This is a genomic window from Bradyrhizobium sp. SZCCHNR2028 (genome assembly GCF_032380995.1).
Taxonomy (GTDB): domain Bacteria; phylum Pseudomonadota; class Alphaproteobacteria; order Rhizobiales; family Xanthobacteraceae; genus Bradyrhizobium.
This window is the reverse complement of record NZ_JAUHJF010000006.1, coordinates 169,502-362,333: the sequence shown is the minus strand read 5'-3', so window position 1 is coordinate 362,333 and position 192,832 is coordinate 169,502. Positions and strand designations below refer to the sequence as shown.

Annotated in this window: 168 protein-coding genes, 1 tRNA gene and 3 pseudogenes; 81 read left to right on the top strand and 91 right to left on the bottom strand. The window is 65.2% G+C overall.

Going from position 1 to position 192,832, the window contains the following annotated elements:
- Nucleotides 1–150 precede the first annotated feature (150 nt).
- The 6 genes from tsaE to ubiE all read right to left on the bottom strand — a co-directional run bounded on the left by tsaE (nucleotide 151) and on the right by ubiE (nucleotide 8,799).
- Nucleotides 151–1,680 (bottom strand): tRNA (adenosine(37)-N6)-threonylcarbamoyltransferase complex ATPase subunit type 1 TsaE, encoded by a 1,530-nt coding sequence (tsaE, locus tag QX121_RS13650; protein ID WP_315784435.1) that lies wholly within the window; start codon nucleotides 1,678–1,680, stop codon nucleotides 151–153.
- Nucleotides 1,677–4,184, bottom strand: a complete 2,508-nt coding sequence (locus QX121_RS13645; RefSeq protein ID WP_315812190.1) for a sensor histidine kinase — start codon at nucleotides 4,182–4,184, stop codon at nucleotides 1,677–1,679. The genes tsaE and QX121_RS13645 overlap by 4 nt, the downstream gene beginning before the upstream one ends.
- Before the next feature lie 189 nt (nucleotides 4,185–4,373).
- Nucleotides 4,374–4,832, bottom strand: a complete 459-nt coding sequence (gene dut, locus QX121_RS13640) for a dUTP diphosphatase (RefSeq protein WP_315812189.1) — start codon at nucleotides 4,830–4,832, stop codon at nucleotides 4,374–4,376.
- Complete coding sequence (gene coaBC, locus QX121_RS13635) at nucleotides 4,829–6,256, bottom strand: bifunctional phosphopantothenoylcysteine decarboxylase/phosphopantothenate--cysteine ligase CoaBC (RefSeq protein ID WP_315812188.1); 1,428 nt, start codon at nucleotides 6,254–6,256, stop codon at nucleotides 4,829–4,831. Before coaBC ends, dut begins: the two co-directional genes overlap by 4 nt.
- Before the next feature lie 210 nt (nucleotides 6,257–6,466).
- On the bottom strand, nucleotides 6,467–8,041 hold the full coding sequence (ubiB, locus tag QX121_RS13630) for a 2-polyprenylphenol 6-hydroxylase (protein ID WP_315812187.1): 1,575 nt from the start codon (nucleotides 8,039–8,041) through the stop codon (nucleotides 6,467–6,469).
- A complete protein-coding gene (gene ubiE / locus QX121_RS13625) occupies nucleotides 8,038–8,799 on the bottom strand; it encodes a bifunctional demethylmenaquinone methyltransferase/2-methoxy-6-polyprenyl-1,4-benzoquinol methylase UbiE (protein WP_315812186.1) in 762 nt (253 codons plus the stop codon). Before ubiE ends, ubiB begins: the two co-directional genes overlap by 4 nt.
- A gap of 105 nt (nucleotides 8,800–8,904) precedes the next feature.
- Here ubiE and mutM point away from each other — a divergent pair, with 105 nt between their 5' ends.
- Both mutM and QX121_RS13615 read left to right on the top strand, forming a co-directional pair.
- The gene (gene mutM, locus QX121_RS13620; protein WP_315812185.1) at nucleotides 8,905–9,786 is read left to right on the top strand and encodes a bifunctional DNA-formamidopyrimidine glycosylase/DNA-(apurinic or apyrimidinic site) lyase; all 882 of its coding nucleotides are present in this window, start codon (nucleotides 8,905–8,907) and stop codon (nucleotides 9,784–9,786) included.
- A gap of 79 nt (nucleotides 9,787–9,865) precedes the next feature.
- Nucleotides 9,866–10,351 (top strand): cyclic nucleotide-binding domain-containing protein, encoded by a 486-nt coding sequence (locus QX121_RS13615; RefSeq protein ID WP_315775824.1) that lies wholly within the window; start codon nucleotides 9,866–9,868, stop codon nucleotides 10,349–10,351.
- A gap of 68 nt (nucleotides 10,352–10,419) precedes the next feature.
- Here QX121_RS13615 and QX121_RS13610 read toward each other — a convergent pair whose 3' ends face one another.
- Nucleotides 10,420–11,223, bottom strand: a complete 804-nt coding sequence (locus QX121_RS13610; RefSeq protein ID WP_315812184.1) for a ParA family protein — start codon at nucleotides 11,221–11,223, stop codon at nucleotides 10,420–10,422.
- Between the two features lie 451 nt (nucleotides 11,224–11,674).
- Complete coding sequence (locus QX121_RS13605; RefSeq protein WP_315812183.1) at nucleotides 11,675–13,033, bottom strand: peptidoglycan-binding protein; 1,359 nt, start codon at nucleotides 13,031–13,033, stop codon at nucleotides 11,675–11,677.
- A 151-nt stretch (nucleotides 13,034–13,184) separates the two neighbouring features.
- On the opposite strand from QX121_RS13605, the gene QX121_RS13600 reads away from it, so the two are divergent.
- Complete coding sequence (locus QX121_RS13600) at nucleotides 13,185–13,991, top strand: molybdopterin-synthase adenylyltransferase MoeB (RefSeq protein WP_315812182.1); 807 nt, start codon at nucleotides 13,185–13,187, stop codon at nucleotides 13,989–13,991.
- A 285-nt stretch (nucleotides 13,992–14,276) separates the two neighbouring features.
- On the opposite strand, the gene QX121_RS13595 is transcribed toward QX121_RS13600, so the two are convergent.
- Nucleotides 14,277–15,278: a D-glycerate dehydrogenase gene (locus tag QX121_RS13595; RefSeq protein ID WP_315735614.1), complete on the bottom strand. Its 1,002-nt coding sequence runs from the start codon at nucleotides 15,276–15,278 to the stop codon at nucleotides 14,277–14,279.
- 413 nt (nucleotides 15,279–15,691) lie between these two features.
- Between QX121_RS13595 and QX121_RS13590 the strand changes: the two genes are divergently transcribed.
- Nucleotides 15,692–16,177, top strand: coding sequence for an SH3 domain-containing protein (locus QX121_RS13590; RefSeq protein ID WP_409997689.1), 486 nt, complete (start codon nucleotides 15,692–15,694; stop codon nucleotides 16,175–16,177).
- Between the two features lie 107 nt (nucleotides 16,178–16,284).
- Here QX121_RS13590 and irrA read toward each other — a convergent pair whose 3' ends face one another.
- Nucleotides 16,285–16,755, bottom strand: coding sequence for an iron response transcriptional regulator IrrA (irrA, locus tag QX121_RS13585; protein WP_315758200.1), 471 nt, complete (start codon nucleotides 16,753–16,755; stop codon nucleotides 16,285–16,287).
- Nucleotides 16,756–17,210: 455 nt separating this feature from the next.
- Between irrA and fabA the strand changes: the two genes are divergently transcribed.
- The 4 genes from fabA to QX121_RS13565 all read left to right on the top strand — a co-directional run bounded on the left by fabA (nucleotide 17,211) and on the right by QX121_RS13565 (nucleotide 22,190).
- The gene (fabA, locus tag QX121_RS13580; RefSeq protein ID WP_315735612.1) at nucleotides 17,211–17,732 is read left to right on the top strand and encodes a 3-hydroxyacyl-[acyl-carrier-protein] dehydratase FabA; all 522 of its coding nucleotides are present in this window, start codon (nucleotides 17,211–17,213) and stop codon (nucleotides 17,730–17,732) included.
- 76 nt (nucleotides 17,733–17,808) lie between these two features.
- On the top strand, nucleotides 17,809–19,032 hold the full coding sequence (gene fabB / locus QX121_RS13575; protein ID WP_315812181.1) for a beta-ketoacyl-ACP synthase I: 1,224 nt from the start codon (nucleotides 17,809–17,811) through the stop codon (nucleotides 19,030–19,032).
- Between the two features lie 147 nt (nucleotides 19,033–19,179).
- Nucleotides 19,180–19,980, top strand: coding sequence for an enoyl-ACP reductase FabI (gene fabI / locus QX121_RS13570; RefSeq protein WP_315735608.1), 801 nt, complete (start codon nucleotides 19,180–19,182; stop codon nucleotides 19,978–19,980).
- Nucleotides 19,981–20,204: 224 nt separating this feature from the next.
- The gene (locus QX121_RS13565) at nucleotides 20,205–22,190 is read left to right on the top strand and encodes an autotransporter outer membrane beta-barrel domain-containing protein (protein WP_315812180.1); all 1,986 of its coding nucleotides are present in this window, start codon (nucleotides 20,205–20,207) and stop codon (nucleotides 22,188–22,190) included.
- A 19-nt stretch (nucleotides 22,191–22,209) separates the two neighbouring features.
- On the opposite strand, the gene QX121_RS13560 is transcribed toward QX121_RS13565, so the two are convergent.
- The 11 genes from QX121_RS13560 to rimP form a co-directional block, all read right to left on the bottom strand.
- Nucleotides 22,210–23,022 (bottom strand): hypothetical protein, encoded by an 813-nt coding sequence (locus QX121_RS13560; protein ID WP_315812179.1) that lies wholly within the window; start codon nucleotides 23,020–23,022, stop codon nucleotides 22,210–22,212.
- A gap of 87 nt (nucleotides 23,023–23,109) precedes the next feature.
- Nucleotides 23,110–23,799 (bottom strand): hypothetical protein, encoded by a 690-nt coding sequence (locus QX121_RS13555; protein ID WP_315812178.1) that lies wholly within the window; start codon nucleotides 23,797–23,799, stop codon nucleotides 23,110–23,112.
- 261 nt (nucleotides 23,800–24,060) lie between these two features.
- Entirely contained in the window at nucleotides 24,061–24,531 is a 471-nt protein-coding gene (locus QX121_RS13550) for a GNAT family N-acetyltransferase (protein ID WP_315812177.1), read from the bottom strand.
- Between the two features lie 146 nt (nucleotides 24,532–24,677).
- Nucleotides 24,678–26,834 carry a polyribonucleotide nucleotidyltransferase gene (pnp, locus tag QX121_RS13545; RefSeq protein WP_315758130.1) on the bottom strand — a complete coding sequence of 719 codons (2,157 nt, stop codon included), beginning with the start codon at nucleotides 26,832–26,834 and terminating at the stop codon, nucleotides 24,678–24,680.
- A 362-nt stretch (nucleotides 26,835–27,196) separates the two neighbouring features.
- Entirely contained in the window at nucleotides 27,197–27,466 is a 270-nt protein-coding gene (gene rpsO, locus QX121_RS13540; RefSeq protein ID WP_009025947.1) for a 30S ribosomal protein S15, read from the bottom strand.
- A 2-nt stretch (nucleotides 27,467–27,468) separates the two neighbouring features.
- Complete coding sequence (truB, locus tag QX121_RS13535; RefSeq protein ID WP_315812176.1) at nucleotides 27,469–28,575, bottom strand: tRNA pseudouridine(55) synthase TruB; 1,107 nt, start codon at nucleotides 28,573–28,575, stop codon at nucleotides 27,469–27,471.
- Nucleotides 28,575–28,991 carry a 30S ribosome-binding factor RbfA gene (gene rbfA / locus QX121_RS13530; protein WP_315735600.1) on the bottom strand — a complete coding sequence of 139 codons (417 nt, stop codon included), beginning with the start codon at nucleotides 28,989–28,991 and terminating at the stop codon, nucleotides 28,575–28,577. Before rbfA ends, truB begins: the two co-directional genes overlap by 1 nt.
- A gap of 162 nt (nucleotides 28,992–29,153) precedes the next feature.
- The gene (gene infB / locus QX121_RS13525; RefSeq protein ID WP_315735598.1) at nucleotides 29,154–31,913 is read right to left on the bottom strand and encodes a translation initiation factor IF-2; all 2,760 of its coding nucleotides are present in this window, start codon (nucleotides 31,911–31,913) and stop codon (nucleotides 29,154–29,156) included.
- A 94-nt stretch (nucleotides 31,914–32,007) separates the two neighbouring features.
- Complete coding sequence (locus QX121_RS13520; protein WP_315735596.1) at nucleotides 32,008–32,721, bottom strand: RNA-binding protein; 714 nt, start codon at nucleotides 32,719–32,721, stop codon at nucleotides 32,008–32,010.
- Between the two features lie 80 nt (nucleotides 32,722–32,801).
- Entirely contained in the window at nucleotides 32,802–34,424 is a 1,623-nt protein-coding gene (gene nusA, locus QX121_RS13515; protein WP_315735594.1) for a transcription termination factor NusA, read from the bottom strand.
- A gap of 13 nt (nucleotides 34,425–34,437) precedes the next feature.
- Complete coding sequence (gene rimP / locus QX121_RS13510) at nucleotides 34,438–35,199, bottom strand: ribosome maturation factor RimP (protein WP_315812175.1); 762 nt, start codon at nucleotides 35,197–35,199, stop codon at nucleotides 34,438–34,440.
- Between the two features lie 423 nt (nucleotides 35,200–35,622).
- Here rimP and QX121_RS13505 point away from each other — a divergent pair, with 423 nt between their 5' ends.
- Nucleotides 35,623–36,699: a DUF2336 domain-containing protein gene (locus tag QX121_RS13505; RefSeq protein ID WP_315735590.1), complete on the top strand. Its 1,077-nt coding sequence runs from the start codon at nucleotides 35,623–35,625 to the stop codon at nucleotides 36,697–36,699.
- Nucleotides 36,700–36,720: 21 nt separating this feature from the next.
- Here the strand turns inward: QX121_RS13505 and QX121_RS13500 are convergent, their stop codons facing one another.
- The 16 genes from QX121_RS13500 to murJ all read right to left on the bottom strand — a co-directional run bounded on the left by QX121_RS13500 (nucleotide 36,721) and on the right by murJ (nucleotide 52,245).
- Nucleotides 36,721–37,455 (bottom strand): tRNA (guanine(46)-N(7))-methyltransferase TrmB, encoded by a 735-nt coding sequence (locus QX121_RS13500; protein WP_315812174.1) that lies wholly within the window; start codon nucleotides 37,453–37,455, stop codon nucleotides 36,721–36,723.
- Complete coding sequence (locus QX121_RS13495; protein WP_315775814.1) at nucleotides 37,452–38,582, bottom strand: M20 family metallopeptidase; 1,131 nt, start codon at nucleotides 38,580–38,582, stop codon at nucleotides 37,452–37,454. Before QX121_RS13495 ends, QX121_RS13500 begins: the two co-directional genes overlap by 4 nt.
- A 320-nt stretch (nucleotides 38,583–38,902) precedes the next feature.
- Nucleotides 38,903–39,319, bottom strand: a complete 417-nt coding sequence (locus tag QX121_RS13490) for a helix-turn-helix domain-containing protein (RefSeq protein WP_006615449.1) — start codon at nucleotides 39,317–39,319, stop codon at nucleotides 38,903–38,905.
- Nucleotides 39,320–39,550: 231 nt separating this feature from the next.
- The gene (gene lnt, locus QX121_RS13485; RefSeq protein ID WP_315812173.1) at nucleotides 39,551–41,161 is read right to left on the bottom strand and encodes an apolipoprotein N-acyltransferase; all 1,611 of its coding nucleotides are present in this window, start codon (nucleotides 41,159–41,161) and stop codon (nucleotides 39,551–39,553) included.
- Nucleotides 41,158–42,327 carry a hemolysin family protein gene (locus tag QX121_RS13480; protein ID WP_315812172.1) on the bottom strand — a complete coding sequence of 390 codons (1,170 nt, stop codon included), beginning with the start codon at nucleotides 42,325–42,327 and terminating at the stop codon, nucleotides 41,158–41,160. Before QX121_RS13480 ends, lnt begins: the two co-directional genes overlap by 4 nt.
- Nucleotides 42,328–42,329: 2 nt before the next feature.
- Nucleotides 42,330–42,839 carry an rRNA maturation RNase YbeY gene (gene ybeY, locus QX121_RS13475; RefSeq protein ID WP_315812171.1) on the bottom strand — a complete coding sequence of 170 codons (510 nt, stop codon included), beginning with the start codon at nucleotides 42,837–42,839 and terminating at the stop codon, nucleotides 42,330–42,332.
- A gap of 62 nt (nucleotides 42,840–42,901) precedes the next feature.
- Nucleotides 42,902–43,879, bottom strand: a complete 978-nt coding sequence (locus tag QX121_RS13470; protein ID WP_315735578.1) for a PhoH family protein — start codon at nucleotides 43,877–43,879, stop codon at nucleotides 42,902–42,904.
- Between the two features lie 64 nt (nucleotides 43,880–43,943).
- On the bottom strand, nucleotides 43,944–45,341 hold the full coding sequence (gene miaB / locus QX121_RS13465) for a tRNA (N6-isopentenyl adenosine(37)-C2)-methylthiotransferase MiaB (RefSeq protein WP_315775810.1): 1,398 nt from the start codon (nucleotides 45,339–45,341) through the stop codon (nucleotides 43,944–43,946).
- Between the two features lie 55 nt (nucleotides 45,342–45,396).
- Complete coding sequence (locus tag QX121_RS13460) at nucleotides 45,397–46,116, bottom strand: HAD family hydrolase (RefSeq protein WP_315775809.1); 720 nt, start codon at nucleotides 46,114–46,116, stop codon at nucleotides 45,397–45,399.
- Nucleotides 46,109–46,561, bottom strand: coding sequence for a Fur family transcriptional regulator (locus tag QX121_RS13455; RefSeq protein WP_315716937.1), 453 nt, complete (start codon nucleotides 46,559–46,561; stop codon nucleotides 46,109–46,111). Before QX121_RS13455 ends, QX121_RS13460 begins: the two co-directional genes overlap by 8 nt.
- A 43-nt stretch (nucleotides 46,562–46,604) precedes the next feature.
- Nucleotides 46,605–47,087 carry a ribosomal protein S18-alanine N-acetyltransferase gene (gene rimI / locus QX121_RS13450; protein WP_315735571.1) on the bottom strand — a complete coding sequence of 161 codons (483 nt, stop codon included), beginning with the start codon at nucleotides 47,085–47,087 and terminating at the stop codon, nucleotides 46,605–46,607.
- On the bottom strand, nucleotides 47,084–47,785 hold the full coding sequence (tsaB, locus tag QX121_RS13445; protein WP_315812170.1) for a tRNA (adenosine(37)-N6)-threonylcarbamoyltransferase complex dimerization subunit type 1 TsaB: 702 nt from the start codon (nucleotides 47,783–47,785) through the stop codon (nucleotides 47,084–47,086). The genes rimI and tsaB overlap by 4 nt, the downstream gene beginning before the upstream one ends.
- Nucleotides 47,786–48,223: 438 nt before the next feature.
- On the bottom strand, nucleotides 48,224–48,793 hold the full coding sequence (locus QX121_RS13440) for a NifU family protein (protein WP_315812169.1): 570 nt from the start codon (nucleotides 48,791–48,793) through the stop codon (nucleotides 48,224–48,226).
- Between the two features lie 108 nt (nucleotides 48,794–48,901).
- On the bottom strand, nucleotides 48,902–49,396 hold the full coding sequence (locus QX121_RS13435) for a universal stress protein (RefSeq protein WP_315716941.1): 495 nt from the start codon (nucleotides 49,394–49,396) through the stop codon (nucleotides 48,902–48,904).
- Between the two features lie 188 nt (nucleotides 49,397–49,584).
- Entirely contained in the window at nucleotides 49,585–50,637 is a 1,053-nt protein-coding gene (trpS, locus tag QX121_RS13430) for a tryptophan--tRNA ligase (RefSeq protein ID WP_015663202.1), read from the bottom strand.
- A gap of 48 nt (nucleotides 50,638–50,685) precedes the next feature.
- Nucleotides 50,686–52,245: a murein biosynthesis integral membrane protein MurJ gene (murJ, locus tag QX121_RS13425; protein ID WP_315812168.1), complete on the bottom strand. Its 1,560-nt coding sequence runs from the start codon at nucleotides 52,243–52,245 to the stop codon at nucleotides 50,686–50,688.
- Between the two features lie 70 nt (nucleotides 52,246–52,315).
- On the opposite strand from murJ, the gene QX121_RS13420 reads away from it, so the two are divergent.
- Nucleotides 52,316–53,317: an adenosine kinase gene (locus tag QX121_RS13420; protein ID WP_315812167.1), complete on the top strand. Its 1,002-nt coding sequence runs from the start codon at nucleotides 52,316–52,318 to the stop codon at nucleotides 53,315–53,317.
- A gap of 186 nt (nucleotides 53,318–53,503) precedes the next feature.
- Here QX121_RS13420 and QX121_RS13415 read toward each other — a convergent pair whose 3' ends face one another.
- Nucleotides 53,504–54,697 carry a serine hydrolase domain-containing protein gene (locus QX121_RS13415; RefSeq protein ID WP_315812166.1) on the bottom strand — a complete coding sequence of 398 codons (1,194 nt, stop codon included), beginning with the start codon at nucleotides 54,695–54,697 and terminating at the stop codon, nucleotides 53,504–53,506.
- A gap of 343 nt (nucleotides 54,698–55,040) precedes the next feature.
- On the opposite strand from QX121_RS13415, the gene QX121_RS13410 reads away from it, so the two are divergent.
- Both QX121_RS13410 and QX121_RS13405 read left to right on the top strand, forming a co-directional pair.
- Nucleotides 55,041–55,361, top strand: coding sequence for a hypothetical protein (locus QX121_RS13410; protein WP_315758115.1), 321 nt, complete (start codon nucleotides 55,041–55,043; stop codon nucleotides 55,359–55,361).
- A 153-nt stretch (nucleotides 55,362–55,514) separates the two neighbouring features.
- Nucleotides 55,515–57,005: an NAD-dependent succinate-semialdehyde dehydrogenase gene (locus QX121_RS13405; protein ID WP_315812165.1), complete on the top strand. Its 1,491-nt coding sequence runs from the start codon at nucleotides 55,515–55,517 to the stop codon at nucleotides 57,003–57,005.
- Between the two features lie 17 nt (nucleotides 57,006–57,022).
- Here the strand turns inward: QX121_RS13405 and QX121_RS13400 are convergent, their stop codons facing one another.
- The gene (locus QX121_RS13400; RefSeq protein WP_315812164.1) at nucleotides 57,023–57,625 is read right to left on the bottom strand and encodes a hypothetical protein; all 603 of its coding nucleotides are present in this window, start codon (nucleotides 57,623–57,625) and stop codon (nucleotides 57,023–57,025) included.
- Nucleotides 57,626–57,766: 141 nt separating this feature from the next.
- Entirely contained in the window at nucleotides 57,767–57,904 is a 138-nt protein-coding gene (locus QX121_RS13395; protein WP_315812163.1) for a hypothetical protein, read from the bottom strand.
- A 40-nt stretch (nucleotides 57,905–57,944) separates the two neighbouring features.
- On the opposite strand from QX121_RS13395, the gene QX121_RS13390 reads away from it, so the two are divergent.
- Both QX121_RS13390 and QX121_RS13385 read left to right on the top strand, forming a co-directional pair.
- Nucleotides 57,945–58,634, top strand: a complete 690-nt coding sequence (locus QX121_RS13390; RefSeq protein ID WP_315812162.1) for a phytanoyl-CoA dioxygenase family protein — start codon at nucleotides 57,945–57,947, stop codon at nucleotides 58,632–58,634.
- Between the two features lie 47 nt (nucleotides 58,635–58,681).
- Entirely contained in the window at nucleotides 58,682–59,311 is a 630-nt protein-coding gene (locus QX121_RS13385; RefSeq protein ID WP_315812161.1) for a glutathione S-transferase, read from the top strand.
- A gap of 25 nt (nucleotides 59,312–59,336) precedes the next feature.
- Here QX121_RS13385 and QX121_RS13380 read toward each other — a convergent pair.
- Nucleotides 59,337–59,666, bottom strand: a pseudogene (locus tag QX121_RS13380) (uroporphyrinogen decarboxylase); the annotation flags it as partial.
- A gap of 210 nt (nucleotides 59,667–59,876) precedes the next feature.
- Here QX121_RS13380 and QX121_RS13375 point away from each other — a divergent pair.
- Both QX121_RS13375 and QX121_RS13370 read left to right on the top strand, forming a co-directional pair.
- Nucleotides 59,877–60,542: an HAD hydrolase-like protein gene (locus tag QX121_RS13375; protein ID WP_315812160.1), complete on the top strand. Its 666-nt coding sequence runs from the start codon at nucleotides 59,877–59,879 to the stop codon at nucleotides 60,540–60,542.
- Nucleotides 60,543–60,663: 121 nt separating this feature from the next.
- The gene (locus QX121_RS13370; RefSeq protein ID WP_315812159.1) at nucleotides 60,664–61,341 is read left to right on the top strand and encodes a nitroreductase; all 678 of its coding nucleotides are present in this window, start codon (nucleotides 60,664–60,666) and stop codon (nucleotides 61,339–61,341) included.
- Nucleotides 61,342–62,499: 1,158 nt separating this feature from the next.
- On the opposite strand, the gene QX121_RS13365 is transcribed toward QX121_RS13370, so the two are convergent.
- On the bottom strand, nucleotides 62,500–63,414 hold the full coding sequence (locus QX121_RS13365; RefSeq protein WP_315812158.1) for a phosphoribosylaminoimidazolesuccinocarboxamide synthase: 915 nt from the start codon (nucleotides 63,412–63,414) through the stop codon (nucleotides 62,500–62,502).
- 42 nt (nucleotides 63,415–63,456) lie between these two features.
- A complete protein-coding gene (locus QX121_RS13360; protein ID WP_315812157.1) occupies nucleotides 63,457–64,374 on the bottom strand; it encodes a pirin family protein in 918 nt (305 codons plus the stop codon).
- A gap of 140 nt (nucleotides 64,375–64,514) precedes the next feature.
- Between QX121_RS13360 and QX121_RS13355 the strand changes: the two genes are divergently transcribed.
- Together QX121_RS13355 and QX121_RS13350 are read left to right on the top strand one after the other, a co-directional pair.
- Nucleotides 64,515–65,591 (top strand): helix-turn-helix domain-containing protein, encoded by a 1,077-nt coding sequence (locus QX121_RS13355; RefSeq protein WP_315812156.1) that lies wholly within the window; start codon nucleotides 64,515–64,517, stop codon nucleotides 65,589–65,591.
- Between the two features lie 141 nt (nucleotides 65,592–65,732).
- A complete protein-coding gene (locus tag QX121_RS13350) occupies nucleotides 65,733–67,139 on the top strand; it encodes a serine hydrolase (RefSeq protein ID WP_315812155.1) in 1,407 nt (468 codons plus the stop codon).
- A gap of 8 nt (nucleotides 67,140–67,147) precedes the next feature.
- On the opposite strand, the gene QX121_RS13345 is transcribed toward QX121_RS13350, so the two are convergent.
- Entirely contained in the window at nucleotides 67,148–68,518 is a 1,371-nt protein-coding gene (locus tag QX121_RS13345; RefSeq protein WP_315812154.1) for an MmgE/PrpD family protein, read from the bottom strand.
- A 121-nt stretch (nucleotides 68,519–68,639) separates the two neighbouring features.
- Here QX121_RS13345 and QX121_RS13340 point away from each other — a divergent pair, with 121 nt between their 5' ends.
- A complete protein-coding gene (locus QX121_RS13340; RefSeq protein WP_315812153.1) occupies nucleotides 68,640–69,782 on the top strand; it encodes an FUSC family protein in 1,143 nt (380 codons plus the stop codon).
- Nucleotides 69,783–69,787: 5 nt separating this feature from the next.
- Here the strand turns inward: QX121_RS13340 and QX121_RS13335 are convergent, their stop codons facing one another.
- From QX121_RS13335 to dnaA, 8 genes are all read right to left on the bottom strand, one after another.
- Nucleotides 69,788–71,173, bottom strand: a complete 1,386-nt coding sequence (locus QX121_RS13335) for an MATE family efflux transporter (RefSeq protein WP_315773303.1) — start codon at nucleotides 71,171–71,173, stop codon at nucleotides 69,788–69,790.
- Nucleotides 71,174–71,977: 804 nt separating this feature from the next.
- Nucleotides 71,978–72,457, bottom strand: coding sequence for a DUF2867 domain-containing protein (locus tag QX121_RS13330; protein WP_315775790.1), 480 nt, complete (start codon nucleotides 72,455–72,457; stop codon nucleotides 71,978–71,980).
- Nucleotides 72,458–72,636: 179 nt separating this feature from the next.
- Nucleotides 72,637–73,932, bottom strand: a complete 1,296-nt coding sequence (murA, locus tag QX121_RS13325) for a UDP-N-acetylglucosamine 1-carboxyvinyltransferase (RefSeq protein ID WP_315715017.1) — start codon at nucleotides 73,930–73,932, stop codon at nucleotides 72,637–72,639.
- 173 nt (nucleotides 73,933–74,105) lie between these two features.
- Nucleotides 74,106–76,541: a DNA topoisomerase (ATP-hydrolyzing) subunit B gene (gene gyrB / locus QX121_RS13320; RefSeq protein ID WP_315735528.1), complete on the bottom strand. Its 2,436-nt coding sequence runs from the start codon at nucleotides 76,539–76,541 to the stop codon at nucleotides 74,106–74,108.
- A 541-nt stretch (nucleotides 76,542–77,082) separates the two neighbouring features.
- Entirely contained in the window at nucleotides 77,083–78,219 is a 1,137-nt protein-coding gene (gene recF / locus QX121_RS13315) for a DNA replication/repair protein RecF (RefSeq protein ID WP_315812152.1), read from the bottom strand.
- A 62-nt stretch (nucleotides 78,220–78,281) separates the two neighbouring features.
- Nucleotides 78,282–78,569, bottom strand: coding sequence for a GIY-YIG nuclease family protein (locus tag QX121_RS13310; protein ID WP_315812151.1), 288 nt, complete (start codon nucleotides 78,567–78,569; stop codon nucleotides 78,282–78,284).
- A gap of 69 nt (nucleotides 78,570–78,638) precedes the next feature.
- Entirely contained in the window at nucleotides 78,639–79,757 is a 1,119-nt protein-coding gene (dnaN, locus tag QX121_RS13305) for a DNA polymerase III subunit beta (protein WP_315797205.1), read from the bottom strand.
- Nucleotides 79,758–80,067: 310 nt separating this feature from the next.
- Nucleotides 80,068–81,507, bottom strand: a complete 1,440-nt coding sequence (gene dnaA / locus QX121_RS13300; protein WP_315812150.1) for a chromosomal replication initiator protein DnaA — start codon at nucleotides 81,505–81,507, stop codon at nucleotides 80,068–80,070.
- Nucleotides 81,508–81,996: 489 nt separating this feature from the next.
- Here dnaA and QX121_RS13295 point away from each other — a divergent pair, with 489 nt between their 5' ends.
- A complete protein-coding gene (locus QX121_RS13295) occupies nucleotides 81,997–82,317 on the top strand; it encodes a hypothetical protein (RefSeq protein WP_315758097.1) in 321 nt (106 codons plus the stop codon).
- 539 nt (nucleotides 82,318–82,856) lie between these two features.
- Here the strand turns inward: QX121_RS13295 and rpsT are convergent.
- Nucleotides 82,857–83,123, bottom strand: a complete 267-nt coding sequence (rpsT, locus tag QX121_RS13290) for a 30S ribosomal protein S20 (protein WP_315715026.1) — start codon at nucleotides 83,121–83,123, stop codon at nucleotides 82,857–82,859.
- Nucleotides 83,124–83,481: 358 nt separating this feature from the next.
- Between rpsT and QX121_RS13285 the strand changes: the two genes are divergently transcribed.
- From QX121_RS13285 to QX121_RS13275, 3 genes are all read left to right on the top strand, one after another.
- The gene (locus tag QX121_RS13285; RefSeq protein ID WP_315715027.1) at nucleotides 83,482–83,799 is read left to right on the top strand and encodes a hypothetical protein; all 318 of its coding nucleotides are present in this window, start codon (nucleotides 83,482–83,484) and stop codon (nucleotides 83,797–83,799) included.
- Between the two features lie 184 nt (nucleotides 83,800–83,983).
- Nucleotides 83,984–84,640: a peptide-methionine (S)-S-oxide reductase MsrA gene (msrA, locus tag QX121_RS13280; protein WP_315735512.1), complete on the top strand. Its 657-nt coding sequence runs from the start codon at nucleotides 83,984–83,986 to the stop codon at nucleotides 84,638–84,640.
- A gap of 177 nt (nucleotides 84,641–84,817) precedes the next feature.
- Nucleotides 84,818–85,534 (top strand): polysaccharide biosynthesis/export family protein, encoded by a 717-nt coding sequence (locus QX121_RS13275; protein WP_315812149.1) that lies wholly within the window; start codon nucleotides 84,818–84,820, stop codon nucleotides 85,532–85,534.
- A 161-nt stretch (nucleotides 85,535–85,695) separates the two neighbouring features.
- On the opposite strand, the gene QX121_RS13270 is transcribed toward QX121_RS13275, so the two are convergent.
- Together QX121_RS13270 and QX121_RS13265 are read right to left on the bottom strand one after the other, a co-directional pair.
- Entirely contained in the window at nucleotides 85,696–86,367 is a 672-nt protein-coding gene (locus tag QX121_RS13270; protein WP_315812148.1) for a dienelactone hydrolase family protein, read from the bottom strand.
- A gap of 32 nt (nucleotides 86,368–86,399) precedes the next feature.
- Nucleotides 86,400–86,756: a hypothetical protein gene (locus QX121_RS13265; protein WP_315812147.1), complete on the bottom strand. Its 357-nt coding sequence runs from the start codon at nucleotides 86,754–86,756 to the stop codon at nucleotides 86,400–86,402.
- Between the two features lie 256 nt (nucleotides 86,757–87,012).
- Between QX121_RS13265 and QX121_RS13260 the strand changes: the two genes are divergently transcribed.
- From QX121_RS13260 to QX121_RS13250, 3 genes are all read left to right on the top strand, one after another.
- Nucleotides 87,013–87,501 (top strand): (2Fe-2S)-binding protein, encoded by a 489-nt coding sequence (locus QX121_RS13260; protein WP_315735504.1) that lies wholly within the window; start codon nucleotides 87,013–87,015, stop codon nucleotides 87,499–87,501.
- Nucleotides 87,498–89,780: a xanthine dehydrogenase family protein molybdopterin-binding subunit gene (locus QX121_RS13255; RefSeq protein WP_315812146.1), complete on the top strand. Its 2,283-nt coding sequence runs from the start codon at nucleotides 87,498–87,500 to the stop codon at nucleotides 89,778–89,780. Before QX121_RS13260 ends, QX121_RS13255 begins: the two co-directional genes overlap by 4 nt.
- Before the next feature lie 218 nt (nucleotides 89,781–89,998).
- Nucleotides 89,999–91,108 carry an HD-GYP domain-containing protein gene (locus QX121_RS13250; protein ID WP_315735500.1) on the top strand — a complete coding sequence of 370 codons (1,110 nt, stop codon included), beginning with the start codon at nucleotides 89,999–90,001 and terminating at the stop codon, nucleotides 91,106–91,108.
- 22 nt (nucleotides 91,109–91,130) lie between these two features.
- On the opposite strand, the gene QX121_RS13245 is transcribed toward QX121_RS13250, so the two are convergent.
- Nucleotides 91,131–92,705, bottom strand: coding sequence for an AMP-binding protein (locus QX121_RS13245; protein ID WP_315812145.1), 1,575 nt, complete (start codon nucleotides 92,703–92,705; stop codon nucleotides 91,131–91,133).
- Between the two features lie 155 nt (nucleotides 92,706–92,860).
- Between QX121_RS13245 and QX121_RS13240 the strand changes: the two genes are divergently transcribed.
- Together QX121_RS13240 and QX121_RS13235 are read left to right on the top strand one after the other, a co-directional pair.
- The gene (locus QX121_RS13240; protein WP_315812144.1) at nucleotides 92,861–93,685 is read left to right on the top strand and encodes an RnfABCDGE type electron transport complex subunit D; all 825 of its coding nucleotides are present in this window, start codon (nucleotides 92,861–92,863) and stop codon (nucleotides 93,683–93,685) included.
- Nucleotides 93,682–95,010: a DUF2330 domain-containing protein gene (locus QX121_RS13235; RefSeq protein WP_315812143.1), complete on the top strand. Its 1,329-nt coding sequence runs from the start codon at nucleotides 93,682–93,684 to the stop codon at nucleotides 95,008–95,010. Before QX121_RS13240 ends, QX121_RS13235 begins: the two co-directional genes overlap by 4 nt.
- An 18-nt stretch (nucleotides 95,011–95,028) precedes the next feature.
- Here QX121_RS13235 and QX121_RS13230 read toward each other — a convergent pair whose 3' ends face one another.
- Nucleotides 95,029–95,439, bottom strand: a complete 411-nt coding sequence (locus QX121_RS13230) for a VOC family protein (protein ID WP_315775782.1) — start codon at nucleotides 95,437–95,439, stop codon at nucleotides 95,029–95,031.
- Nucleotides 95,440–95,550: 111 nt separating this feature from the next.
- Here QX121_RS13230 and QX121_RS13225 point away from each other — a divergent pair, with 111 nt between their 5' ends.
- The 9 genes from QX121_RS13225 to QX121_RS13185 all read left to right on the top strand — a co-directional run bounded on the left by QX121_RS13225 (nucleotide 95,551) and on the right by QX121_RS13185 (nucleotide 106,080).
- Entirely contained in the window at nucleotides 95,551–96,525 is a 975-nt protein-coding gene (locus QX121_RS13225; RefSeq protein WP_315735490.1) for a tripartite tricarboxylate transporter substrate binding protein, read from the top strand.
- Between the two features lie 201 nt (nucleotides 96,526–96,726).
- Nucleotides 96,727–97,020: a DUF3551 domain-containing protein gene (locus QX121_RS13220; RefSeq protein WP_315735488.1), complete on the top strand. Its 294-nt coding sequence runs from the start codon at nucleotides 96,727–96,729 to the stop codon at nucleotides 97,018–97,020.
- A gap of 141 nt (nucleotides 97,021–97,161) precedes the next feature.
- Nucleotides 97,162–97,779: a hypothetical protein gene (locus QX121_RS13215; protein WP_315735485.1), complete on the top strand. Its 618-nt coding sequence runs from the start codon at nucleotides 97,162–97,164 to the stop codon at nucleotides 97,777–97,779.
- Nucleotides 97,766–98,146 carry a transcriptional regulator gene (locus QX121_RS13210; RefSeq protein WP_315735483.1) on the top strand — a complete coding sequence of 127 codons (381 nt, stop codon included), beginning with the start codon at nucleotides 97,766–97,768 and terminating at the stop codon, nucleotides 98,144–98,146. The genes QX121_RS13215 and QX121_RS13210 overlap by 14 nt, the downstream gene beginning before the upstream one ends.
- 36 nt (nucleotides 98,147–98,182) lie before the next feature.
- Nucleotides 98,183–98,926 (top strand): di-trans,poly-cis-decaprenylcistransferase, encoded by a 744-nt coding sequence (locus QX121_RS13205; RefSeq protein WP_315812142.1) that lies wholly within the window; start codon nucleotides 98,183–98,185, stop codon nucleotides 98,924–98,926.
- Between the two features lie 69 nt (nucleotides 98,927–98,995).
- Nucleotides 98,996–100,939, top strand: a complete 1,944-nt coding sequence (locus tag QX121_RS13200) for a tetratricopeptide repeat protein (protein ID WP_315812141.1) — start codon at nucleotides 98,996–98,998, stop codon at nucleotides 100,937–100,939.
- A 156-nt stretch (nucleotides 100,940–101,095) separates the two neighbouring features.
- Nucleotides 101,096–102,196, top strand: a complete 1,101-nt coding sequence (locus QX121_RS13195; protein WP_315812140.1) for an HlyD family secretion protein — start codon at nucleotides 101,096–101,098, stop codon at nucleotides 102,194–102,196.
- Nucleotides 102,193–104,952 carry a ribosome-associated ATPase/putative transporter RbbA gene (rbbA, locus tag QX121_RS13190; protein WP_315812139.1) on the top strand — a complete coding sequence of 920 codons (2,760 nt, stop codon included), beginning with the start codon at nucleotides 102,193–102,195 and terminating at the stop codon, nucleotides 104,950–104,952. The genes QX121_RS13195 and rbbA overlap by 4 nt, the downstream gene beginning before the upstream one ends.
- Nucleotides 104,953–104,955: 3 nt before the next feature.
- Complete coding sequence (locus QX121_RS13185; RefSeq protein ID WP_315784333.1) at nucleotides 104,956–106,080, top strand: ABC transporter permease; 1,125 nt, start codon at nucleotides 104,956–104,958, stop codon at nucleotides 106,078–106,080.
- Between the two features lie 80 nt (nucleotides 106,081–106,160).
- Here QX121_RS13185 and QX121_RS13180 read toward each other — a convergent pair whose 3' ends face one another.
- On the bottom strand, nucleotides 106,161–106,982 hold the full coding sequence (locus tag QX121_RS13180) for a porin family protein (protein WP_315812138.1): 822 nt from the start codon (nucleotides 106,980–106,982) through the stop codon (nucleotides 106,161–106,163).
- A gap of 331 nt (nucleotides 106,983–107,313) precedes the next feature.
- Between QX121_RS13180 and QX121_RS13175 the strand changes: the two genes are divergently transcribed.
- Together QX121_RS13175 and QX121_RS13170 are read left to right on the top strand one after the other, a co-directional pair.
- Nucleotides 107,314–107,577, top strand: coding sequence for a hypothetical protein (locus tag QX121_RS13175; protein ID WP_315812137.1), 264 nt, complete (start codon nucleotides 107,314–107,316; stop codon nucleotides 107,575–107,577).
- A gap of 153 nt (nucleotides 107,578–107,730) precedes the next feature.
- The gene (locus tag QX121_RS13170) at nucleotides 107,731–109,092 is read left to right on the top strand and encodes a UDP-N-acetylglucosamine-peptide N-acetylglucosaminyltransferase (RefSeq protein WP_315812136.1); all 1,362 of its coding nucleotides are present in this window, start codon (nucleotides 107,731–107,733) and stop codon (nucleotides 109,090–109,092) included.
- On the opposite strand, the gene QX121_RS13165 is transcribed toward QX121_RS13170, so the two are convergent.
- Nucleotides 109,023–109,670, bottom strand: coding sequence for a hypothetical protein (locus QX121_RS13165; RefSeq protein ID WP_315812135.1), 648 nt, complete (start codon nucleotides 109,668–109,670; stop codon nucleotides 109,023–109,025). The two genes, QX121_RS13170 and QX121_RS13165, sit on opposite strands and share 70 nt — an antisense overlap.
- A gap of 89 nt (nucleotides 109,671–109,759) precedes the next feature.
- Nucleotides 109,760–111,349 carry an ATP-binding protein gene (locus QX121_RS13160; protein ID WP_315756783.1) on the bottom strand — a complete coding sequence of 530 codons (1,590 nt, stop codon included), beginning with the start codon at nucleotides 111,347–111,349 and terminating at the stop codon, nucleotides 109,760–109,762.
- A 275-nt stretch (nucleotides 111,350–111,624) separates the two neighbouring features.
- On the opposite strand from QX121_RS13160, the gene QX121_RS13155 reads away from it, so the two are divergent.
- From QX121_RS13155 to QX121_RS13140, 4 genes are all read left to right on the top strand, one after another.
- Nucleotides 111,625–112,086, top strand: a complete 462-nt coding sequence (locus QX121_RS13155; protein WP_315756784.1) for a nuclear transport factor 2 family protein — start codon at nucleotides 111,625–111,627, stop codon at nucleotides 112,084–112,086.
- A 13-nt stretch (nucleotides 112,087–112,099) separates the two neighbouring features.
- Entirely contained in the window at nucleotides 112,100–112,663 is a 564-nt protein-coding gene (locus QX121_RS13150; RefSeq protein ID WP_315773272.1) for a TetR/AcrR family transcriptional regulator, read from the top strand.
- Between the two features lie 133 nt (nucleotides 112,664–112,796).
- Nucleotides 112,797–113,810: a formamidase gene (locus QX121_RS13145; RefSeq protein WP_315812134.1), complete on the top strand. Its 1,014-nt coding sequence runs from the start codon at nucleotides 112,797–112,799 to the stop codon at nucleotides 113,808–113,810.
- 105 nt (nucleotides 113,811–113,915) lie between these two features.
- On the top strand, nucleotides 113,916–115,118 hold the full coding sequence (locus tag QX121_RS13140; protein ID WP_315812133.1) for an acyl-CoA dehydrogenase family protein: 1,203 nt from the start codon (nucleotides 113,916–113,918) through the stop codon (nucleotides 115,116–115,118).
- A gap of 13 nt (nucleotides 115,119–115,131) precedes the next feature.
- On the opposite strand, the gene QX121_RS13135 is transcribed toward QX121_RS13140, so the two are convergent.
- Nucleotides 115,132–115,641 carry a hypothetical protein gene (locus QX121_RS13135; protein ID WP_315812132.1) on the bottom strand — a complete coding sequence of 170 codons (510 nt, stop codon included), beginning with the start codon at nucleotides 115,639–115,641 and terminating at the stop codon, nucleotides 115,132–115,134.
- Between the two features lie 379 nt (nucleotides 115,642–116,020).
- Between QX121_RS13135 and QX121_RS13130 the strand changes: the two are divergent.
- A pseudogene (locus QX121_RS13130) lies at nucleotides 116,021–116,426 on the top strand (integrase); the annotation flags it as partial.
- Between the two features lie 297 nt (nucleotides 116,427–116,723).
- Here the strand turns inward: QX121_RS13130 and QX121_RS13125 are convergent.
- The 8 genes from QX121_RS13125 to QX121_RS13090 form a co-directional block, all read right to left on the bottom strand.
- Nucleotides 116,724–117,344 (bottom strand): hypothetical protein, encoded by a 621-nt coding sequence (locus QX121_RS13125; RefSeq protein ID WP_315775773.1) that lies wholly within the window; start codon nucleotides 117,342–117,344, stop codon nucleotides 116,724–116,726.
- Nucleotides 117,345–117,367: 23 nt separating this feature from the next.
- A complete protein-coding gene (locus QX121_RS13120) occupies nucleotides 117,368–118,669 on the bottom strand; it encodes a type II and III secretion system protein family protein (RefSeq protein ID WP_315812131.1) in 1,302 nt (433 codons plus the stop codon).
- Between the two features lie 47 nt (nucleotides 118,670–118,716).
- The gene (locus tag QX121_RS13115; RefSeq protein ID WP_315812130.1) at nucleotides 118,717–119,169 is read right to left on the bottom strand and encodes a tetratricopeptide repeat protein; all 453 of its coding nucleotides are present in this window, start codon (nucleotides 119,167–119,169) and stop codon (nucleotides 118,717–118,719) included.
- A gap of 315 nt (nucleotides 119,170–119,484) precedes the next feature.
- Nucleotides 119,485–121,485, bottom strand: a complete 2,001-nt coding sequence (locus QX121_RS13110) for a flagellar biosynthesis protein FlhA (RefSeq protein WP_315812129.1) — start codon at nucleotides 121,483–121,485, stop codon at nucleotides 119,485–119,487.
- 69 nt (nucleotides 121,486–121,554) lie between these two features.
- Nucleotides 121,555–122,544 carry an FHA domain-containing protein gene (locus QX121_RS13105; protein ID WP_315784308.1) on the bottom strand — a complete coding sequence of 330 codons (990 nt, stop codon included), beginning with the start codon at nucleotides 122,542–122,544 and terminating at the stop codon, nucleotides 121,555–121,557.
- Nucleotides 122,545–123,060: 516 nt separating this feature from the next.
- A complete protein-coding gene (locus tag QX121_RS13100) occupies nucleotides 123,061–123,576 on the bottom strand; it encodes a hypothetical protein (protein WP_315775768.1) in 516 nt (171 codons plus the stop codon).
- A 263-nt stretch (nucleotides 123,577–123,839) separates the two neighbouring features.
- A complete protein-coding gene (locus QX121_RS13095; RefSeq protein WP_315715064.1) occupies nucleotides 123,840–124,052 on the bottom strand; it encodes a hypothetical protein in 213 nt (70 codons plus the stop codon).
- A gap of 61 nt (nucleotides 124,053–124,113) precedes the next feature.
- On the bottom strand, nucleotides 124,114–124,701 hold the full coding sequence (locus QX121_RS13090) for a nodulation protein NolW (protein WP_315812128.1): 588 nt from the start codon (nucleotides 124,699–124,701) through the stop codon (nucleotides 124,114–124,116).
- A 351-nt stretch (nucleotides 124,702–125,052) separates the two neighbouring features.
- Between QX121_RS13090 and QX121_RS13085 the strand changes: the two genes are divergently transcribed.
- The 20 genes and pseudogenes from QX121_RS13085 to QX121_RS12990 all read left to right on the top strand — a co-directional run.
- The gene (locus QX121_RS13085) at nucleotides 125,053–125,490 is read left to right on the top strand and encodes a hypothetical protein (RefSeq protein WP_315812127.1); all 438 of its coding nucleotides are present in this window, start codon (nucleotides 125,053–125,055) and stop codon (nucleotides 125,488–125,490) included.
- 62 nt (nucleotides 125,491–125,552) lie between these two features.
- Nucleotides 125,553–126,350: a type III secretion system inner membrane ring lipoprotein SctJ gene (sctJ, locus tag QX121_RS13080; RefSeq protein WP_315812194.1), complete on the top strand. Its 798-nt coding sequence runs from the start codon at nucleotides 125,553–125,555 to the stop codon at nucleotides 126,348–126,350.
- Nucleotides 126,351–126,413: 63 nt separating this feature from the next.
- Nucleotides 126,414–127,076 carry a SctK family type III secretion system sorting platform protein gene (locus tag QX121_RS13075; protein ID WP_315812126.1) on the top strand — a complete coding sequence of 221 codons (663 nt, stop codon included), beginning with the start codon at nucleotides 126,414–126,416 and terminating at the stop codon, nucleotides 127,074–127,076.
- Nucleotides 127,073–127,690 (top strand): type III secretion system stator protein SctL, encoded by a 618-nt coding sequence (gene sctL, locus QX121_RS13070; protein ID WP_315812125.1) that lies wholly within the window; start codon nucleotides 127,073–127,075, stop codon nucleotides 127,688–127,690. The genes QX121_RS13075 and sctL overlap by 4 nt, the downstream gene beginning before the upstream one ends.
- Nucleotides 127,690–129,033, top strand: coding sequence for a FliI/YscN family ATPase (locus tag QX121_RS13065; RefSeq protein ID WP_409999335.1), 1,344 nt, complete (start codon nucleotides 127,690–127,692; stop codon nucleotides 129,031–129,033). Before sctL ends, QX121_RS13065 begins: the two co-directional genes overlap by 1 nt.
- A 32-nt stretch (nucleotides 129,034–129,065) precedes the next feature.
- Nucleotides 129,066–129,518: a hypothetical protein gene (locus QX121_RS13060; protein ID WP_315773257.1), complete on the top strand. Its 453-nt coding sequence runs from the start codon at nucleotides 129,066–129,068 to the stop codon at nucleotides 129,516–129,518.
- Entirely contained in the window at nucleotides 129,515–130,582 is a 1,068-nt protein-coding gene (gene sctQ, locus QX121_RS13055; protein ID WP_315812123.1) for a type III secretion system cytoplasmic ring protein SctQ, read from the top strand. The genes QX121_RS13060 and sctQ overlap by 4 nt, the downstream gene beginning before the upstream one ends.
- A gap of 9 nt (nucleotides 130,583–130,591) precedes the next feature.
- Entirely contained in the window at nucleotides 130,592–131,239 is a 648-nt protein-coding gene (gene sctR / locus QX121_RS13050) for a type III secretion system export apparatus subunit SctR (protein ID WP_315735421.1), read from the top strand.
- 24 nt (nucleotides 131,240–131,263) lie between these two features.
- Entirely contained in the window at nucleotides 131,264–131,533 is a 270-nt protein-coding gene (sctS, locus tag QX121_RS13045) for a type III secretion system export apparatus subunit SctS (RefSeq protein WP_315715074.1), read from the top strand.
- A 51-nt stretch (nucleotides 131,534–131,584) separates the two neighbouring features.
- Nucleotides 131,585–132,403, top strand: a complete 819-nt coding sequence (sctT, locus tag QX121_RS13040; protein ID WP_315812122.1) for a type III secretion system export apparatus subunit SctT — start codon at nucleotides 131,585–131,587, stop codon at nucleotides 132,401–132,403.
- A complete protein-coding gene (locus QX121_RS13035; protein WP_315812121.1) occupies nucleotides 132,400–133,449 on the top strand; it encodes an EscU/YscU/HrcU family type III secretion system export apparatus switch protein in 1,050 nt (349 codons plus the stop codon). Before sctT ends, QX121_RS13035 begins: the two co-directional genes overlap by 4 nt.
- A gap of 293 nt (nucleotides 133,450–133,742) precedes the next feature.
- A complete protein-coding gene (locus QX121_RS13030) occupies nucleotides 133,743–139,253 on the top strand; it encodes a hypothetical protein (RefSeq protein ID WP_315812120.1) in 5,511 nt (1,836 codons plus the stop codon).
- 816 nt (nucleotides 139,254–140,069) lie between these two features.
- Nucleotides 140,070–142,976, top strand: coding sequence for a helix-turn-helix transcriptional regulator (locus tag QX121_RS13025; protein WP_315812119.1), 2,907 nt, complete (start codon nucleotides 140,070–140,072; stop codon nucleotides 142,974–142,976).
- 260 nt (nucleotides 142,977–143,236) lie between these two features.
- Complete coding sequence (locus tag QX121_RS13020) at nucleotides 143,237–143,950, top strand: GntR family transcriptional regulator (protein WP_315735411.1); 714 nt, start codon at nucleotides 143,237–143,239, stop codon at nucleotides 143,948–143,950.
- Nucleotides 143,951–144,112: 162 nt separating this feature from the next.
- Nucleotides 144,113–145,972, top strand: coding sequence for an ATP-binding protein (locus tag QX121_RS13015; RefSeq protein ID WP_315812118.1), 1,860 nt, complete (start codon nucleotides 144,113–144,115; stop codon nucleotides 145,970–145,972).
- 18 nt (nucleotides 145,973–145,990) lie between these two features.
- Entirely contained in the window at nucleotides 145,991–147,349 is a 1,359-nt protein-coding gene (locus QX121_RS13010) for a sigma-54 dependent transcriptional regulator (RefSeq protein WP_315797240.1), read from the top strand.
- 282 nt (nucleotides 147,350–147,631) lie between these two features.
- On the top strand, nucleotides 147,632–148,909 hold the full coding sequence (locus QX121_RS13005) for an MFS transporter (protein ID WP_315812193.1): 1,278 nt from the start codon (nucleotides 147,632–147,634) through the stop codon (nucleotides 148,907–148,909).
- A 12-nt stretch (nucleotides 148,910–148,921) separates the two neighbouring features.
- Nucleotides 148,922–149,701 carry a GntR family transcriptional regulator gene (locus QX121_RS13000; RefSeq protein WP_315812117.1) on the top strand — a complete coding sequence of 260 codons (780 nt, stop codon included), beginning with the start codon at nucleotides 148,922–148,924 and terminating at the stop codon, nucleotides 149,699–149,701.
- 465 nt (nucleotides 149,702–150,166) lie between these two features.
- Complete coding sequence (locus tag QX121_RS12995; RefSeq protein WP_315784290.1) at nucleotides 150,167–150,397, top strand: hypothetical protein; 231 nt, start codon at nucleotides 150,167–150,169, stop codon at nucleotides 150,395–150,397.
- 82 nt (nucleotides 150,398–150,479) lie between these two features.
- Nucleotides 150,480–151,310 (top strand): annotated as a pseudogene (locus QX121_RS12990) (transposase); the annotation flags it as partial.
- A gap of 75 nt (nucleotides 151,311–151,385) precedes the next feature.
- Here the strand turns inward: QX121_RS12990 and QX121_RS12985 are convergent.
- The 10 genes from QX121_RS12985 to QX121_RS12940 form a co-directional block, all read right to left on the bottom strand.
- Nucleotides 151,386–151,462: transfer RNA gene (locus QX121_RS12985), tRNA-Arg, on the bottom strand.
- 140 nt (nucleotides 151,463–151,602) lie between these two features.
- Complete coding sequence (locus QX121_RS12980; RefSeq protein WP_315773251.1) at nucleotides 151,603–152,007, bottom strand: YccF domain-containing protein; 405 nt, start codon at nucleotides 152,005–152,007, stop codon at nucleotides 151,603–151,605.
- Nucleotides 152,008–152,152: 145 nt separating this feature from the next.
- Nucleotides 152,153–155,254, bottom strand: coding sequence for an EAL domain-containing protein (locus tag QX121_RS12975; RefSeq protein WP_315812116.1), 3,102 nt, complete (start codon nucleotides 155,252–155,254; stop codon nucleotides 152,153–152,155).
- 204 nt (nucleotides 155,255–155,458) lie between these two features.
- The gene (locus QX121_RS12970; protein WP_315812115.1) at nucleotides 155,459–156,529 is read right to left on the bottom strand and encodes a branched-chain amino acid ABC transporter permease; all 1,071 of its coding nucleotides are present in this window, start codon (nucleotides 156,527–156,529) and stop codon (nucleotides 155,459–155,461) included.
- Nucleotides 156,526–157,536: a branched-chain amino acid ABC transporter permease gene (locus QX121_RS12965; protein WP_315773245.1), complete on the bottom strand. Its 1,011-nt coding sequence runs from the start codon at nucleotides 157,534–157,536 to the stop codon at nucleotides 156,526–156,528. Before QX121_RS12965 ends, QX121_RS12970 begins: the two co-directional genes overlap by 4 nt.
- Nucleotides 157,533–158,255: an ABC transporter ATP-binding protein gene (locus QX121_RS12960; RefSeq protein WP_315773244.1), complete on the bottom strand. Its 723-nt coding sequence runs from the start codon at nucleotides 158,253–158,255 to the stop codon at nucleotides 157,533–157,535. The genes QX121_RS12965 and QX121_RS12960 overlap by 4 nt, the downstream gene beginning before the upstream one ends.
- Nucleotides 158,252–159,016, bottom strand: a complete 765-nt coding sequence (locus QX121_RS12955) for an ABC transporter ATP-binding protein (RefSeq protein WP_315773242.1) — start codon at nucleotides 159,014–159,016, stop codon at nucleotides 158,252–158,254. The genes QX121_RS12960 and QX121_RS12955 overlap by 4 nt, the downstream gene beginning before the upstream one ends.
- A gap of 66 nt (nucleotides 159,017–159,082) precedes the next feature.
- Nucleotides 159,083–160,276: a substrate-binding domain-containing protein gene (locus QX121_RS12950; protein WP_315773241.1), complete on the bottom strand. Its 1,194-nt coding sequence runs from the start codon at nucleotides 160,274–160,276 to the stop codon at nucleotides 159,083–159,085.
- Nucleotides 160,277–160,407: 131 nt separating this feature from the next.
- On the bottom strand, nucleotides 160,408–162,186 hold the full coding sequence (locus tag QX121_RS12945; RefSeq protein ID WP_315797244.1) for a putative bifunctional diguanylate cyclase/phosphodiesterase: 1,779 nt from the start codon (nucleotides 162,184–162,186) through the stop codon (nucleotides 160,408–160,410).
- Nucleotides 162,187–162,377: 191 nt separating this feature from the next.
- On the bottom strand, nucleotides 162,378–163,346 hold the full coding sequence (locus tag QX121_RS12940; protein WP_315735382.1) for a sensor histidine kinase: 969 nt from the start codon (nucleotides 163,344–163,346) through the stop codon (nucleotides 162,378–162,380).
- 181 nt (nucleotides 163,347–163,527) lie between these two features.
- Between QX121_RS12940 and QX121_RS12935 the strand changes: the two genes are divergently transcribed.
- Entirely contained in the window at nucleotides 163,528–164,370 is an 843-nt protein-coding gene (locus QX121_RS12935) for an SDR family oxidoreductase (RefSeq protein ID WP_315812114.1), read from the top strand.
- Nucleotides 164,371–164,542: 172 nt separating this feature from the next.
- On the opposite strand, the gene QX121_RS12930 is transcribed toward QX121_RS12935, so the two are convergent.
- On the bottom strand, nucleotides 164,543–165,919 hold the full coding sequence (locus tag QX121_RS12930; protein WP_315812113.1) for a cytochrome P450: 1,377 nt from the start codon (nucleotides 165,917–165,919) through the stop codon (nucleotides 164,543–164,545).
- A gap of 376 nt (nucleotides 165,920–166,295) precedes the next feature.
- On the opposite strand from QX121_RS12930, the gene QX121_RS12925 reads away from it, so the two are divergent.
- A complete protein-coding gene (locus QX121_RS12925) occupies nucleotides 166,296–167,459 on the top strand; it encodes an IS110 family transposase (protein WP_315812112.1) in 1,164 nt (387 codons plus the stop codon).
- Nucleotides 167,460–168,504: 1,045 nt separating this feature from the next.
- Here the strand turns inward: QX121_RS12925 and QX121_RS12920 are convergent.
- Nucleotides 168,505–168,663 carry a hypothetical protein gene (locus QX121_RS12920; RefSeq protein WP_213737209.1) on the bottom strand — a complete coding sequence of 53 codons (159 nt, stop codon included), beginning with the start codon at nucleotides 168,661–168,663 and terminating at the stop codon, nucleotides 168,505–168,507.
- A gap of 218 nt (nucleotides 168,664–168,881) precedes the next feature.
- A complete protein-coding gene (locus tag QX121_RS12915; protein ID WP_315812111.1) occupies nucleotides 168,882–169,193 on the bottom strand; it encodes a hypothetical protein in 312 nt (103 codons plus the stop codon).
- A 235-nt stretch (nucleotides 169,194–169,428) separates the two neighbouring features.
- Between QX121_RS12915 and QX121_RS12910 the strand changes: the two genes are divergently transcribed.
- Complete coding sequence (locus tag QX121_RS12910; protein WP_315797247.1) at nucleotides 169,429–169,551, top strand: hypothetical protein; 123 nt, start codon at nucleotides 169,429–169,431, stop codon at nucleotides 169,549–169,551.
- A 211-nt stretch (nucleotides 169,552–169,762) separates the two neighbouring features.
- Here the strand turns inward: QX121_RS12910 and QX121_RS12905 are convergent, their stop codons facing one another.
- Complete coding sequence (locus QX121_RS12905) at nucleotides 169,763–171,004, bottom strand: LLM class flavin-dependent oxidoreductase (RefSeq protein WP_315797248.1); 1,242 nt, start codon at nucleotides 171,002–171,004, stop codon at nucleotides 169,763–169,765.
- A gap of 442 nt (nucleotides 171,005–171,446) precedes the next feature.
- Between QX121_RS12905 and QX121_RS12900 the strand changes: the two genes are divergently transcribed.
- Nucleotides 171,447–172,913 (top strand): PHB depolymerase family esterase, encoded by a 1,467-nt coding sequence (locus QX121_RS12900; protein WP_315797249.1) that lies wholly within the window; start codon nucleotides 171,447–171,449, stop codon nucleotides 172,911–172,913.
- A 49-nt stretch (nucleotides 172,914–172,962) separates the two neighbouring features.
- Here QX121_RS12900 and QX121_RS12895 read toward each other — a convergent pair whose 3' ends face one another.
- Complete coding sequence (locus tag QX121_RS12895; RefSeq protein WP_315797250.1) at nucleotides 172,963–173,631, bottom strand: MBL fold metallo-hydrolase; 669 nt, start codon at nucleotides 173,629–173,631, stop codon at nucleotides 172,963–172,965.
- Nucleotides 173,632–174,123: 492 nt separating this feature from the next.
- Between QX121_RS12895 and QX121_RS12890 the strand changes: the two genes are divergently transcribed.
- Nucleotides 174,124–174,606, top strand: a complete 483-nt coding sequence (locus QX121_RS12890; protein WP_315735358.1) for an MmcB family DNA repair protein — start codon at nucleotides 174,124–174,126, stop codon at nucleotides 174,604–174,606.
- Nucleotides 174,607–174,761: 155 nt separating this feature from the next.
- Here QX121_RS12890 and QX121_RS12885 read toward each other — a convergent pair whose 3' ends face one another.
- From QX121_RS12885 to QX121_RS12875, 3 genes are all read right to left on the bottom strand, one after another.
- Nucleotides 174,762–175,022 carry a DUF1488 domain-containing protein gene (locus tag QX121_RS12885; protein ID WP_315735356.1) on the bottom strand — a complete coding sequence of 87 codons (261 nt, stop codon included), beginning with the start codon at nucleotides 175,020–175,022 and terminating at the stop codon, nucleotides 174,762–174,764.
- A gap of 102 nt (nucleotides 175,023–175,124) precedes the next feature.
- Complete coding sequence (locus QX121_RS12880) at nucleotides 175,125–175,367, bottom strand: hypothetical protein (RefSeq protein WP_315812110.1); 243 nt, start codon at nucleotides 175,365–175,367, stop codon at nucleotides 175,125–175,127.
- A 120-nt stretch (nucleotides 175,368–175,487) separates the two neighbouring features.
- Nucleotides 175,488–175,625 (bottom strand): hypothetical protein, encoded by a 138-nt coding sequence (locus tag QX121_RS12875; protein WP_315735351.1) that lies wholly within the window; start codon nucleotides 175,623–175,625, stop codon nucleotides 175,488–175,490.
- Between the two features lie 510 nt (nucleotides 175,626–176,135).
- Between QX121_RS12875 and QX121_RS12870 the strand changes: the two genes are divergently transcribed.
- From QX121_RS12870 to QX121_RS12860, 3 genes are all read left to right on the top strand, one after another.
- Nucleotides 176,136–176,405, top strand: coding sequence for a hypothetical protein (locus QX121_RS12870; protein WP_315735348.1), 270 nt, complete (start codon nucleotides 176,136–176,138; stop codon nucleotides 176,403–176,405).
- Nucleotides 176,398–176,694, top strand: a complete 297-nt coding sequence (locus QX121_RS12865) for a hypothetical protein (protein WP_315735346.1) — start codon at nucleotides 176,398–176,400, stop codon at nucleotides 176,692–176,694. The genes QX121_RS12870 and QX121_RS12865 overlap by 8 nt, the downstream gene beginning before the upstream one ends.
- Before the next feature lie 204 nt (nucleotides 176,695–176,898).
- Nucleotides 176,899–177,264 carry a hypothetical protein gene (locus tag QX121_RS12860; protein ID WP_315735343.1) on the top strand — a complete coding sequence of 122 codons (366 nt, stop codon included), beginning with the start codon at nucleotides 176,899–176,901 and terminating at the stop codon, nucleotides 177,262–177,264.
- A 21-nt stretch (nucleotides 177,265–177,285) separates the two neighbouring features.
- On the opposite strand, the gene QX121_RS12855 is transcribed toward QX121_RS12860, so the two are convergent.
- Nucleotides 177,286–177,840, bottom strand: a complete 555-nt coding sequence (locus tag QX121_RS12855; protein ID WP_315715137.1) for an ActR/PrrA/RegA family redox response regulator transcription factor — start codon at nucleotides 177,838–177,840, stop codon at nucleotides 177,286–177,288.
- A 174-nt stretch (nucleotides 177,841–178,014) separates the two neighbouring features.
- Nucleotides 178,015–179,370, bottom strand: coding sequence for an ActS/PrrB/RegB family redox-sensitive histidine kinase (locus QX121_RS12850; RefSeq protein ID WP_315735341.1), 1,356 nt, complete (start codon nucleotides 179,368–179,370; stop codon nucleotides 178,015–178,017).
- A gap of 97 nt (nucleotides 179,371–179,467) precedes the next feature.
- Between QX121_RS12850 and QX121_RS12845 the strand changes: the two genes are divergently transcribed.
- The 5 genes from QX121_RS12845 (at nucleotide 179,468) to QX121_RS12825 (ending at nucleotide 186,569) form a co-directional block, all read left to right on the top strand.
- Complete coding sequence (locus tag QX121_RS12845) at nucleotides 179,468–180,259, top strand: ABC transporter ATP-binding protein (RefSeq protein ID WP_315756844.1); 792 nt, start codon at nucleotides 179,468–179,470, stop codon at nucleotides 180,257–180,259.
- Entirely contained in the window at nucleotides 180,256–181,068 is an 813-nt protein-coding gene (locus QX121_RS12840; protein WP_315812109.1) for an ABC transporter permease, read from the top strand. Before QX121_RS12845 ends, QX121_RS12840 begins: the two co-directional genes overlap by 4 nt.
- Before the next feature lie 124 nt (nucleotides 181,069–181,192).
- On the top strand, nucleotides 181,193–182,521 hold the full coding sequence (locus QX121_RS12835; protein WP_315735335.1) for a polyhydroxyalkanoate depolymerase: 1,329 nt from the start codon (nucleotides 181,193–181,195) through the stop codon (nucleotides 182,519–182,521).
- A gap of 208 nt (nucleotides 182,522–182,729) precedes the next feature.
- Complete coding sequence (locus tag QX121_RS12830; protein WP_315735333.1) at nucleotides 182,730–183,569, top strand: SprT family zinc-dependent metalloprotease; 840 nt, start codon at nucleotides 182,730–182,732, stop codon at nucleotides 183,567–183,569.
- 318 nt (nucleotides 183,570–183,887) lie between these two features.
- On the top strand, nucleotides 183,888–186,569 hold the full coding sequence (locus QX121_RS12825) for an EAL domain-containing protein (RefSeq protein WP_315812108.1): 2,682 nt from the start codon (nucleotides 183,888–183,890) through the stop codon (nucleotides 186,567–186,569).
- 231 nt (nucleotides 186,570–186,800) lie between these two features.
- Here the strand turns inward: QX121_RS12825 and QX121_RS12820 are convergent, their stop codons facing one another.
- Complete coding sequence (locus QX121_RS12820) at nucleotides 186,801–189,011, bottom strand: penicillin-binding protein 1A (protein WP_315812107.1); 2,211 nt, start codon at nucleotides 189,009–189,011, stop codon at nucleotides 186,801–186,803.
- Between the two features lie 155 nt (nucleotides 189,012–189,166).
- On the opposite strand from QX121_RS12820, the gene QX121_RS12815 reads away from it, so the two are divergent.
- From QX121_RS12815 to QX121_RS12800, 4 genes are all read left to right on the top strand, one after another.
- Nucleotides 189,167–189,595, top strand: coding sequence for a DUF1330 domain-containing protein (locus QX121_RS12815; RefSeq protein ID WP_315812106.1), 429 nt, complete (start codon nucleotides 189,167–189,169; stop codon nucleotides 189,593–189,595).
- 212 nt (nucleotides 189,596–189,807) lie between these two features.
- Nucleotides 189,808–190,122, top strand: a complete 315-nt coding sequence (locus QX121_RS12810) for a metalloregulator ArsR/SmtB family transcription factor (RefSeq protein WP_315715146.1) — start codon at nucleotides 189,808–189,810, stop codon at nucleotides 190,120–190,122.
- Nucleotides 190,119–190,478 carry an SRPBCC domain-containing protein gene (locus tag QX121_RS12805; protein ID WP_315773169.1) on the top strand — a complete coding sequence of 120 codons (360 nt, stop codon included), beginning with the start codon at nucleotides 190,119–190,121 and terminating at the stop codon, nucleotides 190,476–190,478. Before QX121_RS12810 ends, QX121_RS12805 begins: the two co-directional genes overlap by 4 nt.
- A gap of 43 nt (nucleotides 190,479–190,521) precedes the next feature.
- A complete protein-coding gene (locus tag QX121_RS12800; RefSeq protein WP_315812105.1) occupies nucleotides 190,522–191,139 on the top strand; it encodes an ATP-dependent Clp protease proteolytic subunit in 618 nt (205 codons plus the stop codon).
- Nucleotides 191,140–191,396: 257 nt separating this feature from the next.
- Here QX121_RS12800 and QX121_RS12795 read toward each other — a convergent pair whose 3' ends face one another.
- Nucleotides 191,397–192,623, bottom strand: a complete 1,227-nt coding sequence (locus QX121_RS12795; RefSeq protein ID WP_315812104.1) for an ABC transporter substrate-binding protein — start codon at nucleotides 192,621–192,623, stop codon at nucleotides 191,397–191,399.
- Between the last annotated feature and the right edge of the window lie 209 nt (nucleotides 192,624–192,832).

The following is a 192,832-nucleotide window of genomic DNA, read 5'->3' as shown; positions in this document are numbered from 1 at the left end:
TCCTTCGAATCGGACGAAGCTTGCCTGTCAGGAATCAACCCGGTCTGAATTGTCAGGACTCAGCCCGGTTCATACCCCTGCGAACCCCCACCCCCAACCCCTCCCCGCAAGGGGGAGGGGAGCGCACCGTCGGTGCCGTGAGAGGGTGCCTCAAGCTACGCCAGCCGGTGGCGGCACATTCGCCGCGTACCAATCGCGTAGCGGCTCCAGCGCCGCGTGCGCCAGCGCGCGGTGGAGATAGTCCCAGATGCGAGGCTGGTGCTTGAGGTAGTGCGGCTTGCCGTCACGGCGGTTGAGGCGGGCGAAGGTGCCCAGCAGGCGGGTGTTGCGCTGGGCGGACATGATCGCGTAGTGCGTGCCGAATTCGTCGGCGTCGAAGTCCGTCGGCGCAGCTTGGCGTGCGGCGATGTAGCGCTCTCGGAGCGCCTGCTCGATCTCCGCCGACACGTCGATCCGGGCGTCCTGCGCCAGGGAGACCACGTCGTAAGCCGGCGGGCCCATCACCGCGTCCTGGAAGTCGATCACGCCCACGCGCGCGATGCCTTCGCGCGACGGCAGCCACAGCAGGTTCGGCGAATGATAGTCGCGGATCACCCAGGTCGGCTTGGCCGCGAGCGGCGCCTCCAGCAACTCGCGCCATTTTTCCAGGAATTCGGCGCGCAGCACCTGCGACAGCTCCACGCCACGGTCGGGCAGGTACCATTCGAGCATCAGGCCGATCTCGATCAGCATCGCGTCGATGTCGAAGGTCGGGACCTTGTAGGTCACCTGCGGCGCCAGCGGCAGCACGGCGGGCACGTCCTGCCCATGCAGCGACGCGAGAACATCGACTGCGGCCTCGTAGCGCTCCACGACCGGCCGTGGCGGGTCGCCCTCGATCACGCCCTCGCGTCCGAGATCCTCGGTGACGAGAAAGCCGTGGCCGAGATCGGCGTCGTTGATCTTCGGCGCCGAGATGCCGCGTCCGCGCAAGGCGGCGGCGATCGCGACGAACGGGCGAACGTCCTCGGCGAGATGCACGGCGCCGCTATAGGGCTTGCCGTTGTAGCTCGCCGGGCCGTCGGGCCGCTTCGGCGAGTTCATCAGGATGTAGACGCGCTCGCCCTTGTGGAGCCGCGCATAGGAGCGGGTCGAGGCGTCGCCGGCCATGTGCTCGCGGCGCGATCTGGCGTGCCCGGCCTCGGCGAGGAATTCGCGCAAGGCTTTCAGCCGTGCAACCACCGCGGCCGCCTTGCCGCTGCCGGTGATCTCGGCGCTGCGGGCGGTGTCGCCCTGCGATGGATCGTGGCGCAGCGCGATGTCGACGCGGTCCAGCGGGAGAGTGCCGCCGGCGCGCTCCGGCCATTCGATCAGCACGACGGTCGCCTCCGGCAGCGGCGACAGGCCGATCTCCTCGAGCTCCGATGCGTCGCTGATGCGATAGAGATCGGCATGCACCAGCGGGAAGCTCGGCAGATCGTAGCTCTGCGCCAGAGTGAAGGTCGGACTCGGCACCTCCAGCTCGTCGTCGCCGGCGAGGTACCGGATCATCGCCCGCGCCGCCGCCGTCTTGCCGGCGCCGAGATCGCCGGTGAGCGTGATCAGTGCACCCGGGCCGATCAGCAGCGCGAGATCGGCCATCAGGGCGGCGGTGGCGGTCTCGTCCGCCAGCGCGGTGGTGAATGTCAGCTGGTCCGTCATTCCGCGGCGTTGCGTTGCGCGACGTGGTCGGTCGGGAAGTCACAGGTGACCGTGGTGCCCTTGCCGACCACCGAATCCATCCGCACCCTGCCACCATGCAGCTCGACGAAGGAGCGCACCAGCGACAGGCCGAGGCCGGCGCCGCGATGGCGCGAGCCCTGCGAATGGCTCTCGAACCATTCGAACACCTTGTCCTTCACCTCGGGCGGAATGCCGGGGCCGGAATCGGTGACCGCGAAGATGACGCTGTGATCGGTGCGGCGGGCGCTGACGGCGACGCTCGAATCCGGCGGCGAGAAGCCGACGGCATTGGCGAGCAGATTGTAGAGGACCTGGACGACGCGGCGCTCGTCGCCGACGAAGGAGCCGACATCGGGGTCCACCGCGATCGTCAATCGGATGCGATCCGTGGCAAGCCGGTCCTGCACGCCTTCGGCCGCGGCCTCGATCGCCTTGGTGGCATCGACCGGCCCGAGCTCGAGCTTCATGGCGCCGGCATCGATGGTGGCGAGGTCGAGAATGTTGTTGGTCAGCGCCAGCAGCGCGTTGGTGGATTTGGTGACGTAGTCGAGATACTCGGCCTGCTTCGGCGTCAGCGGCCCGGTCGACGGATCGGAAAGGAAATGCGCGAAGCCGATGATCGTCGTCAGCGGCGCGCGCAGCTCGTAGGACACGTGGTGGACGAAGTCGATCTTCATCTGGCCGGCGGCTTCGAGCGCCTCGTTGCTCTCGCGCAGGGCCCGTTCGACATTCTCGGTGTCGGTGATGTCCTGGAAGGTGAGCATGGTCGCGCCGTCGGGCAGCGGCCGGCTCATGCAGTCGAGCACGCTGCCGTCCTTGCGCTCGAGCTTCAGCGCAACGTCGAGCCGGTTCTCGATCGACGTGATCGCCTCGCGGATGGTGCGCCAGGCGACCGCGTCGTCGTAGAGCTGATGGCACCAGGATTCCACGGTGTCGATATGCGGATGCTCGCGCAACTGATCCGGCGACAGCCGCCACATCTTGGCGAAGGCCGGATTGAACAGCTCGACCCGGCCGTTCGAGCCGAACACCGCGACGCCCTCGGCAAGGCTGTCGAGGGTCTCGCGCTGGACCCGGATCAAGCCGTCGAAGCGGCGGGCAAGCGCGAAGCTCTCGGTGACGTCGTCGAACAGATAGGTGACGCCGCCTTCCGGGTTCGGCGTGGTGACGACCGACAGCGCGCGGCCGTCGGGCAGGAACCAGGTGTCCTTGGCGGCCTCGACGGCGCGATAGGCCTCGTGAAGCTTGGCCTTCCAGGCCCGGAAGTCGGCCTGCTCGGGCAGCTTGCGCGCGGCGCGCAGACGGTCGAGCACCGACGAGTCGTCCGGCTGGCTGTCCAGGAAGGTGGGATCGAGACCCCACAGCCGGCGATAGGAGTCGTTGTAGAAGGCGAGCCGGCGCTGGCCGTCGAACACGGCTACGCCCGAGGACAACTGATCGAGCGTGCGCCGGTGTGCTTCCCGCATCCGCACCACGGCCGCATCCAGCGCCGCCGCCTCGCTGGCGTCGATGGCGACGCCGGCGCTGCCGTGGCCCAGCATGAAGGCGCGCACGTCATACATGCGGCGCTCGCCGCCGGTCACGATCGGCAGCCGGCCCTCGAAACGGCCGTTGGCGCCGAGTGCGCGCTGCAGGTCGGTACGGTCGGCGGAGTCGAGCAGCTCGATGTTGCGGCTGATCGCGTCCGGCACGTCGCGGGCATCGGCGGCACGGGCATAGGCGGCGTTGACGTAAGCGAGGGCGCCATTGGCCTGCCGTGCCCAGATCGGCCACGGCAGCGCCGATGCCAGCGCGCGCAGCGACTCCGTCTCCTCGCCGAGCGCCTTGAAGCGGAGCTGCGTCTCGGCGAGCTCGCGGCGCAGACCGGACAATTCACGGATGCGCACGATGGCCTGGCCGCCGATGGCGCGGCCCATCGCCTCGATGGCATGGCCGTGCGAGGTGGTGAGATTGAGCATGAAGCCCTCGCCCGCCTCGCGCAGCGCGTCGACGGCGCGGTCGAGCTGCAGCGCGGGCTCCGGCGGCAGCCAGGTTCCGAAGGCGAGAATGCGCTGCGGCTGATCCTGCGGGACCAGCATCGCGGTGTCGCCGGAGATCTGCGGGCGGTGGCCGCCGGCCGGCCAGGCGATCAGGATCTGCGGCTCGGCGAACAGCAGCGCGCGGTAGCGATCGGCCTGCAATTGCAGCTCGGCGATGTCGGCGCGCAGCCGCGCTTCCTTCCGGCCGGCCGCCAGACGCGTGCGCACCAGCGCGACCGCGGCGACGACGGAGAAGCCGAGCAGCGCCAGCATCGCCGTCACCTCGGCGACATCAGGACGGCTCAGCTCGAACAGCGTCGTGATCGCATCCGGCGGCACGCCACCGCCTGCGAAGCCCGGTGTCGCCGGCGCAAGCGCAGTCGCAGCGAGACCCATCAGGCCCTTGCGCGCGAGTGACGTGCACGACAGCAGCGTCTGACGCATCACCACGATCACGCCCGACATATTTGCCCCAAACCGCACGAAGTTTCGGGCGGCGCCGATCGCGTCGCCCGCGCCGTCTCACGAATCAATCAACCATAACCGCTTCGGGACTCCAGCGGTAAGAGTCCAGACCGTGAACGATGGTTGCGCCTGAGGAAAATGCGTCCGCCGATCGACTCTTTCGAGTCGGAACAGTGGCAAGCCCGTAGTTCAACGGCCTGTCGAGCCGAAGCCGCCGCTGCCGCGCGCGGTGGTCGGCAAGGTTGTCGCGAGGCTGAGCTCGGCGCGTACGACGGAGGCGATCACCATCTGTGCGACGCGCTCGCCGCGGCGAATCGTAAACGGTTCCTTGCCGTGGTTGATCAGCAGCACGCAGATCTCGCCGCGGTAGTCCGCGTCCACCGTGCCCGGTGAGTTCAGCACCGTGACGCCGTGCCGCGCAGCGAGCCCCGAACGCGGCCGCACCTGGGCCTCGTAGCCGTCGGGCAGCGCGATCGACAGTCCCGTCGGCACCATCGCGTGGCTGCCTGACCCAAGGACGAGCGGTGCATCGGCCGGAACGGCGGCGAGCAGATCGAGCCCCGCGGCATGTGCGGTCTGATAGGCCGGCAGCGGCAGGCCCTCGCCATGCGGCAGGATCTGCACGTCGATCGCGATGGTCTGTGTCACGCAATGGGTCCCATGGTTCTGGCGATCTCGGCGACGAGCGCCGTCGCGACCTCGTCCTTGGTCATGATCGGCCAGGACGCGACATGGACGCCATCGGCATCCCTCGTCAAGAGATGCACGGTGTTGCGGTCGCCGCCCATCACGCCGGTCGAAGGCGAGACGTCGTTGGCGACGATCCAGTCGCAGCCCTTGCGCGCGAACTTGGCTTTGGCGTTGTCGATCAGATGTTCCGTCTCGGCGGCGAAGCCGATCACGAGTCCCGGCCGCTTCTCCTTCAGCTTCGAGATCGTGGCGAGGATGTCGGGGTTCTCGACCAGCGTCAGCGGCGGGATCGCCTTGTCCGTCTTCTTCAGCTTCTGGCCGCCTTCATTGGCGACGCGCCAGTCGGCCACCGCCGCGGCGAAGATCGCGACGTCGGCGGGCAGCTCGGCCTCGACGGCGTCGAGCATCTGCCGCGCCGATTCGACGTGGGTGACGCTGACGCCCTTGGGGTCGGCAAGCTCCACCGGTCCTGCGATCAGCCGCACGTCGGCGCCGGCGGCCTGCGCGGCGGCGGCGATCGCAAAGCCCTGCTTGCCGGAGGAGCGGTTGGCGATGTAGCGCACCGGGTCGATCGGCTCGTGGGTGGGGCCCGCGGTGATCAGCACGCGGCGGCCGGCGAGCGGGCGCGGCGTCGGCGGCTTGAGCATGGCGACGACGGTGTCCGCAATCTCGGTCGGCTCGGCCATGCGGCCGACACCGGCCTCGCCCTTCTCCGCCATCTCGCCGGCGTTCGGCCCGATCATCTGGATGCCGTCGCGCTGCAGGGTCGCCGCGTTGCGGCGCGTCGCCGGGTTGCTCCACATCATCGGGTTCATCGCCGGCGCCAGCAGGATCGGCCGGCTCGCCGCGAGCAGGATGGCGCTGGCGAGGTCGTCGGCGGCGCCGTGCGCCATCTTCGACATCAGGTCGGCGGTCGCCGGTGCCACCACGATCAGGTCGCAGTCGCGCGCGAGCCGGATATGGCCGACGTCGAACTCGCTGCGTGCGTCGAACAGATCGGTGAAGACACGATCTCCCGACAGCGCCGATGCGGCGAGCTCGGTCACGAATTGCGTCGCCGCCTTGGTCAGCACGCAGCGGACGTGGATGTGGCGCTCCTTCAGCCGCCGGATCAGGTCGAGCGATTTGTAGGCGGCGATGCCGCCGCCAATGATCAGGGTAACGCGCGGGTCGCGCACCTGGCCGGGCTGGGGGACGAGCGGGGCAGACGGGTTGGCTGGAGCTGGCGGCGCCATTGGCGGCTCGGACGGATCGACAGGCTCGATCAGCGCGCGCAGGATGACCCGGACTTCCTCCTCGACCGAGCGCCCGTTCTGCGCCGAGCGCAGGCGCAGATAAGTTTTGAGAGAGTCGTCCAGCTTGCGGATGGTCAGGCTCGCCATGACCGCCTCCCCAGCATTGTCGTTGTGAGTGCAATGCTAGCAGAAAATGACAGCAGTGCAATCAAGCCGTAGGGTGGGCAAAGCAGCAGCCGCAGGCGGCAGCGTGCCCACCGTCGATGCGCATGCATCGGTAGGACGGTGGGCACGGCGCCACTGCGATCTCGCACGCGGAAACGGTACGGCTGCGCCTTTGCCCACCCTACATCTTCGTCACAGCCTCAGCACCGCGAACAGGATGCCGATGAAGGTCAGCGCGATCACCCACAGCGCGATGGCGCGCCAGCGGCTCTTCTTGCCTTCGGTGCGGCCCATGGCGGCGATGGTTTCGGGCGACAGCCGCAGGCCGTCGCGGGTCATGCTCTCCATGTGCTCCAGCACGGCGGCGGCGCGGGCGGCGAGCACGGGCAGGGTCGCGCTGAGCCGGACTAGGTCGCCGACGCCGGACACGGCGCCTTCGATGCGGCCGAGCGGGCCGAGATTACGCTCGATCCATTCGCGCACCACGGGATCGGCGACCTTCCAGATGTCGAGCTTGGGATCGAAGCCGCGCGCGACGCCCTCGACCACCACCATGGTCTTCTGCAGCAGGATCAGCTCGGGTCGGGTGCGCATGTCGAACAGGCCGGTGACCTCGAGCAGCAGGGTCAGCAGCTTGGCCATCGAGATTTCTTCGGCCGTGCGGTTGTGGATCGGCTCGCCGATGGCGCGGATGGCTTGTGCGAAATTCTCCACCGAATGATGCGGCGGCACGTAGCCGGCCTCGAAATGCACCTCGGCGACGCGGCGATAGTCGCGGGTGATGAAGCCGAGCAGGATTTCGGCCAGGAAGCGCCGCTCCTTCATGCCGAGCCGGCCCATGATGCCGAAATCGACCGCGACCAGCCGGCCCTGCTGGTCCAGGAACAGGTTGCCCGGATGCATGTCGGCGTGAAAGAAGCCGTCGCGCAGGGCGTGGCGCAGAAAGCTCTGGATCACCTTGCGGCCGACGTCGGGCAGATCGACATTGGCCTCCGCGAGTCGGGCGTGATCGTTCAGCGCGATGCCGTCGATCCACTCCATCGTCAGCACGGTGTTGGCGGTGCGATCCCAGTCGACCGCGGGCACGCGGAAGTCCGGATCGTCCTTGATGTTTTCCGCCATCTCCGAGAGCGCGGCGGCCTCCAGGCGAAGGTCCATCTCCATCGCGACCGAGCGCGACATCGTGTTGATGACCTCGACCAGCCGCAGCCGCCGCGCTTCCGACGAATGCGCCTCGGCCTTTTCGGCGACGAAGAAGAAATCGGAGAGGTCGCGGCGGAAGCGCGCGGCGACGTTGGGCCGAAGCACCTTCACCGCGACCGGACGACGAATGCCGTCGTGTTCGACCTCGCCGCGATGCACCTGCGCGATCGAGGCGGCGGCGACCGGCGGGCCGAGATGCGTGAACAGCTGGCTGATCGGACGTTCGAGGGCGGTGGCGATGACCGCCTCGGCCTCGGCCTGCGGGAATGGCGGCAGCCGGTCCTGCAGCGATTCGAGATCGCGCGCCATGATGACGCCGACGACATCGGGCCGGGTCGCCAGGAACTGGCCGAGCTTGAGATAGGCCGGGCCCATCCGCTCCAGCGCGCGCGACAATCTTGGTCCGGATTTGGCGCCGGGGCGCTCGACCAGCCGCGCCAGCTTGAGCGCGAGCTGGCCCGGCGGCGGCGCCAGGCTCGGATCGACAGCGCCGAACACGCCCTCGCGCGCGAACACGAAGGCGGCCCGGGCGAGCCGCGTAATATGAGTGAGTGCGGAGATCACAAACGCCAGCCGGAATGGAGCGCGACGATGCCGCCGGAGAGGGTCTGCCAGGACACGCGGGAGAAGCCGGCGGCCGAGATCATCTCGGCGAAGGCGCTGGGGCGCGGAAACTGGCGGATCGATTCGACGAGGTAGCGGTAGGACTCGGCATCGCCGGTGACGGCGCGGCCGAGCTGCGGGATCACGTTGAAGGAGAACAGGTCGTAGAGCTTGTCGAGCCCGGGGACCTCGACGGTCGAGAACTCCAGGCACAGGAAGCGGCCGCCATGCTTGAGCACGCGATGGGCTTCTGCGAGCGCCAACTCGATCTGCGGCACGTTGCGGATGCCGAACGCGATCGTATAGGCGTCGAAGGAGCGGTCGGGGAAGGCGAGCTTCTCGGCATTGCCCTCGACGAACGAGACCTTGTCGTCGAGATATTGCTTCAGCGCCCGTTGGCGCCCGACCTCGAGCATGTCGATGTTGATGTCGCACACGGTGGCATGGAAGCCGGCGCCGGCCTTCCGGGCGGCGCGGAAGGAGATGTCGCCGGTGCCGCCGGCGACGTCGAGCAGCGCGAACGGCGCATCGCTCTTCGGCGGGTTCAGCGTGTTGATCATGATGTCCTTCCAGACGCGGTGCAGTCCGCCCGACATCAGGTCGTTCATCAGGTCATAGCGCGACGCCACGCTGTGAAACACGTCGTTCACCAGCGTCTGCTTCTCGCCCAGAGGCACATCCCTGAAGCCGAAATGAGTGGTTTGGTCCGGCTGATCCATCACCCTTACTCCGATACAGCACCATAGCGCCGATGCGGCCAAGGCGCTATCACGTCAGCCAGACAAGGTGAATGGTCGCGGATGCAAAAGGTGAAATGAACAGGAATGCCTGAGCTGCCCGAAGTCGAGACCGTCCGGCGCGGGCTGCAGCCGGTCATGGAAGGCGCGGTCATCGTCAAGGCCGAGGCCCGGCGTGGCGACCTGCGGTTTCCGTTCCAGCCCGATTTTGCGAAGCGCCTGCAGGGCCAGACCGTCAGGGGTCTCGGCCGGCGTGCCAAATATCTGCTGGCCGATCTCGGCTCCGGGGACGTGCTCCTGATGCATCTCGGCATGTCCGGCTCGTTCCGGGTGATCAAGCCGGAGCACGAGGAGACGCCCGGCGAGTTTCACACTCCGCGCGGCAAGGACAGCGTGCACGACCATGTCGTGTTTCACATGTCGTCAGGTGCCGACATCGTATTCAACGATCCGCGCCGCTTCGGCTTCATGAAGATCATCGCGCGCGGCGACATCGAGGCGGAGCCGCATCTGAAGGATCTCGGGCCCGAGCCGCTCGGCAACGAATTCGATGCCGGCATGCTGGCGCGCGCCTGTGCCGGCAAGAAGACCAGCCTCAAGGCGGCGCTGCTCGACCAGCGCGTCGTCGCCGGGCTCGGCAACATCTATGTCTGCGAGGCGCTGTTCCGCGCGCACCTGTCGCCGCGGCGGCTGGCGGCGACGCTCGCCACGAAGAAGGGCGAGCCCACGGATCACGCCAGGCGTCTGGTGGAAGCGATCCACACCGTGCTCAACGAGGCGATCCGCGCCGGTGGCTCATCGCTGCGCGATCACCGCCAGACATCAGGCGAGCTCGGCTATTTCCAGCATTCGTTCCAGGTCTATGACCGCGAAGGCGAGCCGTGCCGGACGGATGGCTGCAGCGGCGTGGTGAAGCGTTTCGTGCAGAACGGACGCTCGACCTTCTGGTGTCCGAAGTGCCAGAAGTGATGTAGCAGCCGACGCGCCGGCGCACGGCCGGCTGCGCGGGTCCGCTTGTGACGGACGAGGGTAGGCGTATACTGCGGCCATGGCTGTCAGCTCGCCCGATCTGAAAGCATTCCTGCTCGCGACGCCGTTCTTTGGCGGCCTGCCCGACGCGAGCCTCGATCTGCTGGTCTCGATGCTGGTGGAGCGCCGCTTCGACAGGGGCGCCGTGGTCGTCGCCGAAGGCGAGGCGGGCCGCTCGATGTTCGTCGTGCACAGCGGCACGCTGGAGGTGAGCGAGCGCTTGGAGACGGGCATTGCGATCCGCATGTCGTCTCTCGCGCCCGGTGATTTCTTTGGCGAGATGACCTTGCTCGAAATGCAGAACAGGTCGGCCACGGTGGTCGCGGAGACGCCGACCATCTTGTATGAGCTGACGGCACAGAATCTCTACGCGTTCTACAAGGCCGACATCCAGGCCTATGTGATCGTGATGCAAAACATCAATCGCGAGCTGTGCCGCCGACTGCGTCGCGCCGATGCGCGGATCAAGGCGCTGGAGACGGGCGCGCGGTCGTCGGGTTTCTGAACCTCTCCCAGCCTTGCGGGGAGAGGGAGCGCACCGCCCGCGCCGTGAAAGCTCAGAGCAAATTCCAACTACAACCCAGCCTTCCAGTTGATGCCATTGTCGGCCCAGGTCGGGTAGGCCCGCGTCACCGGCAGCTTCGCCTCCTCGGCCTGCGGCGTCAGCATGATCGGGAATTCGACCTCGGCGTGCTCGCTCGCGTCCTTCAGCTCGCCCGCGTCGTGCATGACGTGGTCGCCGGCGAGCTTGCCCGCGGTCCAGCGCCACAGGCTGCGAATCTCCTGCGCCGACTTGCCGGCCGCGTCGAACTCGCTGACGCCGAGACCGGCGGCGAGCGCGTCCTGGTGGTCGTTGCGCATCATGATGAAGGGTTGCGCCAGCACCTCGGCGATGTCGCGCGGCGCGTCGGCGTCGAGCGCGGTCGTCGCGTCGGTGACGCGGTGGCCGCCGCGGATCGGGGCCTGGTTGAGCACGAAGGCGAACGGCTTGCGCCAGGCTTTGACGACGCTGAGCGTCGGTGCCGTCGCCTCGATATCGGCGACGCTCGGCCGCGCCGGAATGAGGCACAGATCGCAGTGGCGGATCGCGGCCGTCGTGGATGCCGTGATGCCGGCCCCGGTGTCGATCATGCAGAGGGTGACGCCATCGCGCTCCAGCGCTTCGAGCCGCGGCTCGATCATCTTCGCATCGTAGACGGCTTCGACGATCGGCTCGCCCGCGGCGCGGCGCGCCTGCCATTTGGTCAGCGTGCCCTGACGGTCGGTTTCGATCACGCGCACCTTGTGGCCGGCCCGCTGGGCCGCCACGGCCAGACCAATCGCCAGCGTGCTCTTGCCGCTGCCGCCCTTCTGCGTGGCCAAAACGATCGTGTACATCGGGAGACAGTCCTTCGGATGTTGACGGAACTTATGAGAACGCCAAAGCTGAGCGCATCGCGATCGCGGTGCAGAGCTATTCTCGCTCAGGACAGTCCCGGCCCGATCCAACTCATGAAGAGCGATCGCGGTGGTCCGAATCAGCACGCCGACAAAACTGTTCGAACTATTTCACGCTCGGCCTGTGCCTGCACAGACCGGTTGACTACGGCGGGAGCCGTTCCGAGTTGATAGCAAGGTGCTAGGAAGTTGAGTGGCAGCGAGCCGCGGGCGAGCGATCGGCATCGCCGAGCATCATCCCATGCAGTCGCGATGCTGCACGTCCGATCCCCGTCGGCCGCCGTTGGGCCCTTAATTTTTTCTAAAACGACATGCTTAACATTGCGTAAACGCTGCCGCGCCGCAGTGCGCAGCGGCATGATCGCGATGCCGAACCGGTTTGGCGCAGGCTCTACTTCCGCACGCAGACCACGCGCACCGTCGCCGCCTTGGCGTCGAGCGAGGTTCCGTCGGGCTTGACGCCATGCGTGGCGAGAAAGGCGCGCGTCGCATCGGCGCTCACCATCACGACCTGTGTGGACGGGATGAGCGCCGTGCCGGCCATGATTCCTGGCTTGAGCAGGGTGACGCCGGCGAACTTGCCATCGCCGTCGAGCGCCGCCGCGCCGGAGAAGCCGAGGCCCGGCGCCGGCGCCAGCGAGGCGTCACCCGCGCCGTTGGCGGCGAGCTGGGCCTTGACGGTGCTGATCGCGGCACCACCGCCCTGGCTCTGCGGATCGGCGATGCCGACGATGTCGACCGACGATTTCGCACGGCCGCCCGACAGCGCCAGCGGCTTCAGGCCGCGCGCGCCGTAGATGCGCAGTAGCGCGAGCCCGCGCTCCTTGTCCTCGGCGACGCGCTCGGCATGGCCGAAGCCGGGAACGGTGATCGCGACGCAGCTGTCGGTGACCTCGCGATCGGCGATGATGGCGCCGTCCTGGCTCGCGATGATGCCGGTGCCGTAATCGACGCTGCGCCGTGGCGCGGGCTGCGCGGCCAATGTCGACGGAAACGCGGTGAACGCGCTCGACATCGCGATCACGACCGGCTCGACCGTGTTCTCGGTGGCCTGGTCGTAGAGGATGGTCAGGATACGCACCTCGTCGCCCCGAAAGGTGCCGCGGATGTAGAACTTCTTCAGGTTCTGCAGCCCGGACAGCACGAAGAAGTCGGGCTTCACCACACTGTAATCGACGGTGCGGCCGGGCTCCTTCTTCTCGCGGTCGGCGAGCGCCGCGGTGGTCGGGTTGGCCTCCTTGCGGCGTGACAGCACGACCTGCACGGTGCCGGTGGGCGAGGTCCATTTCGAGCCGGTGCCGTCGCTGGTCTGTTGCGGCACCAGCTTGGTGGGAATGCCGAGCCGCGCGCCGCTGACCGGTTCGGTCACGAGCTTCCAGCCGACGCCCTCCTGCTTGCGGCGCGCGGTGTCGCCGAGCACGGCGCGCTCCTGCGGGTTCAACACGCCGGTCGGCTTGCCGCCGGCGAGCTTCTGGTACTCCTTGATCGCGTTGACCATGCGCTCGCTGACGTCGCCGGTGATCGCGCCATTGTACTGGCCGACCCAGGCGAGATCGGATTGCAGCGCGAGCCGCTCGGCCTGGCTCATCGCATTGGCGGTGTCGGCGGGAGCCTGCACGCCCGGGCGCACCGGCTGGGTCGCGACGGGCTTGGGCTTGGCGCCCGGCAACGCGCCCTGCGGCGTCTGTGCCTGCGCCGATGCGCACGCGGCGATGGCGCAGATGAAGGTTGCCGAGGCCAGCCGTCTCATGACAAATCCCGATGCTCTTGCCGCTGACATAAATAAGCACATCTGCTTGGTCGGTCACAATCCGGCGAGGGTTCAGTGCGGAGATCCGCCGTCTTCGCTACGGGCCGACAATGGGCTGACAGCGGTGCGGCAGCGGAAGGACGGTGCAACGATGCTGAGCGACGAAGAACTGGAGCGCTATGCCCGTCACATCGTGCTGCGCGACGTCGGCGGTCCCGGTCAGGCGGCGCTGAAGCGCGCCGCGGTGCTGGTGGTCGGCGCAGGCGGCCTCGGCGCGCCGGCGCTGATGTATCTCGCCGCTGCCGGCGTCGGCACGATCGGCGTCGTCGACGATGACGTGGTGTCGCTGTCGAATTTGCAGCGCCAGGTCATCCATGCGACCCCCGACATCGGCAGACCCAAGGTCGAGAGCGCCGCCGAGCGCATCAACGCGCTCAATCCGCATGTGAGCGTCATGGCGCATCGGACCTGGCTCAATGCCGACAACGCGCTCGATCTGATCGGCGCTTATGATCTCGTGCTCGACGGCTCCGACAATTTCGACACCCGCTATCTCGTCTCCGATGCCTGCTTCCTGGCCGCGCGGCCGCTGATCACCGGCGCGCTCGGCACCTTCGATGCGTCGCTGACGACGATCCGGGCGCATGAGCGGGATGAGAAGGGCCAGCTTAATCCGACCTATCGCTGCCTGTTCCCGGAGCCGCCGCCACCCGGCACCGTCCCGGCCTGCGCCGAGGCTGGCGTGATGGGGGCGCTCGCCGGCATGCTGGGGTCGATGATGGCGCTGGAGGCGATCCGCGAGATCGTCGGCTTCGGCGAGGGCCTGGTCGGCCGGCTGCTGATGCTGGACGCGCGGACGATGCGCTTCGAGACCCTGCGCTATGGCCGCGATCCGACGAATCCGCTGAACGGGGATGGGCCGGTGATTGCGGATTTGGGTGCGCATCAGAAGCCGTAATGCGGTGAGAACCGCGCCAAGTCCTCCGTTGTCGTCCCGGACAAGCCCGGCGACGCGAGAGCGTCGGCGGGCGCCGATCCGGAACCCATAGCCACCGCATTCGGTGATATGCGCGGAACGTGCGGCCTGCCTGTTTCAGATATCACGCGGTATGGGTCCCCGCGTTCGCGGGGACGACACATGTGATGAGGTGCCGGGCTTGACACCCACTCCGCTGCCGTCGTGGACAAGGTGCAGCGCGATCGCGTCGGGGACACCGACTAAGAGGCTGGCGGATCGATCGGCCTACAGCATGCTCGGCAGCACGCGGTCCGGCGGGCGGTGGTTGTCGAGGAAGGTCTTGATGTTGATGATGACCTTCTCGCCCATCTCGACGCGGCCCTCGATGGTGGCCGAGCCCATGTGCGGCAGCAGCGTCACCTTGCCGGCCTTGGCGAGTCGGACCAGGCGCGGATTGACCGCGGGCTCGTGCTCGAACACGTCGAGACCGGCGCCGGCGATGTCGCCGGCCTCGATCTGCCGCGTCAGCGTCTCCTCGTCGATCACCTCGCCGCGCGCGGTGTTGACGATGTAGGCGTCCTTGCGGATCAGCTTCAGCCGACGCGCCGATAAGAGATGGAACGTCGCCGGCGTGTGCGGGCAGTTCACCGAGATGATGTCCATCCGCGCCAGCATCTGGTCGAGGCTTTCCCAGTAGGTGGCGCCGAGCTCGTCGGCGATCACCGGGGCGACCGGGCGGCGGTTGTGATAGTGGATCTGCAGGCCGAAGGCGCGGGCGCGCCGCGCCACGGCTTGGCCGATGCGGCCCATGCCGATGATGCCCAAGCGCTTGCCGCCGATGCGGTGGCCGAGCATCCAGGTCGGCGACCAGCCCGCCCAGTTCTTGCCCTCGGTCAGGATCGAGGCGCCCTCGATCAGCCGCCGCGGCACCGCGAGGATCAGCGCCATGGTCATGTCGGCGGTGTCCTCGGTGAGGACCTTCGGCGTGTTGGTGACGGTGATGCCGCGCGCCACCGCCGCCGCAACGTCGATATTGTCGACGCCATTGCCGAAGTTGGCGATCATGCGCAGCTTGCAATCGGGCTGATTGAGAATGTCGGCGCTGATGTGGTCGGTGACGGTCGGAACCAGCACCTCGGCGGTGCGCACGGCGTCGGCGAGCTGTTCCTGGCTCAACGGCTCGTCGTCGAGATTGAGCCTGGCGTCGAACAGCTCGCGCATGCGGGTCTCGACCGAGTCCGGCAGCTTGCGTGTCACCACGACGAGGGGCTTTTTCCTACCTGACATATGCTGCTCTCATGAGATCCTTCAGACCTCATTAACCGGGTTCGCCGAAACTACCGTCGTCGCCTGAGAGCGGCGCTTCCCTGGACTGGTCGTGTCGGATCTCGCAGGTGGGCCGATCCGTTCCTGACAGGGCTTCGCGAGCGATTCTCAGGCGCTTCCTGGCCGCTTGTGTTCGGTCCTGTCTAGCAGAAGGCCGGGCCAAGACAAGAAGCCAACGGCGGGTCGGGACTGGCGCTTTCGGCAAGCCCTCTCTGTGCACGAAGGGGGGCAGCCGGGCAGTTCGATGGGGATCGGGCGAAGGATCGCAACGCAATCCGCTTTGATCGGAGCGCGCGTCGGTCCTTTCGAGGGAGAGTGAGTTGAGTAAATTGACGTTGTGGCGTTTCGGTGCAGTCGTGGTGCTGCTGGTCTGTCTGTTCGACGTTGCCGTCGGCAGAGGGGGCGTTGCGGCGAAGGACTCCGTTCTCACCACCAGTGGCCTGCCGGTGCCGCGCTATGTCAGCCTGAAGTCGGATCATGTGAACGTTCGCGCCGGTCCGACCAAGGACAACGACGTGGCTTGGGTCTATACACGCTCCGGCCTGCCGGTCGAGATCACCGCGGAATATGAGAACTGGCGCCGCGTGCGCGATTCCGAGGGCTCGGAGGGGTGGGTCTATCACTCGTTGCTGTCGGGGCGCCGCACGGCGGTGGTCACGATGAAGAACAAGGACGATCTCGCCCCGATCTATGAGAGCGCCGACGCGGCGAGCGCGGTCACGGCGCGGCTGCAGGCCGGCGTCGTCGCGCAGGTGAAGAAATGCGGCAATGGCTGGTGCCGCGTGCTCGGCAATGGTTTCGAAGGCTGGATCCAGCAGCAGCGGCTGTGGGGCGTCTACGCCGACGAACAGGTCAATTGAAGGCCCAGGTCAGTGCAAGGCGCTGACCTCCATCCTGACGCGCTTCCGACACAAAAATGCCCGCAGCGGGCGCGGGCATGATGCCTCGATGAAGATGTTCCGGAGGCTCAGCGCTTCTTGCGCAGCCGGACGACCATATCGATCCGGGCGATCTCGTAACCTTCGGGCGCCTCCGGCAGCTTCGACAACGCCAGATGCTGGTCAGGGATATCGACCAGCTCGTGGTTGTTCTCGAGATAGAAGTGATGGTGGGCCGTGACGTTGGTATCGAAATAGGTCTTGGTGCCGTCGACGCTGACCTGACGCAACAGGCCGGCATCGGTCAGCTGGTTCAACGTATTATAGACCGTGGCGAGCGAGACCGGAACCTTGGCCAGCGTCGCTTCCTCGTAGAGCATTTCCGCCGTCAGATGCCGCGCACCCTTGCCGAACAACAGCCAGCCAAGGGCCATGCGCTGGCGGGTCGGGCGCAGCCCGGCCGCCTGCAGCATCTCGTTGACGTCGTGCCATGGGCAGCCGTTGAGGGCTGGCTGCCGGCCGTTCCCGAGATCCGGGCTGCCGCGGTCATGACCACTCATCGAGGCGTTGTTGCTGACATCCACTTCAAGCACCGCACAATTCGCTCTCATCTATAATCGATATAGGAAGAAACCCATTCAGATGCAAGCTTATCGCAACTAACGTATCTAGAACGCCCCTAAACTGCATTTACCGCCCGGTTCGGGCGCGGGCCCCGGTGCTGCGTCGATTTACCTGGATACGCGCATTGACGCCGCAATCCTCTATGTTAGAGAGCGCCCGGACCCGATTTGCCCTGCCATGGTGAGCGCCGGCGGCCGTGATGGCCATGTGCGCGAATCCAGGCGTCGTTAGGCCCGCCGCTGACAACGGTCATGTTCGCCAGGTGCGATGGCCCAGCCTTCGTGCCGACGCGATGACCGGCCAGCGCGGCGCGGAGGGGGGCGGCGCGCGGGAAGGGTCCATGTCGCGCGGCACAAATTCCACCGGGGATCGTTGAGAAAGGCCACCAAGCATGCTGGATCGGCGCAGCGCATATGAATACGAGGACCTGCTGGCCTGCGGCCGCGGAGAGCTGTTCGGCCCCGGCAATGCGCAACTGCCGCTGCCGCCGATGCTGATGTTCGATCGGATCGTCGAGATCTCCGAGACCGGCGGCGAGTTCGGCAAGGGTGTCGTCCGCGCCGAGCTCGACGTGAAGCCGGATCTCTGGTTCTTCGGCTGCCATTTCAAGAATGATCCGGTGATGCCGGGCTGTCTTGGCCTCGATGCGATGTGGCAGATGGTGGGCTTCTACCTCGGCTGGACCGGCGGCGCCGGGCGCGGCCGTGCGCTGGGCCTCGGCGATCTCAAGTTCTCCGGCCAGGTTCTGCCGACCGCGCGCAAGGTTGTGTACAATGTCGACATCAAGCGCGTGATGCGCTCAAAGCTGGTGCTCGGTATTGCCGACGGGTGGCTTTCGATGGATGGCGAGATTATCTATCGCGCCAAGGACCTGAAGGTCGGCCTGTTCAAGCAGGACGCCGCGCCGACTTGAACCAGCGGGCTGCGACCACAGACAGTGCAGCAGGCACGGCTGCAACAGAACACACGAACAAAGTGAGGCGGACATCATGAGGCGGGTTGTCATCACGGGCATGGGCATCGTCTCATCGATCGGCAACAACACCCAGGAGGTGCTCGCCAGCCTGTACGAGGCGAAGTCCGGCATCTCCCGTGCTGAGAAATATGCCGAGCTTGGTTTTCGTTCGCAGGTGCAAGGTGCGCCGACGCTGAATCCCGCCGACGTGGTCGACCGCCGCGCCATGCGCTTCCTCGGCGAGGGGGCGGCGTGGAATCATGTCGCCATGGAGCAGGCGATCCTCGATTCCGGGCTGGAGCCGACCGACGTCTCCAACGTCCGCACCGGCATCATCATGGGCTCAGGCGGGCCATCGACGCGCACGCTGGTGGAAGCGGCCGACATTACCCGCACCAAGGGCCCGAAGCGCGTCGGTCCGTTCGCCGTGCCGAAGGCGATGTCGTCGACGGCCTCGGCGACGCTGGCGACCTGGTTCAAGATCAAGGGTGTCAACTACTCGATCTCCTCGGCCTGTGCGACCTCCAATCATTGCATCGGCAATTCCTACGAGATGATCCAGTACGGCAAGCAGGACGTGATGTTCGCCGGCGGCTGCGAGGAGCTCGACTGGACGCTGTCGGTGCTGTTCGACGCGATGGGCGCGATGTCGTCGAAGCACAACGACACGCCCGCCACCGCGTCGCGGCCCTATGACGTGACGCGCGACGGCTTCGTGATCGCAGGCGGCGCCGGCGTCCTCGTGCTGGAAGCGCTCGAGCATGCCAAGGCGCGCGGCGCCAAGATATACGGCGAGATCGTGGGCTACGGCGCGACGTCCGACGGCTACGACATGGTTGCGCCTTCCGGCGAGGGCGCCGAGCGCTGCATGCAGCTCGCGCTGTCGACCGTGAAGACCAAGATCGACTACATCAATCCGCATGCGACCTCGACACCCGCCGGCGATCCGCCGGAGATCGAGGCGATCCGGAAAGTGTTCGGCCGCGGCGAGAAGTGTCCGCCGATCGCCGCGACCAAGGCGCTGACCGGCCACTCGCTCGGCGCCACCGGCGTCCAGGAGGCGATCTATTCGCTGCTGATGATGAAGAACGGCTTCATCTGCGAGAGCGCCAACATCACCGAGCTCGACCCGGCCTTCGCCGACATGCCGATCGTCCGCAAGCGCATCGACAACGCCAAGCTCGGCACCGTGCTGTCGAACTCGTTCGGCTTCGGCGGCACCAACGCGACACTGGTGTTCAAGCAGCTCGACGCTTAAGATTTCCAACAGCACTGGTTTCGTCGGCATCATGGCCGGGCAGCAGCGCGAAGCTCATTCTTCGCACCGATGTCCGGCCATCGGCGTCTCGAAGGCGGAACGATCATCCTGGCTGGGCCGATCCCGGCATGACGAAGGAGAGACATCATGCAGGGTCTGATGGCAGGCAAGCGCGGCCTGGTCATGGGCATCGCCAACGACCATTCGATCGCCTGGGGCATCGCCAAGACGCTGGCGGCGCATGGCGCCGAGATGGCCTTCACCTATCAGGGCGACGCGCTCGGCAAGCGCGTCCGTCCGCTGGCCGACGAACTCGGCGTCAAGCACGTGCTGTCCTGCGACGTCGAGGACATCGCCAGCGTCGACAGTGTATTCACGGCGCTCCGGGAGGCCTGGGGCGGGCTCGACTTCGTCGTCCACGCCGTCGCCTTCTCCGACAAGAACGAGCTCAAGGGCCGCTACGCCGACACCTCGCGCGAGAATTTTGCGCGCACGATGCTGATCTCCTGCTTCTCCTTCACCGAGATCGCCAAGCGCGCCGCCGAGCTGATGCCGGAGAGCGGCGGCAGCATGATCACCTTGACCTTCGACGGCTCCAACCGGGTGATGCCGAACTACAACGTGATGGGCGTTGCCAAGGCCGCGTTGGAAGCCTCGGTGCGCTATCTCGCCGCCGACTACGGCCGCCGCAGCATCCGTGTCAACGCGATCTCGGCCGGACCGGTGCGCACGCTGGCGGGCTCGGGCATCGGCGATGCCCGCTTCATGTTCGCGTTCCAGCAGAAGCACTCGCCGCTCGGCCGCGGCGTGACCCTGGAGGAGCTTGGCGGCTCGGCGCTCTATCTGCTGTCGGAGCTGTCCGGTGGCGTCACCGGCGAGATCCACTACGTCGATTCCGGCTACAACGTGATCTCGATGCCGCGCCCCGAGGATCTCAAGGCGGACTGACCTCCGCGCGCATCGGCGGTATCAGGGGAACGCGAGACTCCGTCCCCCGATCGACCCAAATTTTCCCAGTTGAAGACAATGTTCCTGAACGGCTAATCAGGAAGCATTGGTGCAACTCCTGTTGGTTGTTGCGACGACGCTGCGATGCATCATGACCGGTGCATCGGCCGCGGCCGTCAACCAGCCGCTCGCGCCGGCAGCAAGACAAGTCGTGGGGGCGATTGATGCTGCGTTCGAAGGCCCGTGTCATCGCTCTCTGCGCGATGACCGGCATTGTGCTTGCGGCGGGGAACGCCGGGCCGGCGCAGGCGCAATCGAGCGTCTGGGACTCCACGATCTCCAACACGAACTGGTATGTGCCGACGGCGCAACTGCTCGCCTACATGTCGCCGAAGACGGGCTTCTCCAATCCGATCCCGATCGGTGACCAGACGTTGTGGACCTTGGGCACCGCGACCAACGGCGCCTTCACCGGGACCAGCGTCGCGCAGCTCAGGATCGGCCTGGCGCTGCTGACGGACACCTCGACCATCCAGGGCTTCGTCACCACCAGCGGCCAGATCACCATGCTGTTCACGCCGACCGGCGGCGGCACCGTGACGGTCGGACTCGGCTATATGCGCAACGTCAACGGCGTGACCAGCATGGAAATGCAGATGATCACCGGCGACAGCCTGCTGGTGACGCATTGGGCCTACATGCTGCCCTATGATCCCGCGACCTTCACGCCGCCGCCGTCGGCGCCGGTGCCGGCCAATTCCGTGCCGCAATGGGCGTGGACCGCCGGCACGCCCTGGCGGATCGTCAGTCCCACATTGTTCGGCACGCAGGCGCCGGGCCGTTTCGTCATCACCAACTATCAGAACGGCTATTTCTGGGGTGCGGGCGTCGCACCGCCCGGCAGCGCCGCGGCGGGCTTCACGCTGCTCGGCTCGGTGACTCCCGAGGGCAGCGTGCTGTTCAACACCCTCTCGCGCGGCACCCTGACCAGCCTCTATGGCACGGCGAGCGGCAACGCCGCGGGCGCGCAGATGCTGGTGTCGACCTACGACCTTACCGGGAATTTGACTGGAGGACTGGCGACGATGTCGCTGATCCAGCCTTACGCGGAAACGCTGCGGTCTGCAGGCGGCCGCGTCGGCCTGGAAGCGGCTGACGTGTTGTACCGGCTGTCGATGACCTCGGCCGGCTGGACTGGATCGATGGTCTCGGGCTTTGCCGCGCTTGATGATCTCAGCGGTCCATCTCTCAGCGCTGCCGTGAAGCAGACGTTGCCGGTGCTGACCGGGGCGGCCTCGCAGGCGACCCATGTCAGCCAGCAGGTGTTCCGGCAGACGATGACCAACAGGCTCGATGATGTCAGCAGCATCGGCTGGGCCGCTGGTCGCAATGTCTGGATGCAGCCTCTCGGCGGCACCGCGCAGCAGGCGGGGCGCGATGGCGTTCCCGGCTATGACGCCTCCGGCGGCGGTCTGGCGTTCGGCGCCGACGTCGCAGTCTCGTCCCGCGCCATCATTGGCGGCGTTCTCGGTTATTCTCATCACACGATCGCCGGAAGCGACGCCGCCGTGCCGAACCGTCTCGGTCTCGCTTCCTATCAGCTCGGGCTCTATGGGGCCTACGCGATCACCCGTGATGTCACCTTCGACTATCAGCTCGATGGCGGATTGAGCGATAACGGCGAAAACCGGTCGCTGAGCTTCATGGGTACATCCGCCGGCGGCAGCTATCGTTCCTACAGCGGCCATGCCGGCGCAGGCATCAAGACGCGCATTCCGCTGCAAGATGGCGTCGCCCTCGTTCCAGCACTGCGCCTGGACTACGGCACGGTTCGCAGCAATTCCTACGGCGAGAACGGTGCCGGCGGTTTCAGCCTCAACGTCGATCCTCAGATCTATCAGGAGCTCGTGACGACGGCGCAGCTGAAAGCTATCTACGCGCTCACCGGGCAGATTCGTCTGACCAGCGATATCGGCGTCGGCTACAACGCGCTGAATCAGCCGCTGCAGATCAGCGCGGCGTTCTCGGGCGGCGGCGAGAGCTTTGTCACCCATGGCCTCGGCCTGTCGCCATGGATCTATTCGGCGGGCCTTGGTCTTGTGGCCGCCGGCAATGACCGGCTCGACCTCAGCATCCGCTACGGCATCAACGCGACATCGTCGGGTCTCGTCCAGCAGTCGGGCCACGCGGTGCTGAAGATCAGGCTGTGACGCGCCTGAGCTCGTCGTTCTATTCGCGCCCGAAATAGGCCGGCAAGCGCTGGTCGAGCCCGAACTTGAGCATCGAACGCGCCATGTCACGCAGCACATTGTTGTTCGCAGCCTCCGGCGGCGAGGCGGGGAATGCGGAGATGTCGACGTCTCCGGCGTGAGACGGCGGGCCGACGCCGGAGGTCAGCCGTGAGAGCAGCGACTTCGAGCTCATGGCAGGCTCGCGCGTCTCGAATGTCGCCCCGTCGTAGAGCTGGATATCGAGCATGATGAAGACGTGGCTGATCCGGCCAAATCCCTCGCCCCTGTTGATGACACCGACGCCGGTAACCTCGTCGTTTGTCGACGGTTCGCTGTCGGTCCGGCGCGTGATCACGAGGTAACGAGCACACCCCACCGAGCCGGCCACCTTCCTGACGATGGGCGTGAGCTTCCCGTTCTCAGCCTTGATTGGGGGCGACTGATAGAACGGATCGAATGCGCCCTTGGGGACGCCGATGCGGCGGATTCCGGCATCACCCGCGGCTGCCTTCACACGCGCGTAGACGATGTCGTCGAAGCCCCAGGGCACCGGCACTTCGGCGTACTCGTTGCCCAGGCGGGTCATGCCGTTCTTCTGCACCGTGAAGACATCGCCGAGCGCGGCGATCACCCCGATGTCGCACGGTCCGCCCTCGCGGAGGGCCGTCGCCGGCTTGGCGGCCTTGGCATTGCTGCCTGCTGGCTTCGCGGGCTTAGCATTCAGCGGTGCCGGGGCCGATTGCGCCAGGGCATTGGTGGAGGACCAGAGCATGGCAATGATGAGCGCAGCAAATCGGCGAGAGATGGTCACTGGGAGAGCTCGTCGCAGGGAGGAAAAGGATCAAGCCAAGGGAGCTCGAAGGGAGCTCGTTCGAGTCGTCCGAAGTCTGCGCCCGCATCATTCGATCTTCAGATAGCTCGGCAGGTCGCGATCGAGCTTCGCCGCGACCAAGGTGCGCAGCCGCTCGCGCAGGACGGTGCTGGAGGCCGCAGCCGCGAGAGGCTCGGGGAAGTCGGCATTGTCGAGCTTGTTGAGAGGGTCTTCGGTGAGCCTCATGGTCTCGGCAAGCCTGGCGCCGGTGTCGGCCGAGAACGAGCTGATCTTCTCGTAGGACTGGCCGTCGATGAGCGTGATGTTGACGTTCGCAAACAGATGCGAGTGCCTGAGGATCGATCCGACCCCCTGATTGTAGGCGCCGATGCCTCTGAGCCTCAGGGTGGTGTTGGGAATGGTCGTCTCGAACCTGGTGACGACGAGATAGCGCGCGCAGCTCGCATTCGTCGTGACGTTGCGCACGATCGCGGTCAGGCTCTCCTTCGGATCGGGCAGGAAGCGCGATGTCGGGTGGTAGTAGACCTCGAACGCGCCTTTCGGATAGCCGATCCTGTGCACGGTCGGGTCGCCGCCGGTGGCCGCGCGCACGCGCGCCATGGCGAGGTCGTCCAGTCCCCATCCCGGCAACGTGACTTCGTCCTCTTCGGTTTCAAACACGGTGAGACCGAACTTGCTGACGGCGAGCTGGTCGCCAAGTGCGGAAATGACGCCAAGACGGCACGGACCACTTTCGATGGCGCCTGGTTTCGCCATCGCCTTTGTCTTTCCGGAGGGTTTCTTGGCCGCGGGCGCGGCCTTGGGCGCCGTTGTTGACGGAGCCTGGGCCCAAGCCCCGGTTGCGAAGGCAGCGGCGAGGGCGACGAGCGCAAGGCGGCGGATCGACAGGTGCGGAACGGACATGGGTACGGTTCGAGAATGCGAGGTCGTCGCGAACTCGAACTTAGTTCGCCTGCGAAGGCGCACGCAATGGTTTCCGGTCGCCACGCGTAAGATTTGCGCTTGCACGCCCTGCGATCAGGAGCCCGCCGCCTGACCGTCACGCTTCCATCGATAATATTTCATGATCCGGCCGTGCAGCGGGTCGGCTTCCTCCTTTTCCAGCACGAAGCCCTCGCGCTCATACCAGCGCCAAGCCTTGTCATTGCCCTTTGCGCAGCGCAGCCACACTTCGTCCGGCAGCAGCTCGCGGGTGAAGGTGAGCAGCCGGCGGCCGAGCGAGCGGCCCTGATGGGACGGGGCGATCATCAGCTGGTCGAGATAGAGCGCGGGGACGTTGATCGCGAGCATCGCGGCGAGGCGGCCGCCGTCGTCGGCGACATACAGGCTCCAGCCGCCAGCAATTTCACGCGGCACGCGCTCCCTGAGGAGCGCGAGCAGCCTCTCGCTCGGGGTCTCCAATCCGGTCGAGCACCAGCTCTCCATCCAGAGCCTGGCGACGGCGTCGTATTCGTCCGGGCGGGCAGGGCGGATGATAGGATGGAGCATGTGTGGTGACCTGAAGCGAGGTGACGGCTTGGCCTCTGCATCCGCAGCCGTGACCTGGGACGCGTGAGGGTGCGCGACCAATAGGACAACAAAAAAGGGCGGCCTGAAAGCCGCCCTTTGTATTTCATTCGAAGGGTGCGCCGGCTTTACTCGCCGGCAGCTTCGCGCGCCTCGGCGGGCGCGTCCTTCTGCTTGGCCTCGAGATCCTCGCCAGTGGTCTGGTCGACCGCCTTCATCGACAGCCTGGTCTTGCCGCGGTCGTCGAAGCCGAGCAGCTTGACCTTGACCTTGTCGCCTTCCTTGACGACGTCGGAGGTCTTCTGCACGCGCTTGTCGGCGAGCTGCGAGATGTGCACGAGGCCGTCGCGGGTGCCGAAGAAGTTCACGAAGGCACCGAACTCCATCACCTTGACGACGGTGCCGTCATAGACCTGGCCGACCTCCGGGTCGGAGGCGATCGACTTGATCCACTTGATGGCGGCCTTCATCGCCTCGCCGTCGTTGGAGGCGACCTTGACGGTGCCGTCGTCCTCGATGTTGACCTTGGCGCCGGTCTTCTCGACGATCTCGCGGATCACCTTGCCGCCGGTGCCGATCACTTCGCGGATCTTGTCGGTCGGGATCTTGAAGGTCTCGATGCGCGGCGCGTATTCGCCGAGCTCGGCGCGCGCGGCGGTCAGCGCCTTGGACATCTCGCCCAGGATGTGGATGCGGCCGTCGCGGGCCTGGCCCAGCGCAACCCGCATGATCTCCTCGGTGATGCCCTCGATCTTGATATCCATCTGCAGCGAGGTGATGCCGCTCTCGGTGCCCGCGACCTTGAAGTCCATGTCGCCGAGATGGTCCTCGTCGCCGAGGATGTCGGAGAGAACCGCATAGCGGCTGCCTTCGAGGATCAGGCCCATCGCGATGCCCGCGGTAGGCCGCTTCAGCGGCACACCGGCATCCATCAGCGCCAGCGACGAGCCGCAGACGGTGGCCATCGACGACGAGCCATTCGACTCCGTCACCTCCGACACCACGCGCGTGGTGTAGGGGAACTCGTGGTGCGGCGGCAGCACCGGGTGGATGGCGCGCCAGGCGAGCTTGCCGTGGCCGATCTCGCGACGCTTGGTGCCGCCGAGACGGCCGGTCTCACCGACGGAGTAGGGAGGGAAGTTGTAGTGCAGCAGGAACGTCTCTTTGTACGTTCCCGACAGCGCGTCGATGTACTGCTCGTCCTCGCCGGTGCCGAGCGTGGTCACGACCAGCGCCTGGGTCTCACCGCGGGTGAACAGCGCCGAGCCGTGGGCGCGCGGCAGCACGCCGACTTCGCAGACGATGTTGCGCACGGTCTTGGCGTCGCGGCCGTCGATGCGCTTGCCGGTGTCCAGGATGTTCCAGCGAACGATCTTGGCTTCCAGCTCCTTGAACACGCCGGAGAGGCGGAGCTTGTCGTATTTCGGCTCCTGCCCTTCCGGGAAGAAGTGCGCCATCACCTTTTCCTTGACGGCGCCGACGGCGGCGTAGCGCTCCTGCTTCACGGGAATCGCATAGGCCTTGCGCAGGTCCTGCTCGGCGATCCCAAGCATCTCCTTCTCGATCGCGCCGTTGTCGATGATCGCGACGTCGCGCGGCTCCTTGGCGGCCTTCTCGGCGAGCTCGATGATCGCATTGATCACCGGCTGGAAGTGACGGTGACCGAACATCACCGCGCCGAGCATGATGTCCTCGTTGAGCTCCTTGGCCTCCGATTCCACCATCAGCACCGCGTCGGAGGTGCCGGCGACGACCAGGTCGAGCTGGGTGTCGGCCATCTCGTCGAGGGTGGGATTGAGGATGTATTCGTCATTGGCGAAGCCGACGCGAGCGGCGCCGATCGGGCCCTTGAACGGCACGCCCGACAGCGTCAGCGCGGCCGACGCGCCGACCAGCGCCACGATGTCCGGATCGTTCTCCATGTCGTGCGACAGCACGGTCACGATGACCTGGGTCTCGTTGCGCCAGGCGTCGACGAACAGCGGGCGGATCGGGCGGTCGATCAGGCGGGAGACCAGCGTCTCCTTCTCGGTCGGACGGCCCTCGCGCTTGAAATAGCCGCCGGGAATGCGCCCCGCAGCGTAGGTCTTTTCCTGGTAGTCGACCGTCAGCGGCAGGAAGTCGACGCCTTCGCGCGGCGCCTTGGCGGCGACGACGGTGGCGAGCACGACGGTCTCGCCATAAGTGGCGACGACGGCGCCGTCGGCCTGGCGGGCGATCTTGCCGGTTTCAAGCTTGAGCGGACGCCCGCCCCAGTCGATCTCGACGGAATGCTTGGTAAACATGGGTATCTTCTTTCATGAGATGATCGAAGGCGGACCCCGCAGAAACAAAAAAACCATGCGCAAGATTGCAGGGCGCTGGATTGCGATCAGCGCCCTGCGATCCTGCCATGGTTTTCTTATTTCGGATGGCGTCCATCCTTCTCGTAAGTAACGGGCACCTTGCCCGTCACGCCCAGCGGCCGGATTGCTGCTGAGGCGTACTGCACGGTCCGGGCAGGATCAGTCGAAGAGCGCATCTGCCTCTTTCCAGATCCAGCCAGACCGCATGATCCCGGATTCGCGAACGCCGCGATCGAAGCGGCGTCCTCGGCATCATGCCATCAACGCGCGCAACACCGCGCGCGCTCATTCCCAGTCGAAGCTCAACGGCGAATGTTGTGCTTCTCGAGCAGCGCCTTGTAGCGCGCCTCGTCGTTCTTCTTCAGATAGTCCAGCAGCGAACGGCGGGTCGAGACCAGCTTCAGGAGGCCGCGGCGGGAGTGGTTGTCCTTGCCATGGGTCTTGAAGTGGCTGGTCAGGTTGTTGATGCGTTCCGAGAGGATCGCAACCTGCACCTCGGGAGAACCGGTATCACCGGCCTTGGTGGCATTCGCCTTGATGATTTCCGCCTTGCGCTCTGCGGTCACCGACATCGTCAGTCTCTTTCGTTGCGACCGGAGCTGGCAGTCAGTCCGGTCAGGTTGAACACGCGCTTGGGGATGAGTTCGCCATTGCCAATTTCGGCAAGCGCCAGAAGGCGGCCTGCGACCGTGACATAGACTGTGCCGCTACTATTGGGCGCATCCCGTCCGCGCAACAAGACGGCCTGGCCCCTGTGGAGCCTTGCCGCATCAGCCCGAGTGACGGCCAGTGCCGGGATGTCGTCCAGCGCGGTCTCAACGGGCAAGAGTGCGTCGGCGAGGCTTCCCTCACCGGACGCGGCTCTATTGCACAAAGCCTCCAACTGTTCCAGCGGAATCATGTCGTTCTCGGTAAACGGACCCACCAGGGTCCGCCGGAGCGCGCTGATATGGCCGTAACAGCCGAGGATTCGGCCCATGTCGCGGGCCAGCGCCCGGACATAGGTTCCCTTGCCGCATTCCGCCTCGAACACCGAATGGTCGGGGTCGGGCTGGTCGACGAGGGTCAGTTCATGGATCTCGACCGGGCGCGGCTGGAGCTCGACGACCTCGCCGTCGCGGGCGAGATCATAGGCGCGCTCGCCCTGGACCTTGATCGCGGAATAGCGCGGCGGCGTCTGCTCGATCCGGCCGGTAAATTGCGGCAGCAGCGCCCGGATCGCCGCGGCATCCGGCCGGCTGTGACTGGTCTCGACGACCCGTCCTTCGGTGTCGTCGGTATCGCGCTCCTCGCCCCAGGTCACGGTGAAGCGATAGCGCTTGCGGCCGTCCATCACGAACGGGACGGTCTTGGTGGCTTCGCCGAGCGCGATCGGCAGGCCGCCGGAGGCGAGCGGATCGAGCGTGCCGGCATGGCCGGCGCGCTTGGCCTGGAACAGGCGCTTCACCACCGCCACGGCCTGGGTCGAGGTCATGCCGATCGGCTTGTCGAGCACGACCCAGCCATGGACGTCGCGGCGATCGCGGCGTGGCTGGTTGCCCTGACCGTTTCCTTGGCGCTGCTTGTTGCGCGGATCGTTGTTGTCGCGCGGCGGGCGTCCGTCGGCAGAATGGATCGTCTTGGCGGCGGTCGGTTCGGCGCTCGGCGCGTCGACAGTGCCGGTTTCGGGGGGAATGGTCATCAGCTCTCTTCCGAATCCGAATTGAGGTCTCTCTGCACCGCGGGTGTTCGCAGTAATTTCTCGATCCGTTCCGCTTCGTCGAATCGCTCGTCGACGCGGAAGCGGATGTCAGGTGCAAATTTCAGGTTAACGCGCCGCGCGATGTCGCCGCGCAGGAACTTCTTGTTGCGCTCCAGCGCAGCGAGCACGACGTCCGTATCCTGTCCGCCGAGCGGCATGATGTAGATCGTGGCGAGCTTCAGGTCGGGCGACATGCGGACTTCGGGCACCGTAATGATGTGTCCCTCCAGGTCCGGGTCGTGCACGTCACCGTGGCTGAGAATGTCGGCGACAGCGTGACGCACGGTCTCGGCCACGCGCAACTGACGCTGCGAGCCGCCGGAAGCGGCGCTTCCCCTCTGGTGATGGCGAGGCATTTTTCAAAAATCCAATGGATCGTCGCCCGGCGTGAGCACGGGCGAGAGGATCATTCTGATTGAGTTCAACGACGCTTCGTTAAGTTCAAGGGACGCAGCGATTCCGCATGCGCACGGAATCGCTGCTCACTCGAATTGCAGCGCGCTCTGTAGGATTCGGACTTACAGCGAGCGCTGGATGGTCTCCACGCGATAACACTCGATGACGTCGCCGACACGCATGTCGCCGTAGCTCTCGAAGGCCATGCCGCATTCCTGGCCGGCCTGCACTTCCTTCACTTCGTCCTTGAAGCGCTTCAGGGTCGACAGCTTGCCCTCGTGAACCACGACGTTGTCGCGGATCAGGCGGACATTGGCGCCGCGCTCCACGGTGCCGTCGGTGACGCGGCAGCCGGCGACCTTGCCGACCTTGGAGATGTTGAACACCTCCAGGATCTGCGCATTGCCGAGCATGGTTTCCCGAAGCGTGGGGGCCAGGAGACCGCTCATCGCCTTCTTCACGTCATCCACGAGGTCGTAGATGATATTGTAGTAACGGATCTCGATGCCGTTGCGCTTGGCGAGCGCGGCCGCTTCCTTGTTGGCTCGTACCGAGAAGCCGATGATCGCGGCGTTGAAGCCTTCGGCCAGCGTCACGTCGGACTCGCTGATGCCGCCGACGCCGGCATGCAGGATGCGGGCGGCGACCTCCTCGGTGCCGAGCTTCTCCAGCGAGCCGAGAATGGCTTCCAGCGAGCCCTGCACGTCGGCCTTGATGACCAGCGGGAATTCCTTGCGGCCCGCAGTCTTCAATTGCGACATCATCTGTTCGAGCGAACCGCGCATGCCGGAGATCGAGGCTGCCGCGTTCTCGCGCTTCTGGTGCGCGCGATAGCTGGTGACCTGGCGGGCACGGGCTTCGTTCTCGACGACGGCGAGACGATCGCCGGCTTCCGGCGGACCGTTGAAGCCGAGCACCTCGACCGGCACCGACGGGCCTGCCTCCTGCAATGTCTCACCCTGATCCGAGATCAGCGCGCGGACGCGGCCCATCTCGGCGCCGGCGACGATGATGTCGCCGACCCGCAACGTGCCGCGCTGGACCAGCACGGTGGCGACCGGGCCGCGGCCACGATCGAGCTTGGCTTCGATCACGGTGCCTTCGGCCGGGCGATCCGAATTGGTCTTGAGGTCGAGAATGTCGGCCTGCAGCGCGATCATTTCGAGCAGACGATCGAGGTTGGTCTTGTTCTTGGCGGACACCTCGACGTCGACGACCTCGCCGCCGAGCGATTCGACCTGCACCTCGTGCTGGAGCAGCTCGGTGCGGACGCGCTCGGGACGGGCGTCGGGCTTGTCGATCTTGTTGATCGCGACGATCATCGGCACCTTCGCCGCCTTGGCGTGGTTGATGGCCTCGATCGTCTGCGGCATCACGCCGTCATCGGCCGCGACCACCAGCACCACGATGTCGGTGACCTTGGCGCCGCGGGCGCGCATCGCGGTGAACGCGGCGTGGCCGGGCGTGTCGATGAAGGTGATCTTCTTGCCGGAATCCGGCGCGGTCACCTGATAGGCGCCGATGTGCTGGGTGATGCCGCCGGCTTCGCCGGAGACCACGTTGGCGTGGCGCAGCGCGTCGAGCAGCGAGGTCTTGCCGTGGTCGACGTGGCCCATCACGGTCACGACCGGCGAGCGCGGCTCGGTGTCGGTCGAATCGTCGACGACGTCGAACAAACCCTCTTCGACGTCGGATGCCGCGACGCGCTTGACGCTGTGGCCGAGCTCCTCGGCGATCAGCTGCGCGGTGTCGGCATCGATCACGTCGGTGATCTTGTGCATCGCGCCCTGGCGCATCAGCAGACGGATCACGTCGACCGCGCGCTCCGACATGCGGTTCGCCAGCTCCTGGATGGTGATGGCTTCCGGAATCGTCACCTCGCGGACGAGCTTCTCCTTCTGCTCGTTGGCGGCATGGCCCTTCAGGCGCTGCGTGCGGCGGCGGAACGAGGCGATCGAGCGCTCGCGCACATCGTCGGCCGTCAGTGCCGTGACCACCGTCAGGCGGCCGCGCTGCTTCTGCGGACCCGGCTTGTGCGTGGTCTTCGGCGGCGGTGCAGGACGTGCGGCTCCGCCGGGACCCCTGCGGATCTGGCGCGGACCCTCATCCTCGTCCGGACCGGCGGCAACCGCCGCTGGCGCGCGGCCGAGCGGACCGCCGGCGGCAGGACGGGCGCCTGCCGGGCGTGCGCCCGCCGGCTGAGCGCCGCCGGGCCGCGAGCTCGGACCACCAATCTGCTGCGGCCGGCTGCCCGGTGCGCCGACGGGCCTGCCGGGGGCGGGCGTCGAGCGGGCCGGTGCGGTCGCGGCGGGCTGCGGCGCGGATGTCGCCGGACGGGGCGCCTCGCCTTCGCCGAACCGCTTCTTGGCCTCGAGCTCGGCCTTGCGTTTGGCTTCCTCTTCGTGGCGGTGCCGCTCTTCCTCGGCCTTGCGGCGCGCCTCGGCAGCCTCACGCTCGGCGCGTTCGGCGGCTTCGCGCTCGGCACGGCGGCGCGCTTCCTCTTCGGCCTGGCGGCGTTCCTCGATGTCGCGCACGCGGGCATCGGCCAACGCGCTGGCGCGCGCCGACCGCTCGTCCTCCGTCAGGGTGCGCAACACGACCCCGGATCCGCCGCGCTGCGACGAGCCGGATGGGCGCGGTCCGGATGAGCGCGGCGATGGCGGGGGCGGCGGCGCCTTGGCGACGGTCGGCTCCGGCGCATGCGGAGCATCGGGCCCCCCATCGCCGACGCGGCGCTTGCCGCGCTTCTCGACCACCACCTGCTTGCTCCGGCCATGTGGGAAGCTCTGGCGTACCGTGCCGGTCTCGACGCGCGGCTTCAGCGTCAAGGTCTTGCTCGGGACACTCAGTTTCTTGTCGCCCGGAGTGTTGTTGTCGGCCATTCAGTCGTCCTAATCTCGTTACCAGCGTGCGGGCTACCGCACCGTCTCATTCGTGCAATCGTCGCGATGTCTTCGTAGCTATGGCTTCAAAGTGCTATGTCTTCGAAGTCGAAGCAGATTTCGTGGCCGCGGTTCCGGCAATCTTGTCAGCGTCGGCCGACCGGTATCGGACCAGTGTCTGGCTGCGCGACAGGAATGTCCTGCTCGCCGGGCCTGCGAGCACGGCAGCATGTATCACATTTGAGCGCCCAAGTGCCAAATCCAATTCTGCCGAAGTGAGACAGCAGATGATCGGAATTGTCGGGGCTTGACCCTGGTCCCCGTCGTTCGGCCGCACCAGCGCGTCGAGCTTGCGGATCCCGTCGGCTGCGCCATCCGCGGCATGGACGAGGGCAGCCAATGTCGACCGCGATTGCCGCTGCGACAGCGCCGCTTCCACCTTGGAGAAACCGGAGACGACCTGGCCGGCCTTGGCGGCAATCCCCAGCGCTTCGATCGCGCTGCGGGCCAGCAAGGCTTCCAGGTCTTCGGCAAGGGTCGGCGGGACGCGGACGTTGGTCTTGAAGCCTCGGCTGAAATGGTGACGCCGCACCGCCTCCGCAACCGCCTGGCGCGAGGCGGTGATCCACAATCCCCGACCGGGCAGCTTGCGCTTGATGTCGGGCACGACCTCGCCCGACGGGCCGACGACGAAGCGGATCAGCTCGCCGATCGGCCGCACGTCGCGGCTGACCGCGCACATGCGCATGGTCGCGGACTTCTCGGTCCGCGGTCCATTGTCGAGCTCGGGGTCGGCCAAAGCGAGCATGCGGTGATGCGGCTCCTCATCTCAAGCGAGCTGGGTCAGGGTGGGGGTCATCGTGCCGTCCATGGGGCGAGCCAAACGGGTCAGGCGGGCTGTCCTTCGGTCGCTTCGTCCTCATTCTCGGCTTCCGCTTCGGTCTTGGCGAGGTCGGCCTCACTGATCCAGCCGGCCTTGACGCGAGCCTGCATCACCATGGCTTCGGCGTCGTCGCGGGAGACATCGAGACCGTCGAGAATGCCGGCGAATTTGGTGGCTTCGCCGCCCTCCTTGCGCTCGGTCCAGCCGACCAGATCGTCGGTGGCGCAGCCCGCGAGATCCTCGACCGTCTTGATGTCGTTCTCGCCGAACTTGACCAGCATCTTGGTGGTCACGCCGGGCACATCCTTCACCGCGTCCTCGACGCCGAGCTCCTTGCGCTTGGCCTCGAGCTCGGCTTCCTGCTGCTCGAGGAATTCGCGGGCGCGGGTCTGCAGCTCGGTCGCGGTCTCCTCGTCGAAGCCCTCGATGCCGGCGAGATCCTTGAGGTCGACCAAAGCGAGCTCCTCGACCGAGGTGAAGCCTTCGGACGCCAGCAGCTGGCCGACGACCTCGTCGACGTTCAGCGATTCCATGAATACGCGGGTGGAATTCTCGAAGTCGGCCTGACGGCGCTCCGATTCCTCCTGCTCGGTCAGGATGTCGATGTCCCAGCCGGTCAGCTGCGAGGCGAGGCGGACGTTCTGGCCGCGGCGGCCGATGGCGAGCGAGAGCTGGTTGTTGGTGTCGGGCACCACGACCTCGATGCGCTCGCGGTCCTCGTCGATGACGACCTTGGCGACTTCAGCCGGCGCCAGCGCGTTGACCACGAAGGTCGCGATGTCGGGCGACCACGGGATGATGTCGATCTTCTCGCCCTGCAGCTCGTTCACCACGGCCTGCACGCGCGAGCCGCGCATGCCGACGCAGGCGCCGACCGGATCGACCGAGGAATCGCGCGACACGACGCCGATCTTGGCGCGCGAGCCGGGGTCGCGAGCGACCGCCTTGATCTCGACGATGCCGTCATAGATTTCCGGCACTTCCTGCGCGAAGAGCTTGGCCATGAACTGCGGATGGGTGCGCGACAGGAAGATCTGCGGGCCGCGGGTCTCGCGGCGGACGTCGAACACATAGGCGCGGACGCGGTCGCCGTTGCGGAACACCTCGCGCGGCAACATCTCGTCGCGGCGGATGATGGCCTCGCCGCGGCCGAGGTCGAGGATCACGCTGCCATATTCGACGCGCTTGACGACGCCGTTGACGATGTCGCCGATGCGGTCCTTGAACTCCTGATACTGCCGGTCGCGCTCGGCCTCGCGCACCTTCTGCACGATGACCTGCTTGGCCGACTGTGCGGCGATGCGGCCATATTCCAGCGGCGGCAGGGTGTCGGCGATGGTGTCGCCGATCTGCGCGCCCGGATTGGCGCGGCGGGCATCATCCAGCGAGATCTGGTTGGAGGGGTTCTCGACCTTCTCGACCACCAGCATGTGGCGCGACAGACGCAGCTCACCCTTCTTCGGATCGATCTCGGCATGAACGTCGGTCTCGCTGCCGTAGCGGGCGCGGGCGGCCTTGGCGATCGCGTCTTCCATGGCGGCGATCACGATGCCGCGGTCGATCGACTTCTCGCGCGCGACGGCGTCGGCGATCTGCAGCAGTTCCAACCGGTTGGCGCTGACGGCCATGGTTCAGTCTCCTCTAATCAGGATCGATCTCGCCTCTGCGCGCGCGATCGGCGGCGAGGCGATGTTTCTTGGTGTTGGTCGGCAGCGGCTTCTTGACCGGCTGCTTGTCCTTCGATTTCGGTTTTGGCTTGGCCTGGGCCGCCGGCTTGGCGTGCGGCGCCAACGGTGGCGCCAGCCCGAGGTCGCGCTTCTTCTCGCGCTCGGCGGCCTTGCCGCGGCGCATGGATTCGGCGATCAGCTCGTCGGTCAGCACCAGCTTGGCGTCGCCGATGTCGGCCATCGGCAGCACGACGTCCGGCTCCTGGTCCTTGGCCACGTCGTCGCGGGTGATGCGCACGCCGTCGCCTTCGACGCCGGCGATGATGCCGCGGAAGCGTTTGCGGTTCTGATGTGCCACCGCCATCTCGATCTTGACGAGATGACCGGCGTGGCGGGCGAAATCGGAACGGCGGACCAGCGGCCGGTCGATGCCCGGCGAGGAGATCTCGAGCCGGTAGGCGCGGTCGATCGGGTCGGCGATGTCGAGCACCGGCGACAGCGCCCGCGACACCGCCTCGCAATCCTCGATCTGCATCGTGCCGTCGGGACGCTCGGCCATCACCTGGACCGTGCAACCACCTTCGCCCGAAATGCGGATCCGCACCAGGCGGTACCCCATTCCCTGCAGCACCGGGTCGGCCACCGCCGCCACGCGCGCCGCAACGCCCGGCTCGACGACGAGACGGGGCTCGGTCAGGAGGTCGGTGTCAGCGGCTGCGAACGTAGGTTCCGTCATCGAGGCGTCGATCGCGTGTCTTGCTTGGTTGGGCCGTGGGGCCTGTTCGATCGCGCTCACCGGACCGATCCCGCCCGCGGCGGAGCGATCCAGGTAACAAAAAAGAGCGGGTCCGGAAGGGCCCACCCTCACTACGCGATCGTATATGAGATGATGTTTGATGGCGCTCATATAGCCGCTTTGCCGCCTGACGGCAAGGGTCGTGTCGGCTCAAACGGGGCCTGGAACTGGGAATTCATTCCGCGCCGAGACCGCGGATCGGATCGTTTTCCCCGACCGGCAACGGCTGAATGCCGCAGGGTCTAACCCTTCATTCACCAAGATCGCTTAAAAATAAGCTGAGTTCGCGCTTTTCGCCCCGTCGTCATGCCGCAAGGAGCGGAGCGCACGGAAACGTGTCGTGTTGCGTATCGAGTAGACGTCATGACCCCCGCTACCGCGCTGATCCCCGGCCTCGGCGGGATCGTCAGGCATGGCAATGCTGAACGCGGCCTTGAGGCCACGCGCCGCATCGCCGACCTGTTCTTCGAGGATGCGACGAAGCTGCGTCCCGAGCACATCAATCTGTTCGACGGTCTCCTGATCGATCTGGTCCCGTTCGCGGATCTGCCGACGCGGATCGATCTGGCGGAGCGGTTGTCGCGGCTCCTCAGGGCGCCACGTGCCGTCGTCGGCCGGCTCGCGCGCGACGACGAGGTTGCGGTGGCGGGTCCGCTGTTGCGCCGCTCGCTCGTGCTCGACGATCCCGCGCTCATCACTATTGCGCGCGACAAGAGCCAGGGTCATCTGCTCGCGATGGCGGAGCGGCCGCGCCTGTCGGCTGATATGACGGACGTGCTGGTGCGCCGTGGTGATCGCGACGTGGTGCGGCGGACCGCTGCCAATGATGGCGCAGCGTTTTCCCCGCGCGGCTACGCCGCGCTGATCCACCGCGCGAGTTCCGACGGCGTGCTGACCCTCACGGTCGGTCGGCGCGACGATGTTTCCGACGATCATCTGAAACAACTGCTGGCCGGCTCGCTCGATGTCGTCAGGCGGCGGCTGTTCGATGTCGTGCGGCCGGACAAGCAGGCGAGGATCAAGCAGGCTCTCGCCGAGCTTGCCGATGCGGCGCGCGCAACGAACAGCACGCGCAATTTCGTGCCCGCGCAGCGGACCATCCTGTCGCTGTATGAAGCCGACGCCTTGGACCAGTCGGCGCTGTTCCGCTTCGCATCCGAGCACAAATACGAAGAGGTCATCGCGGCGCTCGCCGCAATGACCGGACTTAAGATCGCGACGCTCGACCGGCTGGTGTCGGGCGATCGTCACGATCCGCTTCTGATCCTGGGGCGCACGATCGGGCTCGACTGGCGCACCGTGCATGCACTGATCCTGCTGCGCCTCGGACCGAAACGCGTGCCGGCGCAGCGCGACATCGATGCGATCAGGGTCAACTACGCGCGCCTGCTGCCATCGACCGCCGAGCGTATCGTCGCGTTCTGGAAGACACGACATTGAACGACGTCGCTGGCATAGCGGTCAGCGCCGGCGGAAGATCAGATAGTTGGCGACGCGGCCTTCGCGCGTCGCCTTCCGTCCGTAGCGCGTCATGGTGTAGCCCGGCCAGGGCAGGCGCCAGTCGTCGGCGCGCTCGGCCGTCCAGGCGAAGTCGGGCGAACGCAGCAGATGCCACAGCGTCCAGGCGCAATAGTCGGCGATGTCGCTGACGAAGCGGAACTCGCCGCCGGGCTTCAGGACGCGCGCCATCGCGGCGACCGTTGCATCCTGCACGAAACGCCGCTTCCAGTGCCGCCGCTTCGGCCAGGGATCGGGATGGATCAGGTCGATCCGCTGCAGCGACTGCGGCGGCAGCCAGGCCAGCAGCTCGGCGGCGTCGCCCGCCAGCAGCCTGATATTGCCGATGTTGTCGGCCTCGATGGCCGACAGGATCTTGGCCATGCCGTTGACATAGGGCTCGCAGCCGATGAAGCCGGTGGTCGGAAACGCCTTTGCTTCGGCGGCAAGATGCTCGCCGCCGCCAAACCCGATTTCCAGCCGCAGCGCGTCGACCGGCGGATGGTACAGCGTGGGCAGCACGGCTTCCGCGGGCGCGGCGAGATCGAGCGAGAGGTGCGGCAGCAGGTTGTCGACCAGGCCGGCCTGATACGCCCGCAGCTTGTGGCCCTTGCGCCGGCCGAAGAACGAGCCCTGACCATGCAAGGCCTCGGTGCTGGCGTGATCGTCGTCGACAGGCATGTTGATCGCGGTGCTCATCGCAGGGTTTGATAGAGACGGTAGAGCAGCCTTGTCCGCGGCTCGATCGAGGAGATGTACATCTGCTCGTAATGCGTATGCGCGCCCTTGCCGTCGACGCCGAGCCCATCGAGCGTCGCCGTGAACGGTGCGGTGAAATTGCCGTCGGAACCGCCGCCCGTGTGGGTGTCGACGAGCTCGAATCCGATCTCTTCGGCCAGTGATTTCGCATGCTCGAACAAGGCCGCGCCGGCGTTGCCCTTGACGTAAGGCGGCCGGTTCACCTCGCCCCTGACTTCAACCGTGACGCCATCGCTGCGCGAGGTCAGCCCCAGGATCTTGGGCAGGATTTCCTCTGCATCGGCTGGCGTCGGTAGCCGCGCATCCACCTCCGCATGGGCTTCCTCTGCGATGACGTTGGGACGTGTGCCACCGCGCACCACGCCGACATTCACGGTAATGCCGCGCGCGGGGTCGTTGAGCGCTTCGAGCGCATGGATGACGTTGGCGAGTTCGCGGATCGCACTGCGTCCATCCTGTGGACGCGCGCCGGCATGCGCGGGCACGCCGCGGATGGCCACGTCGAACCGCGCCACGCCCTTGCGCCCGGTCACGATCTTGCCGCCGTCACGCGCCGGCTCGGTGACGAGGACGTATTTGGCCTTGCGGCCCTCCTCCTCGATCAGCGCGCGCGAGGTCGGGCTGCCGATCTCTTCATCCGAGACGAACAAATGAGTAATGCCAAGCGGCGATTCTTCACCGCCTGCGCAGAGCTGACGAAAGGCGTGAAAGGCGAGATACGCGCCGCCCTTCATGTCGTAGATCCCCGGACCGTACGCGACGTCACCGTCGACCGAAAACGGCAGCCGCGCGATGAACCCGATCGGGTGCACCGTATCGAGATGGCTGAGGACCAGAATTCCGGGCTCGGCCTGTCCCCATGACGAGCGCGCGATGAGATGGTCGCCGCAGCCGTCGCGTCCGGCGATCCGTTCGATCGTGGCATCAAGCCCGCGATAGCCATCCGCGACAAGGGAAGCCAGCTTGTTGACCTGATCAGGCGCCTCGGTTGGGGTCTCGATCTCGACCCATTGGCGGATGCCTTCGAGAATTGTGCGACTATCGAACGGGCTGCTGCTGGTGGTCATAGCTGTAAATCGTTCTCGATGGTTACGAAGTGGTAGCAGGCGGTGGACGCGTTGGCGCGTCGCAGGGCGGGTTGGCGGCTGGGACGCCGGAGTTCCAGGCCACATGTGCATAAAACGATTTAGAGCGCGATAGCGTTTCCCGAAGGGGAGCCATCGCGCTCTATTGGTCGCAATCGAAGTTGTCTATCGGCCCATTCGTCCTGCGAAGCGTTGCATGCCCAGCGCGACGCTCGCAAAACGCGTTCTGCTAATGGCCCCCCGAGGCGCTGACATTCATATGAGAGGAAATCGCGATAGGAATGTCAGCGCCGGCGCATCAGCTAGCCTTCTTCCGGAGCTTCGCGATCAGCGATCTGCTCGACCAGGTCGACGATGCTGCGACGAAGCTTTGAATCGTGGATCCGCGTGAATGCGCGGGTCAACGCCAGTCCTTCTGAGGTTGCCAGGAAATCAGACACATAGGCGGGCGAAGCGCCTTCGCCGAAAGCTTCACCGTTGGTCCCGCCACTCGGGACCCCTTCGAACAGGAAGGAGACCGGGACCTGCAGAACCTCCGAGATCTGCTGAATCCGGCTGGCGCCGACTCGATTGGTGCCTTTTTCGTACTTCTGTATCTGCTGGAACGTGAGTCCGAGAGCCTCACCAAGTTTTTCCTGGCTCATGCCCAACATGATACGGCGCATCCGCACCCGGCTGCCGACATGCTTGTCAACAGGGTTGGGCGCTTTCGTCGACATCTCTCAACTCCTTAGAATGGGCCTCGGAACGAGGCGGTCGCAGTATGCCTCAGGCGCTCACACCGTCAATTTCTGTTCGCATGCGTACTAACGAAGACGGCCGAGCAACGATCTGGACGGCTCATGCTGCCGCGCGAGAATGCGAATTGCAGCAGCTATCTGTCAACACTTGGGGTTTTGCTTGTCAAAAAAAATCTTACGGACCCGGAAAGAATCGAGATCTTGCTGTCGTCAGGGAAGCTTTTGAGCAACACGTCTGCGAACGACGGTGCTCAGGGCGATCACTAACAGAATCGCAACCGGAATGTCGCCGAGCTTTGCATAGACTGTCGGCTGCAACGCAACAGGCAGCGCGGAATCCAGCACGCCCTCTGCACCGAGTGGCAATTGCTTAACGATACGGCCGACAGGATCGATCACTGCAGAGATGCCGGTGTTCGCAGATCGAACTAATGGAAGTCCTTGCTCGATCGCGCGCCACTGCGCCTGCTGCAGATGCTGATGAGGACCGGTCGAAATGCCGAACCATCCGTCGTTGGTCAAGTTGACGATCCAGCCCGGGCGTTCTTCGCTCGGCACGCTGTCACTCGGAAAGATCGCCTCGTAGCAGATCAAAGGAAGAACACGCGGAGCGTGTGGCACGTCCAGATTGCGTCGCGCCGTGCCCGGGATGAAACCGCCCTGCACCCGCGTCAGCTGCTCGAGCCCGATCCGCTCCAGCAGAGTCTGGAACGGCAGGAACTCGCCGAACGGGACCAGATGGAGCTTGTCGTAGACCGACAGCACGGTGCCGTCGTGGTCGATCACGTAGATCGAATTGTAGGCCCGGGTGATGGGAACGTTCCGAGGCACGTCGGGGGCGCGGACCGAACCGGTGATAAGCACCGCGCCCGGCGACAGCAGGTCGGCGATCTGGCCCATCGCGTCCGCCTCGCGGGTCAGGAAGAACGGGAACGCCGATTCCGGCCAGATCAGGACGTTGGTGTCGCGGACACCGGTGGCTGTCGGACCGGAGGCGCGATCCGACAGCGCCAGATAGCGGCGCATGACGTCGGCCTTGGCGCCATAGTTGAATTTGACGTCCTGCTGCAGGTTCGGCTGCATGATCCGCAGCTTGAGATCGGCGACGAAGGCGGTCGGATGCAGGCCGATCCGGATGACGCCGAACACGCCCATCATCACCAGCAAGGCGGCCGCTGCGGCCGGCACCCGCCAGCGCTCGCGCCAGGTCTTGCCGTCGATCAGCACCGCAGGGCTGGCAAAGATCGCGATCGCCAGGAACGTCATGCCCCAGATCCCGATCAGCGATGTCGCCTGCGCCAGCGCGAGCGGCTGCGACAGGGCATAGCCGAACGTGTTCCAGGGGAAGCCGGTCAGCGCGTGGCCGCGGAGCCATTCGCTCGCGGTCAGGCAGACGGCGAGCGCCAGGATACGGGTTGCACCACGCGTCCAGATCAACCGCGCCAATGCGAAGCCCAGTGCCGGAAACAGCGCGAGATAGGCCGGCAGACCCAGCACGGCGAACGGCATCAGCCAGGCGAAGGTGTCGGCATCGACCAGGAACGCGTTGCCGATCCAGTACAGGCCGGGCACGAAATAGCCCATGCCGAAGCAGAAGCCGCTGAAGGCGGCAGCCGGGATGCCGCGCCGCCGTCCCGCCGCCGCACCATCGATCAGCCAGACCAGCACCGGGAAGGTGATCGCAAGCACCGGCCAGGCGTTGAACGGGGCCATCGCAAGCGAGGAGAGCGCGCCGGCGGCGAGCGCGATCCCCGCGCGCTTCCAGCCCCAGGCCAGGACAACGCCGATGGCGAGGCCGCGAATCGTCGATGGGCGGATCACTGTGAGCTGGCTCCGTCGCCGCGTGGCGGGCTGCTATCGTCATGGCCCGGCGCCGGGTCGGTCTCCGCCGGCGGCGGCTCGGCCGGGACGTCCGTGTCCGGCGGGGTCGCTTCCGGCGCCATTTCGCGGCGCCGGCTCTCGCGCGGCGGGCGGGGTGTGGGACGCTCCTTGCGCGGCGCGATGCGCAGCCGCTTGACCCGGCGCGGATCGGCATCGAGCACCTCGACCTCGAAATTGCCGGGGCCGGAGATCAACTCGCCGCGCACCGGCAGCCGGCCGACATGATTGACGAGATATCCGCCAAGGGTCTCGACGCCCTCGCCGGCTTCCCCGGTCACGAACTCCTCGCCGATCACCCGGCGCACGTCGTCGAGGCTGGCGCGGGCGTCCGCGATGAAGGCGTTGTCGGCCTGCCGCACGATCGCCGGCGGCTCGTCGCTGTCGTGCTCGTCGTCGATCTCGCCGACGATCTGCTCGACGATGTCCTCGATCGAGACCAGCCCGTCGGTGCCGCCATATTCGTCGACGACCAGCGCCAGATGGATGCGCGAGGCCTGCATCTGCGCCAGCAGGTCGATCGCGCGCATCGACGGCGGCACGTAGAGCAGCTTGCGGATGATGTTGGCCTCGAACAGCGGCATCGACAGGTCGACGGCCTTCAGGTCGAGACCGGCCGGCAGCGGCTTCTTGCGCCGCGCCTTCACTTCGTCCGAGACGCGTGCCTGAGCGGTGGTGAAGGCGAGCAGATCGCGGATATGCACCATGCCCTCGGGATCGTCGAGCGTGTCGTTGTAGACCACGAGCCGTGAATGCGAGGCGCTCTCGAACAGGCTCATCAGCTCGCCGAGCGTGATGTCGCGCCTGACCGCGACGATGTCGGCGCGATGCACCATGACGTCGGCGATCCGCCGCTCGTGCAGATCGAGGATGTTGCGCAGGAGCGTGCGCTCGACCGCGGAGAAGCCGATGTCGTCGGGTGTCGAGGCGTCGAGCACGACCTGCAGATCGTCGCGCACCGATCCGCCGCCCTTCCATCCGAACAGATTACGCAGCGCGCGCAGGAGCCAATTCTCGCTCGGCGAGCGGCCGAGCTCGGATGCCGGCACCACGGCCGGAAGATTGCGCGTGTTGCGCGGATTATCGTGAATGGGTTCGGAGTCGGCCATGATCAATTCGTCCGCTCCCGGTCGGCATAGGGATCGGGGATGCCGAGATGGGCGAGGATCTCGCGCTCAAGCGCCTCCATCTCCTCAGCCTCGTCGTCGGTCTCGTGATCGTAGCCGATGAGATGCAGGAATCCGTGTACGGTCAGATGGCTCAAATGGTGCGCGAACGGCTTCTGCTCCTCGTCGGCCTCGCGCCGCATCGTCTCGTAGGCGATGGCGATGTCGCCGAGCATGCGCGGTGCGTCGTCCTCGCCGCGCGGCCCGGTCGGCTGCAGCGCCGGAAACGACAGCACGTTGGTCGGCTTGTCGATGCCGCGCCAATTGCTGTTCAGGGTGCGGATGCCATCATCGTCCGTCAGCATCACCGCGATCTCGGCGTCTCCGACGTCCGCGTCGACCGTCTCAGCGGCGGCGACGATGGCGCGATGTATGACCTCCTCGGCGTCGGGCTGGTCCTGCCAGCAGTCGGCTGCGACGATCACCTCGGTGGTTGGAATGGGACTTTGTGGCATCCTGGTCGTTCTGTGCGGATGGCGCTCGGATCATGCGCCGATCGGCGAGCTTGCTCCGGGGGTCAGCGCGCCTTTGGGCTCTCATAGGCGGCGACGATACGCGCCACCAATTCGTGGCGAATGACGTCCTCGCCGGTGAACCTGACCTGTGCGATCCCTTCGACGCCGTCGAGCAGCCGCGCGGCCTCGGCAAGGCCCGACGTCTGGCCGTTGGGCAGATCGATCTGGGACGGATCGCCGGTGATGATCATGCGGCTGTTCTCGCCCAGACGCGTGAGGAACATCTTCATCTGCATCGACGTCGTGTTCTGCGCCTCGTCGAGAATGATCGCGGCATTGGTCAAGGTGCGCCCGCGCATGAAGGCGAGCGGCGCGATCTCGATCTCGCCGGCCTGCAGCGCGCGTTCGACGATGCGCGCATCCATCAGATCGTACAGCGCGTCGTAGATCGGACGCAGATAGGGATCGACCTTCTCGCGGAGGTCACCAGGCAGGAAGCCGAGCCGCTCGCCAGCTTCGACCGCCGGGCGCGAGAGGATGATGCGGTCGACTTCCTTGCGCTCGAACAGCTGCGCCGCATGCGCGACCGCAAGCCAGGTCTTGCCGGTGCCGGCCGGGCCGATGCCGAACACGAGCTCGTGGCGCTTCAGCGCGCGGATGTAGGAATCCTGCGCGGCGGTGCGGGCGCGCACCGGGCGCTTGCGCAGGTTGATGCTCTCGAACGCGTTCTTGGCGTTCTTGGCGTCGAACTCGAACAGCGAGCCTTGCGCCACCACAGCGCGGATCGCGCCCTCGACGTCGCCCTGCGCCAGATCCTGGCCCTTGACGGCCTGCGCATAGAGCGATTCGAGCACGCGCCGCGCGGCATCGCAGCCGTCGCGGCTGCCGCCGATGGTGATGTGGTTGCCGCGGGAATCGACGACGACGCCGAGCCTACGCTCGACCAGGGCCAGATTCTGGCCGTAGGGGCCGACCAGGGCGGAAGCGGCGCGGTTGTCGTCGAAATCGATGACGACCTGGGTCTCGGGAGGCATGGACATGTCGCGATCGAACTTGCGGCTGGGAGCGAGGGAAGACGAATCCGATGCGCTCTTGGGCAAGTGCTCAGCCTCCGATGGATACAAGGGGCGTGGGGGAGATCGCTGCCGGCGCGGCCGTGATGAGCTCGCCGAGCAGGCTGTAGCGTTCGAGGCTGTCGATCCGCACCGGCAGAACCTGACCGATGATGTCGTCGGAGGCCATGACGTGGGCCGGCTGCAGATACGCGGTCCGTCCGACCAGCTGTCCGGGCTTGCGCGCCGCGCGCTCAAACAGCACGTCGACGACCTGGCCGATCGCGGCCTTGTTGAAGGCTGCTTGCTGGCTGTCGATCAAGCTCTGGAGGCGCTCCAATCGCTCGTCCATCTCGGTCGCTGACACCATCTCCTGCATGTCCGCTGCCGGGGTTCCCGGACGCGGCGAATACTTGAATGAATAGGCTGCAGCGTATCCGATTTGATCGATCAGCGCGAGGGTGGCGCGAAAATCTTCCTCGGTCTCGCCCGGGAACCCGACGATGAAATCCGAAGAGAATGCAATGTCGTGACGGGCGGCGCGAAAACGGTCGACGACATCCCGGTAATCGGACGCAGTGTGTTTGCGGTTCATGGCATTCAGGATTCGGTCGGATCCCGACTGAACCGGAAGATGCACGAACGGCATCACCGCTCCGAGATCGCGATGCGCCGCGATCAGGCTGTCGTCGACGTCGTTGGGATGGCTGGTCGAGTAGCGAAGCCGCGCCACGCCCGGAATCTCGGCGATCCTGTAGAGCAGCCGCCCCAGCGTCCAGGGCCGGCCGTCAGGGCCTTCGCCGTGATAGGCGTTGACGTTCTGGCCGATCAGGGTGATCTCGCGAACGCCGTTCTCGGCGAGCTGCGTCACGTCGTCGACAATGCGCGCCACTGCGCGCGACATCTCGCTGCCGCGTGTATACGGCACCACGCAGAAGGTGCAGAACTTGTCGCAGCCCTCCTGCACGGTGACGAAGGCCGAGACGCCGCGGGCGCGGATCGCCTCGCGGCTGGGCTTCGCCAGGAAGCCAAACTTGTCCTGGGCCGGGAATTCGGTCTCGATGGCGCGCTCGCCGCGGCGGGCCTGGGCCAGGAGCTGCGGCAGATGGTGGTAGCTCTGTGGGCCGACCACGACGTCGACGGTGGGGGCGCGGGCGATGATCTCCTCGCCTTCCGCCTGAGCCACGCAGCCGGCCACGGCGATCTGCATCGTCCGGCCAGCCCTTGCGGCGTCCTCCTTCGCGACCCGCAGCCGCCCGAGCTCCGAATAGACCTTCTCGGAGGCCTTCTCGCGGATGTGGCAGGTGTTGAGGATCACGAGATCGGCGTCGCCGGCCTCGGCGGTCTCGACGAAGCCCTCGGAGCCCAGCGTGTCCACCATGCGCTGGGCATCGTAGACATTCATCTGGCAGCCATAGGACTTGATGTGCAGCTTGCGCGGCGGCGTCATGAACCCTTGCATGCAGTCGGAGGCGCGCCAATGCGGCGCCGCGCTCAAATATAGGCTAGGGGGCCGAAAATCCAGCGACCGCGGGCTTTTTCTCGGACAGCCGGCCCAGAATCGCCGGCAGCTGCCGCATGTCGTCGAAAACCAGGGTGGCGCCGGCCGCGCGCAGATTGTCGGCGTGCCCAGGCCGGCAGTGGCTGCCGCCATGGAACCCGAGCACCGTCATGCCGGCGGCGACACCGCCCCGGATGCCGGCCAAGCTATCCTCGACCACCACGCAGGCCCCGGGACGCGCCCTCATCTGCGCTGCGGCGAACAGGAACAGATCGGGCGCGGGCTTGCCGTTCTCGACCTGGGAGGACGAGAAGATGTGCGGGGCGAGGCGATCGTAGAGCCGGGTGGCGCCAAGGCTGACGCGCATGCGTTGGTGCGATCCGGAGGAGGCGACGCAGACCGGCACGTCGATGGTGTCGAGCGCCTCCGTGATCCCGTCGATCGCCGCGAGGTCCTGCTCGAAGGCGCGGAACAGGCGGTCCTGCAGTTTCGGGTTGAAATCGTCGGGCAGGCTGTGGCCGAGCTCGGCCTCGACCTCGAGCTTCGCCTGTTTCAGGGAGCGGCCCAGGAACCGCGCGAACACCTGCTCGGTCGTGATCGGATAGCCGCACAGGCTGAGCACGTCGGCGTGGGTCTGACAGGAGATCACCTCGCTGTCGACCAGCACGCCATCGCAATCGAAAATGACGAGATCGAAGCTGGAAGCCGGCGCTGCGTCAGCCATTCGTCTCTTCGTCGAGGGGCACGCAATACAGCTCCAGCCGGTGGTCGACCAGCTTGTAGCCGAGCTTGCGGGCGATCTCGGCCTGCAGCTTCTCGATTTCCTCGGAGGTGAACTCGATCACCTTGCCGTCGCGCAGATTGATCAGATGATCATGATGGCTGTCGCGCATCTGCTCGTAGCGGGCGCGACCCTCGCGGAAATCGTGGCGCTCGATGATGCCGGCATCCTCGAACAGCTTCACGGTGCGATAGACCGTGGAGATCGAGATCTTGTCGTCGACGGCGACGCAGCGCCGGTACAACTCCTCGACGTCGGGATGGTCGCAGGCTTCCGCGAGCACGCGGGCAATGACGCGGCGCTGCTCGGTCATGCGCATGCCGGTGGCGGCACAGCGGGCCTCGATTCCCGTGGAATTGAGCGCTGGCGTGGTTTTCAAGGAGGTCATCGTGTCTCGCCTCAAGGATGCGCTTTCTGCCACCAAGCGCAGGTTACGACAAGTCCCGGCGCATCAGAAGCGCATTCAACTGTTCCCCGCCGGGCTGAAGGTAATAGCGTTCCCGACGGCCCACGGTCGCAAATCCGGCGCGTTCATAGAGTCGGCGGGCCGGCTGGTTGTTTTCCTCCACTTCGAGAAAGACCGTCCGGACCCCGCGCCCCGCGAGGTGCCCGAGATGCTGCAGCAGCAGATCACGAGAAAATCCGCGGCCGCGCTGATTTGGGTCAAGTGCAACCGACAATATTTCCGCTTCGTCCGCGCCGATTCGCGAGACGATGAGGCCGACGAGTTTCCGCCCGAGCCGCAGCCGATGGATCATGGTGTTGCGCTCGGCCAGCATGGCCTCGAACTCGCCTTCGCCCCAGCCGCGGTGAAACGAGGCGGCGTGGATCTGGGCGAGCCTGGCGGCGTCGCGCGGCGCGGCCGCTTCGATCAACGGTTTGGGGCTGCCGAGCCAGCGGAAGAACATGTTCATGACGAGAGGGCCGTCCGCGCCGGCGCGCGCGCCGCGCCGGCAGGCGGCTTGACGTCGGGCGCGCGCAGATAGAACGGCCGCGCCGGCGCGCGCGCCGGGTCCGCGGCCGCGCCGAGCCAGGCAACCCAGGTGATGTCGGGTCCGTTTTGCGAGTCGACCGCAACTGGCGCGGCGGCTTCCGGAGGCCACCGTTCGGCCAGCAGCGCCGCGGCGTTGCCGACGAGGTGTGGGGCGCCGAGCCGCGCGACCGCCAAGACGTCGTCGATCGCAGCGACCTGAGGCGCGACCAGCTCTTCGCCGCTGCCGCTCACGACTTGGTAGTAGACATGGTCGTGCCGGGCATCGATCGCCGAGATCACCGGGTTGGTACGGTCTTCGCTGACGATGGGTGCGGCGTAGGCCGAGAGCGTGGTGACGCCGACGACCGGCTTGTGCGCCGCCAATGCAATGCCGCGCGCGGCGGAGAGGCCGACGCGCAGTCCGGTGAAACTACCAGGACCCGTCGTTACCGCGATGCGGTCGAGCTTGTGGAAGCCGACGCCCGACTGGCGCATCACGCGCGCGATCAGCGGCATCAGCGCCTCGGCGTGGCCGCGCTTCATCGGCAGCGTTTCCTCGGCGCGCATCGCGGCCGAATCAGTGTCCAGAACGGCAGCCGCGCAATGGTCGAGGGCAGTATCGATGGCGAGGATCAACATCCGGTCAGATTCGCATTGAAGGGAGCGCCGAATACCTTTTTGGGGCTTTGATAAAGTCGGTTGCCGCTTTCTTACATCCTGATCGGGAAAAACGCATCACGGCGCACGACCGAGAACGCAAACTACTGAATTGGCGCTCATTTAAGCAAATCTTTCCGGGCTATTGGAATGATCGTCCCGTTCGACGTTCAGGCCGCCGCGCCATCCGGTCGCAAAGGCCATGCCCGACGGTCCAGGTCGAGGCGATCAATCGCTCGCAAGCCCGTGCTCAGGATCGGCACCGACGGCATGGCGCGCAGAGCGCGGTAACCAGCGAGGTATCGTGGAGCATTCGGCGGGCGGCGGCCGTGGCCGCCACCGTCGGCAACGCAGCGTGAGCAGAGGCAGATGGCGATTAGCGCGCAGATCTATTCGCCAACCCCATTCGCCATTGGTTTGCTACATCGGCCGGACTTCGACCACCTCAGGCACGAAGTGCTTCAGCAGGTTCTGGATGCCGTGCTGCAGGGTCGCGGTCGATGACGGGCAGCCGGAGCAGGCGCCCTTCATGTTGAGATAGACGATACCGTCCTTGAAGCCGCGGAAGGTGATGTCGCCGCCGTCATTGGCTACGGCCGGGCGGACGCGGTTCTCGATCAGGTCCTTGATCATGCCGACCGTCTCGGTGTCGGCCTCGTCGTAGAACTCGTCGTCCTCGTCGGCGGATTCGTCATTGGCGGCGCTGCCGTCGGCGAGCAGCGGCGCGCCCGACATGTAGTGCTCCATGATCGCGCCGAGGATCGCCGGCTTGAGGTGCTGCCATTCACCGTCGCTCTTGGTGACGGTGATGAAATCGGCGCCGTAGAACACGCCGGTGACGCCGTCGACGGCGAACAGGCGCTCGGCCAGCGGGGAGCGCGCGGCGGCGTCGCGGCTGCCGAACTCCATCGTGCCAGCAGGCAGCACGACGCGGCCCGGGATGAACTTCAAGGTGGCGGGATTGGGGGTGGCTTCGGTCTGGATGAACATGGCTTTCTCCGGCAGCGCCGGTTCAAGGCCGGCCTGTGGTGTCCTCATAGCAGATGGCGCGAACGCGCGCACGATCAAGGGGGCATGGCCGGCGTTTCCGATCTAAGCCTATGAAAGAGCGTCGAGATCGGCGTCACCGAGGTCGCCCGGCACGATCACCAGCGGGATCGGGAAGGCGCCGCTCGTCTTGGTGACATGGGTGACCAGCGGGCCGGGGCCCTCGGGGCCGGAATGGGCGGCGAGCACCAGAAGCGCGATGTCGCTGTCGTGCTCGATCGTCTCCAGGATCTGCGCCGTCGGCTCACCCTCGCGGATCACCCGTTCCGGCGCGGTCACGCCGATCGCCGACAGCAGCGCCGCGGCCTGGTCGAGCTCGGCATGCGCCTGCTCCTGCGCCTCGGCCCGCATCAGGTCGGCGACCCCCAGCCATTGCTGGTTCTGGTCCTCCGTCTCGATGACGTGCAGCATGACGATACGGCCGCCGGAACGGACCGCCCAGCGGCCGGCATAGCGGACCGCGCGGTCCCATTCCTCGCTGTCGTCGACCACGACCAGGCATTTCGGCGCATGGCCGGTCTGGTAGCTCTGCCGCTGCGCCGCCATCGCGTTCCCGCCTGCTGCTGCAAGTCGATCCGGCCGCGATGCTGCCACAGCCCGCCTCCGTTGGGGAGAGGGCTGCGGGTTCCATCGCGCCCGCAATGACCGCGGTGGTGCGGCTCCTAGTAGCCCGGATGTCGCTTCGCTCATCCTGGCTACGGCCGCAAGGCCAACTCCGGAGCGCGCCGTGCCGCTCAGGGCTTGCGGATGAAGCCGACGATGTCCTTGGCCGTCTTCATGGTCTCCGCGGCGATGGCCTGGGCGCGGTCGGCGCCGTCGACCAGGACGGACTCGACGTAGCCGGGATCGGCGGTCAGGCGCTTCATCTCGGCGGCGATCGGCCCGAGCTTGGTGACGCACAGCTCGACCAGCGCGTTCTTGAAGCTGGAGAACTGGCCGCCGCCGAAATCCCTGAGCACGTCGGCCTTGCTGCGGTCCGATAGCGCGGCGTAGATGCCGACGAGGTTGTCGGCCTCGGGACGTGCGTCCAGCCCCTTTTCCTCGGTCGGCAGCGGCTCCGGATCGGTCTTGGCCTTGCGGACCTTCTGCGCGATCGTATCGGCATCGTCGGTCAGGTTGATGCGCGAATAGTCCGAGGCATCGGACTTCGACATCTTCTTGGTACCGTCGCGCAGCGACATCACGCGCGTCGCGGGACCGGTGATGAAGGGTTCCGGAAGCGGGAAGAACAGGCCGTCGCCGAAGCCGTGGCTGCGGATCGAGTCGCCGTAGTCATTGTTGAACTTCTGCGCGATGTCGCGCGAGAGCTCGAGATGCTGCTTCTGGTCCTCGCCGACCGGAACATGGGTGGCGCGGTAGAGCAGGATGTCGGCGGCCATCAGCACCGGATAGTCGTAGAGGCCGACCGATGCGTTCTCGCGATCCTTGCCGGCCTTCTCCTTGAACTGCGTCATGCGGTTCAGCCAGCCGATGCGCGCGACGCAGTTGAAGATCCAGGCGAGCTCGGCATGCCCGGAGACCTGGCTCTGGTTGAACACGATGTGCTTCTTCGGATCGATGCCGGCGGCGATGAAGGCGGCCGTGACCTCGCGGGTGTTGCGCGCCAGCTCGGCCGGGCCGCCCCAGACATCGATCGGCATGGTGATCGCGTGCATGTCGACGACGCAATAGATGCAGTTGTGCGTCTCCTGCATCTTCACGAAGTTGACGATCGCGCCGAGGTAGTTGCCGAGATGCAGGTTGCCGGTCGGCTGGACGCCCGAGAAAACCCGTTCCACGAAAGCCATGGTCACTGTTCCGGATGATGATTTTGGGGGTCGTTTGGCACGAGCGCCTCAAAGGTGCAAGTCGCCGGCGGGCTTTTGCCGGATCGCCCGGACGGTTTCGCGCCAGCCTACGGCGCCCAGGGACAATAGAAGCACTCCGTAGAGGATGATGGCGCCGCTGATCAGGGCGGCGAGCAGCACGGCCGCGCCGAGATGGCTGCTGCTCCACGTGCCGGCGAAGCGTCCGGCGACGGTCCAGAGGACGGTGCCCATGATCGCGGCGGCCAGGGTGATGCGCGGCAGCCGGCGCCGCGAGGCGGGAGGAAGCGCGAAGCCGAAGCTCGTGGCGCCACGCCGGATCAGGACCGCCGCATTGGCCCAGGCACCGAGCGCGAGCCCTGCCGCGATGCCACTTGCCGCAAACAATTGTGCGAGCAGGAACGCCAGCGCGATCGCGACACCGCATCCGATCAGCGTCGCGCGCAGCGGTGTCTGCGTGTCCTCGCGCGCGAAGAAGGCAGGCTGCAGCGCCTTGGTCAGTACTTGCGCCGGCAATGCCGCCGCGAGCCATGTGAGCACCTGCGCCGTCGCGGCGGCATCGTCCGAGCTGAACGCGCCATGTTCGAACAGCAAACGAATGATCGGCTCGTTCAGGATCATCAGTCCGAGCGCCGCAGGCAGCGCGAGCCCGATCGTCAGTTCGAGGCCGCGCGATTGCACTTCCGCCAGCGCCTGCTTGTTGCCCTCGTGCAGCGCGCGCGTCAGCTCCGGCACCAGCACCGTGCCCATGGCAACGCCGACGAGCCCGAGTGGTAGCTCGATGAGGCGGTTGGCGAAATACAGCCACGAGACCGCGGAAGGCGAGGCGGAGGCGATGATCGCGCCGCCGACCGCGATCAGTTGCGGGCCGGCGCTGGCGACCATGCCGGGCAGCGCTTTGGCGAAGAAGCCGCGCATTTCCGCATGGAAGGTGACGCGCACCGGCGAGGCGAGGGGGCCATCGCGGCCTCGCCGCGCGAGGACGGCGAGCTGCAGCAGCCCAGCGACGCCGATCGTAGCGGCGAGCAGCAGCGCGGCGCTCGCAGGATCCGGATGTTGCATCAGCAGCACGATGGTCACGACGATCAGCGCGACGTTGAAGAGCAGCGGCGCAAACGCGGCCAGCGCGAAGCGGCCTCGTGCACTGGAGAGTGCGAGCAGCACGGTTGCGGGGCCGGCGAAGGCGAGATAGGGCAGCATCAGCCTGGCATCATTGACGGCCAGGGTGAGCGTCTCTTCACCGGCGAAGCCTGGTGCGAGCACCGTCATCGCGAACGGCATCAGCAGCGCCAGCACGAGCGTTGCCGCGAGCAGGCCGGCGCTGACCGTGCCGAGCACGCGCCCGGCAAAGGCTGCCGCCTGCATTGTGCCACCGTGCTGGTATATTCGCAGCCATGCCGGCACCAAAGCTGCATTGAGCGCGCCCTCCGTCAGCAATCGCCTGATGACGTTGACGAGCTGAAACGCCGCGAGAAATGCGTCCGCGACCGGGCCGGCGCCGAGCAGCGCGGCCATCAGCGCATCCCGGATGAAGCCGAGCAGGCGCGAGGCCAGTGTTCCTGACAACACAGTCACGAATGAGCGGATCATCAGGCTTCTATAGCAGCGCTGCTTGTGATAGGCCGCAGCGTTTGCAAAACGCCGTAAACGGGGCCAGTGGATGACTGACGCGAAATACGATGTTCTCGGGATCGGCAACGCGATCTTCGACGTGCTGGTGCATGCCGATGAAGCCTTTCTCGCCCGGCACGGCATGACCAAGGGCAGCATGGCGCTGATCGACGAGGCCCGCGCGGCCGCGATCTATGCCGATATGGGCCCGGCCACCGAGATGTCCGGCGGTTCGGGGGCCAACACCATCGCTGGCCTCGCCAGCCTGGGCGCGCGTGCCGCTTACGTGGGCAAGGTCAAGGACGACCAGATCGGCCGGATGTACAGGCATGATATCCGCGCCGCTGGCGTGACCTTCGATACCGCGCCCGCTGCCGACGGCCCGGCGACCGGCTGCTGCTACATCCTGGTGACCCCCGACGGCGAGCGCACCATGAACACCTATCTGGGCGCCGCGCAAAATCTCACCGCCGCGGACATCGATCCCGCGCAGATTGCGGCGGCGCGCTTCATCTATCTCGAAGGTTATCTGTGGGACCCGAAGGACGCCAAGGATGCGTTCGTGAAGGCGGCGGCGATCGCGCATGACGCCGGACGCGAGGTCGCGCTGACCTTGTCGGATTCGTTCTGCGTCGATCGCTATCGCGAGGAGTTTCTCGACCTGATGCGCGGCGGCACCGTCGATCTCGTCTTCGCCAACGAGGCCGAGCTGCATTCGCTGTACCAGACCGCGGATTTCGACGGCGCCCTGAAGCAGCTGCGTGAGGACGCCACGCTCGGCATCGTCACCCGCAGCGAAAAGGGCTGCGTCGTGGTGTCGAACGACGGCGTGATCTCGGTGCCGGCGCATCCAATCGAGAGCCTGGTCGATACCACCGGCGCGGGCGATCTGTTCGCCGCCGGCTTCCTGTTCGGGCTGGTGCGCAAGACCGGCTACGAGATGGCCGGCCGCCTCGGCGGCCTCGCCGCCGCCGAGGTGATCCAGCACATCGGCGCAAGGCCCCAGGTGTCGCTGAAGGAATTGGCGGCCCAGAACGGACTGAAGGTGTAGGTCGAAGCTGTGGTCACGCGTTCTTTTTCACCGGAGACACAACTCTCTCCACTGTCATGGCCGGGCTTGACCCGGCCATCCACGTTTTATTGAGCTGCGGGACCGAAGACGTGGATGCCCGGGCCAAGCCCGGGCATGACGCCAACTAACTCATTCCGAGCTCACTCCGGTCAGTTGGCAGTCTGCTCACGCCGCCTTCTGTCCGCCCGCGGCATCGAGTCCGGCATAGACCCCGCGCTCGAAGCCTGCAAACGTCTCCAGGCACAGCCGGTCTGCGAACGGCAGGAGCTGCATCAGGATCACGCCGGTGACGTCGCGCGCCGGATCGATCCAGTAGTAGGTGTTGGCGAGGCCGGCCCAGGCGAGGCTGCCGGCACTGCGGCCTTCCGGCGTCTGCGCCGTCGTGATCATGAAGCTCAAGCCCCATTTCTTGACGATGTCGGGATAGAGATCGACGTCGTTGGTCACACCGGGCACCGCCGCGGCCATCTTCGTCATCTCCAGCTCGCCGATATGGTTGTCGCGCATCGCCGCGATCGTCTCAGGCTTGAGCACCTGGTTGCCGTTGCCGCGGCCGTTGTTGAGGATCATCCGGGTGAAGCGGACGTAGTCGCCGGCCGTGCCGTAGAGCCCGCCGCCGCCCATGTGGAATTCCGGCTCCTGCTCGAGCTCGAACGGGATCGGCGCCAGGGTGCCGTCCTCGCCGCGCGCATGCATGCCGACCAGGCGGGCGCGCTGCGACGGGCCGAGCTTGAAGCCGGTATCGTCCATGCCGAGCGGCGCGAACAGATGGTCGCGCAGATAGGCGTCGAGGCTCGAGCCGCTGACCGCCTCGATCGCCTTGCCGACGAAATCGATGTTGATGCCGTATTCCCAGCGCGTGCCGGGATCGGAGGCGAGCGGCAATTTGAGAGCGTCGTTCTTGCAGGTGATGATGCCGGGCGTGCCGGCCTTCTGCACATAGGTGGCCATGTCGCCGTTCCACATGTCGTAGCAGAAGCCGGCGGTGTGGGTCATCAGATGGCGCAGCGTGATCGCGGTCTTGGCCGGCCGCAGGATCGGCTCGCCATTGGCGTCGAAACCGTCGAGCACCTTGGGCGCGGCGAGGTCGGGCAGCACCGCGCCGATCGGGGCATCCAGCGACAACCGGCCCTGCTCGACCAACTGCATCCCGGCCGCGCAGGTGATGGCCTTGGTCATCGAGGCGATCCAGAACACGCTGTCGGCGGTCATCGGATCGTCGCGGCCGAGGTCGCGCTTGCCGAAGGCGCCTTCATAGATGATGCCGTTGCTGTCAGCGGCGACGGCGACGACGCCGGGAATCTCTCCCGCCTCCGCCTTCTGCCGCAGCACGCCGTCGATGTCGGTCTTGTTCTGCATGGTCTCCTCCGTTCCGTTCTTGATGACGGTAGGCGATTGTTCCTCGGGCCGGCCCGGCCAGCAAGGACAGTCGGTCGAACGGCCGGTCGCGATCTCGTGATGATGCGGCGCGGACGAAGCAGGCGGGGACAACAGCGCCGCGGCAAGGCCACAGCGCTTCAATTTTTCGCCAGAATCATGATTAGTTCCACCCAGCCGCGAGGCCGACACATGGGGGCCATGTTCCCACCATGGGCTTGCGACTGTTGTGAGTTGCAACCATTTTTGCATTAAAGGGTTGAAGGATCGGCTTTTTCGAGCCGATGACGTGTTTTTGGCGGCAATGTCCGCCGTTGGGGGCGATATGATTTCGACGTGGAGCGAGTGGAAGCGGTATCCCCGCCCGGGGCGCGGTGACAATATCGAGGCACCGATCACGCCCGGCATCTATGAGGTGCGCATCGCTGCGACCGGTGCGCTGTATTCGTTCGGTGCGGTCGACAATGTGGCGCAGGCGCTGGCGCTCTTGCCCGTCGGCCACAAATCGTGGTTCGGGCGCCGCGATCCCGCCTCCTTGCCCGATCTCGAATACCGCACCTGCGCGACCTCGACCAAGGCCGACGCCAAGGCGGCGGCGGAGCGCATGATCGGCCGCCGCGAGACTTATTTGAGCGGCGCGGCCTGATCCTGGTCGACCCCTCATCATTCAGCATTTGGTGCCGTACAGGCACGGATCGCCGGATCGAATGTACCGTTGAGGAGGGGCACGAGCCGTGCGCCTCGGCCGGCGCGTGGCTATATTCGGGGGAAAGATCGCTCGTTTTCGAGGAGGAACCCGATGACACCGCCCGCCGCCCGCGCCTCCACTGCCGCTCCGAGCCTGCGTGACCGCCTGAAGGATCCGTCGCTGCTGCGCGAGCAGTGCTACATCGATGGTGCCTGGGTCGGCTCGCCGGTGTTCCCCGTCGTCAACCCAGCCACCGGCGCCGAGCTCGCCAAGGTGGCGCAGCTTGGTGCTGAGGAGACGACGCGGGCCGTCGAAGCTGCCGCGCGCGCGTTCCCGGCTTGGGCCAGGCTGACCGCCAAGCAGCGCTCCAATACCTTGCGCAAATGGTTCGAGCTGATCACGGCCAACCGCGAGGACCTCGCGCTGATCCTCACCTCCGAGCAGGGCAAGCCGCTGACGGAGGCGCTCGGCGAGGTCGACATCGGCGCCGCCTATATCGAGTTCTTCGCCGAGGAGGCGCGCCGCGTCTATGGTGAGACCATCCCAACCCAGAAGCCGGATGCGCGCCTGTTGGCGCTGAAGCAGCCGATCGGCGTCTGCGGCGCCATCACGCCGTGGAATTTCCCGAACTCGATGATCACCCGCAAGGTGTCTCCCGCGCTCGCCGCCGGCTGCACCGTGGTGCTGAAGCCGGCCAACGAGACGCCGCTGTCAGCGCTGGCGCTCGCCGTGCTGGCCGAACGCGCCGGCTTGCCGAAGGGCGCGCTCAACATCATCACCGGCGATGCACCTGACATCGGCAAGGTGCTGTGCGAGCATCCGTCCGTGCGCTTCGTCGGCTTCACCGGCTCGACCGAGGTCGGCAAGATCCTGTATCGCCAGTCCGCCGGCACGGTGAAGAAGCTCGGTCTCGAGCTCGGCGGCAACGCGCCGTTCGTGGTGTTCGACGATGCCGACGTCGATGCGGCTGTCGAAGGCGCCATGGTCTCGAAATATCGCAACATGGGCCAGACCTGCGTCTGCGCCAACCGCCTCTATGCGCAGGACGGCATCTACGACCAGTTCGTCGAGAGGCTCGCCGCCAAGGTCGCGGCGATGAAGATCGGCGACGGCACCGAGGCCGGCGTGACGCAGGGCCCGCTGATCAACGAGGAAGCGGTCGAGAAGGTCGAGCGCCACATCGCCGATGCGGTCAAAGGCGGGGCGAAGGTCGTCACCGGCGGCAAACGCCATGCGCTCGGCCGCACCTTCTTCGAGCCTACCGTGTTGTCGGACGTGAAGTCGGACGCGCTGGTCGCGCAGGAGGAGACGTTCGGCCCGCTCGCGCCGGTGATCCGGTTCAAGGACGAGGCCGACGTCATCGCGATGTGCAACGCCTCGCCGTTCGGTCTCGCCTCCTACTTCTACGCCCGCGATCTCGGCCGGGTCTGGCGGGTCGCGGAGGCGCTGGAGTCCGGCATGGTCGGCGTCAACACCGGCCTGATCACGACAGAGGTGGCGCCGTTCGGCGGCGTCAAGGAGAGCGGCCTCGGACGCGAGGGCTCGCACCACGGCATCGAGGAATATCTCGAGATCAAATATGTGATGATGGCGGGGGTGTGAACTTTGGACGCCTGCGCTCAGGCCGTCTTGGGCAGCTTGTCCACCGGCACCATGTAGGACTTGTTGCCGACCTGGTAGATGACCTTGCCGGTCTTGCCGTCGTCGGTCGAGATCTGCGTCTGGCCGAACATGATGACGTTCTTGTAGACGATGCCGGTGCCCTGGCGCGTCACGCCATTGGCGGTGACGCTGACCTGCGCCTCCTTGCCGTTGACGGACAGCACGCGAAAGCTCGCGCTCATTCCGTTCTCGCCGGAATAGCCGGCCCAGCTCCCGGTCAGGTTGCTCTGTTCGGCGGGAGGCGCCTGCTTTTCCAGCATCGCCGTGGCCTTGCCGCCGCCGGACGAGAACAGCAGCACCGCGTTCTTGCCGTTCTTGGTGCCGAGCGTGACGGACCCGAAGTCGATGGTCGAGCCGTTGACCTGGCCGATGCCGCGCTCGGTCCGTCCATTGTGGGTGTATTCCACCGTCGCCGCGGCGCCGCGAATGTTGACGACCTTGAAGCTCACCGCCTGGCCACTGGCAGTCCAGCTGCCTTTCCATTCGCCGAGCAGGTTGCTCTGGTGATAGACCCGCTCCATCGCGGGAGAGATCTGGCTGGTGCTTTGGACGATCGCCATGTGCTCTTCCGAAAAGTCTGAACGCTCTCTTCTCTATGTTTCTGATCGTTGCCGTCTGTTGCAAGAAGATGTAGGTCGATGAGGTTAACGGGTGATTAATGGCGCCTTGCCGGGCCGATGCGCCGCGCGCGACCTATCGCCTCAATGCGGGATCTCCTTCAGGCTCAGCCGTCGCGCCGTCATGTCACGGCCGTAGCCGGATGAACGCAAGCGCGCGCCGCCACGCGCCGTGCCCATCCAGGACAGCCGCTTGCCGAGAGCCGTCTGATCATCGACCATGCCGAATGTTTCCACTGACCTCGAGATTGCGAGCTCAACCATGACCGCGGCACCCGCGCGCGCCGGCGTCGGCCGGCTTTCTGAAGCCGACGCGCATCGGCTGGAGGAGGACGGTTATCTGCTGCTGCGCGGTGCGATCCCGGCGGACTGGATCGCGCCACTGCGCGATGCGTTCGAGTCCGGCACGCTGCCCTCGGAGCAATGGCCGGTGCCGCGCGGCCGCGACTGGCGGCACGCCATGGTCGATCTCGATGCGACGGTGCAACAGGTCTGCCGCCTGCCGGTGATGCTTGCCGCCGTGCATCATGTCCTGAAGGCGCCGTTCTTCCTCGGCCAGGTCGAAGGGCGCGAGCCGTGTGCCGATGGCGGCGCGCAGCCGCTGCATCGCGACAGCGTCGAGCGCCGGCGCACCGATTCGGTCTCCGCGCTGGCCTTTCTCGATTCCTTCGGCCCCGACAATGGCGCCACGCAAGTGGCGCCAGGCTCGCATCGCCCCGACACGGACGATGCGCAGGCCGCGTCCTCGGCGTTCGTCACGGCGGGCGAGGCCGGCGACATCCTGCTGTTCGACGTCAACATGCTGCACGGTGCGACGCGCAACCGCAGCGGCGCGCGCCGCCGCTCACTGCTGATCACCTACGCCACATGGGTGCAGCTGGACGAATGGCGCCGGACCCGCGCCTTGCGTGCGGTGCGCATGGATCAGGACGAGATCTTCGGCGCCGAGTAGCGGCACCATCCCGCTGCTTCCAGCCAAATCACGCAGAGAGGACGCTCATGAGGCTGTACGATTCCGCGACCGCGCCAAGCCCGCGCCGCGTGCGCATCTTCCTTGCGGAGAAGGGCCTCACGATTCCCACCGTTCAGCTCGACCTGCGCGCCGGGGAGCAGTTTCGGCCGGAATTTCGCGCGCTGAACCCGCAATGCACGGTTCCGGTCTTGAAGCTCGACAGCGGCGCTGCGATCACCGACATCTTCGCGATCTGCCGCTACGTCGAGGAGCTGCATCCCGAGCCGGCTCTGATGGGACGCAATGCGGAGGAGCGCGCCGTGATCGAATGCTGGGTCCGGCGGATCGAGTGGGACGGCATCTATGCCATTCAGGAAGCGTTCCGAAACAGTGCGCCGGGGCTGGAGAGCCGCGCGCTGCCCGGCCCGCTGCCGCTCGAGCAGATCCCGGCGCTCGCCGAGCGGGGGCGTCTGCGCGTCGCGCACTACTTCGCCTGGCTCGACGCGCGGCTGGCCGATCACGCCTTCGTCTGCGGGCCGGACTTCACCATTGCCGACATCAGCGCCATGGTGACGGTCGATTTCGCGGCCCGCGCCAAGCTCGACCCGCCGGATCATCTCCGCCATCTCAAGCGATGGTACGGCGAGGTGTCGAGCCGTCCGAGCGCAAAGGCTTAGGCCGGCCGTGCGGCGCGCGAGACCGCAGCGGCAGGTTCGCGCGCCGGGCCTTGAGGTTCCACAGCGCGATGTCGAGCGCCGACAGCGCCAGCACGGTCGGTCCGCCGCGTCCGCCATGATGCAGGCCCCACCACACCCGCTGCCAGATCGCCTCGGTGTCGTCGGCCTCGTGACTCGTGATCAGTTTGGGAATCTCCCGTCCGAGGATATCGGCGACGGCGCCGCCATTGCGGCCGACCATGTAGGTGTAGCCCACGCCCTCCGCGCCGTCGGCATCGCGCACACGGCAGGTGTTCAGCTCGAATTCCGTCATCTCGCCATGCGTGCTGTCGGACAGCGTCACGCCGAGCGGAATGCGTTAGAGCCCGGTTTCGATCGTCGCGATCTGCGCCATCGGCGTGGGTCCTTCCCTGGAGTTACCTGACAGGGTAGGCCTGCGGCGGACCGCGGGCAGTTGTTCATGCCATCGGCCTGATGCATCCGTTCGAGCGGCGGAGCCGATGCCTGCGTGAGCGCGGGGCGGAGCGGTCGTTTACGCTTCTCGCGGCCGCCGCTATGATTGGACATGTCTTCGGTTCACTCTGTCCTGCTCGACCTCGACGGCACCCTCATCGACTCCCAGCCCGGCATCGCCGCGAGCACCCTGGCGGCGTTGCGCGCGCTCGGGCATGCGCCGGACGAGACGCTCGATATCCGCAGTGTCATCGGGCCGCCGCTGCAGGACATGTTGCGGACGCTGCTGCTGGCCTATGACGACGATCGGGTCGACGAAGCGGTGACCGCCTATCGCCAGCATTACGGCGAGAGCGGACTGTTCGGCAGCGAACTCTATCCCGGCATTCGCGACGCGCTGCACGAGATGCATGGCGCGGGCTTGCGGCTCTATCTCGCGACATCCAAACGGGAGGTGTTTGCGCGCCGCATCCTTGAGCATCTCGATCTTGCGTCGCTGTTCGACGCCATCCACGGCTCGGTGCCGTCAGGCATGCTGGACCACAAGCCGGAGCTGCTCACGCATATTCTCACTGAGCGGAATATCGCGCCGTCCCAGGGGATCATGGTCGGCGACCGCCGCCATGACATTGCTGGCGCCCACGCTGTCAGGATGCGCAGCCTGGGTGTGCTCTGGGGCTATGGCAGTCGCGACGAGCTCGAGACGGCCGGCGCCGACCGCCTCGTGGAAAGTCCCGCCGATCTTGCGCGCGCCGTGCTGTCGATGCTGAAGGTCTAGCTCGATCACAACCCCCTGTGTTCGCGACACCCCGATCGGTTCGCGCGTCAACCTTGCACCGGAACCGGAAAGCCGCGAATATTCGCGGCAGATCAGTTGTCATCACGGGACTATCACACACATGCAGTTCGACGACGTCATCCTCGGCCGCCGCAGCATCCGCGGCTACAAGCCCGATCCGGTGCCGCGGGCGCTGATCGAGGAGATCATCGGGCTGGCGATGCGCGCGCCGTCGTCGATGAACAGCCAGCCCTGGAATTTCTACGTCATCACAGGCGAGCCGCTGAACCGCATCCGCGCCGGCAACACCGAGCGGATGGTCGCCGGCGTCCCGCAGTCGCGTGAATTCCGTATCGGCCAGCCCTTCGCGGGCGCGCATCGCGAGCGCCAGGTGCAGGTCGCCAAGCAGTTGTTCTTCGCCATGGGCATCGCGCGCGACGACAAGGACAAGCGACAGGACTGGGTGCTACGCGGCTTCCGCCAGTTCGACGCGCCGGTCTGCATCATCGTGACCTATGATCGTGCGCTCGATGGCAGCGACGATACGCCGTTCGACTGCGGCGCCGTCACCAATGCGCTGGTCAACGCCGCCTGGTCGCGCGGCCTCGGCGCCGTCATCAACAGCCAGGGCATCATGCAATCGCCCGTGGTCCGCGAGCACGCCGGCATCGCCGACGATCAGGTCATCATGAAGAGCGTCGCGCTCGGCTGGCCCGATCATGATTTTCCGGCCAACGCCGTCGTGTCCGAGCGGAAGTCGGTGAAGGAAGCGACGGTGTTCGTCGGGTTCGAGGACTAGACGGGCATCTCGGGGACCGCAGGGGACAACAGACGCCGTGGCTTCGACAGCTCGAAAAATCACACATGCCTTATTGGATCAGACGGATACTTCTCAAGTCTGGAGAGCTCGTTACCGAGAAGGAGCTTCGTCGCGATGAAAGTTATTGCGAAGGTATCGCGCCGGTCGTCGGAGAGGTTCTGACCGTGCACTGTCGCGGGCGGACGTTCCGCGCGGAAGTCGTCTGGGGAAACTGGCCCGGACGAGGTCATTCGGCCGATATGGTCGTGCCGCTCCGCGTCAAAGAGATCTAGCAGAAGAAACTCCGGCCAAAAACGAGCCTGGTCAGGGCGTCATTCGGCGCTGCCGATCGAGGCGAGGAGCACACGTCTTGCGTCAGCTATCGAAAAATTTGACGTCGAATTCCTCTTGCAGGATTTTGTTGTTGCTATTTTTCCGAAGTCGTGCTCTTATCCGCGCATCCCGTCCTCATGCAGAGGGACGTACGCGTCGTCACGATACGTAGAGGCGGGAGCGGTGGCCGCGTGCCTGTCAGGCGCTCTTGCGCTGACGAATGGCAGCGCGCGGACGGTCAAGCCGTGTGGTCCTGGCGCCCCGATGCTGGCGCCAAGCTCGCGATGACGTTCGTGCGGTGACGCTCGTTCGGTCGTGGCGGGCGACGGGGGCAAACAAGCCGGTCCCCGGGGAGAGTACGGAGCAGCCGTTAAACCCATCGCGCAGGGAGGGCCGGGATGTCTCGGCTGAACCTGTGGTACCTGCCGCCTGCATTTTTTTGAGCAGGCGGGCCATGGGGGCAGCCAGCTCCCGGCCTTCCCTGCGCCCTCGGCATTTTCGAGGGTCTTGATGCGATCACCTCGGGTGCGATGGCGCCGCGGGATGTGTTGATGCGTCTGTGCGCATCATGATCGTCTCGTCGAGTGGTCCCCCACCTCCGACCCTCCCCGCAAGGGGGAGGGGAGAAGAGAGAGCGAGCCTCTCGCCAAATTCACTCGCAGAAGAGCGGAGAAGTTTCGTGTCAGCGAAGAACGCGGCCGCGGATTGGCCCCTCCCCCTTGCGGGGAGGGGTCGGGGGGGGTCCCCGAAGCACTCTGTTAGTTATGAGCTCCTACGAGATAGCTCAAACCCAAGCGCGAACGTCGACGCGTGAACCTGCGATCCTCAGATCTTCAGCTCACTCCCCGTCACCCGCTTGAACGCTTCGAGATAGCGCTGGCTGGTGGCATCCACCACGCTCTGCGGCAAAGGCGGCGGCGGGGCCTCGCCGTTCCAGCGGCCGGCCTTGCGCTCGGCGTCGAGATAGTCGCGCAGCGGCTGCTTGTCGAAGCTCGGCTGCGGCCGGCCCGGCTGATAGGCATCGACCGCCCAGAAGCGCGACGAGTCGGGCGTCATCACCTCATCGATCAGGATGATGTGACCGTCCTTGTCGCGGCCGAACTCGAATTTTGTGTCGGCGATGATGATGCCCTGTTCGCGGGCGAGCGCCTCGCCGAGCGTATAGACCGCGCGCGTCATGCTCTCCAGCGTGTAGGCCGTCTCGTCGCCGACCACCTCGCGCATCCGCGCGATCGTGATGTTCTCGTCATGGCCGGTCTCGGCCTTGGTCGCCGGACTGAAGATCGCGGGCTCCAGCTTCTGACTCTCGACCAGGCCCGCAGGCAGCTGCTCGCCGGCGAGCGTGCCGCTCGCCGCGTATTCCTTCCACGCCGAGCCGGAGAGATAGCCGCGGATCACGCATTCGATCGGAAACACATTGGTGCGCTTGCACAGCATCGCCCGGCCGAGAATCTCCTGCCGGTGCGGCTTGAGCTCAGGCACTTGGTCGATGATCTCGTCGGTGTCGGCCGAGATCATGTGGTGATGCACCACGCCTTCGAGCGCATTGAACCAGTAGGCCGAGATCTGCGTCAGCACCGCGCCCTTCATCGGGATGGTTTCGTTCATCACGACGTCGAAGGCGGAGATGCGGTCGGTGGTGAGCAGCAGCACGCGGTCGTCACCGACGGCATAGATGTCGCGGACCTTGCCGCGGCCGATTTTCGGGAGCGGCAGATTGCTGGTGAGGAGCGTGGTCATCGTGCGGGGCTTTCGAAACGGGAGCGTTGCGCTCTCAATAGCCTATTCCGGCAGCGGAATGAACTCGTGCTCCTGGGGAACGGCGGCGAAGCGGCCGGTTTTCCAGTCCTGCTTGGCCTGCTCGATGCGCTCCTTGCTGGAGGAGACGAAATTCCACCACACGTGGCGCGGCCCTTCCAGCGCGTCGCCGCCGAGGAACATCATCCGGGTCGGCTTGACCGTGCGCACGCTGATGGCGTCTCCAGGGCGGAAGATCAGCAGCCGCGGTCCTTCGTGGCGTTCGCGCGCGATCTCGACCTCGCCGTCGACGATATAGATCGCGCGCTCCTCGTGGTCGGGATCGAGCGGCACGACCGTGCCGGCCTGCGCGGTGACCTCGACATAGAACCAGGGCGAGACCATCGTCACCGGCGAGACCGCGCCGAACGCGCGGCCGGCGATGATGCGCGCGGAGAAGCCGGTGTCGCTGACCGTCGGCAGCGCGTCGGCCGCATAATGCTGGAAGCTCGGCGCGATCTCTTCGGATTCGACCGGCAGCGCGATCCAGCTCTGCAGGCCCAGCATCTTCTGCCCGTTCTGCCGCTGCAGGTCGGGCGTGCGCTCGGAATGCGCGATGCCGCGGCCCGCCGTCATCAGGTTCATCGCGCCGGGCTGGATCTCGCGGACGTTGCCCTCGCTGTCGCGATGCATGATGGCGCCGTCGAACAGATAGGTGACGGTGGCAAGCCCGATATGCGGATGCGGCCGCACGTCCATGCCCTTACCGGACATGAACTGCACCGGGCCGAAATGATCGAAGAAGATGAACGGCCCGACCATCTGCCGGCGGCCATGCGGCAGCGCGCGCCGCACCGCAAAGCCGTCGCCGAGATCGCGGGTGCGCGGCACGATGACGTGCTCCAGCGCGTCGCACGAGGTGGGATCGCCGAACTCGGGATCGATCGATGGCTGCCAGCTCATGGGGCGCTCCTGCAATGTGGTCGCGCCAGCTTAGCAGCTTTGCTGAGGCGACGGCAGGGCAGGAGGTCGCCGCGTTTGCTTGATTTGAACGGAGCGAAGCTGCGGCCTAGAGTTCCGCCGCTGACAATGGACTTGTGACGATGACGCTCGAAAGCCTCGATCTCGCGCTTCGCGCCGCCGCTATCGCGCTGCTGGCCGTGCTCGCCGTCGCGCTGGGACGCGATCTCGGCAGGCAATGGCGCGGCCGGCTCGCGATCGCGCTGGCGCTGGGCTCGGCCGCGCATGCGGCGACCTTCAACATCGGCGGCACGGCTGCGCCATCGCTCGCTTCCGCGCCGCTGATTGCGCTGGCGACCGCCGATATCGTCGTGCTCTGGCTGTTCTGCCGCGCGCTGTTCGACGACGGCTTTGCGTTGCGTTGGCTGCACGGCCTGATCTGGCTCGCGGTGTTCGGCTTCAGCCTGCTGAGCTGTCTCGTGCTGGGGCCTGCCGGACATGCACGGTTCGTGATCGTCGCCAATAATGTGCTGGCTCTCGGCTTCCTTGGCCTAACCTTGGCGCAGACCATCCGCTCCTGGGCGGTGGATCTCGTCGAGGGGCGGCGGCACGTCCGCGCCTTCGTCGTGATTGCGTCGTTGTCTTACGGCGGTGTCAACGCGCTGCTGCAGATGGCGTCCGCCGGCAGCGGGCCGTCGGAGCTCGCCAATGTGATCAATGCGGCGATGTTCTTGGGCGTGGTCGGCGCCGTCGCGCTGATGCTGCTCCAGGTCGGGGCAGGCGACGTCTTCGCGCCGGAGACCCCGCAGGTCGAGACGCCGAGCGTGGCAGCGGCTACCGCGGTCGTCCCAGGGGCGGAGACGGCGGCCAACCGCAAGCTGGTCGACGCACTGATGCGGCTGATGGCGGACGAACGGATCTATCGCCAGGAGAACGTCACGATCGGCATGCTGGCGACGCGGCTCTCCATTCCTGAATACCGGCTGCGGCGGCTGATCAATGGCGAGCTCGGCTACCGCAATTTCAATACCTTCCTCAACGCCCACCGCATCGAGGAGGCCAAGGCCGCGCTGGCCGATCCCGCCCAGGCCGAGGTGCCCGTGATCACCATCGCGATGGACGCCGGGTTCCAGTCGCTTGGGCCCTTCAACCGCGCCTTCAAGGCGGTGACCGGGGTGACGCCGACCGAGTACCGGCGCATGAGGCTGGCCGCAGCGTGATGTTCTCGGCATTGAAATCACGGAGGAATTCCGAAATCGGCGAGGTTGTTGTGGGCTTCGGCAAGTGCGCGTTTCGAAATCGGCGAGCGGCAGGGCTGCGCTTGCGGTGTCGTCCCGCCGGTCCACTTGCCGGAGCTTTCCATGACCCGCCGCCGCCTGCTGCCCGTCCTCGTTTCGACCGTCGCCCTGACCGCCCTCGCTTTGGGCGCCGCCCGGGCGCGCGACGTGCCCCAGGTGGCGACAGGCTTCATCGCCAGCGTGCTGTGCTCGGAGACCTTCGTCTCCGGTCTCGACCCGGATCGCACGCTCTCCGAGACACGGGCCGCGATGCCGGGCGCCGGCCTGCTGAGCTGGGCGATGGACATCCGCATCGATCGCGCGGCCAAGGATGTCACCGTGACCCTGCTCGGGCTCGGCCGGAGCCACGCGGTGTTTCGCGACGGGCTCGGCTGCCATATGGATCATGGCGAGGCGCAGGGTTGGCCGACAATCCGGCCCGCTGCTCCGCAGCCAGCCTTGCTGCCCGACATCGCCCCGCAACGTGCCGTAACTCCGGTCACCCCAGCCCTCGCCGCGGCGCTCGATCGCGCCTTCGCCGAGCCGGAGGTGCCGCCGTTCCGGCGCGCACATGCCGTCGTGGTGATGAAGGACGGCAAGGTCATCGCCGAACGCTACGCGCCGGGCTTTGCGGTCGACACGCCGCTGCTCGGCTTCTCCGCGACCAAGTCGATGACCGCGACCTTGATCGGCATTCTCGTCCGCCAGGGCAAGCTCGCGCTGCATGCGCCCGCGCCCATCGCGGCGTGGCGCGACGACAAAGATCCGCGCCACGCCATCACCGTCGATCACCTCTTGCGCCACACCGCAGGCCTCGCGCTCGGCAGCTCGCTGCAGGCCTCGCTGTTCTCGGCGCTCGAGCCGGTCAACCGCATGAAATTCGTCGAAACGGACCGCGCCGCCTTCGCCGAAACCATGCCGCTCGAAACCACGCCGGGCGCGGTCAGCAATTATCACGACGGCAACACCGTCATCCTCTCTCATCTCATCCGCGACGCCGTCGGCGGCAGCGCTGCGGATGTGCTGCGTTTTGCGCATCGCGAGCTGTTCGATCCGCTCGGCATGACCAGCGTCACCCTCGAATTCGATGCCGCCGGCACACCGGAGGGATCGAGCCAGATGCTGGCCTCGGCGCGCGACTGGGCGCGACTCGGCCAGCTGTATCTCGACGACGGCGTCGTGGCTGGCCGCCGCATCCTGCCCGCCGGCTGGGTCGCGTATGTCAGCGCGCCGACACCCGGCGCGTTCGTCGGCCTCGGCGCCGGCTTCTGGACCAACAGTGGCGACAGCTTTGGCGCCAACTACCGCAGCTCCCATGGCTGGCCGCGCGACGCGTTCTTCGCCAAGGGCACGCTCGGCCAATATGTCATCGTCGTCCCGTCGGAGCGTCTCGTCATTGCGCGCTTCGGGCGCACCGTGAACTGGCCGCCGGAGGCCGACGGCGTGGCGCAGCTCGTGAGCGACGTGATCGCGGCGACCCATGGGGAATGACGCATGCGCTACGCTCTCCCCAGCTCGGCGGCCTGCGCGACACGGTCGAACCGCTCCAGCGACAGGATCGCATCGGCGAAGCTCTGCGCGCGGTTGCTCAGCACCGGCCGGGCGAGCGTCAGAAACTTGTCGCTCATCGCCTGCGCCGAGGGGAACGAGGTCGGCTCGCCCGAGGGATCGTCGTGCAGCCGCTCGTGCACGCCGTCTTCCGTGGTGATGGTGACGCGCGCGCCGAACGGATGGCTGCGGCCGACCTCCAGCCTGTCGTCCTGCACGACATCGAACTTGTCGGCGAGCGCATTGATCGCGGTGTCACCCAGCCTGACGTAGTCGTCCCAGCCGAAGCGGCCCTGGTCGAGCGCCAGCGCGCCGGTGAAGAACATCGAGAACTGGCCGCCGACGATCGAGGTCGGATGACGTTTGGTCGCGGCATCGCCCGTCAGCGTGATGCCGTTGCGATGCAGGCCGATCTCGATGCGCTTGACCTGGTCCGGCGTCAGATTGTGCTCGCGGCGCAGCGCGATGATGGCGTCGATCGCTGCATGGGTATAGCGGCAGCTCGGATACGGCTTCACGCCGATCTTCATCGTCTCATAGGTGGTGCCGAGTCCCGCCACGGCCTTCTCGTGATGCGGCGTGTCAGTATAGCCGACGAGGAGGCCGTGCTTGCCCTCGACGGATTCGATCGCGCCGACGAAGTCGTTCTTGGCGAGCGTCGCCGCGATCACGCCGTTCATCGCCGACGCGCCGACCTGATAGCGCTTGTTCCAGGCGCCGTTGACGAGAAACTGCAGCGAGCCCGCGGCCTGGCTGCCGGACACGCCGAAGGCGTAGATCAACTGCTGCTCCGACAGGCCGAACAGCTTGCCGGCAGCGGCGGCCGCGCCATAGGTGCCGGCGGTCGCCGTCGGGTGGAAGCCGCGGGCATAATGCGAGGTCGGATCGAGCGCGTTGCCGAGCCGGCAGCACACCTCGTAGCCGGCGACGATGGCGGTCAGCACCTCGCAGCCGGACGCGCCGACCATCTCGCCGACGGCGAACGCGGCCGGCACCACCGGCGCGCTCGGATGCAGCGAGGAATCGGCGTGGGTGTCGTCGAAATCGAGCGAATGGCCCATCGTTCCGTTGAGCAGCGCCGCCACCGCCGGCGTCCAGGTTCTGTTGTCGCCGAATACGGTCGCCTCGCCCGCCGCATCGAGCTTCAGCGCCGCCAGCATCTTGACGATGGACGGCGTCGATTCCGCCTCGCGCCGGGCCCGGATGGCGCTGCCGAGGAAGTCGAGCGTCAGCACCTTGGCGCGGTCGAGCACCTCAGGCGGGATATCGTCATATTTCAGCTCCGCGACATAGGCGGCGAGCGTTGCGGTTTCCTGGGCCATCGTGTTTCCTCGCATCGTTGCAATGACCGTAGGCAAGCCGATTCCGCCTTTCAAGCCGGTTCGGCCGGGTGGGGAGCTGCCATGCCGGGATCGCGCTGGTGCTGTTCGAGGTGAGCGACTGATGATGTCCTTGAAGCGGCTGTTCGGCCGGTTGCGCGCCCGCAAGGCGCCGATGTCGCTGGCGGTTCGCGGCACGGTGGCGGCGACGCTTGCCTTCGCCATCGCCACGGCTTTTCAATTGAAGCTGCCGCTGTGGGCGGTGCTGACGTCGTTGATCGTGACGCAAGGCAGCGTGGGGCGCTCGCTGAAGGCAACGCGCGACTACATGTTCGGTACCATCGGCGGTGCCATCTATGGCGGCGCCATCACGGTCTTCATCCCGCATTCGGGCGAGCTGCAACTGCTCGGCATGCTGATCCTGGCGGTGACGCCGCTCGCTTTCGTCGCCGCGATCAATCCCAGCCTCAACGCCGCCACCGTGACGGCGGTCATCGTGCTGCTGGTGCCGACGATGGGCCATCTCGATCCGCTCGGCTCGGCGATCGACCGCGTGTTCGAGGTCGCGGTCGGCGCGCTGACCGGCCTCGCCGTATCGTTCATCGTGTTGCCGTCGCGCGCGCATGTGCAGATGCGTGCCGCGGCGGGGCGTCTGCTCGAACTGATTGCAGCCGCCTTCACCGAGCTGCTGGCCGGCCTGTCGCGCGGCCGCGACAACGACGCGCTGCATCGGATTCAGGACGGCATCGGCACCGCCCTGACCGAGTTGAACGCGACCGGCGCCGAGGCCGAGCGCGAGCGCTCGGCGCGGCTGTCCTCCGGCGCCGATACCGGCCCGCTGCTGCGGACGATCCTGCGCCTGCGCCACGACGTCGTGATGATCGGCCGTGCCAGCGTGGTGCCGCTGCCATCCGAGCTGCAGGCGCGCTTGTCGGGACCGGTGTCGCGCGTCAGCGATGCCATCGCGAGCTATCTGCGCGGCTGTGCCGCGGCCATCCGCAACGGCTCCGGCCCGCCGGCGATCTGGCCGATCCACGTCGCGGTGAAGGCCTATGCGGAAGAGGTCGCCGCCGTCCGCAGCGACGGTCTCACGCGGGGCCTGCCGGGTGACGCCGCCGAGCGCTTCTTCGCGCTCGGCTTCTCGCTGGAGCAGATGCGTCAGAACCTGATCGACCTCGAGCGCGTCGTCGCCGAATGGGCGGGCGCGTCGACCGGGAAGCCGCATCGACCGGAGCGCGACGAGACGCCGGATACAGCGGGGGCCTGATCTCCTCATCGCGACAACCGCAGGAAGCGCAGCACCAGTAGGGCCGCATAGATGGCGGTGCCGATCGACAGCCCGATCCAGATTCCAATCGCGCCGAGCTTGGTGTGCAGGCCAAGCACGTAGGATGCGGGAAAGCCGATCAGCCAATAGCCGAGCACGGCGAGCAGCAGCGGCACGCGCGTGTCCTTGATGCCGCGCAGCGCGCCGACCGCGATGGTTTGCAGCGCATCGGTGATGAAGAAGGTCGTGCCGACCAGGAGCAGCGTGGCGGCGAGTGCCGCAGTCGCCGCGGCATCGGCGAGGCCGGCGCCAAGAAACAGCTGCACGATCTCGAACCGCGCAAGGATGATGCCGAGCGTGAACAGCATGGCAAGGACGAGGCCGAGCAGCATCGCCATCAGGCCGGCGCGGCGCACACCGTGCGCATCGTTGCGGCCGGCCGCATGGCCGACGCGCACGGTCGCGGCCATGCTGATGCCGAACGGCACCATGAACAGGATCGCCGTGATCTGCAGTGCAATCTGATGCGCGGCGAGAGCGGCCGTGCTGATCAGTCCCATCAGGATCGCCGCCGCCGAGAACAAGCCATATTCGAGCAGGAACGACAGCGAGATCGGAGCGCCGATGATCAGGAGCTGCCGCATCAGCCGCCAGTCGATGCGCCCGAGCCGGGCCAGGACATGATAGTCGCGGAACGGCGGGCGCAACGCGGCGAACCACAGACCGGCAAGAAACGTTCCCAGGTTGACGGTCGAGGTGGCGAGGCCGACGCCGGTCAGGCCGAGCTGCGGAAAACCCCAGTGGCCATAGAGCAGCGGATAGACCAGCAGCGCGTTGAGCGGGATCGCGGCCAAGGTGATCCAAAGCACCGGCTCGGGGCGGTTGACGGCGCCCATGAAGCTGCGCAGCGCCAGGAACCACAGCATCGGCGCAATGCCCCAGGCGAGGCCGGCCAGATAGTCCTGCGCGAGATGCGCCACGCCCGGCGCCTGTCCGAGTGCGAGCAGGATGACCTCGCCGTTCAGCGCGATCAGCATGATCGGCAACGCGATGAACAGCCCGGCCCACAGCCCGACGCGCAGCGCGCGCCGGACCAGCCCGGCATCGGCCGCGCCGAACGCCTGCGCGGCGAGCGGCGCCACCGCGGACATCAGACCCATGCCGAAGGTCGAGCCGACGAAGTAGACGGTGCCCGCTAACGCGGCCGCTGCAACGGCATCGCCGCCGAGACGGCCGATGAAGGCGAGATCAGTCGACATCATCGCGATCTGCGACAGCTGCGTCAGCGCCATCGGCGCGGCGAGGCGGACCGTCTCCCAGAGTTCGAGCGCGAGAGAAGGTGTCGGCGCCGCCGGCGGCGGCGCGTGGTCGGTTCCGGCTGTGGAGGTCATGATCGAGGCTATAGCAGTCCCCGCAGTATCGTGCACATCACGCCGTCGTCGTCATGGGCGGTGCGAGATGCGAGCGACGCGGCAACATCATCGTTAGAGCTTGGGTTCGCGACGTCGGCCATCGCGGACTGCTCTCGTGCCGAACCAGATCGGATCGGACGGCCACACACGTTCCCGCGGCACGGCATGCCCGGGTGATGCTCGATTTGCTCCCCTCGAACAGGAAGAGGGGCAGGGAAGGCCGGGTGCTTGACCACACCCATGGCCCGCCTGCAAAAGAAGTAGCAGGCGGCAGTCACCACAGGTGGGCCGCACATCCGGCCTTCCCTGCGCCATGGTTGGAACGGCTTATACGTACTCTCCCCGGGGACCGAGCTTGTTTGCCCCCGTCACCTTGCGGATCGCCCGCCGGCTTGACCTCAGCATCGGGAGGCCAGGACCATACGATTTCGCCGTACACGGCCGCTCCTTCGTCCACGCGCCAGCCTCGAGGAAACCTCAAGTGCGCGCTGTGAGCCGCCGCATCCATCGCATCCCACCCTCAACGTCCGTGACGATCGCGAAGCGCCCCTCTCATGAGGACGGGATGGCCGCAGTATTTCTGACTTTCGGAATAAAAGCAAGCGTAAAATTCGGAAAGGCGTGAATAGTGAAATCGCGGCTTGGCTGATAGCTCCGCAGTTCGATGTGTTCACCGTCATTGCGAGCGCAGCGAGGCCAGTCAGATTGCCTCCGCGGAGCTCCGGATTGCTTCGCTGTGCCCTCGCAATGGCGGCGGGAAGTGAGTGAAACGCTTGCGCGGAATCAGGCGGCCGTTGCGACCTGCCGGAGCATCGCTTTCACGACGAGGCGGTGAAACGGCTTGATGACGGTGAGATAGACGCGGCCGAGAACGTTGTGGGTCTGCACCAAAGTGGTCGCTGTCACCTGCGACGTTGCGCGATGAGAGGAGACGTCGACCAGGACGCGAAAGTCCAGATGCTTGTCGTCGAAGCCGAGCACGAGCCGTGCCGGCGTTTCGTCGACGACCGGAAACATCCCGATCAGAGGACGTGGGTTGTCTGGGTCCGCGCCCGAGGTCTTCAGACCGAAGGGCCTGACCAGCAGGTTGCGGAGCTTCAGGAGCGCCGCCATCCACCAGGGCGCGTGGCCGAGCATGCGCTCGGCCGCCGTGCGGGCATCGATGTCCGGCTCGTCAATCGTGATGCGAAAGGCATCGGCGAACTCCGCGCCCGCGAGCCATCTGGTACGGTCGATGTTGGGAGTGATCTCGCTGATGGCCATGTGCAGTGAGCCTCACATGTCACGGTTGTGCCCGCGCTGTGCGCGATGCGGAGCATCATCGCACGCTCATGTTCGCGAAGCCAGCGCGCGAATGGCATAGCGCTACGGCCGGTCATTCGTCATTGCTTCGCTTCGCGCCTCGCTCGCAACGACGTCGGAGAAATGCTGCGTGAATGGCGCTACCGCCCGCGTTCCGGCACGCGCGTGATCTTGGCGCCGAGCGCGTTCAGCCGCTCGTCGATGCGCTCGTAGCCGCGCTCGATCTGGTCGGCATTGTCGATATACGAGGTCCCCTCGGCGCACAGCGCGGCCAGCAGCATGGCCATGCCGGCGCGGATGTCGGGGGAGACGACGCGGGCGCCGCGCAGGCGGCTCGGGCCGGCGACGATGGCGCGGTGCGGGTCGCACAGCACGATGCGCGCGCCCATCGAGATCAGCTTGTCGACGAAGAACATCCGCGACTCGAACATCTTCTCGAACATCAGGATCACGCCCTCGCATTGCGTGGCGGTGACGAGTGCGATCGACATCAGGTCGGCGGGAAAGGCCGGCCAGGGCTGGTCCTCCAGCTTCGGTACGTGGCCGCCGAAATCGTCCTTGATCCGCAGCGTCTGCTCCGAGGGCACGATGAGATCGTCGCCGGCAACCTCGCAGACGATGCCGAGCCGCTCGAAACCCATGCGGATCGAGCGTAGATGCTCGGTGCCGGCGCGCACGATGCGTAAGGGAGAGCGCGTCACGGCGGCAAGGCCGATCAGCGAGCCGACCTCGATGTGATCGGGCTGGATCGAGTAGCTCGCCTGGCCGAGCGTGCTGGCGCCATGAATCACCATCGTGTTGGTGCCGATGCCCTCGATATTGGCCCCGAGCGCCACCAGGAAATGCGCAAGGTCCTGCACGTGCGGCTCGGAGGCGGCGTTGCGCAAGTAAGTCGTGCCGTGGGCGGCCACCGCGGCCACCAACGCGTTCTCGGTCGCGGTGACACTGGGCTCGTCTAGGAAGACGTCGGCGCCCTTCAGGCCGGAGGCGCGCAGCTCGATCTTGTCGGTCGCGGTGACGGTGGCGCCGAGCTGCTCGAAGGCGAGGAAATGGGTGTCGAGGCGGCGCCGGCCGATGACGTCGCCGCCTGGCGGCGGCAGCGCCACTTCGCCGCAGCGGGCGAGCAGGGGCCCTGCCAGCAGGATCGACGCGCGGATGCGCGCACAGAGGTCCGGATCGAGGTCCGCGGCGCGGATCTCCTTGGCATGGATCGTGAGCCTGTTCCGGCCGCGCCATTCGGCGGAGGCGCCGACCGAGCGCACCAGCTCGACCAGCGTCTCGGTGTCGCGGATGCGCGGCACGTTGTCGAGCGTGACCGGATGCTCGGTCAGCAGCGCGGCGGCGATGATCGGCAGGGCGGCGTTCTTGTTGCCGGACGGCTCGATCGCGCCCTTGAGCCGGTGACCCCCCTCGACGATGTATTGAATGGGCGCCATGCGCGAAAAGTCCGTTCTGAGATGGTGATTCGCCCGGGGACCGGCGAAAGCGGAACATCGATCTTCAACGGAATTAACACGGAAGGGACGGGCAGGCCACTGCTCCGCAGACTCAGGGTACGCCTGGTCGTCTATCGCGCCAGTGCGCGGTATCCTCGGGCTGGACGTCGCGACTACACGTCCACGTTCGCCGAAAGCGAGTTGTCCTGGATGAACTCGCGGCGCGGCTCGACCACGTCGCCCATCAGCTTGGTGAAGATGTCGTCGGCCTCGTCGACCTCCTTGACCTTCACCTGCAGCAGGGTGCGCGCGTCGGTGTCGAGCGTGGTCTCCCAGAGCTGTTGCGGGTTCATCTCGCCGAGGCCCTTGTAACGCTGCATGTTGATGCCCTTGCGGCCGGCATCGGTGACCGCCTCGAACAAATCGACCGGGCCATGGATCACGGTCTGGACGTCGCCACGGCGCAAGGCGCCGGGCTTCGCATAGGCCTCCTGCAGGCGGGCCGCATATTCGTCCAGCTTGCGGGCATCGACGGACGCGAGCAATGCGTCGTCGATGACTGCGACGTCCTTGACGCCCCGCACGGTGCGCTCGAAGGTGAAGCCCTGGCCCTCGACGAAGTGGCCGATCCAGCCGCGCTCGACCTCGTCGGCCAGCACGTCGAGCCGTTTTGCGATGTAGGCGGCCGCGGCGTCCGCCGTCGGGATATCGCGGGTGATGTCGGGGCGCAGGACGCCGGCGATCGCGGCCTGCTCGACGACCTTGCGGTCGTAGCGCGTGTGCAGGTTGCGCAGGATGTTGCGGACGAGACGCGCTTCCTCGACCAGCGCCAGGAGGTCGCGGCCCTTGCGCTCCTCGCCTTCCGCGGTCTTGAACACGCAATCGTCGAGGCCGGTGCCGATCAAATAGTCCTCGAGCGCACGCTCGTCCTTCAGGTACTGCTCGGACTTGCCGCGCGTCACTTTGTAGAGCGGCGGCTGGGCGATGTAGAGGTGGCCGCGATCGATGATCTCGCGCATCTGCCGGTAGAAGAAGGTCAGCAGCAGCGTGCGGATGTGGGCGCCGTCGACGTCGGCGTCCGTCATCACGATGATCTTGTGATAGCGCAGCTTGTCGATCGAGAACTCGTCGCTGATGCCGGTGCCGAGCGCGGTGATCAGGGTGCCGATCTGCTCGCTCGACAGCATCTTGTCGGGGCGCACGCGCTCGACATTGAGGATCTTGCCGCGCAGCGGCAGCACCGCCTGGAACTCGCGGTTGCGGCCCTGCTTGGCGCTGCCGCCGGCCGAGTCACCCTCGACGATGAAGAGCTCGGACTTGGCCGGATCCTTCTCCTGGCAGTCGGCGAGCTTGCCGGGCAGCGAGGAGACGCTGAGCGGGCTCTTGCGGGTCAGCTCGCGCGCCTTGCGCGCGGCCTCGCGTGCCGCCGCGGCCTGGATCACCTTGCCGACGATCGTCTTGGCCTCGCCCGGATGCTCCTCGAACCAGGCGGCGAGCGCCTCGTTCAACACGTTCTCGACCACGGGCCGCACCTCCGAGGACACCAGCTTGTCCTTGGTCTGCGACGAGAATTTCGGATCCGGCACCTTCACGGAAAGAACGGCGGTGAGACCCTCGCGACAGTCGTCGCCGGTCAGCGCGATCTTCTCCTTCTTCGCATTGGCCTCGGCGTAGCCGTTGACCTGGCGCGTCAGCGCGCCGCGAAAACCGGCGAGATGCGTGCCGCCGTCACGCTGCGGAATGTTGTTGGTGAAGCACAGCACGTTCTCATGATAGCTGTCGTTCCACCACAGCGCCGCTTCCACGGTGATGCCGTTGACCTCCGAGCGCACCATGATCGGTGCCGGGACGATCGCCTTCTTGTTGCGGTCGAGATATTTGACGAACTCCTCCACGCCGCCGTCGTAGCGCATCTCTTCGCGCTTCTCGACCGCGTGGCGCATGTCGGAGAGCACGATGTTGACGCCGGAATTCAGGAAGGCGAGCTCGCGCAGGCGATGCTCGAGCGTGGCGTAGTCGTATTCGACGTTCTTGAACGTCTCCGTCGAGGCGAGGAACGTCACCTCGGTGCCGCGCTTGCCCTTGGCCTCGCCAACCACCTTCAGCGGCGCAATCGCGTCGCCATGGGCGAACTCGATGAGATGCTCCTTGTTGTCGCGCCAGACCCGCAGCTGCAGCTTGCTCGACAGCGCGTTGACCACGGAGACGCCGACGCCGTGCAGACCGCCGGACACCTTGTAGGAGTTCTGGTCGAACTTTCCGCCGGCATGCAGCTGGGTCATGATGACCTCGGCGGCGGACACGCCTTCGCCCTTGTGGATGTCGACCGGAATGCCGCGGCCGTCGTCGCGTACGGTGACCGAATTGTCCGGATTGAGCACCACCTCGACCGCAGTGGCGTGACCGGCCAGCGCCTCGTCGATCGCGTTGTCGACGACCTCGTAGACCATGTGATGCAGGCCGGAGCCGTCATCGGTATCGCCGATATACATGCCCGGGCGCTTGCGCACGGCATCCAGGCCCTTCAACACCCGGATCGATTCTGCGCCGTATTCGTTCGCGGTTGCAGGCTCGTTGTCGGCGATGGTTTGCCGGGCGGGTTCGGTCATGTGGGGCCTTCGGAAGGGGTGGTCGAATCGGCATTGCAGATCGCATGCCGAGAGCGCTCTTTCTCTCACGAAAGAAGCCACGCGCCTAGCGCAAAGTGGCCCGTCGTAAGACATTGAAGAGATAGCGCTTTTTAACGGTTTTTCAAGGCCTGGCGAGGGTCGTTTTCGTCCCCTCCGAAAGCCGGATTCTGGCCCTTCTCGCGGCTGGTTTTGAGGCGTGCAGCGGGGCGCTTTCGCGTGCGATTCAAGGCACGAGTCACGCGTGACGCGGCAGGCGCCTCCTCAGTAGAGCGGTAGCGGCAGGGCGGTGCCACCCGGGCCAACCATCAGGCCCGAGGCACGCCGGCGGCGAGCTCCAGCGTGTCGCTCACGGCGGGCCGCCGGGCGATCTTCAGTCGCCGACCTTGCCGAGCACGGGCATCGCTCTGGCTCTCGGCAGGGATGTGGGGCTCGTCGCCGAGCGCTTGGGCGCCGGCAGGTGCCTGCCGTCCAACGACAGCTCCTTGAACCGGCGAACTGACAGGTTCAGCGGCGGAGCGAGTTACCGCCGCGCGCTGATCCGCCCCGCCTCGACGTCGAAGATCTCGCCGAGCTCGCGTAGTTCGGCGAACGCCGCGGGATCGGCGCCGGTCAGCCATACCTGGGCACCGAGCGTGCCCAGCTCGGCGAACAAAGCGGTGCGGCGGCCGGGATCGAGATGGGCGACGATCTCGTCGAGCAGCAGCATCGGCACGATGCCGGTGGTCTCGGCCACGAGCGTCGCATGCGCAAGGATGAGACCGATCAGCAGCGCCTTCTGCTCGCCGGTCGACGCGTCGCGCGCCGGCATGTTCTTCGGCGCATAGACGACATGGAGATCGGTGAGATGCGGGCCGTCGAGCGTGCGGCCGGCGGCGGCATCGCGCGCGCGATTGTCGCGCAGGACAGCGCGATAGCGGTCCTCCACCGCGAGCGCGGGTTCGGTCAGCAGCGCATTCTCCATCCAGCCGTCGAGCGCAATCTCGGCGGACGGGAACGCGGAGGCAGCACCGCGCTGACGCAGCATCGCAGCGAGCTTCACCGCGGTCTGGCCGCGGCTGGCAGCGACGGCGACCGCGAGCTCCGCAGTCTCGCGCTCGATGGCGTCACACCAATGGTCGTCGAAATTGCGAACCTCGAGCAGCCGGTTGCGCGAGCGCAACGAGCGCTCCAGCGCCGACACCCGGCTCGAATGCGCGCTGTCGATCGCCAGCACCAGGCGGTCGAAGAAGCGCCGTCGCTCCGATGCCGCGCCCATGAACAGGCCGTCCATCGAAGGCGTCAGCCACACCATGCGGATGTGGTCGCCGAAGGCGGCCGCCGAGCCGACCGGCTCGCGGTCGATGCGGCAGCGGCGCGTGGTGTTCGCATCGCTGCGCGGCGGCTCGATGCCGGTGCCGAAGGTCGTCAGCCCCAGCGCGCCCTCGACCTCCGCCGAGACCGCCCACGACCCGTCGCCCTGGTTGTCGGCGACGTCCTCCAGGGTGGCACGGCGCAGGCCGCGGCCCGGCGCGAAGAACGAGATCGCCTCCAGGAAATTGGTCTTGCCGGCGCCGTTGGCCCCGACCAGCGCGACCATGTCCGCCTGCACGCTGACGCTGGCAGCGCGATAGCTGCGAAAATGCGTCAGCGCGAGGCGGTTGATGCGGGAGGGGGTCATCGGGAGGAGCTGGGACCTTGATTCGTCATTGCCGGGCTTGACCCGGCAATCCATCGTCCGCGTCAGCGGACTATTTCATCATATAGATCGCGCCAGTCAGGATTGCTCGCGACGATCAGGTCGATCTTCCATTCACGCGACCAGTGCTTGATATTCTTCTCACGCTGCAGCGCCGCCGCGATTGTTTCATGCGTCTCGAAGTAGACGAGGCGCTTGATGCCATAGCGGCGCGTAAAGTTCTCGGCGAGACCTTCGCGGTGCTCATAGACGCGCCGGACGAGATCATTGGTCACGCCGACATACAGCGTGCCGCCCGGCTTGCTCGCGAGAGTGTAAACCCAGTAGGCCATTTGTAAGGATGGATGGCCGGGTCAAGCCCGGCCATGACGGGTTAAACTCGATCTCGCAGCAGTCTCGCCTCACACCCGCATCGGCATCAGCACATACAGCGCGTTGCGGTTGTCGCGGTCCTGGATCAGCGTCGGCGAGCCCGGATCGGCGAGGCGGAGCACGGCGACCTCGCCCTCGATCTGCGCGGCGATGTCGAGCAGATAGCGCGAGTTGAAGCCGATATCGAGCGCGTCCGAGGCGTACTCGACCTCGAGCTCCTCGGTGGCGCTGCCGGAATCCGGGTTGGTGACGGAGAGCACCAGCTTGCCGGGGGAGAGGGCGAGCTTCACGGCGCGGCCGCGCTCGGAGGAAATGGTGGAGACGCGGTCGACGGCGGCGGCGAAATCGGCCTTGTCGACGACAAGCTCCTTGTCGTTGTTCTGCGGAATGACGCGGCCGTAATCCGGGAAGGTGCCGTCGATCAGCTTCGAGGTCAGCACCACCTGTCCCAGCGTGAAGCGGATCTTGCCTTGCGACAGCTCGATCCTGATCTCGCTGTCATTGTCCTCGATCAGCCGCTGCACTTCGCCGACGGTCTTGCGCGGCACGATCACGCCCGGCATCTCGGCGGCGCCGGCAGGCTGGGGCAGGTCGACCTGGGCGAGGCGGTGGCCGTCGGTTGCAACCGCGCGCAGGGTCGGCTGCTTGGCGGTGCCGCCGGCGTGCAGATAGATGCCGTTCAGGTAATAGCGCGTCTCCTCGGTGGAGATCGCGAACTGCGTGCGGTCGATCAGGCTCTTGACGTCCTTGGCGGGAACCCCGAACGCATGCGTCATTTCGCCCGCGGCGAGATCCGGGAAGTCGCTCTCCGGCAGGGTCTGCAAGGTGAACTTGGAGCGGCCGGCGCGGATCGCGAGCACTGCGCGCTCGCCGTCGCTCTCCAGCACGATCTGCGAGCCGTCCGGCAGCTTGCGGACGATGTCGTAGAACATGTGCGCCGGAACGGTGGTTGAGCCCGCGGTGGCGGTCTCGGCGGCCAGGGTTTCCGTCACTTCGAGATCGAGATCGGTCGCGCGCAGCGACAGCCGGGCATTCTCGGCGCGGACCAGCACGTTACCCAGGATCGGGATGGTGTTGCGCCGCTCGACCACACGATGGACGTGGCCCAGCGACTTCAGGAGCTGTGCGCGTTCGACGGTCACCTTCATTGCACTATACCCGCCCGTTCCAACTGAGCTTGTCCTGGAATGCCGGCGGGCTGAGCAGCGCCGCGGCCGATGGCACCTCGCGCCCGAACGGCGCTTGGCCAGCGTCCAGGAGCGTGAGGGGGAGGCGTAAAGTGGCGCGGATGAGGCCCGAGCGCAAGGGATGGCGGGCCGATTTCCCACGTTTCGGCAGGTGCTTCCGCGATCCGCAGGCCGGGTCCGAGAACGACGTCCGAGGACAGCGTCGAAGGGCCGGGACAACGGCCCGGCTGGGGGCGAACCTTCTGTCCGCTCCCCTGGCCGTGCGTGCCGTCTAGTCCTGCAACTGGCGCTTGAGCGACTCGACCTCGTCGTTCAGCGCGATGTCCTTGCCGACCAGCGCTTCGATCTTGCGCACCGCATGCAGCACGGTGGTGTGATCGCGTCCGCCGAAGCGGCGGCCGATCTCGGGCAGCGAGCGCAGGGTCAGCGTCTTGGCGAGGTACATCGCGACCTGGCGCGGCCGCACCACGTTGGCGGTGCGGCGCGACGACAACAGGTCGGAGCGGCTGACGTTGTACTGCCGCGCCACGACGCGCTGGATGTCCTCGATCTTGATGCGCTTCGGTTCCTGCGGCCGCACCAGGTCGCGCACCTCGCGCTCGGCCATGTCGAGCGTGACCGGCTGGTTGTTGAGCTTGGAATGCGCCAGCAGGCGGTTGATCGCGCCTTCGAGATCGCGGCCGTTATGGGTGATGGAGCGGGCGAGATAGTCGAGCACCGGCTCCGGCACGTCGAAGCTCGCATGATGCGCGCGGGCCGCGGCGACGCGCGATTTGAGAATGCCGAGGCGCAGATCCTCGCCGAGCGAGCCCATCTCCACGACGAGGCCGCCGGCAAGCCGCGAGCGGACGCGATCATCGAGGCTTTCGAGGTCTGACGGCGGCCGATCGGCTGCGATGACGACCTGTCGTCCCGCATCGATCAGCGCGTTCAGCGTATGGCAGAACTCGGCCTGGGTCGATTTGCCCTGCAGGAACTGCAGGTCGTCGATCACGAGCACGTCGATGCCGCGCAGCGCTTCCTTGAAGGCCAGCGCGGTCTGCGATTTCAGCGCCGCGACGAAGCCGTACATGAATTTCTCGGCGGTGAGGTACAGCACCTTGCGCTCGCCGCCGGCATTGCCGGCCCAGGTGACGGCCTGCAGCAGATGCGTCTTGCCCAGCCCGACGCCGGCATGAATGTAGAGTGGGTTGAACATCACGGGGTCGCCGCGGCGGCCGTCCGCGACCTGGCGCGCTGCGGCATGGGCCAGCGTGTTGGCGCGGCCGACGACGAAGCTCGCGAAGGTCAGCCGCGGATCGAGCGGCGAGCCGCCGAGCGCGTCATGGCTCGTGGCGAGCGAAGCCGCAGCCGACGCAGTTCGCGTGTCGGCGCTCGTCGCCAGCCGGTTGTCGTTACGCTCGGCCCGGCGGGCTTCGACGGCGACGGGGGCTTCCTTGACCGGCGTCGCGCAGCGCATTGCGGTGCGAACGGACAGATCGATGCGGTGCACCTCCGGCATCTCGGCCTGCCAGCACGACAGCACGCGCTCGGCATAATGCGCCTGGATCCAGCTCTTCAGGAAACGCGTCGGCACCGACAGATGGACGCTTTCGTTCTGAACGGCCTCGAGGTCCATGCGGGCAAACCAGCTCGTATAGACGTCCTCGCCGACGGTCGAGCGCAGCCGCCCCTTCACGCGAGACCAGCGATCCTGTTCCGAATTTGTCATGGCAGTCGCAACTTTTCGAATTGAGTGGTGGTGTCGTGTGATCGCCGGGCAGACGTCCCGTGAAAGGACACGTGTGCCGCAGCGAGACCTCGAGCGGAGGCTCAACTCCAGACATGGCTCGCCGTTCGGCGCGGACGCCGTCGGGCCATCAATGCTGGTGGAAGAAGCTTCTCCGCGAGGTCAGCGCATACTCAGATGCGCGATGGACGCCGGAGGGCCGATCGCCGTGCTGGCAATGGCCGGGCTGGAGATGTCGATCACTTCAGTGTTGACCGCCAAGGGTGCGTTATCCGGAACCAGCCTATGGTGTGTGCCCGCAATGTGTCCGTAAAACATGCAACCTCCCCGCCCTGCCGTGATTGCTCACGGCAAGTTGTCATCCCAATGCCGCCGCGCCTGAACCCCAAGATTCAGCCGCACCGCCGTACATCCCGTCCAACTTGTCCACTCGGTGAGCGAAGCCGCCACGAGCTTCAGCCGGGTCGACCGATGTCGTATCTCTCTTGTTCAAAGCGGCGCAACGATGATGCTGCGCCCGAGAAATTTCGACAAAGTTCAGTCGTTCCCCATATTGCTATGGGTACAGATCCGGCCATCGCTTTGGAAAGCGTCGCCAACGCGCACACCGCCGCCGATTTGCACGTCCGCCCCGTTTCTAAAACCGCGCTGGTCTCAAGATCGTGGGCGCCGCGAGTGATTAAAGAAATACACGATGCGTCGGGACTCGCAATCCATAAGATCGGAGCACGCGTTACGAGTCTTCGCGGCGGTTGCGACGCGGTGTTGCGCGTTAAGAAAGCAACGTTTTGAATCATCGCGAGGAATCTCTGATGTGACAAACAACATCGTCTGCCCAAAATTTCTTCATAATTTTTTTATGTTTCGACCGGCCTCACCCGCTTTTCCAATCACTTGGTCGCGCTATGCACTTAAGTCATTTTCGAAACGATGTTTTTCGCGATTGCTCGAAGCGGGTAACTCCCGCGATGCGCGGTGCGCAAAGTGAGCGGCGCATCGCGCGCTCTTGACAGCGATGCGCAAGCGCGGCGCGCAGATTCGCAGCTGTTTCAGATGAGACAATATTGTCACTGCGTAAAAATACGGAACTTCACGTAGTTCCGACGGAACCTGTGTCAGGCGCGCACGATATCGCGCGGGTTCCACCACGCGCGAAGATCGTATTCGCGATGCGATATCACCATCAAGATGTGACCATCAAATGGAGAAGGCGCGGCGAGCGATGGAGGGATGCGCGACAGCGGAACGCGCAATTGAAAATGGCACAAAAGAAAAGCCCGGCGCGAGCCGGGCTGTTTGCATCTTGATAGTTCGTCAGCCGCGCGATCGCGTCACTTCGCGAGCTTGGCGATCTGATGCGTGAGGCGCGACACTTTGCGGCTCGCGTTGTTCTTGTGAATGATGTTGCGCTGCGCGGCGCGCATCAGCTGCGGCTCGGCATTGGCCATCGCCTTCAGCGCGGCGTCGCGATCGCCCTTCTTGATCGCGTCCTCGACGGAGCGAACCGCGCCGCGCATCTGGGTGCGGCGCGACTTGTTGATGATGGTGCGGCGGGCAATCTTGCGCGTCGCTTTCTTCGCGGAAGTCGTGTTGGCCATGCTCTCAAATATCCTTCGGCGGCGAGCAGTCGCCGCTCTTGCGGGTACGCGCGCGGCCCGCTTGACGCGGCCCCATCGACGCGGTGGGTTGTTCGGACGCCTCTCTGAGAATGCCATGACCGGAGCAGTTGCTCGGCGGATCGGCGCTGCTCAAAGAACAGCGGCGGCGGGATTGCGCCCACCGCCATTGGCGACCTTATAGGGGCAGCCCTGGCGAGCGTCAACGGTCTCGGAGCGCCCCGCCGCGGCTGGAATCGGCCAAAACCCGGTTCTAAGCCCCTGACGAGGTTGAATTTCTGCGGGGCCCCCGCTATGGCCTTGCTGCCCGAGAGGGCGTGCGAGAGAGGGCAGGTGAGGCATGATCCGCGGTTTTTTCCGTCTGGTGGGGCTGTTGCTGCTGGCCGGAAGCTTCATCTTCCTGGTCTATGACGGCGCGCGCTGGGTGGCCGACCAGACCCTGCAGTTCACCCGGTTCGGCCAGCTCTGGAACGACGTCCACCAGGCGAGCCAAGCCGCCTTCAAGGCCTGGATCGAGGCCAAGGCCCCGTTCTTGTGGGAGTGGATCGTCAAGGTGTTTTTGGACCAGCCGGTGTTTGCGGTGCTTGGCCTGCTCGGAATCCTGCTGATGCTGCTGTTCCGGCCGCGCAAGCCGCTGATCGGCTATGGACGCGACTGAGCGCGGCGGTTCGTCTCGCCGCGCCGGCAGCAGTACTGGATTCCGCTCGGAGCGCGACGCGGGAACCGCTGGCGCGGCGTAACGGCGCTACTGCTCGTCCCGTAGAGCCCTATATATTCCCCTGACAAGAGGTCATCGCGCCGTGGGCCGTCCCGCGGGCGCTGGCCATGAGCGGAGACATCCCATGTTCTTCATGCGCAAAGCCCCTGCCATGCCGTCTGCCGCCGAGGCGCTGCCCGGCCGCGCTCTGCCGATCCCGACCGCCGCGACGCATTTCGTCAACGGTCGCCGCCTGTTGCCGCCCTATCCGGACGGCCTCGAGCAGGCCGTGTTCGGGCTCGGCTGTTTCTGGGGCGCGGAGCGCAAGTTCTGGCAGCTCGGTGACGGCATCCACGTCACCGCCGTCGGCTATGCCGGAGGCCATACGCCGAACCCGACCTACGAGGAGGTGTGCTCGGGGCAGACGGCGCATACGGAGGTCGTGCTGGTGGTGTTCGATCCCAAGATCATGTCCTACGAGCGCCTCTTGAAGACGTTCTGGGAGAGCCACGACCCGACCCAGGGCATGCGTCAGGGCAACGACGTCGGCACGCAATATCGCTCAGCGATCTACACGTTCAGCGATGCGCAGCGCGAGGCGGCCGAGGCGTCGAAGGCGGCCTACGAATCGGCGCTGCGCGCCAAGGGGCTCGGAGCGATTACGACCGAGATCGTCCCGGCGGGGCCGTTCTATTTCGCCGAGGATTATCATCAGCAGTACCTGGCCAAGAATCCGGCCGGATATTGCGGCCTCGGCGGCACTGGCGTCGCGTGCCCGATCGGTGTCGGCGTGAGCGCATAGGCCGGGCTGAGCGCGCCGGATCACGGTGACCATCGGATCCCTCTCCCACGCCGTGGGAGGGGGATTTTTTTCGGGCCGCTTTCACCGTGGCCGCTTGCGACGGGGGACTGCGCGCCAACGGTTTGTTAACCTTAACCGCGCATGACTAGCGCACATCCTCATTCAAGGATTGTTCGAGTGCGCGCGTTGTTTGTTCCGGTCATTACCGTCCTGTCCGCGATCCTGTTGTCGGGCTGCATGCAGACGATCTCCCCCGTCGCTGCCGTCCAGCCGCAGAGCGATCTCGACGCGATGGCCTATGGAACGCCTTCCACCGGCCCGGTTGCCGCCACCGGGCAGGGTGGAGCGATTCCTACGTTGCGCAACTCGTTCGCTGCCGCCACCCGCGCAGACGCCTATGTCGTTCCCGCCGGCTATGCGCCGGCGCGCCGCGACTCCGTCTATCATCTCGATGCCGGCGACAAGCTGCGCGTCGTCGTCTACGGCCAGGAGGGCCTGACCAACACCTATGCGATTGATGCGTCCGGATCGATCACGATGCCGCTGATCGGCAGCGTGCCGGCGCGCGGCCGCACCACCGCCGGCCTCGCCGCCGAGATCACCGCCAAGCTGCGCAACGGCTACATCCGCGAGCCCTCGGTGGCGGTCGAGATCGAAGCCTATCGCCCGTTCTTCATCCTCGGCGAGGTGCAGGCGCCCGGCCAATACCCCTACGTGCCCAACATGACGGTGGAGAGCGCGATCGCGATCGCCGGCGGCTTCTCGCCTCGGGCGCGGCGCGACGTCGTCACCCTGACCCACACCGATGCATCCGGCGCCGCGCGCTATGAGGTGCCGCTCGGCACCTCGCTCAAGCCGGGCGACACCATCCAGGTCGGCGAGCGCTGGTTCTGACCTCCATAGGAATCGCTGCACGCTCGCGATGACGCGTGGCGCAGAACGATGCGCCCCCCTCTTCTTTCATCGTTGCGAGCGAGGCGAAGCACTCCAGAGTCGCACGCGACGCTCTGGATTGCTTCGTCGCTTCGCTCCTCGCAATGACGGTGGTGCGGTGATCAGCGCAGGTGCTGGGCAAAGAACGCCAGGCTGCGCGTCCAGGCGAGGTCAGCGCTCGGCTGGTCGTAGCTGGCGCGCTCGTCGCAGCCAAAGCCGTGCTGGGCGCCGGGGTAGATGAAAATCTCGACGTCCGGCCGCTTGGCCTTGATGGTCTCGACGTCGCTCAAGGGAATGCCCGCGTCCTTCTCGCCGAAATGTAGCTGAGTCGGCACCGTCGGCTTGTCGTCGGCGAACCGCGCGACAGCGCCGCCATAATAGCCGACGGCGGCGCGGAGGCCCGACAGCTTGGTCGCAGCCGCATAGGCGATGCTGCCGCCGAGGCAGAAGCCGATGATGCCGACCGGCCCGACATTCTTCACGACGTCGATTGCGGCCTGGGTGTCGCGCAAAAAGGCCGCCCAATCCGGATTGGCGACGAACTTGCGCGCGACCGCGATCTCGTCGGGCGAATAGCCTGAGGTGAAGCCGGGCTCGACGCGGTCGAAGATCGCCGGCGCGATCGCAACGTAACCCTCGGCGGCGAGGCGGTCGCAGACGTTGCGGATGTGATGGTTGACACCGAAGATCTCCTGGATGACGACCAGCGCGCGCTTTGCAGTTCCGGTCGGATCGGCGCGGTAGGCGCCGAGCTGGAAGCCATCAGATGCCGTCAGCTTGATGTCTTGTCCCACGTTCTGTCCTCTTTGCGGTCGTCAGGCGCGTGTCAGCGCCACATCCAGTTGGTGCCGTAGTCCTCTTTCCAGCCGGTCAGCCGTCCCCTGCGGAACTTCAGGTAGAGGCGGTGATGGTGCGAGACCAGTCCGCTGCCGCCGAGATTACGCAGTGCCAGAAAGGTCTCGTTGCCGGGCGTGCCGTTCAGATAGATCAACGGCTGCTCCAGCACGCGCGATGTCTCACCGACATCCATGCCGAAGGCAAGCGGCGTGACGTTGGATGACGTCGCTGTGAAAGGCGCGTCGGCGACGCTCAGCGTCTGCCCTGCCGCGGCAGGGGGAACGGCCGACAGGCTCGGCAGCATGGCCGCAGCCAGGCACAGCGTCATACGTGCGGATGGTCTCATGGGCTGAAATCTCCTTTCGCTGTCGCGTTGGCTGCACCTCTTCCTAGCGTGCCCGGCGCCATCAGCCCAGCATCGTTCGCGCTGCACAACGTAAAATGCCAATTCAATTCGCAAGCCGGCGGTCAAATCCCGTTGCGTCGTCGTGGCAACGCGATCATTCTTATGATGGCTGGCATCTATCCGGTGGGTCCCAGCGAATCGATAAAACCGAACTTCGCCCTAAGCGAAGTCGCACGCCGGGCGGGGAAGAAACCAAATGCCCAATCTCACCATCAACGGGCGGACCATGTCCGTCGACGCGGCGCATGACACGCCGCTGCTATGGGTCATCCGCGAGCAGTTGCAGATGACCGGCACCAAGTTCGGCTGCGGCGCCGGGCTGTGCGGAGCCTGCACCGTTCATGTCAACGGCGAGGCCGTGCGCTCGTGCCAGACTATGGTCGGCGACGTCGCGAACAAGAAGATCACCACCATCGAGGGGCTGTCGCAGAAGGGCGATCATCCGTTGCAGAAGGCGTGGATCGCCGAGCAGGTGCCGCAATGCGGCTACTGCCAGTCCGGCCAGATCATGCAGGCGGCCTCGCTGCTCGCCAAGACCACGAGCCCGACCAAGGAGGAGATCGTCGCGCATATGGACGGCAATCTCTGCCGCTGCATGACCTATTCGCGGATTCAGAAGGCGATCCAGCGCGCCGCGTCCGAGATGCGCACCGCGTCCAACACGAGCGACCGGAGGGCGACATGAACCAGCATGTGAAAGCATCGCCGACGATGGCCACCGATCTCAGCCGCCGCTCCTTCCTGGTCGGCACCGCCGCCACCGGTCTCGTGCTCGGCTATGCCGGGCTGCCTGGTCACGCGCTCGCAGCAGCGGCACCTGCGAACTTCGAGCCCAGCGTGTGGTACGCGATTGCGCCGGATGGCATCGTGACCGTGACCTGCGGCAAGGCCGACATGGGCCAGCACATCGCATCTACCATGGCGCAGATCGTCTGCGAGGAGCTCGGCGCCGCCTGGAAGGACATGCGGGTCCAACTCTCCTCCAACGATCCGAAGTACAACGATCCCGTGCTCGGCGCCCAGATCACAGGCGGCAGCTGGAGCACGATGATGAACTTCGACGCCATGAGCCGCGCCGGCGCCGCCGGCCGCATCGCGCTCACCGAGGCGGCCGCGACCGCGATGGGCGTGCCGGCAAAGGAGCTCGTGGTGCGCGACAGCGTTGTCATGCATCCGAAATCGAAGAAGCAGATGACCTATGCCGAGATCGTCAAGAGCGGCAAGATCACCAAGAGCTTCTCAGCCGACGAGTTGAAGGCGCTGACGCTCAAGACGCCCGATCAGTACACCATGATCGGCGTCTCGGTGCCGCAGCTCGACATCCCCTCCAAGACCAACGGCACGGCGAAATATGGCATCGATACGATGCTGCCGGGCATGGTCTACGGCAAGGTCGTCACGCCGCCGGTGCGCTTCGGCGCGACGGTCACGGCGGTCGACGACTCCGAGGCCAAGAAGGTGCCGGGCTTCATCAAGGCAGTGACGCTCGACGACAAGACCGGCTCGACCTCGGGCTGGGTGGTCGCGGTCGCCAATACCTATGCCAACGCCAGAAAGGCGGCGGACGCGCTCAAGATCAGCTACGACAAGGGCCCGTATGCCAATGTCAGCACCGACACCATCATCACCGAGGCGATGCGGCTGCAGGCGCAGGACGACGCCGGGCAGTTCTTCGTCAAGGACGGCGATGCCACGGCGGCTTTGTCGGGCGCGGCCAAGGTGCTGGAGGCGGAGTACACCACCAGCATCAACATCCATGCGCCGCTGGAGCCGATGAACGCGACCGCCGAGTTCAAGGGCGACATCCTGCACATCTACTCCGGCAATCAGTTCGCGACCCGCTCCGGCGCGATCGCGGCAGGTGCCGCCGGGATCGATCCGAAATACGTCGTGATGCACCAGGCCTGGCTCGGCGGCGGCTTCGGCCGCAGGCTCGATGCCGACATGATGGTGCCGGCGGTGCAGGCGGCCAAGGCGGTCGGCAAGCCGGTCAAGGTGATCTACTCCCGCGAGAACGACATGACGATGGACTACTCGCGGCCGCTCACCTACCAGAAGGTCAAGGCGGGCCTCGACAGCAATGGCAAGCTCATCGCCCTGAGCCATGACGTCGTCTCGGCGTGGCCGACGGCGCGCTGGGGCATCCCCGACTTCCTGTCGCCCTCGGTCGACAAGAAGGGGCCGCTCGACTCCTTCACGGTCAACGGTGCCGACTTCTTCTACACGGTGCCCAACCACCATGTGCGCGCGATCAAGAACGAGCTCGCCCACAATGCGACGCCGTCCGGGCAATTGCGCTCGGTGGCGCCGGGTTGGACGTTCTGGGCGGTCGAGAGCATGATCGACGAGATCGCGGTGGCCTCGGGGCAGGACCCGGCGCAGTTCCGCATCGCGCTGCTCGACGGCAAGGGCAAGAACGACGGCGGCGCGCAGCGGCTGCGCAACACGCTGCTGGCGGCGATGGGCCTGTCCGGCTACGGCGCCAAGAAGCTGCCGCCGGGCGAAGGCATGGGCGTGTCCTGCGTGTCGTCGCAGGAGCGCGCCACCGCGAGCTGGACGGCGTGCGTCGCCCATGTCGCGGTTGCCCCTTCGGGGGCGGTCACGGTGAAGAAGCTCACGGTGGCGACCGACGTCGGCACGCAGGTCCATCCCGACAACATCCGCGCCCAGGTCGAGGGCGCGGCGCTGTGGGGCTTGTCGCTCGCGATGTACGAGAAGGCGACTTTGAAGGACGGCGGCATCGAGCAGACCAACTTCGACAGCTACACGCCGCTGAGGATGAGCCAGGTGCCGGAGGTCGCGATCGCCGTGATCGCCAATGGGGAGAAGGCGACCGGCGTCGGCGAGCCCGCGGTGACCGTGGTCGCGCCGGCGCTCGGCAACGCCATCTACAACGCCTGTGGCGCGCGGCTGCGCTCGCTGCCGATCACCGCCGCAGCGGTCAAGGCGGCGATGAAGGCGTAGCGTCGTCGCGAGACCATCGCTGTATCTGGGAACCGCCGGAGCCCGTCTCTGGCGGTTGCTTTTTGCGCCGCAGTCACATCCCCGCGCCGCACGATTTGAACGATTCCCTTAACGTCTCGCTCACCTGAAACGATACAGCTTGAATGATCGGCTTAAGCCGCGACGAACCCGTATGCCGGTAACTTGCATGGGCAGCAAACCGCAGGGGGCGAGCACGTATGAGCGCGACAGCCAAGCAGACCGTGACCCAGACCGCGACCAGGCGCCATCTCCTGCTCGCGTCGGATCGCGGTGACCAGAGCAGCGAGCTGGCGCGCATCCTGCGCTCGGTCGGCGATGTCGACATGATGCCGACCACCGAGATCCCCGAGAACCCCGGCAACCGCTTCTCCGGCGTCATCGTCGACATCAACCTGCGCTCGCCGGAGAGCGTGCAGCGGGTGCGCAAGAAGCTCTCGTCGCGCGCCTATAGCGAGGTGCCCCGCCTGTTCGTGCTCGCCGAGGCGCTGCACCATGCCACCATGCAGGCATGGGCGCTGGGCGCCACCGACACCATTGCGCGTCCGTTCAGCCCCGCCGACGTGCTGCAGCGCATTCGCTCGGCGCTTCCCGCCGACGACGGCTATGACGAGACCGATCGCGGCAAGCTGCTCAATCGCGGCGTCGAGGCGGCGCAGGCCGTCATGGTCAAGATCTTCGAGAAGCTGCCCGCCGGCGTCCAGTTGACGATGGAGGACATCGTCGCGGCCGAGAACAAGATCCTGAAGGCGATCAAGCACTCCTCGCTGCGCGAGTGGATGACCGTGGTCGGCTGCCATCACAACGACACCTATCGGCATTGCCTGTTCGTGACCGGCCTCGCGGTCGGCTTCTCGATTCATCTGGGCATGCGCGACGACGATCAGCGCCGGCTGGTCCGCGCGGCGCTGCTGCACGACGTCGGCAAGGCGTTCATTCCGGTCGCCGTCCTCGACAAGCAGGGCAAGCTGACGGCGGAGGAGATCGCGCTGCTGCGCCAGCATCCGCGCCGTGGCTACGAGGCGCTGTGGCGGCAGGGCGGCTTCCCGCCGGAGATGCTCGACGTGATCCTGCATCACCACGAGTTCCTCGACGGCTCCGGCTATCCCGACGCGCTGCACAACGAGCAGATCAGCGACATCGTCCGCCTCACCACGATCGTCGACATCTACGCCGCGCTGATCGAGCACCGCGCCTATCGACCGGCCTTCACGCATGCGCGCGCGTTTCAGATCATGGAGAACATGGGCCCGAAGCTCGACCAGCAGCTGCTGCAGGCGTTTCGCCCGGTCGCGATGGGCGCGCATTAGGACCGCGTGTCGTAACCTCGGTTCAATCCAGCAACTTGCGCAGCTCGGCCTTTGCGACCTTCTCCAGGGTCGAGCGCGGCATCTCGTCGACCAGCTTCACCTCGCGCGGCACCTTGAAGTCGGCGAGGCCGGCGCGGCAGGCGGCCAGCACCTTCTCGGGCAGCTCCTCGCGCGCGACCCCGACCTGCGGGATGACGAACGCAACCGGCACCTCGTCCAGCATCGGATGCTTCTTGGCGACGACGGCGGTCTCGCGCACGCCGGGCACGGTGATGATCACCTGCTCGATCTCGGACGCCGCGACGTTCTCGCCACCGACCTTGAGCATGTCCTTGGTGCGGTCGCCGAACTTGATGAAGCCGTTTTCCAGCCGCGTGACGCGGTCGCCGGTGAGGAAGAAGCCGTCGGCATCGTAGCTCGTCCGCGTCGCCTCCTCATTGTAGAGATACTCCGCAAACAGCGACAGGCCGGGCACGCCCTTGATGGCGAGATTGCCGGTGGCGCCGACCTCGGTCGGCCGGCCGTCATCGTCGGTGATGCGGATGGTGTATTCCGGCGCGGCGCGGCCGATCGACATCGGCGCGTTCGGCTGGTCGACCTCGCCGACGATGCCGTGGGTGATGGTCTCGGTCATGCCCCACCAGCCGATGATCTTGATGCCGAACTTGGCGAAGGCGGGCGGCTCGGACACCGCCGTGCCCCACAGCCGGAATTTGTGATGCTTCGGCACCTCCTGGTCGAGCAGCGCCTTCATGCAGAACGGGATGGTCGAGGTCCAGGTGCAGCCATGCTCGAGCGCCACGCTCCAGAAGCGGCTCGCCGAGAAGCGCGGCTGAATCACGCAGGTCGCGCCGACCCAGAGCGTTGCCAGCATCGAGTAGGCCAGCGCGTTGGTGTGGAACAGCGGCAAATAGGTCTGGTGCACGTCGCCCTGATGCAGGTCTTCATGAGCGGCGTTGACCTTGGCGCCCCATAGCGCGTTGGCATGCGTCCACAGCACCGCCTTCGGCCGAGACGTCGTGCCCGACGTGTACTGCACGCTGCACGGCGCGAGCGGATCGACCGCGCGCCGCGGCCGGTCGGCGCTGTCGGCAAACAGCGTCTCGAAGCGATCGCCCACCCCGACCGCTGCTGTGTCCAGCTGCCCCGGATCATGCGAGATGACCGCAAGCCAGCGGATGCCGCGGCAATGCGCCGAGATCATCTCGGCATAGGCCGGCTGGGTGATCGCGGCCACCGCACGGCAATGGCCGGCGAAATAGCTCATCTCGGCGGCCGCCGAGCGCGTGTTGGTCGTGACGGCGAGCGCGCCCAGCTCGACGCAGGCAAACCAGGCAAGCATCGCCTCGACGCAATTGTCGAGATGGATCAGCACGGCATCGCCAGGCTTGACGCCGCGCTTGACCAGACCGGCCGCCAAGGCGCCGACACGTTCGTGAAACGCGCCGTAGGTCCAGCGGCGCGCCGGTGCATCGAACGGCGCGGAGATCAGGAACGGATGGTCGCGCCGGGTCTCGCTGCGCAGCTTCAACAGCCAGGGCACGTCCATGCCGTCGAACGGCGTCACGGTGCCCGCTGCCATCGTCGTTCCCTTCATCTTCGCTCCCGTCGTTCTTGAGTACGGCCTGTCTCCGGCCGCTTCGTTCTCGTCGTCATCTTCTGCCACCTTGCGTCGCTGCGATCAAATCGGGATTGAACCCGTCTCCGTTCGCGGGCGACCAATGGCGCGGCAAGACACGCCCGGAGGTTTGCATGCTGGCCGAGCCACGACCATGGCGGCTGCCCGATGCCCGCTATTTCCAGATCGCGGCATTGGCGACGCTGCTCGCGATCAATTTCGCCATGATCGATCTCGGCGCGCGTCCCGCAGCGAGTGTGGTCGCGGTCGCCCTGGCGCTGCTCACGCAGGCGGTCTGCTGCCGCATCTCCGGCGCGCCGCTCGATCTCAAGTCACCGTTGATCACCGGCCCGTCGCTCAGCCTGCTGTTGCGCGCCGATGCGCTGTGGCTGCATGCGGCGGCAGCCGTGATCGCCATCGGCTCGAAATTCGTGCTGCGCATCGACGGCAAGCACGTGTTCAACCCGGCGGGGCTGGCGATCGTGGTGCTGCTGTTCAGCTCCAAGGGCGTGTGGATCTCGCCCGGCCAATGGGGGACGGAGATCTGGTTCGCGAGCCTCGCCGGCTTCTTCGCGATCCTGGTGCTCAGCGCCTCCCGGCGCGCCGACATCGCAGTCTATTTCTTCGCCAGCCATGCCGCACTGCTGCTGCTGCGCGCCGCCTGGCTCGGCGATCCCCTGGCGATCCCCGTGCATCAGCTGCAGAGCGGCTCGCTGCTGATCTTCACGTTCTTCATGATCTCCGACCCGCGCACCTCGCCGGACTCGCGCGTCGGCCGGCTGCTGTTCGCGCTGAGCGTTGCGGTCGCTGCGTACTACCTCACCTTCGTCCTGCAGATGCGGCCGGCGCTCTACGTGTCGCTGATCGCGCTGTCGCCGCTCACGCTGCTGCTCGACCGACTCGTCCCTGAGACCCGCTTTTCCTGGCGTTCGTCCGTTCCCGAAGGAGTGTCGACATGACCCTGCGTTACAGCAAGCTCTTCCGCACCGGCGTCGCGGCCACCGCGATCCTGGCGAACGCGGCGATGGCGCCGGCGAATGCGTTTTGCGGCTTCTATGTCGCCCAGGCCGACGCGAAGCTGTTCAACCAGTCATCGAAGGTCGTGCTCGCCCGCGATGGCGAGCAGACTGCGATCACGATGGCCAGCGACTTCGAGGGCGACGTGAAGGAGTTCGCGGTGGTCGTCCCCGTGCCGACCTTCATCGAGCGCAAGCAGATCGGCGTGGTCGAGCCGAAGACGATCGACCATCTCGACAAATACACCGCGCCGCGGCTGGTCGAATATCATGACGCCGATCCATGCGCGCCGGTCGTCGTTGCGGCGCGGGCGATGCCGGCGGCGCCGATGATGGCAGGCGCTGTCCATGAGATGGCCCGGCGGAACTATGGCGTCACCGTCGAGGCCAGCTACGACGTCGCCGAATACGACGTGCTGATCCTGTCGGCGCAGGAGAGCGACGGGCTGACGCGCTGGCTGACCGACAACAATTATCGCATTCCGCAGGGCGCGGACGCGGTGCTCGGCAGCTATATCAGGCAGGGCATGCGGTTCTTCGTGGCCAAGGTCAATGTCGAGCGGATGAAGAACATCGGCAACGGCACCCTGCGGCCGTTGCAGGTGCGGTACCAGAGTCTCAAGTTCATGGTGCCGCTGCGGCTCGGCACGGTCAACGCCAGGGGACCGCAGGACCTGATCATCTATGCACTCACCAGGAGTGGCCGCATCGAGGCGGCCAATTATCGCACGGTGAAGATCCCATCCGATATCGATGTCCCGCTCTATGTGAAGGACGAGTTCGGGCCGTTCTACAAGGCGCTGTTCGAGCGGGCCGTCGCGCGCGAGAACATGCAGGCGGTGTTCGTCGAATATGCCTGGGACATGGCGTGGTGCGATCCCTGCGCCGCCGATCCGATGAGCAACAAGGAGCTGGTCGAGCTCGGCGCGCGCTGGATCGGCAGCGACGATGACACCGCCTTCAGCCTCCGCCGGGGCACGGCCGGAGCCAACGCCTTCGTGACCCGGCTGCACGTACGCTACGATGCGAAGTCCTTCCCCGAGGACATCGTCTTCGCCGAGACCAAGGACCGCAGCAATTTCCAGGGCCGCTATGTCCAGCATCATCCCTGGCGCGGCGAGGCGTCCTGTGCCGCGGCGAAGACCTACCGGGACAGTCTCGCCGCACGTTTCGCCACGCAGGCGACGGATCTCGCGCAACTGACCGGATGGTCGCGCAGCGAGATCGTCGCGAAAATGGACAAGAGCGGCGAGACCGTGACGAAATGACCTCAGGGCGGCCTCGGCTCAATCCTGATACGAGGAGATCTCGATCAGGCTGCCGTCGGGGTCGCGGCAATATACCGAGCGCAGGGTGCCGCGTGCGCCCTGCTTGGCGACCGGACCTTCCTCGACAGCGATGCCGAGCGCCGTGAGATGCGCCACCACCTCGTCTGGGGTGCTGGCGGTGAGGAAACAGAGGTCGTCGCTGCCGGCCGCTACATGGTCAGCCGTGAACCAGTCGACCTTGTCCGCGTCCTTCGGTCGCACGTTGATCTTCTGGTTCCCGAACAGCAACGACGTGCGCCTCACCTTGCCTTGTCCGGGATCGAACACCTGGACCGTCATGCCCAGCACCTGTTGGTACCACGCCGTCGTGCGGTCGACGTCGGCGACATTGATGACCAGATGATCGAGCGCATCGACCTTGATCGGCATGGGCTCTTCCCTCCTGATTGGATATCGATCTCGCCGCCATCGCGGCACTCTGTTACATTCGATCCCGGCGGCTCGTTAGCCGCCGCTCAAAGATAATGCCTGAGGAAACGCATGATTTCACGTCGTACCGCGCTTGGTCTGATCGCCTCCGCCGTTCCGTCCATCGCTGCCGTTGGCAAAGCGTCCGCGGCCGACTATCCCACCCGTCCGGTCCGCTTCGTGGTGGGTTATCCTCCGGGTGGCGCGACCGACATCCTGGCGCGGCTGATCGGCCAGCGGCTGTCCGAGACGCTCGGTCAGCAGTTCATCGTCGAGAACAAGCCGGGCGCCGGCAATAATATCGGCACCGATGCCGTCGTGAACGCGGCGGCCGACGGCCACACCGTGCTGCTGGTCAATCCGGCCAACTACATCAATGCGAGCCTCTACACCAACCTGAAGTTTAATTTCGTTCGCGATATCGCGCCGGTGGCCTCGCTCAACCGCGTCCCCAACGTGATGACCGTCAACAAGGACATCGGGGCCAAGAACGTCGCCGAGTTCATCGCTTACCTGAAGGAGAACCCCGGCAAGGTGAACATGGCCTCGTCCGGCAACGGCACCTCGGTGCATCTGTCGGGCGAGATGTTCATGGCGATGACCGGCACCAAGATGCAGCACGTGCCCTATCGCGGCGCGGCGCCCGCAATCACCGACATGCTCGGCGGCCAGGTGCAGGTCATCTTCGACAACATGCCCTCCATCATCCAGCACATCCGCTCCGGCTCGTTGCGGGCGCTCGGCGTCACCACCCAGCAGCGTTCGCCGCAATTGCCGGACGTCCAGGCCGTCGCCGAGACCGTGCCCGGCTACGAGGCGAGCGCGCTGTTCGGCATCGGCGCGCCGAAGAACACGCCCAAGGAGATCATCGAGAAGCTCAACAAGCAGGTCAACGTCATCCTGGCCGAGCCAGAGATCAAGGCGCGTCTGGTCGACCTCGGCGGCGAGCCGCTGATCCAGTCGCCGGAGCAGTTTGGCGCCCAGATCGTCGCCGAGACCGAGAAGTGGAAGAAGGTCGTCGAGTTCGCCGGCCTGAAGGTCGAATAGGACGAAGCGACGCAATCGCTGGTCGGCCGCCGCAACATGTTCTCGATGCGGCGCCGGCCCGCCAGACGGGAGTCGAGGGCTGAAGGCGGCGCGCCGCGCATGCGACACGTCACTGCCTTGGTTGGTGATCCGTTCCGCCGATTTGTCGTTTTTTGACCATGCCGGTGTGGTGCAACCCTCCGGCCAGAAGAGGAACAGATCATGCGCAAGGTGATGATGATGGCAGCCGGCCTCGTCGGCGTTGCACTTGGTGGCGGTATCGCGCCGGCCTCCGCAGGCGGTTACGACTATCCCTGGTGTGTGCAGGGCCGGGGCGTCGGCTATCCCGGCGACTGCTCCTATCACACCTTCGAGCAGTGCCGGGCGAGCGCCTCCGGGCGCAATGCAGGCTGTGGCATCAATCCGCGCGTCGCGTTCGATCCTGCCCGCCGCGGCCCCTCGGTCTATGTCGACATGCCGCCGCCGCGCCGCGTGCACCGCTATTCGTATTACTGACACCCTCGACCGAGCTCGGCACGCGCGGCCGATCGGCTGACGCAGGCGCGCTCCGGGTTCGCGCGGGCTTGCATCGACTTTGCGTTCGTATATACTTTGTATTGCAAAGTTGAACGAGCCGGTCCCGGCTTCAGGTGAGACATGCGCGACCTCGACAAGGCGCTGGCGGACATCATTGCGATCCGTAGCCAGCTTGCGGCGGGCACGGCATTTCGCGGCTACGGGCCGGCGACGATGGCCGCGACCTCGGCCGTTGCGCTGGTCACGGCACTGCTTCAGCAGCTGTTTCTGCGCGACCCGACGGCGGACGCGTGGACGTTCCTGCTCGGATGGGCGGCGGCAGCCTGTGTCTCGCTGACGATGATCTGGTTCGAGATGCGGGCGCGGTCGCGCCGGCATCATTCCGGCCTTGCGGACGCGATGATCCACCAGGCGGTCGAGCAGTTCCTACCGGCGGGCATCGCTGGCGTGTTGCTCGCGGTGCTCTTGTGGAAGTTCGCGCCGGAGGCGCTGTGGATGCTGCCGGGCCTGTGGCAGATCCTGATGTCGCTCGGCGTGTTTGCGTCGGTGCGCTCGCTGCCGCGCACGGTGGCGCTGGCCGGGGCGTTCTATTTCCTGGCCGGCTTCGCGGTGCTGCTGGTGGGCAGCGCCACGCATGCGCTGTCGCCATGGACGATGGGGCTTCCGTTCGCGATCGGACAGGGGCTGATGGCGGGCATTCTGTATTTTGCGACCGGAGAGTCCGATGTCGAAGACTGACGGCAGCGCGCCGTTCTCCTATGACGGCCTCGATCGCGTCATCCACGAGAAGGCCCGGCTCGGCCTGCTCACCTCGCTGATGGCGCACCCGAAGGGTCTCGCTTTTGCCGACCTCAAGCAGCTCTGCGGACTGACCGACGGCAATCTGTCGCGGCACCTGCAGGTGCTGCAGGAGGCGGGCCTCGTCGAGGTCACCAAGGGCTATGAGGGCAATCGCCCTCACACCACTTGTCGGCTGACCAAGGCGGGACGCCGCCGCTTCCTCGATTATCTCGCCGTGCTCGAGCGCCTCGTCCGCGACGCCGCGGCCGCTGCCGGCAAGGAGCATACGCCATCGTCGGTCGGCCTGATCCCCGGCCGCGTCTGAATCGCGCATCGCATTTTTTTGACCTGGAGCTTTGCAATGCAAAGTAGTCTGCAACCGAAATCACCTGCTGTGTCGGATGGCCTGCATGTCGGCATCATCATGGACGGCAACGGCCGCTGGGCGACGCGCAAGGGCCTGTCGCGGCTGCGCGGGCACGAGGCGGGCGTCGACGCGATCCGTCGCGTCGTCGAAGCCGCGCCCGACCAGGGCATCGGGACGCTGACGCTGTATGCGTTCTCCAGCGACAATTGGCGACGCCCGCGTGCCGAGGTCGCCGCCTTGATGGCGCTGTTGCGGGTCTATCTCGCTAGCGAGGTGGAGTCGCTGGTGCGCAACGGCGTCCGCCTCACCGTGATCGGCCGCCGCGACCGGCTGCCCGGCGGCATCGCCGACGCCATCGGCCGGGCCGAAGCGGCAACCCGCAATGGCAGCACCCTGCACCTGCGCATCGCCGTCGACTACTCGGCGCGCGACGCGATCCTCGAGGCCGCAGCGAAAGTCCGCGAGATCGACGGCCTGACGCGTGCGGCGTTCTCCGACCTCGTGACGGGCGAAGCCGGCTTGCGCGACGTCGACCTGATCATCCGCACCTCGGGCGAGCAGCGCCTGTCCGATTTCCTGCTCTGGGAAGGCGCCTATGCCGAGCTGCATTTCACCCAGCGGATGTGGCCCGATTTCGATGCCGCAGATCTGGCGCAGGCGCTCGCCTCGTTCCGCGGCCGCGAGCGTCGCTTCGGCGGCCTCGAGGCGGTGCCGCTGGCGCCGGCACCGGTCTCCTGACGCCCACGCAATCTTTCCGCGCATCGGGGAATCATCTACCGCTTGCAGCACGAGCGCAGAGATCCCCTGATGAAGCACAAGCCGCGCCGGCCCGCCGGCAAGCCCCCGGTCAAATCCGGATCGATGGGCCACAGCGATACGCCTGATGCGCTGTGTGCCGCCGCCTTGCGGCTGCTGCGCGCCGGACAGCTCGAGCAGGCCGAGGATGCGTGCCGCCGCGCCCTGACGCTGGATGCGGCTTCCATCGACGCGCTACGTGCGATGGGCCGGGTCTGCCTGGCGCTCAGGCGCGCCGATGATGCGATCGAGTGGTTTGCCCGCGCCGTTCGGCAGGACGTTTCCGCAGCGGAGTCCTTCGTCGGCTTGGCGCAGGCGCTGCGGGACTCCGGCCGCGTCGATGAAGCGATCAAGGCCTATGATCGCGCGCTGCAGCTGCAGCCGGATGCGGTGGAGAGCTGGGATGCGCTTGGCGAACTGCTGCAACTGAGGGAGCGGCACGCCGAGGCGGCGCTGGCCTGCGATCGGCTGCTGCAGCTCGCGCCCGATCGTGCCGCGACGTGGTTTCGTCTCGGCGAGGTGCTCGAAGCCCAGGGCCGGCGTGACGAGGCGGCGCTGGCCTTCGATCAGGTGGCACAGCTCAAGCCAGATCATGTCGAGGCGGCCAACAAGGCCGGAGCGCTTCATTTCGATGCTGGCCACTACGAGCAGGCCATCTCGCGCTTCGGGCAGTCGCTGGCGGTGATGCCGGATCAGGCGGGCGTGCTGTACCTGAAGGGCATCGCGCTGCGGCGGCTGCGCCGCTACCAGGAAGCCGAGACTCTCGGCCATCGCGCGCAGGTGCTGGCGCCTGACAATCCCGACTTCGCCAATGGCTATGGATGCATCCTGCAGAACCTCGGCCGTCATGATGACGCCGTCGCCATGTTCGACAAGGCGATCGCGCTCCGGCCGCAGACCGCGGATTTCCACAATCATCGCGGCACGTCGCTGGCCGAGCTGCATCGCTTCGCAGAGGCGTTCGAAAGCTTCGATCGCGCCGTCGCGCTGCGGCCTGATCTGGCCGATGCGCATTGGAACGCGGCGCTGTTCCGGCTGTTGACCGGCGACTTCGCCCGTGGCTGGGCGGCGCGCGAATGGGGACGAAAATGTCGCGCCGTCGGCTTCGTCGAGCGCAGCTTCGAGGCGCCGCTGTGGCTTGCGGACGCGCCCCTCGCCGGCAAGACGATCCTGCTCCATAGCGACGAGGGGCTCGGCGACACGATCCAGTTTTCGCGCTACGCCACAATGGTGGCCGCGCAGGGTGCGCGCGTCGTGCTCGAGGTCGACGCGCCGCTGCAGCCGCTTCTGTCCGGCCTGGACGGCGTGGCGCAGTGTCTTGCCCGCGGCATCGATGCGCTGCCTGCCATCGACTATCACTGTCCGCTGTCGAGCCTGCCGCTCGCGTTTGACACCCGGCTCGATACGATCCCTGCCGCGCCCTGCTACCTGCCGCGCCCTCCCGAGGCGCGCCGCGCGATCTGGGAGCAGCGACTCGGTCCGCATGACCGCTTGCGGGTGGGCCTGGTCTGGTCGGGCAACCCCGCGCATCTCAACGATCACAACCGTTCGATGCCGTTGCCGACGCTCGCGCCGCTGTTCGAGATTGGCGCGCGGTTCGTCAGTCTGCAGAAGGAGCCTCGGTCGTCCGACAAGGCCGTGCTCGCCGCGCGCGACGACATTCTCGATCTCACCGCCGACATCGGTGACTTCGTCGATACCGCGGCGCTGATCGATAATCTCGACCTCGTCATCACCGTCGATACCAGCGTGGCGCATCTGGCCGGCGCGCTGGGCAAGCCGACCTGGATCATGCTGCCCTTCACGCCGGACTATCGCTGGCTGCTCGGCCGTGACGACAGTCCGTGGTATCCGAGCGTGCGGCTGTTCCGCCAGGATGCGCGACGTGACTATGCCGACGTCGTCCCGCGCGTTCGCGAGGCGCTCGCCGCACAGCTCGCGACGTTCAGCCCCTGATGAACGCTTGAGCATCAACCAACGCCATAACTGAAATGTGATTGGCTGGCTGAGCCGCCGGCGCGTGCCGCCTGATGGCGATTGAGCTGCGTCAACGGATTTCTGCGTGCGTATGGCAAACGGAACGCCTGCTTCAGCGACGAAGGCGTTTTTGGAATGAATCAGCAGGAATCCGAGCTCGTCAGCGACATCCGGCCCGTTCAGGACGTGCGTGCTGAGCCCGGCGCTGTCGTTCCCGCGTCGGCGGTGCCTGTTCCCGTGTCCCATCAGCCGCGGCGCAGGTGGGCGTTGTGGCCGCTTCTGCTGCTCGTGCTCGCCGGCGGAGTCGCCGGCGGTGGCGGTTATGTCTGGTGGCAGCGGCTGCATCCGCCGCTGCCGCTCGGCATCAGCGTCAGCAACGGTCGCATCGAGGCTGACCAGATCGACATCGCGACCAAATTTGCCGGGCGCGTCGCCGAGCTGCGCGCCGATATCGGTGATCGCGTCGAGGCCGGGCAGATCGTGGCGCGGATGGACACGAAGGAGCTGCAGCAGTCGCTGTCGAAGGCGCAGGCCCAGGCCGAGCAGGCGCAGCACGTCGTCGATCAGGCCCGCGCCAATCTCGCGCAATTGCAGGCGCACAAGACGCTCGCCGAGCAGGAGATGGAGCGCACGCGCAGCCTGCTGCAGAACGGCTGGACCACACGCGAGCTGGCCGATCAGCGTCAGCAGGCGCTCGACAATGCCACCGCCGGCCTCGCCGGCGCGCAGGCGCGAATTTTCGAAGCCGAACGCGGGCTCGAAGCGGTTCGTCACGACGTCGCGCTCTACACCGTCCAGATCGCCGACAACTCCCTGATCGTGCCGAAGCCCGGCCGCATTCAATATCGTCTCGCCAATGTCGGCGAAGTCCTCGCCGTCGGAGGCAAGATCTTCACCATGCTCGACATCGGTTATGTCTACATGGACGTGTTCCTGCCGACCGAGGAGGTCGGCAAGGTCAAGATCGGCACCGAGGCGCGCATCGTGCTCGACGCCTATCCGGATCGTCCGATCCCGGCGAAAGTGTCGTTCGTGGCGAGCCAGGCGCAGTTCACGCCGAAGACGGTCGAGACCCGGAGCGAGCGCGACAAGCTGATGTTTCGCATCCGTGTGCGCGTCGATCAGGACAGATTGGCCGCGCACGCCGATGCCGTGAGGAGCGGGTTGCCGGGCGTGGCGTATGTCCGGTGGAATCCGGACGTCGCATGGCCGGCGCGTCTGCACGTGTCGCCATGACGGCTGACACGATCGGCGATGCGCCTCCGGTCGCGATCGTCAGGAACGTCTCGCAGCGCTATCGAGACGTCGTCGCGCTCGACGATGTCTCGATCGATATTCCCACCGGCCGCGTTGTCGGGCTCATCGGTCCCGATGGCGTCGGCAAGTCGTCGCTGCTGTCGATCCTGGCCGGCGCGCGCGCGATCCAGGACGGCCAAGCGCGCGTGCTCGGCGTCGACATGGCGGACCGGCGCGCCCGCACCCAGGTGTGTCCGCGGATCGCCTACATGCCGCAGGGCCTCGGCAAGAATCTCTATCCCGATCTCAGCGTGCGCGAGAACATCGCGTTCTTTGCCCGGCTGTTCGGCCAGTCGAGGTCCGAGCGCGAGTGGCGCATCGCCGAGCTGATGGAAGCGACGGCGCTGTCCGATTTCGCCGACCGGCCGGCGAAAAAGCTGTCCGGCGGCATGAAGCAGAAGCTCGGCCTGTGCTGCTCGCTGATCCATGATCCCGATCTTCTCATCCTTGACGAGCCAACCACCGGCGTCGATCCGCTGTCGCGCCGGCAATTCTGGGACCTGATCGACCGCTTGCGCGCGCGCAGCGCGGCGGACATGAGCGTCATCGTCGCGACCGCCTATATGGAGGAGGCCGAGCGTTTCGACTGGCTGATCGCGATGAACGACGGGCGCATCCTCGCGACCGGCACACCGGCGGAGCTCAAGGCGCAGACCAAGGCGGCGTCGATCGAGGACGCATTCGTCGCGCTGCTGCCCGACCGCCCGGCGCGCGACCGGGCCGAGATGCCGGCGAAGTCCGAGCTCGACGGCAGCCAAGAGACCGTGATCGTCGCGCGCGACCTGACCTGCCGCTTCGGCGATTTCACCGCGGTCGACCGCGTGAATTTCCAGATCCGCAAGGGCGAGATCTTCGGCTTCGTCGGCTCGAACGGCTGCGGCAAGACCACGACGATGAAGATGCTGACGGGGCTGCTGCCGCCCACCGAAGGCGAGGCGCTGATCTTCGGCCGCTCGATGGAGGCCGGCAATCATGAATCGCGCAGCCGCGTCGGCTACATGTCACAGGCCTTTTCGCTCTATGGCGAGCTCACGGTGCGGCAGAACCTGGTGCTGCATGCGCGGCTGTTCCATCTGCCGCTGGCCGCTGCCGGGAAGCGGATTGCCGAACTGGTCGAGCGCTGCGACCTCACCGACCATATCGACAGCCTCGCGGCCGATCTTCCGCTCGGCATCCGCCAGCGCCTGTCGCTCGCGGTGGCGATCGTCCACGGACCCGATCTGCTGATCCTGGACGAGCCGACGTCGGGCGTCGATCCGGTCGCGCGCAATCAGTTCTGGCGCCTGCTGATCGAACTTTCGCGTCAGGATGAGATGACGATCTTCGTCTCCACGCATTTCATGAACGAGGCGGCGCGCTGCGACCGGCTGTCGCTGATGCATGAGGGGCGGGTGCTGGCGACCGATACGCCGGACGGGCTGATCCGCGCCAAGGGCGCGCAGACGCTGGAGCAGGCGTTCATCGCCTTCCTCGAGCAGGATGCCGGCGTCGCCGATCCGCCGGTCACGCTGACCCAGGCGAAGCCCGATCCGCGTCCCGTCGATCGGCCGCAGGACGACCGGGGGCAGGCCGCCCTCAGTCTGCGGCGGCTGCTCGCCTATACGATCCGCGAAGGTCTCGAGCTGATCCGAGACCCGATCCGGCTGATGTTCGCGCTGTTCGGAACGGCGTTCCTGATGATCGTGATCGGCTTCGGCATCTCCACGGACGTCAACAACCTGACCTTCGCCGCGCTCGATCGCGATCAGTCGCCGGAGAGCCGTGCCTATCTGTCGGAGCTCAGAGGCTCGCGCTATTTCGTCGAAAGGCCACCGCTCGCGGACTATGCCGAGCTCGAACGGCGGATGAAGATCGGCGACATCAAGGCCTCGATCGAAATCCCGCCGAACTTCGGTGTCGACATCAAGCGCGGCCGGCCGGCCTTCGTGTCGGCCTGGATCGACGGCGCGATGCCGTTCCGCGCCGAAACCATTCGCGGATATCTCGAGGGCACGCATCAGCTCTATCTCTCCGATCCCGCCGTCAAGACGACGCAGCCGTTGCCGGCCTCGTCGGTCAATGTCGAGATCAGGTTCAAATACAACCAATCCTTCGACAGCATCTACGCGATGGCCCCAAGCACGATCGCGCTGCTGCTCGCGCTGTTTCCGGCCATCCTGATGGCGCTCGCGGTCGTGCGCGAAAAGGAGCTGGGGTCGATCACCAATCTCTATGTCACGCCGGTGACGCGGCTCGAATTCCTGCTCGGCAAGCAGCTGCCTTACATCGCCGTCGCGCTGGTGAACTTCGTGCTGATGTATGTGATGGCGACGGTCCTGTTCCGCGTGCCCCTCAAGGGGGCCCTTCTGCCGCTGATGGTCGGTACGTTCGTCTATGTCGTCACCACCACCGGCTTCGGCATGCTGATCTCGACCTTCTGCCGCACCCAGATTGCGGCTCTGTTCGGGACCGCCATCCTCACCGTGCTGCCCGCCACGCAGTTCTCGGGCATGCTGGTCCCGGTGTCGTCGCTGTCCGGTGTGGCCAAGCTGATCGGCATGGTCTTCCCGATGACGTACTACCGCCCGATCGCGGTCGGCACCTTCACCAAGGGGCTGGGCTTTGCCGATGTCGGCGCCGACATCCTGATCCTTTTGATCTTCATTCCCGTCCTGACGGGGTTCAGCCTGGCGATGCTGCCGAAGCAGGAGGCGTGAGCCATGATGCGCTCGCTCTCCAACGTGTTCTGGCTCGGAACCAAGGAGCTGCGCAGCCTGTTCGGCGACGTCGTGCTGATCGGGCTCGTGATCTATTCGTTCACGGTGGCGGTGATCAGCCAGGCGCAGAGCAGCTCGCAGGAGCTGCATCGCGCCTCGATCGCCGTCGTCGATGAGGACAGCTCCGAGCTGTCGCGTCGGATCGCCAGCGTATTCCAGCTGCCTTACTTCCAGCCGCCCGTCTACATCAGCCAGGGCGAGGTGGAGCGGCTCATGAACAGCGGCCGCTTCACGTTCGTGCTCGACATCCCGCCGAACTTCCAGCGCGACGTCCTTGCCGGGCGGAGGCCGTCGGTGCAGCTGAACGTCGATGCGACCGCGATGATCCAGGCGGGAATCGGATCCGGCTATGCGCTGCAGATCATCAACACCGAGGTCGCCTGGTTCGTGGCCCGCTCCGAGACATCCTCGCCCTCCCCGGTCAATCTGGTGACGCGGATCGCGTTCAATCCCAATGTCACGACCGCCTGGTTCGAAGGCGTGATGGGCATCATCAACAGCGTCACCATGCTTGCGATCATCCTGGCCGGCGCGGCGCTGGTGCGCGAGCGCGAGCATGGCACCATGGATCATCTGCTGGTCATGCCGCTGTCGCCATTCGAGATCGCGATGTCGAAGATCTGGGCCAACGCGCTGGTGATCGCGGTCGCCGTCGCCATCGCGCTCTATGCCGTCGTGCGGTGGTATCTGCACGTGCCCATCATGGGCTCGATCCCGCTGTTCATGGTGGGCACCGTGCTCTATCTGTTCTTCGCGACCGCCGTCGGGTTGTTTCTCGGCACCATCGCGCGATCGATGCCCCAGCTGGGCCTGCTCTATATCCTCGTCGCCGTGCCGATGAACCTGCTGTCTGGCGGGATGACGCCAGTGGAAAGCCAGCCGGTGTGGCTCGCCACGATCATGAAGGCGTCGCCGTCGACGCATTTCGTGTCGTTCGCCCAGTCGATCCTCTATCGCGGCGCCGGCATCGATGTGGTGTGGCCGCAATTCGCTGCGGTCGCCGCCATCGGCGCCGTGGTCCTGGCGCTGACCTTGCGGCGCTTCCGGGCGGCGATCGCGGCGGCCTGACCCGCCCTAGACCCCAACAAAAAAGCCTCGGCACTGGGCCGAGGCTTTTCCTTGAATGGCGTCGCTATGGATGACGGCGATCAGTAGCGCGCGGCCACCGGGCCACCAAACTTGTAGTTCACGCCGACCCGGACCGTGTGGAATGAGAAGTCCTGGGACAGGCGCTCGACGTAGTTCGAGCCGGGCGGGGCGAAGGTGCTGCCCGGGACGTAGGCCGAAGTGTAGTTGATGCTGCCGAGGTCGGTGTAGAGATACTCTGCCTTGACGGTCCAGTTCGGCGCAAACGCATGCTCGACACCGGCGCCGACCGTCCAGCCGACCCGCGTCTCGTTGGCCGAGGCGGTCTTGGTGTAGCCGTTTGCCGAGGTCAGATCCCAGCTGCCCTTGACATTGCCGACCGCGAGACCGCCGGTGACGTAGAACAGCGTCGTATCGACCGCGTAGCCGGCGCGGCCGCGCAGGGTCATGAACCAGTCGTTCCGGATGCTCTCGTTGAAGGTGCGGGTCGTGGGCGGGTTGGCCGCCGTGTAGACTGTCCGCTTGTTGAGGTCCGATCCGTTGATGTCGGCCTCGATGCCGAAGACGCCGGCGCCGCTCTGCCAGTTGTAGCCGGCCTGCAGACCGCCGAGCACGCCGGCTGGATTGAGCCGGTTGTTGCTGATGTTGACGAACTGATTCTGGAAGGCGGCGCCTTCGACCGCCCAGCTGCTGGTCTGGTCCAGCGTCGTGTTCAAGTTCGACCGGCCCCAGCCGTAGCCTACGCTGCCGCCGAAGTAGAAGCCGGTCCAATTGTAGATCACGGCCGGGGGAGGAGCCTTGGTGTAGCTGGCCGGCAGATCCGCGGCGAATGCGCCGAGCGAGCTGGCGAGGAGCAAAGAGACGGCTGAGGCAAGGGTCTTCATCGGTCACAATCCTCAATTAAAATGTGCAACATTGAGACAAGTTTTTCTCACAATTTGGCCTGTTAGGCTGTAGTCCAACTACAACACTCGTGATCGTAGGTGTCTGTGACGGCGTCACTTTCTGCGCGTATGGTCTTAACCTTAAGTCATTGTAAATCCGGATGGGCGGTCAACTGATACCGACCTCTTTCCACGAACCGGACAATCCGCCGCAGTGCGTTAGGCAACGATTCGCCAACCATCCGGACACGCTGTCCCGCCCGCTAACGATTTCGCAAAGCGCGCACGTGCACCTTCGGCGCGTCCTGGAGGACGGAGAGGGGAGTGCATCATGAACGGGGAAGCGGTTCTCGAGAACGTAAGGCGCTATCGGACCATCGCCTCCTTGTACCGCCAGACCGCGGCATTTCGCCCGCATCAGCGCGACTCGCTGCTGATGCAGGCCGCCGAATGGGAAAGCCGTGCGGTCGCCGAGCTCGAGGATTATTTCGTCGCTCGCCAGGCGCCGTCGCAACCGCCGGCGAACATCAACTACAATATGAGCCATCACGGAGCCTCCTCCCGGCCGTCGCAGCTGCAGATGGCGGCCGCGTAGTTCTTCGGACACAGCGCGTCATTCCCGCGGCGCGATCGGCGCCCGAGCTACAGCGAGGGAGTCGTCACAGCGCGCCTCCATTTCATCTGCAGGCCGGGGTCTGGCGCAGGACTTGCTGGGTCTGATTTCAGCCTCCGCCAAGGATGGACCTGAATGAGATCGCTCGGGCGCGACCGCGGCATGTGTGCCTGGGACGATTTCGCCCGGTCGTCGACCGATGCCCGGCTGTCGCTGGCGCAGGCGAGATCGGGGCAGATTCCGCCATTCCTGCTGCTCTCGGTGCCCGGCATGAGCGCCGGCGAGCATCGCCTTTGCTCCGAGCTGTGGACCCGCGACCGGATCGCCGCCAGCAGCGCCGAGCGGGCGCGGCTGGATTTTCGCTTCGATCTGACATTCCGCGACAAGCTTCGTGTCGGATACCTTTCAAACGACTTCCACGACCACGCCACGGCGCATCTGCTGATCGAAGCGCTCGAGGCGCATGACCGCGATCGCTGCGAGCTGCACGCCTTCTCATTCGGCGCCGACGATCGCGGCGCCATGCGGGGCCGGCTGCACGCCGTCTTCGACGGCTTCCATGATGTGACCGCGCTGAGCGACAGCGCCGCCGCGGCCGCGGTGCATGCCGCGCAGATCGATATTCTGGTCGACCTCAAGGGCTATACGCGCGGTGCCCGGACCGGAATCCTGATGCTGCATCCGGCGCCGGTCCAGGTGAACTTCCTCGGCTATCCCGGGACGCTGGGCGGCGACCTCTGCGACTACATCATCACCGATCCGTTCATGACGCCGCTGGCGTTTGCGGCCGATTATTCGGAGAGTTTTGCCTACATGCCGCATTCGTACCAGCCGCACGGCCGGGCAGCGCTGGGCTCGGCGCCGACCCGTGCGGAGGTCGGTCTGCCGGACGCCGGCATCGTGTTCTGCTGCTTCAACCAGGCCTACAAGTTCACGCCCGCGGTGTTCGACCTGTGGTGCCGCCTGCTCGACGCGACGCCGGACAGCGTGCTGTGGCTGCTGGCGTCCGATCGGGCCGAGGGCAATCTGCGCGGCGAGGCGCTGCGGCGCGGCGTGGCGCCCGGTCGCCTGGTGTTCGCGCCGGAAACGACGCAAGGTGAGCATCTGCGCCGGCTCCAGCTCGCCGATCTCGTGCTCGACACCGCACCCTATGGCGCCCACACCACGGCGAGCGACGCGCTGTGGGCTGGCGTGCCGATCGTGAGCTGCGCCGGGGACACGTTTGCCTCGCGGGTCGCCGGCAGCCTGTTACATGCGGTCGGATGTCCCGAGCTCATTGCATCGGACGAGGCCGACTATCTGGCGGTGGCGCTGACGCTCGCCGCCGAGCCGGATATGCTGCAAGCGGCTAAGGCCAGGCTCTGGCGCAACCGGCTGGCCGCGCCGCTGTTCGACGCTGCCGCCTATGCCCGGTCGCTGCAGGATCTCTACGACCAGATGTGGCACCGCCGTCGCAGCGGCGGCGCGCCAGGGCCGATCTGGGCGTCGAAGTCTTGAGCAGGGACGAGGCGGGCTTGCTGCGCCGCCATGCGTGCGGCAGCGAGGATCCCGATCAGGGCCGTCAGCGCGCCGACGCTGGTCGCGTTGATCGCGACGAGCGACGCGAAATTGGAGTCGGCGACCTTCATCAGCGGCTCGCCAAGGCAGGGATCGATCAGCAGATAGGACACGAATGGCAGTCCCAACAAAGGCAACGACATCAGGCGCTCCGCTGGCCGAAACAGCACCGCGCCGAGCAGGGCGCAAGGCAGCAAGAACAGCTCGACGCCGCTCTGCGCGCCGAGCAGCTTGACGGAGAACACCGTGTTGACCGTGCCGGTCAGGACCATCAGGGCGCGGCCGGCGAACGGATTGCGCCGCGCGAGCATAGGCGCGCTGGCGAACAATGGCGCCGTGAGCAGCGTCAGCCAGGCCGGCCACGCCGCCGTACCCACGATGGCATGGAGATAGAGCGGATAGAACGGCTGGTTGGAGACGATGACCAGCGCGACCTTGGCGGCGATGTCGGACTGCGGGTCATCGGCCGACGCATAGGCCTGCACGGCGGCCAGCCAGCGTGAAAACATCTCGGCCATTCAAGTCCCTCAGCTCCGCAAGAAGGTGCGCATCACCGCCCGGAAACGCGCGTGCCCGCAAGCCGGATCATGCGTCGCGCATCGCACGGTCAAGAGTTCAGTGCGGTCCGCAGCATGCGTGCGAGATCGGCGCTCTGATACGGCTTGGTGAGCAGCAGCAGGCCGGCATCGAGGCGGCCGTGGTGAACGATCGCGTTCTCCGTATAGCCGGACGTGTACAGCACCTTGAGGCTGGGACGCCGCTTCAGCGCCTCGATCGCGAGCTGGCGGCCGTTCATGCCGCCGGGCATGATGATGTCGGTGAACAAAAGGTCGATGCGGACCGGACTATCGATCAGGGCGAGCGCCTCGTCGGCCTTGCTGGCCGCGAGCGTGGTGTAGCCGAGCCGCTTGATCTGGGCGATGACATATTCGCGCACCAGCGAATCGTCCTCGACGATCAGGATCGTCTCGTCGCCGCGCTCCATGCCCTCGGCGCTGATGGTCGATAGTGCCGCGTCCGCATCGGTATTGGCTTGCGGCAGGTACAGCTTGACCGAGGTGCCGTGCCCCGGCTCGCTGTAGATCTTGATGTGTCCGTTGGACTGCTTGACGAAGCCGTAGACCATGCTCAGCCCGAGGCCGACGCCCTTGCCGACATCCTTGGTGGTGAAGAACGGCTCGAACACCTTGTCGAGCAGGTTGGCGGGGATGCCCTCCCCGGTGTCGCTGACCGCGATCATCACGTAGTTGCCGGGGATCACCTCCGGGTTCATGCGCGCATAGGCGGCGTCGAGCAGGACGTTCTTGGTTTCCAGGGTCAGCTTGCCGCCGTCCGGCATGGCATCGCGCGCGTTCAGCGCGAGGTTCAGGATCGCGGTCGACAGCTGGCTGGGGTCGATCATGGCCGGCGCCGAATCGTGCGCCAGCATGGATTCGATCTCGATCTGCTCGCCGAGCGTCCGGCGCAGCAGGCGGGCGGTGTCGACCACCATGCCGTTGATGTCGACGCTGCGCGGCTGCAGCGGCTGGCGCCGGGCGAAGGCCAGGAGGTGCTTCGTCAGATCGGCGCCGCGCGCCGCCGCCGAGTTGATCAGGCTGGTGATCTGCACCAGTTGCGGACGGTCCTTCACCGCGTCGGCCAGGATCTCGATGGTGCCGGTGATCACGGTCAGGATGTTGTTGAAGTCGTGGGCGACGCCGCCGGTGAGCTGGCCGATCGCTTCCATCTTCTGTGCCTGCCGCACCTGCGCCTCGGTGGCCTCGATCTCCTGGAAGCGCTTGACCATGGCTTCGGCGGTGCGCCGCTGCCGCGTCTCCTCCTCGAGCTGCGCATAGGCGTTCCGCAGCTCGGCGCGGGACGGCATCGTCAGCACCCGCGGCAGCATCAGCAGCAGCGCCGAGGCGATGCCGACCGACATGAAGGCCAGGAAGCCCTTGGTGGCCGCCTCCAGGCTGTAGGCCGGAACCCAGATCGTGAGCACCTCGATGAGGCGTGTCATCCCGCACACGGACACCCACAGCGCGAAGGCCCAGAAGATGTAGCTGAACTGAAAGTCGCGGCGGCGATAGACGATGAAGGCGAGCACGAACGCGATGGTGAAGAAGGCGAACGAGATGAGGATGTCGGACACCGTGTTCACCCAGATCAGCTCAGGTGTCCACAGCAGGCACTCGCCGTGCGGCGTGAGCATCGACATGTCCGATATCCTCAAAAGTGTAGCCGGCGGACCGTGTCGCCCCCGCGGCGCGGTCGGTTCCCTTAGCAGAACATCGAATTTCCGCTGAGCACACAAGGGTTCTGACTGTCGCGGCGCGCGCATTCGGTAGAGGGGCACCGCAGGCATAGGCTTCGCGCGTTGACGCGGATTGCGTACGGCCGAGCTTGTGTCGGGCGCTCCGTTCGATATAAGCGGCTTGACGATCTGTACCAATCGGTACAGAGTATGCGAGTTGGTACACAAGGAGATGTCCCGTGAGCACTCTCGCCCCGCCGTTTACGCTGCAGACCGCGACCCAGAAGGTGCGCATGGCCGAGGATGGCTGGAACAGCCGCGACCCCGAGCGCGTGTCGCTGGTCTACACGCCCGACAGCCGGTGGCGGAATCGCGCCGAGTTCATCACCGGCCGTGCCGAGATCGTCGCCTTCCTCACCCGCAAATGGGCCAAGGAGCTCGACTACCGCCTGATCAAGGAGATCTGGGCCCACAGCGACGACCGGATCGCGGTGCGCTTCGCCTATGAGTGGCACGACGACAGCGGCAACTGGTTTCGCTCCTATGGCAATGAGAACTGGGAGTTCGATGCGCAGGGGCTGATGCAGCGCCGCTACGCCTGCATCAATGACCTGCCGATCAAGGCGGACGATCGCAAATTCCACTGGCCTCTCGGGCGCCGGCCGGACGATCATCCCGGCCTGACCGAATTGGGACTTTGAAGCAGGCAGAGCCATGCGGACGCTCAACGAGCGCGCCGACGTCATCCCGCTGATCGCCGAGGTGTTCCGCGAGTTCGGCTTCGAGGGCACCTCGCTCAGCCGGATCACCGAGACGACGGGACTGGGCAAAGGCAGCCTCTATCACTTCTTTCCAGGCGGGAAGGACGAGATGGGGCGCGCGGTGCTGGCGCATGTCGACGCCTGGTTCGAGCGCGAGATCTATGCGCCGCTGCGCAATGATCCGCCGGAGCAGTCGATCCCGCGGATGTGGCGCGGCGTCGACGACTACTTCCGCTCCGGCCGCCGCGTCTGCCTCGTCGGGGCGTTTGCGCTCGACGAGACGCGGGATCGTTTCGCGGCCGCCATCGCCAGCTACTTCACGCGCTGGATCGAGGCCTTGCGCGAGGCGCTGGTCCGCGGCGGCTGGCCGGCGGCGCGGGCCGCCGATAGCGCCGAGGAGGTGGTGCTCGGCATCCAGGGCGCACTGGTGCTGGCGCGCGCGACCGGTGATGCGGCCGTTTTCGGCCGCGCGCTGACGCGGTTCCAAGCGCGCCTGCAACGATCATCTGTCATCTGACTCCCGAAACGCCGGCGGCGTCTGCCTCCGCAAGCGGCAAATGGCGGGCTGAAATATCGGCGCGCGACTCTCGTGAAATCGTGGTTGTCTTGGGCAACGTCTCGCGCAGCGGCGACATTCTGGGAGGTCCGGCATGAACGGCTTAGGCGGTCTCAACAAATCCGACAACGGCGTGGTCATCGGGCTGGTGCAGCTTCAGCTTCCCGTGGTCGTGACCAAAGAGGACCTCGCGCGGCAGACCGAGAAGATCGTCTGGATGGTCGGCAAGGCCCGGCGCAATCTCGGCACCATGGATCTCGTCGTCTTCCCCGAGTACTCGCTGCACGGCCTGTCGATGGACACCAATCCGGAGATCATGTGCCGGCGCGACGGGCCGGAGGTCGCGGCCTTCAGGCAGGCCTGCATCGACAACAGGATCTGGGGCTGCTTCTCCATCATGGAGCACAACCCCGACGGCAACCCCTACAATTCGGGTCTGATCATCGACGACCACGGCGACATCAAGCTGTATTACCGCAAGCTCCATCCGTGGATTCCGGTCGAGCCGTGGGAGCCCGGCGATCTCGGCATCCCCGTGATCGAGGGACCGCGTGGCGCCAAGATCGCACTCATCATCTGCCATGACGGCATGTTCCCGGAGATGGCGCGGGAATGCGCCTACAAGGGCGCCGAGATCATGATCCGCACCGCCGGCTACACCGCGCCGATCCGCGACAGCTGGCGCTTCACCAACCAGGCCAACGCGTTCCAGAACCTGATGGTCACCGCCAATGTCTGCATGTGCGGCTCCGATGGCTCGTTCGATTCCATGGGCGAGGGCATGATCGTCAATTTCGACGGCAGCATTCTCGCGCACGGCACGACGGGGCGGCCCGACGAGATCATCACCGCCGAGGTGCGCCCCGATCTCGTGCGCGAGGCCCGCATCAATTGGGGCGTCGAGAACAACATCTATCAGCTCTGGCACCGCGGCTATGTCGCGGTGAAAGGCGGCGCGATGGACTGCCCTTACACCTTCATGCACGACATGGTCGCCGGCACCTATCGATTGCCGTGGGAGGATCAGGTCAAGATCACCGACGGCACGTCCTGCGGCTTCCCGGCGCCGACGCGCGTGTTCGGCAAGCTCGGCAAGGCGGCGGAGTGAAGCGCACCGGACGCGGCGGGTCGCGGATGACGCTGCCGGAACCTTGACAAGCCGATCGATTGCCAATTATTTTATACTTAAAATAATCTGGCGGACAGGTCCATCATGAGTGCATCGGCCAAGGTGATCCCGCGCGATTGGCTCGACTGGCCGTTCTTCGAGCCGCGGCATCATCGGCTGTGCGAGGCGCTCGATCGCTTCGTCGGCTCGGGCAGCCTCGACGATGTCGATCACAGTGACGTCGATTCCGCCTGCCGCAAGATCGTGCATGCGCTCGGCCTAGCCGGGCTGCTCGACAGCGCGGTCGTCGCGCCGGACGCGGACGCGGACGCTACCGCGATCGACTCGCGCGCAATCTGCTTGTCGCGCGAAACCCTCGCTTATGCCGACGGCCTCGCCGATTTCGCCTTCGCCATGCAGGGCCTCGGCTCCGGCGCGATCGCGCTCGGCGGCTCGCCGGAGCTGCGTGCCAGCGTGCTGCCCAAGGTGCGCTCCGGCGAATGGCTGGCGGCCTTCGCGCTGTCCGAGAAGGAGGCGGGCTCCGACGTCGCCGCGATGGCCTGCGCGGCGCGGCTGGACGGCGATACTTACGTGCTCGATGGCGAGAAAACCTGGATCTCCAATGGCGGCATCGCCGACGTCTACACGCTGTTCGCCCGCACCGCCGAGGCGCCCGGCGCACGCGGCATCTCCGCCTTCGTCGTTTTCCCGGACGACCCCGGCTTCTCCGTCGCCGAGCGCATCGAGGTGATCGCACCGCATCCCCTGGCGACGCTCCGCCTGCAGAATTGCCGCATCCCGGCCAGCCGCCGGCTCGGCGCGCCCGGCGGCGGCTTCAAGCTGGCGATGCAGACGCTCGACATCTTCCGTGCCTCGGTGGCGGCTGCGGCCCTCGGCTTCGGTCGCCGCGCCCTCGACGAGGCGCAGGCGCATGCCTCGAGCCGGCAGATCTTCGGCGGCGCGCTGGCCGACCTGCAGATGACGCAGGCCGCATTCGGCGACATGGCGACCGAGACCGATGCCGCGGCGCTGCTGACCTACCGCGCGGCCTGGCGCCGCGACGTGCAGAAGCTGCCGACCACGCGCGAGGCGGCGATGGCCAAGCTCGCCGCCACTGAGACCGCCCAGCGCGTCATCGACCGCGCCTTGCAGATGTTCGGCGGCCGCGGCGTCCGCAAGGGCGAGATCGTGGAGAGCCTCTACCGCGAGATCCGCGCGCTGCGCATCTACGAAGGCGCGACCGAAGTGCAGAAGCTGATCGTCGCGCGCGAGTTTCTGAAGGCGCGGGCCGGCGTGGTGCGTGGCTGAGGCGCGCTGCGCGTCAGGCCCGCAGACGCAAGGGCGCCTGCCAGCCGGGATCCCTGTCGCACGCAGCCTCGCCCATGGTCACGCGGCGGCCTCGGTCGTCACGCAGCCGTTGGATTTCGATCTCGTCGAAGGCGAACCGAGCGATCACCTGCAATGGGTCGACCACCCGTTTTCCGAACGTCCACGGATCGGAGTTTCTGCGCGGCATGGGAAACGCGAAAGGACGCGAGGGGATGCGGAAGAGAAGGCGGCCATCCCAGGACTCGCGATCGCGCAGCTCAGGTTGCAGCATCAAGCCGACATGACTCAGATAGGCTTGGTAGGCCTGCTCTCGTAGCGAGATGGTCACCCTGAAGCCCGTGAAGTCGATGTCGCCTCGCATGTACTGATCGTAGACCAGTGCCTCCTTCACCTCGACGCTGCCCAGTGAGCTGCCGCTCTCGTCCGGCCGAAAAAAGAAGGAGCGGTCCGAACACATGTGATCGTAAGGGACGATGTCGTGGCGCGGCGGTCGCTGCGTCAAAGCCCGATCCAGGCCGCTGCAAAAGCCGATGTCATCTATGTAGCCGGCTCGAAAAAGAGTCCTTTGGGGGGAGCGACGTTCCATCGAGACGACCGACCACGACCAGGAGCCAGCGTCCCTCGGCAGCGTCCGGCAGGATCAAGGGCGAGGTCGTCATCGTGTCGCTTTCTTGCAGGACTGCGGCGCGCCGATCAACCTCTCGCCGCGCGCACTGAAGTCTGCGCTATGGTTCTGAGCGCAGCGTTGCGCCATCGCCGCTGCTCCAGGCCGTGAAGATCGAGATGGTTCGACGCGGCACATCTTCATGCCGCCCTAGGGCTGCTGCGATGGTGGCACGCGACGATCAGAATGCTCGCGCCAGCGAAAAGATACTTCATGCACATACGTGTTCCCGGGGCAAGGCGATGACAATGCGTTCGGCAGCTTCCCAATCAATGGAAGCCCATCTTTGAACACTCCCCGCTATGGGACATCACCCTGCACGTTCTACGTCATAGCTTCGCGAATATCGCCAACGACCTCGGCTTTACCGAGGTAGCCATTGCTGCGCTCGTGGGCATGCCAAAGGTTCGGTGACCAGCAAGTACATCCATACGCTTGATACGGCGCTCACCATGGCGGCAGACACAATCTCTGGCTACATTCAAGGCGTCCTTGGCGGAACGGAGTTTAACCAAACGGCGCATGCTTTGGACCGAAGTTCTCGAAAAGCCGCTCTCGTCCGCTTCCTACAGAGGCTTCTTCGGGCAGTGAACTCGAAGAGACCGAGGGAGAGAGCGACTTAGCCGCATAATCCAACACGTACAACTTGGCAGCTGAGCCAGCGCGCCGTGACGCTGCGACGTCGAGATCCGCTGTCTCGAACCCGACCGCGTCTTCACGTGGAAGTCGGAGGCGTACCTCCTCTGGATACTTCGCCCCCGACCTCTTTCGCAGGAAAATATTTGAGCTCTCCGAGGGCTTGCGATCAAGAAATCTGCGGATCAACGGCACCATCGCCTCCGCTTTATCCTTAAGCAACGTGCGACGCTGAGGTCTCTCCAGGTCGGAATGGCGACGGCTGAGCTCTCCGGTTTGAACAATCATTGCGCGGGATGAGCCGTGGTCTGCGGGTGGTCCTCGCCGGTTGGTTCGGCACGGGTTGGTTGCTCCCCGCGCAAATTCGCGACCGCGCGGGTGGCCGGTTCCCCTTCCGCGCGGCTGCGTCCTTTTCCGGCTTGAAGATCCTCCGGATCCGCAACCATGCCGCCAAGGGCCGCAGCCGTGCTGCAGCCGAGGGCCGGATCGGCAGTATTGTCGGCGAAGATGCCGCGATTGAAGCCATCCGACAGATGGCAGCGAACGGAGCTGATGAGCAGGCGATCGATGTGAACACGCGTCGCGTGGTGCATTGCCGAGGCAACGTCATGCCTGACGTGGGAGCGATCCACGCCGGCTCGGATGATGGAATGCTCGATCGCCGCCGTGCATGGCCCCGGCGGTCCTTCGATCCAGGCACGGACGCTTTCAGGGCGGCCATTCGCCGTCGCGGCCACGAAGTGTTCGACGCCGGAACTCGCCGTAGAACAGCGTCCTGCAGGTACATCGTAGACGTAATGAACGGTCTCACCTGCGAGCTGCGGTGGCGGTGCCGTCCGGTCCACAGCGCAGCCTGCAGCCAGCACCGCGAGGGCGATGGCGAGGCCGCTTCTGATCGGTGCCATGTTTATCGCTCCTTGGAGGACCGTCATTCGATCAGGAAGCCGGCATCGCCACGCAATCTCCGGCCTGGCACCGGCACCTCGATCGGGCCTGCCCCGGGGCGGGTCGTTCCGAGACGGCCGAATATGATGCGCTCCAGCTCGGAAGGTGGCCCGACGAAGTCGGTTGGGACAGGTATGCGTGCCGATTCGCTGATCGGGCGAACGATTGTGGGCGTGACGATGATGATTAGTTCGGATTCGTTCTTCCGGAACTGTGTCGACCTGAACAGAGCCCCCAGTACCGGCAGGTCGCCCAGCCCCGGCAACATGTCCAGGCCGGTGTTGAACTTGTTCTGCAGTAGTCCGGCGATTACGAAGCTCTCCCCGCTGCCGAGCTCGACTGTGGTCTCCGCCCGCCGGGTAATCAGGCTCGGGACGCGGGCGCCGTTCATGATCAGGGCGCCTTCGTTCGAGAGCTCGCTGACCTCGGGCTTGACCTGCAGGTTGACCAGACGATCGGAGAGCACCGTCGGTGTGAACTCCAGTCCCACGCCGTAGCGACGAAAGTCGATCGAGATGCGGTCCAGCCCTTGGGCGACGGGGATCGGAAATTCGCCGCCTGCCAGGAAGTTCGCCTTCTGACCCGAAACAGCGGTGAGCGTCGGTTCTGCCAGGATTGAAACCAGTCCCTCCTGAGCGAGCGCATCCACGATGGCAGTCACGCTGTAGCTGCCGTTCGCTGGCGTATTGATCCTGCCTGAGGCCGCCGACGAGAGCCCAAAGCTGAAGCCACCGGCCGAGCCTGCGGCCTCCCAGTTGACGCCGAGTTGCTTCACCGCGTTGCGCGAGACTTCGGCAATACGGACCCGCAGGTTCACCTGCGTGCTACCGCCGATCTTCAACTGATTGAGCAGCACCTCGTCCTCGCCGAGGAACTGCGCGCAGGTGGAGCGGACCTTCTCGGCGATGTCGGCGTTGGGCACCAGCCCGCTCAGCACCGCGCCGCGCGGCGTCCGCGACAGCCTGACGTCGAGGTCTGCGAATTGAGCTCGCAGCAGCTGCCGTAGATCACTCTCGTCATAGGCAATCGCAATCCGGAACGTCGCGACGGTCGCGCCGGAATCGTCGAGCGCGAAGAGCGTCGTACGGCCGGGCTTTTTGCCGAAAACGAAGACGCGGTTGGCGGCCGCGACCTGGACGTCCGCAACAGCCGGCTCGGCGACGAAGACCTTGGAAGCCGGACGGGGCAAGGTCAGCATCTCGCCCTGAGACGCGTAGATCCGCACCTGTTGCCGCGCGTTGGATGACGCCGGCGCGCAATGAACCAGCATGATAAGGATCACCACGATCGAGGTCAGCCAGGCGGATGGCGAAATTCGAAACGGTCCCATCGTCAGCGCCGCATCGCCGAGAGCATCTCGAGATTGAGCCTCACGTCCTCTTCCCGAAGGTCGACCCGCGCAAGCCTGGCGGCGCCATCGCGATCTCCGCTCAGCGCCATAGCGATCACGAGGTTCTGGCGTGCACGAGGCGAGGCGCTCTCACCGAGCGCGATCGGCCGCAGAACCGTCATCGCGTCGGCGTACCGGCCCGTCAAGGTAAGCGACAGGCCCAGATTGTTGCTTGCGATCATGTCGGCGGGAGCGATTGCGAGCACCTGACGATAGGCTGTCTGAGCTTCGTCATGGCGGCCGAGCATGTCGAGAGCCACTCCGAGGCCGTTGAGCGCCGGAATGTTCTCGGGGTCCGAGGCGAGCACGCTGGTAAAGATTGCCAGGGCGGGCTCGGCTTGATGTCTGGCGAGCTCGCTTCGCGCTTTTCTGATTCGATTGTCCTTGTCTTCCATCCCGGCGACTTGGTTGGCGGGAGCTTCTGCGGCTGCCGTGGAGGCCGGGAGATTGCGACCCTCGACCGAGGCGCGTGCGGTCGCGGGCGTCGGCACCGGTCCGCCAATGTCTGGGCTCAGCACGAACAGGCGCAGAGCAGACCGGCGATGCTGCCAGCCAGCGCCATTCGCCTGCAAACACCGGCACTTGGTTTCAGATGGTTGTTGAACGCGGTTTCCCGGCCTTCAGAGCTACGCATGTACTTCCTACGGATATTGCACTGTCTTATAGTTCAGGTCTCGAAACCTCGCAGGTGTCGTCGCGGGTTGACTGGTTCATTGCATCGCCGGGATCGGGGAAGGTTCAGCCTGCTCGCGTGATTCATCCAATCCAAGGACGGCGATGGGCTCGACCCGAAAGTCCTTTGAGATTTCCTGATAGGAGAGCACGACCACATTGAGACCGGACGGCGCAAGCAGCGTCCAGACCACCCGGCGCAGGTCGGCGGAGGCCAGTACAATACTCGGCGATGCGGCAAGATGATCGACGTCGGCAAGCTGCCGGGTCAACGCATCAAGCAGGCGCGTGCTGACGGCAGGATCGAGAGACGTCTGAGCGTTTTCATCGAGGGCGTGCACGGCCGTTCGGATCGCTTCCTCTGTCCGTCGATCAAGCACGAAGCAGCGCAAGGTCCGATCAAAGCCTGAGCTTTCGAAGCAGATCTGCCGGCGCAGCGCCAGCCGCACGTGCTCGACCAGCATGACGCTGCTCTGCTCCCGCATTCCCCACTCGGCCAGCGTCTCAAGAATCAGCCGCAGATTGCGGATGGAGACCCGCTCGTCGAGCAGCCGGCGAAGGACATCGGTGATGCGCTGTGTAGGGACCACACGCAAGGCCTCGCGCACCAAGTCGGCGTAGTCAGCCTCTAACTGGTTGAGCAGGCGCTTGGTCTCCTGTATGCCGAGGAACTCCGGCGCATAGCGGACAAGAACGCGCCGCAGCTCGGCATCGACTGCGGAGATGGCCGGTCCCCCCGCCGTTCGGGCTGCCGGCTGATCCAGTTCACCGGACGAGAGCAGAAGAGGCACGCCATGCAGCTCGATCCTGAAATGACCGGGCGCCAGGTCGCTGCTTTCGTCGACTGCCGCCCCTGGACAGGCGCATCCGAGCCAGTCTGCCACGTCCTGTCGTGTCCGCCTGATCCGATCATGAATACCGGCTCCCCGCAGTTCATCGCACAAGGCGGCTTCCGCGAGGATCATGATCGGTGCAGACTTGGCCGCCGGGATAGCGATCCGCGAACTTCTCGCGGGCTCTGACGGGTCGGACCGTTGCGCCGTGCCGGAGGTTCGTTGTGCGCGCCGCCGAGCCAAGAGCATCGCAACGCCGGAGCCGCCGAACACGGTGGCCATAAAAAGGAAAATCGGCGCCGGAAAACCCGGTACGAACGCCAGCCCGAGCATCATGAGACCGGCCAGTTGCAGGGATTGCGGCTGCGACGTGATCTGCTCCATGATCTCGGAACCAAGATTGCTCGGCGCTTCTGTCGCAACCCGGGTCACGACCGTTCCCGCCGCCATCGACACGAACAGCGCCGGGACTTGGGAGACCAGGCCGTCGCCGATCGTCAACAACGAGTAGAGCTGGATCGCTTCGCTGATACGCAGCCTGTGCTGCACGGTGCCGACAACGATGCCGCCAACGAGGTTGACGGCGATGATGATGAGACCGGCGATCGCATCACCTTTGACGAACTTCATGGCGCCGTCCATCGCTCCGTAGAGCTGGCTCTCGCGCTCCAGCCGGCGTCGGCGGCGCCGGGCCTCGGCCTGGTTGATGTCGCCGTTGCGAAGGTCGGCATCGATGCTCATCTGCTTGCCCGGCAGCGCATCGAGCGTGAATCGGGCAGCAACTTCGGCGACCCGTTCAGATCCTTTGGTGATGACGACGAACTGGACGATCGTGATGATCAGGAACACCACGAGCCCAACCACGACGTTGCTGGAAACGACGAACTCGCCAAAGGTCTGAACGATGGATCCGGCATCGGCCTGGCTGAGCACTAGGCGCGTAATGGTGATGGAAATCGAGAGCCGGAACACCGTGGATATGAGAATGATTGCCGGAAGTGCGGAGAATTCGACCGCGGCGTTCAAGTAGAACGCCACCATCAGCAACAGAATCGACGCGCCGATGTTGACGGACACCATGACGTCGACGAGCGCCGTCGGAATCGGCAGGATCATCGCCATGATCGTGGTGACGATCAGGAGGACGACGAGAAGCTCGCGCTTGTCGTTCGACCAGCGGGTCAAGCTCTCGACAATGGCCGTCATAGTCTGCGGTTCCATCCGAGCGGGATCGAAACCTTCGTCACATTGATCGAAACGCAGAGCGGCATGGTCTTACAAGCTCACGGCGAGCAGGTCTGCGCCGCGACGCAATACGACCCGGTCTTGTTCGATTCGATCGACGATCCACCCTTCGCTGATAACGGCGCCTGCGAACAGTTTCTGACCGCGTCCATCAATGACATACGGCCCATTTCCGGCCCAAATCGCCTGAACGGTCAAAGGGGCGCTACGCTTTACAGATTTCGCCTCAACCTGGCTCGTCAACACGATGGCAATGCCGAACGTGCCGTCGAACCATCGCTCAATGTCGCGCCACTTGCCTAACGCCGCGGGTTCAATGTTTCCTCTCGCCGTGATGGCGTTTGAGTCGCTGACAATCTCGACGGTCGTGAGGCCTGCAGTCAGCAATCGCTGGCGCAGCGCGTCCGCCGCGCCGTTCAAATCCGCCACCGGCGCGCCGGGCTCCGCGCCGGCCCGTCCCGTTCTGTCTTGGCCGGGCAGTAATGCGGGGGTAAGGGTGGGGGCGGGCGAATTGGGCGCGTGCCTGCTCGGATATTTCGTCGAACAGTCGGAGTCGCAGCGCGGGGATCTCAGCCGCTCAGCTGTGGCATAGCCGCCATCGCCGGGCACCTTGTCCGCACCAGCGGGAAATCCCTGCAGAAGCAGGGCTAGACAGACCAGGATCGCGGCGGTGCCGAGTCCATACCTCAAGAAGGTATAGCGGGTCGTTCTGCGCTTGCGGGTGCAGCGGAGCTGAATTCCATTCAGAACGACATCGGCCGGATAACGACTGATCCGTGCTTCTCCGGCACCGAGCAGGGTGCCGTTCAGCAGAACATTATCTGCGGTGCCTTCGATTTCGCAACAGTCCGCCTCTAGCGCGAACCGCGCATGCAAAGGAGCCAGACAGTCATCCATGAGAACGACATCGGCGTCCATCGAGTGACCCACCAGATAGGTCCCGGCGTCGAGTTCTTGCCGGACGCCGGCATGAAGGCCCGATCGGATCGTGAGTTCGAATGGGGACGGTGATGCCGGCATTCTCTGCCTCTCCATCAGGACCTAGCAGCCATGTTGGCAGCGGAGCGCTCGGTACGACGAACGCCCCGTGCCGTAAGCGGTTGGTAGCTGTCCGAGGGCGATCGCTGGATCAGCCGACGTTCGGGCGCTGCTGCGCGACCGTCTCGATCGATCCCCAGTGCGTCTTCTTGGTCGTGATCTCGGCATTCGTCTTGATCGCTTCGTCGAAGGCACTCTTCATCTTCGCGATCGCGCTATCGATGCTCGAGTTCGATGACGTCGTCGAAGAAACGGAGCCTGTTGAATGGGACATCGCTTTATCTCTCTATGTTTGTGTTGCGTTGAGGATTGGGCTGTCGGGGAATGCCCTCCAGCCGGGAAGTGATCGTTAGCGTTGTCTACGCTGATCACCTCTCGGCTGAAGCGGCGGCTTGGATCCCGTCCCGAGGCGCACCTTGCGAGGTGCGCCTCTCGCGCTTCCTTCAACGTCCTGGTCTCATCGCCCTCGTCGCGTTGCGAGAATGAGGCCGCGTTGCTTTACTCAGCTCTGTCGGTGATATGGTTGTCGGCCGAGAGGTGTCCCGCGGAGCGGTCGCATGGCGATCCCGAGCTTGAATCCGCGAGTTGCAGAATGATCGAGGAAAGCTTGTCGAGGATGTTGTTCTTCGTCGCCTGGTCAAGGCCCTTTGCCTCGGAGACTTGGCTGACGAGCTGATTCAGCGTCTTGAGTATCGAGCTGTTCGCGCCGGGTTGATGGGATGGGCCGGACACGAGTTGCTTCAGGATCTTCGCGATCCCGTCGAGCAGCTGACCTTTGGCGGGATCGCTGGGCCCAGTGGAATTCGTGATCTGATGGGTCAGGTCACCAAGGATCTTGGCAACGCGGCCGTTGTTCCGCGCGTCGCACTGGCCCGGTCCGCCCCTCAGGATGCTGATGGCCGCCGAGATCAGAGCCGCCTTGTCTGCAGGTGTCTTTGCGTCCGCGACCAATCCAAGAACGTCCGATGCTATGGAAGACGTCCGCGGATCTTGCTGCTGCGAGGCGGGCGGCATCGACGACGGCCACCAATCCCCCGCATCACAGCGATGAGCCGGATGAGCTGACGACCCGCCGGACGTGGGCTGAAATCCTGCAAAGCCGGGCCAGGACGACGCGTGTCCGTGCGGACCCATCATGTGACCGGTGTGAGCTTCACGTGAGGATGATGCGTGGGAGCTGACCCTAGACATGCAACTCTCTCCTTGTTTGCGATCCGATGTCTTATCTGTCTTGTTCTGAGCAAAGGGCATAACGAGGCGTCGGTCGGCATGCTCCGTCACGGATCCGGGGTTGCACTATTCTCGTCGCCGACGGATGCCATCTCCTGAATGCCGTCCTGAGCAACAGTCATGAGCATGAACGCGGCCGCCTGCGGCATTGCGCTGAGAAACGCCTCCTCGAACTTTGCTTGATCCTCAGCCGAGACTGCCTCGCTGCTGCTCGGGGCGCTTGCCGTCGCGGTCGTCATGCTCGATGCTTCTACGGCCATTCTGACACTCCTTTGATCCGTCCGGTCGATCTGGCAGGACTTGCGAACCCGTTGATTTGCGTCATGGCACGTCGCCTGGGGCGTTGAGCTTGACCACTTGGACGTGCTCCCCGCGATAGACGGTGACTGACGATGGCTGGTCAGCTCGAGGCTGCAGTGCTGCGAGCGTACGCTCCACCGCTTGGATGTATTGCGGGGGACCCGAGACCAGGGCCATGTCGGCCTGCTTGCTGGATCTGAGTGAGAATCGCGCGTCGGAGAGCGCGAGATCGCGAAGTGCGGCTTCGAGACGCTGGAGCGGCACGGCACCGAGTTGAACGAGCCTGCTCGAAGCTTCCTTGTTGCTGGTGACATAAATCCGGAAGCCGTCGAAATACCAGTCGAGTCCGTAGTTCCGGGATAGATGCTCGATGAATTCTCTGGCCTTGAGTTCAGGCAGAGGCCCGCGCACACGTCCCCGTACGTCCGGGCTCACCTCTAACCGCAGGCCGGTATTCCGTCCGAATTCCTGAAGAACGTTGCCAAGGTCTTGGTCGACGATGGTGTACCTGTAGGACTCGGTCGGCCAAGCAGGTTCACCCGCGTCTGCGGACGTGGTGTGGATTGCAGTCGCCGAGAGCGTCAGGCAGACGGTCGCGATCGCAGCCACGCTGCGCAATGGGACCAGAACCCGAGATGCCAAATGGTCGCATGGAAAAACGTGGCCTTCGTGCGACCTTGTCGCGGAACAATCGTGGCAATCGTGTAGTTGATCGCGCGTACCCACGAGCAGACTCACATGTACTTGTTGCTATCAGCTCGTCTCATTCAATCACAGCGGTCGCGGGTGCGTCGGAGAATATATTAGGAAAATATTATGCTCTGCCCCGCCGGGTGCTGTGCAAAGCTCTGTCTGATCTGTTGTGCAAGCCATGGCCCGGCTGTCCTTGTGAGTCATTATTTGTTTGGAGTGAGCAATGGCGAAAGCACGGGGAGTCCTGAGACGGCATGGAGCGGCGACATGACGACGGTTGCGCCGTTGGGTGGCGTCACAGCTTCCGGAACAGTTGGTGTCAGTTTCGGAGCCGTTGAGCCCGGAGCGGCCGCCCAGCAGTCGTTTCAGGACGCTCTGCATAGATCGGTCACTAAACTGCCTATGGAGCCTGAGCACGCCGTCGACCAACTCGGCGGCAAGGTGATGGAGTGGATGGAGAGCTCGTACGAGCGGGTCCAGCGCAATGCCGCGCCCGAGCTCAATCTCATGCCGGAGCCGGCAGCATCCGGTCCAGCATCTTCCAACATTGGCGGAGCGGCCCTGGGAGTGGACAAGCCAGACGCGGGCCGTCAGGCCCTGCAAATGCTGGAGCACGCATTCTCGTTTGCCATTGAGGCGACGCTGATGTCGAAAATCTCGACCGAGTCGACCCGAATCTTCAACACGTTCTTGAAGGGACAATGAGAATGGTCGGTTGCGGCAAACAATGGCTGGCCGCTCGAGGGCACGGATTGAATTTGGCGCTGGTGCTGGGCTTGGCGTTCATGCTGAGCGGTTGCAAGGGCGAGCTCTATAGCCGCTTGAGCGAGAAGGAGGCTAATCTGATGATGGCCCTTCTGCTGCGCAACGGAATCGCCGCCGACCGACTCCAGGCAAAGGACGGTAGCAATACTGTCAGGGTCGAGCAGGAGCGATTTGCCGACGCTGTGACGCTGCTGAATGCGTCCGGGTTGCCGCGTGCGAAGTTCGAAGACATGGGCAGCATATTCTCAAGCAATGGTCTGGTGTCGTCACCCACAGAGGAGCGAGTCAGGTTGATCCACGCGCTCAATCAAGAGTTGGCAAGGACGATCATGGAGATCGACGGGGTCATCTCTGCCCGAGTCCACGTGGTGCTGCCTAAGATAGACCCGTTGCGTCACGATCAGGTTCCGTCGTCGGCGGCATCGGTGTTCATCAAGCATGACGCGCGCGCCGAAATCGCCGTGCTCCTACCGCAGATCAAGACCCTCATTGCCAACAGTGTCGAAGGACTGACGTACGACAGGGTGGCCGTGGTTTTCGTGCGTGGCAGTTCGGATCCCGTCGAGGTCAGCCCTTCCACGTCGATCGAGACGACGGCATCCGTTCTATCTCACGACGGATCTGCCCTGCGTGACGGTCCGCTCATCCTGCAGGTGTCAGCCGCGGTAGGGGTGGGGCTGCTGGGATCGATCGGAATCTTCCAGCTCTGGCGCCGGGCACGCGTGGGATATGCGCAACGCAACGCGCCGCGTCGGGAGGCGCGAAGGCCGGCGCGCGATCCGCTGCGTGTCGTATCCTAGTGCGATTGAAGTGGGCGTGGCCGGCAAATGAGTAGGCTTGTGCAACCTGGAGCATCCCTTGGTTTGCGTGATCCGAAGGTCGGCGGCGGCTGCGAACCCGGCGCGCCGGTGGGGCATCGGCCGGTGATCGATATGGACACGTTTTGCCGATTGCCGGCACGCTACATCCACGTTGAACGATTTCTCGCGTGCGTACCGGGCGTTTCGCCCGGGCTTGCCGCACGGATACTCGCCTGCGACCGACTCCACCGAGATATCTCAGAGCGGATCGTTGTGCAGCATGAGCTTGATTGCTGCACGGCAGCCGACGTCGCCGACACGCGCAGTCGCATTGCGCTTCTCGACTGCGAGCAGCTATGCCGCGTCGGTGAGCTGGCCGGCGGTGTTTGGCATGCCCACGCAATTCGTTCCACGGTCCTCAAGACTACGCTCCGGGAGCATCTCGGAGAATTCGATTCCCGACTCCACAAGGTCGCGCTCGCCAATATCGATCTGTCGCCTAAACCCGATCGCCCCCCGAATCCATCTGCGCTTGCGGACGTCATCCGAGGTGATGGGATGCAATGTCTCAATGCCGCAATCTGGCGACTCCCCGCCACCCTGCGCAGCCGCATCCTTCTTCGATTTCCGATTAACTCGCCGCTGGGCTCCTCGGTCTCGCGGCGACACCAACAGCTTGGTCCGGAGATCGTTGATCGCGTTCTAGCCGATGGGATGGTGCCGTGAAAGCCCCCGAGAGTGACAAGCCTGCCGGCACGTTCCATCCGCTCGGACCCGTGGTTCGAGCCGAAGAGGCGGAGACTTGGTTTTCCGCGGCTGCCTCTCTTGCCGACGCCCGGCGGCAATGCGAGCAGATCGCCGCGCAGGCCCGGCTCGCGTTCGAAGAGCAGCGCATGAGAGGCTTCGAGGATGGTCGTCTCGCGGGAGTTGAGGAGGCGGCCCGCCTGATTGCGGAAACGAAGGTCACGGTTGATGATTTCGTCGCCGAACTGCAAGACGAACTTATCACGCTCGTCGTCGAGATCATCAGGGAGATCCTCGGAAGTTTTGAGCCGGACGATCTCGCCGCGCGCGCCATCACCAGAGCACTCGAAGAGATGCGTTCCGGTACGGCCCTCGTGCTGATGACTGCGCCGCAGGAGATGGAGTCCATCCGTGTACGAGTGGCCACGCTGCTGGAGGATGGGGCCGACCAGCTCACCATCGTGTCGGACCCGCAGTTTGCGCCGGGGCGCTGTATGCTTTGGAGCGAGTTCGGGCAGATCGATGTTTCCGTTGACGCTCAACTGGAGCAGCTCGCCTTGGCGCTGCGTGCCGGTTTTGAGGGGGTGGAGCCATGATGCCGGCAGGCTCTGCCACGTACCGACTCGCGCGAATCCTGCCGCAGTTGCGTGAAGCTGCAGGCCGTTCGCAACTGCGCCCGATCCGCGGGCGCGTGATTCAGGTGTCGGGGACCCTCATCAGGGCGATCGTTCCCGATGCGCGTGTTGGCGATATCTGTTTGCTCCGTTCTGCCCACGCCTCGGCTGATCTGCAGGCCGAGATCGTGGGCATCGAAGGCGGTGTCGCGTTGCTGACGCCTCTCGGAGACGTGGCGGGTCTCTCAACAAGAACGGAAGTCGTCTCGACAAGGCAGGCCCTCGGCATCATGGTTGGGCCAGCGCTGCTCGGCCGCGTCGTCGACGGGCTCGGGCGCCCTCTCGACGTTCAGGAACGAGGATGGCCCGAGTTCGACCAGATTCGACGAGTCCGCGGAGCTGCGCCGGCGCCCTTGGCACGGCGGCTCGTTGACGGCCCTTTGTCACTTGGCATCCGGGCGATCGATGGTCTGCTCAGCTGCGGCGACGGGCAGCGGATCGGCATCTATGGCGAACCCGGCGCGGGCAAATCGTCGCTTGTCGCCCAGATCGTCCAGAACGCGGACGTCGACGTCTGCGTTGTCGCACTGATTGGCGAGCGTGGGCGCGAAGTTCGAGAAATGGTCGAGCGCTGCCTGGCCGGAGCGGCTCGGGCGCGATCAGTCGTGATTGTCGCAACCTCCGACCGGCCGCCGACGGAGCGCGTCACGGCTGCCTATGTCGCCGTGACGATCGCGGAGTACTTCCGGGATTGCAACGCACGCGTGCTCCTGGTGCAGGACAGTGTCACTCGCTTTGCGAGGGCATTGCGTGAGATCGGACTGGCCGCGGGCGAGCCGCCGACGCGCCGGGGCTTTCCGCCGTCGGTGTTTGCGGCATTGCCCGAGTTGCTCGAGCGGTCCGGTCCCGGAGTCGCCGGCTCAATCACTGCATTTTACACCGTGCTGGTTGAGGGGGATGGTACCGCGGATCCGATCGCGGAGGAGACGCGCAGCATTCTGGACGGGCACATCGCGTTGTCACCTAAGCTCGCACAGTCGGCGCATTTCCCTGCGATTGACATCGTGTCCAGCCTCAGCCGCGTCATGGATCAGGTCGTGACGAGCCGTCATCGCTCTGCAGCCAGGAGGGTGCGTGAACTCATAGCTCGCTATGCAGAGCTTGAGTTCCTGCTGCAGGTTGGGGAGTACAAGGCCGGAACCGATCCGATCGCCGATGAGGCGATCGCCAAGCAGGATGCTATCAAGTCCTTTCTGCGGCAGGGCCTCGGCGAGGCCGTTCCGTGGGATCGCACGATCCATCAACTCGAGCAACTCGCGTCATGAGGTACGATCCACTGCTCACGCGCATACGCAGGATGCGGATCGTTCTCGGAGAGAGGGAGCGGCGGGCGAATTCCGCGCTTCAGCGCGGCGTGGAGGCACAGGTCGAAGCGGCTGCAGAATTGACGCAGATCAATCATGCGGTTGCGTTGCAAGCAGCGGCGCGTGGCGCACGCGAACGTCAGATCTACCAACAGATGGTAGGGCGTCCAATTTCCGCGCGGGAGATCACCCAACTTGACGCGCAACTCAGGCGCCTCGAGTCGCTGGCAATGGCGCTTGCCGAGCAGCGCCTTGCGAGCATCCGTACGCTCGACCAGGCGCGTAACGAAGTTCAGGGTCTACGCCTCGAATTCGTGAAGGCTCATCGGAGGCGTCGCAAGTGGGATGAGTTATCGCAGCAATCACGTCGCCGTCACGAGAGCCGTGAGACGTTGCTAGAGGAGATGGCTAATTCGGACGGCAGGGCGGCGGGGCGGCAAGCATGAACGCGCCATTCCCCGCTCGCAGGCGCGGAGCGCCTGACGGCGAGATCACCGAATTTCATCCGGACGTGCTATCCATTGCTGATGCTCTACGTGCCCGTCGTTGGTGTCGGCGACTGGCTGAACTCACCTGCGAGTTGGCGGGTCTGCCGCTGCGGATTTCCTTCTCGGGCGCCTCCTCGGGCGTTTCGAGCCGGCCGACGTGTCGTCTGCATTTTACGATCGGCGGTGATCCATGCGCCGTAAGTCTGCCTGTCGAGGTGATCGATGCAACGCTGCAGGCGATTGATGGTCCGCCTCGAACGACGCTCGCCGAGCCCGATCTGCTGCTTCTGATCGAGTTCGCCTGCGCCGCCATACTTGATGCAATCGAGGAGACGCTCGGCCTCCCCGTCATCCTCACGCATGCTTCCTTCGATGGCAACGTTCCGGACTCGATTGGAATCCCGTGTCGCGGCAGGTTTGGCGAACGATCGTTCAGTGCTTACCTGTCTTTACCAGAGCCATACGAATCCCGTTTGGCAAATCAAGTCCAAGCATTGGGTCCGGCTGCTGTCGCCGGAGTTCCGATCTGCGCGGCCTTCCGGCTTGGTGCTACGCGCGTCAACGCCCGCTTGCTTGCGAGCTTACGGCCGGGAGACGTCGTGATCATCGAACACGCGATGCCGGATGGACGCGTCGCCGCCGTCTTCGGCGAGCGTCGTCTCACCTCATGCCGCTTCGAGGGAAGCGACGCGACAGTGGTGGACACGTTGCACCAGATCAGAGGCGATCTTCATCATCATTGGACGGCTGTGGACATGACGGCACATGAAAGCGTCGATGCAGGCGCAGACGATGCGAGCCTGGACGACCTCCAGATCAAGCTCCTATTTGAGATCGGCCAGCTCGAGATACCTCTCGGCGAGTTGCGCATGATCGCGCCGGGCTATGTCTTCAATCTCGGTCGGGATCCGCGACATGCCATTGAGATTCACGCGGGGAATCGGCGGATCGGGCAGGGCGAGATCGTCAGGATCGGCGAGGCAATCGGCGTGCGGATCAACAGATTGTTCAATCACGAATGAGCTGAAGCCGTGACCCAGTTCAATTTGTTCGCTGTTCTCGCGGTCATCGCCGGACTTGGCCTTGTCATCTTTGTCGTCGTGACGATGACATCGTTCGTCAAGATCGCCGTGGTCCTGTTCCTGATCCGGAACGCGCTGGGAGTGCAGCAGACGCCTCCAAACCTCGTGCTCTATGCCATTGCGCTGGTTCTGACGGCCTATGTCAGCGCGCCGCTAGTGCAGACCGTGTATGAGCGTGTCAATGATCGTCCCAGCGAGTTTCAAACCTTTACCGACTGGAAAGATGCCGCTGAGCGGGCAGGCCAGCCAATTCGCGAACATCTGAGCCGGTTCACGACGGTCGCGGAGCGAGAGTTTTTCGTCACTGCCACCGGCAGCTTATGGCCCGATAGCAGCAGGGCCAAGCTATCGAGCGAAGATCTCGTTATTCTCGTTCCCTCCTTCATGAGCTCGGAGCTCAAGCGCGCCTTCGAGATCGGCTTCCTGCTCTATCTGCCCTTCATCGCGATTGATCTCGTGGTGTCCGCGGTTTTGATGTCCCTTGGCATGTCGATGGTGCCGCCATCGACGATCTCCGTCCCATTCAAGTTGTTCTTGTTCGTGATGGTCGAGGGCTGGTCCAAGCTGATGCATGGCCTGGTGTTGAGTTACGGATAGCCTGCGAGATGGGTAGGGGAAGCAATGGGCCAAGCGACAATTGTCGATCATCTGGTCAGGGGCCTGACGGTCGTTCTCATATTTGCCATGCCTCCCCTGGGTGTGGCGATGGTTGTTGGCCTCTTCGTCTCCATTCTTCAGGCCGCAACCCAGATCCAGGATCAGGTGCTGCCGCAGACGATCAAACTGATTGCCGTCGTGGCCACGCTGGCGGTGTTCGGCGCAGTGTTGGCGGCACCGCTGATCCAATATGCCGATCAGATCCTTGCGGATTTTCCTGCACTGACGCGTTGACGGGCCTTCCCTTCATCGTGCTCGGAGGGACATGGGCGACGCGGAGTGGCGATGAGGCTTGACCTCATGCCGTTGGACAGCATCGAGGCGGGGGCCGATCTCGTCTTCCGTCATCTTCTTTCGTTGGCGCTCGCCATCGCGCGTCCCAGCGCCTTCGTCATGACCTTTCCCGTGTTTGTTCGCCTCGGGCTGACCGGCTTGATTCGTGGTGCCTTCGTGGTCGCGATCTCGCTACCGGTCATGACCGGACTTGTTGAGGTGCTTCCTCCGATCGGCACGCAAACATTGCGATTGGTCGCGGTCGGGTTCAAGGAAGCGATCATCGGAGGGCTCCTTGGTCTGCTGCTTGGGATCCCGTTCTGGGCCGCCGAGGTCGCGGGCGACCTGCTCGACTACGAACGTCAGGCGCCCGATGCCCAGCTTCAGGATCCCAACGCCATGACCGAGTCCACCGCCTCTGGTACGCTTTTTATGCTCGCTGCGGTGGTTCTGTTCGTCGCAGCCGACGGCTTTCATCGCGTCGTCGAAGCCCTTTATGGCAGCTACAGGCTCTGGCCGGTCATTGAGCTCGCGCCGTTGCTGCGCGCGGAGAGCGGCCTATTGGCGCTGGAAATGCTCGTCCGCGTGCTGCAGTTGGCATTGATCCTGGCATTCCCAGTGCTGGCGGCCATGTTCGTTGCGATGTTCGCGCTGATGGTGATTGCCCGTTTCGCACCGCAGTTGAATGTGTTCGATCTTTCGATGGCGGCGCGCAACTTGGTCTATTTCCTGGTTCTGCCGCTCTATGCGGCCTTTCTGCTCGATCACTTCGGTACTCAGCTTGGAGAGTTGACCGGAATCTTGGACCAACTAGGGCAGTTCCTGCGATGAGTGAGGATGGCGGCACTGAGGAGCGGACGCTGCCTCCGAGCGAGCGGAAGTTACGTAAGGCGCGCGAAAAGGGACAGGTCTTTCGCAGCACCGATATGGTCGCCGGTGCATGCCTGTCGTCCATGCTGCTCTATCTCTGGCTGATCTTGCCGGAGCTTTTCGCGCGGTTACGGGGAGCCATGATGCTCGTGGGCGATGCGGGCGGGCAACCGTTTCGGGAAGCTGCGGGCACGATCGGAACGATGATGTACGAGGCCGCCGTGCCATACCTTGCAAAGGGGGCGGCCATCGTCGTCCTAATGTCCCTCGTCGTCAACGTCGCCGTCACCAAGGGGATCGTCTTCAGCCTTGACCCTATCAAGCCCCGCGCGGAGCGCTTGCATCCCGCAAAGGGTTTGAAGCGGATTTTCGCGCTCAAGAGCCTGATCGAGCTGGTGAAGAGTCTGGTCAAGACGACCCTCCTCGTCACGATCTCGGTTTTCGTCCTCGAGATGTCGCTCAACTCCCTGGTTCACACGCCAGGATGCGGTCTTTCGTGCCTCGTGCCAGTGACCGGGGCGATCATGGCACCGCTCCTCGTCGCGGCAATAGTCATGCTGATGGTGGGCGGCCTTATCGACGTTCTGGTGCAGCGCGGACTGTTCATGCGCGAGATGCGGATGACACGAAGCGAGGCGAAGCGCGAGCGGAGAGACCAGGAAGGCCTGCCGGAGGTGCGCTCTGCGCAACGCCGTCAGCGGCAATCGCTGGCGCACGGTGGAGGGCGGGGAGGAATCGAAAGCGCAACAGTGGTCATCGAGGGCGACGATGTGATGGTTGGGCTGCGTTATGTTCCGGGCGAGACGCAGGTCCCAAGGCTGGTGTGCAAAGGACGTTCCGTCCGTGCGCACAATCTCACCGAAGCTGCGGCCGAGCTTGGCATTCCTCGTTTCCGCAATCCAGACCTCGCAGAGGAACTCGATCGCCGTATCGCTCAGGACCACTACATCACCGAGGAGTTTTTCCAGCCGGTGGTGTCGGCCTTGCGCGCGTGCGGCATGTCCTGAGTGTAGCCGTGCTGCCCCACAGTATTTTCACAATATATTTCGGATCGGCCGCCGGCTGATACCCTAAACTGTCGTTCGGACATGATCGCCGAGCGGGCTGCATGGCTGACGAACTGCGTCTGCCAGAGCAGAGCCGCCGCCGCTAACGGGGAGACGCACGAATGCGGATAGATGACGCAGGTGGCTCGGTTGTCGCCAGTCCGCCTCCTCCTCCTCCGCCGCCGCCCCCACCCCCACCCCCGCCTCCTCCCCCGCCACCGCCGCGGCCGAAGTCCGCGGCATCGTCGTCGGGCATGCTCGATCGCAATTCGGCGCGCAGCGTTGGATCATCATCGACCGCACCTTCGCCGCTCTTTCAGCCCCTTCGACCTTTCATAGGTCCGGTTCTGCAGCCGACGCCTGTGTTGCTTGGCCCGCCTGCTCCGCCGAAGGCGGCGGCAACATGTCCGGGAGTTCCCGCCCCGGCGCCGGCGGCGCCGGTCCCGGACGCCGTTTCGCAGGCAAAATCTGTTCAGACAAAAGCGCAGACCACTCTCGACGGTGATGCCGGAAAGCTGCATAAACTGCAGACCGAACTGAATGATGCACAGGGAACGAAGGCTCCGATCGGGTACGGTCGCGGCGCGGGCGCCGCGGTGGCTGCGCATCAAGCCCATATCAGCGATCTGAAGAAGCAGGTTGCGGCCGCTCAGCAGCAAGTCACCGCCGACCAGGCGGTGTTGAGTTCGGCCAAGAGCAATCTGAGTGCCGCACAACGCATCGACGCCGCCGCAGCGAACTACAAGCCGGCACCGCCGCCGGTCACCGTGAAAGATCCGGTCGCGCGGAAAGTTGTCCCGCTCGTCGACGCGGCCTCGGCCCAGGTTTCCGCGGGAAAGGCCAAGGTCACCGCCGATACGGCTGCTCTCGAACAGACCAAATCGCAGCTCGGCCGTCTGGACACCGAGATGGACCGGGGGATCAGCGCCGGAACATTGCACCGTCTGTCGTTGCTGAATCAGCAGCAGGATGCGCAGCGACACAAGCTGGCGACGGACCAGCGCAAGCTTGACGCCGCGAGCGCCGACCTTGCGGCAGGGAAAAGCGTCGTCTACGGGCAGCAGGCCGCGGCGGACAAGAAAGAGCTCGAGAGCGCTTCCACAGCGCTGAAGAAAGCCGGTGTCACGGTCGACCAGAACGACAATCCGACCCAGGCGAATTTGACGCCATCGCAGCTGCGCGCCTATGACGACTTCACCGTCGCGCGGAGCAAGCTCAACGCCGATGTCGGCATGGTCGCGCAGGGCAAGGCCCAGCTCCAGTATTATGCTTCGAACTCCGAGAAATACGGGACGGTTGCGAAGGATGCCCAGGATCGGGTGAACGACGCTCTGCATCCATTGGGGTACACCATACGTGCAACGCGCGGCAGCGATCCGCAGCAGGCATCGCTCGATCTCAAGCTCGCGAACGGGAACGCTGATTACCAGAATGCAGGCTGGGCCGCAGCTCAGCACCGGGTGGCATTTGCGGCGGCAGCGCAGACCGATCTTGAGGCAGCGCAGGACTCCGATCTTGTCAAATTGTCCCCGCAAGCCCGGCAGACCGCTACCACGGCGAAGATCGACTACGATCAGGCAAGCGCCTATCAGAACAAAGTCGGGACCGACCTCGCCCTGATCAAGGGCCGCCAGGCCGTCTCGGATGCGCAGGCCGCCTATATCAAGAATCCGACGGCCGCCACGGAGCTCAAGCTGAACCAAGCGCAGCATCAGTTGCGCGAGCTCTCGACAATGTCCGCCATTGCGACGGCGGGCTTCAAGTCGGCAACCGGGCTTGCCTACGCCGACCAGCGCAATACGACATTGGCTAATCTGGAGCAGACCTATAGCCATGTTCCCTTGCCCTCAAACTCGCCGGTGTTGCAGCAGATAGCGCAGGCAAGAACTGACGCGGCATCGGCCGGCCTGATCACGAAAGAGCTGGCTGCAACGACCAACAGGCTGGTTCAGGATTATCGTGTCACACAGAGCGAGGCGGCGGTCGCAACCGCGCGGCAGTCCGCCAACACTGATTCGGTACAAGCTGGCAATGTACAGGCTGTGGGTTTCACCAAAGCGAGCAGCGCCCTGACGACGGCTCAGCAATCGCTTCAATATGCAAAGCTTCAACAGAAGCTGGCTCAATATCAGCTGCTGGACTCCCAGTTTCGGCTGACATTGCCGCAAAATCTACTTGATCCGCAAACGGTCTCTGACCAGAGCGCGCTCTCGCATGCGTACAATACATTCTTTGCGCAGCATCCGGGTGCCTTGAGCGATGGCGCGGTCGCTGAGCAGCTTGCGAGCCTCAAAGACGCGAACGCGCGAGTTGATATCGGTCAAGGGCTACATGAGCTGCAGGATGCCATCGACAGGGAAGACAAAGCACTTGGCAACCGCAGCCTTCTGCAGAAGGGCGGCGATTGGGTCGGGGGACTGTTCGGTGCCAACCGGTCTGAGCTCGAGTCGGATCTGCAGGACAAGAAAGAGGCGCTCACGGCCCTGCAGAAAAATCAGGGAGGGATGACTGCCCAGGAGGTCAACGGCGAGTATCTGAACATCATGGGTAATCTGGCCACCCAGAATGACCGGATGTTCGAGAACGAGCGCAAGACCGACGCCAATTGGTCGAGTGCACAGGAAGTCGTGCGCGACGTCGCGATCGCCGCGGCTGCGACCGCGGTTACGATGGCCACGGCCGGAGCCGGCGCGCCGGTATTGGCCGCCCTTGCGGCGGGCACATTGGTGGGAACGGGAACGGCCGAAGCCATCGACACGGCCCAGAATGCAGCAACTGTGTTCGGTGGCGGCGACATTCACAGCGATCCTCACATCTCACTCGACGCAGCGCTGACCAACAACTTCTTCAAGGGCGGCGGCAGCTGGGATGAGGTGAAGCAGGCGGGCGTTGATGCGACCGTATCGGGCGTGCAATCCCTCGGCGCAGCAGGGGGGGCGTTGACGGGCGGAGCCACGGAGGCCTTCCTTACGCGCGGCCTCGACCAGGCTGCAAGCTCGGTCGTCTCGAAGCTGGCAACCGGATCAACGGTCATGGTTGCCAATCAGGGGGTGATGGGTCTCGGCAACGTGGCGGGGACGTATGTCGAGTCCCAATATCAGCTCTCGGAGGGGCGGCTCACGCAGGACGAAGCCCAGGCGCAGATGAAGGATGCGTTCTCCGGATACTTCAAGAATCTCGCGGTGGCCGGCGTGACGGGAGGTCTGACGAAGTTCGTCGACGGCAAGGTGGCCGTGCGGACCGCAAGCGCGGCACGGCCGAATGGACTCGTGTCGAACCCGCTTTATCAGACAGCCTCCCAGCTGGGTGCGAACACCATGCTGACTGCGGGCCCCGGCCTCCTTTCCGGCAAGGCGCCGACCGCCCAAGACTATCTGTCCATCGGTCTCAATACGGTTTCCGGTGTGGCTTCTCATCACTATCAGCAGAGCAGATCCCGCACCGTGGCCGAAACGGGCCTTGCCGGTCAGCCCGCCGCGTTCGACGCGGGAAGGAAGGTGTTTGACGCCTATCAGGGTCAGGCGAGCGGGACATCGCCGAATGGCATCCGGCTGCAGGCCATGGATCCCGCCGCTTTCGCCCGTGCATATCAAAAAGCCGGCGGCCAGCACGATCCGGCGTCCGTCGATGCCTTCAGCATCTTATCGGATCAGGGGCATCGCGTCTATGTACGGACCGATAGATTGAGCCCGGACGTGGTCGCACACGAGGCCGTGCATGCACTGACCTCGGAATCGTTCAAGAAGCTCGCAAGCACGTTGGTCATTGATTCAAGCCGGCCGCATTCGAACTTGAATGAAGGTGTGACCGAGCTTCTCGCCTCGCAGGTCGTGCCGCGCCGTGGCACATCGCCCTATGCGACGGAGGCGCAGATCGCGGAGGCCATTCGCGACCGGATGGGGGAGACCGACTTCCATAAGGCGGTTTTCGGAGGCGATCCAGCGGCACTCGCATCGTTCCGGCAGACCGCTTTGGCGTTGCACGAAAGACCTGTCAGCGAAGACTCGGCTGCAAATTGGGCCCTAGCCGCCTCGACGGCAGCCCAGCCCGCGGGTGGTGGCGGCGGCAAGCCGCCCGCGAGCGGCGGTGGTGCGGTCTCTCCGGCCTCGCCCCCGCCGGCCTCGAGCGGCTTGACTCTTGTGCTCAGCCCGAAGGCATTCGAACGATTTCAGGACCGGGTCGCTCTCCAACCCTCCAAATACGGCAGTAGCGCCGACAGGTATATCTACGTTGTGGAGACACGAGGAAACAAGCCAAGCCGACCGTTCGCCATGAACGACGCAAACATCACACGGCGAGGAGTGATCGGAGCAACAGACCGCTTTGTTGACTGGGGCGGAAGTCCGCCGCAATCAGCCAAGACATACAGCCGACGCTACGATCTGCCGAAAAAGGATTTTCGTGTCGTGGTCACGGATCAGCCCTACACGGGAGTGGGCGATCGACAAGTGGCACCGCGCAGGTCAGGCCTCCGACAGGCTCTGCCCGTTGCTGCAGGAGTGGCCTCCGATGCGGTTGCCCTTGCAGCAGCCGCGCGGTTCGGATCTCTAGGCATGCTGGCGGCCTGGAACGCCACAGTTCGTGGACCGCTGAACATCGTTCAGCTCAAGCCGAAATTGGCTGCCAAGTTGAGAATACCCGAAAAAGCAGCCCCGTATTTGCGAACCGCAACAGGTGTGAGCTTCATCGCCAACGGCATGGCAAACGACATCGTCAGTGTGACGAGCGGCCACCTGCTGAGCTTCCAATATGGTGGAGCAGCTGTCATCGGCTCCGCGCAAATCGTCTTGGGAGCGCGGAGCTATTTCAGTGGCTATGGCGCGCTTAGATCGCGTGGAGCTACCGATACGGTCCGGTCAACCGACACCAGTCTGAGCGAAATCGCGGACAGGAATAACGTACCGGACGAGGTGATCGGACGCGTCAATGCGAGAGATCCCGCGCATCCGCTTAAACTAATTAATCCAGATAAGTCGATCTCCATCAAGAGCAACGATGAGCAGCTCACTTTCCGCCAGATCGCCAGAAAGGAAAATAAGTCCGTCAGGAAGGTGCTCGAGGATGTCGGGCGTCGCGAGAAACTGGCAATTCCCGGGCGATTCACGTCTAAGGGGAGGCAGATCACCGCTCGGATCAAATCAGGCGAGGACCTGGATGCCTTTGCAGCGAGAAATGGCTCCTCCGCGCGGGCGATCATCAAGGCGCACCGGGATCGGATTCCAAGCACGTATACAAGCAATCCCGATTCGCATGCAGTTTGGACCGGCGCGGGGTTGAGGATTCCCGGGTCGTTTGACAACTCGCGAGGCCTATCTTGGACAGGAATCGCCTGGCGAACCGGCCGTTCTGCGCAGCAGTTGAAATCCCTTAATGGGGCGGCCAGCGGAACCAAGAGCAGAGAGACGGCTCCCGAAATCGTACATATCCCTCCAGCATCGTCCTGGGACACGACTCGACTGTCTCGCCGCATGCAGATAACCGGAAGTGCCGGTTTGATTGCTGGCAATGTTGCTGAGCTCGTCTACGATATTCACGGTAATATCGGGGCTATCCCTGGCGCGGTCGGCGTCGCGGTTGGATCCGGCTTATCGATCTACGCGATGCTGCGCCGCAGGGCTCCGGCGAACTATCAAGTAGTAACGTCTGTTTCGTTCTCGCTGAAGGGGCTCAATCGCGCTTGGCCCGCTTTCGGGCACGTCAGCGATGTCGTTGTGACCTTCGTCAGAGATAAGGGGCTGGAAGGACTGAGTTGGTTACAGAGGTGACGAATCCCATGCGTCTCCTCTCTGCAGGGGCGCCGAGTGGCGGGACGTCGTGGCGACAACGCGCCCTCGGCAACATTGACATACGTCGAGCACCCTCGGCCTAAGTAACCTCAAGCCGGCGACCCCGACGTCGGTGCAGACGCACGAGCAATTCGTCTGGCGCGCTCGAAGCGCGGCGATTCGCGTATATGGTTCTGTAATGGGAGAGATGCGCAGTCCGCCCGGAGCGCCCAGCCCCGGCGGCTGGCAGGTTTCGATCGACCACACCTTGCCGGCGACCGCAGTACGTCGACGTATGCCGCGCAGGGGAGCGACACCCTCGTAAGATTGCTTTAGCCGACTCTCACCAAGCGTGGCAGTCGTATCCTCCCGGCAACCTTTCGGAACTTCACTTTGACAACAACAGCCATGATCGCATCTGCAGGCGAGGGCGCTAAATCTCGCCACAAACGCGAGACGCGAAGCAGGCATCGTCGAGAAGCGACTCAATGATGGTTCGAACCTCAGTTGAGTCGATTTATTGAAAATCGTATGGGTTGTGGACCTTCGGAGCAGGCAATCATTGGCTGAAGTTGACATGGAGATCGTCATCGATCTGGGTCCTTCGACTCTCGCTGGTCGCCATTGCGCGACAGTCTTCGCGAGATGAGCCCAGTGTGCGCAGCGCAACATTGATTTGCTGCTTGGTATTATCGTGCCGAGCTGATATTTTCTCAACGCAATCTTAAGTTTCGTGGGCGGTTGAATCGCACAGGCGGCAGTGCGTCTTGCCGCAGCCATGAAAGAGTATCGTGTAGGTTGGCTATTGGTTAGCGCATGAGGGATAGCGGTGTTCCGCTTATAGGAAGGGACCAGGAGTCGAACCGGCTTCGCGGGCTTCTCCCGGACAAGAATGGACGCGCTGTTGGTGCGGTCCTGGTAGGAGAGGCTGGAATTGGCAAGAGCCGTCTGGTCGAGGCACTGGCCCAAACTGCGAAGCAGCGCGGCTTCTGTGTGGCGAGGGGGGCCGCCTACGAGATGGCCGAACCTCTGCCATATGGATTGTTTGCCGACACGTTCTCCCAATGGGCTCGCGAGCAGCCGATACTCCTCAACCATGCTCGCAATGACATGATTCGGCCGCTGTCTCGCGTGGTGCCGGCGTTCGCGGCCGCTGCGGATCTTCCTGCTCTCAAAGGACTCTCCGGACCGGACGAGCGGTTTCGACTGTTCGAATCCGCGGTTCATCTGCTTCATGCGGTTGCAGTCGAGTCTCCACTACTGCTCGTGCTCGAGGACCTGCACTGGGCCGATCGCGAATCCTGGTCGATGTTGCTGCATTGCTTACGCTCGACGCGATCTCTCCCGCTGCTGACCGTCATCACTCTCCGTCCCGACGAGACCGGCGGCGAGCCTCTGGAACTCAATGCGCTGATGCGCGAGAGCGAGCTTCATCGGATCGCGGTTCGCTCGCTCGAGCCGGCGGACACGATGCGCATGCTGGAGTCATTGGCAGACGAGCGGCTGCCTGCATCGCTTGCCACGGCAATTCACCGTGAGACTGGCGGCAATCCGTTCTATGTGCGCCAGCTCTTCAACCACCTTGTCGAAGAGGGAAAGCTTGCTGGGCGCCAGGGCCAATGGCCCGCCGATCTCGTGAACAACGGTATCGGCATCCCGGCCGGACTGCGTCCGTTGCTGTCGCGACGGTTCGCGCGGCTCTCGGGGCCGACCTTGGGAATGCTGCGGATCGCTGCGATATTTCCCGAAGGGTTCGATCTCGGCCGATTGCAGCTTCTGATATCGGATTCCGAAGAGACGATTCTGGACCATATCGACGAGGCGATGAGGGCTGGGGTACTCGTCGTTCGCGGTGATGGCTACGTCTTTGCGCATGCGTTGTTGCGGCGCGCCTTGTACGACCAGCTGAACCCCGATCGGAGAGCGATTTTGCATCGACGCGCGGCGACGCGTCTCGCTGAGCTCGATGCCGATCCTGGAGAGATTGCGCATCAGTATCACGCTTCGCAGCGCATCCCGGGTGCTGAAATCGGCGAGGTCTTCGCACTGAACGCAGCCGAGCGCGCGCGAGCGAACTATATCAGCGAGCACGAAGCTGTATTCCTTCGGATCGCTTGCGATCTCGCAGGCGATGCTGCCTCGGACGAGATGCTCCGTGATCTCGCGCTTGCGCAGGCTGCATCACTCGACGTCGAAGCCGCCGATGCGACGACGCGCTTTCTGTTCAGCCGATGCTGGGAGCGGCGGCCATCATGGACCATGAGTTTCCTGGTGGCGATTGTCCGCAGGCTGCGGGACGCCGGCGCTCCCGCTGAGATGTGGCAGCCTCTGGTGGAGCGCGGACTGGAAGCCTGCGATGATCGCCGAGATTTGCACTGGGCCCGATTGGAGGTGCTCCGACAGGACTGGCGGTGCCGATGGAATGACGGGACGTTTGAGGCGATCTACCACGCGCCGGATCCGCGTGCGCTCGATCTCGTTCGTCAGCTTGGAGATGAAGAGGATCGTGCCTCGGCGCTCGACCTGTATGCTCCGCGATCCATCGAACAGACAGAGCAGGTGCAACGTTGGGCCGCCGAATGGCAGAATCCGGCGGCCATCATCCGGGCTCGAGAGGTCGTGACCCATGATTGGATCTATCGGCATGGGCAACTCGCCCTGGGGGTCGAAACAGCGCACGACCTGTTGCGGGATGCCAAGTGTTTCGGGTCGCTTCCTGGTCGGATCGAGGCTTTAACCTCTCTCGCGATTGCCGAGGCGAGCCTGGGTCATTTGGCAAGCTCAGACGCGGCGCTGCGCGACGCGCGTGCGCTGGCCGTCCGATTGGGACCATGGCACCGGTTGCATATTGCCCTGGAGCTTTCCGCGGTCGCATGGCGTGCCTATTTGTATGGTGGCGACTGGCCGGCGATTGGCCGAGTCGCTTCGCGTGCGCTACAGATCGTCAAGGATCATCCGGTGCGCCTTGGGCAAATCGTGCTTGGCTTCGCCGCTCTCACCGAAGCATTCCTGCCTGGCGAAAACGAATACGACGTTCGCATTGAGGCGTTGCTCCGATCCCTGGAGAACACAAATTCCGACAGACAGCTGTCGGATGATGCGCTTGGGCTCGGTGTCTGTGCCGCCTGGCAGCGTGAGGACGTCAAACGTGCCCGCCGGTTCGAAGCGTTGGTCCGCGCTCCAAAGCACGGGAGCACGATCGGTGCAGCCGGTGAATGCCGTGAATTCATCCTCGGACGCCTCGCGGCCCTTCAGGATCACACGGTTGCGGCACGCACACACTTCGCAAAGGCCCGCGGCGACCTTGAACGGGCAGGCCAAGTCTGCCTCCGAGCGCTCGTCGATCTTGATGAGGCGACCGTTGCGGGAACCTCAGGGGACAAGCCGTCATCGCGTGCGCTGCTGCAGCGGGGACGCGAGCAGTTCGTAGCACTCGGCATGCGAAGCTGGCAGGAGCGCGTTGATCGAGCACGGATAGAGGGAGTCGAGGCGGAGTCACGCAACTTATACGCGCGAGGTCCGGATGATCTTTCACCACGAGAAATGGAGATCCTCAGCAAGCTCGCTGCCGGCAGCCGCTCCAAGGCCATTGCTGCGGAACTACGCCTCAGTGTGCCGACCGTCAATCGGCACATTGCGAACATATATATGAAGATCGGCGTGAGCTCGCGCGCCGCAGCAACCGCTTACGCGATGAGACACCGTCTCAGCATGCTCCAGTGAAGCGGTACACATCGATTGCATAGTTTTTATGATGGTGACGGCTGCAATGAGTGCGTAAGCTTACGGTGTGTAAAAAAAATGAAAGTCATGGGCGGACAACGAGTAGCAGGGCAAGGAGTCGACGTCGGGCGTCGTCGAATCCCTTCGTGCGTGCTCGTCGGCGCTGTCGGAGCATTCCGGGAACAAGTTATACGCCTCTCGGGAGCTACGTCTGCGGCCGGCAAGTTGCGTCCGCCGAGGGCGGTTCAAGGGGACGTGGCATGCGTGATACAGACGGGGATATCAGCAAGGTAGACACCGCTTACACTAAGCTCAAGGACCTCGTCATCCACTATGATCTGGTACCTGACGGCAAGGTCCGGGTGCTTCCAGGAGAGCATCTGCATATTGACGATCTGGCGGATCGCGTCAATGCGAGCGCCACGCCTGTGCGCCAAGCGCTGGAGCGCCTACAAGGCGAGGGGCTGATCGACAGCATCGCGAAGCGAGGCTTCTTCTCCAAGGTTCCGAACGCGTCCGAGCTGCAGGATCTGTATGAATTTGCCCGGCTGGTTCTTGAGCACAATATTACGAGGCCACTCGATCCGTCCTCGGTTGCGCGTCTCGGCCGGGGTTTGATGAAAGTGGAAGCCGTTGCAGTGGGCCACTCGGCAACGAAGTGCGTCAAGCATCATGCGATGACCATCGAGAGCGTCTTCGAGCAGATCACGCAGCTGTCGCGAAACGGGCAGATGCTGAGAATGATGCGGAACTTCAATGATCGCAGCCGGTATGTCCGATGCCTCTCGATCTTGCAAAGCCCGGATCACGGCGCGCAGGTACGAGAATGTCTCGAGCTGATCGAATTGCTCCGCGATCAAGATCCGAAAGGTGCAAGCGCTAAATTGGAAACGCACATGTGTCGGATGATCGTCGATCTGCCCGAGCTCATCAGGGACGCTAGGTCACGCTGGACGATGGCCGCGGCCATATAGATCTCGTTTGACGTTTGATTGTAATGCCCATGGGTACATCGACCTTCGACCTGTGAGAGGGTCCAAGACCCCGGTTGCGAGTGAAGCTCTGGATCCGGCATGCGCGGGGAGAATTCGCGGGGCGACCGAAGCCAAAATCAGGTCCATCATTTGAGCCCTGGCGTGAGCGAGAGGGTGGCGATGTCGGCGTGGTTTTCGAGCCGACTAGGCTTGCCGGGTGGGCTCTCAAGGGCTTGGCCGGCTATCGCCGCAATTGCTGTCCTGGCGATCGTGGGAGTCGCGCTGCTGTCCTACCGATTGGCCCTGAGCGCTGGCCTCGCGCAGATGAGCCGCGACTCCGACGATCGGCTTACGTTGATCGCCAGTACGTTCGATGCAACCGTTGCCCGCTTCCGATATCTGCCCACGGTTCTTTCACTCGCCGATCCGGTGCGCCGGCTGTTCCGGACACCGGGCAATGGGGCAGTTGTCGAAGCTGCCAACCGTTATCTTAAGTCGCTAAATCAGGCCGCGGGATCGGCCGAGCTATACGTGCTGGACACGGCCGGGGTGACGCTGGCAGCAAGCAATTATGATGGAGCAAAGAGCTTCGTCGGGCATGCGTACGACTTTCGCCCCTATTTCCAGAGCGCAATCCGTGACGGGGAAGGGCAGCTCTATGCCGTTGGGGTGACGACCGGCTTGCCTGGTTACTTCTTGTCGCAACGGATCACCGAAGGCGAGCTTACGATCGGGGTTGCCGTCGTGAAGATCGATTTGACGCCGCTGGAAGCCGATTGGGTCAGGGCCGGTGATCTGGTGGCCATGGAAGATGAAGAAGGCGTGCTCATCCTGGCCAGCCGCGCGCAGTGGAAATATCATCCGTTGCGAAGGCTACCCTCGACCGCGGTCGCGCGTCTGAACGCGTCCCGGCAGTTCGGCGACACGATAGAGAATGCTCCGATCCTCGGTTCGTCGGCCGAATCGGGCGAGGTATCGGTCGAACTGGGCGACGACGATGGCGTCCACGAATATGCGCTGCGCGCGCGGCCTCTGCCGGCGCATGGATGGCAGCTGCTCATTTTTTCGGACATCGGGGAGGCTCGTCGGCATGCAATGACCATCGCGGTCACGGCCGGTTTTGCCGTTCTCACGGTACAGCTGCTTGGGCTTGTCGCTCATCAATGGCGGCAATCGATGAAAGCCAAGGGCGAAGCTAACGAGCTGCTCGAACGAAGTGTTGCGGAGCGCACGATGGAGCTGCGCGAAGCCAATCGTCAACTGACAAGTGAAGTCCTGGAACGGACGCGCACCGAGCAGGAATTGCGACAAACCCACGAGAGCCTGGTGCAGAGTGCGAAGCTTGCCAGTCTTGGACAAGCCCTGGCAGGGGTGGCGCATGAAATCAACCAGCCACTCGCGGCGCTCACCACTTACATCGCAAGCAGCCGAGTCTTGTTGCAACGCAACGAGATCGAACGAACGGCCTTGAACCTCGACCTGATGTCATCCATAGCCGAGCGAATGATGGCATTGATCGGTCACTTGCGCATGTTTGCACGCAAGGAGACCGGTGCAACCAGCAGAGTCGATGTCGGTGTAACACTCGGCAATGCGATGCGGCTCCTGCAGTACCGGATCAGAAATGAAGGTATCGAGGTTGTCTTGGACTTGCCCGCGGAGCCGGCTCACGTTGAGGCGAATCCGATCCGTCTCGAGCAGGTCTTCGTCAACCTGCTCTCCAACGCGGTCCAGTCGATGCGCGACCGCCCGCGCCGAGTTCTCAGCGGTTGCATCCGGCGTGCGGAGAGCACGGTTACGATCGAGGTCGCAGACACCGGGAGCGGAATCTCCGCGGATCACATGAAATCACTGTTCGATCCGTTCTTCACCACCAAGGAAATCGGTGAAGGGCTCGGCCTCGGCCTTTCAATCAGCTATGGGATCGTGAGGGAGCTCGGAGGCACGATTTCGGTTGAGAGTGAACTGCAAATCGGAAGCCGGTTTCGGGTGACCTTGCCGACGCCGCCCGAGCCGGCCTAGACCTATCGGGGTGTGTGGATGAGCAAATCGATTCTTGTCGTTGACGACGAGGAGATCGTTCGCAGCTCGATCAGACAATGGCTGGAGCTGGGCGGCTTCGAAGCGCGCACAGCCCGAAATGCTGACGAGGCGCTGTCGATGCTTCAGGCCGAGCTGCCTGACGTGGTACTGACCGACTTCCGGATGCCGCATCGATCCGGCATCGAACTCATGCGCGACGTGCAGCGAATCGATCCCGACATTCCGGTCGTCCTGCTCACTGCTCACGGCGACGTTGCACTCGCGGTAGCGGCCATGCGCGAGGGTGTCTACGACTTTTTGCAGAAACCTGCCAACCCGGATCATATGTCTGCCGTGCTGGCACGGGCGGCAGAACAATCAGGATTGAAGCGTCAACTCAGGCATCTCACGAGCCGGCTCGGCGCCGAAGGTGAGCTGGAGCGACGTCTCCTCGGGACATCGCCCGCGATGGCCACGCTGCGAAAGTCCGTTGGCGAGCTCGCCGAGCACGACAGGGATGTGATCCTCTTCGGCGAGAGCGGCACGGGAAAGGAGGTCGTCGCTCGCGCACTGCATGACCTCGGTCCGCGGGCACGAGCTCCATTCGTTGCGGTGAATTGCGCGGCTATACCCGCCGAGCTGTTCGAGAGCGAGTTGCTGGGTCACGAGGCGGGCGCGTTCACTGGTGCACGCGGGGCTCGCATCGGGAAGTTCGAACATGCCAGCGGCGGAACTCTCCTGCTCGATGAAATTGAAAGCATGCCACACGCGTTCCAGGTCAAGATCCTACGCGTTCTGCAGGAGCGCGTGGTCGAGCGGGTGGGATCGAACCGGCTGATCCCGGTCGACGTCCGTGTGATCGCGGCCGCGAAAGCCGATCTCGCCGCGGACAGCCGCAGCGGCCGCTTTCGGGCCGATCTCTACTTCCGCCTGGCAGCGGCTGAGATCCGTCTCCCGCCGTTGCGCGAACGGGGCAACGACGTGCTGCTGCTATTCCAGCATTTTGCCGGGGAAGCTGCCCGGCGCAGCGGCCGTGACCTGACGCCACTCGGAGCCGAGGATTTCGATGCACTGCTGACCCATGACTGGCCTGGCAATGTTCGAGAACTGAAGAACGTGGCTGAACGCTACGCGCTCGGCTTGGCCGCAACGGGTCGCCGCGTCGCGGAAATTCTGCGGCGAGCCCAGGGAGCGGGCGCAAGGCGCTCGCTCTCTGAGCGTGTCGCAGCTTATGAGCGCATGCTGATCGAGGCGTCTTTGCTGGAGCACAACTGGTCGGTTGTAGCGGTTATGGAAAGTCTCGGCGTGCCACGGCGGACGCTCAACGAAAAAATGGCAAGATACGGCTTGCTGCGACCCAGCCGAACCTCCTGCTAGGCACGAGGCGGATTCCCGCTCACGCTCCGACGCGGATCGGCGGAATTCCGCTTAGCGCGGCGAGCCCGTTTCACGCGAGGCGCATGCAACCATCTGAAATGGCTTTGTTTGGCGTCGCGATCGGCGGCCGCCGCCGGCTGGCACGCGGGTTGCTCAGGCATGAGCACGATTGGCCTTAGAGCCTAAGAAAACGTGCACTCGGAGGACGCCATGAAGTTTGAGCGAGCTATCATCCCCACCCTCGTTGCGGCCGCCGATGAAGCACGCCGTGACGGCCTTGGGATGGGTAGCCGCTTGCGCGCGATCTTCGTCGGCTCGGTCGGAAATCTGGTGGAATGGTATGACTTCTACGCCTATGCCGCGTTTGCGTTGTATTTCGCCAAATCGTTTTTTCCTGAGGGCGACGAGGTCGTGCAGCAGCTGAACGCCGCGCTGCTGTTTGCCGCCGGCTTTCTTGTCCGCCCACTCGGAGGCTGGCTATTCGGCCATTTTGCAGATCATCATGGCCGCCGTAATGCCTTGACCTTGTCGGTCTTGATGATGTGCTTCGGCTCGCTGATCATCGCCGTGACGCCCACCTATGCGTCGATCGGCTTTGCGGCGCCGGTCCTGCTTGGTTTCGCGCGAATCGTGCAGGGAATTAGCCTAGGCGGTGAATATGGCGCCAGCGCAACTTACCTGAGCGAGGTCGCGGACGAAAAGAACCGCGGATTCTATTCCAGCTTCCAATATGTGACGTTGATTGGCGGCCAGCTCTGCGCGATCGTCGTTCTCTTGGTCCTGCAGAAGGTGCTTCTGACGGAGGAGCAGCTTCGTGGATGGGGCTGGCGTATTCCGTTCGTCATCGGCGCGCTGCTGGCCGTCGTGGCCGCCGTCATGCGCCGCAACCTGCACGAAACGGATGTATTCACCCGCGCGAAGTCGGCAAGACAGGGGAGTTCGCTGCGCGCGCTGGGTCAGTTCCGACGCGAAGTCTTGCTTGTTGTTGGACTAACAATGGGGGGGACTGCGGCCTTCTACACCTATACCACCTACATGCAGAAATACCTGAAGCTCTCCGTCAAGCTGACCGATGATCAAACGACCATGGTCACGGCCTGTAGCCTGATCTTCGCAATGGTGCTGCAGCCGCTCTATGGCGCCCTTTCCGATCGCATCGGACGCAAATGGCTGTTGATCGGGTTCGGACTGGGCGGAACTCTGTTCACGATTCCGCTTCTGAACACGCTGCAGGGAGTCCACGACCCGTTCACCGCATTCCTCCTGATCGCGGCGGCGTGGTTGATCGTATCCGGCTATACCTCGATCAATGCGGTGGTCAAGGCCGAACTGTTCCCAACTGCAATTCGAGCAACGGGCGTAGCGCTGCCATATGCATTGACCGTTTCGATCTTCGGCGGCACGGCAGAGTCGATCGCGCTTTGGTTCAAGTCGATCGGTCACGAAAGCTGGTTCTATTTCTACCTCACCGGCTGCATTGCGACCTCTCTCGTCGTCTATCTCACCATGCGCGACACCCGGCGGCACTCGGCGATCGATCGTGAGCAGAAAGCGCAATGAGCGACGCGTCGCATGAGCGCGCGACGCGCCGCGCAGCCTTCGGCTCAAGCCCGCCGGATCAGCAATCCTAGCGCAGCAGGTATCGATATGGACAGCGAATTCAATCGAGTCGATGTTGCCTACGCCCGAATCAAGGAATTGGTCACACACTACGAGTTGACGTCGGAGTCGAAGATCATTTTGCCAGGCGAGCACCTGCGCATCGACGAGCTTGCTGACTATGTCAGGGCGAGTGCGACACCGGTGAGACAAGCTCTCGAGCGTCTTCATGGCGAGGGGCTGATTGATATCGTTCCGAAGCGAGGCTTCTTCTCGAGGGTCCCGGACGCAGCGGAGCTGCAGGACCTCTATGAGTTTGCTCGGCTGGTGCTCGCGTATAATCTCAGGAAGGCTTTGGAGCCATCGTCGGCCGTACGCTTTGGCCGAAGCGCGATGAGAATGGCGGCGCTTCCGCCCGCGAATTCGGCAAGGAATCGCGCCAAGCATTATGCTGCCGCCATCGAGGGTGTGTTCGAGCAGATCGCGCAGATATCGAGGAACGAGGAGATGCTGCGAATGATAAAAAACTTCAACGACCGCAGCCGGTATATTCGATGCCTCGTCATCTCCCAAGACGCCGATCCGGACTCCGAGCTCCGTGACTGTCTTGATATCGCGGACGGCGTCCGCAGCCAGAACGCCGCGCGCGCGTGCGCACGCCTGGAAGCCCACATGCACCGAACGATTGCAAATCTGCCAGAATTGATACGGGAGGCCAGATCGCGCTGGGCCATTGCCGCCGCTGCAGGCTGAAGCATCCCACCTGGTGGTCTCGCACTCACGGCGCCCGCGAAGTTCGACGGTCGATCGTTGCCATCGATCGAGCTGGTGGGTCGTTTGCGTTCGTGTGGACTGGCAAACTAGTCTTTAGCTGCAGTCTCGTGCCGACCTAACTCGACGTTTGAGGATGTGTGCAGCCGACCGCAAGGAGCCACTCCTGATAGTTGCGCTCGAACCGTTCACGGTCGGCGAGCAGCGGCCGCGGTTTTCCGCGAGCAAGGTAAGCCCCCGGCGACGGCCGCCTTGCGTCGGAGCTGACGCTTGTTGAAGCCATAGGACTAGTCCTGGAGCCAATCCTATGGCTAAAGCGGAAGTGGAAGTGGAAGTGATCACGTCGGAGCGGCGACGGCGGCATTGGTCGCGGGCCGATAAGAAGCGTGTCGTTGCTGCAGCGTTAGAACCGGGAGCGACGATCCTGGGGGGGCGCGAGCGTTCGGGGTGCATTCCAGCCAGGTGTTTCGCTGGCGCCAGCAGCTATGCGGCAAGGAGGCTGCCGCGCCGGGTTTCGCTGCCTTGACGATCGCAGCCGATCCTCACGCGGCGGCAGCTCCAACGCAGGGGCTGATCGAAGTAGAGCTCGGGGCGGAGGCCAAGATCCGGATCAGCGGCGCGGCGGATGTCGCGACGGTGACCGCGGTGATCGCGGCGCTCCAGGCGGGTTCGCGATGACGATCCCGATCCCCTCCGGCACCCGGGTCTGGCTTGCGACAGGCCATACCGACATGCGCAAGGGCTTCGACGGTCTGGCGCTCAGTGGAAGGTGATCCAGCATGTACGGGAGAAGTTCTCCTGCCGCGCCTGCGAGGCGATCACGCAGCCGCCGGCGCCGTTCCATCCGATCTCGCGCGGACGAGCGGGACCGCGCCTGTTGGCGCACATCCTGTTCGCCAAATACGGGCTGCACGGCTGCGCGCAAGCCGGGCCCGATCATCGAGGTCGGCTGCTGGGCGCATGCACGGCGCAAGTTCTTTGAGATCGCACGGCTGAAGAAGGCGCCGATCGCGAAGATCGACGCGCTGTTTGCGATCGAACGCGAGATCAACGGTCTACCGGCTCACGAACGCAAAGCCGTGCGCGACGCACGCAGCCGCCCACTCGTCGACGAGCTCCACGGCTTCCTGCGCGAACGCCGTACCAAGCTGTCCGGCAAGAGCGAGACCGCAAAAGCAATCGACTACAGCCTCAAGCGCTGGGAGGTGTTCACAATACGGCCGAGCGCGAGCTGCGCGCCGTGGCCCTCGGCCGCAAGAATTGGACCTTCGCCGGCTCCGACGAAGGCGGCCGCCGCGCTGCCGCCATCTACACGCTGATCCAGACCGCCAAGCTCAACAACGTCGACCCGCAGGCTTGGCTCGCCGACGTCCTCGCCAAGCTACCCGACCATCCGGCCAGCAAGCTCGCCGATCTGCTTCCCTGGGCTGGCAGGCCGCCCAGACATCGGCCGCCGCCTGATCGAGCCGCTCCAGACCGTCCAGAGCAGTCGCTCGGCCCGTGGCCTTCACCGGACGCCTACGCAATTCAAGCACATCACTTGGCTTCTGACGACCAAATCCAATCGGGGCGAAGGCGCCTTTGGCGCTGAACGCAAAATACGGTCAGTAGCTGCGGGGGATGTGTCGCGGGCTCTTCCCGACTTCCGAGAGAGCTATTGATTGAGTGGCGCACCCGACACGATTCGAACGTGTGACCTTTGCCTTCGGAGGGCAACGCTCTATCCAGCTGAGCTACGGGTGCGTACGGCAAATCGTTTAGCCGATTGCCCCGGCGACGGCAACGGCCTTGGATGCTCCCGGACCGGGCGGACGGCCGCTCGCGCCGCGAGGCACGCGGGCAGTTCGGCGGGGGGCGCGGCCGGCCCGCTCCCGCCGACCGCCTTACGCCGGCACGATGGTCTTGCCGATCGGCCACAAGGCGAGCCCGGCGAGCTTCAGATGGGCCCAGGCGAAGGGCAGGCCGATGATGCTCACCGCGAGCACGATTGCGGTCAGGAGGTGGCCGAGCGCCAGCCACCAGCCGGCCAGCACGAACCAGATGATGTTGCCGAGCAGGCCGAGAACGCCGGTTCCGACGTCCTCCATGCCGGTGAGCTCGTCGCGGCGGACCGCGCGCGAGCCGAACGGCAGCAGCGTATAGGCGGCGATGTTGAAGGCGGCGCGGGACCAGGGCAGGCCGACGATCGTGATCGCCATCACGACCGCGGCGACCAGCCAGCCAAACGCCATGTAGGCGCCGCCGCACAGGATCCAGAGGATGTTCAGAAGCAAGGAAACCGGCTGCATGACGACCTGCCAACTCCGTTGTTGCCGCTCCGGATATAGGAACGCCGCGCCGAGGCCGGTAGCGGGCCGGTCGTCGAAATCTGCGTGGCCTCGCGCCGCAGCCACGGCCGGGGCGGCCGGGCGTGGACCGTGCCGTCGAGCCGGCTCAGCCGGCGACCTGCAGGCCCCCTGCCGCCGCCTCCAGGGCAAACAGCTTGCGCAACTCGGCCGCCGGCTTCGGGGCGCTGAACAGATAGCCCTGCATTTCGGTGCAGCCGAGCTGGCGCAGCGCCGTCTGCTGCGCCCCGGTCTCGACGCCTTCGGCCGTGGTCGTCATGTTGCTGGCGGCGGCGATGCTCACCACCGCCTGGACGATCGCCGACGAGCTGCCGGCGCCGATGTCGCTGACGAAGCAGCGGTCGATCTTGATCTTGTCGAACGGGAACCGCTTTAGATAGCTCAGCGACGAATAGCCGGTGCCGAAATCGTCGAGCGCGATGCGCACGCCCATGTCGTGCAACTGGTGCAGGATGCCGAGCGCGGCGTCGTCGTCGCTGATCAGCACCGCCTCGGTGATCTCGACCTCGAGCCGTTCGGGCGCAAGGCCGGCCGCCGACAGCGCGCCTGCGATTCGCAGCGCCAGGGTCGGCGATTTGAGCTGCACGGGCGAGACGTTCACGGCGATGCGGATGTCGGCGGGCCAATGCGCGGCCTCGGCGCAGGCGGTGCGTAACACCCAGTCGCCGATCTCGTTGATGAGCCCGGTGTCCTCGGCGAGCGGAATGAAGTCGAGCGGCGGCACCATCCCTCGCTCCGGATGACGCCAGCGCAACAGCGCCTCGCAGCCGGTCATGACGTTCTCGCTGAAGCCGAGCAGCGGCTGGTAGTGCAGCTCGAACTGGCCTTCCGTGATCGCCCGGCGCAGGTCCTGCTGCAACTGCAGCCGCGCGCGCGCGTTTTCATCCATCGCCGGCTCGAAGAAACGGAAAGTGCGGCGGCCGCCGGCCTTGGCGGCATACATTGCGAGGTCGGCATTCTTGGTCAGCTGGTCGCGCTCGACGCCGTCCTGGGGCGCCAGCGCGATGCCGATGCTGGCGTCGGTCGACAATTGGTGGCCCAGGCATTTATAGGGCTCGCGGATCGCGTCGAGGATCTCCTTCACGGCCACGATGACCTCGTCCCGGTCCGCAACGGTGGTCAGCAGCACGGCGAATTCATCGCCGCCGAGCCGGGCCACCATATCCTCCGGCGCGAGGCAGCTTTCGATGCGGCGCGCGATCGTCTTCAACAGCTCGTCGCCGACATGATGGCCGAGCGAATCGTTGATGCCCTTGAACTCGTCGACATCGATGTAGAGCAGCGCGAAGAAGGTGCCGTGGCGCACGCGTTCCAGTTCATCGTCGATGCGCTCCTGGAACAGCACGCGGTTCGGCAGCTCGGTCAACGCATCGAAATGTGCGAGATGGGCGATCTTCTCGTCGGCCAGCCGCCGCTCCGTGGTGTCCTCGATCACGTTGATCAGATAGCGCGGCCGCTGTGCATCATCCGCGACGGCGATGCGCCGCGATGTGATGTAGCGCAAGCCCAGCCCCGGACTCTGCCAGGGATGTTCGGCGAGAAACAGCCCGTCCGACTGCTCCAGAGCCCGGTCGTCGTCCGCCGTCACCTTTTCCGCGACCGGTCGCGGCAGCAGGTCGAACGCCGTCTTGCCGACGATCTCGTCGCGTGGCACGCCGAAGCGCTGCTCGGTCGACTGGTTGACCAGCACGTAGCGGCGGTCGCGGACGTCCTTGACCATGATGTGTGACGGGATGTGGTCGATGATCTCGCGCAGGAATGCGTAGTTGCGGTCGCGCTCCTGCTCGATCCTGCGATGCTCGCTGATGTCCTCGATCGTCGTGACCCATCCGCCCGACGCCAGCGGCTTGTCGATGATGTTGAAGAAGCGTCCGGCTCCGCCCTCCGCGATCATCTGCGAGGTGCCGCCTGCTGCGGCTCTGTCGATGATGTCGGCGCAGAAGTCGGTCACGTCGCCGTTGAAGGATCCGCGCGCCTTGCAGTGCGCGATGACCTCGCTGAGGTGGGCACCGGGCCTGATCGCGTCTCTGGACAGGCCGAGCAGGTCGATGAAGCGCTGATTGAACATCACGACGCATGCGTTCGCGTCGAACGAGATCAGCCCCTGCGTCATGTTGTCCAGCGCAGTCTCGACCCGTTGCTTCTCGGTCTCCAGTTGACGCGTTGCCGCACGCCCCTGTCGCACGATCTGCCGGATCATCAGGCTGAACGTCAGGGCGATGACCGCGATCGCAAGCATCGCCGCACCTACGAGCAGCACCATCTGCGATCGCCAGTCCGCGAGCGCATCGTCGACCAGCCTATTGGCCGAGATGACGAGCGGGAAGCGCCCGATCCTGGAGGCGGACGCGATCTTCTCCAGGTTGTCGACGGAGCTCGTGAGCAGGGTCGTGCGCAGGCCACTCTCCGCGACCCCCTTCAGCAGCTCGTCGTTCCCGATCCTGGCGCCCATCAGGGATTCGGCGTGCGGGTAGCGCGCCAGCACGGCGCCGTCGGAATGGACCAGCATGATCGACGAGCCCTTCCCGAGAGCCATCGATTCCAGGAACGTCTCGTAGGTGTGCGGATCCACCCGGCGGGTCAGGAGGCCGAGGAATTCCCCGTTCGGGCCGTTCAGGCGATGCGCGACGATGGTCGCCCAGCCGCCGGTGACGCGGCTCATGACCGGCAGGATCACGAAGCTGTCCGGCCGCGATGCCGATTGCAGGTCCTTGAAGTAGGAGCGGTCCGCGACGTTGATGGCCGGCAGCGGGTCGTTGGACGACCAGTTCACGAAATTGCCGTCGACGTCGATGATCGTGAGGTCTCCCATATAGGACAGGCCACTGACCTGAGACCGCAGCATCTCGCTGATCTCGGGTTTTGCCATCTCGGTCCGGAACGCCTCCGGCGAACCGATCGACCCGAGCTGCATGCGGTGGATCGCATGCGACACCGCGGTCTCGGCATCTTCGAACTGCTGCGCGAAATGCCGGCTCAACAGCAGCACGGTATTTTCGAGCTCGCGCTCGTTGTTGGCGATCGCACGTGTCCGAAAGCCGCTGGCCATGACGATCGTCCCGATGACGATCGCTGCGGTCAGAAGCGCGCCGCACGCGATCAGCCATGGCACCGGACCGCGCCAGAGGGACGTGCCAATCCGTTCCGGCTCGCTACCGCCGGTCCCTGACGTGTCTGCTGCGCCCTGCATGCCTTGATCGACCCGGGGAGGAAATGACTTGTTGCAAGCAAGCTTGATAACAAGGCACTGGTGCCGGACCGGTTAGGAAATGCGGTTAGCCGTCGCTTAAGGGCGCGTCGAAACTTCGCGGCAAACGATAATTTCCGCATGCGAATACCGTGCGGCCAAAGCTGCGGCGGCGCCGCAGCGCGGAATTTTAAGGGTACTTGCAGCTCAGCGTGTCGCGCCCGGCTTGTTGCGGAGGCGCCCGACGACGCCGGTCGGAAAGAAATAGACGCTGGCGATGAACAGGAGGCCGAGCCACAGCAGCCAGCGGTCGGGATGCAGGAGGCCCGGCAGCAGCGGCAGGCCGGCGTCCGCCGCCGCGGTCGAGGCGATGCCCATCAGGGCCTGGAGATAGTTCTGCGCCAGGATGAAGATCGCCGCGCCGATGATTGCGCCATAGATCGTGCCCATGCCGCCGATCACCACCATCAGCAGGATGTCGAGCATGATCGAGAAGGCGAGCGAGGTGTCGGGGCCGGCATAGCGCAGCCACAGCGCGTTCAGCATGCCCGCGCACGCCGCGATGACAGCGGCGATGCAGTTGGCATAGGTGAGATGGAAGACGGTGCGGTAGCCGAGCGCCTCGGCCCGAAAGCGGTTCTCGCGGATCGCCTGCAGCACGCGGCCGAACGGCGAGTTGACGACGCGCAGCAGCGCCAGGATCATCAGTGCGCAGACCGACAGCACCAGGTAATAGGTCAGGATGCGTCCGTTGATCGGGAAGCCGAACCAGTCCTTGCTGATGAACACGGTGCCCGGGCGCAGGAGCTCCGGCAGTTGGAAGCTGCGGCCGTCCTCGCCGCCCGTCAGCCACGACAATTGCGACGCCAGCACCAGGAAGGCCGAGGCGACCGCGAGCGTGATCATGGCAAAGAAGATCGCCTCGACCCGCAGGGAGAACAGGCCGATCGCGAGCGCCAGCAGCAATGCGAGCGGCAGCCCGGCCGCGACGGCGACCGCGACCGCGGTCCAATTGGGGCCGAGGCCATAGAGCGCGATCGCGATCGTATAGGAGCCGATGCCGTAGAACATCGTGTGCGCGAACGACACCGAGCCGGTGTAGCCCAGCAGCAGGTCGTAGGACGCGACCAGCGCGGCGAAGATGCAGATCTTGGCGGCGACGTTGAGCGCCTTGGCGCCAGGAAAGATGAAGGGTGTCGCCAGCAGTGCCAGGATGATGACGGTGAGCAGGATGGACAGCGCGCGGCTGCGCGGTGGGTCGCCGGACAGGATCATCATCGGCTGGTCACCGCATAGAGGCCGCGCGGCCGCCACATCAGCACGGCGACCATCAGCAGGATGTTGGAGACGAGGGCGAGCTTCGGCACCAGGAAGCCGCCATAGTTGGCAACCATCGCGACCAGCATCGCGCCGATGAAGCAGCCGGTGATCGAGCCGAGCCCGCCAATGATCACGACGATGAATACCAGCACGGTGAGCTCGTCGCCGATCGAGGCATGCACCTGCTCGCGATACAGCCCCCACATCACGCCGCCGACGCCGGCCAGCGCCGAGCCGGTCATGAACACGCCGAGGAACAGGCGGCGGATGCGATAGCCGAGCGCCTCGACCATCTCGCGGTTCTCGACGCCGGCGCGGATCAACAGGCCGATCTTGGTCCGGTTCAGCACCAGCTCGATGGCGACGAAGATCGCGAAGCCGACGAGCATGGCCAGCAACCGGTATTTCGAGATCGCGACGTCACCGATGATGAAGGATCCACGCAACGCCGTGGGCAGCGGCATGGGAATGATCTGCGGGCCGAACAACGCATACAGGGTCTGCTCGGCAACGATGAGGCCGCCGGTGGTCATCAGGATCTGCTTGAGGTGCTGGCCGTAGACCGGCAGCACCAGCACGCGCTCGACGACCAGGCCGAGCGCGCCGGTCACGCCCATCGACAGCAGCGCAGCCGGGACGAGGACGGCGAGATTGGTCAGCAGCGAGTCGGACTGGGCCCAGCCCGCCAGCGGCAGCAGCACCAGGGTCGCAACGTAGGCGCCGACGGCGATGAAGGCACCGTGGCCGAAATTGAGCACGTCCATCAGGCCGAATACGAGCGTCAGGCCCGAGGCCATGATGAAGATCATCATGCCCATCGCGAGGCTCGCAACCGTCAGGGTAACCCAGGAGCTCGCTGACCCGACCAGCGGGATCATCAGGAGCGCCAGCACGACCGGCAGCAGCAGCGGCGCGATGTCGCGCTTCGGCTTGGGCAGCGCATCGGTTGCCGCGATCTCGCTCATTGATGCGCCTCCAGGCTGAGGCCGAGCAGGCGCTCCTGCAGCGGCACGTCGGCCGCGAGCGCGGCCATCTCGCCGCGATGGACGATGGTGCCGTTGTCCATCACCAGCACCTGGTCGCCGAGCTCGCGCGCGGCGTGAAAATTCTGCTCGACCAGCAGGATCGTGGCGCCACGGCGCTTGATCTCCTTGAGGCATTCGATCAGCGATACCACGATCGCCGGCGCCAGGCCCTTGGTCGGCTCGTCGATCAGCAGCAGCTTGCGCGGCTCGACGATCGCGCGCGCGATCGACAGCATCTGCTTCTGGCCGCCGGACAGGCTGCCGGCGCGCGACAGCCAGAACTTCTTCAGGGCTGGAAAGAAGCCGAAGATCCAGGCGAGCTGGGCATCGTCGAGCGGACCGTTGCGCGCCGCCAGCACCAGGTTCTCCTTGACCGTCAGGTCGGAGAACACCGCCATGCTCTCGGGCACGTAGCCGACGCCGCGCCGCGCGATGTCGGGCGTCGCGAGCTTTTCGATCGCTTCGCCCGCGAGCGTGATGGTGCCGGTCTTCGCCTGCCACAGCCCCATGATGGTGCGCAAGGTCGTGGTCTTGCCGGCGCCGTTGCGGCCAAGCAGCATCGTGGTCTGGCCCTCGGGCACCTCGAAGTCGACGCCCTGCAGGATGTGATAGCGTCCGATATAGGTCTCGACGCCCGCAAGCTTCAGTAGCGTGCTCATGCCGCGCTCCGCGGCGCGACGCCGAGATAGGCTTCCTGCACGATGGGCGAGGCGATGACCTCCGCCGGCTCGCCGTCGGCGACCAGCTGGCCGTTATGCAGCACGATGATGCGGTCGGCGAGCGAGCGCACGACGTCCATCTTGTGCTCGACCAGCAGGATGATCCTGCTCTTGTCCTGCTTGAGCCTGCCGATCAGGTCGAGCACGACCGGCACCTCGTCGATGCTCATGCCGGCGGTCGGCTCGTCGAACATGAAAACCTTCGGCTCCAGCGCCATCATCAGCGCGACCTCGAGCTTGCGCTGGTCGCCATGCGACAGCGTCGTCGCGGTGACGCTGCGGCGGCCGCCGAGCGCGACCTGGTCGAGGATCGCGTCCGCGCGCGCAATCAGGTCGCGCCGCGCCATCCAGGGGCGGAGCAGGTCATAGTGCACGCCGCTCTGCGCCTGCACGGCGAGCCGCACGTTCTCCTCGACGCTAAGATTGGGAAAGAGGTTGGTGAGCTGGAACGCACGTCCCAAGCCGGCGCGGGTGCGCAGCGGCGCTGAGAGAGTGGTGATGTCTTTGCCATCGAACAGGATGGAGCCGGAGGACGCACGCAGCTGCCCGGAGATCAGGTTGAAATAGGTCGTCTTGCCGGCGCCATTGGGCCCGACGATCGCGGTCAGCTCGCCCGGGCGGAAGCTGCAGCTGACACTATTGACCGCGACATGACCGCCGAAACGGATGGTGAGGTCACGGGTTTCGAGGGTGAGGGCCATGTCGCCAGCTGTCTCAATACCAACGCCAACGTGCCCGGCGCGAGGGCCGGGCACGGATGTCAGCGTCTAGCGCTTGTTGCGGATCGGGACGGTCATCTCGTCGATCTTGATCTCGCGCACCGGCTCGTTGACGGCCCAGGCGAGGTTCGGATCGACCTTGACGCGGAAGTGATACATGCTTTGCAGCGCCTGGTGATCCTCTTTCCGGAAGATCATCTTGCCCTTCGGCGTATCGAACTCCATGCCTTCCATCGCCGCAATCAGCTTCTCGGTATCGGTCGACTTGGCCTTGGTCACGGCGGTGACGACCGCCATCGCCGCGGAGAAGCCGCCCGCGGTGAAGAAGTCCGGCGGTGCGTTGAAGCGCTTCTGGTGCTCTGCCACCAGCCAGTCGTTCACGGGGTTCTTGGGAATGTCATAATAATAGTAGGTGGCGCCTTCCATGCCGGGCAGCCGCTTGTAGGCGGCGAGCGCCGGCAGGATGTTGCCGCCGGTCGACAGCTCGATGCCGTAGCGCTTGGGATCCATGTCCTGCAGCTTGGTGAGCGGATCGCCAGCGCCGGCCCAGATCACCCAGATGATCTTCTTGCCCGGCTTGTCCTTGAGCGCATCGAACAGGCGCTGGCCGACGGCGGTGAAGTCGGTGGTGCTGGTCGGCACATATTCCTCGGCGCCCAGCGTCGCGCCGGTCTTGGCCAGCGCCTCCTTGAAGGCAGCGACGCCGTCGCGGCCGAAGGCGTAGTCCTGCGCCAGGGTGGCGACCGTGACGCCGGGCTTGCCGATCGCGACCGCGTTGGAGATTGCGTCCTGCGAGGAGTTGCGGCCGGTGCGGAAGATGTAGCGGTTCCACTTCTCGCCGGTGATCTGGTCGGCCACCGCCGGCTCGACGATCAGGATCTTCTTGTTCTCCTCGGCGACCGGCAGGTCCGCGAGCGCCGCCGCGGAGGAGGTCGTGCCGATCGCGATGTCGGCGCCGTCGTCCTGATAGGCTTCGGACAGCGCGGCCTTCGACAGATCGGGCTTGCCCTGGTCGTCCTTGGTGATGATGACGATCTTGCGACCGTCGATCATGTTGGTGCCCTTGGTGGCATATTCGAAGCCGAGGCGAAGACCGGCCTCGGTCTGCTTGGCATAGGCCTCGAGCGGGCCGGTCTTGCCGTAGATGAGAGCGATTTTCAGATCGTCGGCCTGGGCGGCGGTGGCCAGCAGGGCTGCAGTCAGCGATGAAACAATGCCTTTGAGAATATGTGACGTCTTCACGAGCCTTCCTCCCAGCTACCGGCGGCTGTTGTCTGCAACTGATAGTGTGCAGGCTCGGCCTGGGTCAAGGCGCTTTCGGCGGCACCCCGTGACGGCTCATTCCTCGGGCCGAGGGCTTTTCCTCCTAAAACTCAGCGCCGATAGCGGCTGCTGCGCGCATAGGCCTGGCGATTTTCCTGCACAGGGCGACTGGCGAGACTGATGCGCGCTTCGCTTGCAAGCGGGGCCGCCGGCTTCAGCTCCTCGAGGAAGATCGGACGCGAGAAGTAGTAGCCCTGCGCATAGCGGATCTTGGTCGCGGCCTGCAGATAGGCGAGCTCCTCGAACGACTCGATGCCCTCGGCGATTACCGTCATGCCCAGAGCCTCGCTCAGGGATTCGATCGCACGCAGGATGCCCTGGCTGCGCGGCCGCTTATGAATGTCGGTGATGAAGGAACGGTCGATCTTGATCTCGTCCGCCGTGATGTCGGCGAGCGCCGACAGCGACGAATAGCCGATGCCGAAATCGTCGATCGAGATGCCGACGCCGATCCCGCGCAGCAGCGGCACGATCTCGTCCTGGAAATGGCTGCGAGTCACGAACGCGTCCTCGGTGACCTCGATCATGAACCGCTTGGGAAAGCCGGTTGCTGCAATCGCCCGGGCGAAGGGCTGCATGAATTCCGGATTCGACGCCTGTTTTGCCGCGACGTTGATGCTGATCGTCGCCTCGGGTCCAAACGCGTCGTTGATCAGATCGATCGACTTGACGATCTCGGCCAGCACGAGATGGGCGAGCTCGTCGATCAGGCCGAGCTCGACGGCGAGATTGATGAAGGAGCCGGGAGCCTGGATCACGCCTTCATTGTCGCGCAGGCGCACCAGCGCCTCGATGCCCTTGATCTCCTCGGTGCGGATGTCGACCTTGGCCTGGAACGCGCAGCAGAAGCGCTTTTCGAGGATCGCGAGCCGCAGCGACTGCTCGACCTTCATGCGCGCCAGCGCCTCGTGCTCCATTGCGCTCGAGAAGAAGGCCAGTGCGCCCTTGCCGCCGTTCTTGACGCGATACATCGCGAGATCGGCGTTCTGGCGCAGCACGTCGTAGCTCGCGCCGTGCTCGGGAAACAGGCTGACGCCAACGGACGCCGAGGCGAATACCTCGGCGCCGTCGATGAAGAAGGGCGCGTTCAGGCGGTTCACCATGTCCTGGAGGAATTCGGCGACCTCCTCGGCGCGCTCGATCGGATGCAGCAGCAGCAGGAACTCGTCGCCGCTGATACGCGACAGCAGGTCCGACTCGCGCAGGTCGCGGCTGATACGCTTGGCGAGCTCGACCAGCAGCGCATCGCCGGTGGCGTGGCCGTAATAGTCGTTGATGTATTTGAAATTATCGAGATCGAGAAAGGCGAGCGCGAAGCGTCCGTCGACCCGGCCGCGCCGGACCAGATGGTCGGCGCGATGCTCGACCACGCGGCGCATCGGCAGGCCGGTCAGCTCGTCGTAATAGGCGGCCCGAAAAAGCTGGTCCTCGAACTCCTTCTGCTCGCTGATGTCGGCCGAGCTGGAGATGAGGACTACCTGGTCACCGATGCGGACCGGTCGATGCGCGGTCAGCAGGGTCTGCGCGCCGCGCTCGCCTGCCACTTTTTCCTCGCCGATCACCGTTCGCCCCCGGCCGAGGATCTCGCGGCAGGCGGTGCGCCGGTTATGGAGATGCGGCGCCGAGAGGCCGTCGATGCTGTTGGCGGCGGCGCCGAGCTGAACGGCGGCGGTGTCGTTGACCAGCAGAAAGCGACCGTGCTCGTCCTGGACCGTGACGCCCGACGGCAGCTGGCTGAGGACGCTACGCAGGAAGCGCAGCTCGGCCTCGGTCGAGCCCAGCCCCTCGTTCGGCCCGGGGGAAAAGTTGAATCGGTCGCTGCTGTACATGCGCCGATTGTGCAAAGTTCCCGCTTCATTTTAGTTAAGCGCTACGTAGAAACACGGAACGCGCGAGCCAAGTATTGGAAATGACGGAGCTTTGTGCCGCGGCGTCATTAACCGTTCGTGAATCGGAGTAGCGACGCGGCCGCACGCATGCGGCGAAAGTCGTAGGCAGCAATGGCCGCCCGGCGGCCGGTTCAGTTCGGTGGCACGCGACACTGCAAGGTGCAGTGAAGGCCGGATTCGAGAAACCTGGTCTCGGTCCTGCCATCGAACGACGACAGCACGGACTTCAGCAATTTGCTCCCGAAACCGGGCTTGCCGATCGGACCGATCGGTGGACCCCCGGCCTCGTCCCAGGTCAGATCGAGGCGGTCCTCCTGCATCGTCCACGACACCTGAAGGAAGCCGCGCGGCGAGGCAAAGGCGCCGTACTTGCCGGCATTGGTCGCAAGCTCGTGAAAGATCAAAGCGAGGCTGACGGCGAGCTTGGCAGGCAGGAACAGCGGCGGGCCGTTGAGCTCGAAGCGGACATGGCCATATGGCCCGAGCTCCGAGACCAGCAGATCCTTCAGGTCGCAGCCCTGTCCGTCGGCGCGCGCGATCAGGTCGTCGGCGGTCGCGAGCGCGCGGATGCGCTGGTCGATGCGGCTCCACACCTGCGGCTGGTCGTACAGCACCTGATGCAGCACGGCGTGAATGGTCGAGGTCTTGTTCTTGAGCCGGTGATGCAGCTCGTCGACCAGGAGCTTGCGATACTGCTCCTCCTGGGCGAGGCGCCGGGCGATCTCGCGCTGTTTGCCGGCCAGGCGCCGGTAGTGATCGACGCCCCAGATCACCAGCATCGCCACGACCATATACATCGCCATCAGCGCGAGCCGGGCGCCATCGGCCGGACCGCCGCCAAAATCGAGCGTCAGGCCGAGCGCTGCGCCTGCGATCGCCGTTGCCAGGCCGACGCCCGATCCGCCCATCGCGGTGGCGAAGAAGACGGCCGCCATGTAGGGCGTGAAGAACACGTCGGGCCGCAGATGCGCCATGCCGTAGCGGATCGCCGTAGCTGCGAGCAGGCACATCGCTGCAAACATGCAGCTCCATGTCAGGGAAGGCTGCTGCTCGCCGCGCCAGATCCGCTTGATGTCGTCGATGAGTCGCGTCATGGACATCCATGAGCCTCAACTGCGCAACCAAATTAAGGCCGACGTGGCGGTAATTTGTCCGGTTGATGGAAGCCGCCTTGCGTGTGTTGCAGGTTGGCGCGCACGATGATGGTTCCGCGGCGGAACTCAGGCGCTTATTATTCCGTCGCCAAGAATGAGCACGCAGCAACAACGGAAGGAGCAGGGAATGGGACGGTTGGAGGGCAAGGTCGCCGTGATCACGGGCGCGACCAGCGGGATCGGGCTGCGGACGGCGGAGATCTTCGTGGCCGAGGGGGCGAAAGTCGTCGTTGCAGGCCGGCGCAGCGCCGAGGGCGAGGCGCTGGCGCGCCGACTCGGAGCGGACTGCGTTTTCCAGCAGACCGACGTCACCGTCGACGAGCAGATGCGGGCATTGATCGATGGCGCGGCCGAGCGCTTCGGCCGGCTCGATTGCGTGTTCAACAATGCCGGCGGCCCGGCGCAGACCGGCGGCATCGAAGGGCTCGATGCCGATCGTTTCGACCAGGCCATGGCGGTGCTGGTGCGCAGCGTCATGCTCGGCATGAAATACGCCGCGCCCCACATGAAGCGGCAAGGCGCCGGCAGCATCATCAACAACGGCTCGATCGCCGGCCGGCTCGCGGGCTATTCGACCTCGGTGGTCTACAGCACGGCGAAGGCCGCCGTGATCCATCTGACGAAATGCGTGGCGATGGAGCTCGGCGAGTCCGGCGTGCGCGTCAACTCGATCTCGCCCGGACTGATCGCCACCGGCATCTTCGGCAAGGCGCTCGGTCTGTCGACCGAGGCCGCCGAGAAGACGCCGGAGACGATCCGCAACGCCTATGCCACGGCGCAGCCGATTCCGCGTGCCGGCCTGCCCGACGACATCGCCTACGCGGCGGTGTTTCTCGCCAGCGACGAAGCCAGCTTCATCAACGGCCATGATCTCGTCATCGACGGCGCCATCACCGGCGGCCGCAATTGGAGCCAGCAGCAGCAGGGCTATCAGGCGATGCGCAAGCTGTTGGGGGATGCGGCGGAGTAGGGACGGCGAAGTATACATTTCGTCATGCCCGGACATCCACGTCTCTCATCCGCTAGTTGCAGCAGGATGGATGGCCGGGTCAAGCCCGGCCATGACGAGGAGGAAGACGAGGAGGAAAGCGTCCGCAACAAACCAAGATCCTTGGCGCCCTTGCTGTATCAATGCGCGCCGGTCACACCGCCTTCAGCATCACCTTCAGCCCGTCGCGCGGCTTCGGGATCGGCCAGACCTGCCAGCTCGGCTGATAGCCCGGGGCGAAGGAGACCTCGATGTTGGACAGGAAATGCCGCGCAAAGCATTTCACCTGCATGTAGGCGAAGTGCAGGCCGAGGCACATATGCGCGCCGCCGCCGAACGGCACCCAGGCGAAGCGGTGGCGGCCGCGCTGGGCCTCGTCGGTGAAGCGCATCGGATCGAAGCGCTCGGGCTCGGGCCAGATCTCCGGCATGTGATGCGTGAACATCGGATTGATGCCGACGCCGGTGCCGGCGGGAATCGCATAGCCCTTGAAGGTGAAGTCCCGGACCGGGCGGCGCGGCAATGACGGCACCGGCGGCATCAGCCGCAAGGTCTCCTGGAACGCCATCTCGGTGAGCTTCATCTTCTCCAGATGCTCCGAGCTCATCGGATCGCCCTCTGCAAGGCCGAGGCTCGCGACCTCGTCGCGCAGCTTCTGCTGCCACTCTGGATGCGCGGCGAGCTGGGCGACGAACGAGGTGATCGACGAGGTCAGCGTGTCGTGCGCGGCCATCATCAGGAAGCTCATGTGATCGACGATGTCCTGCGTCGACAGCAGCGCGCCGCGGTCGTCGGTGGCGCGGCACAGATGCGAGAACAGGTCCTCGCCGTCGCCGCGCGCGCGGCGCAGCGGGATCTGCTCGGAGAAATAGGCGACGATGCGCTGGCGGCCCTTGACGCCGCGCGCCATCTGCGTACCCGGCAGCGGCCGGCGGATCGGCGCCACCGCGGCCGCGACCATGTCGACGAAGGCGCGGTTGATCGCATCGACCTCGGGCCCGATCTCGCTCCCCAGGAAGGACGTCGCCGCGAGATCCAGCGTCAGCTGCTTGATCGCGGGATAGAACAGCATCTCGCCCGGATTTGCCTTCCACTGCGCGACGCGTGCGGCGATGCCGCGGTCGAGGCCGGCGAGATAGGACTTCATCGGCCCGGCCTTGAAGGCGACCGACAGCGCCTTGCGGTGCATGCGATGCTCCTCGAAATCGAGCAGCATCAGGCCGCGCGGAAACAGCAGATTGAGGATGTGGCCCCAGCCATGCGCCGACGAGAACAGCTTGGTCTGGTCGAACAGCACGAGCTCATTGGCTTCGGGGCCGAGCAGCACGACGTTGACGTCGCCGAACATGTGGGTGCGGTAGACGGGGCCATACTTCCTGGCGTTGCGCTCGACGTGACCCTTGGGGTCGGCGAGCGTCTCGAATGTCTTGCCGATGATCGGCCAGCCTTCGTCGCCGGGGATATGGGTGAGCGAATTGCGCCGTGGCGGGGTCAGCCTGATCGCATCAGAGACCACATGCTGCATCGACATCGCGGGGCTTCCTCTCGTCTGATGGCCGGTGTCTCGGATCTGACTTCGTTTCGGTCAGTGGCACAGTGGCAGACACCGTGGCCTGCATTGTCGGGCGGTTGCGGCCCTGATGCAATACGCTCCGGTGTCTCATGATCCGCCAGTTGTGCTGCGTCGCACGCGGCTGCGATCTCGCGGCGCGTTGATGCGTCCGAGGGATGGAATATTCCGCCCTCCTGCAGACAGAGGGCACGGGGAATGCCGGGCGCTGGCCGCACCCATGGCCCGCCTGCAGAAAAAAATGCAGGCGGCAGGTACCACAGATCCTATGGGGCGGCGGGTGGTCAAGAAGGGTTAGGATTGGATTTCCGAACCATCCGGCCCTCGGAGGATCAAGATGATCAAGCTCGATCGCACTGACACACCCGCCGCGGCGGAGCATGCCACGGTTTACCTCGCGTTTGAACTGAGCAAAGCGAAATGGAAGCTCGGCGTGCTGCTTCCTGGCTCGCAGAAACTGAGCCGGTACACGATCGGCGGCGGTGACTTGGCCGCCTTGGCGGCCCGGCTTGCGGACATGCGCAAGAAGGCTGCGGCTGCCGCGGGCGGCCGGCCGGTGCGCATCCTGTCATGCTACGAAGCAGGCTTGGATGGCCACTGGCTGCACCGATGGCTGAGCGGACAAGGCATCGTCAATCATGAGGTCGACCCTTCCAGCATCGAGGTGAACCGTCGTGCCCGGCGCGCCAAGACCGACCGGATCGATCTGGAGAAGCTGATGCGGGCGTTCCTCGCCCATTTGCGGGGCGAGCCTCGGGTCTGCAGCATCGTCCACGTGCCAAGCGTCGAGGATGAGGATCGCAAGCGCCGTCCCCGTGAACGTGATCGCCTGATCCAGGAGTGCACGGCTCACAGCAACCGCATCAAGGGACTGCTGCACGGCCAGGGCATTCGCGACGTCCACCCGCTCGATCGCTCGTTCCTGGAAAGCCTTGCCAGCCTGCGCACTGGCGACGGTCGTCCACTGCCGGTGCGGCTCAAGGAAGAGATCGTGCGCGAACACGAGCGACTGTGCCTGGTGGCACGGCAGCTCAAGGAGCTCGAGGCCAAAAGCAAAGCCGAGCTGTGCGCCGCTCGGCCCGGCTCGCCGGAAGCCAGGATCATGCAGCTCATGGATCTCAGGAGCATCGGCCCGGTCGGCGGCCAGAAGTTGGTCAACGAGGTGTTCTATCGCGACTTCGACAACCGTCGTCAGGTCGGCAGCTACTTTGGTCTCACCGGCACGCCCTATGACAGTGGCGAGCGCAGCCGTGAGCAGGGCATCAGCAAAGCCGGCAACCGGCGCGCCCGTGAGCTCGCGGTCGAGCTGGCGTGGCTATGGACCGTTCATCAGCCGGACAGCGCACTGACACGCTGGTTCCGCGAGCGGGTGCGCGACATCAAGGGACGCATCCGGCGAATTGCCATTGTCGCTCTGGCACGCAAGCTGATGGTGGCGCTGTGGCGCTATCTGGTGACCGGCGTTGTTCCCGAAGGCGCCGTGCTGCGTCCAACTTCGTAAACGGCTGCGCGCGCCATGACAGCCGACGTGAGCCAGGACCGACGCGTGACCGTGCTGAACCGGGGGCATAAACCTCCCGCTCTCACAGAGGGGTCCCGTCTTGACTGGGCCTTACCTTCCCCCGTGCATGAAAGATCAGGGTACCGGGCCTCGCGCCCGACCGGATACAAGGTGATGCGGTCGTTCCGCATTGTCGTTCACGGCCCAATCCTCGCATCACGTCCGGCCTGCCATCGCGACACCGCGCGTTGCGGGCGCGCCATGATGGCGCCAAGCTCGGCGCGCTCAAGGCCGCTGACGCGCCGCCTCCGGCGGTGGCCTTCGGCCAGCCTTGACCGCGCCTCTCCTTGGCGCCAAAGACCGCCCCCAACAAACGATGCCCCTCTTGACAACTTACTCCCCATACAAGGTTCAGCCGAGGCATCCCGGCATTCCCCGCGCGATGGTTTGAACGGCTGCTTCGCGTGCTCCCCGGTGCGCCGGGCTTGTTGGTCACCGTTGCCTGCGCGACGCGTGAGCGCCGCCGCAAGCGTAACACCAGCATCGGGGTGCCAGGACCACGCGACTTGACCGTGCGCATCGCCGTCGTTCGTCCGCGCGGCATCAACCACGCTGCGACATCGACACGCCCACCGCATCCCGCCTCAACGTTCGTGACGACCGCGAAGCGCCCCTCTTATCGAGACGGGACGGTGGGAGAGAAGCGCGAATTCTGATAAAGAGAAACAGGAATATTTTCGCGCGCAGGACTGGACAGGGGTGATGTGATTGAGGTGGTTCGGGAAATGAGTTTTTCGGCGCGCACCGTCTCGCGGCGATCGACCTGTGATCGGCAGGCCGGCGCGGTGGTGTTTCTTTTCTCAAGACCTTTTGCTGGAAGTGATTTGCCCGTCGGGCCTGACGGTCGCCATCAGCCTTCTGCTGTCGCGCGACGCCGCGATATCGGCGATCGATCGCAGCAAGATCAGCGGATCATGTCTCGCTGCGAGGAGGTCCCGCCACCGCCGGAAGCTGCCACGTCGTTCCGACGCGGGCGTCAGGATCATCAGCCGCCCGATTTGTTGATTTTCTTCACCTTGGCGTCGGTTGCCTCGATCGAGGCCGCCAGCTCCAGGATCGCCTTTGCCAGGAGGTCGGCGGCCTCCTTGGGGTCCTGCGACCGTTCGGCGCGCAGCGCGTAGTTCTTGGCTGAGGAGAGTGACATTGGCGACCTTTCCCACGGAAAAGCCCGCCGGGTCGAGACGACGGGCTGCCTGACGCGTCCTACGCGCGAGCGGTCCCTTGCAGACCGTGCGCGATTAGCCGCGAGAATGGCAGAGCGGGGTTAAGAAAATCCTCGTGACGCTCGCTTCGCCTATGCGTCGTCTGCCGCGCGCGTGGCCGCGTCGCGCACGAACGTCGGTTCGCGTCGAGGCGCCGATTTCAAAGCACGACGCCTTGGCGATAGGCGAGCTTGGCCCGGCCCTTTATCCGCATGCGTCGCCGCGAGACCTCGAGAGCGATTTGGTCGCGGTCGATTCGGGTCATCAGGACGCCGCAGCAGTCATAATGCGCAATTCCAATGTCGCGGCCTGTTTCGACGTGCAATTCCATGCGGGCCGGGTCTGGGCCGAAATTGCGCACGATCGCGTCGTCGCCATAAAAGCGCTTGATCGTGTCCTTGATGAAAATGACTTCATCAGCAGACAAGGGAGCGGGCGGCTGCGGAGGGCACTGGGGTTTGGCAGCGGGCATGGCGCTCAAAGTAGCGCCCGGGCAGTTTGGAGCCAAGCCTCGCCTGCCCCATGGTTTGACTGTTCTCACTGTCATCGACGAGCGCACGACCGCTCGCTTCAGGACTAGCCGCGCTCAGAACTTGTAGCCGACGCCGACCGTCGCCGTATGCGTTCGCGTCGTCACATGCGCGGTGAAGCGGTCGTCGAAGCCGACACCGACGCCGCCGGCGACGAAGAATGTCCGCCTCGCCACCGTGCTCGGCCTCGTCGTCTACCCGCAATTCCAGAAGCCGGTCGACCTGCCGGCCCTGCGCGAGACGCTGAAGCAGATAGCGACCATCGCCGACTGCGAGAAGCTCGTCGCGGCGGTGAGGTAGTCACGCGCTCGACCGTTCGAGTTGCGCCTTGCCGCCATATTAGAGTCCAACCATTAAGGCCGTCATGGCCGGACTTGTCCCGGCGATCCACGTCGTTCGAGATGGTGGATGGACGTGGATGCCCGGGTCAAGCCCGGGCATGACGAGTAACTAATTAGCGGCATCGAATGCCGCGATATTGCGCGTGCCACGGAGCGGCTTCGCCCCACGCTCACCCTCGCTGTTTCGCCGCCGCCTCCTGCAGATCCGGGGCATTCACGGCCGGAATCGCGATCCGTCCTGGCCCCGTCTGCGACAGCGCGGCGGCGGCCTTGTCGTTGTCCATGATCTTGGCCATCACGGCCTGGCCCGCGCGCTCGAAGATGGCGCGGTTCTCGATGACGAATTTCTGCGAGCGGCGCAGGCCGTCGATGTAGCCGTTGATCTCCGGCACGACGTAGCGCGCGACCATGTCCCAGCTGCGCCGCGAAGCTTCCGGGTTGGCCCAGTCGTGCACGAAGCCGATGATGTGGCCGACGCCGCCCGACACCTGCATCAGGTTCCTGATCGTCTTGACGAGATCGTCCGGCGTGCCGATCGTCGACGCCGCGCCCTCGACGAAGGCGGTCTTGTCGACGGCCTCGTCCGGCGATGAGAAGGCCTTCAGGCCGGGCCGCATCAGGGTGCCGACGGTGTACTCGTTGTGCCAGCGCATCAGTCCCGCGCCGGCCTCGCGCCGTGCCTGCTCGCGCGTCTCCGCGATGTGCCAGGACAGCAGCACGCGCCAGTCGGCGCGGCTCACTGTCGTGCCGTGCTTCTTCGCCGCGTCCTCGGCAAACTCCCATTGCTGCGGCAGCGCCATCAGCCCCTGCGTCGACATCGAGCCGAGCGAGATGATGCCGATGCCGTATTTGCCGGCCAACGTCATGCCGGACGGCGAGATCTGCGAGGCCACGACGAACGGCATCTCCTCCTGCAACGGCAGGATCTGCAAGGCCGCATCGTTCATCGTGAACCAGTCGCTCTTGGCGGTGACGCGCTCGCCGTTGAACAGGCGGCGGATGATGGCGATCGCCTCGTCCTGACGGTCGCGCTGCGTCATCGGATCGATGCCCAGAGTGTGGGCATCGGAGGCGAGCGCGCCGGGGCCCGAGCCGAAGATGGCGCGGCCGCCGGTCATGTGATCGAGCTGCACCATCCGCTGCGCGACGTTGTAGGGATGATGGTAGGGCAGCGAGATCACGCCGGTGCCGAGCCTGATGCGCTTGGTGCGCTCGCCGGCGGCGGCGAGAAACATCTCGGGGGAAGCGATCATCTCCCAGCCGCTGGAATGATGCTCGCCGCACCAGAACTCATCGTAGCCGAGCTCGTCGAGCTGCGCGACCAGATCGAGGTCGCGGCGGAATTGCAGCATCGGATGCTCGCCGATCGGATGATGCGGAGCGAGGAACGCTCCGAATTTGAGCCGCGCCATGCGTTTTCTCCCAAGCGGAATTCGTTGTTGCTTGCCGATCAGGCTAATTGGCGCATCGGTGTCAGGCAATCACCTTGGCGCGTATGCCGATCGGTGCATGGCTGCCATTTGTTTGTTTACTGATCGCCGATCGGTACGGCACACTTCCCGCTGACATGGTCGATTCGCGATGTGGCTCGAATGATGATTTCCAAATCGCGGTCGTCGGCCTTTGCGGTTGCGGAGTCTGTCGCGTTCACGCCAACGGCGATATTCGTGGTGCTCGGTTCGCATTTCGGTGATTGCTGCGTGAAGCGCCGCGTCGGCGTGGCATTTAGATCGCAGCAAGACCGAAATTCGCAATCAAATTGCTGACGTCCGGGATGGTGTGGGCTTTTTCTTTTGCACTGCAGCAACCATCTGGGTGATGGTGGATTGTCTACCCGCTGCCGTGAATACGCGAATGCCTAAGGAGCTGCCGTTGTCCCTCGCCGAAAATGTTGAGTATTTGCGACGGCTGCGCGAGCTGAACAGTATTACCGGATTTGCCGATTTTCATCGTCAGCCGCGTCGCGCTCCAGAGAATCCCCTGATCGAGATCGAGCACTTCGGCACCAACCCTGGGCGCCTGAAGATGTTTGCCTATGTGCCGGCGCAGCGTCAGCCGCTGGCGCCGCTGGTCGTCGTGCTGCATGGCTGCGGGCAGGGCGCCGCCGACTACGATCTCGGCGCCGGCTGGTCGACGCTCGCCAAGCATTTCGGCTTCGCGCTGCTGCTGCCGGAGCAGCAGCGGGTCAACAATCCGCAGCGCTGCTTCAACTGGTTTCAGTCCGAAGACATCACGCGTGATCAGGGCGAGGTCGCCTCGATCCGTCAGATGATTGCGCGCATGGTGGCGGATTGTGCCATCGATCCCAGGCGCATCTACGTCACCGGCCTGTCGGCGGGCGGCGCGATGACCATGGCGCTGCTCTCGGCGCATCCCGAATTGTTCGCTGCCGGCGCTGTCATCGCCGGGCTGCCGTTCGGCACCGCGCGCAGCATGCGCGACGCGATCCTGCAGATGCGGATGCCGCCGGCGCGCCCCGCAGGCGAGCTCGGCGATCTCGTTCGTCGTGCCTCGAACCACCGCGGCAAGTGGCCGAAGCTGTCGGTGTGGCACGGCACAGCGGACTACACCGTGCATCCGGACAATGCCGGCGAGATCGTCAAGCAGTGGCTGGACCTGCACCATCTGCCGCTGGCGCCGATGGCCGCGGCCGAGGTGAACGGCTATCCGCATGAGCAATGGTGGAATGCCGACGGCGAGACCGTCGTGGAATCGTTCACGATCTCCAACATGGCGCATGGCACGCCGATCGGGATCGCGGCCAACGACAAGCGCTATGGCAAGGCCGGGCCGTTCCTGCTCGAGGCCGGCATTTCCTCGTCCTATCACATCGCGAAATTCTTCGGCGTCACCGATTGGATTCGTCCGCTCAAGGCGGCCACGACGTCGCCGAGCACGAAGCTGATCCCGCAGGTGTCGCCGATCTCGGCGGTACCGGCCTTCACCAAGACCTTGCGACGCGCGGCGGACGCTCCATCGCCCGCTGCGGAACCGGTCGACGTCAAGCCGGCCGAGATCAAGGTGGTCGAGCCCAGAATGTCGCCGACCGGCATGCTGCTCTCTGCACCGGCATCCGCTGCGGTCCCGCAGCCCGAGGTCGAGCCCCAGTCGCCGTCGCGGAAAGCGGCCAAGTCCAAGCCGGACCAGAGGCCGGAGTCCAAGCCCGTGGCCGTCTCCAAGCCCGTGGAGCCGAAACGGCTGGAGTCGGCGACCGGCGAATCTTCGATCAACGGCAGTGGCGCGACCGTCAGGCCGCGGCGCCGAACCATCGACGTCGCTGCCGTGATCGACCGTGCCCTGCAAGCGGCCGGCCTGAAGTAGGCGGCCACAACCGCAGCCGTTCAGAGCTCGCTCGCGAGGGACGCGCGGGTCAGACGTCCCCGGTCAGGAACGGGTTGGTCATGCGCTCCTGGCCGAAGCTCGATCCGGCGCCATGGCCGCAGATGAAGCCGACGTCGTCGCCGAGCGGCAGCAGCTTGTCCTTGATCGATCTGATCAGCGTCTCATGGCTGCCGCCGGGCAAATCGGTGCGGCCGACCGAGCCGTTGAACAGCACGTCGCCGACCTGGGCGAAGCGCATCTCCTTGTTGAAGAACACGACGCTGCCGGGCGAATGTCCCGGGCAATGCAGGATGTCGAAGCTGAGCTCGCCGATCTCGACGCGGTCGCCCTCCTCGAGCCAGCGATCCGGTGTGAAATCGCGCACGCCTGTGATGCCGAAGCGCGCGCCGCTGGCGACGACGTTGTCGAGCAGGAACTTGTCGGCGACATGCGGGCCTTCGATCGGCACCTTCAGCGCGTCGCGCAGATCGGCCGCGCCGCCGACGTGATCGATATGGCCGTGCGTCAGCCAGATCTTCTCGACGGTGATATTGGCCTGCGCGATCGCCGCCTGAATGTTGGGCACGTCGCCGCCGGGATCGATCACGATCGCCTTCCGGGTCGCCTCGCACCACAGGATGGTGCAGTTCTGCTCGAACGGCGTGACGGGCACGATCATCGCGCCGGCCTTCGCCTTGGTGGTTTCGGGTTCGCTCATGGCGCCAGCATGCCGATTTTTCGCAGTGCGCCAAGCGAAAAACACCGCGTCACGGCGACCTGACACCTCACCGGCATCATCCATCGCCTGCCACTCTTTCGACGCTCGATGTCGATGCGATCTGGCTGTCGCCGATCTTCACTTCGTGGGCCGCAAAGTACGGCTGACGGCCTGACGGCCGCCGCGACCACGATCAACACGCCGATGCCGGTCGGGATCGACGAGGCGACATTGTTGGCGTGTCTGAGGACGGAGATGTCCGATCCAAGGTGGCGCATGCACGTGCAGGCGTTTTTCGACGAGGTCGATGTCTCCGTGATCCATAGTCTTGTCGTCGGCCATGTCGTCACGTTCGCAGAGCTACGACGTCGACCTGGATTCGAGCGCCGCCCTGCGGGCGGCCGTCTGTTAAGCGGAAGGCTGGCGTCAGGTTCCGGTTCCCCGGTGATTAGCGTGCTTGGGCGACGCCCGGAATCGGCTATGCTGTGGCGCATGGAATCGTCAGCCGCCAGGATCAGCCTCGTTCCCATCGACCGACGCCAGTCGGAGACGGCGCTGGCGATCGCGCGCGGCACCTCGCGCTTGCTGCGCTCGCTCGGCTTTGCCACCATCAGCGAGCTGCCGCTGCCGTCGGGACGTCGCGCCGACCTGGTGGCGCTGAACGAGCGCGGCGAGATCTGGATCGTCGAGATCAAGTCGTCGGTCGAGGATCTGCGCGCGGATCACAAGTGGGAGGACTACCGTGCCCATTGCGACCGGCTGTTCTTCGCCTTCACGCAGGATCTGCCGTGCGAGATCTTTCCGCAGGACACCGGCCTGATCGTGGCCGATGCCTATGGCGCCCACCTGCATTGCGAGGCGCCAGAGCACAGATTGCCGGCGCCGACGCGCAAGCTCATGACGGTGCGCTTCGGGCTCGCGGCGGCGCAGCGGATCAACCGGCTGATCGACCCGCAGGGCCACGCGGACCTCTAGAGAATCCTCAAGTGCGGTCCACTGGCCGGGGGGCCCGCCTAGGTAGGTGACAGAGGCTCCGTCAGGTCACGAGTCTCAAGATGAGAGACATCAGCATCGCTGAGAGCCGATCCGCATCACCACCAGCCTGGCCGATCGATCGCCAGGCATCGCCGTCAAAAATTGGCAGCGACGAGATCGTAGGATCCCCGGCTGCCGCGGACATAGACCCTGGCGGCGGCGGCGCAGATCCGCTCGCGGTTGGAATCGAACGCGGTCAGAAAGCCCGACTCGTCCGGACGGGTGTCGGGTTGAAGGCGTCTCAACGCGCCCTCGTCGACGAAGAACGATGCTTCCATCGCGCTGTCATAGCCCCAGAACCGTACGGCACGTCGCGTGCGGTCATAGGAGCGGCTGTGATTTGGAAACTCAATCATGTGTGTGTCCGATCAGGTTCGGAGGACGCCGCCGATAGGGCGGACGTCATCCAAGGGGCGTCGTTCGGCGGTGGTCGCCGGCGACAAAGGGTTGCGCGCATCTCAATCGAAAGCCGACGGCAATTCGCCGTGGCGGAAGAGGACCGTCGGCTCATCGTCATAGTCACCCATGTCGGGATCGCCCGAGGATGAGAAGGCGACGACGCCTGCCTTGCTCGACACCAGTCGTTCCGCAGTCCGGAGCGCGCTCGCTTCCGTCTTGCAGGCGATCGGCGTCTCGGCTTTCGCGCGTCCGCCCCGGCCGGCACTGAACGCCTGAACGAAATAGATCGTTTCGCGCGCCATGTTCTGTCCTTTGGGCTGTCGAGTACGGTCGGCCGCGTCGCCGCATTGCGCGCGGCGTTGATTGCGCGGCCCTGCGGCCTTGCGGGAGAACCATCCAGACTGATGAGGGCCGGAAATCTCCTAGCGCTTCTTCTTGTCGCTGGAAAAATCCGGCTGCCATGCTCCGGTCTTCTGGCTCGGCGCTGCGGCAATGCTCTTGGGCTTTTCCTTCTTGGGCTTCTTGGCTTCGCGATTGCCTTTTTGCTGACCTTTGGCCATGTCGATCTCCTCTCGGCTCGGGTTGGAGCTGGTTCAACGCATCGGACGAGGGCGCACGCGTCGATCCTGCGTGCGCGGCGTCACTGCCTATCGGCCGGGTGGCCGTCGTCCACCGGCTGCCGACGGGGCGCACGGTGTCTGATCTACGAATGCAGCGCGGCAGTTGCGAGCGCGAGCAGGATCAGCAGAAGCGGCACAATGATGGGTGGAACGATCCACTCGCTCAGACGAAACTGCGGCATTGGCTGTCCCTCGCGTGTTTGCGGCGGGAGCGCTCGTGACCCTCAGTCACCGATGAATGCCGTCGGAATGGCGGTGATCACCATTGATACACCCTGGCTCCTGCAATAGCGAGCACCAAAGCGCAGCGACACGGTCCGATGACGCCGGGCCGCTCGTCACGTCGTGCTGATGAGAAAGCGGTGGCTATTGCCGGCCGTAAGGCGCATGCTTCGAAGAGTTCGAGGTTGCGACAAGCGACAGCGAGGCTGTCGCGAAAGGTAGGCGCAGATGAGCATCCGCTCGCGGCGCGAATTCGTCACCTTCAAACATCCGTTCCGGATCAGAAGCATCGAGCGTCTCTTGCCCGAGGGCACCTACGAGGTGGTCACGGACGAGGAGCTGATCGAAGGATTGTCCTTTGCTGCCTACCGCCGGGTTGCGACGATGATGATGCTGCCCGCCGCCGGCTCGCGCTCTGCGGCCGTCGAGATGGTGTCCGTCAGCTCGGTCGATCTTGCAGACGCGCAGCGTGTCGACGCGAGTGCGTCGGATGACTGACGAACCGCTCGATCTCGACAGGCACCGCGGGATGAGCGCGCAGAAGGCCGTGGACCTGCGTCGCGCTCTGGCTGAGGCCGAGAGTCACGCGCGGGACCTGCGCGAGCGACAGGCTGTTCTCGAGCAGCACTTGCTCGCCAACGCGGCTGCGTCGTGGCCGGAAGCCGCCGCGAAGGCGCGCTATCTCCTGAACATGTATGCCGCGAGCCTTGCGGAACAGGATACCAGGCACCGGGAGCTGATCGCCGCCGTCCTGGCCGACTTCTCCCGGCTGACGGGGGAGAGCTGACGCGAGCCGAGGCTAGGGGCGCCGCCTGGCCTTGGATCCCCCGCCCGATCCAAGACTGTTGCTGGCGCAACAACATTCGCTTGTCCCGCCCTCCCGGCAATTTCCCATCTCTGCCCGATAAATGCCCCGCATGGGGCGCAACATCTCGGAACATTTTTAAGGCTCGAGCGGTATCCAGCCGAGGGGTGCGAACAGGGACGACAGATGCGACGGGTGCTCTTGGCGTTGACACTGCTCTACGCGACCGGAGTTCGCGCGGAGGAGATGGCGTTCTACGTCCTGGGCGTGGGCGCCGATTCCTGCGAGCGCTTCATCACCGCCGCCGAGGAGCAGCCGCCCGGCACCTACAAGGCGATCGGCAATGCCGACGGCCCCTACGTCAACGCCATCTCAAAGTATCAGCAGTGGATGATGGGCTACGTCTCCGCCATCAATGCGGACCGCGGCGACGAGGGCCGGCAGATCAAGCTCGATCTGACCGAGGTCGACAGCTGGATGCGCAATTGGTGCAGCCGCAATCCGCGGCGCACCGTCTTCCATGCGCTGCAGGCATTCGTGAAGTCGCACTGAGTGCGGACGAGCCGCAAAAGCCTACTTCGGCGCGCGCTTGGCGAGGATCCGCTGCAGGGTGCGGCGGTGCATGTTGAGCCGGCGGGCCGTTTCCGAGACGTTGCGGTTGCACATCTCATAGATGCGCTGGATGTGCTCCCAGCGGACACGGTCGGCCGACATCGGATTCTGCGGCAGCTCGGACTTTTCGCTGGTGGTCGACAGCAGTGCTGCAACGACGTCGTCGGCATCCGCCGGCTTGGCGAGGTAGTCGACGGCGCCCATCTTCACCGCCGTCACGGCGGTGGCGATGTTGCCGTATCCGGTCAGCACGATGGCGCGGGCCTCGGGGCGCTTGCGCTTCAGCGCCGACACCACGTCGAGGCCGTTGCCGTCGCCCAGCCGGAGGTCGACCACGGCGAAGGCCGGCGCTGCCTTGCCGATCTGTGAAATACCTTCGGCGACGCTTTCGCAGGAGGTGACCGTGAAGCCGCGGGTCTCCATGGCGCGCGACAGGCGCTCCAGGAACGGCTTGTCGTCCTCCACGATGAGGAGAGAGCGGTCCGGGTGGTTCGTCAGTTCGGCGATGGCGCCCACGGTCATATCCTTGAGAAGAAGGCTCGATGGTTGCGAGACGTCTGGTCCATCCTCATATGGTCTGCCGACCGGCCGCTGCCAAGATCGCGGGTTGCCGCAGTCTGCGGCGTGACGCCGCGCGGGGCGGGTGTGCCGTATGCCAGGACCACGCCGGCGGCGGCTGCCGCCGAGGCTTCATTCCGGCTCCGCCTCGCCATCGTCGTCCTCGCTGGCCTCGAAGCGCCGTCGCGGCCACACGATCTGGACCACGGCGCCATGGTCGGGGAAGGTGCGATTGCTGAACGAGACCTTGGCCCCGGTCCGCTCCAGCAGGGTGCGGGCGATGAACACGCCGAGCCCGAGGCCGCCGCCCTGGTTACCTCCCGGGCCGTCCTCGGCGCTGGGCCGTCGCGACAGATAGGGCTCGCCGATCCGCTTCAGGATATCAGGCGCGAAGCCGGGGCCGTCGTCGGACACCACGATCTCGACCGTCTCATTGTTCCACCAGGCGTTCACCTCGACGGCGTTGCGCGCGAAGTCGACGGCATTCTCCAGGATGTTGCCGACGCCATAGAGGATCGCCGGGTTGCGCGAGCCGACCGGCTCCTTGGCCGCGGCCACGGCGACGCGCACCTTGATGTCGACGCCGAAGTCGCGATGCGGGGCCACCGTCTCCTCGATCAAGGTCGACAGCTTCATCCGGTCGTACATCGACCCGATCGAGGACAGCTGGGTGATCTTGCCGAGAATGTCGCGGCAGCGCTGCGCCTGCTCGCGCAGGGTCTTGATGTCGGAGGTGACCTGGCTGTTGTCCTGCAGGGCGCGCTCCAACTCGCGCGAGATCAGCACGATGGTCGCGAGCGGGGTGCCGAGCTCGTGCGCGGCGGCCGCCGCGAGACCGTCGAGCTGGGTGAGGTGCTGCTCGCGCGCCAGCACCAGCTCGGTCGCCGCCAGCGCGTCCGACAGCTTGCGCGCCTCCTCGGTCACCTGGAACGCATAGAGGCTGGTGACGCCGATCGCGAGCGCGATCGAGAGCCACACGCCGAACAGATAGATGGGCGGGAAGATCAACGGCTCCTCGCCTTCCCACGGCAGCGGCAGGTGCATGAAGAACAAGGCGGTGGCGCAGGCCACGGCGAGCAGGCCGAGCATGATCGTCAGGCGGACGGGGAGGGCGGTCGCCGAGATCAGCACCGGCGCCAGGAACATGTAGGAGAACGGATTCTCCAGCCCGCCCGTGAGATAGAGCAGCACCGTCAGCTCGACGATGTTGAGCGCGAGCAGGCCTCCGGCGTGGGCCGGCTCCAACAACTGCATCGGGTTGAAGGCGATCTGCAGGCCGAGATTGAGCAGCGCCGAGATGCTGATCACCGCGAGACAGGGCACCACCGGCAGGTCGAACTCCAGCCCCTGCACCACGATGAAGATCGCGCTCAACTGACCGAGCGCTGCCAGCCAGCGCAGCCGCAGGATGGTGTCGAGCCGGACGCGCTGTCGCGGATGGCGATAGTCGGTGTCGGGCGTGTCGATGATCAGGGCGTCGTCGGTCATGACGGGAACCTAATGCCGCGCAGGCGCGGCGACAAATCTGGCCGGCCGTTGGTGGCCTGTTGCGGTTTGCGGCACAATGCCTCAATGAACCCCTCCCATGACGCAAGATGACGCAGTGCCGACCCTCTCATCCGATTCCAGCTCGGTTTCGCCCGCGATTGCCGTGTCGCGGCTGACCAAGGTCTACAAGACGACGACCGCTGTCGACGGCATCTCCTTTGCGATCCGCCGCGGCAGCATCACCGGGCTGCTCGGCGGCAACGGTGCCGGCAAGACCACGACGATTGCGATGATCATGGGGCTGGTGCAACCGACCTCGGGCGAGGTCGCCGTGCTCGGCCACAGGATGCCGGACGAGGCTGCTGCCGTGCTGGGGCGGATGAATTTCGAGAGCCCCTATGTCGACATGCCGATGCGCCTCACGGTGCGGCAGAACCTCACCATCTTCGGCCGGCTCTATGCGGTGGACCACCTCAAGGAGCGGATCGCGGAGCTCGCCGCCCAGCTCGACCTGACCGACTTCATCGATCGTGCCAATGGTAAGCTCTCCGCCGGGCAGAAGACGCGCGTCGCGCTGGCCAAGGCGCTGATCAATGATCCCGAGCTGCTGCTCTTGGACGAGCCGACTGCCTCGCTCGATCCTGACACCGCCGATTGGGTGCGTGGCCATCTCGACAGCTACCGCAAGCGCCGTGGCGCCACCGTGCTGCTCGCCTCGCACAACATGCTGGAGGTCGAGCGTCTGTGCGACCGCGTCATCATCATGAAGCGCGGTCGCATCGAGGACGACGACAGCCCGGCGCAGATCATGGCGCGCTACAACCGCTCGACGCTCGAGGACGTATTCCTCGACGTCGCCCGCGGCCGCGACCGGGAGGCCGCGCAATGAACGATCTTTCGCTCCGCATCGCCCCGCACCGGATCGGCGCGATGATCCTGCGCTACTGGTATCTGCTGCTGTCGTCCTGGCCGCGGCTGCTGGAGCTGATGTACTGGCCGACCCTGCAGATCATCACCTGGGGCTTCCTGCAGACCTACATCACCGCCAATACCGGCTTTTTCGCCCGCGCCGGCGGCACCCTGATCGGCGCGGTGATCCTGTGGGACATCCTGTTCCGCGGACAGCTCGGGTTCTCGATCTCCTTCCTCGAGGAGATGTGGGCGCGCAACATCGGCAACCTGATGATGAGTCCGCTGACACCGATCGAATTCCTGCTGGCGCTGATGACGATGAGCCTGATCCGGTTGGCCATCGGCATCATCCCGATGACCCTGATCGCGGTCTGGTTCTTCGACTTCAACCTCTACAGCCTCGGCCTGCCGCTGATCGCCTTCTTCTGCAACCTGATCTTCACGTCCTGGGCGGTCGGCATCTTCGTGTCGGGGCTGGTGCTGCGCAACGGGCTCGGCGCCGAGAGCATCGTCTGGACGCTGATGTTCGCGCTGATGCCGCTCGCCTGCGTGTACTATCCCGTGCAGGTGCTGCCGCATTGGCTGCAACTGGTCGCCTGGTCCCTGCCGCCGACCTACGTGTTCGAGGGCATGCGCGCGCTGCTGGCCGATCACATCTTCCGATCGGACCTGATGCTGACGGCGCTCGGGCTCAATGCCGCCCTGCTGCTGGCGTCGTTTGCGGCATTCATTGCCCTTTTGCGTAGCGCGCGTCGCGCCGGCTCGTTGCTGGCGGCAGGGGAATAATTGCGCTTTTCCCGTGGATTTCCGGGCTCATTTCGTCGCTTTGCGGCGTTGACACGTACAACACCGCATTGACGCTTAATTGCGCATTCGGCAGTATGCTGCATTGCAGAGAGGTTGAACGAGAATGCCGATAGGTGAGTTTGGCGGTGCACCGCCCCTGGCGTCGGAAGGCAGTCCGGTCCTGACGACGCCGATGTACTGGATGTACGAAATGGCGCACGCCTCGCTCAATCCGGCGCGCGCTGTCACCGACGCCACCAAGATCCTGTTTCAGAACCCGCTCAATCCCTGGGCCCACACCCAGATGGGCAAATCGGTCGCGGCGGCCTGCGAGCTGTTCGAGCGCACCACGCGCCGCTACGGCAAGCCCGAATGGGGCCTCGACGAGACCGAGGTCAACGGCATCCGGACCCCCGTCGAGGTCCGCTCGATCTGGGAAAAGCCGTTCTGCCGGCTGCTCTATTTCGACCGCAAGCTGACCCGCCCGCTGCGCAGCCCCCAGCCCCGGCTGCTGATCGTGGCGCCGATGTCCGGCCATTACGCGACCCTGTTGCGCGGCACGGTGGAAGCGTTCCTGCCGACCCACGAGGTCTACATCACCGACTGGTCTGACGCGCGGATGGTCCCGCTGGCCGAAGGCCGCTTCGATCTCGACGACTACATCGACTATGTCATCGAGATGCTGCGCTTCCTCGGCACCAACATGCACGTCATGGCGGTGTGCCAGCCGGCGGTGCCGGTGCTGGCGGCGGTGTCTGTCATGGAGGCCGAGCGCGATCCGTTCGCACCGATCTCGATGACCCTGATGGGCGGCCCGATCGACACCAGGCGCAACCCGACCGGCGTGAACAATCTCGCCCAGGAGCGCGGCATCGACTGGTTCCGCAACCACGTCATCACCAAGGTGCCGTTCCCGCATCCAGGCGTCATGCGCGACGTCTATCCGGGCTTCCTGCAGTTGAACGGCTTCATCAGCATGAACCTCGACCGCCATGTCGACGCCCACAAGGCGCTGTTCGCCAACCTCGTGAAGGGTGACGGTGACCAGGTCGACAAGCACCGCGACTTCTACGACGAGTATCTCGCGGTCATGGACCTGGCTGCGGAATATTATTTGCAGACGGTGGAGACCGTGTTCGTCAAACATGCGCTGCCGAAGGGCGAGATGACCCATCGCGGCACCCTGGTCGATCCGTCGAAGGTCACGCGCGTGGCCTTGATGACAGTCGAAGGTGAGAAGGACGACATCTCCGGTCTTGGTCAGACCGAAGCGACGCACGGACTCTGCTCGTCGATCCCGGATCACCGCCGGGTTCACTACGTGCAACCGGGTGTCGGTCATTACGGCGTGTTCAACGGCTCGCGATTCAAGTCGGAGATCGTGCCGCGCATCAACGATTTCATGCTGTCGGCAGCCGATCCGAAGTCGCTGCTCGCCATTGCGGCTGAATGAGTGAAGACGATGGTCACCGCGCATCCGAATCCGGATGCGGGGTAACCCTTTGAAGGGACGCCAGAAACCGGAACTCAGGAGTGACTCAAGCAGTGAATGTGGCGTCGCTTCTTGAGCGGTGCTTTTGAATCTGAATTCATGTTTTCGGGGGCGCGCGAGGCCCAACCGCTAGGGTGCGGAACCTTCCGAACCCCTGTATGTTGGGCAAATGATTTGTTTTTGCGCCGAGCGCTTTCCCTGGCGGTGGATATGGCAAAATCCGGGCGAGTTCTTCCCTCCCGGACTGACAGAAATGGCCACTCGCGCGCTACTTTATCGGCGGCCCGCCGAACCTTCGCGTCTTCTCGTCAAGCATGGCTCGCAAATCTACTCGATTAGATTGCGGCGTCACCGTCGTGCGCGACGTTATACCCTGAGAATTCATCCGTCGGATCGCGAAGCGATCCTCACGATGCCTCCGCGCGGCACGATCATCGAAGCGAAAGACTTCGCGCAGCGTCACGGCGCGTGGATCGCGGCGCGTCTTGGCCGTCTGCCGAAGGCGGCGCCGTTCCTGCCGGGCACGTTGGTGCCGTTGCGCGGCGTGCCGCACAAGATCGTGCATCGCGCCGGCGAGCGCGGCACGGTGTGGACCGAGACGCGAGACAGTGGCGAGAAGATCCTGTGCGTGGCCGGCGGGATCGAGCACACCGAACGCCGGGTGCTCGACTTCCTGAAGCGCGAGGCGCGCCGTGACCTGCAGAAGGCCGCCGACGCCTATGCCGAGCAGCTCGGCGTCAAGGTTAAGCGGCTGTCGATCCGCGACCAGTCGAGCCGCTGGGGCTCATGCACCTCGGCCGGCTCGCTGTCGTTCTCGTGGCGCCTGATCCTGGCGCCGCCCTTCGTGCTCGATTATCTCGCCGCGCACGAGGTCGCTCATCTGATCGAGATGAACCACTCGCCGCGGTTCTGGAAGGTGTGTGGCAGGATCTGCTCCTCGGTCGAGCGCGCCAAGAAGTGGCTCGACACCTGCGGCAACGATCTGCATCGCTATGGCATCGACGACTGAGGTCTCGACGATAGAGCATCTCGACGATGCGAGTCCCAATGGCCCGGCCTTCTGGTCCGGGCCATTTCTTTGTCGGGTTCCAATCTGCATCGATGAACTCAGAACCCGCGTGCGGACTATCGAATTCTTAAGCCTTCTCGCCTGCAGTCGGAGGATATTGCCCAATTCGGCGGCGCCTTAACGCGGCCGTAACGCTGCGCTCGCCAGATTTACCGCGATCAACCCCAAGGTGACGTCCCAGCGAGCTGCCGGGTCGTTCGCTGCAACCAAAGCGCCGATCGTTTCTCTCGAAACGTGCAGCGCGCCTCGAATCGAACGATGCCTGCAAGCGAGTTCCCACCGGCCGCATCCACACAATTGCTCTCGGCCGCGCTCGACGGTGCCTCCGAGGCGATCCTGTTTCTCGACGCGCAGGGCCATGTCCAGCACGCCAACCAGGCGGCGTCGGTGCTGCTGCGGCGTGAGCCGGCCGCTCTGATCGGCGCCGACCTCGAAAGCCTGGGTCTGCCCGCGGATCTGATCCCGGCGCCCCCCTGCGACGAGACGACCGACGCGCAGCAGGAGGCGGACCAGTCCGAAGCCCGCGAAATGACGATGCGCCATGCCGATGGCGGGCGGACCCGCCTCCGCCTGTCGCTGTGCGCTCTGCCGCCGGGCCGTGACGACGAGCCGGTCCGTTCGCTGCTGTTCATTCGTGACGTGACCACCGAAGTCGACATGCGCGAGCGCAATGCGCTGCTGACGTCGGTCGCCGACCGGACCAACCGGGCCGTCATCGTCACCGATCGCGAGCTCAACGTCCTCTATACCAACGCCGCCTTTGCTGGCCTGTTCGGCTACACGCCTGAACAGGCGATCGGGCGCCGCGCCGAGGAACTGCTGATCGGCCCCTGCACTGATCCCGCCATCGTCGACCGGCTGAGGCAATGCCTCGAGGACGATCGCGGCATCGAGGAGGACGTGCTGGTCTACGACAAGGACGGCCGCGAGATCTGGACGACCGCCTATGTCAAGGCGCACCGGACCAAGCGAGGCAAGGTCAGATATCTGTTCGGGCTGCTCACGGACATCCGGGAGACCAAGCAGTTGCGCTCACTGCAGCAGCTGATCATGGCGTCGCTGGCGTCCGACGTTTCGATCACGACCATCGCCGATCAGCTGTGCCGCCGGGTCGAAGAGCTCGCCCCGGACGTCGTCTGCTCGATCCTGCACGTCGATTCCGATGGCCGCATGCATCCGCTCGGCGGCCCCAGCCTTCCGCCCGCTTATTCGGCCAGCCTCGACGGCGTCGCGATCGGGCCGGACGTCGGCTCCTGCGGCACCGCCGCCCATCTCTGCGAGCCGGTGCTGTCGCACGACATCGACAATGATCCGCGCTGGCAACCCTACAAGGCCGGCCCGCTCGCCGCCGGCCTGCGCGCCTGCTGGTCGTCGCCCATCAAGGGCAAGGACGGCCGCGTCATCGGCACCTTTGCCTTCTACTTCCGTGACTGCCGCGGCCCCAGCCCCTGGCACGAGCAGATCGTGGCCGCCTGCGTCCAGCTCGGTGCGCTCGCCATCGAGCGCCAGGAGGTCCGCTCGACGATCTCACAGGTCGCCTATCATGACATGCTGACGGGCCTGCCCAACCGCGCCCGCATCCCGTCGCTGATCGCCGAAGCCATCAAGGCCTGTCCGGAAGGCGGACACGTCGCTGTCGCCTTCCTGGACGCCGACAATTTCAAGGACGTCAACGACACGCTGGGCCATGCCGCCGGCGACGAGTTCCTGGTCGGCTTCGCCAACCGCCTGCGAGCGCAGATCCGCAACGGCGACATGCTGGGCCGTCTCGGCGGCGACGAGTTCGTGATCGTGCTGCAGAACCGCGATGCCCTGGAAGCCTCGCTCGCGGCGGCGCGCATCACCGCCGCGCTGGCGATGCCGCTGACGATCGGCAAGCGCCAGGTGCCGATGTCGGCGAGCATGGGGCTCAGCCTCTATCCTGATAATGCCAAGGACATCGAGACCCTGATCAAGCAGGCCGACGCGGCGATGTACAAGGCCAAGCGCGGCGGCCGGGCGACCTACCGCTTCTTCAGCGCCGACATCGACAAGCTCGCCGAAGAACGGCTGATGCATTCGACAGCGCTGCGCGAGGCGATCGCCAGCGAGGCCCTGACGTTGCACTATCAGCCGCAGATCCGCACCCGCGACGGCGCGATCCACGGCGTGGAAGCGCTGGCGCGCTGGCACGATCCGGTGCTCGGCGAGGTCTCGCCCGCCAAGTTCATTCCGCTTGCCGAGGAATGCGGCCTGATCGAGCAGATCGGCGTGTGGTCGATCAAGCTGGCCTGCCAGCAGATGGCGTCGTGGCGGCGTGCCGGTCTCGACATCCCCTGCATCTCGGTGAACCTGTCGCCGATCAACTTCCAGAACGTCAATCTGGCGGCGATGGTGGCGCAGATCCTGGCCGCCAACGATCTGCCGGCGAAGATGCTGATGCTGGAGATCACCGAGGGCGTGATCCTCAACGAGCGCGCCACCGTGATCGCGACCATGAACGAGCTGCGCAACATGGGCGTCGGCCTGTCGCTGGACGATTTCGGCACCGGCTATTCGAGCCTCAGCAGGCTGGCGCAGCTACCGATCGACGAGTTGAAGATCGATCGCAGCTTCATGCGCGATTTCGAGAACGACAGCGGCACGCGGGCGATCGTGACCGCGGTCGTGCGCGTCGGCCAGAGCCTCGACGTGGCCGTGGTCGCCGAAGGTGTCGAGACGGAGCCGCAGCGCAAGCTACTGGCCGAGCTCGGCTGCGATGCGATGCAGGGCTTCCTGTTCGCGCGGCCGATGGCCGCCAGCGCCTTCAGCCGCTGGCTGCTGGACTACAGCGCTCATCGCGCGAGCCTGATGCTGCGGCTCGTCGGACGCGCGCTGGCGCAGGCCTCCGGTGATGCGAAAGGCGAGGGTGCTGCGAAAAGCGAGCCGTCATCGCGGCCCGTTGCGGCCGCCGCGGGCTGATCAGGCCGGACTCACTGTCTTCCCCTGACGAGCATCGCTCGTTGTGTCGCAACACGCAGCGCATTTGCGCTTCCGTCGTCATTCCGGGGCAATCGTCAACGCGCGTCCGCGCGTTGGCGATTGAACCCGGAATCCCGAGCTTGTTGAAAACGAATGCCAGACAACATCGAGATTCCGGGTTCCAGGCCTGCGGCCTTGCCCCGGAATGACGGTGGTCGTGGTGCAATCAGATCAGCGCCGGCCGCCGAACAACCGGTCCACCAGCCAGCCGTCGAGCCCGGCCGCGGGCTCCGGACGAACATTGCTGCGGCTCGGGCTCGGCGCCGCCGAGCGCGCCGAGTAGGCTGCATTGGGTGCGGGGGCCGACGGTGCTGAAATCTGCGAGGCGATCTGCGCCAGCGTCGGCACAAGGCCCGAGCCCTGCGCGTTCGGCAGCGCCGCCACCGGCACGCCCTGATGCGCCGCGCGCATGAAGCGGGTCCAGACCTCGACGGGTAGGCCGCCGCCGGTCGCCTTCCTGGTCGGCGAGTTGTCGTCATTGCCGAGCCAGACGCCGGTGACGAGGCGCGCGGTGTAGCCGATGAACCAGGCGTCGCGGAAATCCTGGCTGGTGCCGGTCTTGCCGGCGGCGATCCAGCCCGGGATCTCCGCCTTCTTCGCGGTGCCGGAGATCAGCGTCTCCTGCATCATCTGGTTCATCATCGCCGCGTTGCGCGGCTCGATCACCTGCACCGGCTGCTCGGCCTGGCGCATGTAGAGCAGTTTGCCGTCGAGCGTCCTGATCCGCGTCACCACATGCGGCGAGACGCTGACCCCGCCATTGGAGAACGGCGCGTAGGCGCCGACCAGCTCGATCATCGACACCTCGGAGGTGCCGAGCGCGATCGACGGGTTGGGATCGAGCTTGGAGGCGATGCCCAGGCGGTGTGCGGTCCGCACCACGTTCTTCGGTCCGACCTCGAGACCGACACGCACCGCGACCGTGTTGAGCGACATCGCCAGCGCCTGGGTCAGCGTCACCGGGCCGAAATATTCGCGGGTGTAGTTCTCCGGCTTCCAGCCCTTCAGGTCGAGCGGCGCGTCCTGGCGCACCGTGTCCGGCGTCAGGCCCTGCTCGATGGCGGTGAGATAGACGAACGGCTTGAACGCCGAGCCGGGCTGGCGCTTGGCGGTCACGGCGCGGTTGAACTGGCTGTCCGCGTAGTTGCGGCCGCCGACCATCGCACGCACGGCCCCATCCGGCGTCATCGCCACCAGCGCGCCCTGGCTGACGTTGAATTTCACGCTCTTGGCCGCGAGCTCGTCGATGATGGCGGCCTCGGCGACGGATTGCAGCTTCGGATCGATCGTGGTCTCCACGACGATCGACTCCTCGACCTGGCCGACGAGGTCGTCGAGCACCTCGCCGATCCAGTCGGCGACGTAGTTCACGGTGCCGGCGCCGGCCGGCTTCACCGCCACGGAAGGATGCGCGATCTGGGCCTGCGCCTGGGCGTCGGTGATGAACTTGGCCTCGGCCATCGCCGCAAGCACGGTCTGCGCGCGCTTGGCCGCGCCCTCCGGGTTGCGGTTCGGCGCCAGCCGCGACGGCGACTTGACGAGACCTGCGAGCATCGCGGCCTCGCCGATCGTCACCTGCCGCGCGGACTTGCCGAAATAGCGCTGCGCCGCCGCCTCGACGCCATAGGCGCCGGAGCCGAAATAGACCCGGTTCAGATAGAGCTCGAGGATCTCGCGCTTGGAATATTTGCGCTCCAGCCACAGCGCCAGCTCGGCCTCCTGCAGCTTGCGCGCCAGCGTGCGCTCCTGGGTCAGGAACAGGTTCTTGGCGAGCTGCTGCGTCAGGGTCGAGCCGCCCTGTGATACGCCGCGATGCAGGATGTTGGCGACGACAGCGCGGGCGATGCCGATCGGGTCGATGCCGAAATGCTGGTAGAAGCGGCGGTCCTCGATGGCGATGAAGGCCTTCGGCAGATAGGGCGGCAGATCCTTCAGCGCGACATTGGCGCCGGCCATCTCGCCGCGCTGCGCCAGCATGGTGCCGTCATAGCCCACGATCTCGATCGTCGGCGGCCGCTTCGGGATCTCCAGCGACTGGATCGGCGGCAGATGCGCGCCGGCCCAGATCACGATGCCGACCAGCGCGATCACGCCCCACAGGCCGCCGACCAGCGCCCAGTAGAACATGCGCCCGATCGACAATCCCCAGCGCGACCTGCCGCGGCTCGGCTTTGGTTTCGGTGTTGAGGTCTTCGGCTCGCGCGCCGGTACATCGTCCTCGTCGTCGGGCTCGACCGGCCTTTTCTTCGCAGCGGACTTCTTGGGCGCGTTGTTGCCGGAGGGGATGCGATCCTTGGGGTCGAGGCGCAGATCGGCCATCGCGGCCGCAAGACCGAATCGCGGCTCCTTGCGTCCGCCGCTCTGTTTCCGTCCCCGCGCCATACGCAACCCGAGCCCGCGACCCCGCCGTCCGACCACGGTAATGTCCGGAGTTTAAGGGGCAGTTAGGAAGAGCTTAACGCGCGATTAGGAGTTTCGCGCCGCTAACGCCGCGTTATGGTTAAGCGAAGGTCAACAACAATCAGGCGAGGGAATTCATGGGCCATATCGATCCCACCAAGGAGGTGTTCGCGCAGTTCCGGGAGAATGACCGCCCGGGTCCGATCCACATGCTGAACCTGGTGCGGCTGCGCAAGGAGGCGGCCTATCCCGATGGACGCAAGGTTAGCGGCGCGCAAGCCTATGCCGCCTATGGCCGCGAAAGCGGCCCGGTGTTCGAGCGCCTCGGCGGCCGCGTCGTCTGGCAGGGTCGCTTCGAGCTGATGCTGATCGGTCCGCAGGAGGAATACTGGGATCACTGCTTCATCGCCGAATATCCGAGCGTGCAAGCCTTCGTCGCGATGATCCGCGATCCCGTCTATCGCGAGGCAGTGAAGCACCGCCAGGCTGCGGTCGAAGACTCGCGCCTGATCCGCCACGCCGTGCTGCCGGTGGGCAAGAACTTTGGCGAGGTGCCGGCGGGGTAAGTCTGACTACACCCGCAAGATTGGTAGTCGGCAGTCGACAAGCAAAAGGTACGTTCCCTCCCTCCTTGTGGGGGAGGGAGCGCGGCAGTGGGCTGGGTGAGAGCGAGTCCTGATCGAGAAGCGCCCAGGCGCGGCGCTCTGCTCGAAGACATCCGCGTTCTCAGCCTCCGTTGCCGCTTGCATGATACATAAGTTTATGCTTATGTGTTGGCATGATCGAGAGTGACATCTTCAGGGCCCTGGCTGATCCGACGCGATACGCGATCTTCGAGAAGCTGGCGAACGGCAGCATGAATGCCAGCGCGCTTCGCGAGGGTCTGACGATCAGCCAGCCGGCGATGTCCCAGCACCTCGCGGTTCTCAGAAGCGCGGGATTGGTGAGGGAAGAACGGCAGGGTCGCTTCGTCAACTATGAGGTCGATCCGGAGGGCCTGGCGCAGATCGCGCGCTGGCTGGCGAAGTACCGCGCCTACTGGCCGTCGCGGGTCGATGCGTTGAAGGCCGTGCTGAAGGACATGGACCAATGACCGATATCAAGGCTGACCGGCAGAGCGACGATCTGGTGCTCGACTATGAACTCGACGCTCCGCCGGAGAAGGTGTGGCGGGCGATCAGCATTCCCGCGCTGCGCGAGAACTGGCTGCCTTCAGGAGAATTGGCCGATGCCGCGCCGGTCTCCTCGACGCCCGGCGAAGAAGTTCGCTACCGGATGCGCGACGACGAGCCGCCGTACCTCGAGAGCATCGTGACGTTCCAGGTCATGCCCAATGCCGCAGGCGGGACCAGGCTGAGAATCATTCACGGACTGGTCGTCACGAAGCTGATGCGGCGGACGCCGCCGGCGGCGAACAGCAACCGGCGCAGCCTGATGCGCGCGGCTTGACGCTCTAGTTCACTAACAACCCACTGAAACCGGGAGCTCGCGCATGCGCGACACGATGCAACTCGTCCCTATGGTCATAGAGCAGTCCAGTCGGGGCGAACGATCCTTCGACATCTATTCGCGGCTGCTCCGTGAGCGGATCGTCTTCCTCAACGGCGAGGTCAACGACACGGTGTCCGCCCTGGTCTGCGCGCAACTGCTGTTTCTCGAGGCGGAAAACCCAAAGCGGCCGATCCATCTCTACATCAATTCACCCGGCGGCGTGATCACCAGCGGCCTCGCGATGTATGACACGATGCAATTCGTCAAAGCACCGGTACACACGCTCTGCATGGGAACGGCGCGATCGATGGGCTCGTTTCTTCTGATGGCGGGAGAGCCCGGCGAGCGGACGGCGCTGCCCAATGCGAGTCTTCACGTCCATCAGCCGCTCGGCGGCTTTCAGGGCCAGGCGTCCGACATCCTGATTCACGCCAAGGAGATGGAGCAGACCAAGCGCCGCATGATCAGGCTCTACGCCAAGCATTGCGGACGTACGTATGAAGACGTCGAGCGCACCCTGGATCGCGATCACTTCATGACCGCGGACGAAGCCTTACAGTGGGGCTTGATCGACCGGGTCGTCAAGCAACGAGACCAGGGTGAGGTCATCAACGACTGACACTTCCTCGACGCGACGGCGGATCCTACCGCAACAGCCGTTGTCACCCGCGATGCGGTCGAATGGCCGTCGGCGAGCGCACGCAGCGGCGAACGGGCGCAACCCGTGCCGCAATGCAGAACGGGGCCGCGCTATCCCGCAGCCCCGTCCCATCGATGTTGACCGCGTCATTCCGGGGCGATGCGCAGCATCGAATCCGGAATCTCGAGGGTCCGGGCTCGTCGCTATCGCACGCCCTGGAACGACGTCGAGTGCAGCTAGCCCGCCGCGCCCTTGTCCTCCAGGATCGGGCCGAACAGCTCCCAGCGCTCACCGTTGAACTTCATCATCTGTAGTTGCTTGTTGACGCGATAGTCGGTCGGCGAGGTGTTGATCTTCATGCCCGGCAGCGACAGGTCGCCGACGACGTCCTTCAGCGACGCCGCCTGCTTCATGACGTTCTCGCGCGTCAGGTTGTCGCCGCACATCTGCAGCACCGTCACCAGGAGCTGTGCGTTCCCGTAGCCATAGACGTTGAAATTGGAGTTCTTGTCGCCCTCCGGATAATACTTGGCCATGAAATCCAGATAGCGCTTCATGCCCGGATCGTCCTTCCAGGTCGGATCGAGCGGGTCCTTGCCGTAATTGACCGAGATCACGCCCTTGGAGGCTTCGAGGCCGGCCGGTTGCATCACTGCGCCGACAGAGGTGGCATTGATATCGACGATGTGGACGGGGTGCCAGTCGAGCTCATGCAGCTTCTTGATGGCCTGAGCGGCCTGCTTCGGCGTCGCGGCGGAGAACAGCAGGTCGGCGCCGGCCGCCTTGATCTTGAGGATCTGCGAGTCGATGGTCGGATCGGACACCTCGTAGGAGGCATCGGCGACGATCATGGTCGATGCCTTGTCACCCAGGCCGGCCTTGATCCCGTTCAGATAGTCCTTGCCGAGATCATCGTTCTGATAGAGCACGCCGATCTTGGCGTTGGGATGCTCCTTCAGAATGTACTGGCCGTAGATGCGGCCCTCAGTGAAGTAGTTGGGATTGTACCCCATGGTCCAGGGGAAGTTCTTGGGGTCGGTGAACTTGGTGGCGCCGGTGGCGGCGAACAGCTGCGGCACCTTCTTCGCGTTGAGGTATTTCTGGACCGCGGCGTTCGACGGCGTGCCGATGATCTGGAAGGTCAGCAGCACCTCGTCGTCCTCGACCAGCTTGCGGACCTGCTCGACCGCCTTGGGCGGCGAATAGGCGTCGTCATACTGGATCAGCTTGATCTTGCGGCCATTGATGCCGCCCTGCTCGTTGATCATGTTGAAGTAGGCAGCCTGGGTCTTGCCGATCGAGGCATAGGCCGAGGCGGGACCCGAGAACGGCACCGTCTGGCCGACCTTGATCTCGGTATCGGAGGCGCCGGGATCATACTTCTTCTGGGCCGAGGCTGACGTGACGGAGAGGGTGACGGCCAAAGCGGCCGCGCCTGCAAGACGGAAATATCCCTGTCGCATGGGGTCTGCATTCCTCCTGAATGTTGTTGTGCGGCTGGTCTGCCCGGACGGGCGCCATCGCTACAGGCAGTGTGGAGGAACGGCTTGGCGGACGCAAGGCGAGCCGCCACCGGGACTGCGGCGGTTCCGCGGGGCGAGAGCTTAGGATGCAAGCTCGATGATCGTGACTTCGCACCATTGCGAGCCAAGCTGCCCCCTGACATTCAGTG

Coding starts and splice junctions, on each gene's coding strand:
- QX121_RS13480 (WP_315812172.1), bottom strand. CDS start 42,327: ATGGCCGACTCCGAACCCATTCACGATAATCCGCGCAACACGCGCAAT.
- QX121_RS13335 (WP_315773303.1), bottom strand. CDS start 71,173: ATGACCTCCACAGCCGGAACCGACCACGCGCCGCCGCCGGCGGCGCCG.
- QX121_RS13355 (WP_315812156.1), top strand. CDS start 64,515: ATGACGCTCGAAAGCCTCGATCTCGCGCTTCGCGCCGCCGCTATCGCG.
- QX121_RS13500 (WP_315812174.1), bottom strand. CDS start 37,455: ATGAGCACCGCGATCAACATGCCTGTCGACGACGATCACGCCAGCACC.
- QX121_RS13175 (WP_315812137.1), top strand. CDS start 107,314: ATGAACGGGGAAGCGGTTCTCGAGAACGTAAGGCGCTATCGGACCATC.
- QX121_RS12895 (WP_315797250.1), bottom strand. CDS start 173,631: ATGAGCGAACCCGAAACCACCAAGGCGAAGGCCGGCGCGATGATCGTG.
- QX121_RS12830 (WP_315735333.1), top strand. CDS start 182,730: ATGATTTGTTTTTGCGCCGAGCGCTTTCCCTGGCGGTGGATATGGCAA.
- QX121_RS12800 (WP_315812105.1), top strand. CDS start 190,522: ATGCGCGACACGATGCAACTCGTCCCTATGGTCATAGAGCAGTCCAGT.
- QX121_RS13205 (WP_315812142.1), top strand. CDS start 98,183: ATGCAAAGTAGTCTGCAACCGAAATCACCTGCTGTGTCGGATGGCCTG.
- mutM (WP_315812185.1), top strand. CDS start 8,905: ATGCCTGAGCTGCCCGAAGTCGAGACCGTCCGGCGCGGGCTGCAGCCG.
- QX121_RS13035 (WP_315812121.1), top strand. CDS start 132,400: ATGAGTGAGGATGGCGGCACTGAGGAGCGGACGCTGCCTCCGAGCGAG.
- QX121_RS12795 (WP_315812104.1), bottom strand. CDS start 192,623: ATGCGACAGGGATATTTCCGTCTTGCAGGCGCGGCCGCTTTGGCCGTC.
- QX121_RS12845 (WP_315756844.1), top strand. CDS start 179,468: ATGACGCAAGATGACGCAGTGCCGACCCTCTCATCCGATTCCAGCTCG.
- QX121_RS12875 (WP_315735351.1), bottom strand. CDS start 175,625: ATGGCCAAAGGTCAGCAAAAAGGCAATCGCGAAGCCAAGAAGCCCAAG.
- QX121_RS12940 (WP_315735382.1), bottom strand. CDS start 163,346: ATGTCCATGACGCGACTCATCGACGACATCAAGCGGATCTGGCGCGGC.
- QX121_RS12870 (WP_315735348.1), top strand. CDS start 176,136: ATGAGCATCCGCTCGCGGCGCGAATTCGTCACCTTCAAACATCCGTTC.
- sctT (WP_315812122.1), top strand. CDS start 131,585: ATGAGGCTTGACCTCATGCCGTTGGACAGCATCGAGGCGGGGGCCGAT.
- QX121_RS13085 (WP_315812127.1), top strand. CDS start 125,053: ATGACGACGGTTGCGCCGTTGGGTGGCGTCACAGCTTCCGGAACAGTT.
- QX121_RS13145 (WP_315812134.1), top strand. CDS start 112,797: ATGAACGGCTTAGGCGGTCTCAACAAATCCGACAACGGCGTGGTCATC.
- QX121_RS13005 (WP_315812193.1), top strand. CDS start 147,632: ATGGGTAGCCGCTTGCGCGCGATCTTCGTCGGCTCGGTCGGAAATCTG.
- QX121_RS12835 (WP_315735335.1), top strand. CDS start 181,193: ATGCCGATAGGTGAGTTTGGCGGTGCACCGCCCCTGGCGTCGGAAGGC.
- QX121_RS13255 (WP_315812146.1), top strand. CDS start 87,498: ATGAACCAGCATGTGAAAGCATCGCCGACGATGGCCACCGATCTCAGC.
- rimI (WP_315735571.1), bottom strand. CDS start 47,087: ATGAACATGTTCTTCCGCTGGCTCGGCAGCCCCAAACCGTTGATCGAA.
- QX121_RS13200 (WP_315812141.1), top strand. CDS start 98,996: ATGAAGCACAAGCCGCGCCGGCCCGCCGGCAAGCCCCCGGTCAAATCC.
- dnaN (WP_315797205.1), bottom strand. CDS start 79,757: ATGAAGGTGACCGTCGAACGCGCACAGCTCCTGAAGTCGCTGGGCCAC.
- QX121_RS13025 (WP_315812119.1), top strand. CDS start 140,070: ATGAGGGATAGCGGTGTTCCGCTTATAGGAAGGGACCAGGAGTCGAAC.
- ybeY (WP_315812171.1), bottom strand. CDS start 42,839: ATGCCACAAAGTCCCATTCCAACCACCGAGGTGATCGTCGCAGCCGAC.
- QX121_RS13490 (WP_006615449.1), bottom strand. CDS start 39,319: ATGTCGACGAAAGCGCCCAACCCTGTTGACAAGCATGTCGGCAGCCGG.
- QX121_RS13125 (WP_315775773.1), bottom strand. CDS start 117,344: ATGGCACCGATCAGAAGCGGCCTCGCCATCGCCCTCGCGGTGCTGGCT.
- rbfA (WP_315735600.1), bottom strand. CDS start 28,991: ATGCCTCGCCATCACCAGAGGGGAAGCGCCGCTTCCGGCGGCTCGCAG.
- QX121_RS13220 (WP_315735488.1), top strand. CDS start 96,727: ATGCGCAAGGTGATGATGATGGCAGCCGGCCTCGTCGGCGTTGCACTT.
- QX121_RS12905 (WP_315797248.1), bottom strand. CDS start 171,004: ATGGCGCGGCTCAAATTCGGAGCGTTCCTCGCTCCGCATCATCCGATC.
- QX121_RS13330 (WP_315775790.1), bottom strand. CDS start 72,457: ATGGCCATCAGCGAGATCACTCCCAACATCGACCGTACCAGATGGCTC.
- truB (WP_315812176.1), bottom strand. CDS start 28,575: ATGACCATTCCCCCCGAAACCGGCACTGTCGACGCGCCGAGCGCCGAA.
- QX121_RS13000 (WP_315812117.1), top strand. CDS start 148,922: ATGAGCGCGCGACGCGCCGCGCAGCCTTCGGCTCAAGCCCGCCGGATC.
- QX121_RS12850 (WP_315735341.1), bottom strand. CDS start 179,370: ATGACCGACGACGCCCTGATCATCGACACGCCCGACACCGACTATCGC.
- msrA (WP_315735512.1), top strand. CDS start 83,984: ATGTTCTTCATGCGCAAAGCCCCTGCCATGCCGTCTGCCGCCGAGGCG.
- QX121_RS13310 (WP_315812151.1), bottom strand. CDS start 78,569: ATGGCCTACTGGGTTTACACTCTCGCGAGCAAGCCGGGCGGCACGCTG.
- trpS (WP_015663202.1), bottom strand. CDS start 50,637: ATGGCTTTCGTGGAACGGGTTTTCTCGGGCGTCCAGCCGACCGGCAAC.
- rpsO (WP_009025947.1), bottom strand. CDS start 27,466: ATGTCGGTGACCGCAGAGCGCAAGGCGGAAATCATCAAGGCGAATGCC.
- QX121_RS13215 (WP_315735485.1), top strand. CDS start 97,162: ATGCGCGACCTCGACAAGGCGCTGGCGGACATCATTGCGATCCGTAGC.
- QX121_RS13240 (WP_315812144.1), top strand. CDS start 92,861: ATGCTGGCCGAGCCACGACCATGGCGGCTGCCCGATGCCCGCTATTTC.
- irrA (WP_315758200.1), bottom strand. CDS start 16,755: ATGAGTGGTCATGACCGCGGCAGCCCGGATCTCGGGAACGGCCGGCAG.
- QX121_RS13185 (WP_315784333.1), top strand. CDS start 104,956: ATGATGCGCTCGCTCTCCAACGTGTTCTGGCTCGGAACCAAGGAGCTG.
- murJ (WP_315812168.1), bottom strand. CDS start 52,245: ATGATCCGCTCATTCGTGACTGTGTTGTCAGGAACACTGGCCTCGCGC.
- dnaA (WP_315812150.1), bottom strand. CDS start 81,507: ATGACAAATTCGGAACAGGATCGCTGGTCTCGCGTGAAGGGGCGGCTG.
- QX121_RS12815 (WP_315812106.1), top strand. CDS start 189,167: ATGGGCCATATCGATCCCACCAAGGAGGTGTTCGCGCAGTTCCGGGAG.
- pnp (WP_315758130.1), bottom strand. CDS start 26,834: ATGTTTACCAAGCATTCCGTCGAGATCGACTGGGGCGGGCGTCCGCTC.
- QX121_RS13285 (WP_315715027.1), top strand. CDS start 83,482: ATGATCCGCGGTTTTTTCCGTCTGGTGGGGCTGTTGCTGCTGGCCGGA.
- QX121_RS12930 (WP_315812113.1), bottom strand. CDS start 165,919: ATGTCGATGCAGCATGTGGTCTCTGATGCGATCAGGCTGACCCCGCCA.
- QX121_RS13010 (WP_315797240.1), top strand. CDS start 145,991: ATGAGCAAATCGATTCTTGTCGTTGACGACGAGGAGATCGTTCGCAGC.
- QX121_RS13405 (WP_315812165.1), top strand. CDS start 55,515: ATGACACCGCCCGCCGCCCGCGCCTCCACTGCCGCTCCGAGCCTGCGT.
- tsaE (WP_315784435.1), bottom strand. CDS start 1,680: ATGACGGACCAGCTGACATTCACCACCGCGCTGGCGGACGAGACCGCC.
- QX121_RS13645 (WP_315812190.1), bottom strand. CDS start 4,184: ATGTCGGGCGTGATCGTGGTGATGCGTCAGACGCTGCTGTCGTGCACG.
- QX121_RS13410 (WP_315758115.1), top strand. CDS start 55,041: ATGATTTCGACGTGGAGCGAGTGGAAGCGGTATCCCCGCCCGGGGCGC.
- QX121_RS12890 (WP_315735358.1), top strand. CDS start 174,124: ATGGAATCGTCAGCCGCCAGGATCAGCCTCGTTCCCATCGACCGACGC.
- QX121_RS13060 (WP_315773257.1), top strand. CDS start 129,066: ATGCGGATCGTTCTCGGAGAGAGGGAGCGGCGGGCGAATTCCGCGCTT.
- QX121_RS12945 (WP_315797244.1), bottom strand. CDS start 162,186: ATGTACAGCAGCGACCGATTCAACTTTTCCCCCGGGCCGAACGAGGGG.
- QX121_RS13455 (WP_315716937.1), bottom strand. CDS start 46,561: ATGACCTCCTTGAAAACCACGCCAGCGCTCAATTCCACGGGAATCGAG.
- QX121_RS13210 (WP_315735483.1), top strand. CDS start 97,766: ATGTCGAAGACTGACGGCAGCGCGCCGTTCTCCTATGACGGCCTCGAT.
- murA (WP_315715017.1), bottom strand. CDS start 73,932: ATGGCGCCCATTCAATACATCGTCGAGGGGGGTCACCGGCTCAAGGGC.
- coaBC (WP_315812188.1), bottom strand. CDS start 6,256: ATGGCGAGCCTGACCATCCGCAAGCTGGACGACTCTCTCAAAACTTAT.
- QX121_RS13385 (WP_315812161.1), top strand. CDS start 58,682: ATGAGGCTGTACGATTCCGCGACCGCGCCAAGCCCGCGCCGCGTGCGC.
- infB (WP_315735598.1), bottom strand. CDS start 31,913: ATGGCCGACAACAACACTCCGGGCGACAAGAAACTGAGTGTCCCGAGC.
- QX121_RS13440 (WP_315812169.1), bottom strand. CDS start 48,793: ATGTTCATCCAGACCGAAGCCACCCCCAATCCCGCCACCTTGAAGTTC.
- QX121_RS13345 (WP_315812154.1), bottom strand. CDS start 68,518: ATGGCCCAGGAAACCGCAACGCTCGCCGCCTATGTCGCGGAGCTGAAA.
- QX121_RS13110 (WP_315812129.1), bottom strand. CDS start 121,485: ATGACGGCCATTGTCGAGAGCTTGACCCGCTGGTCGAACGACAAGCGC.
- QX121_RS13555 (WP_315812178.1), bottom strand. CDS start 23,799: ATGGCGAAACCAGGCGCCATCGAAAGTGGTCCGTGCCGTCTTGGCGTC.
- QX121_RS13365 (WP_315812158.1), bottom strand. CDS start 63,414: ATGACCACGCTCCTCACCAGCAATCTGCCGCTCCCGAAAATCGGCCGC.
- QX121_RS13195 (WP_315812140.1), top strand. CDS start 101,096: ATGAATCAGCAGGAATCCGAGCTCGTCAGCGACATCCGGCCCGTTCAG.
- QX121_RS13160 (WP_315756783.1), bottom strand. CDS start 111,349: ATGTCGATGCTCACGCCGCACGGCGAGTGCCTGCTGTGGACACCTGAG.
- QX121_RS12820 (WP_315812107.1), bottom strand. CDS start 189,011: ATGGCGCGGGGACGGAAACAGAGCGGCGGACGCAAGGAGCCGCGATTC.
- QX121_RS13550 (WP_315812177.1), bottom strand. CDS start 24,531: ATGCTCCATCCTATCATCCGCCCTGCCCGCCCGGACGAATACGACGCC.
- QX121_RS13340 (WP_315812153.1), top strand. CDS start 68,640: ATGATGTCCTTGAAGCGGCTGTTCGGCCGGTTGCGCGCCCGCAAGGCG.
- QX121_RS13250 (WP_315735500.1), top strand. CDS start 89,999: ATGAGCGCGACAGCCAAGCAGACCGTGACCCAGACCGCGACCAGGCGC.
- QX121_RS13610 (WP_315812184.1), bottom strand. CDS start 11,223: ATGTACACGATCGTTTTGGCCACGCAGAAGGGCGGCAGCGGCAAGAGC.
- QX121_RS12920 (WP_213737209.1), bottom strand. CDS start 168,663: ATGTCACTCTCCTCAGCCAAGAACTACGCGCTGCGCGCCGAACGGTCG.
- QX121_RS13520 (WP_315735596.1), bottom strand. CDS start 32,721: ATGCTCGCTTTGGCCGACCCCGAGCTCGACAATGGACCGCGGACCGAG.
- QX121_RS12860 (WP_315735343.1), top strand. CDS start 176,899: ATGCGACGGGTGCTCTTGGCGTTGACACTGCTCTACGCGACCGGAGTT.
- QX121_RS13460 (WP_315775809.1), bottom strand. CDS start 46,116: ATGGCTGACGCAGCGCCGGCTTCCAGCTTCGATCTCGTCATTTTCGAT.
- QX121_RS12925 (WP_315812112.1), top strand. CDS start 166,296: ATGATCAAGCTCGATCGCACTGACACACCCGCCGCGGCGGAGCATGCC.
- nusA (WP_315735594.1), bottom strand. CDS start 34,424: ATGGCCGTCAGCGCCAACCGGTTGGAACTGCTGCAGATCGCCGACGCC.
- QX121_RS12965 (WP_315773245.1), bottom strand. CDS start 157,536: ATGAGCGAGATCGCGGCAACCGATGCGCTGCCCAAGCCGAAGCGCGAC.
- rimP (WP_315812175.1), bottom strand. CDS start 35,199: ATGACGGAACCTACGTTCGCAGCCGCTGACACCGACCTCCTGACCGAG.
- QX121_RS13295 (WP_315758097.1), top strand. CDS start 81,997: ATGTCGTATCTCTCTTGTTCAAAGCGGCGCAACGATGATGCTGCGCCC.
- sctS (WP_315715074.1), top strand. CDS start 131,264: ATGGGCCAAGCGACAATTGTCGATCATCTGGTCAGGGGCCTGACGGTC.
- QX121_RS13375 (WP_315812160.1), top strand. CDS start 59,877: ATGTCTTCGGTTCACTCTGTCCTGCTCGACCTCGACGGCACCCTCATC.
- QX121_RS12915 (WP_315812111.1), bottom strand. CDS start 169,193: ATGCCCGCTGCCAAACCCCAGTGCCCTCCGCAGCCGCCCGCTCCCTTG.
- QX121_RS13400 (WP_315812164.1), bottom strand. CDS start 57,625: ATGGCGATCGTCCAAAGCACCAGCCAGATCTCTCCCGCGATGGAGCGG.
- QX121_RS12955 (WP_315773242.1), bottom strand. CDS start 159,016: ATGGCCCTCACCCTCGAAACCCGTGACCTCACCATCCGTTTCGGCGGT.
- QX121_RS13435 (WP_315716941.1), bottom strand. CDS start 49,396: ATGGCGGCGCAGCGGCAGAGCTACCAGACCGGCCATGCGCCGAAATGC.
- QX121_RS13360 (WP_315812157.1), bottom strand. CDS start 64,374: ATGAGCTGGCAGCCATCGATCGATCCCGAGTTCGGCGATCCCACCTCG.
- QX121_RS13370 (WP_315812159.1), top strand. CDS start 60,664: ATGCAGTTCGACGACGTCATCCTCGGCCGCCGCAGCATCCGCGGCTAC.
- QX121_RS13165 (WP_315812135.1), bottom strand. CDS start 109,670: ATGGCCGAGATGTTTTCACGCTGGCTGGCCGCCGTGCAGGCCTATGCG.
- QX121_RS12960 (WP_315773244.1), bottom strand. CDS start 158,255: ATGAGCACGCTACTGAAGCTTGCGGGCGTCGAGACCTATATCGGACGC.
- QX121_RS13065 (WP_409999335.1), top strand. CDS start 127,690: ATGCCGGCAGGCTCTGCCACGTACCGACTCGCGCGAATCCTGCCGCAG.
- QX121_RS13390 (WP_315812162.1), top strand. CDS start 57,945: ATGACCGCGGCACCCGCGCGCGCCGGCGTCGGCCGGCTTTCTGAAGCC.
- QX121_RS13235 (WP_315812143.1), top strand. CDS start 93,682: ATGACCCTGCGTTACAGCAAGCTCTTCCGCACCGGCGTCGCGGCCACC.
- QX121_RS13415 (WP_315812166.1), bottom strand. CDS start 54,697: ATGCAGAACAAGACCGACATCGACGGCGTGCTGCGGCAGAAGGCGGAG.
- QX121_RS13420 (WP_315812167.1), top strand. CDS start 52,316: ATGACTGACGCGAAATACGATGTTCTCGGGATCGGCAACGCGATCTTC.
- sctQ (WP_315812123.1), top strand. CDS start 129,515: ATGAACGCGCCATTCCCCGCTCGCAGGCGCGGAGCGCCTGACGGCGAG.
- QX121_RS12980 (WP_315773251.1), bottom strand. CDS start 152,007: ATGCAGCCGGTTTCCTTGCTTCTGAACATCCTCTGGATCCTGTGCGGC.
- QX121_RS13150 (WP_315773272.1), top strand. CDS start 112,100: ATGCGGACGCTCAACGAGCGCGCCGACGTCATCCCGCTGATCGCCGAG.
- rbbA (WP_315812139.1), top strand. CDS start 102,193: ATGACGGCTGACACGATCGGCGATGCGCCTCCGGTCGCGATCGTCAGG.
- gyrB (WP_315735528.1), bottom strand. CDS start 76,541: ATGACCGAACCCGCCCGGCAAACCATCGCCGACAACGAGCCTGCAACC.
- fabA (WP_315735612.1), top strand. CDS start 17,211: ATGCTGGATCGGCGCAGCGCATATGAATACGAGGACCTGCTGGCCTGC.
- QX121_RS13105 (WP_315784308.1), bottom strand. CDS start 122,544: ATGCCGGCATCACCGTCCCCATTCGAACTCACGATCCGATCGGGCCTT.
- tsaB (WP_315812170.1), bottom strand. CDS start 47,785: ATGTTGATCCTCGCCATCGATACTGCCCTCGACCATTGCGCGGCTGCC.
- QX121_RS13565 (WP_315812180.1), top strand. CDS start 20,205: ATGCTGCGTTCGAAGGCCCGTGTCATCGCTCTCTGCGCGATGACCGGC.
- QX121_RS12805 (WP_315773169.1), top strand. CDS start 190,119: ATGACCGATATCAAGGCTGACCGGCAGAGCGACGATCTGGTGCTCGAC.
- QX121_RS13605 (WP_315812183.1), bottom strand. CDS start 13,033: ATGAGACGGCTGGCCTCGGCAACCTTCATCTGCGCCATCGCCGCGTGC.
- QX121_RS13180 (WP_315812138.1), bottom strand. CDS start 106,982: ATGAAGACCCTTGCCTCAGCCGTCTCTTTGCTCCTCGCCAGCTCGCTC.
- recF (WP_315812152.1), bottom strand. CDS start 78,219: ATGACCCCCTCCCGCATCAACCGCCTCGCGCTGACGCATTTTCGCAGC.
- QX121_RS13095 (WP_315715064.1), bottom strand. CDS start 124,052: ATGGCCGTAGAAGCATCGAGCATGACGACCGCGACGGCAAGCGCCCCG.
- QX121_RS12865 (WP_315735346.1), top strand. CDS start 176,398: ATGACTGACGAACCGCTCGATCTCGACAGGCACCGCGGGATGAGCGCG.
- QX121_RS13265 (WP_315812147.1), bottom strand. CDS start 86,756: ATGAGACCATCCGCACGTATGACGCTGTGCCTGGCTGCGGCCATGCTG.
- QX121_RS13115 (WP_315812130.1), bottom strand. CDS start 119,169: ATGGAAGACAAGGACAATCGAATCAGAAAAGCGCGAAGCGAGCTCGCC.
- QX121_RS13100 (WP_315775768.1), bottom strand. CDS start 123,576: ATGCCGCCCGCCTCGCAGCAGCAAGATCCGCGGACGTCTTCCATAGCA.
- QX121_RS12935 (WP_315812114.1), top strand. CDS start 163,528: ATGGGACGGTTGGAGGGCAAGGTCGCCGTGATCACGGGCGCGACCAGC.
- QX121_RS12840 (WP_315812109.1), top strand. CDS start 180,256: ATGAACGATCTTTCGCTCCGCATCGCCCCGCACCGGATCGGCGCGATG.
- QX121_RS12825 (WP_315812108.1), top strand. CDS start 183,888: ATGCCTGCAAGCGAGTTCCCACCGGCCGCATCCACACAATTGCTCTCG.
- QX121_RS13140 (WP_315812133.1), top strand. CDS start 113,916: ATGAGTGCATCGGCCAAGGTGATCCCGCGCGATTGGCTCGACTGGCCG.
- QX121_RS12810 (WP_315715146.1), top strand. CDS start 189,808: ATGATCGAGAGTGACATCTTCAGGGCCCTGGCTGATCCGACGCGATAC.
- QX121_RS13225 (WP_315735490.1), top strand. CDS start 95,551: ATGATTTCACGTCGTACCGCGCTTGGTCTGATCGCCTCCGCCGTTCCG.
- miaB (WP_315775810.1), bottom strand. CDS start 45,341: ATGACGCCGCCGCGCAAGCTGCACATCAAGTCCTATGGCTGCCAGATG.
- QX121_RS13030 (WP_315812120.1), top strand. CDS start 133,743: ATGCTCGATCGCAATTCGGCGCGCAGCGTTGGATCATCATCGACCGCA.
- QX121_RS12900 (WP_315797249.1), top strand. CDS start 171,447: ATGCCTAAGGAGCTGCCGTTGTCCCTCGCCGAAAATGTTGAGTATTTG.
- QX121_RS13170 (WP_315812136.1), top strand. CDS start 107,731: ATGAGATCGCTCGGGCGCGACCGCGGCATGTGTGCCTGGGACGATTTC.
- QX121_RS13600 (WP_315812182.1), top strand. CDS start 13,185: ATGCTGAGCGACGAAGAACTGGAGCGCTATGCCCGTCACATCGTGCTG.
- rpsT (WP_315715026.1), bottom strand. CDS start 83,123: ATGGCCAACACGACTTCCGCGAAGAAAGCGACGCGCAAGATTGCCCGC.
- QX121_RS12885 (WP_315735356.1), bottom strand. CDS start 175,022: ATGATTGAGTTTCCAAATCACAGCCGCTCCTATGACCGCACGCGACGT.
- QX121_RS13470 (WP_315735578.1), bottom strand. CDS start 43,879: ATGTCCATGCCTCCCGAGACCCAGGTCGTCATCGATTTCGACGACAAC.
- fabB (WP_315812181.1), top strand. CDS start 17,809: ATGAGGCGGGTTGTCATCACGGGCATGGGCATCGTCTCATCGATCGGC.
- QX121_RS13395 (WP_315812163.1), bottom strand. CDS start 57,904: ATGGTCGATGATCAGACGGCTCTCGGCAAGCGGCTGTCCTGGATGGGC.
- QX121_RS13350 (WP_315812155.1), top strand. CDS start 65,733: ATGACCCGCCGCCGCCTGCTGCCCGTCCTCGTTTCGACCGTCGCCCTG.
- QX121_RS13595 (WP_315735614.1), bottom strand. CDS start 15,278: ATGTCAGGTAGGAAAAAGCCCCTCGTCGTGGTGACACGCAAGCTGCCG.
- QX121_RS12880 (WP_315812110.1), bottom strand. CDS start 175,367: ATGGCGCGCGAAACGATCTATTTCGTTCAGGCGTTCAGTGCCGGCCGG.
- QX121_RS13615 (WP_315775824.1), top strand. CDS start 9,866: ATGGCTGTCAGCTCGCCCGATCTGAAAGCATTCCTGCTCGCGACGCCG.
- QX121_RS12975 (WP_315812116.1), bottom strand. CDS start 155,254: ATGCAGGGCGCAGCAGACACGTCAGGGACCGGCGGTAGCGAGCCGGAA.
- QX121_RS13245 (WP_315812145.1), bottom strand. CDS start 92,705: ATGAAGGGAACGACGATGGCAGCGGGCACCGTGACGCCGTTCGACGGC.
- QX121_RS13020 (WP_315735411.1), top strand. CDS start 143,237: ATGCGTGATACAGACGGGGATATCAGCAAGGTAGACACCGCTTACACT.
- QX121_RS13230 (WP_315775782.1), bottom strand. CDS start 95,439: ATGCCGATCAAGGTCGATGCGCTCGATCATCTGGTCATCAATGTCGCC.
- fabI (WP_315735608.1), top strand. CDS start 19,180: ATGCAGGGTCTGATGGCAGGCAAGCGCGGCCTGGTCATGGGCATCGCC.
- QX121_RS13505 (WP_315735590.1), top strand. CDS start 35,623: ATGACCCCCGCTACCGCGCTGATCCCCGGCCTCGGCGGGATCGTCAGG.
- QX121_RS12970 (WP_315812115.1), bottom strand. CDS start 156,529: ATGATGATCCTGTCCGGCGACCCACCGCGCAGCCGCGCGCTGTCCATC.
- ubiE (WP_315812186.1), bottom strand. CDS start 8,799: ATGGATCAGCCGGACCAAACCACTCATTTCGGCTTCAGGGATGTGCCT.
- QX121_RS13260 (WP_315735504.1), top strand. CDS start 87,013: ATGCCCAATCTCACCATCAACGGGCGGACCATGTCCGTCGACGCGGCG.
- QX121_RS13495 (WP_315775814.1), bottom strand. CDS start 38,582: ATGACCACCAGCAGCAGCCCGTTCGATAGTCGCACAATTCTCGAAGGC.